Source organism: Nonomuraea sp. 3N208 (assembly GCF_052245935.1).
Classification (GTDB): Bacteria; Actinomycetota; Actinomycetes; order Streptosporangiales; family Streptosporangiaceae; genus Nonomuraea.
Map to the genome: position 1 here is coordinate 55,668 of NZ_JBQQBR010000012.1, position 211,809 is coordinate 267,476.

A 211,809-nucleotide genomic window follows, 5' to 3' on the forward strand; every position below is an offset into this window, starting at 1 on the left:
GCGGCAGGCCGCCCGACCGTTGTCTTGGACAATGGCGTGGTCGGCAGGGTCATGCTGGCACATCCGTCTCGGCGCGACCTCGTGCTCGTGCTCGGCATGGACGGCACCCTGCTGAGCTGTCAGCTCGGCGACATCGCGTGCGTGGTGGGAGGCAAGCCGCTCTGCCGCGACGGCTGAGGGTCAAGCACGCGTGACGAGGTCGCCGATCAAGCCGGCGGCCGCGAAGTCGTTGGTGAGCCGGTTCTTGGTGAGTGCGAACGCCACACCGGTCGCGGTGTCGGCCCAGGCCGCACTTCCGCCCGCGCCCCCCACTCCGAACACCGTCGGATTCTCCTCGGCCGTCGTGAGACCGCCGATGGAGTACCCAAGCCCCCACGTCGAAGGCATGCCGAACACCTCGTCGACCCCGCTGGAGACCACGGCCGTCACCTCACGCAGCCGTCCGGCGGAGATCAGCCGTGTCCCGTCCACCTCGCCGAGCAGGGCCGCGTACATGCGCGCGATGGCCCGCGCCGAGGTCTTGCCGCCCGCGGGAATGTCGGCGGACAGATAGTCAGACCGGTTGCCCAGCTCCGCGGTGGGCATCAGCGTCATCGGGCCGGCCTTGAACATCGGCAGGTCCGCCGGCATGTCCGCGAACGCCGACATGTCCACCGGCGCATCCTCCAGCCTCGCCAGGCGCGCGTGCTCCTTCTCCGGCATCCCGAAGTACAGCTCGCCGGCCATGCCCAGCGGGGTGGTGACGTCCTCGAGCAGCACCTGCGAGATCGGCTTGCCGGTGGCCCGCCGGACGATCTCGCCGACCAGGAACCCGAACGTGTAGGCGTGGTATCCGACCTTCGTGCCAGGCTCCCACCACAGCTCGGCGTCTTCCAGTGCGGCCACCATCGTGCCCCAGTCGCACACGTCCTCCGGCGTGGTGTCGAGCGGCACGCCCGGCACGCCTGCGGTGTGCGACAACACGTGCCGCACGGTCACGCCTTCCTTGCCGTGCCGGCCGAACTCCGGCCACAGCTCGGCCACCGGCGTGTCGTACCCGAACAGGCCCCGCTCCACCAGCACGTGCGCGACCGTCGCGGTGGCGCCCTTACCGATCGAGAAGTTGTAGAAGGGCGTGTCGGGGGCGACGGGGCGGCCGGTCTCCGGGTCGGCCACGCCGGCCACCACGTCCACGATCTGCTCGCCGTCGCGGTAGACGGCCACCTGGAGCCCGCGTTCCTCGCCGGACTCGACGAGCCTGTCGGCTGCTTCCTGCACCTGCTTCTGAAGATCCGTCATGGGGGGGGCTCCTTCGGGAGGTCGGTGAAACTAGACGGTACGGTACTCGTTCGAGTACGGAACTGTCCAGTACCCAGTTGGGAGGGGCGGAGGGCTGCCTTCCTCCGCGCCCATGGCGCTTCTAGCTCAGGAAACGTTTGATTCCGTCGGCCAGGGAGGTCGCGATGCGCTGGCGGAAGGCGGGGTCGGACATCTTGGCCGCGTCGCCGGGGTTGCGCATGTTGCCGCACTCGATGAACACCGCAGGCCGCTTCGACAGGTTGAGCCCGCCCAGGTCGGTACGGGTCTCCAGCCCGTCGCGGGCGATGTAGTTGGCGTACGGCAGGCCGGTGCCCTTCCGGTAGGCGTCGCGTACGGCGTGCCCGAGCCGCCGGGACGGCTCGACGACCTCGTCGTTGTGCCCGGGGAGCAGCCCCGGCATGATCACGTGGAACCCGTGCCCGCTCGGCTTGGCGCCGTCGCCGTGGATGGACAGGACCGCGTCCGCCCTGGCCTCGTTGCCGATGGCGGCCCGCTCGGTGACGCACGGGCCGACGCCCTTGTCGTTGGGCCGGGTGAGCACGACCTTGGCGCCCATGCGCTCCAGGATCGGCTTGAGCCGGCCCGCGACGTCCCAAGTGAAGGCGTGCTCCGGGAATCCGTCATCGGTCTGGGTGCCGGTCGTGTTGCAGGCCTTGCGGCCGGTGATGATGTCGACCTGACGGTTGATCTCCTCCGGATGCGCGGCGTTGCCGCCGTTGTGTCCGGGGTCGAGCACCACGACCTTCCCGTCCAGCGCCCGCTCGGCGGGAGAGCGGGTGACGGGCGACTCGGTGGGAGACGCTTCGGCAGGCAGCGCCGTCTCGTGCGCGGTGGGCACGACGCCGCCGCACGCGGTGGACAGCGCGGCCAGCGTAGTGAGTGCCACGAGGTACGCGCGCATGGTCCCGACCGTACCGGGCGCTTGTCGGCACGCCCAATACCCGGCCGTCCTGGGCCATTCGCATCTCTTACCGGATAAATCGGCACATTGAGCGTTAATTCCGTCATTATCCTGACTTGCCATAAATGGGCCTACCCGGGCGATGACCTTCTTGATAGATATTTCCGCAGGCGGCTCCCTGCCGCACCACTAAGCCGGTCATCCCCAAAAAGCGATAGTGAGCGGACCGATTCAAGGTGCTTGCCGATGATTTCTTTCTCGTCGCCTGGGATACGACTGGCTCGGGCAAATCCCGCATGCACCTCCAGGGAATCGCGCTCGGCCTGGCCGGAGCCCTGATCGCGGAGCTGGTGCTGGCGCAGCGGATCGCCGTGCGCGGGGTGCGCCTTGGCGTGGTCGACACGCGGCCGGTCCAGGAGGACGTGGCCGACAATGTGCTGTCCGAAATCACGAATTCCGCACACCACACCGACGTGCGTACGTGGCTCGCGTATCTGGCACAACGTTCGGTGGCGGATGTGAGCGGACGGCTGGAGACGGCCGGGCTGCTCCAACGCGAAACCCCAAAATTACTCAAGCGCAAACAAGCCCGCTATTTCTCCACCGATTTCAGCCGCGCCATGTGGCCCGCGACGCGGCTGCGGCTGGGGCTGGTCCGGCGCCAGCCCCTGTCGCCGCCGGACATGGCGCTGGCGACGCTGGTGGACGCATGCGACCTGACCGACACCGTGCTCGACGAGCCGTCCGACCGCCGGGTCGCCCGCCAGTACCTGACCACGGTGCTGGCCGCGATGCCCCAGCCGCTCAGCGACCTGAGCCGCCAGGTCAGCTCGGCCGTGGGCGACGCCGTCCTTACGTACCGCATCTGACCGGCCCGACCCCCCGCAGAACGGCCCCACTGGAACGGACCCCCGAAAGGAACACGATGCGCACCGTGAAATCCGTCGTGCCCGACCCGATCACCGGCGCACTCGCCGCCGACCGGCTCGGCGCACCCTCGGTCGTCTACTTCGTCCTGTCCGCCGCGGCGCCGCTCACGGTCGTCGCCGGAGTGGTCACCACCGCGTACGCGATCACCGGGATCACCGGCCTGCCGATCGCGTTCCTCGTGGTGGGGATCGTCCTGGCGGTGTTCTCGGTCGGGTACGTCGCGATGGCGCGGCACATGGCCAACGCCGGCGCGTTCTACACCTACGTCGCCCGCGGGCTCGGCCGCCCGGCGGGCATCGCGGCCGCCTGGGTGGCGCTGATCGCGTACAACGCGCTGCAGGTCGGGCTCTACGGGGCATTCGGCGCGGCGACGAGCCCGCTCATCGAACGGTGGACGGGCGTCACGCCGCCTTGGTGGGTGGTATCGCTGATCGCCTGGGCGCTCGTGGCGGCGCTGGGCGTCATACGGGTGGACGTCAACGGCAGGCTGCTGGCCATTCTGCTCACCGCCGAGGTGGCGGTGATCCTGCTGTTCGACCTCGCCGACCTGGTCAATCCTGCGCCCTCAGGTTTCTCCATGGACGCGCTGTCGCCTGGCGCGTTGTTCGAGCCCGGCGTCGGAGCGCTGCTGGTGATCGCCACGCTCGGGTTCGTGGGGTTCGAGTCGTCCGTGGTGTTCTCGGAGGAGAGCCGCGAACCGCGGCGTACCGTGCCGCTGGCCACGTACTCGGCCGTGGCGATCATCGCCGGCCTGTACGCGCTGTCGTCCTGGGCGATGACGGTCGCCACCGGCCCGGCCAACATCGTGGCCACGGCGCAGCGCGACCAGGCCGAGACCATCTTCCTGCTCGCCGCCCAGCACCTGGGCGGCACGGTCGTGGACATCGCCAGGGCGCTCTTCGCGACCAGCGTGTTCGCGGCGATGATCTCCTTCCACAACACCACCGCCCGCTACTTCTTCGCGCTCGGCCGCGAGCGGGTGCTGCCTGCCGTCTTCGGCCGCACGCGGGCCCGGAGCGGGGCGCCCAAGGCAGGCTCCATCGCGCAGAGCGTGCTCGGGCTGGCCGTCATCGCGGTGTACGCGCTGCTCGGGCTCGACCCGCTGGTGCAGCTGTTCTTCTACGGCGGCTCGTTCGGCGGCTTCGGAGTGCTGCTGCTGATCTTCGTGACGTCCATCGCGATCATCGCCTTCTTCCTCCGCGAGCCGAGCGGCGAGACGATCGCGCGGCGGATGGTCGCGCCCGCGCCGGCAGCGATCGGGCTGGCCGTGATGGTGTGGCTGGCACTGGACAACTTCGGGACGCTGCTGGGCGTGCCCGAGGGCCATCCGCTCGCCTGGATCCTGCCTGCCGTCTACGGCGTCGCCGCCGTCGTGGGTGTGCTGTGGGCGATCATGCTGCGGGCCGGACAACCCGCGGTCTACTCTCAGATCGGGATGGGCGCCAAGGCGGCCTCCGCCCGGGACATCACCTGATCTGACGAGAGGGGATAGGCCATGGGAGAGACCTTCGTCATGCGGCCGGACATCCGGCGCGCGGCCGAAACGGACGCGGCGCAGGTGGCCGAGCTGATCGCGACCGCGTTCGCCCAGCTCAAGGTGGTGAGCTACCTCGTGCGCGACCGCAGGGAACGGCACAAGATCCTTACCGCCAACTTCCGGATCTTCGTGGATCACGCGCTCGAGCACGGCGAGATCCACCTCGTCGACGACGGTCACGCGGCTGCGGTCTGGTTCCCCCACACCGCGCCGCTGCCTGCCCCGCGCGACTACGACCGCCGGCTGGCCGAGTGCACCGGCGAGTGGGTCGAGCACTTCCGCGTGCTCGACGCGCTGTTCGAGGAGCACCATCCGGCGGAGCCGCACCACTACCTGGCGTTCCTCGCAGTGCACCCTGACCGGCAGAACCAGGGGCTCGGCTCGGCGCTGCTGCGCCACCACCACAGGCGGCTGGAGGGTGCGGCGGCGTATGTGGAAGCCAGCAGCACCGGCAGCAGGGACCTGTACGCGCGCCACGGCTACGAGGTCCGCGATCCGTTCGCGCTGCCGGACGGGACGCTGTTCTGGCCGATGTGGCGGCCCGGGAATGGCCGTGCGCCCGGCGGCCCGTGACGCGGAACGGCCTCGCCGGGTTGCGGCGAGGCCTTTCGGCCGACCGCCGCGGGGTCTAAGGACCTCACCCGATCGTGAAACTTTCACAGTCTTCGAGGACCGATGGTGCGCACCCGTTGACGCGGCGGCGGCGGGAAAGGAGGATCAGAAGGCTCTCATTGGGAGCGCTCCCAACCCCCCTAAAGGACCTCCATGACCCGATGCCGGGCCGCCTTACTGGCCCTTCTCACCATGGTCGCCCTGTCCCCCGCCACGGCGGCGCACGCCGCGGACGAGGGGCCCGAGCAGATCGTGAACGGCACCTTCGACACCGGAACCGCCCCGTGGTGGGGCACCGCCAACGTCACGCTCGCCGTCGACGAGGGACGGCTCTGCGCCGACATCCCCGGCGGCACCGCCAACCCGTGGGACGTCATCATCGGCCAGAACGACATCCCTCTGGTGGAAGGCGAGACGTACGCCTACGGGTTCAACGCCTCCGCGACCCCGGCCAAGGTCGGCAGGGCGCTGATCCAGCTTCCCGTGGACCCGTGGACGCAGTACCTGTCGGCCGCGCCCGAAATGAGCGTTTCGGGCAACTCCTACTCCTACACGTTCACCGCGCCCGTGTCGCTGCCGAACTCCCAGGTCGTGTTCCAGCTGGGCGGCAGCGCCGAGCCCTGGAGGTTCTGTATGGACGACGTGTCGCTCAAGGGCGGCGCGGAGCCCGAGGTCTACGAGCCGGACACGGGCCCGCGGGTCCGGGTGAACATGGTCGGCTACCTCCCGTCAGGACCCAAGAAGGCGACCGTGGTCACCACCGCGACCACTGCGCTGGACTGGGAGCTCAAGAACGCCGCCAACGAGACCGTTGCCCAGGGCACGACCACGCCCAAGGGCGTGGACGCCAGCTCGGGGCAGAACGTCCACACGCTGGACTTCAGCGGCTTCCGCAAGCCCGGCAAGGACTACACGATCACGGCGGACGGCGAGACGAGCCGGCCGTTCGACATCGACACCGGCATCTATGACCAGCTGCCTGCCGACGCGCTGAAGTTCTACTACACCCAGCGCAGCGGCATCGAGATCCTCGACAGCCTCCGGCCGGGGTACGGCAGGCCGGCCGGGCACGTCGGCGTGGCGCCCAACCAGGGCGATGTGAGCGTGCCGTGCCAGCCGGGCGTCTGCGACTACTCGCTGAACGTCAAGGGTGGCTGGTACGACGCCGGCGACCACGGCAAGTACGTCGTCAACGGCGGCATCTCGGTCTACCAGCTCATGGCCGCGTACGAGCGGGACAAGGCGGCCTTCAAGGACGGCCAGCTGAACATCCCCGAGAGCGGCAACGGCAAGCCGGACATCCTGGACGAGGCCCGGTGGGAGCAGGAGTTCCTGCTGAGCATGCAAGTGCCGGACGGCAAGCCGTTCGCCGGGATGGCGCACCACAAGATCCACGACCAGAACTGGACCGGGCTCCCGCTGCTGCCGCACCTCGACCCGCAGCTGCGCGAGCTGCACCCGACCTCGACGGCCGCCACCCTCAACCTGGCCGCGACGGCGGCGCAGGCGGCCCGGTTGTTCGCCCCGTACGACGCCGCGTTCGCCGCCAAGAACCTCCAGGCGGCCCGCAAGGCATGGGCGGCCGCCAAGGCCAACCCGGCCAGGTACGCCGACCCGAACGACGGCACCGGCGGCGGCGCCTACAACGACGACAACGTGACCGACGAGTTCTACTGGGCGGCGGCCGAGCTGTACCTCACGACGGGCGAGAAGGAGTTCAAGGACTTCGTCCTGGCTTCGCCGCACCACACCGGCGATATCTGGCGTGATCGCGGCTTCGACTGGGGCAACACGGCCCAGCTCGGGCGCCTGGACCTGGCGACCGTGCCCAACGGGCTGCCCGACCGGGCGCGGGTGCGGCAGTCGGTGATCGAGGGGGCCGAGAAGTACCTGGCGATCCAGAAGGCGCACCCGTACGGCCTGCCGTACAACCCGCCGGACTTCGACTGGGGCTCCAACAACCTGGTGCTGAACAACATGGTCGTCATGGCGACGGCGTTCGACCTGACCGGGCAGGAGAAGTACAGGTCGGCCGTGCGCGAGGGCATGGACTACATCCTCGGCCGCAACGCACTCAACCAGTCGTACGTGACCGGCTACGGCGAAGTGGCCTCGAAGAACCAGCACAGCCGCTGGTACGCCCACCAGCTCGACCCCGCGCTGCCCAACCCGCCGCGCGGCACGCTGTCCGGCGGCCCGAACTCCAGCATCCAGGACCCGCTCGCGCAGCGGCTGCTCCGGGGCTGCAAGCCGCAGTTCTGCTACATCGACCACATCGAGTCGTGGGCGACGAACGAGCTGACCATCAACTGGAACTCCCCGCTGGCCTGGGTGTCGGCCTTCCTGACCGACAAGGGCGAGCGCTCGGACTGCCGGGTGCGCTACACCGCGCACGGTTCTGGCACGTTCACCGCCCAGGTCGTGATCGAGAACACCGGCAAGCACACCGTGGACGGATGGAGCCTGCGCTGGTCGTTCCTGAGCGGCCAGCGGGTCCGGCAGGACTGGGGCGCGGAGCTGTCGCAGTCCGGCTCGGTGGTGACGGCCAAGAGCCAGAGCAAGATCAGGCCGGGCAGGTCCGTGACCTTCGGTTTCACCGGCACGAACCCATGGGGCCCCAACCCGGCGCCTGAAGTGTTCCACCTGAACGGCGGCCGCTGCCGATGATCGATCGCCCGGCGGCCTGCGGGCCGCCGGGCACAGGCATTGCCGACGCTCCGTTCAACGGAATAATGTCAGCGCATGCCGAGGGGAACGTCTGAAGTCAGCGAGCCGATGTACTTCGTGCTCACCGCCCTACGCGCGGGGCCGCTGCATGGACACGCGATCAGCAAGTCGATCAAGGAGCTGTCGGGGGGCCGAGTCCAGCCGTCGGTCGGCACCCTCTACGGCATCCTGGAACGCCTCAACGAGCGCGGCGTGATCGCCGTGGACCGCGAGGAGGTCGTCAACGGCCGCAACCGCCGCTACTTCAGGATCACCGACGAGGGCCAGGCGCTGGTGGAGGCCGAGGCCAGACGGATGCAGGCGGCCGCGTCGCTGGTCCTGCGGCCGTCCATTCCATGACGGCCGTCGAGCCGGCCCACCCCTGGACGGCACTGGAGCGGCGGTATCGCCGGCTGCTGCTGGCCTATCCGCGGCAGTACCGCGCCACGCACGGCGACGAGTTGCTCGACGTCCTGCTGGAATCCGCTGAGCCTGGCCGGACCGTCCCGGTGCTCAAGGAGGCGTGGGGCCTGCTCGCGGGCGGCGTACGCAGCCGCATCGCACACCAGGCGTCGGGCAGCGCCTGGGCGGACGGCCTGCACCTTGCCGTCACGGCGATGGCGGCGGCGAACCTGGCGGCGCTGCTGCCGTACGCGGGCGCGCTGCCGCTCTGGACGCTGCTGTCGACACTGACGCTGCTGGCCGTCCTGCGGGGATGGATGGTCGCCGCGCTCCCGCTCACCCTCGTCACAGCCGTCAAGGCGGTCGCGCTCGCGAGCGGTGAACAGCCCTTCGACGTCACCCTGCTGCCCGTCTACCCGTCGTGGCTCGGCGGGCGGGCCCTGTTCGCGGACAGCAGCCCGTTCACCGTCGCGGCCGAATATGCGGCCGTGCTGATCGGCCTGTTGGTGCTCGCCTCCCGACGCCAGGCACCGCGGGCCAGATCATGGTGGTGGGCCGTGGCGATCGTGCCCGCCGCGTGGGCCGGGCCCGAATGGATGGCCGAGGAGACGGCGTTCCCGCTCAGCCTGAGCAGGATCGCTGTGGAGGCGGCGGCGTTGGGGCTGGCCACGGCGAGCGCCTACCTGGCGCGCGATCACCGGTGGGCGCTCGCGTCGGGCGTCTACCTGCTGGTGACCTCCAGCGGGTTCGTCATGCATGCCGAGGAACTGACCCGGCAGCACCTGGCGTACTGGGGAGTGCTCTTGCTGCTGACCCTGGCCTCGGCCGTAGCCCCCTTCAGACCGCGGCGACACTGCCTGGATTGACCATACTCCGTTAAACGTAGTACCGTCCTTGCCATGCTTAAGCGATCGTGTCTGGATCTCGCTGTGCCCTGCCTCGTCTCGGCGGCGCGCTGCTCCGCCGCGGCGGATACGCCGCCCGCGCCCAAGGCGACCGGCGGATCGGACAAACCCCGCCTGATCCAGTCCGCCATGGCGGACTGCATGAAAGGCAAGGGCTTCAAGTACGTTCCGTGGATCCCCAAGCAGGACATCCCGGAGGAGTCGCGCAAGTCCGGGCTTGGGGACTACGAAGCGATGAGGAAGGAGCGCGCGGAGTCGGGCTTTGGGGTCTTCATCAACCTGGCCGACCCCAGTTTCTACAGGGACCGGGCAATCTGGCGCGAGTCCGCGGCCATGGGCGACTGCCTCAAGGGCAAGGGGTATCGGGTCGACTCGCTCAGACCATCGGACATGCACATCCGGGGCTGGGAGGAGTTCGAGGCCCAGAAGCGGCAGATCGCGCTCAACGATGACCTGCCCGAAGGGCGCGACATGAAGGGCGACCGGGGATATTACGAGCCGCGCTTGCCCGTGGCCGCCGCGAAGCAGTACCTGGCCAAGGAGGTCAAGGCGGCCCTCGACGACCTGGAGTGCGGCAAGGACTTCTACGCCACGTACCTGCCGAAGTTCAGGCAGGTCGAGAACCGGGTGTCGGTGGAGTTCGGAGGGAGTGGGCTGTGAGGGCGATGGAGAAGGCATTCCTTGCCTTGGCCGTGCCGGTCCTGCTCAGCGGCTGCGGGGGCGCCGCCGAGCGCGCGCCGCATCCCCCGACCGCCTCGGCCGGAGACAAGAAGCACCAGCTCGAAGCGGCCAAGGCGGACTGCATGAAGCAGAAGGGCTTCAAGTACGTCGCGTTCGTGTCGAAGCAGGAGTGGCCCCTGCAGGATGACAAGCGCAATTCCGGCGACTACTCAGCAATGCGGAAATTTCGCGAAAAATATGGGTTTGGCGTATTCGCCATGCACGTCTACCCCAAGGAAATGGGCAACCCGGCCGTCAAGCCCGACAACCCCGAGATCAACCCCAACTGGGAGATCCAGTCCTCACTGTCCAAGACCCAGATGAGCGCGTACCGGAAGGCGAGCGACGCCTGCACGGTCACGGCGGTCAAGCAGGTGCTCGGCTTGGACGTGAAGTCGGACATGGACTACTACGCCCAGATGAGCAAGGCCTCCACCCGGGCGATCGAGAGCACCCTCAACTCCGATCCCCAACTGGTGGAGCTGGCCTCCGCCATGGCCACGTGCCTGAAGGGCAAGGGCTACTCCATCTCCGACACCACACCGAAGGCCATGTCCGAAACGGGCTCGAAGCAGTTCATCGATCAGGAGGACCGGCTGGGACGCGCGCAGCGTGACGACATACCCGATGTCCCGCCTCCGGTGAAGGAGGGCGAGATCCCGATGAGGTACGCGCCGACGCTCACCCCCGAGGAGGCCAGGCCGTACCTGTCCAAGGAGATCAAGGCCGCGCTCGACGACCTGGAATGCGGCAAGGACTTCTACGCCGCCTACCTACCGAAGGAGCTCGTGATACAGAAGCAGATCGACGAGCAGTTCGGCATGTGACGACCCTCATGACCTCACCACGCAAGCTACTCATCACTGTCATGGCGGGCGTCGTGGTCGTCGCCGGGGTCGGCTGGGCGCTCAGCACGCGGCTGCGTTCCCCGGCCGACGAGGCCGCCCGCCGCGCCGCGCCCAAGCCCTCCCTCATCACCGCCGCCGTCGAGCGCCGCAAGCTCACCAGCACCGTCGTGGTCAGCGGCACGCTGGAGTACGGCTCGCCACTGCCGATCAGCCTGGCCGGAGCCGTCGGCGGCACGTCCGAGCTGCAGCGTGCGACCCGGGCGCCACGCAAGGGCCGGCTCGCGGAAGGCGCGGTGCTTATGGAGGTCAACGGGCGCCCGGTGTTCGCGCTTCGTGGCTCGGTGCCGATGCACCGCACGATCACCCCTGGCGCCAAGGGCGACGACGTCGAGCAGTTGCAGCGGGCGCTGCGCCGGCTTGGACACGGCGGGCCGCGCTCCGGCGTGTTCGACCGGGCCACGATCGCCGCCGTCACCAGGATGTACGCGGCGAAGGGCTACGAGGCCCAGCAGCCGTCGTTGACCGACCGGCAGACGTACGACACGCTGCGCAAGACCGTGCAGACGGCGCAGGAGACGCTCGCGACCGAGAAGAAGGCGCTCGACCAGGGGCGTGACGTGCTTCCGCTGAAGCTCAAGGTGCGCAACGCGAAGGCCGACCTGGCCGCGGCGCAGCGGGGGCTGAAGCAGGCCGAGTCGCGGCGGCTGACGCCCGAGGACGAGACCAAGCTCGCGGCGGCCGACGCGGCGGTGCGGGCGGCCGAGGAGAAGCTGCTGGAGGCCGAGCAGGCGCTCGCCGCGGCCAGGAACCCGCCCACCAGCACGCCTTCCGCCGCCCCCGGGACCACCGCCCCGCCGTCCACCGCTGCCGACACGCAGTTCCTCGAGCTGCGGGTGGCCAACGCCAGGGCGGATCTCGCGGCGGCCCGCGCGAGCCGTGACCGGGTTCTCGAGGAAGCCGAACAGGCCCGGGAGGCCGAACTGGAGGAGCTGCGCAAGGCCGTGCGGACCGCACGGGAGGCGCTGGCCACCGCCGCGCAGGCGCTGCGCCAGGCCAGGCAACTCTCCCCGACCCAGCTCAAGGTGGCCAACGCCGGGAAGGACGTGGCGGCGGCCAAGGCGATGCTGGCCGAGTTCGCGCGTACGTACGGGACGGTCGTCCCGCCCGGCGAGGTGGTGTTCCTGCCGAAGCTGCCCGCGCGGGTGGACAAGAGCGAAGTGAAGGCGGGGCAGCGGATCGAGGACGAGATCGCGACCGTGACCGGCTCCTCCTTCATGGTGACGGGCTCGGTCGACGCGGCCGAATCCGAGCTGCTGCGGCCGGGTATGGAGGCGATGATCGAGCTCGACACGGGCAAGACGTACCAGGCGCGGCTCACCGCGGTCGGCGAGCCGGCCAGAGTGCGAGCCGCGAGCGCCGAGGAACCCAAGGACGGGGCGCAGCCCGTCTTGCTCACGCCGGACTCGGCGAAGGGCCTGCGGGCGGGGACCGCGGTGACGGCGAAGGTGACGGTGGGCGCGACCAAGGAGCCCGTCCTGGTGGTGCCGGTGGCCGCGGTGATCACGGGAGCCGACGGCAAGGCCCGCGTGCGGGTCGAGTACGCACCCGACCAGACCAGGGACGTCGAAGTGCGCTCCGGCCTGGCCGCCGACGGGAATGTCGAGGTCACCGGCGCGCTCAAGGAAGGTGACCGGGTGGTGGTCGGGGATGGCTGAGCCGGTCATCGAGCTGCGGGGGATCAGCAAGACCCATCCCGCGCAGCCACCGGTCACGGCGCTGGACGACGTCTCGCTCCGCGTGGACCGGGGCGACTACCTGGCGATCGCCGGCCCGTCCGGCTCGGGCAAGTCCACCCTGCTCAACGTGCTCGGCCTGCTGGACCGCCCGAGCTCGGGCAGCTACCGCCTCGACGGCGCCGAGACCACGGCGCTACGCGACGCGGCCAGGACCAGGCTGCGCGGCGACCGGATCGGCTTCGTCTTCCAGTCCTTCCACCTGCTCTCCCACCGCAGCGTGGTGGAGAACGTGATGCTCGCCGAGATCTACTCCAGACGGCCGCGCACGGGCAGGAGGGAGCGGGCCCTGGTGGCGCTGGAGCGAGTCGGGCTCGGCCACCGGACGGGCTTCCCGCCCGACCGGTTGTCGGGTGGCGAGCGCCAGCGCGCGGCCATCGCCAGGGCCCTCATGGGCGAGCCGTCGCTGCTGCTGTGCGACGAGCCCACCGGCAATCTGGACAGCCGCAACACCGCAGCCGTGCTCGACCTGTTCGACGAGTTGCGCGCGCTGGGGCTGACCCTGGTGGTGATCACGCACGAACGGGAGGTCAGCGAACGGGCCGCACGGCGGGCCCGGATCACCGACGGCGTGCTGGCGGAAGCGTGATGCACGTACGCGACCTGGCCGGCGAGGCCCTCGCGGGGCTGCTCGCCAGACCCGTGCGGGCGGCGCTCACCACGCTCGGCACCGTGCTCGGCATCACCACGCTGGTCGTCACGCTCGGCGTGGCGGCCACCGCGGGCAACCAGATCGTCGGCCGCTTCGACGAGCTGGTCGCCACCGCGATCACGGTCGAAGTGCCGGAGGCGGAGCACGTTCCGCTGGTGGAGTGGGACGCGATCGACCGGCTGACCCGGTTGCGCGGGGTGGAGTCGGCCGCCGCCGTGGCCGAGTCGAAGGACAGCGCGAACCTGTCGGTGCGCTCCAACACCATCGTTGATCCCACCAGGGTGACCACGCAGACCCTGACCGTGCTGGCGGCGACGACCGGACTGCCGGAGGCGGCACGCGGCAGGATCGTACGGGGCCGCTTCTACGACGCCGGGCACATCAGGCGGCGCGACCGGGTGGCGGTGATCGGCGACCAGGCGGCCAGGATGCTCGGGATCACGAGACTCGACCAGGCGCCGGCGATCTTCATTGGCGGGCACGCGTACACCGTCATCGGCATCCTGGGCGAGCTGCGCCGCGAGCGGAACCTGAGCACCGCCGTGATCGTGCCACCCCCTGTGGGCCGCCGCTTCGGGCTGCGCGACGTCACCAGAGTGCTGGTCAACACCAGTCTGGGCGCCGCCGGGCTGATCGCGGGGCAGGCCCCGGACGCGCTGAGCCCGGGGAACGGCGACATGCTGCAGGTGATCGCCCCACCCAGCCCCACCAGGGCACGTGACCAGGCGCAGGCCGACGTCAACGCGTTGTTCCTGATCCTCGGCCTGGTCTCGCTCGTCGTCGGCGCGGTCGGCATCGCCAACGTCACGCTCGTCACGGTGATGGAGCGGGTCGCCGAGATCGGCCTGCGGCGCTCACTCGGCGCGGCCAGGCGGCACATCGCCGCCCAGTTCCTGCTCGAGTCGACGTTGATCGGGCTGGCGGGCGGGGTGATCGGCGCGAGCCTGGGCGTGGTGACGGTCGTCGTCGTGTCCGCGGCCAAGCAGTGGACGCCGCTCCTCGACGTGCGCCTGGCACTCGCCGCGCCCGTCGCGGGCGCCGTGGTGGGGCTGCTGGCCGGACTCTACCCCGCGCTGCGGGCGGCCAGGATGGAGCCGGTGGACGCGCTCAGATGATCCATTCGCAGCCGCCGGGGGCGGACTTCATCGCGTACCGGCTGGCCTACAAGGGGCGGCACGCCACTCGCTACACGCTGCCCGCGAGCTGGCGGCCCGTGGTCCGGCACCTGGACAAGATCATGGGCGCCGGACTGAGACCATTGACCGGGAGAGCGCGGCGGAATTATGTTCGGTCGTTCGCCGTCTCGTGCACGGCCGCACCACGAAGGAGCCCCCCGTGAACCTTCCCCTGACCGGACGGACCGCCGAGGACCTGCTGGCCGAGGTGGCCAGGATGAAGGAGCACGACTTACCGGTGCGCGGCGGCCAGGTGACCGCCTACGTCTACGACACCGGGCGGGCCGAGGTCAACGACGCGGCGGCGCGGGCGTACTTCGAGATGCTGGAGGTCAACTGCCTCGACCCGACCGCGTTTCCCAGCGTGGTCGAGATGGAGCGGCAGGTCGTCGGCGCGGTCGCCGACGTGCTTGGAGGCGGGCACGGCATCTTCACCAGCGGCGGCACCGAGTCGATCATGCTGGCCGTGAAGGCGGCGCGCGACCTGGGCGGGCGTTCGCGCCCGAACCTGGTGGTCCCCGTCACCGCCCACCCCGCCTTCCACAAGGCCGCTCACTACCTCGGTGCCGAGGTCGTCGCCGTGCCTGTGGACCTGGACACGTACCGGGTGCGGGCGGCGGACGTCGAGCAGGCGATCGACGACGACACAATCCTGGTCGTCGCCTCGGCGCCGTCCTACCCGCAAGGCGTGATCGACCCGATCGAGCAGGTCGCCGCCGTGGCGTCGGCGGCCGGCGTCCCCTGCCACGTGGACGCGTGCGTGGGCGGGTGGCTGCTGCCGTGGCTGCGTGCGGCCGGCGCGGCGATCCCGCCGTTCGACCTGTCCGTGCACGGCGTCACGTCGATCTCCTGCGACCTGCACAAGTATGGGTACGCCCCCAAGGGCGCCTCAGTCGTGCTCTTCGCCGACCCCGCGATGCGCCGCAAGGCGTACTTCGCCTCGGCCGGCTGGCCCGGCTACACGATCATCAACGCGACCGTCCAGAGCTCCAGGTCGGCGGGCCCCCTCGGCGGCGCCTGGGCCACCCTGCAGGCGCTGGGCCGGCAGGGGTACGAGGAGCTCGGCCGGGTCACGCTGGAGGCCACGACCAAGCTCCGCGAGGGCATCGCCGCGATCCCCGGGCTGCGGGTGCTGGGCGAGCCGGAGTCGTCGCTGGTGGCCTTCACCGGGGACGGAATCGACGTGTTCGTCCTGGCGGACGAGGCCCGGGCACGGGGCTGGTTCCTGCAGCCGCAGCTGTCGTACGCGGGCATCCCTGCCAACCTGCACATCACCGTGACCGGGGTGATGCTGGCCGGGGTCGACGCCATGCTCAAGGTGATCGCCGACTCGGCCGCCGCCGCCGCGGAGCGCGGTCCCGTCGTGTTGCCCGACGGGCTGGTCGAGCTGGTGGCGGGCCTGGATCTGGAGGCGCTGGACGACGCCACCTTCGCCGAGCTGGCCGCGTCCGTGGGAGTGGACCTGCGGCCGGGGGCGGGGCAGCCGGAGATGGCGATGGTCAACGCGGTCCTGGACGCGCTTCCCCCGGCCGGCAGGGAGGCGGTGCTGGTGCGCTTCCTCTCGGTGATCTACGGCTCTGGGAATTCGACCTCTAGCCATCCTTGATCGTCATACTAACGGTATGATGAGTCTATGAATGCTGTAGCTGACGAGGCCATGCCTCACGACGCAGAACCGTCACGTGCCGCCTTGTATGTCGTCCACGATGCGCCTGGCCCGAAGGTCAAGAAGGCCATCACCATGCCAGAACAGCTTGCCGCCGAGATCGACGCCCGCGTCGGACGTGGCGAGTTCTCTGCCTTCATGGCCGGAGCCGCGCAGCACTGGCTGGCCCTGATGAAGACAGGCGAGATCGTCGATGAGTACGAGCGGCAGCACGGCCCCATCAGCGAAGAACGATTGGAGCGAGCGAGGCGTCGGTGGCACGACGCCTGAGAAACGTTCCGATCACGGCTCCTGGGCCACTCTTGGTGCTCGACGCTCAAGCCCTCTCCCTGCTGTCCGATAACCATGCCGACGCCGTGGACCTGGTGGAAGTCGCCCGAGAGGACGGGTATGCGGCAACCGTCAGTGTCGTCACCCTCGCTGAACAGCGTAGGACCGGACAGGCAGCGGCCCGCATGCGCTGGCTCCGTTCTCGGCTGGTGATCATGCCCGTCACCGAGCAGTTGGCCGACCTGGCGGCAACACTGCTGGAGTGCGCCGGGCTCGATGGTCACGACAACGTCATCGACGCGCTAGTGACGGCTACTGCGGCTTCTACAAACGCACCGGGCCGCCTGCTCACTTCCGACGGTTCCCACATTCCCGCCCTTTGCAAGGCCGCCGTCGAGTTGGGCTCGCGGCAGATCCAATGGCTCAAGGTTTAGAAGGTCACGCCCAGGCGTTACGCAATCGCCTTGAGGCTGACGGCCCAGATGGCGTCTCCCTCGCTCCTCACCAGCAGCGCCCGTCCGCCTCAGCAATCGACGAATGTACGGAGTGTGACTTGAGCACCATGTCGACAGTGACTCTCGCCGAGGACAGACCTGTTGGTGCCCCAGCCGGTCTTTCCGATGACTGACACGGCTCATGATCGTCGAGTCAGCCAAGCCAGGCGACACGCGTCTGCCACCCCACCGCGAAAGCGGCCAACTGCGGATTGCCGCCCCGGTGACGCGCACGTGGGCGCAACGGAGAGGTCGTCCAGGTTCGCCAGACGACGTGCTGGCTGAACGAACTCCCTGAGCCTCATCGCCACCCCCGTCCTCACCAGGACGCACGGGAGCGTCCCGGACTGTTGCACCGTGCGCTACGAGTCAGTCAGCTAGCACCGGAAGGAGCGACGAGCGGCGGGAATGCCTGTGCCTTAAGCGGCGGACACGATGGCGATGCCGAGGCACATCTCGTCGCTGGTGCCGTCACCCCACACCACGTATCGCGGCGGCGTCTTCTGGAGTTGCGGCAGCAGGGCGCGCAGGCCGGGCGTCGTGCGTGCAGGTCACCCGGACCACGTCGCCCTTCTTGACCTGGACGGGTGCGGGGAGCACACGAAGCGCCTGGTCGTCGAAGTTGTAGTCGGGCACGCTCAGCAATGTGCGGGCCCCCGGTGTGCCGGGGTTCAGCTCGACCTTGATGGCACGTCCGGGCAGGTGCATGTGGCCGGCCGTGGCGTGCACGGTGGCCGGGCCCCCGACGGACAGGTCGCAGTGCTGCGTGGGGCCAGGCTTGGGGCGGCAGAACTCGGCGAGGTCGGCCAGCTGCTGCTCGATGTCCTTGCCGAACCTGGCGGCGACGTCCTTCACCGCGGCGGCCCGGTCGCACAGCGGGCCCGACTCCTTCGGCGTGCACGGCAACTCCACCGGCGCCGGGAACAACGCGGTCTCGAGCGGCGTCAGCTCCCGCTCGGCGAGGCGCAGCCGGATCCCCGAGCGGTCGGTGCCCGGCTTGCCCTCCACGCCCAGCAGGTTGTAGTGGACCTGCATGACGAGCTGACTGCCTGGCGGCAGCTCGTACCCGTACTCGGCGTCGAGGAGCGTCTCGTTCGTGCCGGGCGCCCAGTGGGCCACCCAGGACGCCTCGTCGACGCCGGAGTCGCCGAAGCACGTGTAGCCCTGGCCGGGGGTGGCGGCGTCGAGCTCGCGGGTCCGCTCGGCCTGCTCCGGGGTGAGCCTGAAGAAGATCGCGTGGTGGACGAGGTCGGTGTTCTGGGGCTGGAACTGGGCACCGGTCAGGAACATCCGGTTCGCCAGCTTCGGGTCGATGAGGAAGCAGCGGTAGTCGTCCGTGCCGCCGTTGGGCGGACCCGGCGTGTACGGCTCCGCCATGGTCAGCGTGACGAACCGTTCGCCGCCCCGGGGCGGGGCGGTCGTGGACGTGGCCGTGGCGGAGTGTCCGGAATCGCTGGAGTGCCCGTCGGCGGCCGGGGTGGTGGTGGACGCGCCACACGAGGTGAGCAGCACGGCCACGACGAGGACGGCGGCCGTCCGGGCTGGTCGGTTCATGGCTCCACACTCGCCTGTGCGAGGCCCGCGGGCATCCTTTCCCGGGACGTTTTCGTTCTTTCCCTGGGATGACACCGCGCGTCAGACCGGCGTCGGCCTTTCCCGCCCTCCATCAGATCTTCGGCGGGGTCAGTACTGGCCGTAGCCGTTGCCGTTAGGCTCCTCCTCCTGCACGTAGTCGAAGTAAACCGTGACGAACGGCCACGGATCGCCGTCATCGTCAGTGTCGTTGTGCAGCACCAGGTCGCGGATCTCGATCCTGCCCATCTCCTCCAGCGTGCTGGCGAGCCTGCGCAGCAGGTTGGGCACGTCGTCCTGTCCTTCACCCCGTGGATTGTTCAGGGAGAAGTGGCGAGCTTGGAATCCCAGCTGGTCGGCCACTTGTTCTTACCTCCTGCCCCGCTTCTGCTTGTTCCGCTCGCCATCGAACTTCTCGGCCTGCCGGACCTTCCCCGCCGCCCGGTTGAAGATACTCCGGTCGTACGGCTTTCCGGCCTCCTTGGCCTCGACCGCCTCCTGCTCCTTGGCGGTGAGGTTGGCCTGGGAATCCGGCCGCCCGCGGCCGCCGCCGCGGCCACCGCGCGACATAGCCATCGTTCCCCGGGACGGTCCGGAGGTGTTGCCGAAGCCCTGCAACCGGGTGGGCGGCCGCAGGCCCACGGTGCGGCCGCCCGCGCCGGCCAGCGCTGGGCTGCCTCCCGGGCCTCCCGGGCGGCGCAGATTCTCCAGGATGCGGCGCATCGGGTCCGTGACCCGATGCCTCAGCATGGGGGCCAGTACCTTGCCGGTGCCCTCGCTGCCCTCGCGAAGGATCTTGCCGACGACCTGACGGCGCATGAGGATCCGGGCGGTGGCGGCCGCGCCGCCTGCCGCGCCACCGATCAGCAGCAGCCTGTGGACGTCGACCAACGCGGCCGCCGCCTGCGTCGCCGAGGCGATCTTCACCGCGGACACCACGGAGGCGCCGCCGTCCAGGAACGCGGGCGACATCCGCATCGCGGTGGCGGCCTGGGTGAGGTGGTCGCCAGAGACCGTGCTCCAGTGGCGGCCCATGGCATTGGCCGACTCGCCGCGGTAGAACTGCTGCGTGTTGCGGACCGCCACATCGGACCGTTCCGCGGCGGGGATCACGTTGGCGCGTGCGGCCCGGTCGGCGTTGCCTTCCGCCCGCATCATGTCCTCGTCGATGGCCGGCCAGGGACCGAGCATCGACATGATGCCGGCGAGCTCGGGAGGCAGGTTCAGGCCCATGCGCCGCCGACGTTCTCGGTGTTCACGACCTCGGTGTCGCGCATGTTCCTGGTCGCGGTGTGCAGGGCGTCGCCGGTCGTGGTGATCTCCCCGGACAGCCCAGTGAGCGCGGCGACCGTCATCTGCCGGCACTCGGCGTACATGCTGGCGAACACGCCGAACAGCCCGTCGTCATGCCAGGAGGAAACACCGTCGCCCTGCTGTCCGTACGCCTCAACGGCGGCCCCGGAGTCCTCGCCATGGGTCCTGATCCGGGAGGCCTCCTGCCCCACCGCCCCCATGGACATCTCAAGTCCCGTCATGTTCGCCGACCATACCGTGATATTTCAGGATCATGGCGACACTTCTCATTAACGATCATGACATTGCAGGTCAAAGATCTATATCGGATGTGTCTAAACTGTTCACTCCACCCGCTGCCCGCCGGAGTACGACATGCCGATACCAGCGCCGGAAGACGACCTCGAATACCTGGAACAGGTCCTCGCCAAGACACGGCAGACCGTGCGTGGCCTGCGGGACGCACAGGCCGCGATCCGGGACGTGACCGGGCGGGCGGCGAGCAAGGACGGCCTGGTCGAGGCGAGCGCGAACGGCAGGGGCGACATGACCGGGCTGCGCATCGACCCGCGGGCGCTGCGGCTCGGCGAGGCCGAGCTCGGCCGGCGGGTGACGGCGGTTCTCCAGGAGGCCCAGCAGGACGCGGCGCGGCAGGCCCAGGAGATCGCGAGCAGGGCCATGGGGGACGCCCCCGAGATGCCCCCGCCGCTCGATGAGGACTTCGTCCGCGCCAGGGTCGAGCAGGTGGCCCGCGATCTTCTCTAGGCTGGAGGCAAGCGTGTACGCCCACGGGATGGATCCCGCTGACATCAAGACCGGACAGTTGGACGAGCTCGGCCGCCAGGGTGAGCGGATGCTGGCCTGGCTGGAGACCGCCCAGGAGGAGCTCGACAAGATCGTCGGCATCGGGCAGGGGCGGTCCGGCCAGGTCAAGGCCGCCGTGGACCCGAACGGCAGGGTCCTGGAGGTCACCTTCGGCCCGCGTGCCCTGCGCCTGGACAGCAAAACGCTGGCGGAGGAGGTGCTGGCGGCCGTCCGCCTGGGCCGGGAGGAGTCCGAACGCCAGGTCCACGACCTGATGCGCGAGGCACTGCCCGGCTACGATCCCGCCGAAGGAAACGCCCGGCTCGGCCGCCTCCTGGACCTGGACGGCGACTGAGCCGGGGCGGTGCCGCGGCCCACTCGTGGATCAAGGCAGCGTCGCCTCGGCCGGGGTCAGGCGGAGCCGCGGGCTGGTCGCCTCGGCTGATTCAGGGCGGGGACGTGGGGAGGACGGCCTCGACGTGGAAGCCGCCGTCCTCGACCGGGCCGGCCTTGAGCGTGCCGCTGGCCAGCTCGACCCACTGCCGTACGTCGTGCAGGCCATCCGCGTCCTCCTGCCCGAGGCCCTCGTCCGGAGGTGTGGCTGACGCTGATCCGGACGACGCCAGGGAGGTAGCGGACCCCGACCCGGGCGTCCGTGCCGGGCGCGTAGTCGCAGACGTTCGCCAGGGCGTCCTGGACCACCCGGTACGCCGTCCGCCCCACCGCGCCGGAGACGGGGACCGGCGTGCCGGACACCACCAGCTCCACGGGCACACCGGCGCAGGCGGACTCCGAGATCGCCGAACGCAGGTCCGGCAGCGGCAGCCCCAGGTCGAAGCCCTCCCCGGTGCCGGGCCGTAACAACGCCACCATGTGACGTAGCTCGTCCAGCACCTCGAAGGCCGTGGTACGCAGTTCCTCCGCCGCCACCCTGCCGCGCTCGTCGGCCGTGGCGTCGGCCAGGGCCCCGGCCTGTAACACCATCCGGCTGACGCGGTGGGTGACGACGTCGTGGATCTCGCCGGCCAGCCGCTCGCGTTCGACCCGCTCGGTCCACTCCTCCAGCGCCCGGTCCAGCCGTGCCCTGACCTCCGCGTACAGGCCGTACAGCACCGCCAGCGCGATCACCACCTCGGTACGCAGGACGAGGGGCGCGGCGGCCGGCCACTCGGCCAGCAGCAGCACCGCCAGAGCGATCGTGATCACCGGCAGCCAGCGCAGGGTGCGGCGCTGCCGCTCGGCCGCGAACCGCATCGCCGCGTACACCGCGAACGGGCACGACGGCGGCCACACCAGCACCTCGTACAGCGGCGGCACGACGGACGGGGCCAGCACGCAGAGCACGGGCAGCGCGACCGCCGCGCCGGCGGCGATCCACGCCACGGTGAGCGGCGCGCGGCGCATCCACACCACCGGCAACGCGGTGGCCAGGAGGATCGGCAGGAGTGGGCCCGTAGAGCCGGTCGTCAGCGTCAAGCCTGCCGCGACGAGGACCGCGACCACGTCGGCAGGCCGCGGACGGGCACCGTCCACCGGCTCATCGTACGATCACCGACCCGGCCTGCCCACCCTCCGAGGTCCCCCGGCTCAGACCTTGGTGATGCGGACGGCGTCGGCGATGACGTACCCCGTCGTGGAGGTCCAGCGGCTCACCCCGACCACGTTGTACGTGCCCGCGTTGAGGGAGAACGTGCCGATGCCGCGCCACGTCCCGCCCCCCGACCGCTGGTCCACCGTGACCGTCTGATTGCCGCCCGACGCTGCCACGATGTGCGGTGTCGCGCTGTTGTACCCGGAGTTGGCCGGATACCAGATCTCCACCCGATAGCTGCCCGCGCTCGGGATGGACGCCGGGAACCAGGCGGGATCACTGGCCGCGACCGGGTCGGCGAAGCGGTAGTCGGTGCCGTGCAACTGTGTCGAATACGTGGACGTGCCCCAGTTGGCGCTTGCCGTGAAGCCGGACCCGGCATTGTCGATCACCACGCTGAACGCGGACCCGCCGGAGGCCACCTTGCCCGCACTGGGCGCGCTCTCCTGGTGCGTCCTGTTGAGCGCGGTCACGTAGTAGGTCTGCGTCCCGCTGGCGGTCGGGTCGGTGAAGGTGGTCTTCCTGGTGGTGGTGATCAGGTTGCGGGCGTCGGCGAAGAAGCACGGGTCCGCCGCGGACGGGGAACCGGCCACGCGGTAGACCGCGTACGACGTCCCCGACCCGGTCCAGGTCAGCTGGACGCCGCCCGTGACCTGGGTTGCGGAGGTGATGACCGGCGCGGCGGGGGCGGCCGCCGAGCCGCGGGCAGGCAGCAGCGCGGGCTTGGTGTAGTGGGCGTTGACGAGCCTGGTGATCGCGCCGATCCGGTCGGCCTTGACGTCCTTGGCGCTGAAGTAGACGTCGCCGACGACCTCGGAATGTTTCCTATTGTCGGTGAGGTGGTCGCTGAGCTCGGCCGGGTCCTGCCAGGCGGCGTCCTGGCCGGACGCGCCCGCGCGGTAGGCGGCCTGGCCGACGACGAGTTGCACGCCGGTGTCCCGTACGACGTCGGACCACCAGGCGGTGAGCACCTCGTAGGCGGCGGTGGAGAAGCCGATGTGCCAGTAGATCTGCGGCGCGATGTAGTCGACCCAGCCCTGCTTCACCCACTGCCGGCTGTCGGCGTAGATGGCGTCGTACGACTGCAGCCCCGAGGTGCGCGAGCCGAGCGGGTCGGTGCCGGAGTTGCGCCAGATGCCGAACGGGCTGATCCCGAAGGACACGTGCGGCTTGGCGGCGTGGATGCGCTGGTCGAGCTCGCGGACGAGGAGGTTGACGTTGTTGCGCCGCCAGTCGCCGACGTTGCCGAATGAGCCGCCGTACTGGGCGTACGTGGCGGCGTCCGGGATGCTCTCCCCGCTGACCGGATAGGGGTAGAAGTAGTCGTCGAGGTGCACGCCGTCGAGGTCGTAGCGGGAGACGGCATCCATGATCGCGTCCTCGATGAAGTCGCGTACCGCCGGGATACCCGGGTTGTAGTAGAGCTTGCCACCGTAGGCGAAACGCCAGCCGGGGTTCTGCCGTGCCGGGTGCGTGGAGACGAGCCTGGTCGGGTCGTCGTGGTTGGCGATCCGGTACGGGTTGAACCAGGCGTGGAACTCCAGGTTGCGGGCGTGGGCCTCGTTGACCATGAACGCCAGCGGGTCGTACCCGGGGTTGCCGCCCTGGGTGCCGGTCAGCCACTGCGACCACGGCTCGTACGGCGACGGCCAGAACGCGTCGGCCGTCGGCCTGACCTGCACGACCACGGCGTTCATGCGCTTGGCAACGGCCAGGTCCAGCCACGCGCGGAACTCGGCCTGCTGCGCGGACGCGCTCAGCCCGGTGCGGCTGGGCCAGTCGATGTTGGCGACCGTGGAGATCCACATGGCTCTGAGCTGGCGTTTGGGGGTGGCGGGGTCGATCATGCAAGCGGCTGCGGAAGCGGTGGGGACGACGACGCTGACGAGTGCGGCGGTGAGCGCCGCTAAGGCGATACGCAAGAGCGCGGTCACGAAGGGAATCTTCAGGGCAATCAGACTGAAGCGCAATAGTCTTCAAGAAACCTGTGGGCGGAAAGTTTCACCTAACACCAAAGTAATGTCAATTATCGACATCAGTCAGGACATGCCATACGTTGCACCCGTCACCCTTGTGAACGAGGAGCACCCATGACTCTCGCCCGCACGCGATTAGCAGCCCTCGCCACCTCGATTCTCGCCGTCCTCCTCATCGCCGCAGGCCAGCCCACCATGGCAGTGGCCAAGGAGGCCCCGCTGCCCGCCGCCTTCGCCAAGGCGGCGGCCGAGTACGACGTGCCGCGTGACCTGCTCGTCGCCCTCGCCTACGCCGAGACCCACCTCGACGGCCACAACGGCGAGCCCAGCGCCAGCGCCGGCTACGGCATGATGCACCTGGTCAGCAACCCGACCAACCACTCGCTCGAGAAGGCCGCCGAGCTCACCAAGCTCCCGGCCGAGAAGCTGCGCAAGGACGACGAGGCCAACATCCTCGGCGGCGCGGCGGTCCTGCGCTCCCGCGCCGACGCGCTGGGCCTCGACGAGACCGCCAGGAAGGACATCGGCCGCTGGTACCAGGCCGTCGCCGAGTACGGCAACGCCTCCTCGCCCGAGCTGGCCCGCCTGTACGCCGACGCCGTGTACGAGCAGCTCGGCCTCGGCATCGACGCCCGCGGCGTGCAGGTCAAGCCGCAGGAGGTCACCGCCGACCGCGGCGACCTGGCCACGGCCCGCGACCTGAACGCGCAGGCCGAGGTCGCCAGCCCCGACTACCCGCCGGCCGCCTGGGTCCCGGCCTACTCCGGCAACTACCGCGTCGCCAACCGCGAGAGCGACTACAACATCGACCGCGTGATCATCCACGTGACACAGGGCTCGTACGCGGGCACCATCTCCTGGTTCCAGAACCCGAGCGCCAACGTCTCGTCGCACTACGTGGTCAAGTCCTCGAGCGGCGCCATCACCCAGATGGTGCGTGACAAGGACGTCGCCTGGCATGCGGGGAACTCGACCTACAACAACCGGTCCATCGGCATCGAGCACGAGGGCTTCGTCAACGACGCCTCGTGGTTCACCGACGCGATGTACCGGGCCTCCGCGGCCCTGACCAAGGCCCTGTGCGACAAGTACGGCATCCCCAAGACCAGGACCGGCATCATCGGCCACAACGAGGTGCCCGGCGCGACCCACACAGACCCGGGCTCGCACTGGAACTGGACCACGTACATGAACTACGTGACCGGTGGCGGCACCCCGTCGTGGACGACGACCGTCGACAACACCACGGCCGGCCAGTTCACCGCCAGCGCCAACTGGGGCACCTCCGCCTACTCCAGCCAGCGGTACGGTGCCGACTACCGCTTCGCCGACCCGGTCGCCGCCAGCGACCCGGCGTGGTACTCGGCGACGATCCCCAGCGCCGGCACGTACCGGGTCGAGGTCTGGCATCCGGCTGATCCCGGGTACAACAGCTCGGCGCCGTACATCGTGGCGGCATCGGGCGGCAACCAGACCGTGTACGTCGACCAGCGCTCGGGCGGCGGGGCGTGGCGCAGCATCGGCACGTTCTCCCTCAACGCGGGCACGTACAACGTGGTCGGCGTGAGCCGCTGGACCTCCGGCACGGGCCTCGTCATCGCCGACGCGGTCCGCATCAGCCGGATCTGACACCCTTCGTACGGCCCGCGCCCGCTCCGGCGGGTGCGGGCCGCACCCTTTGCTCAGCCCACGGCGACGGGCCCATCAGCCTCCCACCGGGTGAGCACCGCCCGATGGCCGACCTGGAGGCCGGTGTGCGGGTCGATCGCGAAGGCGCCGAACAACGTGGTGGTCTCCAGCGCGGCGGCGACGCCCCACAACTCCTCCGGCCCGGTGCTTCCCGCCTCCGCGGCGCAGTGGGTCGCGATGATCGCGGTGGCCACGGCCTGGACGGCGGGATAGTCGGGAAAGGTCCCGGACCGCTCCCGATAGGCGTCGAGAAACTCCCGCTCGGAAACGCCGAGTTCGGCATACCCGCCACCCGGGAACCACTGCCCGACCCCGTAAATCCCCCGCGGTTCGTCCATGGCCTCGCCGAAGTCCCGCACCCCTGCCGCCACGGCACAAACGACCCGCGGACCCCCGGCCTGCTTGATCACTTCGACGTCCTCGTCGAACGACCCGGCACACAGCAGATTCCACTCCCCATACGCCGGAAGGCTGTCCCCGGACCCGATACGACTCACCGGAATGCCCCATTCCCTCGCACAGGCCTCCGCACCCCCGGCCACCTGCCGCCCGAAGCTTCCCTTGCCCTCGGCGATCCACAACCGGCTCCTGTTGCCGCTCTCAGCGAGATGGCGGACGAAGGGCTCGGCGTACCGGCTCGTCGGTGTAGGAACCGAGACGACATACCCAGGATGAGCCGCTTCCACATCGTCGCCCGAGCCGCCGTGGTTCCAGAGGAGGCGGTCCAGCCCCGCGACGACGTCTCCCGCCCTCCGTGCGAGCCCGGTGGAGTACGGCCCCAGCAGGATGTCGCAGCGCTCCGACAGCGCGCGAAGGACGTGCTCCAGTACGTCCGGATCGCTGCGGTCGTCCTCGACGATCACCTCCGCGGAGTCGTCGAGGGACCGCCAGACCTCCAGACCGAGCATGGCCTGCTTGCCGAAACGGGAGTGTCTCCCTGAGAGGGACAAGGGTGCCCCAAGCCGGAGATCGGCGATCCGAGGCATCGTCTCACCCCTCTCGGAGTCACATCAGGTGAGGTCGTCGAGCGGTACACCGCCCGCGAGGTACTGGAACCTTCCCGAATCCGCTGTCATCCATGCCCTGTAGAGCGACGATCTCCGTCTCGCCGGCGCGGTGCCCCCGATGACCGGCGTTGACCACCGATGGTCGCCGTCTGGCTGGTCATTGAACGCCGCCGTAGTCAGGGATCTCCGGAATCTTTCCGACGCAAGAGGAGAGCACTGTGAGATCACCTTCGAGACTGCGCCGCACGGTGGCCGGGCTGGCCGTCGGCAGCGCCGTCGTCGCGGCCGCGTTCACCACGGATACGGCCAGCGCCGGCACAAGGACCGCCGACCCGTTCGGAGGGTTCGACCCCGGTTCCGGGTTCACGTCGCCGGGCGGCGGCTCGGGCGGCTTCGACATCTCCGACTTCTTCGGTGACCTCGGCGACTTCGCCAACCCGAACCCCCTGCCGCCCAGTGGGGGATTCCCCGGGGACACGGGCACGCCCGTGCCGCCCCAGAACGGCGGCCAGCCGCAGACCGGCCCGAACGGCACCTCCACCCCACCGCGGGGCACGCCCGGACAGACCCCCTCGACCAACGGGAGCCTCAGCGACTGGCTCGAGCAGGAGCTGAAGAGGGCCGGAGGCATCGTGACGACCGCCGCCGCGGAACGCCTCGCGGGCCTGATCAGGGGGCAGTCGCCACAATCTCCGCCCCAGCAACGGCCAGGACAGCCGCAGACTCAGTCTCAATCTCAGCCCCAGCAACCGCAGGGGCGGCCGCCGACCCAGCAGTCGCAGGGGCAGCAACCACCGGCCCAACTGCCGCAGAGCGGAGCGCAGACGCTGGCGCAGCCGGACCAGCCGGGAACGCTGAGCCAGCGTGGCTCGCAGGGCCGGCAGGACTCCTACGACCGGGGGGACCGGGACGGCAGGGACTGGAACGACCGCAGGGACCGCAACAACTGCAAGGACCGCAGAAGCCGGAACAATCGCAGGGACCGCGACGACTGCAAGAACCGCAACGACCGCAGGGACTGGAACGGCCACAACGACCGCTGGGACGAGAACGACTGGAACCGTCGACGGGACCTGTGGTTCTGGGCGACTCCTCAGCAGCAGAACTGTCGCACCCCCGCCTACGTCAGGCTCATCCGAGCGCCGAAACGCGACGGCAGGCTCACGGCCGCGAATGCCTTCATCGGCGGCGAGAAGGCCGGTGAAACGCTCACCATCCCCGACAACGAGTTCCTGGCCGCCTTCGGCGACAAGCTGCGCGGCAGGAGCAAGGCCTCCTACATCTTCCTGTCCAGCGAAGGATCGAAGGTCTTCAGCCCTCAGCCCGTGGTCGCCTCGAACTCCGTTCTGAACGACACCAATCGGTACTCCCCGATCTTCCTCACCAAGGGTGTCACGTACACGCTGATCGTCCAGTACTACAACACCTGCGGCGAGCTGATCACCGACGTCCTCGGCCAGGTGAAGCGTGGCTAGTCCGGGCGACTCCGCCCAGGAAGGAAGCCAAGACATGCGTACGCGTAAGACTCGGCGCCGCGTGCTGCCGATCGTCGCAGCGCTCGCACTGATCGCCGGGAGTGGGGCCCTCGTAACGGGCTCGGCCCGCGCCGACCTCATGGATCTGCCGTGGGAGGACCTCACCTGGTCTGAAGGCACCGACAGCGGCGGCGCCGGGATGAACGACGTCGTGACCGGAGGCGGCGACCAGGAGCAACCCGCCGATCTCTTCGGCGACGACGCTTCGACTGGGCAGAACGGCCTCTACGACTCTGATGCCGGCGATCCCGGCCAGTCGGAGACCGGCGCATACGACCTGAACTGGCCGACGAACTCCGAGCAAGGAGACACAGAGTCCGGCGACATGGGATCAGGCGAATCCGGGTCGCTGGGCTCCGGGCCGGCAGACCCTGGGCAGGCGGACTCGGAGTCGCTGGACCCCGAGTCGGCGAGCCCGGAGTCGGCGGACCCGGAGTCGGCGGACTTGGGCGGGCAGCAACCGGTTCCCCCCAAACCCTCTCCCAGGCCCACCCCGCTGCGGCCGCCGCCCCCGCCGGACCCCGCCACGGCCAACAAGGAGTTCCACGACGCCGTGAACACCGCGTTCGACCGGTTGAAGCGCTACCCCAAGTGCAACAAGTTCGTCACGGGCCTGGACAGTCCAGACGGCAAGACGGCCCTCGAAGTTCTCGAGACGCTCTGGAGAGCGCCCAGGCTGTTCGATGTGTACTCCAAGCACGGCACACCCGCGCCCGACGGACGCCTGCCGTACGCGGAGGCCACATACGGCAAGGGCGCAGCCGGAACGATCTACCTGTATCAGGAGTGGCATCAGTCGGAGCCGCTGCCGGTGATGTACAACAACGACGACGGTGGCAAGCCGCTCGACCCCAATGAGTGGCGGACGCTCATCCTGCTCCACGAGCTCGCACACCTCACCAAGGCCATGAGCAGCCACAAGACCGCGGCCGGTGACACCAAGAACACCTACCTGATGAACGAGGGCATCGTCCTGACCTGCCTGCGAGGCAAGGGCAAGTAGCCCACGTCGCTGCGCCCGGCGGGATCGACCGCGCTCCCGCCGGGCGCACTGCCGCGCGGGGTCCGTTCGTCAAATGAAGCCGTCCACCGGCCGGGGGACCGCCGAATAGGAGGTGTCACTTCATCACGTCAGGGGGCACGATGACTCACTACGACAGCGCCACAAGAGGGCGGCGGGAGCGGCCGGTGCCGCCCGGCCCGCTTCAGGACTTCGCCCAAGGGCTACGCGACCTTCGAGCCGCAGCGGGCAGCCCGAGTTACCGGGCGATGGAACGCAAGGCGGGATACTCGGCCTCGGCCCTGTCCGCGGCCGCCGCAGGGGACCGGCTGCCGAGCCTGGCCGTCACGCAGGCATACGTCGGTGCCTGCGGCGGCGACCAGGACGAATGGACCCGCAAATGGCTCACCCTCAGAGCCGACCTGGACAAGACCCACGACGCCGTGGTGTTCCCGCGTGTCGCGGGCGCGTACGCCCCACCGGCAGGTCTGAGTCGCCGCCGTATGGTGAAGCTCTGCGTGATCCTGGTCGCGCTCGGGCTGGCCGGGCTGGTCTCGGCCGCCGCACTCCGCGACGGCTCAACGACACAGGCCAAGGAAACCCAGGAGCCGACAGCCGCGCCACATCAGCGCCCGCCTGCCTTCACGGCGGTCGCCGGACCCAGTTGCCCACGCGACACCATTCGCACTGTCCGCATCACCGGAATGTCCGGTCGCGACGGCTGGAAAGACGCCAGCGCACCCGGCTGGACCGGCGCAGGATGCGGAAACAGTTTCCTGTTCTCCGAACTCACCCAGAACGCCAACGCCCGAAACACCTTCCAATGGCGATTCACCACCGGACTCCGCAGCCAACACCAATGCTTAGTGGCCGTCTACATCCCCAAATCCGGCCTGGCCGGACAACGAGTCTGGTACACCGTCCGAGACGGCTTCGACGACGACGCCCGCACCGTCGCCGAATTCACCCTCGACCAACGCATGCGCAACGGCACCTGGGTCCCCGCACCCGTCCCCATCATCACCACCACCGGCCTCGTCATGGTCGAAATCACCGACACCGGCACAGGCAACACCACAGGCAACCAATCCATGGCAGCCGGCCCAATCCGGCTCACATGCCCGTGAGTCGAATTCTCCGAGTTTCGCGCCGCCCACACCAAAAGGGGTCGTCCCGGCGCTCCACGACTTCGCCTTGACCTGGGCGGCCCCTGCCATCGTGGTGCTGGTGTGCTTCGCCCAGGTACCGGGCCGCTGCCAGCAGGCCCGTTCATGGCCGCCCACGCTCGACGGCGACAGTTACCGGTGCCTGCCGCTTCACGCACGGGCGCGAAACCTAGCCTGTGAGGGAATCTAGGTCAAACCGTTTACCTGTGAGGGCTATCCGCGATATAGATACGCAAGGCATGGAGATCGGTTTCTATGCCAGGCTGCGCCGACCCTCGACCCTCGGCACGGCACATCACGCTCCCATCCCGATTCGCCCCCTCACCCGAAGGACCCCCCAATGACCGACCCCCACGGCATCGGGCTGACCCGGCGCACCCTCCTCCAGGCCGCGGGCGCCACCGCCGCCGCATACTCAGTGATCGGCACGATGGCCGGCGCCGCACATGCGGACGACCGGTCCGAGGTCGCCGACCGACTGGTGGTGTACCCCGTCCCGGACGGGGTGCCGACCAACGCGAGCTTCTCCGTCAAGGCACGCACCCCGAACGGCCAGTGGCAGACCGTGCCCGTCCTCCGCGGCACGACCAAGACGATCAACGAGAAGACGGGCGCCGGCATCGTCCGGAACACCTCGGTCGCCACCTTCGACTTCAACGGCACCGTGGAGGTCGAGGTCACCTCGGCCAAGGGTGCCATCGGCTCCGCGCGGATCCGCCCGCTGTCGTACGGCGTCAAGCCCGAAGTAGCCGGCGACACTGTGCGCTTCAGCCTCAGCGAGCCGCGCAACCTCTCCATCGAGATCGACGGCGAGATCTTCGACAACCTGCAGCTGCACGCCAACTCGATCGAGGCGCAGCGGCCCGAGCAGGACGACCCCGGCGTCATCTACTTCGGCCCCGGCCTGCACACCGTGCCCAACAACGTGCTGATGGTGCCCAGCGGCAAGACGGTCTACCTGGCCGGCGGCGCGGTGCTGAGGGCCCGGGTGGAGTTCAACAAGGTCGAGAACGCCCGGCTGCTCGGCCGGGGCATCCTGTGGAACGCCGACGGCGGCATCACGGCGGCGTTCTCCAAGAACATCGAGATCGACGGCATCATGGTGCTCAACCCGCGCACGGGCTACGCCTGCACCATCGGCCAGTCCAAGCAGGTCACCGTCCGCAACCTGCGCTCCTACAGCAGCGGCCAGTGGGGCGACGGCATCGACGTGTTCAGCAGCGAGGATGTCCTGATCGAAGGCGTCTTCATGCGCAACAGCGACGACTGCATCGCCATCTACGCCCACCGCTGGGACTACTACGGCGACACGCGCAACGTCACCGTACGGGACTCCATCCTCTGGGCCGACGTCGCGCACCCGGTGAACATGGGCACGCACGGCAACCCCGAGAAGCCGGAGGTCATCGAGAACATCGTGTTCAGCAACATCGACGTTCTCGACCACCGCGAGCCCCAGATCCTCTACCAGGGCTGCTTCGCCATGAACACTGGCGACAGCAACCTGATCCGCAACGTCCGCATCCAGGACGTGCGGGTGGAGGACTTCCGCTGGGGCCAGCTGATCAACATGCGTGTCATGGCCAACCGGTACAACTCCTCGCCAGGCCGGGGCATCGAGGACGTGTACGTGTGGAACCTGAAGTACGACGGCACCCGCGCCAACATGTCGGTCATCGTCGGCTACGACGCGGACCGCCCGGTCAAGAACGTCACCTTCCAGAACCTGGCGATCAACGGCACGGTCATCGCCGACACCATGCAGAAGCCCCGCTGGTACCTGACCCAGGACACGGTCCCGATGTTCGTCAACGAGCACGTGAAGAACCTGCGCTTCCTGGACTCGGCCGCGCCCGTGGCCACCGTCGCGCCGGAGATCACCAGCCTGGGCGCGGCCACGGTCGCGGCGCGGCAGATCTTCAACCACCTGATCACCGCGACCGCGCTGCCGACGTCGTTCAACGCCGAGGGCCTGCCGAAGGGCCTCACGGTGGACGACAACACGGGTCTGATCTCCGGAACCCCGCAGGTTCCCGGCACCTACACGGTCACCGTCTCGGCCACGAACAACGTGGGCACGGCGACGAAGTCCCTCACCATCACCGTCGGGCACCCGGCCTGAGCAAGGAGACACCTGTGCATCCCCTCAGCCGACGGTCGTTCCTCAGCGCGGCGGGGCTCGCGACCGTGGCCGGGAGCGGGCTGCTGCCCGTTTCCGCCACGCCCGCGTGGGCCCTGAGCGCGGAAGGAGCGAATGCGGAAGAAGCGTTCGCCTTCGTTCACCCCGGCCTCCTCCACTCCCGCACCGACCTGGACCGGATGAAGTCCGCGGTCGCGGCCGGACGCGAGCCGATCGCCGCAGGCTTCGCCGCGATGGCCGCCCACGCCCGCTCCCAGCACACCTACACCGTCCAGAACACCGGGCAGATCACGACCTGGGGCCGCGGCCCCACCAACTTCGCCAACCAAGCCGCCGCCGACGCGGCCGCCGCCTACCAGAACGCCCTGATGTGGGCGATCACCGGCGACGTACGCCACGCCGACAAGGCACGCGACATCCTGGACGCCTGGGCGGCCTCCCTCACCGGCGTCACCGGCGCGGACGGGCAGCTCGGCGCCGGAATCCAGGGGTTCAAGCTGGTCAACGCCGCTGAGATCCTCCGGCACACCGGCTACGACGGCTGGCCGGAGACGTCTGTGCGGCGCTGCGTCCGCTCCTTCACCGACGTCTGGTACCCGACGGTGTCCAGTTACTGCCTGTACGCCAACGGCAACTGGGACCTCGGCGCGCTCCGTACGATCCTCGCCATCGCGGTGTTCTGCGACGACCGGGTGATGTTCGAGGACGCCATGCGGTTCGCGACGGCCGGGGCCGGCAACGGTTCCGTGCTCAACCGCGTGGTCACGGCCGCCGGGCAGGGCCAGGAGTCCGGCCGCGACCAGGCCCACGAGCAGCTCGCGGTCGGCCTGCTGGCGGACGCGGCCCAGGTCGCCTGGCAGCAGGGCGTGGACCTCTTCGGCTTCGCCGACGACCGGATCCTCGCCAACTTCGAGTATTTCGCCCGCTACAACCTCGGCGACGACTCCGTGCCGTTCACCCCCGATCTCGACCGCACCGGCAAGTACATCAAGACGGCCGTCTCCAACCGGCAGCGCGCCGTGTTCCGGCCGCTGTGGGAGATGGGGTACGCCCACTACGCGGGACGCCTCGGCAAGTCCGCTCCCTACACCGAGAAGGTGATCTTCCGGGGCGAGGGCGGGACACGCGTGGTCGAGGGCTACAACGACGACCACCCGTCGTGGGGGACCCTCACCTTCGCCGGTACGGAGCGCGGCGCGGGCCTGCCGGCCGGTGCGCCCACCGCCCCGGCCGGTGTGACGGCGGCCTCCGGCGAGGCGGGGATCGAGGTCGCCTGGGCGCCGGTGGTCGGCGCCCAGAGCTACGCGGTGTGGCGGAAAGAGCCGGACGCCGACGCGTACACGCGGCTCGCCGACGGCCTCACCGCGACCTCTTACACCGACCGCACCGCAGGCGTGGGCCGCACCTACGCCTACACGGTCACGGCGGCCGACGGCCAAGGCGCCGGACCTCGATCACTGCCTGCCGTGGCGGCTTCCGGACTGCCCGCGCCCTGGCGTACCGGTGACATCGGCGAGACCCGGCCGAAGGGCCGGACCGGATACGACGGTGAGCGCATGACCATGGAGGCGGGCGGCGCGGGAATCGCCGGGGACGCCGACTCCTTCCGCTTCGCCTGGCTGCCGCTGGCGGCGGACGGCGCCGTCACCGCCCGGGTCGTGTACCCGCTCAGCTCGCAGTACTCCCAGGTGGGCGTCATGGTGCGCGGCTCGCTCGACGCGGGCGCGCCGCACGCGGCGATGCTGCTCCAGGGTCTGCCGCTGCACGCCTGGAGCGGGGTGTGGACGGTACGGGCCACGCCCGGCGGCGCCACGCGGGGCTCCGGCTCCATCCCCGTGCCGCCGTCACAGCGCTCGACGATCACGGTGAACGCCGGTTTCCCGATCTCCGAGCTCGGGCCGCTGCCCGAGTCGGCGACGCCGCTGGAATCCCCCTATGTGGAGGCGGCGGGTGACGGCTACCGGCTGCGGATGCCCTACTGGGTGCGGATCACGCGCAAGGGATCCCTCCTCACGGGCGAGATCTCGCCGGACGGGCACGAGTGGACCACGGTGGGCTCGGACGAGCTGCCGCTGGGCCGGCACGCCCTGGTGGGGCTCGCCTTCACCTCGTGCTTGGGGGTCGCGCAGGACTACGCGGAGACCGGCACGGCCTGCTTCGACAACGTCACGGTGGCGGCGGCCGGCGGCACCGGCTGGTCGGTCTCCGAGCCGCAGGGCGGCGTGAGCGAGGTGCAGGCGGCAGAGGACGACTCCGCGGTCCAGCTCACGTGGCGGGACGACGACCTGTCCGGGCGGTACACGGTGTGGCGCGGGGAACCGGAAGGAGGCCCCTATCGGGTGCTGGCCACCGGCGTCGCCCCGGTCGGGTTCGGCACGCGGTCCCGGTTCAGGGATGCCACCGGCGTTCCCGGCCGCACGTACCACTACGTCGTCGCGCGCGGCAACAGGGCCGGGACGGGGCCGCGCTCGCGTCCGGTGAGCGCCCGGATGCCCCAGCCGGCCGCGGCGCCCGCACTGTCCATCCCCAAGATCGCGTACGGCGCCGCCGGGCGGCCGTTCCGCCTCGTCGTGCGCGCCACGGGCGATCCCGTACGGTTCACGGCGACGGGCCTGCCCAGCGGGCTGAGCCTCGACCCCCGGACCGGTGTGCTCTCTGGCACCCCCGCTGAGTCCGGAGAGCACACCATCCGGCTGGCGGCGGAGAACGCGAGCGGCTCGGGAACGGCAGCGCTCCCGCTGACCGTGGCCGCCGCCCCGCCGGACCCCTGGGGGTACCGCGACCTCGGCGACGTGGTTTATGACGACCGGCTCCACGGCACGTACGGCGTGGCGTACGTCCGCACCACCGGGGTCACCCACCACGACAACGGGGTCTTCACCGTGCGTGGCGCGGGCGTCGACCTCAACGTCAACGGGCAGGGCGCGAGCGCCCATTTCGCGTACCTGCCGCTGACCGGGGACGCGGAGTTCACGGCCCGGCTGACCGGGCCGACCGGCGAACCCGGCCGGATCGGGGTGGTGATGGCGAAGTCACTCAATCCGTTCGACCTGATGGCCGGGACGGTGGTGGCCGCCGGAGGAAACGGCGTGTGCCAGTTGATCCGGCGGACGAAGGTGGCCGGCAGCGCGCCGGCGGTGAACGGCCCGTCGTTCTCCGGAGCCCCGGTGTGGCTGCGGCTGCGGCGCACGGGACTGGTCTTCACTGCCTCCGTGTCGGGCGACGGTACGACCTGGACGACGGTGGGCCAGGACACGCTGGCGGCTTTCGGCGATGCTCCGTACTACGCGGGCCTCGCCGTGACGTCCGGAAGCCCGGACACTCTGGCCACCGCCGTGTTTGACCAGGTCACGTGGCGTACCTGAGGGACACCGGCGTTCAAGAGCCGCACCTGGGCCGGCCGCGCGGCGCCGCGCGGCCGGCCGGACCGCTCTCCGGGGCTTTGTGATGAAGGTCAGGCGGTGGCGCCGCCGTCGATCACGTGGTCCTGGCCGACGACGAAGCTCGACTCCGGGGACGACAGCCACAGCACGGCGGCGGCTATCTCCTCCGGGGTCGCGACGCGGCCGATGGGCAGCGCGCCGCGCATGCGCTCGTCCCGCTCCTCGCGGGTCTCCCCCGGGCGAGTCGACATCGGCGAGTCGATCGGACCCGGGCTGACGGCATTGATGCGGACGCCGTCGGCGATGTGGTCGCGGGCGGCGGTGCGGGTCAGGTGGCTCACCGCGGCCTTCGAGGCGGCGTAGGCGGCGGCCCCCGGCAGGCGCCAGTGCGCGCCCAGGTTGGAGGCGACGTTGACGACGGCGCCGCCGCCGTGCGCGCGCATGTGGGCGATCTCGTGCTTCATCGACAGGAACACGCCCGTCAGGTTCACGGCGAGCACCTGGTCCCAGACGTCCTCGTCGTAGTCGGCCACGGGCGCCAGCATGCCGAAGATCCCGGCTGCGTTGCAGGCGACGTCCAGACCGCCGTAGCGGGAGACGGCGGCGGCCACCATGGCGGCGACCTCGGCCGACCGCGTGACGTCCACTCCGAAGGCACTCGCCTGCCCGCCGTCCGTCTCGATGCCCTTCACGACCGCGGCCAGCCGCCCGGCGTCGCGCCCGGCGACGAGCACGGCCGCGCCCTCCTTCGCGTACGCCTGCGCGACCGCCCCGCCCACGACTCCGGTTGCCCCGGTGACCAGCGCGACCTTGCCCTCGAATCTCTTCAATTCCATACCAATCGTTCTCATATTTGGACGGCCGCCATGGCCTGGTCAACCGCGTCACGCAGCCGGCGCGGGTCCGGGTCGGCCCGGCCGAGCACCTTGACACCCTGCAGCAGCACGAGCAGGAACCGAGCGAGCGCGTGCGGGTCCTTGTCCGCCGGGATCTCGCCCTGAGCGCCGGCCCTGATCAGGATGGAGGCCAGCGCGGTCTCCAGCCCCGTCCAGCTCGCCGCCACCTTGCGGGACACCGCGGGGTCGCGGGAGGCGAACTCGACGGCCGTGTTCACCACCATGCAGCCCCGCCGCACCTCGTCGGCCAGGCATTCCGCGACGTAGGAGTCGAGGAACGCACGCAGCGCGGGCAGCGCAGGACCCGGTTGGGACAGCGGCGCCACCACGTCGCGGCGGGCCAGGTAGAGCTCCAGCGCCTTCAGGTAAAGCTCCCGTTTGCCGCCGAAGGTCCCGTAGATGCTGGCCCGCGCGACGCCGAGGTGCGCCACGAGGTCCGCCATCGACGTCGCCTCGTAGCCGCGCTCCCAGAACAGCTCGAGCGCCTTCTCCAGCGCGATCTCGGGGTCGAACTCCTTGCTCCGTGCCACGGCGGCAACGCTAACACTATCGAGAACGATCGGTCAAAAATAAGCCTAGCGAGGTGTCAGCACCCAGCGCCAGGCGTCGTCCTTGTTGCTGTCCCGGTTGGCGGCAAGCTGGGTCATCCGCTTCCCGTCGACGCTCACCAGGACCAGGCCGTTGTTGAACTCGTTCTCGCACGAGCCGGCGCAACCGAGCGCGAGCGCGTTGTCGTCGTCGGCCCAGGCGTGCAGTTGCAGCACGTTCTGGCGGCCGACGATCCGGCCGGTCTCGCGGTCGGTGATCATGGTGGGCAGGCCGTCGGGGCCGAGCACGAGGCGGCCGTTGGGCGAGATGGCCGAGTGGGACGAGTAGCCCACGTACTGCTGGCCCTCGGGCGCGTCGCGGGGCCGGCCGTCGAGGCTGTAGTACACCCGGTCCGGTGTGGTGCTGGTGGGCGCCCACAGCATGGCGCCGTCCAGCGTCCAGCCGAGGTCCTGGCGGCCGTTCATGTTGAACGGGCTCCCGTCGTCGGGCATCGGCGCCAGCTGGTGGTAATCGGCCGTGCCGGCCGCGACGTCGAGGATGTAGTAGCCGGTGCGGGCGCCGCTGGCAGGGACCGGACCCACGCTCTCGTTCTCCGTCGGCGCGATGTCCGGGTAGCCGGAGTAGGTGGTGGCGACGACCTTGGTGCCGTCGGGGGACCAGGAGACGGCCGCCGCCGCATGCTCCAGGTCGAACCACTTCAGGATCTGCCTGGTGTTCATGTCGAGGATGCCCAGCCGTTTGCCGAGCAGATCCCCTTCCAACACGGCCGCGACCTGCAGGCCGGGAGCGGCGTCCACCCAGACCCAGGAGGTCTCTTCGTAGCCGTCGGTGCGCGGGTCATAAAGCGACCACGTCCGCCCCACGCGCTCCCATCCGTCCGCGACCGGCTCGCGATGGTAGGTGTAGTACGCGGAAACAGCCAGCCGGCCGGTGGCGATGAACCCGGTCGGCGGGCTGTGCTCGGTGTCGGCCCGCACATCGGTCGGCGCCGGCGAGGGCCGGGCCGGGAGCGTGACGCCGTCGGCGGGGCGTACCGTCACCTCGGGTGCGCGCTGTCCGGTGACGAACACCGCGACGGCGGCCACCAGCGCCATCACCAACACGGCCGCGCCCGCAGGCTTCCAGGCGCGCCTCCGTAGCGCCCGGTCGGCCAGGTCGTGCGGGACGCGGGTCTCGTCGGCCCACTCGTGCAGCGTGTCGCGAAGCAGTCGAGTCACCGGGCCACCTCCAGTTCCTGTGCCAGCTCGGGGGCGATTTGGCGCAGGCGCGCCAGGGACCTGTGCGCGGTGCTCCTGACCGTGCCGACGGAGCAGCCGAGCGTCCGCGCGATGTCCTTCTCGGGCAGGTCCTCGAAATACCGCAACACCAGCACCGCGCGCTGCCGCGCGGTCAGCCTGGCAAGCGCGGACCGCAGCACCATGCGTAACTCGCTCTGGTGGTTGAGGTCCCGGTCCGCCGACTCGGGCAGGCTCGCCTGGACCACCTCGCCGCGCCGCCCGACCGCCCGCCACCGGCTGATCTGCTGCCGGTACATGATCCGCTTGGCGTACGCCTCCGGCGCCTCCACACGCCGCCACTTGGTCGCCAGCTTCGCCAGCGCGCTCTGCACCAGGTCCTCGGCCGCGTGCTGGTCACCACCGGTGAGCAGGAACCCGAGCCGCATCAGTGCGGGAGAACGCGCGGCGACGAACTCGCGGAAACGTTGCTCGTCCGCGGCGTCCACGATCACCTCCAGGGCTTGACGTCACCCTCTCAGACGCCGCGCCGCCGTCCCGCTATGCGCCTGAGTCCGGAGAATCCAGCAACCCCAGACTCTCCTGTTCGCCCCGGCGCCGGATGACCTCGTTGATCGCCTCGGTCACCTCCTGCCTGTCGTAGGCCCCCTCGGGCAGCTCGTTGAGGTAGGCGAGCACGTCGGCAGGCAGGTTCAGGTGCTCGGAGGCGGCCGCGTACACCTCACGGATAGACACCCGGTCGCGTCCGCCGAACGCCTCGTCGATGGCCTGCCGCAGCTCGTCCAGCACCACATGGTCAGTCATGTCCACATCTCCCCTCAACCGTGAGCAGGTCCCTGACCTGCTCCATCACACTGCCCACGGACACGTCGGTCACCCACGACAGGTCGTGCGGGCAGCGCTCGGCCCGCAAGTCCACGCCACTGGCGCCGCACACCGGGCACGTCGTGGTCCACGAGATCAGCGGCCGGTGCCTGGTCCGGGAGATCGGCCCGGCGTTGATGAGGTTGACGATCCAGTAGACGGCGACCGTGGGCGTGCCGACGGCGGCCGCCAGGTGGCGGGGGCCGGTGTCGTTGGCGATCAACAGGTCGCAGCGTTCGTACAGCGCGGCCAGGCCGCCGAGGCTGAGCGTGCCCGCAGCGGAGGTCGCCGGACGACTCATGGCTGCCACGACGCCCTCGGCCAGATCCCGTTCCTCGCCGGCGCCCGTGACGACGACGGGCCGGTCCAGCAGGTCGGCGACCTCGGCGAAGCGCTCCACCGGCCACCGGCGGCGCGGATCGTTCGCGCCCGGGTGCACGGCGACCAGGCCCGGCGGCGGTTCACCGAACGCGCGGGCCAGCTCGTCCCGGTCCTCGCCGGTGACCGCCAGACGCGGCTCCAGCCCGTCCGCGACTCCGCCGACCAGCGCGGCGACCTGCAGGAAGCGCAGGGTCTCGTGGTGGAAGTCCGAGTACGGCACCCAGCGGTCGAGCCCCTCGGCATCCGGCGCCCGCAGCCCGGCCGTCACCCGCGCCCCGAGCCGCCGGATGAACGGGTTGGAGAACCGGCCGCCGCCGTGGATCTGCACCGCCAGGTCGAACCCGCGCTCCCGCAGCCGCTCGCACACCTCCTCCGGCACCGTGTGCCCGGGCTCCGCCGTCGAGACCCCTGAGATCGGCGGCAGCTCCACCACGTCGTCCACAGGCCCTGGCCGCCCGGTGAGGAACTCGGCGTGCCAGGCGGTGCCGAGCAGGGTCAACCGGGCGCCGGGGTAGGCCCGCTTGAGCGCCTCCAGCGCCGGCACGGCCAGCAGGTAGTCGCCGATCGCATTGGCCCGCAGCACCGCGATCCGCTCCACGCCGTCGACCAGCTCCGTATGCATAGCCGCCCGGCTACCCCAGGTCGTACCCCCCATAACCTGGCATAAGAGGCGACCACCTGGTTTGAGCACAGCTTTCCCAGGTACTCGCTCCTCATGGGCACCGCGAACGAGGAGACCGTCAACGCCGTGGTGGTGGGCGACGTCATGCTGGACTCGTGGCTGCTCGGGTCGGCGAAACGGCTGGCCCAGGAGGCGCCGGTGCCCGTGATGAGTCTGGAGGCGACCGAGAACGCGCCGGGCGGGGCCGCCAACACGGCGGCCAACCTCGTGGCGCTCGGGGCCCGCGTCCGGCTCGTCGGCGTCGTGGGCGACGACCCGCCCGGAGACGAGCTGGTGCAGTTGTTGCGCCTGCTCGGCGTGGAGACGGATCTGGTGACCGTGCCCGGGCGGCGTACCGCGCACAAGCGGCGGCTGGTCGCCAGCGGCCAGCTCACGGCCCGCTACGACGAGGAGGACCACGACGGGCTCCCTGCAGAGGCCCAGCAGGAGCTGCTGCGGCGGGTGACGGCGGCCGTGCGCCGGGCGGACGTGGTGGTGGCCTGCGACTACGGGGGCGGCGTGTGCACGCCCTCCGTGCGCCGTGCGCTCGCCCGGGTCGCCCTGCTGGTGGTGGACGCGCACGCGGTGGCGCCGTGGCGGGAGTGCGCGCCGGCCGCAGTGCTGCCGAACTACGCCGAGGTCGTACGCCTGATGGGCGACGAGGACGGCGAGGAGGACCGGCCGGCCTACCTGATGGCGCGCAGCGACCGGCTGCTGGAGCTGACCGGCGCCGAGATCGTGGTGACCACGCTGGACGGCGAGGGCACGTTGCTGCACAGGAGCGGCTGCCCGCCGTACCGGACCTACGCGCAGCCCGCGCCTCAGCACATGGCCACGGGGGCGGGCGACACCTACACCGCGGCGTTCGCACTCTGGCTGGCGGGCGGCGCGTCGCCCGAGGAGGCGGCGCAGGCGGGCCAGGCCGCGGCCGGCGTCGTCGTACGCCGCTCGGGCACGGCCATCTGCACCCGGCACGACCTGCTGCGTGCCCTGCGCCGCCGCGAGGGCGCGGTGCAGACTCCCGAGCGGCTGGCCCAGCTGCTGGACGAGCACCGGCGCAGGGGCGAGCGGGTCGTGTTCACCAACGGCTGCTTCGACGTGCTGCACCGGGGGCACGTGACCTATCTGGAGCAGGCGGGGCGGCTCGGCGACGTGCTGGTGGTGGCGGTCAACAGCGACGCCGGCGTGGCCCGGTTGAAGGGCCCGGGACGGCCGGTCAACCCGTGTGAGGACCGCATGTCCGTGCTCGCCGCGCTGAACGACGTGGACTACGTGGTCGAGTTCGACGAGGACACCCCGGAGCGGCTGCTCAGAATGATCCGGCCCGAGCTGTACGTCAAAGGCGGCGACTACACGCCGGAGATGTTGCAGGAGGCGCCGCTGGTGCGCGCGCTGGGCGGCGAGGTACGCGTGCTCGGCTACCTTCCCGACCGCTCGACCACCGCCATCATCGGCCGCGTGAAATCGTTGCCCGAGCGACTCCTGCCGCCCGATGTTTAGCGCGTGCGCTGTTCGGTAGCCCTCTGCCTGCTGCCGCAGGCGGTGCGCGCACGCCTCCCCCTGGCCGCACCGCGACCGCTGACCTGAGCGGAGAACAGCTCATGCCGTAAAGAGTCTCAACGGATTTGGGACGGGCACGCAGCGCATCGCCTCTCCCGCGGCGTCCGTCCAGCGCAGCAGCAGATTGGCCTTCGCCGGAATGTGCGTGCTGGAGAGCAGCGTCCGCACTTCCTCAGGATCGCCGTGATCCCGCCCGGCGCCTTTGAACACGGCCCTCGCCCGCGCCCACAACTCATCCCACAGCCGCGGATGGCGTTCGGCGACCGCCCCGGCGAGCTCGCAGAGGTTGTTGGTCACCAGGCAGTAGACCAGCCGCTCCCAGCCGTAGGACCGGCTCACCAGGCCCGAGCGCGGGCCCTCGGGATGCCGCTCCGCGACGATCCTGACGCCTTCATGATCGCGGTAGAGCGCCTGGGCGGGCAGGCCGTGCTCGTCCACCGCGACGAGCACATTCTGCAGGTGGCATTCGAGCACGATCCCGTGGCGCAGGTACGCATGCAAGACCGGCGGCACCAGGTGCTCCAGGTAGCGCTCCCACCACAGCAGCGACCGGTCCTCGTCCAGCCCGTCCAGCGGGTTGCCGGGGAAGCCCTCGCTGATCCCCGCCGCCATCAGCGCGGTCAGCCCTGGGCGCACGTGCTCGCGCAGCCCGTCCCGAACGATCACGGCCAGTGCCTCGCCTCCGTCCCCGCCCAGCTCGGCACTGCGATAGCCGCGGTCGCGCAGCACGGCGGGGCGGGGCACATGCTCCGGCAGGCCGTCGAAAGCCCCGTCGACCAGGTCGGCGACCGCGCGCAGCCGGCGCAGGTCGCGCAGCCACAGGCGGCGAACGTCGTTCGTGATCCGCACATCCAGGCTGAACTTGCAGAACAGGTCGAGCTCCGGCAGGTAGACCGTGCGGATCGAGGCGGTCGGCACGGCCACGGTCGCCGTCGCGCCCAAGTGGCGCAGCCGCCCGCCGCGCAGGCCGCCGCGCAGCTCCACCTGCCAGGGGTGAGCGGGAAGCAGCGCCAAGCCGTCGCCCGGGGGCGGGCCGAGCCGATCGAGCGCGCTCGCATCCCCTTCCTCGACCAGTGCCTCGGCGGGCACTCCGAGCAGCGGCAGGGCGAAGCTCGCATGCGCCTCCGGCGCGTACCGCAGCCATTCCTCCGGACCCGCGCCACCGCGGGCCTTCGGCGCAGGGTGGTAGCGATGACCGGCGACGAGGGCCTGCTCGGAGCGCACGTACGGGTCCGCGGGCGGCGCGGCGGCCCCTCTGGCGGCCAACAGCGCGGCCGCGACGTCCCGGCTGTGGGCGATCTCGGCGGGCAGCACATCGTTGTCCACCCCGGTGCTCGCGCGTAGTTCCGCCGCCGCCAGCGTGACCAGGTCGTCCAGCGACACCGGCCGCCAGCCATCGGGCGTGCGGAGCTCCGCGTCAGTGGGGAAGCGCTTGCCGCGGGCTCGCAGCACCCGGCCGGTCGTGGCCAGAACGAATGTCCCGGATTCCGGGCCCGGGCGGGCCGTCTCGCGGAGCAAGCAATTGAGCAGCGCCGTTACCGCGAGGGCCGCGGCGACTGTTCTCGCCTCTCGCTGTGGCCCGAGGGACGGGAGCTCGGTGGATGCCATGGCGACCTTTTCTTACCATTTGTACCCATTGATGCCCATAGGCTAAATACCCAGGATATTTCTGGAAATAGTGTGAAATATGGGGCGCATTGAGGAGCAGTTCGCGGCTGAGCTGTCCGTCGTACGTCCTGATCTGTCCGCGTCCTACGCTGCGGCGCTCCCGGGCGCGCGAGCCGCCGTGCTCGGCCGCCTGTGGCGCAGCCTCCTCCACGAACCCCTGCCCGCCCTGGCCGCAACCCCAGGCCTGGCCGTACAGGCGTCTCCCAGCCCTCCTGCCGCATGGAGGCCGTCGGGCGAGCAAGGGCAGGCCGTGGTGGTGTTGTCCGATGGCCGGCGGGTGACAGGGCCGGCGCGGCTGCCGTACGACCTGGGCGGCGTACCCACCCTGTGGCTGGACGACCGGCCCTGCACGCACCCCGCTGACCTGCTGGCCGCGCTCGGACTGCCCGGCGCCGGGCGGCTGATCGAGGATCTGGACAACAGCGTCGCCTCCCTGGCCCTGTCCCGCGCGAGCGCCGCCACGCAGTCCCCGGCGACGACCACGACGCCGGAGTACTACGAGCAGAGTGTGGTCGATGGTCACCCTTACCACCCGTGCTGCCGCAGCCGCCCGGGTGTGTCGGTGGCCGAGCAGCTGGCGTACATGCCGGAGCACCGCCCCGTCGTCGCCCTGGACCTGGTCGCGGTGCCCGCGGCGGACTGCCTGATCTCAGGTCCGTGGCCGGCCTCGCTCACCGACGGCGACCGGCTGCTCCTGCCCGTGCACCCGTGGCAGACCCGGCACGTGCTGCCCGACCTGGGCCTGCGGCCGTACGCGACGGGCGCGATCCGGGCCCACCCGCTGATGTCCGTACGCACCCTCGCGCCACTCGACGGCGGCCCGCATCTCAAAACGGCGTTCACCACCCGCATGACCTCGGACGTCAGGGACATCTCGCCCGGCTCGATCCGCGACTGCGTGGCACTGTCCGACCTGCTCACGGGCCTGTCGGCGCGGCTGGGCGGCCGCCTGCACGTGGCACGCTACCTGGCCGGGGCCGCCGCCACGGCGAAGGGCGAGCTGAGCGCCGACCTGTCGGCCATGCTGCGCGAGCCGACCGTGCACCCTGTCGCCGGGTCCGCGACTGTGCACCCTGTCGCCGGGTCCGCGACTGTGCTACCCGTCGCGGCCGTCACCCGTGAGATGGTCCACGACCCGCCCCAGTGGCTGGCGGCGTTCGCCCGCCTGGCCCTGGCCGGCGCCCTCGGCCTGCTGGCGCTCGGCGCGGCGCTGGAGGCACACGGCCAGAACCTGCTGATCGTGATCGACGGAGCCCACGGAGCTCGCGGCCGCGGCCTGCCCGCCCGCCTGATCTACCGGGACCTGGCCGACGTCCGGCTCAGCCCCGCCAGGCTGGCCCGCAACGGGATCGAGGTCCCGCCGGTCAGCGCCAGGCTGCTCAGCGACGACCCCGCCGTCCTGCACGCCAAGCTGTTCGGCTCGCTCGTCGGCACCACGTTCGGCAGCCTGATCTCCCTCTTCTGCGCGGGCGACCGGGCCGTCGAGTCACGGCTGTGGGCCGTCGTGGCGGGAGCCGCCCGCGAGGCGTTCGACGCGCTGCCCGGCGGCCCGGACGTGCGGGCCGACCGCGACGCCCTGTTCGGCCCGCACATCACGGTCAAGGCTCTCCTGCTCGCACAGCTGGAAGGCGCGCCACCGGGCGACAGCTGGACGAAGGTGCCCAACCCGCTCTGCGTGATCTAGGACGCCAGCTCGGCGATGGAGATGCGGCGGAAGGCGATGCTCTCGTACGGGGCGAAGCTTCCGGTCTCGAACAGCAGGCCCACCGTGTTTCCGTCCACCCTGACCAGGTCGGAGTAGGCCGCGGGCAACCCGGACACCGTGTGCGCGGCCCGCCAGGTGACGCCGAGGTCGTCGCTTGCGCGTACCGTCATCAACGCCCGCGCATCGGGCGCCGCGGGACCCGAGAACAGCAGCACGTCCGGCGAGTCGCACCACAACACACTGCCTTCCACCACCGGGCCGACCAGTCCCGCCTGAGGGCGGAAGGGCTGCTCCAGCGTCTGGCCGCCGTCGGCAGAGTAGGCGTCGGCCCTGGTGCCGGGGGCGGTGGAGTCGGTGCGGGTATTGAGGTAGACGCGCCCGTCGGGCAGTTCGGTGGCCGTGGTCTCGTTGACGTTGACATATCCGTCGGGATTGTCGTCGACGTAGCCGATGCGCCAGGTCTGGCCGCCGTCGTCGCTGAGCACCGAGTGGCCGCCGTTGTACTTCCCCTCGGTCCCGTTGTCCTGACCGGTCGGGGGCAGCGAGTGGTTGGCGGGGACCACGATGCGCCCGGTGTGCTGTCCGCGCCGCAGCTCGATCGCGTGCCCGGGCGTGGTCGCGTACCAACGCCACTCCGGCCGCTTCGCGCTGCCGGTGATCTCGCGAGGAGCCGACCAGGTGACCCCGTCGTCCTCGCTGACCTGAACGAACACCCGCCGCCCATCGGCCGCGGACACCTGGCCGCGCCGGATCTTCTCCTCGGTGGCCGACGGCCCCTGCTGGACGTACACCAGGACGATCCGGCCGTCGGCCAGCGCCACCGGGGCCGGGTTGCCCGCGGTGCCGCGCCGCGGCTCCGTGGCGATCACCTGCAGGGCGCCCCAGGTCAGGCCGCCGTCCGTCGAGCGCTTGAGCACCAGGTCGATGTGTCCCGAGTCGCCGGCCGAGGCGTGCCGTCCCTCCGCGAACGCCAGCACGGTCCCCGCCTGCGTGACGACCGCCGCGGGGATCCGGTATGTGTGGTAGCCATCCGTCGCCCGGTGGAACGGCACCGACGTGTGATCACGATCCGCCATGCGGGCACGCTACGGGCCGCGGGTTAACGACGTCCGAAGCCCGGCCGACGTGAAGGCGAATGAGGCCAGTGGTGGGGCAGGGACGCCTGTGCCGCTGAGGAGCGGGGCTCATCAGCGGCACAGGATTCCGGGTCAACTGGCGAAGACGACCACGTTGTCACGGTAGCTGCGGCGCTGTCGGTCGAACGTGCCGCCGCACGTGATCAGGCGGAGCTGAGTGCCCCTGCCCGAGCCGTAGACCTCCTTGTCCGGGATGCGGTTCTTCGGATAACTGGCCAGGCGGTTCACCACGAACGTGACCGTCGTGCCGTCGGCGCGGTCGACGTGGACGCGGTCGCCCTTGCGTAGCTGGCGCAGGCGGTAGAACACCGCCGGGCCGGTGGTCGAGTCGACGTGGCCCGCGATCACGGCGACTCCTTGCTCGCCCGGTTCCGGTCCTGCCTGGTTCCATCCCACCCGGTCGAACTGCTTGGGGGCGACCAGGCGGGCCTTGGCGTCAAGCCGCAGCGGGATCACCCTGGTGGTGACGTCGATGGCGGGGATGCGTAACCGCACGGGGTTGGCGACGTCGGCCCGGCGTGGCCCGGTGTCCGACACCGGGCGGGTGTCCCCGTCTCGTGCCCGAGCCGAGGCCCCGTCGCGAGTCGAGGTCGCCGCCCCGTCGTGGGCGGGGCTCGCCGCCTCGTGGGCCGCCGGAGCGGCGGCGCATCCTCCGGCCGCCGCGACCAGCGCGCAGGTCGCCACCGTCAGGAACGCGCGCACGGTCAGCCGCCCGCGAAGAAGGCGCGCCGCACCCAGTACGCCCCTACGGCCAGCAGCCCAGCGCCGGCCAAACTCAGCGGCACCACGGGAACCGACCCGTCATCGGCGCTGCCGCTCCCAGCGGTCCCGCCCATACCGGTGTCGACCCCGCCCCGCGGAGCCCCGCCGTCGTCGTCATCGTCATCGTCACGCGACGCACCACCCACGCCGGTGTCCACCCCGCCCCGCGGAGCCCCGCCGTCGTCGTCATCGTCGTCGTCACGCGACGCACCACCCACGCCGGTGTCCACCCCGCCCCGCGGAGCCCCGTCGTCGTCGTCGTCATCGTCGCCGTCGTCCGAGGTGGCGGCGACGTGGACGGAGGCCGGGACGGCCGCCGCTTGGGCGCTCGTCGTCACGAAGATCGCGCCGGTCGTGCCCAGCCCGAGCGCGACCACGATCGTGAGCAGGATCCGCCGTAGTGCCTGGCCCATGTGAGTCTCCTCCTGACGTTCCGCCACGGCCTCTCCGCGGCGGCTGACCTCAGCCTCCAAGGCGGCCGTTGGGCCACTATGAGGTCGAGATGACAGGTCTCTCACCCGGGTATGCGGCAGGGGCGCTCGATATGCGAGGCACCTGGGCATGAAAGAGTGCAAATCACGAACGAGTGCTTCTGGAGGCTGGGGTGGCTGACGAGTTCGACGTCATCGTGATCGGAGCCGGTCCCGCCGGCGAGAACGTGGTGGGCCGGGCCGTACGCGGCGGCCTGACCACGGCCGTGGTCGAGGAGCGCCTGGCGGGCGGCGAGTGCTCCTACTGGGCGTGCGTGCCGAGCAAGGCGCTGCTGCGGCCGATCGACCTGGCGGGCGAGGTGAGCCGGGTGCCCGGCCTCTCGCTCGGTGAGATCGACGTCGCGGCCGTGCTGGCCCGCCGGGACGAGGCCGTCTCGCGATACGACGACACCGGCCAGGTGGGGTGGATCGAGGGGGTGCCGGCCGAGTTCGTACGAGGGCGCGGCCGGCTCGACGGCCCCAAGCGGGTACGCGTGACCACGGAAGACGGCGCCGAGCGGGTGCTGACCGCCAGGCAGGCCGTGGTGCTGGCCACCGGCAGCAAGGCGGTCGTGCCTCCAGTGCCGGGCCTGGTCGAGGCCGACCCGTGGACCAGTCACGAGGTGACCGCGGCCACCGCGATCCCAGAGCGGCTGGCAGTGCTCGGCGGCGGGGTGGTGGCCTGCGAGATGGCGCAGGCCATGCACGGGCTCGGCGCCCGGCAGACCACCTTGCTGGTTCGCGGCGGCGGCCTGCTGGGCAGGATGGAGCCGTTCGCGGGTGAGATGCTCGCCGAGTCGTTCGCGGAGACCGGGATCGACGTGCGGACCCATACCGACGTGGTCAGGGTCGAGCGGCCCGAGCCCGGCGGGAAGGTGACGGTGCACCTGCCCGAGGAGCCGCCGCTGGAGGCCGACGAGCTGCTGGTGGCCACCGGCCGCCGCCCCGCCACCCGCGACCTGGGGCTCGCCTCGGTAGGCCTGGCCGACGGCAAGTACGTCGAGGTGGACGACAGCATGCGGGCGACCGGCGTCCCCGAGGGCTGGCTGTACGCCGTGGGCGACGTCAACGGCCGGACGCTGCTCACCCACATGGGCAAGTACCAAGCCAGGGTCTGCGGCGACGTGATCGCGGCGCGGGCGCGCGGCGACGAGTTGCCCGCGATGCGCGACCTGGCCGACGGCTACGGCGCGCCGCAGGTGGTCTTCACCGATCCGCAGGTCTGCGCGGTGGGCCGCACCGAGGCGGCGGCCAGGGAGGCGGGCTTCCGGGCTCGCACTGTGGATTACGACTTGGGCGCCGTCACCGGGGCGTACCTGCTGGGCGACGGCTACCGTGGCCGGGCCAGGGCCGTCGTGGATGAGGACAGGAAGGTGCTGCTCGGCGTCACGTTCGTCGGTCCGGGCACGGCCGAGCTGGTGCACGCAGCCACGATCGCGGTCACCGCCGAGGTGCCGCTCGACCGGCTCTGGCACGCTGTCCCCTCGTTCCCGACGGTCAGCGAGGTGTGGCTGCGCCTGCTGGAGGCGTACGGGATGTAGGACGATTCAGCAACCCCCGCGTTCGGCCGCGGCCTGCCCACCCACGTTGATGACGATGGGCGGGCGGCTCGGCGCGGGGCTAGCGGATTCCCCCGACTGCAGCATCAACTCCGCCACGGTCGCCTCGACGCTGTCGCGTAGTTCGACGTGCGACAGCAGGTCCGTCAGCCGCAACACGGACAGCAGATGATCGGAGGGCTTGACCAGGATGATCCGCCCACTGCCCTCCTCCTCCATGCGCTGCATCGCCATCGCCAGCACGCCGATGACCGAGGAGTCGTAGAAATCCAGGTCGGCCAGGTCGAACACGAGAACGGGCCCGTCCGACCAGTCCCACACCGCGTTGATGCAGGCGCTGAACCGGACGCGTCCCGCATGGTCGAGCTCACCACTGGCACGCATGACCGTGCACTGGACATATCGGGTCGTCGCGATTCGCAAGCCGCTCCTGCTCACATGTTCTCAACTGCCCTCAGAGCGGCGTTATCACAGGTGATCGCCATTTTTCCCGGCCCATTAAGGCTCGCGGTGCCCCGGCCCGGCGCAGCGCGGCCAGCACGTCGAACTCCCCCTGCCGCGGCCCACGTTCGGTGAACACCCGGTCGACCTGCGGGCCGAACTAGTGCGAGGTGCCCGACTCCAGGGTGGGGATGGCGCCAGGCGGGGTCCCGACGATCACCAGCAGCGGCGACCGGGTGGGGCTGGGCAGCTCCAGCTCGGTGATGTTGCCCTGCACCCGCCGCTTGGCCCGGCCCATGTCGCCGTCCCTGACGCTGAGGATCCGCACCACCGTCGGCGCCGCCGTCCGCATGAGCTTCCTGATGGCGTGACGCAACCAGCGCAGCTCGCTGTTCATTCGCCGCCACGTCGCCGGGATGACGCTGGCCGGCTCCGCCCTGCTGCCCAGCCGGAGCGTGATGCGGCCGCTCGACCCGAACGCGCCCGGCAGCACCGGGTTGATCACGAACATGCCCGAGCGCAGCTGACGTACACCCTGCCTGTTGACATTCGCCAGGCCGCCGGCGCTGACCAGCGAGTAGAGCTCGCAGCGGCATCCGTCGAGCCTGTCGGGGTCGAAGTCCGCCGGTGGCGGCTCCTCGAACACGATCTTGTCGAGCCGCAGCCCCGCCACGCCGTCAGACATGAGGCGCCCGCCCACGATCTGGCGCACCTCCTCGCTGACGCCGTCGCCTTTCATGATGTCGAGTGCCTCGATGCTGATCAGCCCGTCGTCGGGGATCTCCTCCGCCGGCAGGTCGAAGGCCACCTGGGCATGCGCCTTGCGGCCGCGCAGCAGAACGCACTGGCGCAGCCGCCCCTGGGAGCGGATCTGGATCAGCCGCGGAAGCGGGTTCGCGGGCTCGCTCCTGTCGGTGTGCCAGCCGGCCACCGAGCGCTCGTCCAGCGACAGCGCCATCCGCACCCGCAGCGGACGGCCCTGTGCGGCGATCTTGAAGCCGGCCAGCCCCGACGTCTCGAACCTGCCGACGATCTGCGTGCCCCGGTGCAGGTGGTCGGTCACCTGCAACGCGGCGACCTGGCCGCTGAGCAGGTGCGCGGGCGGTATCGCCGGAACGATCAACTGGTCGAGATCGGTGGCGGATCCTGCGCTGCTCATCGAGTGCTCCTCGCGGGGGTCAGTGTGGTGGACAGCCCTGCCGGGTGACGGAAGTCGAAACGGGTGAGCAGGGGGTCACGCCGTTCCCACATGCGGTGGACGGCGCCGAAGAGGGGGTCGCCGTCGCGTTCCACGTATCGGAGGTTGACGGCCAGTACGCGCGCGTAGTCGTCGCCGTGCGCCCAGTGCGGCAGGAGCTGGGTGGGCACGTCGCCGCCGCAGCGGCGCATCCAGAGCCACAGGCGGGCGCGCTCACGCTGCTCGGGGCCGAGGATGGTGTCGCCCTTGGCGTGCCTGGCGATGGCCTCCTCCAGCAGCTGCCGGAGCTCGGACGGCGAGCGCGACACGTGTGTGGCCCCGCAGTCGATTCCTTCCGACCAGCCGGCCTGGATGACGGGGATGCCGAAGGCAGGCAGGTCGCTCTCGCCGAAGGTGACCGCCACGTCCGTCAGGCTCCACAGGATGTTCGTGGACAGGGCGTCGGCCACGTACTTCATCCGGGCGTGGGCGGCCCCGACCGGATCCACGAAGAGCCAGTTGGCCGACTCGTCGCACTCGGCGAACTGCGCCGCCGTCTCGAACAGGTCTGTGTCCTCGCCGGGCTTGTGGCCGAACACGGTGACCGTGGGCAGGCCGGGATCGAGCCCCAGTCGGGCGCAGCCATAGTTACGCAGCTGGCGGCGTTCGGTGTCGGTGCGGACCTGGTAGTCGCCCTTCGTCTGCCAGGCCACGCGTTCCGCGCTGTGCCTGATCAGCTCGCGGTGCGGCCACACGTACTGCTCGAAGAACGCGGCGACCCGGCCGGGCAGCTCCTCCTGGAAGGAGCTCGGCCCGTCCGTGGGGAACAACGCGTACGCCTGCAGCGTGCCTGTGTCGTGCACATGCACGACCGGGATCTCCCTCGGCACACCGCGGTCCACCCGGGCGGTGACCAGCGCGACAGGCGGCGTCTCCGGCTGCAGGTCGCGGGTGGCCCCGAATACCTCGCCCAGCTGCCGCGCCTCCGGGTCGCCCAGCACGACCAGCCGCGCCGCGACCGCACCGCAGACGGCCTTCGCGACCATGAGCGTGCGTGCCACGGCTCTGATGTCCTGGTCGTACACCTCCGCCACGACGCATCCCGCACCGCTGGCGCTCTCTCCCCAGTGGGTACGAGCAGCGCGGAGCAGACGATCGAAGTGTCCGTCATCCCCGACACGACGCATGAGACCCTCCACCGAGGCCAGGAAGATATGCCCTGGTAGACGTTGCCAGAGCGGCGTGCGGCCGCCTCGCCACTGACGCGGTTCTTTACCGACGCCTGACGGAAGCCGTGGCCGGCCCTGACACGCGATCAACAAGATGTGCCGGAAATCACGACATCGGGGGCGAACAAAACGACTCCCCGGGAGGTCCAAGGTTTTTACGTAGAGCACGCCATGGGCGGGTTTAGGATGCACCCTATTACCACGAGGGGGAGGAATTTTCGCATGGGTTCCCGTATGTCGAGTATCGCGCGCCTGACCGGGGCCGCGGCAGCGGCCGGGGTGGTGGCCGCCGCCATCGCGCTGCCCGCGGTCGGAGGCACCGGAGCGATGTTCGTCTCGGCATCCGAGGACCTGGGCATCAAACCCGAGGAGCTCAAGGAGCCCCCGCTGGCGGAGAAGACCGTGGTGCTGGACGCCAAGGGCAACCAGATCGCGCAGTTCTACGAGGAGTACCGCGAGAACGTCAAGCTCACCGACGTCGCCGAGGTCATGAAGACGGCGATCATCTCCATCGAGGACTACCGCTTCTACGAGCACGGCGCGATCGACATCGAGGGCACCATCCGCGCCCTGGCCAAGAACCTCAGCTCAGGCGGCATCGCCCAGGGCGGCTCGTCCATCACCCAGCAGTACGTCAAGCAGGTACTGCTCAACTCGGCGACCACCGAGAAGGAGAAGAACGCCGCCCTCGAGGCCAGCTACGCGCGCAAGCTCAGGGAGCTGCGGTACGCGATGGCGATCGAGGAGAAGTACACCAAGGATCAGATCCTGGAGAAGTACCTCAACATCGCCTACTTCGGCGCCAGCGCGTACGGCGTGGAGGCCGCGGCCAAGCGGTTCTTCGGCGTGAGCGCCTCCGAGCTGACCATGGCGCAGGCGGCGACCCTGGCCGGCGCTGTGCAGGACCCCAACGCGACGGACCCGAACCTGGGCAAGGAGCAGCGGGAGCGGCTGCTGAACAGGCGCAACCTCGTGCTCGACACGATGGCCAAACTGGGCAAGATCACTCCCCAGGAGGCCGCGGAGGCCAAGGCCAAGAAGCTCGGCTGGAAGGGCACCGCACTTCCTGGCGGCTGCGGGGCCAGCGATTATCCGTACTTCTGCATGTACGTCCGCAACGAGATCCTCACCAATCCGGTCTTCGCCAAGACGGCCAAGGCCAGGAGCCAATACCTCAACCGGGGCGGCCTGGAGATCACGACCACCCTCGACCCGGGGATGCAGGAGGCGGCCGAGAAGGCCATCAAGAAGCACGTGTTCGCCACGGACAACCCGGTCGCCTCCGAGGCGCTGGTCGAGCCGGGCACGGGCGCGATCAAGGCCATGGCCGCCAGCCGCAAGTACGGCAACAACAAGCGCAAGAAGGAAATGTCCTACAACGTCGTCGCAGACGCGGTGCACGGCGGCGGCACCGGCTTCCAGGCAGGCTCGACGTTCAAGACCTTCACCCTGCTCACCGCGCTGAAGCAGGGCATGAAGATCAACGACGGGATCAGCGTCGGCGGCGGCTACCGGGCCCCCTACTACTCCTCGTTCAAGAACTGCAAGGGCGAGAACATCGGCGACCCCACCCACGTCGTGGAGAACGCCGAGGGGGGCGGCGGCGGCTTCAAGTCGCTGGCCACAGGCACGTGGGGCTCGGTGAACACCTTCTTCGTCGCACTGGAGCAGAAGGTCGGCCTGTGCAACGTGGTCAAGACGGCCAAGTCGCTGGGCATCAAGCGGTCCGACGGCCTGGCGCTGACGGAGTTCGAGACGTTCACGCTCGGCACCAACGAGATGGATCCGGTGACCGTGGCCAACGCGTACGCCGCGATCGGCGCGCGCGGCAAGTACTGCGCGCCCATGGCCATCACCTCGATCAAGGACCGCGACGGCGCGGTGAAGACCTACAAGCCCAAGTGCAAGCAGGCCTTCGACCCCGAGGTCGCGGACGCCGCGGCGAACATCCTTTCGGGCGTCTTCACCAAGGGCACGATGCGCGGCGTCGGCGGCATCGGCCGCCCGGCCGCCGGCAAGACCGGCACCACGGACAACCAGGCCAGCGCCTGGTTCGCCGGGTTCACCCCGGACCTGGCGGGGGCGGTCAGCATCGGTGACCCGCGCGGCGCGCAGGCGAGCAAGCTCAACAACATCACCATCGGCGGCCGCTACTACGGCTCGGTCTTCGGCGCCTCGATTCCCGGTCCGATCTGGAAAGACACCATGATCGCCGCGCTGAAGGGCGTCCCGGCGACGGACTTCACGCCGGTGAACTCCGCCCGCTTCGGCGGCTGCGGCCAGAGCTGCGCGCCGGTGCAGCGCGAGCCCGAGCGCGAAGAGCCGGAGGCAGGCGACGACGACCCCTTCGACATTGCCGTCGGTGGAGGAGACGACTGATCATTCTGGGGATTTCCACCACCCAGATATGACAAATCGGACAGGCAAAATAGCGTGATCAACATCGTCCACAAAAACCTCTGACGGTTACCAACGCCTCTAGCTCCGCAAATTCGGAGTGCGTCCGCACAATGGGACGCACTCCTTGCAAAGGCTCTATTAACAGGGGCGAAACATTGGTACCTTGGGAGCGCTCCCAGGAACTTCCCGCGAGGTGCTCCATGACCGAGCAGCCCACACTGGCACAGGTGGCGGCCGCTGCAGGGGTTTCCCCCGCGACCGCATCCCGAGTTCTCACAGGCTCGGTGCGGGTCAGTACCTCGACCCGCCGCCAAGTCTACGACGCCGTCTCCCGTATGGGGTACGTCCGGCACCGGGCGCCCAGGGGAACGGCAACCAAAACCATGGCCGACGGCGTCACGGCCGTGATCTGTGATCATTTACCCCGACTGTTCTCCGAGCCCTACTATGCCAGGCTCCTGTCCGCCGCGGGCGCCGTGATCGCCGAGCACGGCACCCATCTGGTGGTCACGACCGTCACCCCCACGTCGTCGACCCTCCCAGCACTGTCCGGCGCGGTGCTCATCATCGGCGCCAGAGAACGCCATCCCCTGGCGATCAAACTGTCCACGTCGGGCGTCCCGGTGCGCAACATCGGCCGCCCGCCCCACGACCTCAAGCTCCCGTACGCCGACGTCGACAACTACGACGGCGGCCGGCAGGCGGCCGAGCACTTCCTGCTCAGCGGTCGCAGGAATGTGGCCGCGATCGGCGGCCCACCATCCTTGCCGGCCGCCCGCGACCGGCTGGACGGGCTGGTCCGCACCCTGCAGGCGGCCGGCGCACCGGACGTGCCGGTGGCCTACGGCGACTTCACCGCCGCCTCGGGCACCCATGCCATGCAGTGGCTGCTGCGCCACGCCCCTGGACTGGACGCCGTCTTCGTCGCCTCGGACCTGATGGCGGCAGGCGCGATCCAGGCCCTGCGCAGGGCCGGGCGCAAGGTGCCCGCGGACGTCGCGGTGATCGGATTCGACGACGCCCCGGTCGCCAAGCACACCGCCCCCACGCTGACCACGATCCGACAGCCCGTCGAGGAACTCGCCACGGTCGCCACCCGGCTGCTCCTCACGGGGGCCGCGGGGATCGACCCCGTCCTCCCCACAGAACTGGTCGTCCGTGAGTCGGCTTGAGCCTGGGGAGGTGCTGGCCCGCCGGTATCTGCTGCTGGATCCGCTGGCCCGCGGGGGCATGTCGGTCATCTGGCGCGCCTTCGATCAGTCACTGCATCGGATGATCGCGCTCAAGGTGCTGACCGCTTCCCTGCACACCGATTGCGGCGAGCGGGTCAGCGTCCGCAGCGAGGCCCGCGCCGCCGCCCGATTCATCCACCCCGACACCATCGAGATCTACGACTACGGCGAGTGCGTCACCGCCAATGGCGGCGTCGCCGCCTATGTCGTGATGCCGCTGCTCGACGGCACACCGCTGGCCGAGCGAATCGAGGCGGGGCCGCTGCCGTGGCCCGAGGCGGCGGGCATCGCGCTGCGGCTGGCCCGGGTCCTCATGGCCGGGCACGCCCGCGGCCTGGTGCACCGGGACGTCACGGCCGAGAACGTGCTGCTCACCGCGGACGGGCCCAAGCTGCTCGACTTCGGCATCGCGGCCTGGGCGGGCGACCCGGAGGACGACCGGGGCACCCCGCCCTACGTCGCGCCGGAGCGCCTGCTCGGTGCGCCGACCCATCCCGCGGTCGACGTGTACGCCCTGGGTGTGCTGCTGCACACCATGCTCACGGGGCGGACGCCGTACCCGGAGACCACGTGGGAGGAGATCGAGGTCGCCTGCCGCACGTCTCCCCCGCCGCGGGTCCCCGGGGTGCCGCACGGGATCGCCTCGCTCGGCCAGCGGTGCCTGGCGCACCGGCCGGAGGAGCGGCCCACGGCGGCGGACATCGTCGACGAGCTGACCTCCGCGCTGGGCACGGCGACCTTCGGCCTGCACCTCAGGCGGGGCCTGACGGTCGCGAGCTCCGCCGCGCTCGCGCTCTCCGCACTGCTGTGGTTCCAGCAGACGGGGCTCCAGCAGCAGGGGATGCCGCAGCAGGTGGACAAGGCCGTGGTGGAGCCGTCGGCGTCCCCCACGGCCAGGTACATCGAGAGCACACCGGCCGCGGCGGTGACCATCGACCAGGCGGTGGACGACTTCACGACGGTGCTGGAGGCCAGGACGCCGTGCGGCGCGACCGACGCCGACGTCGTGCTCGACCTCAAGCAGGTGCTGACCGCCACCGTGATACCGCGGGGCCCGTACGAGTCCACGACCGCCAACATCCGCAGGAAGTTATCCGACCGCTGGCGGGAGGGCAGGCTCACGCCCGCCTGCCTGAGCGAGCTGGAAGCCAGGCTCGACGACATCGAGAGCGCGCTCGGTCGCGATTGAAGGAGGGGTACGGCAGCACCAGCCGTACCCCTCCGATCGCGCGGCCCGTGCCCCTCGCTAAAGCACGTCCGCGCGGGCTTCATGCGCAGGTGTAGCCGCTGGGCGCCTGCGTGTTCCCGTCCGGCCTGCTCGCCTGGAAGCCGAAGCTCGTCGAGGCGTTCGGCGCCAGTGCGCCGTTGTGGCCGAGGTTCCTGGCGGTCACCGTCGAGCCGCTGACGGTGAGGCTCGCGTTCCACGAACCGGTGATCGTGTGCCCGGCCGGCAGCGTGAACGTCACAGTCCAGCCGTTCTTGGCCGAGGTCCCGGTGTTGGTGACGGTCACCGGCTGGACGACGTAGCCGTTGCTCCACGAGTTCTGGACGGTGCCGGTGGCCGTGCATCCTCCGCCGCCCCCGCCGGACAGGGTGGTCACGGTGGCGGTGGCCGACTCAGGCGAGAGGTTGTTCGCGCCGTCCCTGGCCCGCACCCGGTAGCGGTAGGTGGTGGCGGGGCTCAGGCCGCTGTCCGTGAACGACGTCGTGGAGCTGCTGCCGACCACGGCGAAGGTGTCTCCGGTCGCGCGCAGGACGTCGTAGCCGGTCACACCGACGTTGTCGGTGGAGGCGGCCCACGACAGGGTCGTGCCGGTCGACGTGGTGCCTGTGGCGGCCGGCGTGCCGGGCGTGCTCGGCGGAGTGGTGTCGGTTCCGCCCGTCGAGCCGAAGGAGAAGGAGTTGACCGCCAGGCCCGCGCCGCCGACCCACGGCTCGAAGCCGGCCTGCACGCTGGTGAGGTACCACGACCGCTGCGCGTAACCGCGGCTGATCGCGTCGGCGTAGAAGGTGTTGATGGTGAAGTCGAGCGAGGTCGCCGGCGAGGTGCGGACGTAGGAGATCACGTTCCAGCCGATGTTGCCGTACCAGACCTGCCAGGAGCCACCGGCCAGGGTCACGGTGCCGACCTGCGAGCCGACGGGCTGGACGGAGCCCTGCCGGTTGAGCCAGATCATGATCTCGGCGCCGGTGTTCTGGCCGTCGGTGCGCGGCGTGGGATCGAACCAGATGTCATAGGAGGCGTTGTAGGCGCCGGAGCTCGGATACGTCATGCTCACGGTGCTGCGCAGGGCGGCGAATCCGGAAGCGCTCGCCTGTATGGGCAGGTTGCTGCCGGTGCTGCAGGTGGCGTAGTGGCAGCCCGCGTAGATCGCCGGGTATGCGGCCGGGGACCCGTTGGTCGGTTTGTTGTGCGCGGCCTGTGTGACCGTGAATCCGCCGTTCTGGTTGACGTCGATGCACTGGGCGGTGTCGGCACCCCAGACGTTGTTCATGACGACGTAGCGGCCGCTCTGGATGGTGGTCGAGGCGTACTTGTCGCACAGCACGGGGGCGGCCTCCGCCGGCGTGGCGAACAGGCACGTGGCGAATAACGCGATCAGGGAAATGTAAGCGCGCCTCATGTCGATCCTCGGGACAAGGCTACTGGGAGCGCTCCCAATATGTCATCAAGTCCGGCTGTGACCAAGATTGGCTGAAAGTTTCACCACGCGTTGTCGAAGCACGCGGCACGTGATTCAATCGCGCTGGCCGGGCGGGCTGGGTCGTGGGGCAGGTTTCCTCTGTCGTCAGCACAAGGGAATCCCCATGAAGTTATTCAAGCCGGCGGGGATCACCGCCGCATTGGTCCTGATCACTTCTCTCCTGATGGTGCCCACGCAGGCACAGGCCCACGGGGTCTCGATGTTCCCCGGCGCCCGCACGTTCCTGTGCTGGCAGGACGGCCTGCGGGACAACGGGCAGATCATCCCCTACAACCCCGCGTGTGCGTCCGCCGTTCAGCAGAGCGGCACGACTCCCCTGTACAACTGGTTCGCGGTGCTGCGCTCCGACGGCGCGGGCCGGACCAGCGGATTCATCCCCGACGGACAGCTCTGCAGCGGCGGCACCGGCGGGCCCTACGACTTCACGGCATACAACGCGGTCCGCTCCGACTGGCCGCTGACCCACTTGACCGCGGGCCGCACCATCCAGATGCGGCACAGCAACTGGGCCAGGCACCCCGGCGCGTTCAACTACTACATCACCAAGAACGGATGGAACCCGAACGCCCCGCTGAAGTGGTCTGACCTGGAGCCGTTCGGCAGCGTCACCAACCCGCCCGAGAGCGGCGGCGCCGGCGGTCTCAACTACTACTATTGGGACGCCCAGCTCCCGGCCGGCAAGTCCGGGCAGCACATCATCTTCACCCACTGGATCCGCTCGGACAGCAACGAGAACTTCTACAGCTGCTCCGACGTCACCTTTGACGGCGGCAACGGCGAGGTCACCGGGGTCGGCCCCGGCGGCCAGTCGCCGGGGCCTTCCCCGACGGTGACGCCGACGACCCCCACGGGCGCCTGCACGGCGACGTGGAAGGCCACCGACACCGGCTGGGCCGGCCACTTCCAGGGTGAGGTGACCGTGCGCAACAACGGCACCAGCTCGCTCAACGGCTGGACGGTCAAGTGGACCTACAGCGGCGGGCAGGGCTTCGAGGGCTCGCCGTGGAACGGCGTGCTGACCGGGCAACCGCCCAACGTGACGGTCACGAACGCCAACTACAACGGGCAAGTGGGGCCGAACGGCACGACCACGTTCGGCTTCAACGCCACAGGCTCCGTTCCGAACCCGGCACCTACCCTGACCTGCACCAGTCCGTGATCAAAACGCGTCGCGGGCTAGTCGCGGCAATCGTCACCCTGGCCAGCCTGACCCTGGCCGGGGTGATGTTTTTCGCCGCCAGGCAGCCGTCGTCACAGTTGCAGGAAGAGCTCGCCGCGCAGGTCACCAAGATTCTCGAGGAATCCTCGCCCGACGAGCACCACGCCCACGGGCACACCTTCGAATCACGTGTCGTGTGCGCCGTGGAGCCGTTCGGCACCGAGCCCGCGGACGCCACGTCCCTCGTCGAGGTGACGTGGGTGTACGCCCGTCACATCTGTGCGATCACCGGCGAGAGCCCCGACTGGGCCGCCTCCGTGCGGGCCGGGGGCCCGATCGCCGTCAAGATCAGCATCCCACCGCAGATCCGCGTGCCCGAACCGGGCGCGGGTTATCCGGACAGGGTCAGGAACCTCATCCCCGAGCGCTACCACGAGCAGGCGTTTCGGGAGGAATTCGAGGACGACACCGCCATCGAGGCGGCTCGCCAGAGGTTCTCCCAAGCGAAATAACCGAGGACACAAACAAACGGACGCGGCCGACTGGAGGAATCGGCCGCGTCCGTCCCATCCGGGCGGGGATGGTTTCATCGGGCAGGGATATGGAGTTGTGGCCTCACCTCCTCAATACGCAGCCGACGGCCCCCGTGTTCAGTGGGGCATTCATTCAATTGGCGCAGGCGTAACCGGACGGCAGGGCCGTGTTACCGTTCGGACGGCCGGCCTGGAACCCGAAGCCTGTGCTCGCGTTCGGGCCGAGCGTGCGCGTTCGCGGCCGTGGCCGGCACGACGGCGAGGGCCGCCGCGACCGCCAGCGCGGTGAAAGGTGACTTCATGAAGAGCCTTTCCCTGATCCGTGGAACCGCCCCCGCCACGAGGCGCGGCGGGGGCGGGTCCGCGCTCAGGCGGGGGTGCAGGTGATCGGGTCGGGGGTGGTGGCGGTGCCGTTGGCGATGAAGCCGAACGTGGCGGTGGCGTTCGGGGCGAGCGTGCCGTTCCAGGCCTCGTTCTTGACCGAGACGCTGGAGCCGGTCTGGGTGTGCTTGCCGCCCCACAGCTGGGTGATCTGGTTCTGGGAGGTCCAGGCGACCGTCCAGCCGTTGATCGCCGAGGTGCCGGCGTTCTTCACCGTGACCTCGGCCTGGTAGCCGCCGCCCCAGGAGCTCGTCACCTTGAACGCCGCCGTGCAGCCGCCCGGAGGCGGCGGCTCCTCGTCCGTGGTGGTGAACGGCGTGCCGTCCGACGGCGCCGAGGTGTTGCCCGCCGCGTCCCGCGCCACCACGGAGGCGGTGTAGGACGTGGCAGGGGTGAGCCCGCTCAGGTCGAAGGAGGCGCTCGTGGCCGTGCCTACCTTGGTGGACCCCAGGTAGACGTCATAGCCCGTCACGCCCACGTTGTCCGTGGAGGCCGTCCAGCTGAGCTTGGCAGTGGAGCCCGTGATCCCGGAGACTGCGGGCTTGCCCGGCTTGCTGGGCGGGGTGTCGTCCTCTTCCTCCGGACCCGGGGGCTCACCCCAGATCTTGGTGGCGCCGCTGTAGAGGGTGATGTTCTGGGTCCGCGCCGGCGTCGCGCCGGGCGTCGTGGGGATGTTCCGGTACGACCAGTCGTTGGCCGGGTCCCACGTGCCCGCGCTGCTGATCCTGAACTGCACCTCCCTGCGGTGTTGTGACTGCCCGGCCGGGGCGATGGCCTGCCCCGAGCAGTCGATGTTGACGTAGTACGTGCTGCCGCCCGCCGAGTGCAGCGTGGGCGCCTTGCACTGCGTGTACGCCGACGACACGCTGATCTGCGAGGCCGTCGTCGAACCGTCCAGCGTGAAGTAGTAACGGAACGAGCCGTCGGACAGCACCCTGGCCGGCCAGGCCGACTGGTTGCGGACGATGGCCTTGATCTCGGTGAAGTTGGTCCCCGAGGCGTTCACGCCTGCCTCGACGAAGATCTCCGGACCGTCGGGCGTCTCCTGCGCGGGGAAGTTCGCCGCAGGGGCGCCGCCGTACTCCTTGTAGAGCCTGGCCACCGCGCTGGTGAAGCCGGCGTTGTAGTCGGTGGCGACCTCGTTCATGACGTAGTCGTCACGCTTGTCGGTGTAGGCGTCGTTCGGGTCGGGCGGGCCGCCGACGAGCGCGCCGTACAGGGTGTGGCGGGTCTGCTCGGGGTTGGTGATCTGGTCGGTCCACGAGCCGTGCGCCGTGCGGTGATGCGGGTTCTTCGGCGGGTTGGCGCCGAAGCCGATCAGGTAGGAGGAGTTGCGCGGGTTGTCGCCGAGCGCGTAGTTGATCTGCCGCACCGCGAAATCGTGGTAGCGGGCCTTACGCGTGGCGTCGGTGATCGAGTCGCTGTGGACGAGCGCCGCGAACGAGGTGTTGGCCGCGTACCGCAGCGAGCCCCACCGGTCGAGCACGGCCTGGCCGCCCGGCGAGTACTTGACCTGGGAGCCGTTGACGCCGACCGTCCACCAGTCGAGCCAGCGGTTGGCGTCGTCCAGGTACTGCTGCTTGCCGGTCAGCTTGTGCAGCAGCACGTACGCGCCGTACGACTTGTCGTCCCAGGCGATCGTCCACTTGTACGACTTGGTCGTGCTCTGCGGCTCGGTGCCCAGGTTGGCGTAGCCGCTCTCGGCCTTGGCCAGGTAGGAGGCGTCGTTCGTGGCCCGGTGGAGCCAGATCGCACCCCACACCAGCTCGTCGTTGAAGCCGCTCCAGGAGTTGTAGTAGCCCTGCGCGTCGGTGATGCAGTCGCTGTACTTCTTCCTGACGGTGTCGGCAAAGGAGTACAGCTGCTTGGCGTGCGTCACCAGCGTGTCGGCATATGTCGGGTTCGTCGGGCGGAAGACGATCGAGGAGGCCGCCATCGCCGCCGCGGTCTCCCCCGCCAGATCCGAGCCGCCGCAGGACGCGTCGATCTTGTACGCGGGCCGGTTCATCTGCATGGCCTCGGCCGGACCCCACCAGGCATGGTCCGTGCCGCCGTTGCCGACCTGCCCGTAGAGCACGTTCGCCGACGGGTGGGCCTTGATGAAGTAGTCGTTGACGAACTTGAGGTTGTTGAGCAGATGGGTGAGCTGCCCCGAGGAGGCGTACGCGTCTCGATACTCGACCGCGCCCCAGGCCAGCATGGTGGCGGAGAACGCCATCGGGAAGCCGAACTTGACGTGGTCGCCGGCGTCGTACCAGCCGCCCGTGAGGTCCACGCCGACGTCCTTGCCGTCGTTCATGCCCGAGTCGCCGCGCCAGGAGACGCGGTTCCAGTCGGGCAGCGCGCCCGACTGCTGGGCCTCGTAGAACCACAGCGACTTCTGCAGCGCCTCGCCATAGGCGAAGGCGGGTGCGGCGTGGGCCGCCGGCCCCGCCCCCATAAGGGGCAGGACCAGCGACGCCGCAGCTATCAGTGCTGCTTTTCTCACGGGAAGAGCCGCCCGTACTCGGCGAGGGCGACGGCCACGTCGACCTGCGCCCAGAACCGGTGGTAGTTGAAGGTGGGAGCCGGGCCGGTGCCCTTCAGGAAGGCGTCGACCTTCGGCCAGTCGGGGTCGTTCTTGTAGAAGGACCTGATCGAGATGAACGTGGAGTTGGAGTTGATGGCGTCGCCGTTCGGCATCTCGCCGCTCCAGCCGGCCGGCACGTACACCGCGTCGTCGATGCGGGCGTAGTCGGCCTTGGTCTCCGGCACCGACACGCCCTTGGCGTCGCGGTTCTCCCAGACGCCGTCGAGCAGCGCCTTGGCGGTGTCACGCGCCTCGGTGTGGTTCGCCCTGGCCGCGTAGTACATGAGGACCTTGGCGTAGGAGCCGGCGACGCCCACGTCCTGCGTGTAGTCCACGACGGTCACGCGCAGGTTCGGGTTGGCCGGCGGCATGCCGGTGGTGGCGTTGAAGTCACCGGCGGGCTGGCCGGTCCAGCGCAGCGTGGAGGGCATCTGGTAGCTGCCGTCCGCGTTGATCGTGGTGTTGTCCAGCGCCCAGGTCACCCACTTGTCGAGGATGGCCTTGGCATCGGCGTTGCCGGTGACGTTGTAGAGCTCGGCCACCCGCTCCAGCGACCACGCCTGGAAGCCGAACCACTGGTTCGACGGCGGGTCGTGGTAGACCGGCTGCCAGTCGTAGGCCATGCCGTGGAACTTCGGCAGACCGCTCGGCGGTGCGCTGTAGTTGCCGTTCCAGCTGTTGGTCGCCCCGCCGGCGATGGCGCCGTCGGCGGACTGCAGCCACTTGTAGAACTGCAGCTGGCGGGTCAGGCTGGTGCTCCAGTCGGCAGCGCCGGTCTGGCTCTTGGGCTTGAGCTCGGTCACGTTCGACAGGGCCCAGGCCGCGAACGGGTTCTGGTAACCGGAGTGGTTGTGGCTGGAGCCGATGCGCCAGGCCCATCCGGCGCTGGTGTCGGTCGCGCCGCCCCAGGCGTAGTACCAGTTGAGCAGGTAAGCGGCGGAGTCCTTGCCGGTGCCGACCGCACAGGAGGGGCTGGTGCAGCCGGGCTTCTTGAAGTACTTGTCGTACATCGCGTAGCGCAGGTAGTCACCCATCTTGGCGGCCTTGGCCACCGTCGCGGAGATCTCCGAGCCCTTGTTCTGCGCCTTGGCCCAGGTGTTCGCCCAGTACGCCACCTGCACCGCGCGCGCGTCGGCGTCGGGGGCGTTGGTGTACTTCCACTGCTTGGCGTAGGAGCCGTCCTTGATGAACAGGTCCAGGTAGCCGTTGGTGCCGCCGTGGGCGAAGGTGTCGCAGGACGGCTGCGGGATCGTCTCGAAGACCGACTCCTCCGGGCCGCGCTGGTAGGTGTTGATGTAGGCGGGCTTGGTCGTGCCGTCGCCGCAGCGGCCGAAGCCGTAGGTGTTGTCGACGTCCAGCAGCCAGTGCATGCCGTAGATGTCGCGGGTGTTGTACGCGGTCTGCAGCTCGCTCGCCAGCGGGTCGGCGCCCACCGAGACGCTGGAGTCGATCGGCGACGGGTAGTTGCTGATCGCGTTGTGCTCGGCCGCGTACGTGGCCGGCTTCGACGGGTTGTAGAAGGAGTTCGTCGGCTGGTCGGCGGTGGCCGGGATGATGTACTTCTCCATCGAGGCCCACGCGTTGTTGAACTTCGACCAGTCGCCGGTGACCTGCCCGTACGTCGCCTCCAGCCACAGGTAGTAGCTGTAGGCCTCGGACGTGGTCTCGTGCCCGTGGTCCGGCGCCTCCACCATGAAGGTCTCGACCGAGTGGTAAGGCACTCCCTCGGGCGAGAAGTAGCCGTTGGCCGGGTCGTGGAGATCGTTGTAGAGCTCGACGAAGCGCTTGACGTACTCGTTGTCGCCGCCGAGGTCGTTGTCGGCCTCGCTGACGTTGACGTCGACGGGGTCGTAGCCGGCGGCGCTGACCCTGATCACGGCCGAGCCGCTGGTCGTGTCGCTGTCCTCGGCCGCGTTCACCGGCACGGTCTGCGCGGTGTTCCAGTTGGCCGGCGTGAACGTTCTGCTGGTGTTGCCGACGGTGATGTCGGCGTCACCGCTGGCCTTGGCGACGTTGACGGTCACGTTCGACGAGGGCGCCTGCGAGAGCTTCACCGTGAAGCTCGCCTGTCCTCCCTCCGGCACGGAGAGCGTCAACGGGCTCACCACGAGCGCGGGGGCCGTGTCCGCGGAGACCGTGATGCCGACCGGATCCGAGGTCTTGGTCGCGCCCCCGTTGTCGGTGGCCTTCGCGGTGATCGAGTAGCTGCCGGCCGCCACGTTCGTCCAGCTGTAGCTGTACGGCGCCGAGGTGTCGGTCCCCAGCAGCGTGGACCCCTGGTAGAAGTCGACCTTGGAGACCGTGCCGTCGGAGTCGGCCGCGTCGGCGGCGATCGGCACGGTGGCCGGCGCCGTGAACCTCTGCCCGGCGGTCGGCGAGGTCAGCGACACCGTGGGCGCGACGTTGTTGCCAGTGCCGCCGCAGGTGACGCCATTGACGCTGAACGTCTCCGGGTTCGGGTTGGTGCCCGTCCACGTGCCGTTGAAGCCCATCGTCGTGGAGGCCCCGGTGCCGAGACTGCCGTTCCACGGCATGTTGGTGCCCGTCATGCGCGTGCCGGACTGGGTCCAGTTCGCGCCCCAGCCGCTCGGCGTGTACTTCTGGCCGGTGGTCGGATAGTCGAAGGCCAACGACCACGAGGTGATCGGGTCACCGGTGTTCTTCAACGTGATGTTCGCGGTGAAACCGCCCTGACCAGGGCTGCTCGTCCACGAGTTGGCAGAGTAGGTCACGTCACACGACACCGCGGCCTGGGCGGGTGCGGCCGCCACGGCCGTGGTAACACCGGCGACGAGGACGAGGGTCGTGGCCACGGCGAGCCGTCTCGTCACGCGCGATAAGAACGCGGGAGGTCTGTACTTCACGGGATCTCCATGGGAGTAGGGGTGTGGGAGCGCTCCCAATCGGGATTGTGGGGGCCGTCCGGCGTATGTCAACGAAATGGCATTGCGGTAACCGCCGTATTTCCTCCCACCAGGCTGCCGGGGATGAAAGTTTCATCGGCGTTCCGGGGCATTCAACGAGCATGCGGGGCAGTGGACACCTCCACGAAAGCCCGGCTCTGTACAGCGCCTCGCGTCCGGCTCACCATGGGAGCGCTCCCAGCCATCTAGCAGCGCACTGGAGATGATCGCTCGTGAGACTCCAACGCGGCCTTCGCAAATGGGCCGTGACCATGACCGCCGCGAGTGTCGCGGCCTTAGGACTCGTCGTCGGCCAGAGCACGGCCGCGAACGCCGCGGTCGCCTGCGACGTGACCTACTCTGCCAACTCGTGGACGAGCAGCCCTGGTCAGGGCGGTTTCACCGCGAACATCACGTTGAAGAACACCGGCGACCCCATTACGTCATGGTCGCTGGCCTTCGACTATCCGACCACCGGCCAGAAGTACACGCCGACCGGCTGGGGCGCGAACTGGACCCAGTCCGGAACCCGCGTGACCGGCACCAACATGCCCTACAACGGCAGCCTCGCCACCGGCGCCTCCGTGTCCGTCGGCTTCAACGGCACGTGGACGGGCACCAACCCGAACCCGGAGACGTTCAGCGTCAACGGCGTCACCTGCGGCGGCACCCAGACGACCCCGTCGGTGGTGTTGTCGGCCAGCTCGGTCGCGGTCAACGAGGGCGGCACCGCGACGTTCACCGCCAGGCTCTCCTCCGCCCCGGCCGCGAACGTGACCGTCACCACCGCGCGGACCAGCGGTGACACGGACCTGACCGTCAGCTCGGGCGGGTCGCTGACCTTCACGCCGTCCAACTGGAACACCGCGCAGACGGTCACCCTGGCCGCCGCGCAGGACACCGACACCACCGCCGGCACGGCGGCCTTCAGTGTCGGCGGCAACGGCGTCACCGGCGCCACGGTCAACGCCACCGAGGTGGACGACGACGCCGTCCAGGAGCAGTCGATCATCGTGACGCCGACCGCGGTGACCGTACCCGAGGGCTCGACCGCCACGTACACGGTGAAGCTGGCCACCCAGCCCTCCTCGAACGTGACCGTCACCTCGACGGCCGGCACCGGCGACACCGACATCACCGTCTCCTCCGGCGCCAGCCTCACGTTCAGCCCGACCACGTGGAACACCGCGCAGACGGTGACCCTGGCCGCCGCGCAGGACACCGACAACACCAACGGCAGCCGGCCCATCACGGTCGCGTCCACCGGACTGACCTCGCGTACCGTCACCGCCACCGAGGCCGACGACGACGGCGTCACCAACCCGACCCACGCGGAGAACCCGTATGCCGGCGCCACCGGCTATGTGAACCCCAACTGGTCGGCCAAGGCGGCCGCCGAGCCGGGCGGCTCCGCCGTGGCCAACACCTCCACGGCCGTGTGGATAGACCGCATCGCCGCCATCGCCGGCTCCTCCTCGGCCATGGGCCTGCGGGCCCACCTCGACGAGGCGGTCAGGCAGGACGCCGCCAACGGCTCCGCCCCGCTGACGATCCAGATCGTCGTCTACGACCTGCCCAACCGCGACTGCTCGGCGCTGGCCTCCAGCGGCGAGCTGCTCATCGCCCAGGACGGGTTCAACCGCTACAAGACCGAATACATCGACCCGATCGCGGCTATCATGCGCGACTCCAAGTACGCCAACCTGCGCATCGTCGCGATCATCGAGCCCGACTCGCTGCCGAACCTGGTCACCAACATCAACTCCTTCGAGAAGTGCCGCGAGGCCAACGGCCCCGGCGGCTACGTCGACGGCGTCAGGTACGCGCTGAACCAGCTCGAGCCCATCACCAACGTCTACTCCTACATCGACGCCGCTCACCACGCGTGGCTCGGCTGGGACTCGAACTTCCAGCCCGCCGTCGACCTCTTCTACAACACCATCTCCGGCACCACCGCCGGGGTGGACAGCGTGGACGGCTTCATCGTCAACACCGCCAACTACTCCATCACCACCGAGCCGCACTTCACCATCAACACCCAGGTGGGCAACCAGTCGGTCCGGGCGTCCAACTGGGTGGACTGGAACTACTACATCGACGAGCGGACCTTCGCGACGGAGCTGCGTAACCGGCTGATCGCCAAGGGCTTCCGCTCCGGGCTCGGCATGCTGATCGACACCTCGCGCAACGGCTGGGGCGGCAGCGCCCGCCCGACCGCGCCGAGCACCTCGACGGAGCTCAACCCGTTCGTCGACCAGTCGCGCGCCGACCGCCGCATCCACGCCGGCAACTGGTGCAACCAGAACGGCGCGGGCATGGGGGCGCGGCCCACCGCAAGCCCCGCCGCCGGCTTCGACGCCTACGTCTGGATCAAGCCTCCGGGCGAGTCCGACGGCGCCAGCAGGGACATCCCGAACGACGAGGGCAAGAAGTTCGACCGGATGTGCGACCCGACCTACACCGGCAACAACCTCAACAAGAACAACATGTCAGGCGCGTTGCCCGACGCGCCGTTGTCCGGGCAGTGGTTCTCGGCGCAGTTCCGCCAGCTGCTGGCGAACGCCTACCCGCCGATCAACTGAGGACCTGGCCGGGCTGAGGAGCATCGAGCTCCCTCAGCCCGGCCGGAGGGGCCTGCCTGACCCAGGTCCCTCACCAACCGGAGGGGCCTGCCTGACCCGGGTCCCTCGGCTTCCTGAAGGGGCCGGGTCGCGTCGACCCGGCCCCTTCTCGTCATTGTGCCCGGCGCCACTCCGACACGATCTGCTCGACGTCGAAGGGCATCAGGTTGAGCGGCGGGCCGGACAACCCCGTCCTGATCGCCTTGCGGATCTTGCGGTTGACATCCTCGATGATCTGCCGCGCCTCGCTCTCCGTCCGCGCGCCGCGCGCCTGGGCCAGTGCTTCCTCCGCCTCCTTGCGCAGCGCCAGCGTCGGTGGCAGCGGCATCGTGAGCCCTTCGCTCTCCACCTTCTGCTTGATCCACCACATGTCGTCGTGCGGCCGGTCCAGCCCCGGCAGGGGCTTGCCCGCGCCCGGCAGATCGTCGAACTCGCCGCGCTCCATCGCCTCGCGGATCTGCCGGTCGACCCAGCTCTCGAACGGTACGCCGGGCGGCTTGCGCTCTGTCACATCAACTCCCACGTCAGGCCAGGTTGTGACTGGGTGCGAGCGGACCGCGCCAGCCGAGCACGGCCTCGGTCATGCGTACGGAGTCCACGGCCGCGGGCACGTCGTGCACGCGCAGGATGCGGGCGCCCTTGACGATGGAGACGACGTTGACGGCGATCGTGCCTTCCTTCCGCTCCCCCTGGGGACGGTCCAGCGTCTCCCCGATGAAGTCCTTGTTGGACAGCGCCACCAGCGTCGGGTAACCGATCGAGGTGATCTCCTCCAGGCGGCGCGTCAGCTCCAGGGAATGGAAGGTGTTCTTGTTGAGGTCGTGCCCGGGATCGATGATGATCTTCTCGGGAGCGATGCCCGCCTTCAGCGCGAACGCGACCCGCTCGCGCAGGAAGTCCGCCACCTCCGAGACCACGTCGGCGTAGCTCGGCCGGAAGACCCGCCGCCCAGGGCCGCCGAGGCTGTGGGTGACCACCACGCTCACGCCGGCCGCCGCGGCGACCTCGGCGATGCCGGGCTCGCGCAGGCCGTTGGTGTCGTTGATGACGTCGGCGCCCGCCTCGATGGCCGCCTGCGCCACCTCGGGACGGTGAGTGTCCACCGATATCACGGCATCCGTCACGGCCCTGACCTCGGCGATCACCGGGGCGACGCGCTCGATCTCCTCCGCCGCGCCGATGTGCACCTGGGCGGCGCTGAAGGCGAACCCGCCGATGTCCACCCAGTCGGCCCCGTGGGCCACGGCCTTCTTCGCGGCCGCCACGGCGCTGTCCAGCGCGTACGTCCGGCCCTGGTCGTGAAAGGAGTTGGGGGTCCGGTTGACGATGGCCATGATGGCGACCTGGCGCTCGAAATCGAACTCCCGCCGCCCGATGCGCCGGACCGGAGAGATGATCCCGGGGGAAAGCTGCTCGCCGCTCACGTTGCGAGCCTACCTGGCGCAGGTGCAGGTCAGTCAGGCGGTGAAGCGGCCCGGCGGGTGACCGCCGGCCGAGACCCTGATCCGCCGCATCCGCCGGCGCATGCCGAAGTCGGGACCTCGCGGCAGCCGCATGGTGAGCCGGACCGTGGTGCCGAGCGGACTGGTGTGGAAGTCCGCCGTGTCGCACAGCCGGCGAATGAGATAGATCCCTCTCCCGGTGTAGCTCCGCTCGGACGGCCGGAACTGGCCGTCCACGTAGCCGCCGGGGATGCCCGACCCCCGATCGGTCGTCTCCGAGCGGATGACGCCGTTCACTGTCCACAACTTGAAGTGCCCGTGCCCGCCCGCGTGCTCGACGGCGTTGACGACGCTCTCGTGCACGGCAAGGACGAAGTCGTCCAGCCTCGGGCCGCTCAATCCGCAGCTCTCGGCGTGCTCCGCCACCGCACGGCGCAGCTTCGTGACATCGTGGAGTGTGAAGGGCACGGTCAACAGGGTGCGCATGACAGGCTCCTCCAAGCTGGCCTGGGTACGCGCAGAATCCGAGGGAGCGGCGCCCCCGGACCGGAAATCGAGATGAAGGGCCTGCTCAAAGGCGGCCCGTGAAGAGAGGTCCATGGCGTTCCTTCCGTGTCATTCCGACACCTCGGCCGCGCCTCAGGACCTCGAGTAGTCCACACCTTCCCAAGGAAGGTGAAAGTACACCCCGCTACATTTTTGTCGGCAACTTTTTTGGAACCACTCCTACGGGCGTCCGCCGACGCCCGTGGCGAACTCCTTGAGCCGGTCGGCCGGGCCTCCGTCCGGTGCGAGCGGGGCGGTGTCCATGCCCGCCCCATCATGCAGGCCGTCGATCAACTCCCGCATGGCCTCCCACGACGAGCGCCGCGGCGTCCAGCCCAGCACGTCCCTGGCACGTTCCACCTTCATGACCGGCAGCCGCAGGGCCATGTCGAGCAGGCCCGGCGCGACAGGCAGGAGCCTCATGTGCCATCCCGCCGCCACGGCCAATCTGGCCAGAGCCTGCGGCACCGGCACCGTACGGGTGTCGAGCAGCTTGGCCAGGTCGCGCGGGCCCAGCACGGGCTCGGCGGCGATGTTGAACGCGCCTTTCACCGGCCGCGTGGCGGCCAGCCGGTAGGCCTCGGCCGCGTCCTCCGCGTGCACCACCTGCAGCCGCAGTCCGGGAATGTCCGGCACGAACGGGATCCGCCCCGGCCGGACCAGCCGCCGCGGCACGAAGGGCCCGGCGAACAGTCTGCGTTGCTCGGTCGCGGCCACCCGCTGGAAGACGAACCCTGGCCGCATCCGCACCACCCGGATGCCGGGATGATCGTGCTCGAAGACGTCGAGCACCCGCTCCACGTACGCCTTCTCCCGTCCGTACGCGGCGCCCGGCCAGCCGTGCGTGGGCCAGCTCTCGTCCACGGGACGATCCTCGGGCCCCGGCGAGTACGCCCCCACGGAGGAGGCGTGGACCAGCGCGGACACCCCCGCCTCCGCCGCGGCGCGGAAGACCCGCATGCTGCCGAGCACGTTCGCCCGCCAGGTCGTCGCCGGGTCTCTGGTCGGCTGGAACAGCCACGCCAGGTGCACCACGACGTCCGAGCCGTCGAAGATTCGAGTCAGGTCGGCGGAGGCCACGTCGGCCTGACGCCAGTCGGTGCGGTCGACCCGCCATCCGGGCAGCCGGCGCGCGACGCCCACGATCGAGGTCACGTTCTCGTCCCCCAACAGCGCGCGCACCACACTGGTACCGACGTTCCCGGTAGCCCCAACCACAACGACTCTCATGACCGCTCCGCTGCCCGCTCTCCGTCCGCCGAAACCCTTATGACCTGGGGCTTACGGCTGGAGGAGAATCTTTATGGCCCCATCGGCCTTCTTCTGGAACATCTCGTACGCCCGCGGCGCCTGCTCGAGCGGCATCCGGTGCGTGGTCAGGTCCATCACGCCGAGCGGGTCGGTCTCGTCGGTGACCAGCGGCATCAGCTGGCTGATCCACCGCCTGACGTGGGCCTGGCCCATGCGCAACGTGATGCCCTTGTCGAACAGGCGCAACATCGGCAGCGGGTCCGTCATGCCGCCGTAGACGCCGATGACGGAGATCACGCCACCCCGGCGGACGGAGTCGATGGCCTGGTTGAGCGCAGCCAGGCGGTCGACGCCCGTATGGGACATCAGCGGCGCGGCCACCACGTCGGGCAGCAGGCCGGTGAGCGTCTGGGCGAGCTTGGCGGCAGGCGAGCCGTGGGCCTCCATGCCGACCGCGTCGATGACGGAGTCCGTGCCGCGTCCCGACGTCATGTAGCGGATCTCCTCGGGCACATTGTGCACCTCGCTGGCGTCGATGACCTCGATGCCGTGGCGGCGGGCCATCTCCAGGCGGGCCATGACGCCGTCCACGCCGATCACGCGGCGGCCGAGGTGGCGGGCGATGCGGGCGCTCATCTGGCCGATCGGGCCCAGACCGAAGACGGCAACGCTGCCTCCGTCGGGGATGTCGGCGTACTCGACGGCCTGCCAGGCGGTCGGCAACACGTCCGACAGGTAGACGAAGCGCTCGTCCGGCGGTCCCATCGGCACCTTGATCGGGCCGAACTGGGCCTCCGGCACCCGCAGGTATTCGGCCTGGCCGCCGGGCACCCGGCCGTACAGCCTGGTGTAGCCGAACATGGCCGCGCCCGTGCCTTGTTCGCGTACCTGGGTGGACTCGCACTGCGCGTACAGCTCCATGCCGCACATGTGGCAGTGGCCGCAGGAGATGTTGAACGGGATGACCACGCGGTCACCGGGCTTGATGTTCGAGATCGACGGTCCGACCTCCTCGACGATCCCCATGGGCTCGTGGCCCAGGATGTCGCCCTCGGCCATGAAGGGCCCGAGCACCTCGTACAGGTGCAGGTCGGAACCGCAGATTCCGGTGCTGGTCACTTTGATGACCGCGTCGTTGGGCTCCTTGATCGCCGGGTCGGGCACGTCCTCGACCCGTACGTCACGCTTGCCGTGCCAAGTGACTGCCTTCATGCCTGACCGCATACCCCCACGTCAGACCTCAAACGGCAGCCTGGGCGGCGCCGCCGGGGCATCCATGGCAGCCCCATGCCTTGGAAGGCCTGTGGCAGATCAAAGCCCGAGTAACCAAAGACGCTTTACACGCTCAGTACCGAGTGAGTAACTATTGGTAGTTGACCACTGACCGAAGGAGCCGTGCGAATGCCGGTGAGCTTCACTCAGCACTCCCTTGGTTCACGCATTGATCAGCACCTGTGCGGTTTTCTCGAAACCTGGCGCGCGCTCGTGTCCGATCCCGACGTCGAGGCGGCGTACGGGGTGCTGAACGGCTTCGTGCTCGGCGGCGGCAAGCGCATCCGCCCTCAGCTGTGCTACTGGGGCTGGCGCGGCGCCGGCGGCGACGACTGCGAGGAGATCATCGGGGCCGCCGCGGCGCTGGAGCTGTGTCACGCGGGCCTGCTCATCCACGACGACATCATGGACGGCAGCGAGCTGCGCCGGGGCCGGGCGACCGTCCACAAGAGCCTGGCCGCGCTGTACGAAGGGCCGGGCGCGGAGTCGTTCGGCCAGGCCGGCGGCATCCTGCTCGGGACGCTGAGCCTCGCCTGGTCCGACGCCATGTTGTCGTCGTGCGGGGTGGATCCGCTGCGATTGCGGGCCGCCCACCACATCTTCGACACCATGCGGACCGAAGTGATCAGCGGCCAGTACCTCGACATGCTCGCCCAGCTCCGCGCCGGCGCGAGCGTTGACGAGGCGCTGACGGTGATCCGCCTCAAGACCGCCAAATACACGGTGGAGCGGCCGCTGCAGATCGGCGGCGCGCTGGCCGGCGCCTCCCCCGAGCTGCTGGACTCCTACTCCCGGTTCGGCGTGCCGCTGGGCGAGGCCTTCCAACTGCGCGACGACGTGCTGGGCACGTTCGGCTCGTCGTCGGTGACCGGCAAGTCGGCGCTCGACGACCTGCGCGAAGGCAAGCACACGGTGCTGATCGCGCATGCCCTGCGGCATGCCTCGCCGGCGCAGCGCGACCGTCTCAGGCGCTGGCACGGCGATCCGGAGCTGACCGAGGAGCGGGCCGCGGAGCTGCGCGGGATCCTGCTCGACACCGGAGCGGTCGCCGAGGTCGAGGCAATGATCGAACAACGGGTGCGCGAGGCCGTGACGGCCCTTGTGGAGGCGCCGATCAAGCCGGAGGCCGCGAGCGCGCTGGCCGTGCTGGCCGATCGGCTCGCGCACCGCATCAGGTGAAGGGATTCCCAGATGGGCCGAGTACTTCTCGCGGCGCCGCGCGGCTTCTGCGCGGGCGTCGAACGCGCGATCGTCACGGTCGAGGAGGCGCTGAGGCGCTTCGGACCGCCCGTTTACGTGCGTAAACAGATCGTTCACAACACCTCTGTGGTCGGCGAGCTCGCCGCGCGCGGCGCGGTCTTCGTCGAGGAGCTCGACGAGGTCCCCGACGACGCGCTGGTGGTCTTCTCCGCCCACGGCGTCTCGCCGGCGGTCAGGGAGGAGGCGCGGCGGCGCGGGCTGCGGACGATCGACGCGACCTGCCCGCTGGTCACCAAGGTCCACAAGGAGGCCGCGCGCCTGGCGCAGGCGGGTTACGAGATCGTGCTCATCGGCCACGCCGAGCACGAGGAGGTCGAGGGCACCCTCGGCGAGGCCCCCGGCCGCATCCACGTCGTGGACCCGGCCCGCCCCGGCGAGGTGACGGCGAGCGGCTCAGGGCCGATGAGCTGGCTGTCGCAGACCACACTCGCGGTCGACGAAACCATGCGGGCCGTCACCGATCTACGCGGGCGCTTCCCGCACCTGGCCGACCCGCCCAGCGACGACATCTGCTACGCCAGCCAGAACCGGCAGGAGGCGGTCACCAGGATCGCCCAGGAGTGCGAGCTGGTGATCGTGATCGGCTCGGCCAACTCCTCCAACTCCCAGCGGCTGGTGGAGGTCGCAATCGGCGCCGGCGCGGACGCGGCCTACCTGGTCGACCGGGCCGCGGACGCGGACGAGCGGTGGCTGCGCGACGTGCGCACCGTGGGCGTGAGCTGCGGCGCCTCCGCCCCCGAACGGCTGGTCGTGGAGTTACTCAGCTGGCTCGCGGCGCGCGGCTACGCCGACGTGGAGCAGGTCACCTTGACCGAAGAGACTCTGACGTTCTCCCTCCCACCCGAACTCCGATCCACTCGCCATCCTGGCTAGGCCCAGCACGAGACAGGCAGGTGCACGATGACCGAAACGACCCCATCGACCGCCCCGGCGAACGGCAACGGACAGCTCAGCCTCAGCACCGAGGCCGCCAGGCAACTCTCGACGACGACGAAGACGCCGCCGCAGATGCAGGAGATCACCTCTCGCTGGCTGCTGCGGTTGCTGCCGTGGGTGCAGTGCTCCGGCGGCGTGTTCCGGGTCAACCGGCGGTTGACGTACACCCTTGGGGATGGGCGGATCACGTTCAGCAACACCGGCTCCGCGGTGCGCGTCATCCCGGCCGAGCTCACCGAACTGCCCATGCTGCGCGGCTTCGAGGATATGGAGGTGCTCGAAGCGCTGGCCGATCGTTTCGTCCAGCGTGAGTACGAGGCCGATGAGAAGATCGTCACCGAGGGCGGGCCGGCGGACCAGCTCGTGCTGATCGCCCATGGGCGGGTGCGCAAGATCGGGCGCGGCGCGTACGGCGACGACCAGCACCTCGGCACCTTGGCCGACGGCGACTACCTCGGCGAGCAGTGCTTGGTCGACGGCGGCGCGTTCGAGTACACCTGGCGGGCCAAGACGCCCACTACCGTGCTCACGCTCGCCAAGCAGGACTTCGAGCAGATCGCCGAGCAATCGCCCGCGCTGCGCGAGCACATCGACAACTGGCGCTCCAGCGTGGAGCATGCGCACAACGACTATGGCGAGGCCGCCATCGACATGTCCTCGGGCCACACCGGCGAGCCCAGGTTGCCCGGCACGTTCGTGGACTATGAGCTGAGCCCGCGTGAATACGAGCTGAGCGTGGCCCAGACGGTCCTGCGGGTGCACAGCCGGGTCTCCGACCTGTACAACCAGCCGATGAGCCAGCTCGACCAGCAGCTCCGCCTCACGGTCGAGGCCCTGCGCGAGCGCCAGGAGCACGAGCTGGTCAACAACAGGGAGTTCGGCCTGCTCCACAACGCCGACTTCAGCCAGCGCATCCGCACCCGCTCAGGGCCGCCGACCCCCGACGACCTCGACGACCTGCTGGCCACCGTGTGGAAGGACCCGGCGTTCTTCCTGGCCCATCCGCAGGCCATCGCCGCCTTCGGCAGGGAGTGCAGCAAGCGTGGCGTCTACCCGCCGGCGGGCGAGGTCAACGGGCACCGGGTGCCGTCCTGGCGGGGAGTCCCGATCTTCCCGTGCAACAAGATCCCCATCTCCGGCGCGAGCACGACGTCGATCCTGCTCATGCGGACAGGGCAGGAGGCCCAGGGCGTCGTCGGCCTGCACCAGACCGGCATCCCCGACGAGTACCAGCCCAGCCTGTCGGTGCGCTTCATGAGCATCAACGAGCAGGCCGTCGTCTCCTATCTGGTCAGCGCCTACTACTCGTGTGCCGTCCTGGTGCCCGACGCGCTCGGTGTCCTGGAGGACGTGGAGGTCGGCAGGAACGGCTAGCCCGGCCTCAAGGCCGGCGACCCACCCCGCGCGGGTCGCCGGCCCCCTACCGATCCACGTGAGGAGCGACCATGAGCCAGCCGTTCGAACTGCCGGACTTCTACGTGCCGTACCCGGCGCGGCTCAACCCACATCTCGAGGCGGCTCGCGTGCACTCCACGCGGTGGGCGCGCGACATGGGCATGCTCGAAGGCTCGGGAGTCTGGGAGCAGGCCGATCTGGACGCCCACGACTATCCGCTGATGTGCTCCTACACCCATCCCGACTGTGACGCCGACGAGTTGTGCCTGATCACCGATTGGTACGTGTGGGTCTTCTTCTTCGACGATCACTTCCTGGAGGTGTTCAAGCGCACGGGCGACCTGGAGGGCGGCAAGGCGTACCTCGCCAGGGTCGCCCGTTTCATGCGGATAGGCACCGATCTGAGCATGCCGGAGCCGGAGAACCCGGTCGAGGCGGGGCTGGCCGACCTGTGGGTCCGCACGGTGCCCGCCATGTCACCGGACTGGCGCGCGCGCTTCGCCGAGAGCACTCGGAACCTGCTCGACGAGTCGCTCTGGGAGTTGGCCAACATCAACAAGGGCCGGATCGCCAACCCGGTCGAGTACATCGAGATGCGCCGCAAGGTAGGCGGGGCGCCCTGGTCGGCCGGGCTCGTCGAGCACGCCGTGGGAGCCGAGGTGCCGGCCAAGATCGCCGCGTCCCGTCCGATGCGGGTGCTGAGGGACGCCTTCGCCGACGCTGTGCACCTGCGTAACGACCTGTTCTCCTATCAGCGGGAGGTCGGGGACGAGGGCGAGCTGAGCAATGGGGTGCTGGTGCTGGAGACGTTCCTGGGCTGCACCACGCAGGAAGCCGCCGACGCCGTCAACGATCTGCTGACCTCGCGGATGCAGCAGTTCGAGCACACCGCGCTCGGCGAGCTGGGGCCGCTGTTCGCGGAGCACGCGATCGACCCGCTCACCGCGGCCGGCGTGCTGGCGTACGTCAAGGGGCTGCAGGACTGGCAGTCGGGTGGGCACGAGTGGCACCTGCGCTCCAGCCGCTACATGAACCAGCGGGCCGGATCCGGCCCGCCCTTGGGCATGTCGTCGATCGCCGGCCTGCTGGGGGCCAAGCGGGTGCGGAACTTCACGCACGTTCCGTACCAGCGGGTGGGGCGTTCCCAGATCCCCGACCTCTACGTGCCCTTCCCGCTCAGGCTCTCGCCGCACCTCGACGCGGCCCGGCGCCACACCGTGGCCTGGTGCGCTGAGATGGGCATGCTCGAAGCGCAGCCGGGGGTGGCCGGCTCGGCCGTGTGGGACGAGGAGAAGCTGGTCGACTTCGACTTCCCCCTCTGCGCGGCCGGCCTGCATCCCGACGCCACTGAGGAAGGGCTGGACCTGGCGTCGTTCTGGCTGAGCTGGGGCACCTACGGCGACGACTACTTCCCCGCCGTCTTCGGCGGGCCGGGCCACCTGCCTGCCGCCAGGATCGCCGTGGCCAGGCTCTCGGCGTTCATGCCGCTCGACGGCTCCCCCGCGCCGCCGCCCGCGAACGCGCTGGAGCGGGCGCTGGCCGACGTGTGGAACCGTACGGCGGGGCCGATGCCGCCTGCGGCCCGGGGCAAGCTCCGCTCGGACGTGGAGAGCATGTGCGTGGCCTGGCTGTGGGAGCTGGCCGGCGAGCAGGCCCATCATGTTCCCGACCCCGTGGACTACGTCGAGATGCGCAGGCTGACCTTCGGGGCCGAGTTCACGATGGACCTGTGCCGGCTGCGGCACACCAAAGGGCTCTCCGCGGAGCTCTACGCGAGCGGGCCGATGCGGGCCATGGAGAACGCGATGATGGACTGCGGCGCGCTCGTCAACGACGTCTTCTCGTACCAGAAGGAGGTGGAGTTCGACGGAGAGGTGCACAACTGCATCCTGGTGGTGCAGAGCTTCTTCGACTGCGACTACCCCACGGCGCTCGCCATCGTCGACGACCTGCTGACCTCGCGGATGCGGCAGTTCGAGCACATCGTCGAGCACGAGCTGCCGATCGTGTGCGATGAGTTCGGGCTCGACGCCGAGGCGCGGCGGGAGCTCGACGCGTTCGTGGACGAGCTACGGAACTGGGTGGCCGGGATACTCAACTGGCACCGCCATTGCTCCCGCTACGACGAACCCTCGCTGCTCCGGCACAGGCGGCCGGCGCGGTGGCGGCTCGGCGGGCCTACGGGACTGGGCACCTCGGCCGCGCTCGCCTTCGCCCTCGGTAGGTGAGGTGCCGGGCTAAATGGGCAGGTGATGGGCGCGGGGCTCGTAGTACCAGCCCATCATGCGCAGCAGCCGCCGCTGGTACGGCGTGACGTTGTGCAGCCGGATCCACCGCTGCGACGGGGGCAGCGTGGGCATGACGAGCACGCGTAGCCCCGAGACGTCGATGAAGGTCAGTTTCCCGGTGTCGACCACGATGTGAGTGCCCTGCCGGCAGCTCGCCAGGGCACCGGCCAGCGCGTGGCTGTTGGAGGCGTCGATCTCGCCGATCAGCGTGACGGCCGTTGCCTCGGGCTCCGCCGGACTCCGGCGCACCATGATCTTGAGTTGGTCGTCCTGGTAGAGCAGCCGCTCCTCGAGACCATCCACGCTCCTTGCACCCCCCAACAACGCATGCCTCGGGGGTTGTGGATTAGGCAGAACCAAGGCTACACGACGTACGTTTCACAATGTAATTTTCGCGAGAATATGACCGAATTAGTGAGAAATACTGAAGAATCGGACAGAGCACCCCTCCCTTCGCCGGACCGCTGACGCCGCATCGCCGTGCGTGCCGGGCCTGCGCGTGCGGGATGCCGGGTTTGCCGGGGATCTCCCCGAGTAGACGTCCCAGCCGCACCTTTCCACCGGGTCGCGCCCGGGAATGCGGTGCCACATTCCCTTCCAGCCCTTGGAAATCGGCGCCGAAATATACGGTGAGAGGCGAATATCAGGCCCGCATCTGCCGTCGGGATATATGCGGACTAATGGCGGTTTGTCCGATGTGTTTTATCCCAATACAGACGGCGAAAGTCACACAGTAGACAACGGATTCGGGGCATAGACTCGGGGGCGCTGATTACCTGATGAAAGGAAGATGGACACGACCACTGATAGCGGCGGCCTGCGCCATCGCCTGCACGTTCAGCGGCAGGTCGGCGACCGGAATGATCGCGCTGCGCGCGGCGCTGGAAATGATCGGCGTCCCGTACTCATGGGGCGGTGGTGGGGTGCACGGGCCCGGATACGGGATAGGGAAGGGCGCCAAGACGAAGGGGTTCGACTGCTCGGGACTCGCCGAGTACGCCTACGCGCGGGCGGGGGCGCTCATCGGATCCACGACGCAGGAGCAATGGCGTTCCGGGGCCAGGGTGCCGAAGGAGCTGGTGGAGCCGGGGGATCTGGTCTTCTACGACAACCAACCGCGGCGGGCCGGGCCGGAGCACGTCGGCATCGCGGTCGACGGGCAGAGAATGGTGCACGCCCCGTACACGGGCGCGTTCGTGCGGGTGGACTCGCTGAACCGGCCGGACTTCCTGGGGGTGGTGAGACCGAGCGCCGGTCGCTCCGACCTGGGAGTCTGAGGTGGAGCTGTGCGGCCCAGGAGCGACCTGGGCCGCACGACGCTCGACATTCGGTGTTCTTCAAGAGCCGCCCGTGGCCTCGCGAGCACCCACGACGGGCTCTGTCTGTTCACCTCGGCATCAGGGTTAGTCGCTCGCCGGACGGCCGCCGCCACTGGGCGCGCCGCCGGCGGTCCCCCTGCTCACGCCGGACTACGAGCATCAGAAGCGGGGGGTGACCGCGGCCTGGTTGTTGAGCAGGTCGAGGTCGACCTCCTCGACGTACAGGTACTTGACGAGGGACACCTCGATGTTCCTGAGCGAGTTGTTGAGCGAGCCGTTGGCCCAGCCGCTCAGGACGTCGTCGAAGATCTGGAACTGGCTCAGCACGGCCTGACCCGAGTTGTTCGCATTGGGCTGGTCGGCGGACGCGCTGGAGGCCGTGAAGCCCAGGGCCACGGCCGCGATTGCCGCGCCCGCCAGAATACGACTGATCATTTTTGTCTTTCCTCCATGGATGGGCGCGGAATTCCCTGCGCCATGGTCGTTTCGCGCTTCGCCGAGGCGCAAGGAGAGTGACTCTGGCCAGACGGCCGCCGCCATGGGGCGGCCGCGAATCGCCTCTCCTGACTGCGCCACGCGACGAGCGTCAGTAGCCGGTGCCGCCGAGCCCGGGGACACTGCCGTTGCTGGAGTCCGCCGGGTTGTTGTTGTTCAGCACGTCGAGGTCGACCTCGTCGACCTGCAGCTGCCTGACGAGGGACAGCTCGATGCCCCTGAGCGAGTTGTTGAGCGAGTTGTTGAACCAGGTGTTCAGCACGTCGTCGAAGACCTGGAACTGGCTCAGTATGGCCTGACCCGAGTTGTTCGGGCTCTGGTCGGCGGACGCGGTGGTGGCCGTGAAGCCCAGGGCGACTGCCGCGATTGCCGCGCCCGCCAGAATACGACCGATCATACTTGTCTTTCCTCCATGTATGGGCGCGGAATTCCCGGCGCCATAGTCGTTTGTGCAGGGCTGTGAGGTGCCGCAGATAACAATCGCGGGAGGCAGCCGGTATCGCAACCCAGAACGCTCTAAGCGAGGTCAAGGAGGCACCTCGATTTCTTGGCACTCGGTTTTCACGCTAATCACCGACGTGCGGCATTCAGCTCGCGCTCACCATCCGGCAATAGACGTTAATTTGGCTGACGGCAAGATCGATGGGGCAGTCTTTCACCACCGTATAAGCAATGATCGCCGGAAACTTTGAGCAGCCGTGTACGCCGATCGGCGTACCTGGAGCGCCATCTGCTGGCGGACGCCGCGCGCGAACAAAGCCACGACGATGGCGGAGAGTTCCCCAATTCGGACATGAGGTGTGACTATGGGGCCGCGTATCCGCAAGACCGTGTTGGTCATCCACATCGTCGTCTCGGTCGCGCTGGTCGGCGAGGTGTGGGGGTTGGTGGCGCTGAACGCGGCGGCCGTCCTGACCAAGGACCTGGGGCTCGCGCACGCGGCCTACAGGCTGATGCCCACCCTGGTGTTCGCGGGTGGCATACCGCTGAGCCTCACCGCATTGGCCACCGGCATCACGCTCGGCCTGGCGAGCCATTGGGGGTTGTTTCGCTACTACTGGGTGGCGATCAAGCTGGTCCTGCTGGTGGCCGTCATCTGCGTGGGCATGTTCCTGTTCGACCCCGAGGGAATGGCCGCCGCCGCCGAAGGCGCCAGGCAGGCGCCGGCCGGTGGCCAGTGGGGCCAGATCGCGGTGCTGAGCACACAGATCGCCATGCTCCTGACCGCGACCACGCTGTCGGTGTTCAAACCGCGCAGGAAACTCCGGTGACGTCGGGGGCCGTGCCCGGATAGAAATCGACCATGAACGATGAGATGCCGGAGCCGGTCCGCGTGGCCGTGGAACGGGCGCGGGCGGCGGGATTCGCGTACTCCTGCGAGCCCGCCGTCGGCCGCCTCCTCGCCACCCTCGCCGCGGGGGTGCCGGAAGGGGGCCGGGTGCTGGAGATCGGCACCGGTGCAGGGGTGGGGCTCGCCTGGCTGGTGAGCGGCCTGCTCCCGAGGACGGACGCGACGGTGACCACGATCGAACGCGATCTCGGGCGGGCCGGGCTGGTGGCGGGCGGCGACTGGCCCGAGTTCGTGGACTTCCGTACCGGGGACGCGCTGGAACTGCTGCCGGGGCTCGGGACGTACGACCTGGTCTTCGCGGACGCGGAGGCGGGCAAGCAGGTGGGGCTGGAGCTCACGATCGCCGCGCTCAGCCCGCGAGGCGTGCTGGTCGTGGACGACATGGTGCCCGCGCCAGGCGTGGTGTGGGACGCGGAGTTCACCGGCAGGCAGGAGGCGGTACGGCGGACGTTGGTCGGGCACGAGCGGCTGGTCGCCGTCGAACTGACCGGCCACGGCTCCGGCGTCATCCTGGCGACGGCCCGATAGCCGTGGGGTCACGCGGCAGGATCCGCATGAAATACACGGAAAGGCAGTATATTCCCCAATTTAGGAAATAAGGCACACGCGTCGGCGGGCATGGCAGGATTGTCCTCAGGCCGGAACTGTGGCGAACTGCCGATTTAGGAGCATAGATACGGGGTGCTCGCGGTATGGGCGACATGACCGAAATATTCGATAGCGATTCGCTCCAATCCGGGCCGACCGCGCTGAGGCTCCTCATCGGCGCACAGCTGCGCCGGCTCCGCGAGTCCCGCGGAATCACCCGCGATGACGCCGGATACGCCATCCGCGGCTCACATTCCAAGATCAGCCGCATGGAGTCCGGGCGCACCGGCTTCAAGACGCGCGATGTGGCGGACCTGCTCACCCTGTACGGCGTGACCGACGACGCCGAGCGCACGAGCCTGCTCGCTCTGGTCGCCCAGGCCAACGCACCCAGCTGGTGGAACGACTACCGCGACGCGATCCCCGACTGGTTCGAGCCGTACCTGGGGCTCGAGCACGACGCCGCGCTGATCCGGATCCACGAGGTGCAGTTCGTCCCCGGCCTGCTGCAGACCGAGGACTACGCCCGCGCCGTGATCACACAGGGCCACGAGCACGACTCGGCCAAGCTGATCGAACGCCGGGTCGCGCTGCGGATGCGCCGCCAGGAGATTCTGGTCCCACCCACGCCGCGCAAGCTCTGGGTGGTGATGGACGAAGGCACGCTGCGCCGCCGGGTCGGCGGAGAGGCCACCATGCGAGCGCAGCTGGAGCACCTCGCCCGGATGGCCGAGCAGCCGCACATCACCCTGCAGATCTTCCCGTTCGCCTCGGGCAGCGCCATCGGCGGCGTCGGCCCCGTCACCATGCTCCGCTTCCCGCAGGAGGGGCTGAACGACGTCGTCTACCTCGAGCACCTCACCGGCGCCCAATACCTGATCAAGGAGGGCGACGTCCGCAACTATCGCCATCTGCTGGACGAACTCGGCGTGCACGCCTCGCCCCCGACCGCCACCCCGGCACTCCTGGATCAGACCATCGAGAGGCTGTAGACCTTCCCGCACATGCTGCGTCGTCCCACGTCCGCCGCCCTGGGGCTGCGGCATCCGCCGACTTCGGCCCTCCACTCAAAGGACCTCCGCCGAAGTGCGGAGGGTGGTGAGGGAGCTCAGGGCTGGTCGCCGAGGCGGTCCAGAGCGGCCGACAGGCGTTGGAGGGCTTCCAGGCACTGCCTTGCCTGCTCCATCCCCAGCTCGCCCACCAGACGGTCGGCGAGCTCTTGGTGTCCGGGAACGATCGTGGCGATCGCGTCCCGGCCGGCCGCCGTCGGCTGGAGCAGCTTGGCGCGGCGGTGCGCCGGGTTGGGGCGGTATTCGGCCAGCCCCCGCTCCACCAACAGGTCCGCGATCCGCTGCACCCCTTGCCTGGTCATCCCCATGACCCTGGCGATTCCGGCCACCGGCAGGGGCTCGTACAGGACCGCGCCGAGCACCTGCCACCACGCCGCGGTGATCCCCGCCGGCCTGGCCAGCCCCTCCGCGACCTGGAGGAACTGACCGTTGAGCCGGAAGGCCCCCAGCGCCAGACCGGACAGCAGGTCCGACGTCTCGCTCATGCCGCCATCAGCACCTCGAAGGCCGAGGCGTCGCTCCTGCTGAAGAGCCGGAACCAGGCGTCCAGCACCTCGGGCCGGTAGATGTCCAGCCGCCGGAAGATCTCTCTGGCGAACGCGACCGGCTCCGTGGGCCCGGCCGTGATGAGGTCGCCGTCGAGCACCGCGTCCTGGTCCAGGTAATGCTTGGCACCCGTGTAGCCCTCCTGCGCCTCCAGGTATTGCACGGCGCCGCTGGTGTGCTCGCGCTCATTCAGCAGCCCCTCCTTGGCGAGCCCCGCCGTGGCGCCGCAGATGGCCGCGACGGGCACCCCGGCCTCCAGGAACTCGCGGGCCTTGCGCGCGAACGGCGCCAGCTCCTGGCCCCCATCCCACAGGGACGCCCCCGGCAGGATCAGCAACGCGCTGCCGGCCGGAGACAGCTGGTCGAGTGCGAGATCCGGGGTGATGCGCAGCCCGCCCATGGTGACGACGGGGTCGGTGGTCAGACCCACGGTGACGACCTCGTAGGCGCCGGGCTCGCGCTGGTAACTCTCGCTGCGCAGGTGCGCGGTCGCGTGACCGGTCTCCCAGTCGGCGAGGGTGTTGTAAACGGCGTGGTGAACGATTCCCTTCATGACAGTATCTTGTCATTTCGACATCATGTTGTCAACTGGATTCGTGGGAGGATGGGCGCATGGCAGAGATCGTCGGCGGAGGACGTCCGGTCAACGACGCCGAACGGCGCGTGATCGCATACCTGCGCGACCACGCGCCCGCCGACTGGCTCCTGCTGCACAACATCGAGGTCCCGCGCGGCCACGACGTCTTCGAGGTCGATCTGCTCGTGCTGACCGGGCACTCGCTGGTGGTCGTCGACGTCAAGGGCACCCGAGGGCGGATCGAGGTGTCGGGCACGCGGTGGTTCCCGCCACGCCGTGAGGCGTTCGGCTCTCCGGTGGCCAAGCTGCGGGGCACGGCCAAGGCGCTGAAGGGTCTGCTGGTGTCCAAGGCCACCCAGCTCGAACGCGTCTACGTCGACAGCCTGGTCGTGCTCACCTCCCCGGACGCCGAGCTGATCGATCCGGCCGGGCGCGACTCGGTCAACGCCACGACCCTGCCCCGCCTCCTGGCCACGCTGAGCGACGCCTCGCGGGTCAGGCGCGGGTGCAGCCCCGACGCGCGACCATATATGACCGCGATTCTCGACGCGCTCAACCAGACCGTGCGCCGCAGCACCGCGCCGCCCAGGTTCGGCAACTGGGAGGTGGAGGAGCAGCTCGGGGGCGATGCCAAGGTCACCGAATACCGCGCGTTCAACGCGACCATGCCAGGCAGCGAGACCGTGCTGCTCCGCGTCTACCAGGCCGATCCGCTGGCCGACCACGAAGCGCGGGCGGCCGAGCGGCAGCGCATCGCCAACGCCTACCAGACGCTGGCCAGGATCCCCCCGCACCCGTGCGTGGTGCGCTCGCGCGACTTCTTCGCCATCGACGACGAGAGCCGGTTCGTGCTGGTGCTCGACGACGTGCACGGCCAGGCGCTGCACCTGTCGCTGGGCCGGGGCGAGCGGATGGGCGTGATCCAGGACCTGCTGCGCGGGCTGGCGCACGCGCACGCCAACGGCGTCATGCACCGGGCGCTCACTCCCGCCTGCGTGCTGGTCACCGACGACGGCCACGCGGTGCTGACCGGGTTCGACTACGCCAAGCCGGGGCCGCGCAACTACACCGTCGCCCACGAGCTGGGCAACGTGCTGGACGCACACTACGTGGCGCCGGAGTGCCAGGAGCGGCCCGACAGGATGACGATCGCGTCCGACGTTTACGCGGCCGGGGCGATCGCCTACCAGCTGCTCACCGGGGAGCTGCCGACGAGCGCCGACGCCCACGGCCCTGATGTGCCCGAGGTGGTGCGGCGGATGCTCGACCACTCGCCGGCCAAGCGGCCCACCGCCGCCGAGGCACTGCATGCCCTGCAGGCCGCGCCGGTTCAGGAATCGCGGCTCAGGCGCCTGGTCCGTCGCATAGTGTCCGGATCATGACCATCAAACTGCGCCCCGTCGACGAGGACGACCTGCCCTTCCTCCACCGGCTCATCAGCGACCCGGACAGCACGGGCGTCTTCCAGTGGTACGGCTTCCAGAATCCGCACCGGGTCCGCGAACAGTGGGCGGACAACGGGATGCTCGGCGACGACCGCGGCATGCTGATCATCGCTGACGGCGACGAGGCGGCCGGCTTCGTGTCGTTCAGCAAGCAGGTCGCCAACCGTGCCAGCTACTACTGGTCCATGGGGCTCATCGTGGCGCCGGAGTTCCGCGGCAAGGGGATCGGCACTCAGGCGCAGAGGCTGATCGCCCGCTACCTTTTCGACCACACGACGGCCAACAGGATCGAGGCGACCACCGAGATCGACAACGTGGCCGAGCAGCGGGCGTTGGAGAAGGCCGGGTTCACCCGGGAGGGCGTCCTGCGCGGCGGCGGGTTCCGCGCCGGCAAGTGGCACGACGGCGTGCTCTACAGCATGATCCGCGCCGACCTCGACGGCGAGCTCTGACCTGTTACGCCTGGGTGATGGTGTCCAGGACGTCGATGACGTACAGCCTGGGCTGCTCGCCCGGGGACGGCACCGCCATGCGGCAGCCCACCCGCTTCCCGACCAGCGCGCTCAGCCAGGCACGGGGCACCGCCCCCGGCTTCAGCGGGTACGCGGCCGGTCCGCCCCGCCGGTAGGAGGAGTCCACGACCAGGCGGGACGGCCAGGCCGCGGCCACGTACTGGACGACGACCTTCGAGCCCGCCACGATCTCCCGCCCTGAGCCGTCGATGAGCGTGCGGGGCGGCGCGGCAGGCGTGAGGTCGGCGGGGACGACCGGCAGCGTGCGGCCGATCAGGCGGGCGTCGGGCGGGTAGCCGCCCAGGATGTCGAAGACCACCACGAGCGTGTCCGCGGGCAGGACGCCGGTCTCCGGCACGTCCGGCCCCAGCACCTCGGCGGCCGGGCCGACCAGCATGACGCGGCTGCCCGCCGGGTGACCGATGAGCGAGCGCCGCCAGGTCTCCGCCACCTGCCTGCCGTCGAAGACGACCGTGGTGGGCTGGTTGGCGTCGTACGTGCTCAAATATGGCTGATTGCCGGACCACCGCCGGATGTCCACGTCCGCGAGCACCACGTCCCCCGGCAGCGTACGCCGCCCGCTCCCCTCCGACAGCAGTGTGATCCGCGACGTGCGGGCCGGATCCCCCTTGGGGATGGCGACGATCGGCTTGCTGCCGACCGCGCCGGTGACGACGGGCTGTGTGCCCTCCTCGGCCAGGCCACACGAGGTGGCGACCATGAGGACGGCAGGCCAGAACAGGCGCACGATATTCCTCCAATCCGGAGGAATTACTAGCCCCAATGGGCAAAAGGAAAGCTTCGGGTCTGGCCATCTCCCGACAAAGGGCGCGAGAGACTAGGGCCGTGAGCGAGCGGAGCGAGCGAACCGATAGACACAGCGCATACTCACAGGGCCGACGGAGGAGGCCCTGTGAGTAAGCCGAACCTGGCGCGCAGGGTCGCCGACGCGGCCGAGATCGCGCTGACCACTCGCAAGTACGTGACCTTCATCGACGTGGTCACGGGCCTGCGCTGGCTGCACTCCAGGCACGTGGACACCTGGCGGCAGGGCCGGGTGGCCACGCTGGCCGAGCTGGCGGACGTGGACGAGGACCGCCTGGCCACCACGGCCGCGCTGCTGAAGGAGTGGGCGCTGGGCAAAGGCCTCAAGCCGGTGGACACGCCGTACGTGGCCGGCACCCGCGACCGTCGCGAGCTGCGCTTCACCGCCCGCCACCCGCAGGAGCCGTTCCGCGTCCACTGGATCTCGCCCGACCTCGGCGAGGCGAAGGTGCGCCGCCTCACCGAGCGGCAGAGCAAGGCGCCCGACCTGGTGGCAGTGGCCCCCCTCACCGACTGGACGTGCGCGAGCTGCGGCGACACCGGTCCCTACCTGATCATGGAGGACGACCGGCCGCACTGCCTGACCTGCGCGGACATGGATCACCTGGTGTTCCTGCCGGCCGGCAATGCGGCGCTCAGCCGCCGCGCCAAGCAGGAGAGCGGCCTGTCGGCCGTGGTGATGCAGTTCAACCGGCGACGCAAGATCTACCAGCGCCTCGGCCTGCTCGTCGAGCAGCCCGCACTGGACGCGGCAGAGGAGCGCTGCCTGGCCGACGAGGAGGTACGCCTGCGCCGCCGCGAGCGCGACCGGGTCCGCAGGGCCGAGCAGGATGTCGAGTTCCAGGCCCGCATGGCAGCCGAGATCGCCCGGTTGTTCCCCGGCTGCCCGCCGGAGCGGGCGCGGGAGATCGCCGAGCACGCCGGGCAGCGCGGCAGCGGCAGGGTGGGCCGGTCGGCGGCGGCAAGGGCGCTCGACGAGAACGCGATCACGCTGGCCGTGATCGCGTCCATCAGGCACCTCGACACCGACTACGACAGCCTGCTGATGTCGGGAGTGCCCCGGATGGAGGCCCGCGACCTGATCAGGGAGGTCATCGAAGGCAAGCTGGAGGAGTTCCGCCGACGCGTATGACCGGCTCAGGTGACGGCCAGCCGCTGGGCGTACTTCTCCTCCCGCCAGAGCTCCCGGTCCAGCACCTCCAGCAGCGTGCCGGCCGCGTCATACACGTCGGTGTAGCGGATGTAGAGCGGCGCGAAGCCGAACCTGAGGACGTCCGGCGCGCGGAAATCCCCGTGCACGCCCCGGTCGATCAGCGCCCGCATGACCGGATAGCCGTCGGGGTGGCGCAGGCTCACCTGGCTGCCGCGCGCGGCGGCGTCGGCAGGCGAGACCAGCTCCAGAGCGTCCCCGATCAGGTCGACGAAGAGCGAGGTCAGCGCCATGCTCTTGGCCCGCACCTGGTCCATCGGCACCCGTTCCCATACGTCGAGCACCGCCTCCAGCGCCGCGAACGACAACACGTGCGGTGTGCCCACCGCGAACCGCCTGATCCCCTCGGCCGGGCGGTAATCGGGCTCGAACGCGAACGGCTCGGCGTGCCCGTGCCAGCCGGACAACACGTTCTCGGCGGTGGCGTGGTGACGCGGGTTGACGTAGAGGAACGCGGGCGCGCCCGGGCCGGCGTTCAGGTACTTGTACGTGCATCCGACCGCGAAATCCGCCCCCGACACGTCCACCTCCATGGCGCCCACGCTGTGGCACACGTCCCAGACCATGAGCGCCCCGGCCTCCTGCACGCGGGCGGTGATCGACGGCACGTCGTGGCGCGCGCCGGTCCGGTAGTCCACCTCCGACAGCAGCACCACAGCCGCGTCGTCGAACCGCCCCGCCGCGAAGTCGCGGATCTCGTAGCCGCCGAGCAGCCCGGCCAGCCCCTGCACCATGTAGTGGTCGGTGGGGAAGTTCCGCACGTCGGAGACGATCACCCGGCGCTCTGGGCGCAGCCGCAGCGCGGCCGCCACCGCCTGGTAGACCGCGATCGAGGTGGTGTTGCCCACCACGACCTGCCCGGGTCCCACGCCGATCAGCGGGGCCAGCCGGTCGCCGGTGGTCAGCGGCCGGCCGTACCAGCCGTCCTGGTTCCAGCCGCCGACCAGGTGCCCGCCCCACTCGTCCTCGACGGCTCGCCGCACCCGCTCCGCGGTACGGCGGGGCAAGGCGCCGAGCGAGTTGCCCACGAGGTAGACGACGCCTTCCGGGAGCACGAACTCATCCCGGAACCCGCGGAGCGGGTCGCCGGCGTCGAGGGCGAGGCAGTGGTCGCGATCTATCACCCATTCACTCCATCCGTGGGACAGTTACCCGGTTTACACCATTCTGGCCAGTTCTGCACCGGGTGGGCGCCCCCGGGTCACTCATGCGGATGGTAGGCGACGGCCTGCATCTCGATGAGCAGGTGCGGATGCGGCAGCTGGTGCACCGCGACCGTGGTCCTGGTGGGCCCCTCCTCGTCGAAGAACTCGGCGTAGACCTCGTTGTAGCCCTTGAAGTCGTTCATGTTCACCAGGTACGCCGTGATCTGGACGAGGTCGGCGAGCGAGCCGCCGGCGGCCTTGAGAATGTCGCCGATGTTCTCGATGACCGCCCTGGTCTGAGCGCGGATGTCCAGGTTCGTCGCCCCGTACTTGTCGACCTCCACGCCCACGAACGTGTCGTCGGTCCTGCGGCAGCTGGTGCCAGAGACGTACAGGAAGTCGCCAGCCCGCTTGACGTGCGGGAACCGGCCGCGCGGAGTGGCCTTTCCTGGCACGCGCATGGCCTTCGGCCTCACTTGCCGAACACCGCCCGAACCGATCCCATCCCCTCGATGTGCGCCTCGAACACGTCCTCGGGCTCGACCGGCACGACTGGGCCGAGCGCGCCCGTCAGCACCACCTCACCGGCCCGCAGCGGCCGCCCCGTACGGTCCAGCCGCGTGGCCAGCCAGACGGCGGCGTTGAGCGGGTTGCCCAGGCACGCGGCGCCCGACCCGGCCGAGACCTCTGTCCCGGCGCGGGTCATCGTCATCCCGGCCGCACGCAGGTCCAGGCCCATGAGTGAGACAGGTGTGTTCCCCAGCACGAAGACCCCGCTGGAGGCGTTGTCGGACACCGTGTCGACCAGCCCTATGTCCCAGCCGGCGATGCGCGAGTCGGCGATCTCGATGGCGGGCAGTGCAAACTCCACCGCCCTGATCACCTCGGCCACCGTGAAAGGACCGCCCACCAGGTCCGCGCCGAGCACCAGCGCGACCTCGGCCTCGGCCCGCGGCTGCAGGAGCCGGTCGTACGGAATGGGCAGCCCGTCGAGGTAAGCCATGTCCGCGTAGAGCGGGGCGCAGGTCGGCTGGTCGATGCCGAGCTGCCGCTGCACCTCGAGGTTCGTGATGCCGATCTTCCTGCCGACCAGCCGCCGTCCCTCGCCGAGCGCCCGCCGCGTATTGATCTCCTGTACGGCGTACGCGTCGGCCGCCGTACCGATCAAGTCCCTGATCGGCGCGCACGGCTTGCCTGATCGCGCGGCCTCGACCAGCCGTTCGGCGGCCTGGGAACGCGCGTCGACGGCTTGGGACCATTCGTCATGCATCGGGCTGCTCCAGTTTGATGGTGATCGTGGTGGGTTCAGAGTAGAAGTCGAGCGACTGGATGCCACCCTCCCTGCCGATACCCGACAACCGCACGCCGCCGAACGGGGTACGGAGGTCGCGCAGATACCAGGTGTTGACCCAGACGAGCCCCGCCTCCAGCCGCTGCGCCACCCGGTGCGCGCGGTCGAGGCTGCCGGTCCAGACGGTGGCGGCCAGGCCGTACTCGCTGCCGTTGGCCAGGTCGATCGCCTCGGCCTCGGTGTCGAAGGGTGCGACGTGACACACGGGACCGAAGATCTCCTCCCTGTTGAAGCGGGACCACTCCGACAAGCCTGTCACCACTGTCGGTTCCACGAAATAGCCAGAATCGCGATGATCGCCGAACACCGGGACTCCGCCCCCTGCGAGCATCTTGGCTCCCTCCGAGCGGGCCAAGGCGTAGAAGGAGAGCACCTTGTCGCGGTGTTCGGCGGAGATCGTGGGCTGCGGGGCCACTTCCAGGGCGCGGACCGCCAGCCGGGCGCAGAACTCCTCGAAGATCGGGCGCTGGACGTAGAGCCGCTCGGTGCACAGGCAGACCTGCCCGCCGTTGGTGAAGACGGACTTCGCCGTGCCCTCGACCGCCCGGTCCAGATCGCAGTCCTCGAAGACCAGCCCGGCGTTCTTGCCACCCAGCTCGAACGAGACCGGCTTGACCCGGTCCGCCACGGCCCTCATGATCGCCGAGCCTGTCCCGGTGGAGCCCGTGAACGTCACGGCGTCCACACCTGGGTGCTCGACGAGGAGCCGGCCGGCGGAGCCGTACCCGTAGATGATGTTGACGACTCCGGGCGGCAGTCCCACGGCGGCGCAGATCTCGGCGAACACCGCGGCCGAGCCCGGCGTGTGCTCTGACGGCTTGACCACGACGGCGTTGCCGGCGACGAGGGCCGGGGCGAGCTTCCACGTCATCAGCAGGAACGGCAGGTTCCACGGGACGATCGCCGCGACCACGCCGAGCGGCCTGCGCACGGTGTAGCTGAGCACCCCCGACAGGTGGAAGGCGTCGTCGGGGCGCTGGGCGGCGATCTCGGCGAACGCGCGGAAGTTCGCGATGCCACGCGGGATGTCGAGCGTGCGGGTCTGGTCGAGCGGCTTGCCGGTGTCGGCTATCTCCGCCGCGACCAGGGCGTCGAAGCGGTCCTCGATGCCCTCGGCCAGGCGCCGCATCCACCCGGCCCGCTCGGCCACGGGCAGTGCCGCCCAGTCGCGCGCCGCCTCCCTGGCCGCGCGGACCGCCCGGTCGACGATCTCCGGGTCGGCCTCGCAGACCTGCCTGATCACCGTGCCTGTCACCGGGTTGTGCACCGGGAACGCCTTACCCGCGGCCACCGGCTCGCCGCCGATGAAATGGGTCAGCACAACGCTCTCCTCCACTTTGCTCTCGGCGAGAAGGCTTCCTTGGCATCGTCTCCCTCGACCACGGCGGAAAAGGATCCGCGAAGACCTGTCCAAATGGACATCTTCCGGTACCCCTAGATCACTGGCCATCATGGTCGGATGGCGCGGACGTGGGAATTGTGGGGAAACGTCATTATTGCTGGTACGTTTGCACTCCCCTTGGCCTTGCTAGCAATCTTGCTTCTCTCCCGCCACCGCGCTCGCGCCGGCCACCCGGCGCCTCTGCGCACGTCGATCGCCGACATCGGCATCGCGGTCGGCACCGCGCCGTGGATTTGGATGATCCTCACCCCGTCTGACGGCGCTCGCGGAGTCGGCCTCGTCCCGTTCATGGACCTCGCCGACGTCGCCGGCGCGTCGTGGCAGACCGTGTTGGTGCAGGTCGGAGGCAATCTGCTGGTGTTCGCCGCCCTGGGGGCGCTGCTGCCGGTACGAACCCCCGCAATGGCCTCGATCGGCCGGGTTGCGGCGGTCTCCGCGGCATTTTCGGTCCTCGTCGAGCTCCTCCAGTACGTGCTGAGACTGGGCCGTTTCTCCTCCATCGACGACGTCATCCTCAACACGACAGGCGCCGCGATCTTCGCATTGATTACTCGCCGCTGGTGGGCCGCGCGAATATCGGTTGGGACCGTTCCACGATAACGGCCTGCTAAAACACGGCGGAATTCACCACATGGGCACGATCCGCTCAAAAGAAGCTCGGGACCAACCTCTGTATCTGTGCGATCGTGGACAAGACGGGGCAAGTTCTCTGGAGACGCCACAACCTGGTTGGTGACAGAGGGTGATCAAAGTTGTCTGAATCCCCGGTACCCCACGAGCCCCCTATCTATCGCCGCATCGCCGACGGTCTCCGCGCCCGGATCCTGGCCGGCGAGTTGCGCGACGGGGACCGGCTACCGGGCGAGAACGCTCTGATGGCCGAATACGCAATCGCACGAGCCACCGCCAGGCAGGCGCTTGCCGTACTGATCAATGAAGGGCTGGCGGTGCCCAGACGAGGTTCGGGGGTTTACGTGCGGCTGTTCAAACCGATCCGCAGGCACGGCTCACGTCGCCTGTCACGAGAGCAGTGGGGTCAGGGCCAGGCCATCTGGGACGCCGACACCCGTGGCCGGCCCTTCACCGTGGATCACGTCGAGGTGGCGCTGGAGCGCGCCACAGAGGAGGTGGCGAGCGTTCTGGAGAGCCGCGAAGTATGGGTGCGGCGACGCCGCTACTCGGTCGACACCAGGCCCGTGCAGCTGGCCACCTCCTACTTTCCCGCGCTCCTGGTCGAGGGCAGCGCGATCACCCTTCCCGACACAGGTCCTGGTGGCGTCTACGCCAGGCTGGGCGATCTGGGCGTCCCCCCGGCCCACTTCACCGAGGAGGTGCGGGCCCGCATGCCGCAACCACGCGAGAGCGCGCTGCTCGACCTGCCGGGCGGCACACCCGTGATCGTCATCTCACGTACCGCGTACACGTCCGGTGGGCTGCCCGTCGAGGTCAACGAGATGGTGCTGGACTCGGCGGCTTACGTACTCCAGTACGACTTCGACGCCTGAATCAAGGCGATCTGTCAAGCGATAGGTTGACCTGTCCATCACGATCATTGATATCTCTAGAGAAGTCCCTCATCTTTTAGGGAGATGGCAACCTCGCCTGGGGCCCCGGGAAGGTGGACAGCGATGTCCTTTGATCGGCACCTCGCCGAGATCGCCCGGGAGTACCCCCAGTGGACCATCTGGCGGAGCGACGCGGGCCGCTGGTGGGCTACGAGACACCATCCGCTGAGCGCGGCGCAGCGCGACGCGGGATGTGCGATGACCATCGACGCGGACGACCCGGACGGCCTGCGGGACCGGCTCCGGGACCAGGAAAGGCGGGCCGGCGAGCCGCACCGGTGGCAGACCGGCCCAGCGCCTTGACGTCCGTCGTGGAGCGTTCCGCGGCGGACGCGCATGAACAGCCCGGTGCCGGGTCCAGCGTCCAGGCGGCCCCGGCACCGGGCCACCATTCAGGAGGGGCCACGAACGCGGAAGCCTCCGACCCTATCGGGGGCGGGGGCTTCCGCTCCGGGCGGGCCTACTTCGGCATCTCGGACAAGCGGACGATCGTCACATCCGTGTCGTCGGAGATGGCCGGGGCCGTCTCCGACGGCTGACGTTCCTCCTCGTCCACCTCGACGATGACCCGGACGTCCTCTTGACCCAAAGGAAGGGCGTTCTCCTGGGGCGAGGGGGGAAGGGCGTGCTCGGGCACCAGCGGCCCCGCTCCCGACTCGCTGTGCATGAGGTCGCCCAGCACCGAGCTGATCTCCGTCAGCCGCCGCACGACCTCGGTGTGCGTGTTGGTCAGGTATTCGACCCGTCGCCCCGCCTGCTCGTCCAGCGTCGCGGTGCGCTGCTGCGCCGCCGCCAGCATCGAGTCGGCCTCGCCCCGCGCTCCCGTGACCAGCTGCTCGGCCTGCGCGTTGGCGGACTTCAACAGCTGCTCAGACTCGGCCTGGGCGGTGGCCAGCACGTGCTCCGCCTCGGCACGCGCCTCGCGCAGCGCCTCATCAGCCTCGGTACGGGCGGCGGTGAGGTGCTCCTCCGCGTCCGCACCGGCCTGGGCCAACATGCCCTCCGCCGCCTGCGTCGCCTCGTGCACGCGGCGCTCGGCCTCGGCCTGCGCCGAGGTGAGGATCTTGTCGGCGGTCTCGCGGGACGTCGCCAACAGCCGGTCGGCCTCCGACTTGGCCGCGTCCCGCACGCTGGAGGCCTCCGCCTCGGCGTCCGACCGCTTGGCCGCGGCCTCCTCTTCGCCGAGCTTGAGGATCTGGGCGAGCCTGGGGCTGAGGTCCTCATAGCTCTGCGGCGCCTCGACCATGCGCCGCCTGGCCTCGGCCAGCTCGATGCGGCCCTGCTCGGCCTGGTCGATCGCCCGTGCCAGCCGCTCTTCCAGATCCCGTATCTGGTTACGGGTTCTGAGCATGTAGTCGTGGACCTGGCGGCGGTTGTAGCCGCGCATCACGACCTCGAAGGTGTCCTCTTGCATCAGATCGGGAATGCTCTCGTGCTGGTTCATCATGGGGGTTACCTAAAGGTGGTTTGCGTGAGGCGGGGGGAAACTGCGGGTTGTGAGGGTCTGACGACGAGACGTCAGGAAACGACTCTCCTGCCATCTGCCCACGTCCGCAACCGGAACGCCATAGCGGAGCCGCGGAGCTCGGGAATTACGATGTGACGGATGTACATAGCAGCGTTGGACAACGGAGCAGTCCCGGACATACACCCTGAGGCGTACATAGCGCCCGGCGCGACCGTGGTCGGAAGAGTCCGGATCGGTCGGGCGTCCAGCATCTGGTACGGCTCCGTTCTCCGCGGCGACGACGAGCGGATCGAAATCGGCCAAGAATGCAACGTACAGGATCTGTGTTGCCTGCACTCCGACCCGGGTGAGCCCGCGGTCCTGGAGGACCGGGTCAGCCTGGGCCACAAGGCCATGGTCCACGGCGCCCACGTGGAGTCCGGCGCGTTGATCGGCATCGGCGCGATCGTGCTCGGCGGCGCCCGCGTCGGGGCGGGCACGCTGGTCGCCGCCGGAGCGCTGGTCGGCCCCGGCAAGAAGATCCCGTCCGGCGTGCTGGTAGCCGGCGTGCCCGGGAAAATCGTGCGCGAGCTCACCGACGACGACCGGGCGTCCTTCGCCCGTACGCCGGACAACTACATCGCCAAGGCGCTCAGGCACCGGCAGGCGTCATCGCTTTGATCAGGACCTCGTCCGACACCGACGCGTTGTTGAGCGGGTCGGCGTACTCCGGCAGCTCCGGCCGCAGAAACCGGACGAAGTCGACGGTCAGCTTCAGATCGGGCTGGCCCTTGACCTGTTTGGCGTTGGCCTTGGTCGCGTCCTTCTTGAGGGTGTTGTAGCTGTCCCAGTCCGTATAGGCGGTGACGCCCCATTGCAGCACGTCAGGCAGGGTCGAGGGCCAGCGGTTGCCGACCTTCCACTTGCCGCCGTCCTCCTTGTACAGCGCGACGAAGACGCGGCCCACCCTGGCCAGGACGAGATCCACCCAGCCGTTCTTGACCGCCACCTCCTTCGGCTTGGAGCTGCCGTCCTTGGTGTACTTCGCCTCGACCTGGCCGCTCTTGTCGGCGGTGCCGGTGGTGACCGACACCCAGTTGGGCGTGGCGTACGAGCCGGGCTGGCGGGCCATCAGGCCGCCGAGCGAGAACTTCCGCTTGGGCAGGCCACCGCTCTTGCCCTCGACCTTGACCCGGGCGTGCATGACGATGTCGCCGGCGAGCTCTTGGTACACGAAAGGGCCGCGGAAGCCGTCGAACCAGGCCGAGGTCTTGGGCTCCAGGTACATCGAGCCCTTCGCGGTCTTGTTCACGTCCCACTTGGCGATCCTGTCGACGTCCTTCTCGGTCTCGCTCAGCTTCGTCCACAAGGACAGGTCGGTCGCGTTCGCGAACTCCGTCGAGGCCTGGCCCACCTCCCCGCCGGGCGCCGGCGGGGTGACCTTGTCCAGGGTGACCAGACCGGGACCGCTGGGCGTGGGTTGTGCCGAGGTAGTCGTGCCGCAACCGGCGAGCACGCTCGCGACCGCCAACGTCCCTGCTACCTTCGCCCTCATAGCGGACATTCTGCCGTGAAATGCCGATGGTTGATCCGATGGCTCCCAGTACCATGACGCCCGTGCCACCCTGGGACGCGTTCACTTCTGCCGAGGCGGAGGTCCGTGCGATGGTCGCGGACTCGCGCTGGCAAGGGCTTTCCGTGCCCGATCGCGCCCACGTCCTGGCCGCCAGGATTCTTGTGACCCCAGACGGCGACCGGTGGCTCTTCGGCGCGCACGCGCGCTGGCATCTGTACGACCCCGCCGACGGCCGCTGGCACCTGGCGCCGCCGCCGCGGAGCGCGCGGGCCCGGCAGGTCCAGCACGCCGCGGCCGTGCTGCCGGACGCGGTGCTCCCGTACGGTCCCGACTTCCACGCTGAGCCCGGGTCCACGCAGGCGTTCATCGGCCCCGACGTGTCGGCCGGCCTGACCGAGCGACTCAGGGTGCTGGTGCGGGCGAGCGGGCGCAAGTCGGAGCTGGACTACCCGCTGACGGCGTTCGGCGAGATCTTCGCCTCCGACGTGCCGAGCACGGTGGCGGCGGCCTGGGGCACGATCATGTGGTGCGCGTACGCGCCTGCCTTCGACGGCAACGAGCGGCTGATCACCGTGTTCGGCGAATACCTGTGCCGCCCGCTGCCCGGCGACGAGTGGGTGCGCTGGTTGCCCGCGCCGCCCCTGCTCGACCTCGTCACGCTGGTGGCGGAGCGGGCGCGGGCCGGCCGCACGCGCGAGGCGCTCAGGCTCGCCGCCGTCATGGCCGACACGGCGCAGATCCTCATGTCCGACACCCGGTTCAGGCCGCGGGCGCTGGCGCTGCTCACCATGGTGGAGCCCATGCTGCGCCGGCGAGGGCTGGACGACACGCTGCCCGGCGACGAGGCCGTGCGCCGGGCGTGGCTGGGCCGCTGCCCCACGCGGCTGAGCCGGGCACTGCTGGTGGAGACCGATCCCGAGGCGCACTTCTCCCACTCCGTCTACGACCTGGCCGAGGCGCTGGCCTTCATGCCGCACCCGCCGCGGTCCACGGCGGCGTTCCTGGCCGACCTGTCGGACTCCAGGGGGCTGTTGCCCGCGCGGCTGGATCACCGGCTCAGGATGGCATACGAAGAGCTGGAGCGGGCCGGGCTCACCGGAACCTCCGCGGGGGAGACGACCGCGCCGGACGGGTTCCCCGTGCAGGGCCGGGCCGGCGGGGTGTCGATCGCGCCCGCGCCGGTGCTGGAGGTGGCGCCACCGGACCGGGGGAGCGCGGCGGCGGTGCTCGGGGCCGCGTACGCGACGGGGCTGGCGTGGGGCAGGCTGACCGGGGCCAAGGTGCCCGAGCGCGGGCTGGCGGGGCAGTCGGCACTCGTACAGAAGCTCGTCCACGAACGCGACGATCATCACGAACACGACGCAGACCACTTCTAAACCACTAATCTCGCTATTTCACCCTAACCACCCCTATATCGTTCTAACACTCCAGGTAGCAGTAAATTCGCTGAATTGTGATCTCGGATTCGGGAAATGATCCCACTAGGGTCCCGCGGCGCGGAAAGGAATGACTCCGATGGGCCATGTCGCAGGAAGGGGGTCGCGCCGTAACCTCGTAGAGGGTGTGGGCTGCGGAAGGAAAGGACGACGCGGTGGGGCACGACGACCTGGACTCTCGGGTCCACGACCGTGTCGCGTTGGACGAGATTGCGCTCTACGCCGAGGTGCTCACGGCCGTGGCTGTCAGCGAGCGGCGGCTGACCTTGGACGAACTCGACGACGCGCTCGGATTGCGGACTTCGGCGAGCCGCTGAAGGACCATACGACCATCACGATTACTGACCCCGGGGACCTAGTTCCCGGGGTTTCGCATAACTAGTCACTTGCACCAATCGGTCTCCTTCGAATGAATGAGGCATCCTCACATTCGACGGAGCCAATGGAGACTAGGAACGGACGAGGCGCGCGATCGCCGCGGAGGCCTCCTTCACCTTCGCCTCCGCCTCCGGGCCGCCGGTGTTGATCGCGTCGGCCACGCAGTGCGAGATGTGCTCCTCGAGCAGCCCCAGCGCCACCGCCTGCAGCGCCCGCGTGGCCGCGGAGACCTGGGTGAGCACGTCGATGCAGTAGGCGTCGTCATCGACCATTCGCTGCAGGCCCCTGATCTGACCCTCGATGCGCCTGAGCCGCGTCAGATATGCCTGCTTGTCCCCGCTGTAGCCATGCATGCTCCTACGGTACCCGGAACCGGTATCCGTCAGTGAAGATCTGTGATCAGCTTCTCCCACTGCTCGGCCACCTCGCCGGCCGAGTGGCGCAGTGCCGTGTCCAGCGCCCCGGCCGCGAGCGAGCGCCGCCTGCGCTCGTCGTCGATCAGCGCGAGCAGCGCCGCGGCGAACAGTCGCGGGTCGGAGCCGGACATGGTGCCGGAGTCGGGCACGTTGGACTCGGGCACCAGCACCCCGTTGTAGCCCGTGGCAACGAACTCCGTCGGCCCCTTGGACCCCTCGAACGCCACCACCGGCACCCCGCACCCCATGGCCTCGAGCACCGTCATGGACTGGTCCTCACCGCGCGAGGTGTTGGCCACGATCGACGCCTTGGCGAACTCGCCCGCCAGGTCCGGCGTGGTGCCCATGAAGTAGACGTGGTTGTGCAGGTCGAGCTCGCGCACTAACGCGCGCAGCCGCCGCTCCTCCGGGCCGCCGCCGTACAGCCGCAGCCGCCAGTCGGGCCGCTTGTCGGCCACGATGGCGAACGCCTTGATCAACCGGTCGTACGCCTTGACCGGCACCCACCGCCCGCCGGCGGCCACGATCCTGTTGTCCATCCGCGAGCGCGGCCACGGACCGGCCGCCAGCGCGTCCTGTATGGAGTGCACGACGGGCCCGCCGTCCAGGAGCCTGGTCCACTCCTCCTGAGCCGACTCCGTGGCCGTCACAACGGCGTTCAGGCGCGGATAGAAGCGTTTCACCGGCGCGGGCACGGCCGGCCGCGCCCATTCCCTGGCGATCTTCAGCATCTCGCGGGGAGCGTGCCTGGCGGCCTGGACGCCGAGCGCCGGCCGGGTGGTGATCAGCACGTCGCACTTGAGCCCACGCAGCACCCGCCACAGCGCCACCTCGGTGCGTACCTGGCCGTGTGGGAGCAGGTGCCTGACGCCCGGCCGGACGTCGACCACGCTGCGCATGGCCACGTCGGAGTCGACGGGGAAGAACGGCTTCTCCTTCTGCCGCCGTACGCTGATCACCTCGACCTCGTGCCGCTTCGCCAGCGCTGAGGCGAGGTTGAGCGTGGCCCGCACGTCGCCCCGCATGCTGTACGCGGAGGGGAGGACCAGGCTGACCTTCATCCGCCCACCTCGATGCGCAACTCATCGTCGGCGGTGTAGCAGGGCCTGATCGGCACGCCGTCCACCTTGGCCGAGGGGTAGTGCAGCCGGCGGCGCTTGCCGTCCACGTCGTCGAGCCAGGCGCCCAGCTTCAGCGGCGCGGGCACACCTTCGACCTGGAGCGCGGGCTCCCAGCTGCCGGAGCCCGCCGACGCGTCGGAGCTCGCGGGATCGGCGGCCACCACGTCCACGAGAGAGAAGGCGGCGTGGAAGCGCACGCCCTGGACGAAGGCCGTGGCCGTCACCCGTGCGCTGGTCTGCCGGCGGTCCAGGGTCAGCGTGGCCTCGTGGCGGGAGTCGTCGTCCTCGAGCCCGGTGTAGGCCAGCAGGCCCATGACCTCGAAGCGGCCTTCCCTGAACCAGATCGCGCGCACCTCCGCGGCGGGCTCCGCGTCGGAGATCTTCAGCGCCAGGAAGCCGTTGCGGGTGCGGTAGGAGCGGTAGGCCAGGGTGCGCTTGCACAGCGCGTACGCGTCGAGGTGGTCGAGCGAGAAGCCCGGATCGACGCTGCGCAACCTGCTGCGCTTGCCGTCCCGGCGCAAGTAGGCGTCCCACCGCCCGGCGCTGAGATCCAGCGGCGCCAGTGAGACCGCCAGCGTGGCCTCGCGCGAGCGCGCGCCCGGCGTGCCGAGCCGCACGTCACGCTCCACCCCCGTGGTGCGGTTTCTCAGGACGAGCTCCGTGCCGTCCTCCAGTGGTTCGTCGATGGCCAGTCGAAGGGAGAGCACGTCAGCCAGGGTGACCTCGGCGTCGGTGACGACGACGCCCATCACGAGCCCCCTCCCCGTCGAATAGAGCCATGCGACGTTGAGGTTACCGTGATTTTCCCGTTATGTGGATGGTTGATTTCCTGTAACCACACCCGCTGACATGCGAAACTCCTCCACCGCACGTGTGGAGGAGTCCGACATTTCACGGTCAGGAAGCGCTCTTGACCGATTTGATCAAGAGCTGGGCCACGTCCACAACCTCCAGTGACTCCTTGGCCTCGCCGTTGTTCTTCTTCTCGTTGATCGCATCACCCAGCATCACCATGCAGAACGGGCAGGCAGTGGAGACGGTGTCCGGGTTGGTGGTCAGCGCCTCGTCCACGCGCTCGGTGTTGATGCGCTTGCCGATGCGCTCCTCCATCCACATGCGCGCGCCGCCCGCACCGCAGCAGAAGCCGCGGTCCTTGTGCCGGTGCATCTCCTGCGTCGTGACGCCGGGCACCTTGGACATGATGTCGCGGGGCTGGGAGTAAACCTTGTTGTGGCGGCCGAGGAAGCACGGGTCGTGGTAGGTGATCTTCTCCTCGATCGGCGTGATCGGGGTGAGCAGGCCGTCGTCCACCAACTTCGACAGCAGCTGCGTGTGGTGCACGACCTCGTACGTGCCGCCGAGCTGTGGGTATTCGTTCGCGAGCGTGTTGAAGCAGTGCGGGCAGGTGGCGACGATCTTCTTGACGCCCGCCTCGTTCAGCGTCTCGATGTTCTGCTGGGCGAGCATGTTGAACAGGTACTCCATGCCCAGGCGACGGGCCGGGTCGCCGGTGCACGCCTCCATCGGCCCGAGCACCGCGAACTTCACGCCCGCGATGTGCAGCAGCTCCGCCACCGCCTTGGTGGTCTTCTTGGCCCGGTCCTCCAGCGCGCCCGCGCACCCCACCCAGAACAGGTATTCGGCGTCCTCGGGCATCTTCTCGTCGACGACCTCGACCTCGAAGTCCAGCTCCGCGATCCAGTCGGCTCGCTTCATCTCGGACATCCCCCACGGGTTGCCCTTGTTCTCCAGGTTCTTCACCATCACCCCCGCCTCGGACGGGAACGAGGACTCGACCATCACCTGGTAGCGGCGCATGTCGAGGATGTGGTCGATGTGCTCGATGTCCACCGGGCACTGCTCGACGCACGCGCCGCAGTTGGTGCACGACCACAGCACGTCCGGGTGGATCACGCCTTCCTCACCGACCAGCGGCTTCTCCAGCAGCGCCAGCACGTCCTTGTCGGCGTGCTCCGTGCTCGCCGCCATCAGGTAGGGAGCCACCTTGAAGGCGTGGTCACGCTGGTCGAGGATGAGCATCTTCGGCGACAGCGGCTTGTCGGTGTTCCACGCCGGGCACTGCGACTGGCAGCGGCCGCACTCCGTACAGGAGTAGAAGTCCAGGAAACCCTTCCACGTGGTGTCGCCGATCTTGCCGCGCCCCAGCCGCTCCGGATCCAGGTCCTCGTCCTCGAAGTCCACCGGCTTGCCGTCCACCCGCATCTCCACCGCGCCACCCAGGCCGTCGGGGCGGCGCGAGAACAGCACGTTCAGCGGCGCCGTGAAGATGTGCAGGTGCTTGGAGTGCACCACGATCACCAGGAACACCAGCATGAAGCCGATGTGCAGGAGCAGTGCGATCTCCTCGAGCAACGCGTTCTGCGGCAGCACGTCGCCGAGCGCCAGCGAGACGAACGCACCCGAGGAGTACGGGAAGTTGCCGTTGGCCGCCGCCGCGCCCCGGGCCAGGAAGAGCGTCCAGATGATGTTGAAGATCATGAACAGCACGAGCCACGCGCCGCCCAGGTGGGACCCGGAGAAGCGCGAGCTGCGGCCGAGCTTCTCGGGTGCGTTCTTGATTCGGATGCCCGCGAAGACCGCCAGGCCGGCCAGGCACGCCACCGCGATGAAGTCCTGCAGGAAGCCCAGCACGCCCCAGGTCCCGATGAGCGGGATGTGGAAGTCCGGCCGGCCGGTGATCGCACCCTGGATGATCGCGCCGTACGCCTCGATGTAGACGGTCAACAGGATGAAGAACGCCCACATGACGAAGAAGTGCGCGGTGCCCGACGGCGTCCACTTGAGCAGCTTCTTCTGCCCGAACACCTCCACCAGCTGCGCCTTGGCCTCGTCGGCCGCATGCGTCTTGGCATATTCGATGCGCTCGGGCGCGGGAGGGCCCACGGTCGCCAGCTTGTAGAGGAACAGCGCCCGGCGGCCGGCGACGGCCACCGCCAGAGCGGTCATGATGAGTCCGATGATGGCTACCCAGAGCACGGGTTCCTCCCACAGACGACGTTGGCTGCCAGCGTACGGTCACCCGTTCCACGGACCGCTACCCTGATCCTACCCGTGGGTAACATTTTCAGGGTACGCGACATACCCTAAGGTCACCGCCCTGTTCAGAACAATGCTCTACTCGCTAAGCTCTAGCCGGCGAAGTACCTCTGGATAGTCGGTGCCAGCAACGCGACCAGTTCCTCAGGATCGGCGCTCGCCAGCGGCTCCAGCTTGAGCACATGGCGCCCCAATATCGCGCCGAACAGCTGGGCGAACGCGGCCTCGATCCGCAGGTGCGGCACCTCGAGCCGGTCGGCCACCTGGTAGAGCAGGGCGTTGGTGATGAACTCCCGCATCATCGCGGCCGCCTGCTCGTTGGTCATGGCCGAGCGGATCAGCGCGAGCATCGGCTCCCGCGTCTCCGGCGACGCGGTGACGCGCATGATCAGGCGTACCAGCCGCTCGCCGATCTCCTCGCGCGGGCCCTCCAGCAGCAGCGGGATGACGGTCTCTGGACTGACCGGCAGCTGCATGGCCGCCGCGAACATGCCCTCCTTCGTCTCGAAGTAGTGGTGCACGAGGGCGGGATCGACCTTGGCCTCCCTGGCGATGCCGCGCACCGTGGCCTTGTCGAACCCCTTCTCTGCGAACACCTTCCTGGCCGCCGCCAGGATCTCCCCACGCGTGTCGACGGCCCCAGGCCGACGCCCAGGACGCCGCTTTACTGTGCTCATGGCCTCACTCCGTGAGGCGGGCTCGGTCGCCAGACGCCGCCGCCTTCCCCCGCTCTGGTCGCTCCGCTCCCGCACGCGACGGCACTCCCTCGTCTGTTCACCGCCCCACCGCCAGATAGACCCACATCGGCACCGACAGGACCCCCTCCGGGAACTCCTTGCGCAGCTCCGTCCGCTGCCGCTCCACGAGCGCGTCGGCCGCCTCGGCCGACAGCGCCGCCATGTACGAGTGCGAGCGCAGGTCCAGCAGGAAGTCCTCGATGCCGACCAGCCGCGTCCACGGGATCCAGCGCTCCTCGATCACCTCGAAAGCCGAGGCGATGGGCGGCACCGACCACTGCTCGACCGCCGGCCCCCAGTAGGAGGGGACCTCCTCGGCCAGGCGGGCCTCGTAGGCGGCCAGCCAGTCGGCCTGGGCGGCGTGGTGTAGGTTCCAGCAGCCCACGATCGCGCCACTCCGCCGCAGCACCCTCCTGGCCTCGGCGATCGAGACCACCGGATCCAGCCAGTGCCACGACTGGCCGTACGCCACCAGGTCGGCCACCCCGTCCGCCAGCGGCAGCGCGTTGCCGTCGCCCTGCACCGCCGCGACGGCCGGCGTGCCGTTCGCGGACCGGGACATGAGCCTGGCCAGCATCTCCGCACCTGGATCGACCGCGATGACGTGCGATCCGCGTGCCCTGAGCGCCCGCGTCAGAATGCCAGTTCCCGCCCCCACGTCCACGGTCGTGGCGCCGACCAGGTCGACGCCGGTCAGCTCGCTCACCGCGCGATACATCTCGTCGGGGTAGCTGGGCCGGCCCGCGTCGTAGGCGTCGGCCACGCGGTCGAACACCCTGCCAAGATCCCTCATCGGCCCGATGTTCATGTAGACGCCGCCAGGTGCAGCCGCGCGAAGGCCAGCCCCTCCGCCAGGTCGTCGATCCGCTCGGTACGGCTGGCCGCCTTGCGCGTGTTGATCTCGAGCACCACCAGGCCGGAGTAGCCGGTGTTGGCCAGGCGCTCCAGCATCTGGGCGCACGGCTGATTGCCCCTGCCCGGCACCAGATGCTCGTCCTTGTTCGTCACCCCGATGCCGTCGGCCAGGTGGAGGTGCGCCAGCCGGTCGCCGAGCTTGGCGGCCATCTCCATGGCGTCCGAGCCGGACACGGCCGTGTGCGACAGGTCCAGGGTGACCTGGGGGAAGTCGTAGTCGATCGGGTTCCAGCCGGGTGAGTAGGGCACCACGTCGTTGCCCCTGGCACGCAGCGGGAACATGTTCTCGACCGCGAACGTGACGTCCGTCTCGTCGCGCATCCTGGCCAGCCCCGCCTCGAAGTCGCGCGCGTAGTCGCGCTGCCAGCGAAACGGCGGGTGCACCACGACTGTGGAGGCGCCCAGGCGCTCGGCCGCCTTCTGCGCCTTGACCAGCTTGGCCCAAGGGTCGCGACCCCAGACCCGCTGGGTCACCAGCAGACAAGGGGCGTGGATGGCCAGGACGGGAACGTGATAGTGCTCGGAGAGCCGCTCGATCACGTCGATGTCTTGGCTCACCGGATCGGCGCCGACCATGATTTCCACACCGTCATAGCCCAGGCGGGCGGCCAGCTCGAACGCGTCGGGAGTGCGTTCTGGATATACCGAAGCAGTGGACAATGCGATCTTCGCATTGGGCACGCGGATGACATCAGCCACGCTGCCAGCCTAAGCCGGAGAACCGGATATGGCGCGCTAGCCCCCTGTGGTGAGCCGCATCCCGCGATCCGCCACTGGTGGCGCTACCTCTACCGTTGGGGCATGCCACGGATAGCCAAAGGCGCGATCCCGAGCCCGAACATCTGGAACACACCCCAAGTCTACGAGCTGGAGAACCGCGCCGTCGATCCCGAGGGAGCCGCCGACGCGGCGATGCGCGCCCTGCGCCCCTGGGACGCCGCCACCGTGCTCGACATCGGCTGCGGCACCGGTTACCACCTGCCGGTGCTGGCCGCGTCCGCCGCCGGCGTGATCGGCGTCGAGCCACACGCCGACCTGGCCATGCTCGCCCGACGCCGCTGCGCCGCGCTGGCCAACGTGACGGTGCACGCCGCCACGGCACAGGACCTGCCGTTGCCGGACGTGAGCGTGGATGTGGCGATGGCGCGCTGGGCGTACTTCTTCGGTCCCGGCTGCGAGCCAGGGCTGCGGGAGCTGTCCAGGGTGGTACGCCGCGGCGGCGCCGCCTTCGTCATCGACCTGGACGCGACGCGGGGCTCGTTCGGGCGGTGGTTCTCGCGTACCGTGCCGACGTACTCGGCGCGCGAGGTCGAGGCGTTCTGGGACCGCCACGGGTGGCAGCGTCAGCCGCTGGACCTGCGCATGGCCTTCGAGCGGCGGGCGGACCTTGAGGCGGTGCTGCGCATCGAGTTCGCACCCGAGGTGGCCGAGCAGGCCATCGCCGAGACACCCGGCCTGGAATTGCCCTATCCGAACGTGCTGCGCTGGCGCTACTACTGACCTGCTTGACCTTGACGTCAGTGTCAAGGTTTACCGTGGAGCAATGCGCATCGGTGAGCTGGCGGAACGCACCGGAGTGAGCACCCGCTCGCTCCGCTACTACGAGCAGCACGGGCTGCTCAGAGCCCGGCGCGGATCCAACGGCTACCGGCAGTACTCCGAGGATGACGTCAAGCTCGTCACCGAGATCCGGGCACTGCTCGCCGTCGGCTTCACCTTGGAGGACACCCGGCCGTTCGTGGACTGCCTGCGCAGCGGGCACAGCACGGGGGGCTCGTGTGCCGAGTCGGTCGAGGTCTACCAGCGCAAGCTGGCCGAGATCGACGAGGAGATCCGCCTTCTGCTCACCCGCCGCGCCGAGGTGGCCACCCAGCTCGCCCAATCGTGCCCAGGTTGCTTTGTCAGGGGATGACACATGATCACATTGACTACTGAAAACTTCGACGAGCAGGTGCTCAAGAGCGACCGGCCGGTGCTGGTGGACTTCTGGGCCGAGTGGTGCGGTCCCTGCCGGATGGTGGCGCCCGTGCTGGAGCAGATCGAAGCCGAGCGCGGCCTGACGATCGGCAAGCTCAACACCGACGAGAACCCGGAGATCATGGCCAGATACGGCGTGATGGGCATCCCCACGCTGATCCTGTTCGAGAACGGCGAGCCGGTGAAGCGCGTGGTCGGCGCCAAGCCCAAGCGCCTCCTGGAGTCCGACCTGGGCCTCGTCTAGTCAAGATTGTCGGCCCGTGCCGCTACCCTGCTCGGCATGGCCAAGTCTGCCCAGAAGCCCGGATACCGCTGCGCCGAATGCGGTTGGCGTACCACCAAATGGGTGGGGCGGTGCGGTGAGTGTCAGGCGTGGGGCACGGTCGACGAGGAAGGCGCGCGGGCCGGCGTCACCATCGTGCAGGGAGGCGCCACCACCGCGCCCGCCGTCCCGATCGGCCAGGTCAAGGCCGAGGTGGCGGCGGCCCGCACGACCGGTGTGGGCGAGCTCGACCGGGTGCTCGGCGGCGGCCTGGTGCCCGGCGCGGTCGTCCTGCTCGCGGGCGAGCCCGGCATCGGCAAGTCCACGCTCCTGCTGGAGGCCGCGGCCCGCATCGCCCAGCGCGAGACGGTCCTCTACGTGACGGGCGAGGAGTCTGCCGCCCAGGTCCGGCTGCGGGCCGACCGCATCGGCGCGATCCAGCCCAACCTCTACCTCGCCGCGGAGACCGAGCTGTCGGCCTTGGTGACGCACGTGGACAAGGTCCAGCCCACGCTCCTCGTCGTCGACTCGGTGCAGACGGTCGGCTCGGCCCAGGCGACCGGCGTGCCCGGCGGGGTGACGCAGGTGCGCGAGGTGGCCGCCAATCTCGTCCGCCTGGCCAAGGAGCGCAACATGGCCACGGTGCTCGTCGGCCACGTCACCAAGGACGGCTCGATCGCCGGGCCCCGCACGCTCGAGCACCTGGTCGACGTCGTGCTCAGCTTCGAGGGCGACCGCCACTCCAGGCTCCGCATGGTGCGCGCGATCAAAAACCGGTTCGGCCCCATCGACGAGGTCGGCTGCTTCGACCTGCACGAGCGCGGCATCGAAGGCATCACCGACCCGAGCGGCCTGTTCGTCTCCCGGCGCAGCGAGCCGGTGCCCGGCACCTGCGTCACGGTTACGGTCGAGGGCACCCGCCCGCTGCCCGCCGAGGTCCAGGCCCTTGTCGCGCGCACCGAGGCGCAGCAGCCCCGGCGCACCTCGTCCGGCCTCGACACCTACCGCGTGCAGATGATCCTCGCGGTCCTGGAGCGCCGGCTCAACGCCCGCCTCGGCGGCTGCGACGTGTTCACCGCGACCGTGGGCGGCATCAAGCTGGCCGACCCCGCCGTGGACCTGTCGGTCATGCTCGCGGTGGCCAGTGCCGCCGGTGACAAGCCGCTGCCTGCGGGATTGGTGGCCCTGGGCGAAGTGGGCCTGGCCGGTGAGCTGCGCCCCGTCAAGGACGTACGCAGGAGGTTGACCGAGGCGGCCAGGCTTGGCTTCAAACGCGCGCTCGTACCGGCCGGATCCCTGGAAGACGACGCTCGCCGGCGTAACGGGCAGCGTGCTCTGGTGCCTGTGGGGCCTGTGGCGTTCGCGCCCGGGTTTGAGGTGGTTCAGGCGGAGAACGTCTGGGACGCACTCACACACGTCACATAGCGCGGCTAAGCTGACGAGTGACCGATCGACACGGGGGTCAGGTGGATAGGAGTCTGGACGATCGCCGTCGCGAAGCCTTGGCCGCTGTGGCCCCGGGCACACCGTTGCGCGACGGCCTCGAGCGGATCCTGCGCGGGCAGACCGGCGGGTTGATCGTGCTGGGCTTCAACAGGGATGTCGAGGAGGTCTGCAGCGGCGGTTTCGAGCTCGACGTCGACTTCTCCGCCACGCGGCTGCGCGAGCTGGCCAAGATGGACGGCGCGATCGTGCTGAGCGACGACCACAAGATCGTACGCGCCGCCGTGCACCTCGTGCCCAACCCCGCCATCCCCACCGACGAGTCCGGCACCCGCCACCGCACCGCCCAGCGCGTCGCCAGGCAGACCGGGCTGCCCATCATCGCGATCAGCAAGTCGATGCGGATCATCGCGCTCTACCTCGACGGCATCCGTTACGTCCTGGAGGAGTCCGCGGCCATCCTCTCCAAGGCCAACCAGGCCCTGGCCACCCTAGAGCGCTACAAGCACCGCCTGGACGAGGTCTCCGGCACCCTGTCGGCCCTGGAGATCGAGGACCTGGTCACCGTCAGGGACGTCGCCGCCGTCGTCCAGCGCCTGGAAATGGTCCGCCGCATCTCGGACGAGATCAAGGGCTACGTGGTGGAGCTGGGCACCGACGGCCGCCTGCTGTCCCTTCAGCTCGACGAGCTCGTGGCGGGCGTGGACTCCGAACGCGAGCTGGTGATCCGCGACTACCTCCCCGCTCCCTCGACGCGCCGCCAGAAGCGCCTGGTGGACGCCATGCACGACCTGGACACGCTGGCGGGCAACGAGCTCTTGGACCTCTCGGCCGTCGCCCACGTCCTCGGCCACGGCGGTGCCGACAAGCTGGAGAGCCCGGTCAGCCCCCGCGGGTTCCGCCTGCTCGCCAAGGTCCCCCGCCTGCCAGCCACCGTGGTGGACCGCCTGGTCAACCACTTCGGCAGCCTGCAGAAGCTGCTGGCGGCCAGCATCGACGATCTGCAGGCCGTGGGCGGCGTCGGCGAGTCCCGTGCCCGCAGCGTCCGCGAGGGCCTGTCCCGCCTCGCCGAATCCTCCATCCTCGAACGCTACGTGTGACCGGGCTCGCGCTTCGTCTGACAGCGGCGTGCCGGTCGGCCGGTCAGGACCGCCTTGCCGGCTGCGACGATCTAGCGTAGATGGAAGACGCCCTTGGTGGTGCGGAGCTTGCCCAGACGGGCGGTGACCACGTAGGTGCCGGGCAGGGCGGCCGCCGGGGTGGAGCGGCAGTCGGCGCTGGAGCGGCGGCGGTCCCAGCTCAGCGACCGCACGTACGGCACCCCCCGCCGCAGCTGCTTGATGTCCGTCGCCACGCCGCTGACACAATCGGCCGTGGACCAGATGCGATCCGCGCCCGAGGTGACGCGGATCTCCATGGCCCGCGGTCCCACGTCGGCCGTGCACATCACGGGCCCCGTGTTCACCAGCGTGACCACAAAGCCGGGCTCGACGCCGGCTGCGTAGATCTGATCCTTGCCACCCTGGAGGCTGAGCACCAGGTCTTCCTCGGCACAGGGCTCACCGGGCCGTTTTGGGCGCGCGACGGGAGTCGGCGTGGTCGGGCTGGGGGTGGGTGACGGGCTGGCCGTGCCCATGGCGAGCGTACGCAGGCCTGCCAGCAGTGGATCGGCGGTGGGTGTAGCGCTCGGTGATGATTGGGCACTGGACGTGCGTTGTGGTCCGCTGCCTCCGCTGGAACACGCCCACGCCACCACGGCCACCACGACGAGCACCGCCACCAGCACGCTCATCCGCCGCCGCCAGTAGACGTCACCGCCGTCCCCACGCATCGTGTCCGGGTCCATACGCACAGCATGGTAATTCGGCGGCCACTTAGAGTGACGACACGCCGAAATCATTGATGGAGCCATACCCTTGACCGCGTGGCTGATCCGAAAACGTTGCACGGGGCTGTGCTCAATTGGTACGAGGACAACGCCAGGGACCTCCCGTGGCGGGCCGCCGGCGCGACACCGTGGGGGGTGCTGGTCAGCGAGATCATGCTCCAGCAGACCCCCGTGGTACGGGTTCTGCCTGTATGGCACGACTGGATGGCCCGCTGGCCCACGCCCAAGGATCTGGCCTCCGAGCAACCGGGCGAGGCCGTACGCCACTGGGGCAGGCTCGGCTACCCGCGCCGGGCGCTACGCCTGCACGCCTGCGCCAGGGCCATCACCGACGAGCACGGTGGCGAGGTGCCGGCCGACCACGCGACCCTGCTGTCCCTGCCCGGCATCGGCGAGTACACCGCCGCCGCGGTCGCCAGCTTCGCCTACGGCGGCCGGCACGCCGTCCTGGACACGAACGTCCGCCGGGTGTTCGCCAGGGCGGTACGCGCCGAGGAGTTCCCTCCCACGGCCACCTCGGTGGCCGAGCGGCGGCTGGCGGAGAGCCTGCTGCCCGAGCTGGGCGCCGCCCGCTGGGGTGTGGCGGTGATGGAGCTGGGCGCGCTGGTCTGCACGGCCAGGGCGCCACGCTGCGCGGACTGCCCGATCGCGCACGTCTGCGCGTGGCGCCTGGCCGGCAAGCCACCGCACGCCGGTCCTGCGCGCAAGGGGCAGACGTACGCGGGGACCGACCGCCAGTGCCGTGGCCGGCTGCTCGCGGTGTTGCGCGCCGCCCACGGCCCGGTCCCCAAGGAGGCGCTGGACGTGGTGTGGGACGACCCGGTGCAACGCGAGCGCGCCCTTGACGGCCTGATCGCGGACGGCCTGGCCGAGGCGCTCGAGGACGGCACCTACCGCCTCCCCCACGCCTGACCCGCGACCGCCCCGTCAGCGTCCGGCCCCGCACACCACCTCGGCGTCGAACGCGTGCACCGGCCCTTCCATGCCGGGCCTGGCGTCCACCCGCTACACGGCCTGCCCCGCCTGCCCCTGGGCCGGTGAGGTGAGCGTGGTCATGACGCCGTTGGACGTCTCGGTACGCCGGGAATCAGCGGACAGCACAACAGACATCGGAAAATCCTTTCACCCGATCCACGGTGGAACGCCCAGGTCGGCCCCGTCGGCGGACATGGCCCTGGCGCCGGCCGGGGCCGTGACGACGGCGGTGTATCCGGCGGCCGGATCGGCCAGCACCTGCCGCACCGTCCCGGCGGGCATGACGACGGTGTCGCCGGCGGCCACGGCGTACGTCTCACCGCCCAGCTCGACGGTCGCCGCACCCTCGATCCAGGTCCACACCTGCTCGACGTCGAAGTCGTGCACCGGCCCGACGGCTCCGGGACGGGCGTCGACGCGCCAGAGGGAGCGCTCGGCACCTCCCTGCGTCGGCGAGGCGAACGTCGTCATGACCCCGCTGGGCGTCTCCGATCGCCGCGCGTCGGCGGCGCGAATAACAGTCATCTCTTGGAACCCCTAAGATAGGAAACCACGTTGTCCATCGATATAGTTAACCAGGTTGTCTATCATGTCAAGCGAAACCCCGGGATTCGAACTGCCGCTACGCCTGCTGCTGGCGTTCCGAGCGCTCATCGACGAGCTCCACGAAGAGCTGTCCCGGCAGGGCCATCCGGACATACGCCCTATGCATGGATTCGTCATGCAGGCCATCGGCCCGAACGGCACTACGGCCGTCGAGCTGGGCCGTACGCTCGGCGTGTCCAAGCAGGCGGCCGGCAAGACCATCGACACGCTGGAGCGGATCGGCTACGTCGAACGCGCCACCGACCCGCACGACACGCGCCGCAAGATCGTGCGCCTCACTCCGTACGGGCTGGACGCGCTCGGCCGCTCGGCCCGCATCTTCGACGCCCTGCGCGCCCGCTGGGCCGGCGAGCTGGGCGAGGACCGCCTCCGGGCCCTGGAGTCCGACCTGCGCAAGCTCACCCCGGCCAACCCGTGGCGCCTGGACATGCCCGGCTGGTTCGGCACGCTCTGAAAAAGCTGAAGGCCCAGGCTCGCGAGGTTCGTACGAGCCCAGGCCCACTCAGGCGGCCAGCTGATATCCGGACTCAGGCCGCCAGCTGGAGGCCCAGACTGGTGAGGTTCGTACGGGCCCAGGCCAGCTCCTCGGCCAGCAGCGACACCAGCGCACCCGGCCCCTTGGCCCGCCCGGGAACGGCCAGGTTGTGCATCTCGACCTCGATGTGCGCGGTCCCGCTCACCGCGCCCGACAACATCGCCGTCAGCGTGTCGTGCAGCACCGCGCCGGTGTTCGTGGTATCGCCCGTATGGTTGTGTACGTGGCCCAGCTTGACGACAGGGGCCCCGGCCTCCGCCAGGCCCTTCAGCGCCGCCCCCGCCTCCTCGGCGCCGCAGGCGAGATGACAGGCGTCCAGGCACACGCCCAGGTGCTCGGAGTCGATCCCGCACACCCGCTCGAGCGCCTGCTCCGTGGTCTCCAGCACACATCCGGGCCACGGCTCGAACCCGACCCTGATCGTCTTTCCCGTGACGCTGTAGATGCCGCGCAGCTCGCGGGCGAGCCGCTCGAGGCGGCGGGTGGCGATCGAGTGCAGGTCGGCGGGCCAGTCGCGACGCCAGCCGATCGGAATCGTCGAGATGCTGCCGAACCGCACGTCTTCGGGCAGCAGGAAGGCCAGGATCTTGGCCAGCGCCATGGTGTAGCGGTATCGCTCCGGCTTGGCCCAGTCGGGGCCGGGGACCTCCTGGTTGCGGCCGCCGGTTCCGTTGAGACTCACGACCTCGAGGCCGCGCTCCTCCAAAGAGCGGCGCAGCCGTACGAGCTCGATGCGGTCGGCAGTGAGGTGGTCGGCGACGCTCGGCGAGAGCCACAGCCCGATGCCCATCCGCTCCACGCCCAGCCGCTTGCGCACCGGGACCGCGTAGCGGGTCAGGTGCGCGATCAGGTTCTCCAGATCCTCGGCAGGATGGACGCCTGCGTTATAGGCGAGGTGTACCAGCGTTCCGTCATCGTGACGCAGGCGCATCGGTTTCCTCCACGGCTTACTTGTGTGTTCCCGTCGCCCGCCCGGACGCGCGCGAACCTTGTCGAGCATGCCTGCTCTTGGGTGGCTCACGCGTCCGCCCTGAGTTGATTCCCGGCTACTCCCTCGGGAGCAGTCCCCAACCTAGGAACACGATCTTGTGGCTCACTTGGATGAGACTTGGTTAAGCTCTACGCAGTGTAGTACTACTCGTGGTGGTGGTATAGCCGCCCATCCAACAATTAGGCAACGACAAAGGTCACCCGCTTTGCCACCTTTGCCCCGATAGACGCATCTGTGCCCGCTCAACACGTGCCCCCAGAAGGCACCAGAGCACCATGCGGCCGCACATCGCTCAACTCTCCCCGTATGCGGCTTGACGCGGCCCACCATCCTCAGCGCCGCACATCCACCGCATTCCGCCCTACGCCCCACCTCTGCCGCAACGCACTCCACGCCTACGCCGAGCGCCACCCACTCCGCGCAGCACCACGCGCGCAACCGGCTCCGCGCCGCACAACGGATGCCGCCGTCAGCCCGCCACGGCACATCGCGCGCAGCACGTTCGGCACGGATCATCCACCGCCCGCTCAACACGGCGCAGCGCGCCCCGCACTGATCATCCACCCGGCCCGCTCAACACGTCGCATCTCGTCCGGCACATTCCGTGCAGCGCATCTCATCCGGCGCATCTCATCCGGCGCATCTCGTGCAGCGCATCTCGTGCAGCGCATCTCGTGCAGCGCATCTCGTGCAGCGCATCGTGCGGTGCGCTGCACGAGACAAGCACTGCCTAGTAGGGCCCAATGCATGGACCCCGCACGCGCGAAAGCCCCCGTGTGAGGACCACACGGGGGCTTGTCGTCGCGCGGAACGGCCGTCAGTGCTGGATCGGGGCCGCGATGGCAGCCGCCGAGTCCGGGACCTTCGAGATCGACTCGCCCCGGAAGGTGAACTTGGCGTTGTCGCCCTCACCCTCGACCGCAACCTTCACGACCTGCCCCGGCCGGAGCTCACCGTAAAGGATCTTCTCCGACAGGGAGTCCTCCAGCTCGCGCTGGATCGTACGCCGCAGCGGACGGGCGCCCATGACCGGGTCGTAACCACGGTCGGCCAGCAGCTGCTTGGCCTCGGGCGAGACGTCGAGCCCCATGTCGCGGTCCTTCAGCCGGGCGTCCACCATGGCGAGCATCAGATCCACGATCTTGATGATCTCGGCCGGCGTCAGCTGGTGGAAGACCACGATGTCGTCGACGCGGTTGAGGAACTCGGGCCGGAAGTGCTGCTTGAGCTCTTCCTGGACCTTCGACTTCATCCGGTCGTAGTTGGAGTCGGCGTCGTTGGACTTCGCGAACCCGACCCCGATGCCCTTGGAGATGTCCCGGGTGCCGAGGTTGGTGGTCATGATGATGACCGTGTTCTTGAAGTCCACCACGCGGCCCTGGGCGTCGGTCAGGCGACCGTCCTCCAGGATCTGCAGCAGCGAGTTGAAGATGTCGGGGTGGGCCTTCTCGATCTCGTCGAACAGGACCACGGAGAACGGCTTGCGCCGCACCTTCTCCGTGAGCTGGCCGCCCTCCTCGTAGCCGACGTAGCCGGGAGGCGAGCCGAACAGCCTGGAGACGGTGTGCTTCTCCATGAACTCCGACATGTCCAGGCTGATCAGTGCGTCCTCGTCACCGAAGAGGAACTCCGCCAGAGCCTTGGACAGCTCGGTCTTACCGACACCGGAGGGACCCGCGAAGATGAACGAGCCACCGGGACGGCGCGGGTCCTTCAGCCCGGCGCGGGTGCGCCGGATGGACCGCGACAGGCCCTTGATGGCGTCGTCCTGGCCGATGATCCGCTTGTGGAGCTCGTCCTCCATGCGGAGCAGGCGCTGCGACTCCTCCTCGGTCAGCTTGAAGACCGGGATGCCGGTGGCGGTAGCCAGGACCTCGGCGATGAGCTCCTGAGTGACCTCGGCCACGACGTCCATGTCGCCGGCCTTCCACTCCTTCTCCCGGCGCTCGCGCTTGAGCTGCAGCTGCTTCTCCTGGTCGCGGAGGGCAGCGGCCTTCTCGAAGTCCTGCGCGTCGATCGCGGACTCCTTGTCGCGGCGCACGTTGGCGATCTTCTCGTCGTACTCGCGCAGGTCCGGCGGAGCGGTCATCCTGCGGATGCGCATCCGGGAACCGGCCTCGTCGATGAGGTCGATCGCCTTGTCGGGCAGGTAGCGGTCGCTGATGTAGCGGTCGGCCAGCTGCGCCGCGGCCACCAGCGCGTCGTCGGTGATGGACACGCGGTGGTGCGCCTCGTAGCGGTCGCGCAGACCCTTCAGGATCTCGATCGTGTGGCTGAGCGAGGGCTCGGCCACCTGGATCGGCTGGAACCGGCGCTCCAGCGCGGCGTCCTTCTCGAGGTATTTACGGTATTCGTCGAGCGTGGTCGCGCCGATCGTCTGCAGCTCGCCGCGGGCCAGCATCGGCTTGAGGATGCTGGCGGCGTCGATCGCGCCCTCGGCGGCGCCCGCACCCACGAGCGTGTGCAGCTCGTCGATGAACAGGATGATGTCGCCGCGCGTGCGGATCTCCTTGAGCACCTTCTTCAGGCGCTCTTCGAAGTCACCGCGGTAGCGGGAGCCGGCGACCAGGGCGCCGAGGTCAAGCGTGTAGAGCTGCTTGTCCTTCAGCGTCTCGGGCACCTCGCCCCTGACGATCTTCTGCGACAGGCCCTCGACGACGGCGGTCTTGCCGACGCCGGGCTCGCCGATGAGAACGGGGTTGTTCTTGGTCCTCCGGGAGAGGACCTGCATGACCCGCTCGATCTCCTTCTCGCGGCCGATGACCGGATCCAGCTTGCCCTCGCGGGCAGCCTGTGTCAGGTTGCGGCCGAACTGGTCGAGCACCAGGGAAGTCGACGGCGCCGCCTCCTGCGGCCCGCCCGCCGCGGCCGGCTCCTTGCCCTGGTAGCCGTGAAGCAACTGGATGACCTGTTGCCTGACACGGTTGAGATCGGCTCCAAGCTTGACCAGCACCTGGGCGGCCACACCTTCACCCTCGCGGATGAGCCCGAGCAGGATGTGCTCGGTGCCGATGTAGTTGTGACCCAGCTGCAAAGCCTCACGGAGCGACAGCTCGAGGACCTTCTTGGCCCGCGGGGTGAAGGGAATGTGCCCCGACGGAGCCGACTGGCCCTGGCCGATGATCTCCTCGACCTGCTGGCGCACACCCTCAAGGCTGATGCCCAGGCTCTCCAGAGCCTTGGCGGCAACGCCCTCACCTTCGTGGATCAAACCAAGAAGAATGTGCTCAGTGCCGATGTAGTTGTGGTTGAGCATCCTGGCCTCTTCTTGGGCCAAGACGACAACACGCCTCGCTCGGTCGGTGAACCTCTCGAACATCTCGTCGCTCCTCACAGAGCGGTCAGTCAGGCCGGTAAATCCGGTCCCGTCCTCCCGCATGCTAGCCCTGGCTCGGCGAACCGTGCCCACTCGCCGCTGACACGCTCTATAGCAGACACGTTCCCCGAGAGCAGGGCGTTCACCCTCATCCAACTACTGTTCGGGGGTGACGTGTTCCCGATACGCCGCAAGCGAACGATGTTTAGGGTGCTTCACGTCCGCGACACTAAATTGCCGCCCGCGGCGTACACAGATCAACACGCATCGGCCACCAGGCGCTTCGGGCGCACCGCCGTCAGGCCGACCCACGCCCGCGCATCTCGGATGCCACGTCCGTATCTGTTACGCAATCATCCTATGTCCCCATGCAATGGTTGGCCAAGTGCGCGCACTACGCCCTGAACACGACACGGCACCTACCGCACTCTCATGAAAATCTTCATCCGGTCAGCCGGGTTACCAACCTCATCAGGCACGACTGTCCAAGTGGTCACGGCATTCGCGGCAGGATGCACATGGGGAGGCCCGGCATTGTGCGGCACATGACCTGGGGAGCGGGTTTTGCCCGGCCTCACACGCGCGCGAGTCGAGATCCTGGATTAGAGCCGGTCTCAGGTTTTACTCAACGGCGGCGGGTGGCTCGCATACCTCATTCAACGTACGTTCCGGCGGCGCGATCCCGGCAACACCGCTCCCCCATCCGCGAGTATCTCTCCCCTGGAACGGGCCACCGCGGGGAATCGCCATTCGGGCACACGGAGGGCGACACCATCACATATACGGGCACCCGCCGGTGAAACGGCGCCAGGCATGGTCCACAACACGCGGCCAAAACGCCCGTCATATGGGGGAGCTGGAGATCATCCTCTTGGCGTTCCGGCATTCGGAACACCCTAGAGACGATCATGCGCTTATGGCGGCCGCCGGGGTCCAAGGCGAACATCATAAGCGCATGGTCGTGAGTCGGCTCGGTCAGTGAGCCGCTTCGTACTTCTCGACGACCGTGGAGGCGATACGGCCTCGCTCGCTGACCGGGAGCCCGTGGGCCTTGGCCCACTGACGGATCTCGGAGCTCTTCTCGCGGCTCATCGCACGGCTCCCGCCACGGCCACGACGACGCGTGGACGCAGCACCTGCCCGGCGCGCGTTCTGCACGAAAGGCGTGAGCGCGTCCCTCAGCTTCTTGGCGTTAAGGTCGCTGAGGTCAATCTCATAGGAGGAGCCGTCAATAGCGAAGCTCACCGTCTCATTGGCCTCGCCCCCATCGAGGTCATCGATGAGAATCTCCTGGATCTGCTTGGCCATGTACGCAATCCTTTCGCGGGCATTGTTTCATTCGCCTGCCCAAACATATACCCGGAAAGGCGCTGAGACAATTCAGCGCAGCGGGGATTCGGCTGACTAGCCGATCAGTTCTGCTTGTCGGCCGGCTCCTGGCCGTTACGGTGGCGCCTGGGGCCCTCGGCGCGGACCAACTTCACTACGCCAAAGATGAAGGCTCCGCCGACCACGACCGGGGGGATGAGCGCCGACAATACGTCTGTTAGGGCTTCCATTCGTCCTCGCCTCCACGGCTAGCGGGGTTTCGGGGCGCTATATGAGTGCGTGCGCGGCCCGCAGGAGCGCGGCGGACCTCATGAGCGCAAGGCGACAACCGCCCGCACCCGACCATAGCGGCACACAGATGCCCTGCGTGCGGCAGGTGCGCCAACATCCGGCAACCCGGACGCCCCATAGCCTAATGCCAGTCTCTCCAGGCTCCTTACCGGATCAAGCGAAAATTTTGCGAAAAGGCATCGGTGCAGGCACGGAAGGCTCAGCGAAGATCTTTTACGACGCGCGTTCCTGCCAGCTTGTCATGCGGCCCGCGCTCCAGCGGCTTGTCGATCAGGATGAGCAGCCCGACGCCGAACAGCAGCATTCCGGCCAGTAGATTGACCACCGGAATGCCCATGAGCATGAGCGGCCCCGGATAGACCAGGGACCGTTTGAGCGCCGCTCCCGGCGCCAGCTTCGCCGGGGCCAGGCGAATCCGCATGATCGCCTTGCCGAACGTCCTGCCGCGCCTGGAATGGGCCTGCCAGTCGTAGCCGGCATAAGCCAGTCCGGCCCCGAACCACGCGCACACACCCGGCAGGCGGCCGCCGAACACCTCCAGCACCCCGACAGTCCGGAAGATGCCCCAGAGCGCAATGAACAGAATGTAATAGAAGACCCCGAAGACGAGCGCTTCAATCAGGCGGGCGGCGAGCCGTTCCCACCATTCCGCCGGCAGCGAGGCCGCCCACGGCGGCGTCCCGGCCATAACCTCCACCTCGCGTCGAGACTACGGGTCCCTCTCACATTCTGGTACGGCCCCGCGGACAAAACATAGGGGCCGGCGGGAAGCCGGCCCCTATGTTTACGTGAGGGAGGACTACTTGATCTTCACCACCACGGTGCGCGCGAACTTGTCCGCGAACGTCTGCTGCAGCGGCTTGTCCCACAGCATGGAGGCGCCGTTCAGGGCGCACAGAAGGGGGGCGAGCAGGGTTCCGAAGGGCAGCCAGTAGAGGATGTAGGCGCCCCACGTCCCGAGCGCGCGCTTGAGTGCCGCGTCGTTGGGGATGCCGCCCGGTGGCACCGGGCCGCCGACCTGGACGACCTTGATACCCATGATCATCTTGCCGACGGTCTGACCCTTCATCTTGTGCATGAAGAAGTCGTAGCCGACGTAGACGGCGGTCAGGACGACCGCCATCACGATGCCGACGACGAACGAGCCGACCAGGCCCGTGCTCGCCCCGGTGGTCGAGCTGTAGCTCGCGACCAGGAACAGCCCGAAGATGAAGGACACCAGGCCCATCACGATGCCGAAGATCACACCGTCGACGATCCTCGCCACCAGCCGCTGCCACCACTCCGCCAGCGGAGCCGGTGCGCCCGGAGGCTGCACGCCGACCGGCTGCTGCCCATAGGCCTGGCCGTAGCCCGGCTGGCCGTAGGCGGCCTGCTGCGGCTGCCCGTAGGCCTGGCCGTACTGCTGCTGGTCGCCGTACTGCTGCTGGCCGTACTGGGGCTGGGCGTAGCCTGGCTGGGACTGTGCCTGCTGGCCGTAGCCTTGCTGCTGGCCATAGCCCTGCTGCCCGTAACCCGGCTGCGCCTGCTGACCGTAGCCCTGCTGGCCGTAGTCGGGCTGGGACTGCGCCTGCTGGCCATAACCCTGCTGTTCGCCGTAGCCCGGCTGCGACTGCGCCTGCTGACCGTAGCCTTGCTGGCCGTAGTCGGGCTGGGACTGCGCCTGCTGACCGTAGCCTTGCTGGCCGTAGTCGGGCTGGGACTGCGCCTGCTGACCGTAGCCCTGCTGCCCGTAATCGGGCTGGGACTGCGCCTGCTGACCGTAGCCCGGCTGCGACTGGGGCTGCTGACCGTAGCCCTGCTGCTGGGCGCCGTACTGCCCGGAGGAGGGTTGCTGGCCGTAGCCCTGCTGCGCCTGCTGGCCGTAGTCCGGCTGGGACTGCGGCTGCTGGCCGTAACCGGGCTGCTGGCCGTAGCCCTGCTGCGCCTGCTGACCGTAGCTCTGCTGGCCGTAGTCAGGCTGGGACTGCGGCTGCTGACCATATTGTGGCTGCTGACCGTATTGCTGCTGCTGGCCGTAGCCCTGCTGCTGACCGTAGTCCTGCTGCTGGCCGTACTGGGGTTGCTGGCCGTGCTGCGGTTGCTGACCGTGCTGTGGCTGCTGGCCATAACCCTGTTGCTGGCCATAGCCCTGCTGGCCGTACTGGGGCTGCTGCCCATAGGCGTCGTCCGCCCGGTAGCCGACCACAGTGACGTCGGGGTCGGGCTCGCCGGGGTGGCGGCCCGCGTTCTGCTGCCCGTACTGGGGGTTGCCGGGCGCAGAATTCTCGCCAGATTCGTCCTGCGGATACGGCGGCTGTCCGGTGCTCACCGTGTCACCTCGCTTCGAGTGCGCATGTGGCACGTGTCAGGACACATGCCCTGTGCTGCCCAACGTATCGACATAGGTATCAACAATCACCTTTCCAGCTAGTCAAGGCCTGCGTCACCCGATGTCAGGTGGAGCAGCATGCGGGTGTTGCCCAAGGTGTTCGGCTTCACGTGCTCCAGGTCCAGAAACTCCGCGACACCCTCGTCGTACGAGGCCAGCAGTTCGGCGTAGACCTCGGGTGACACCGGCGTGCCCTGGATCGGGCGGAAGCCGTGCCGCGCGAAGAAGTCGACCTCAAAAGTGAGACAGAATACACGTCGCAGCCCCAAATCGTTCGCCTGCCGTATGAGCGCGGAGACGATCCGGTGGCCGATTCCCATGCCCCGACACTCGGGATCGACGGCCACCGTGCGAACCTCGGCGAGGTCCTCCCACAGGACGTGGAGCGCGCCACACCCGACGACCCGCCCGCCGAGCTCGGCCACCCAGAACTCCTGTACGTCCTCGTAGAGGGTCACCGTGGCCTTCTCCAGGAGCCGGGGACCGGCGCCCGCGTAAGTGTCGACCAGGCGCCTGATCCGCCGCACGTCGGGCGTGCGGGCACGCCGGACCACCACCGCGGTCTCCGGCGTCGTCAGTTCGGCCACCTGCTCCATGGCTCTCCAGAGTACAGATGTCATTACGGCTCGGCCCTAACTCCCACGTCTGGCCCCATCCTGTGACATGCCAGGAGCCACATGGGTCCCAGCCCGGCTACTTCTGGCGTTCGGCAGAAGTAATGACAAAGAGGACATAAAGTCTCTTCTGCACGGTTGATCACGAGATCACCTTGTGACCCGGCAGTTGTGAAACCTCTACAGATCGAGCAGTTCTGGTTGAGCACGAACCCGGAGTGCATTAGTGTCCAGCGACGACGTTCCCCGCGTGTCGCGCGCGGGGGACACGCCAAATTCTCGCATGGGAAGCCGGGGACCCACCGGTGGCGAGCTCCGCACGCCACCACTGGGGTGAATCCGAGTTCTTCGGTAGGGCTGCTCCGGCCCGAACCCGTCAGCTAACCCGGTAGGCGTCAATGAGAGGAGCTGGTTGGTGAAGCGCACGCTGAGCCGTGGGGGGAAGTCGGCGGGCAGGCATGCCCGCCCTCCGGAACGGGCCCGGCTCTCACGCCGCCTCGGCGTGATGAGCATCACATTGGCCGCGCTCCTGATCGCCATCCCCGTCGCCGCTCCAGCGTCCGCGGACCCGAAGCCCTCACTCAAGGAGCTTTCCGAGCAGGTCGAGAAGCTGCATGTCGAGATCGAGACGCTGACGGAGCAGTACAACGGCCAGCGGGAGAAGTACAAGGTCGCACAGAAGGCCGCCGACGCCGCTCAGAAGACGCTGGCGGACAGCGAGGCCGACCTCGCCGCCAAGCGGGCCAAAGCCGCCATGCTCGCCCAGAACGCCTACATCACCGGCGGTCTGAGCAAGGCGCTGGCGTTCACGGCCTCCACCGACCCTGAGAAGTTCCTCGACCAGGCCGCGACCACGTACGCGCTGGAGCAGCAGCAGGGCGAGCAGGTCAACCAGCTTGCCAAGGCCATGGACGCCGCCACCCGCGCCAGGGCGGGCGCCAAGACCCGCATGGAGGACCTGCAGAAGATCGTCGCGGACCTCGACAGCAAGCGCGACAAGATCACCAAACTGGTGGCCAAGGCCGAGAGCAACCTGTTCAGGCGGGCCATGGGCGAGGCCGGCCGGGCCGGCTCCCGCGTACGCATCAACCTGCCGATCCCCGGCAACGGCAAGGCCGCCCAGGCGGCCAGGTGGGCGCTCACGCAGCAGCTCAAGCCGTACGTCTGGGGCGCCGAAGGCCCCAACTCCTACGACTGCTCCGGCCTGGTGATGGCGGCCTTCCAGCGGGTGGGCATCTCGCTGCCGCACTACACCGGCGACCAGTGGACCGCGGGCCGGCACATCGACAAGTCCGAACTACGCGCGGGCGACCTCGTGTTCTTCTACAGCGACCTGCACCACGTCGGCATCTATCTGGGCGGGGGCATGATGGTGCACGCCCCGCGAACCGGTGATGTCGTGCACATCGCATCGATCGCGAACCGGCCGTACGCCGGCGCGGTGCGCATCGCCGACTAGTTCGTCAGATCAGCTGTCGTCGCGCTGCCCAGGCCACGGCCTCGATGGCCGTGGCCACGCCGATGCGGTCGCAGATGCCCCGTAACCGCCGGCGTACTGTCCGCCCACTGATATCCAGACGTCTCCCCACGCGATCTACCGTGACCCCCTTGGCCAGCTCCGCCAGCAACGCCAGATCCGCGTGGCTCAGCTCAACGCCTTCAGTGAGCACATCCATCGGGAGCCCTCCCCCCCAACAGCAGAACTCGGACCTCACAACGGGCCAAAGCCGCTCGTCTCGCAGACGGTAAACGCATCCTGGAAAGGTCGTCAAGCGCAAGAATCTTCGCACTTGACGGGCACTATTGACATGATCCGTTATATGTGACGTACTCGCCATACGGCGACGAGACCGTCGGCACGATGAGCGAACTCATAGAGCGGTCCAACGGGCCCGGCCCGGGACCGATGGGCCCGGCCGACGTCTTGGGTTTTGATCCGAACGATCCGGACTTTCTGCGCGAGCCATACGCGCGCTACCGCGAGATGAGCGCTCGCGGGGCGATCTTCCGTACCCGCGCGGGACTGATCGTCGCCACCACCCACGAGTTGTGCGGAGCGATGCTCCGCGACCCCCGCTTCGGCCACGGCTCCGACCCCCCGTACGGAAGAGACCCAGGTCAGCCCGTTGAATCGTTCCTCTGGATGGACCCGCCCGACCACACCAGGTTGCGTGCTCTGGTCAGCAAGGCGTTCACGCCGCGCATGGTCGAACGGCTCCGCCCCCGCATCGAGGCGATCACCGCCGAGCTGATCGGCGCTTTGCCGGAGGAGGCGGACCTGGTTTCCGGTTTCGCCTACCCGCTGCCCGTCCTGGTCATCACCGAGATGTTGGGGGTGCCTCCGGAGGACCGTGAACGTTTCAGCGGCTGGAGCGAAATATTGGCTCGCAGCCTTGACCCGATGCTTACAGACGAGCTCGTATCGGAAACCGGCCGGGCCAGAAGAGAGTTTCGCGACTACTTCCGCGACCTCATTGCGATCAGGCGGGCGCAGCCGGGCGAGGACCTCCTGAGCGCACTGGCCCGGGTCGAGGAGCTCACCGAGCCCGAGTTGCTGGCGACCTGCGTACTGCTGCTCGTGGCCGGGCACGAGACGACCGTCAACCTCATCGCCAACGGGATTCTCCACCTGACCGGGCGTGGGCTGCTGCGGCACGCCGCCGAGCAGCCCAGGCAAGTGGTCGAGGAGGTGCTGAGGTACGACCCGCCGGTCCAGCTCACCTCCAGGATCGCGCTGGAGGACGCGGAGCTGGGCGGCGCGCCGGTGCCCAAGGGCGCGCTCGTGCTCGGAGTGATAGGCGCGGCCAATCGCGACCCGGCGGTCTTCCCCGATCCCGATCGGTTCGACGTGACCCGTGATCCCGGGCGGCACCTCGCGTTCGGGCTCGGGATTCACTTCTGCCTCGGGGCGACGCTGGCCAGGTTGGAAGGCGAGATCGCGCTCGCCGCTCTGGCCCGTGCGGCGCCCGGGCTGGAGCTGACCGACCCGGCGCCGCCGTACAAGTCGAATCTGGTGTTGAGAGGGCTGGAGTCCCTTCCGGCGCGGCTCAGGCGTTGACGGCGTCGTAGTGCCCCCTGGCCCGCTCGACGTCCTCGATGTGCGCCTCGGCCCAGCCTTTGATCGCGGCCACCAGCGGCATGAGGCTCTCGCCCAGCGGGGTGAGCTCGTAGTCGACGCGTACCGGCACCGACGGTGTGAGCGTGCGAGTGACCAGGCCATCACGTTCCAGGCCGCGCAGGGTCTGGGTGAGCATCTTCTGGCTGACGCCCGCGATGCGCCTGGCCAGGTCACTGTAGCGGCGCGGCCCAGCCTCCAGCGCCGTGAGCACCAGCGTGACCCATTTGTCGCTGAGGCGGTCGAGCAGCCTTCTCGAGGGGCACTGGGAGAAGTACGCGTCGAACGCCTGCCGGGCCTCTTCACGCCGCTCCGCGGCCGTCTTCGTGGCCATCCGTTCGCTCCTCCCAGTGGGTTACGCACTTACAGGTGCCTACTTACCACAAGAGAGTAACCCTTTCTAGGGTCGCAACATGACTTCGACGACTATGCGTGCACTCATCGGCGGTTCCGGCGCTCCCCGGCTGGTGGAGGTCCCGGTGCCGCAGGCAGGACCAAGGCAGGTGCGGATCAGGGTGGCGGCGGCGGGGGTGAACCCGTTCGACCTCGCGGTGGCGGCCGGGACGCTCGCCGACTATGGCGTGGCGCGGCGCCTGGACTCGTACGGTCTCGGCTTCGACGTCGCAGGAACCGTCGACCAGGTAGGCGACGGGGCGGGCTTCCTGGTGGGCGAGGAGGTGATCGGCCTCGCCGCCCGGCTGGAGCTGCCCGTGAAGGCGCAGGCCGAGTACGTGGTGCTCGACGCGGAGGCGGTGGCGCGGGCGCCGCGCGGGTTCACCGCCGCGCAGGCGGCCACCATCCCGCTCAACTCGCTGACCGCCTGGCAGGCCCTGGACCGGGCCGGAGCCCGGCCTGGGCGGACGCTGCTGGTCACGGGGGCGGCCGGGGCTGTGGGGGGTTATCTGGTGGAGCTGGCGGCGCTGCGAGGCGTCCGGGTGGTTGCTCTGGCCGGTGCCGGGGACGAGGAGCTCGTACGAGGCCTGGGGGCCGAATGGTTCGTGGCGCGTGGCGAGGACGTGGCCTCCGCGGTACGGGCGCACGTGCCCGGCGGTGTGGACGCCGTCGTGGACGCGGCCGTGCTGGGCCTGGCCGCACTGGACGCGGTCCGTGACGGCGGGACCTTCGTGGCGCTCACGGCCGGAGTCGCGCCGGTCGGGCTGCGCGGGATCGACGTGGGCACCATGTTCTTCCGTGCCGATGCGGCTCAGCTCGGTGAGGTGGTGCGGCTGGTGGAGGCCGGTCGGCTGACGTTGCGGGTGGCGGAGGAGTATCCGCTGGAGAAGGCGGCCGACGCCCACGCCAGGCTGGCCGCGGGCGGGATTCGCGGCCGCCTCGTTCTCATTCCTTGAGCCCCGGCGGGCGCGCGGGTCCTGCCGCGCGCCCGTGCCTGGTCTCAGCGGGTGGGCTTGACCAGCGGGAACAGGATCGTCTCGCGGATGTTCTTACCGGTGAATGCCATGATCATCCGATCAATGCCGGCGCCCATGCCACCGGTCGGCGGCATCGCGTATTCCAGCGCCTGCAGGAAGTCCTCGTCGAGCTGCATGGCCTCCGGGTCGCCGCCGGCGGCCAGCAGGGACTGCTCCATCAGGCGGTGGCGCTGGTCGATCGGGTCGTTGAGCTCCGAGTAGGCCGTGCCCAGCTCGGTGCCGAAGCCGATCAGGTCCCACTTCTCCGTCAGCAGCGGGTTGTCCCGGTGCAGGCGGGCCAGCGGCGAGGTCTCCAGCGGATAGTCCATGACGAACGTGGGCTGGACGAGCGTGTGCTCGACCAGCGCCTCGAAGAGCTCCTGCACGATCTTGCCCGAGCCCCACTTCGGGTCCCAGTGGACCTCGCGCCGGTCGGCGATCTTGCGGAGCTCCTCCAGCGTGGTGGAGGTGGTGATCTCCTCGCCCACGGCCTCCGACACCGCGCCGTACAGCGTGATGCGCGGCCACTGGGCGAGGCCGAGGTCCACCTCGACGCCGTCGTGCACGACCACGGACGTGTCCAGGGCGGCCACGACGGCCTTCTGGTACATCCGTTGCGTCAGGTCCGCCATGTCGTTGTAGTCGAGGTAGGTGCCATATGCCTCGACCATGGTGAACTCGGGGTTGTGCGTGGAGTCCGCGCCTTCGTTGCGGAAGTTGCGGTTGACCTCGAAGACCTTCTCGATGCCGCCGACCACCAACCGCTTGAGGTAGAGCTCGATCGCGATGCGGAGGTAGAGCTCCATGTCGTAGGCGTTGATGTGGGTCTTGAAGGGCCGGGCCGTCGCGCCGCCGTGGATGGGCTGCAGCATCGGCGTCTCGACCTCGAGGTAGCCCTCCTCGTGCCAGAAGTCGCGCACCGCGCGCACGGTGGCGCTGCGGATGCGGGCCATCTGCCTGGCCTCGTCGTTGACGATGAGGTCGACGTAGCGCTGCCGGACGCGGGCCTCGGGGTCGGTGAGGCCGACGTGCTTCTCCGGCAGGGGGCGCAGGCACTTGGCGGTGATCTGCCAGCTCTCCGCCAGGATGGACAGCTCGCCCCGGCGCGAGGTGATGACCTCGCCGATCACACCGACGTGGTCGCCCAGGTCGACGTCGCGCTTCCAGCGTGCCAGCGACTCCTCGCCCACCCTGTCCAGCGAGATCATGACCTGCAGGTCGGCCTCGCCGTCCCTGAGCGTGGCGAAGCAGAGCTTGCCGCCCACGCGGCTGAGCATGACGCGGCCCACGACCGCGACCGTGTCACCGGTGGCGGCGTCGGGCTCCAGGCCCTGGTATTTCTCCCTGACCTCGGCGTTCGTCGCCGTACGGGGGAAATTCACCGGGTAAGGGTCGACGCCCTCGTTGCGAAGGCGGTCGAGCTTCTCCCTCCGGATCCGCATCTGCTCGGGAAGTTCGTCGCTCACAACAACAAAGCGTAGGGGATATGGCGAACTGCAAGGACTCGTCGGTCCCCTGCAGGGAGCACGCAGGAACGCTGCAAGAGGCATCTTCTATCAATGACTCACGAGCTCAGGGGGGAGCCGGCAGGGAGCCGGCCCAAGGGAGCTCAAGGAGAGAAGATGTTGAAGAAGATCGCGACAGGCGCCCTCGCCATCGCCGCCACCACGGCCGTTGCCCTGTCGCTTCCGGCCGCCGCCTCCGCCAGCACTTCGCCCGACTATGACGACTACTCGGAGTACTGGGGCCCGGTCTACTCCAAGCACGGCCTGGCCAAGGCCCACGGCAAGGTCGCCGTGAACTGGGACCACGACGGGGAGTCGAACGAGGTCCACGTCTACGGCAAGCTCTTCGACCTGGACAACCGTACCTACAACGAAGGCGGCAAGTGCGCGTTCGTGAAGTTCGAGACCAGCGACTTCGACCACGACTGGTCCCCGGCCTACTCGAAGAAGTACTGCGGCTTCCCCGGCTACAAGAAGTTCCACTTCCAGGACCACGACGTCTACAGCCTGCGCGCGAAGGTCTGCCAGATCGGCGTGCACAGCAGCTACCCGACGAAGTGCGGCCCCTGGCAGTACATCTACACCGCCGAGAGCGAGTAATCCTGACGCGGTCATATACGCAAGCGGCCCTCTTACCCCGAGCGGGAGGGCCGCTTGTCTATGTTGCGTTCCTGTTGTAGATCAAGCGCAGGCCGATGAGGGTCAGCCACGGTTCGTGCACGTCTATCGAGCGTGACTCGCCCACCACCAGCGCGGCGTGCCCGCCGGTGGCCACTACGGTCACCTCGTCGGGGTCGTCGGCCAGCTCGGCCGCCATGCGCTCGACGATGCCGTCCACCTGACCCGCGAAGCCGTAGATGATGCCGGCCTGCAGGGCCTCCACCGTGTTCTTGGCGATCACCGAGCGCGGCCTGACGAGCTCCACCTTGTGCAGCTGCGCCCCGGCCGCGGCCAGCGCGTCCACCGAGATCTCGATGCCGGGAGCGGTGACGGCGCCGACGTATTCACCCTTGGCCGACACCGCGTCGAACGAGGTCGCGGTGCCGAAGTCGACGACGATGCACGGGCCGCCGTACTGGTCGATGGCCGCCAACGAGTTGACGATGCGGTCGCTGCCGACCTCCTTGGGGTTGTCCATGCGTACGGGCACCCCGGTGCGGATGCCCGGCTCCACGATCACCGCGTTGACGTCGCCGTAGTAGCGGCGGCACATCTCACGCATCTCGTTGAGCACGCTCGGCACCGTGGAGCAGATGGCGATGCCGTCGATGTCGGCCCCCTTGAGCAGTGGCGACTGCGCCAGCAGCCCTTGGAGCACGACCGCGATCTCGTCGGCGGTGCGACGGGCGTCGGTGGCCAGCCGCCAATGCTCGATGACGTCCTCGCCCTCGAACAACCCCAACACCGTGTGCGTGTTGCCGACGTCGATCGTGAGCAGCATCAATTACCCCCGCAGATCCAGTGCGATGTCCAGGGCCGGCGCCGAGTGCGTAAGCGCTCCCACCGCCAAATAGTCAACGCCAGTTTCGGCCACCACGCGGGCCGATTCCAAGGTCAATCCCCCGCTGGCTTCAACGGCAACCCTGTTTATCGCCCGATTTTTCACGACTTGTACGGCGCGAGCGGTGTCCTCGATCGTGAAGTTGTCGAGCAGGATCTCCTCGGCCCCCTCGTCCAGCACGGCCTCCAACTGGTCCAGCCGGTCGATCTCCACCTCGATGGGCAGGTCGGGGTACCGCTCCCTGACCGCTCTGAAGGCCTCGGCCACGCCGCCCGCCGCCACCACGTGGTTGTCCTTGATCAGGGCGGCGTCCGACAACGACATCCGGTGGTTGACGCCGCCGCCGCAGCGCACCGCGTACTTCTCCAGTGCCCGCAGCCCGGGCAGCGTCTTGCGGCTGTCGCGCACCCGCGCCGCCGTGCCACTGATCGCCTCGACCCACCTACCGGTCAGCGTGGCCACCCCGGACAGGTGCGTGAGCAGGTTGAGGGCGGTCCGCTCGGCCGTCAGCAGGGCCCGCGTCGGGCCCTCGACGGTCATCAGCACGTCGCCCGCCCTGACCCGTTCTCCGTCCTTGGCCCTCCGCTCGGTACGCCCCGCGCCCAGCCGTACGAACACCGCCTCCGCCACGGCCAGCCCCGCCACGACACCGTCCTTGCGCGCCACCACATCGGCCGTCGAACGCTGCCCAGCCGGGATGGTGGCCAGGCTCGTCACGTCGCCGACCTCCTGCAGGTCCTCCTCGAGCGCCCGGTCGATCAGCGCGTCCACCTCGGCCGGGTCGAGCCCGGCGGCGGTGAGCTCCTGCGTCAGGCGTGCGGGGATCCCATGGGGCGTGTACGTCATGCGAGGGCCTTCCTCGGTCAGGGTCACATCCAGGTGTCCCAGCCATTCGTCGTCGTCGCGAGTGTCATGGTCCTCGCGCCAGTGTGAGCCACGCGTCTCCAGCCTGGCCGCCGCCGCGCCGGTGAGCACGGTGGCGACGGTCAGCAGGTTCGTGACCTCCCATGACTCGGTGCAGGCCGGCACCTCGACGGGGGTCCAGCGGGCGTCACGCAGCGCCGTGGCCGTGGCCAGCAGTGATTCGCGGCTGCGCAACACGCTCGCCCCGGTGCTCATGTGGGCCTGGACCCTCGCCCTGATCCTGGGATCGGCCAGCCCGGGCGCAGTCTGGCTCGCGACCGGGTCGCCCGGCGCCGGGCGTGCCTGGTGGATGTCCTCCGCGATGCGCTCGGCGAAGACCAGCCCTTCGAGCAGGGAGTTGGAGGCCAGCCGGTTCGCGCCGTGCACGCCGGTGCAGGCGACCTCGCCGCACGCGTACAGGCCCGCGATCGAGGTACGCCCGCGCAGGTCCGTACGGACGCCACCGCTGGCGTAATGGGCGGCCGGGGCCACCGGGATGAGCTCGGCGGCCGGGTCGATGCCGTGCTCGCGGCAGACCGCGTAGATCGTCGGGAACCGGGTCTCCCACTTATCCCTGCCGAAGTGGCGGCCGTCGAGGTAGACGTGGTCGCGGCCGGTCGCGCGCATCGTCCGCATGATCGCCTTGGCCACGACGTCGCGCGGCGCCAGGTCGGCCAGCTCGTGCACGCCCTGCATGAACCGGTTGCCGTCATGGTCGATCAGCACCGCGCCCTCGCCCCTGACCGCCTCGGAGATCAGCGGCTGCTGGCCCGTCGAGCCCTCCCCGAGCCAGAGCACGGTCGGGTGGAACTGGACGAACTCGATGTCACGCACCACGGCTCCGGCACGCAGCGCGAGCGCGACCCCGTCGCCTGTCGAGACCATGGGGTTGGTGGTGGCGGCGTACACCTGGCCCATGCCGCCGGTCGCCAGCACGACCGCCCTGGCCAGCACCGCGCCGACGCCGTCACGCGCACCCTCGCCCATGACGTGCAGCGTCACGCCCCTGGTCCGACCCCGGGAGTCCTTGAGCAGGTCGAGCACCAGCGCGTGCTCGATCACCTCGATCGAGGCGGCACGCACCGCCTCGACGAGCGCCCGCTGCACCTCGGCGCCCGTGGCGTCGCCGCCGGCGTGCACGATCCTGCGCCGCCGGTGCCCGCCTTCCCTGGTGAGCTGGAGCCTCCCGTCGGGAGTGCGGTCGAAGTTGGCGCCACGTGCCATCAGCCGCCGCAGCGCGGCGGGGCCCTCGGTCACCAGCGTCCGCACCGCCTTCACATCGCACAGGCCGACCCCGGCGAGCAGCGTGTCGTTCAGGTGCTCCTCGGGCGTGTCGCGTGGGTCGAGCACGGCCGCGATGCCGCCCTGGGCCCAGCGCGTGGAGCCCGACGACAACACGTCCTTGGTGACGACCATGACCTTGGCGGTCGGGTCCAGCTCGGCATAGTGCAGTGCCACGGTCAGGCCCGCGATGCCGGAGCCCACGACGACCACGTCGGCCTCGGCGGTCCAGCCGGGCGCGGGAGCGGTCAGCCGCAGGGGAATCGCCGGTGCGCTCATTCGGGGTCTCCTCCACTGAGGCGATTTCGTCAATATGACGATAACGCCCGGGGTGGCGTGCGCATGCCCCGGGGTGCTCAGCCGCCCTCGGTCCTGCCCATGCCGTCGACCTTCCCGACGCCCTCGGATTTCCCGATGCCCTCGGATTTCCTGATGAACGCCTCGTACTCGGCGAACGGCTCCAGCCCCACGGCCGCGCGGCGCTCGTCGAGCAGCTCGGGTTCCTCGATCGGCATGGGCTCCAGGCCGTCCACGCCGTCATGGAACTGGGTCCCGTACAGCTGGGGGCGGCCGGAGCGCACGCGCACCCGGTCCTCCAGGTACGCCAGATCGCGCGGCGACGCCTCATCCCGCTCCACGGCGTCGGCCAAGACCTCGCGGAAGAAGCGCTGTGCCTCCAATGAGGTGGCGTGCTGCGCCAGCAGCCAGGCCGCCCGCGCGGCCCGCTCCCCGACCTGCGAGACCAGCGGCCAGCCGCGGGTGGCGACCACGGAGTAGAGCCAGGCGGTGTTGCCCTCGTCGAGCTTCTGGAGCCGGGTCAGCTGCCGGCCGCTGGGAAATCCCTTGGCCGGGTCGCGCATGGCCTGGTCGACCTTCATCCGCCGGAGCAGCTCGTCCCGTAACTCCTCGTCGGTCATGACCTCGACGGTAATCCGCCTCAGGCGGGATTCAAGGTCAGGATGACGTTGTCGATCAGCCGCGTGGCACCGACCCTGGCGGCCACCGCGAGCACCGCCTCACCCGAGTACGTCTCGCCTACCTCGGTGAACGTCGCCGGGTCCACCAGGACCAGGTAGTCCACGTCGAGCTCGGGACCGGCCGCGTCGAGGACCGCCCGTGCGGCCGCCCGGATCCTGGAAGGGGCCGGCTCGGCGGCGCCCTCGCGCAGTGCCCGGGACAGCGCCAGCGCCACCTGCCGGTCTGCGGCGGACAGGTAGCGGTTGCGGCTGGACAGGGCCATGCCGTCGGGCTCGCGTACGGTGGGCGCGCCGATGATCTCGACCGGCACGTCGAGGTCGGCCACCATGCGCCGGATCAGCGCGAGTTGCTGGGCATCCTTCTGCCCGAAGATCGCCACGTGCGGCTGGACCAGGTTGAACAGCTTGAGCACGACCGTCAGCACGCCGTCGAAGTGCCCCGGCCGGGAGGCGCCTTCGACGATCTCGCCCATCCGGCCGGAGTGCAGGCTCACCTGGCGATCGGGGTGGTACATGTCCTCGGCGGACGGATGGAACACCACGCTCACGCCCTCGGACCGGCACACCTCGAGGTCGGCGTCAAATGTCCGGGGATATCGCGAAAAATCCTCGCTTGGCCCGAACTGCAGGGGATTGACGAAGATGCTGACCACGACCTGATCGGCCCGGGCCCGGGCGAGCCTGATCAGTGACCGGTGCCCCTCATGCAAGGCTCCCATGGTCGGGACCAGGGCCACCTCGCCACCGGTCCGCGCCTTGACCAGGTCGTCCCGGTTCCTGGCGACGATCAGATCCATAGTGAGTGCCCTCCCTGTTCATTGCCTCACTCCGTGAGGCGGCTCGGTCGCCATATGCCGCCACCTTCCCCCGCTCTGGTCGCTGCGCTCCCGCCGCTCCTCCAGGCGACGGCACTCCCTCGCTGTTCATTGCCTCACTCCGTGAGGCGGCTCGGTCGCCATATGCCGTCGCCTTCCCCCGCTCTGGTCGCTGCGCTCCCGCCGCTCCTCCAGGCGACGGCACTCCCTCGCTGTTCGCGCCTCGCCGTCAGGTCCATATGTTGCCCCCGAGGGCGTCGAGCAGGCGCTCGGCCTCCTCCGGCTTGAGCAGTCCCGCGGCCAGCGCGCGGTCGGCCGTGAGCCTGGCCAGCGCGATGTAGGCGTCGGCCGCCTCAGGAGCCGCGAGGATCAGCGCGTCCACATGCTTGCGCACGGTGCCGGCGTCGCCGCGCACGACCGGTCCAGTCAGGCCGGCGATGCCCAGCCGCAGGACGTTGTCGAGCGCGGCGCCGAGCAGCGGGCCCAGCATGCGCCCCGGATGCTCGACGCCGATGCGTCCCAGGAGCTCCTGCGACTCCGCGATGAGCGTGACCATGTGGTTGGCCGCCCCGGCCAGCGCCGCGTGGTAGAGCGCGCGGTCGGCGTCGGCGATCCAGACCGGCTCGCCGCCCATCTCGATCACCAGGGCCTCGGCGATGGGGCGCAATGTGTCGGGCGCGGTCACACCGTACGAGATGCCGGTGAGCTTGTTGAGGTCGTCGTCGCGGCCCGTGAACGTCATCACCGGGTGCAACGCGAGCGGCAGCGCGCCGACCCTGGCCGCCGGATCGAGCACCGACAGCCCGTACGCCCCGCTGGTGTGCACCAGCAGCTTGCCCTTCAGGTCGGCCCCGGTGGTGGCCAGACCGTTGACGAGGTCGGGCAGCGCGTCGTCGGGCACGGTGAGCAGGATCAGCTGGGCCGCCGCCACCACCTCGTCGGGACGCGACGGCGTGACGCCGAGCCGCTCCGCGGCCCATCGCTGGGAGTTGTCCGACACCCCGCTCGCGGCCACGACGCGGTGTCCTGCCTGCGCCAACGCGGCACCGAGAGCCGAGCCGACCTTGCCCGACCCGAGCACGCCGACGGTCAGCCGTGCCGGGCGATCCCCTGCGTCCATGACGTCACACCCCTGTCGAGCAAATGGCACTGCCGACCAGCGTAACGGCCCCTCAGTACTACAGATGTGACCGGTGCTTTGCCGCATGTTGAGTTAACGACAAAAGCGACAAGGGCATACAAAAGGTGCACCCCCTGTCGGAAGAGATGAGGAGAGGGGTTCACCGCATAGCCGCGGGCGCCGAGTCCTGGCCGGACCCGACGCCCGCATCGATGCGACCCTTGGAGGTGCGCCTGGCCGGTTCATCCGCCGACTGACCGGCCGGGACGGGAGCCCGGACCGGACCGCGCCGGACCGGGCTCCCTTCGTCGATCAGTAGCCGATCACCTTGGCGCCACCCTTGCAGCCGGCGATGGCGTGACCGATGACCGCCACCGCGTTGCCGCAGACGTTGATCGGGATGCTGATCGGAAGGTGCACCTGGTTGCCGGACAGCACGCCGCCGTTGCCGCTTGTGACGTCGGCGTGCGCCGCCGGGGCGGCCAGCGACAGCATGGCGGCGGCTCCGGCCACGGCTACGATCTTCTTCAGCATGAGAGCTCCTCTCGGTCTCGCGGCACCGGGCCGCGAATGCTTGCTCGGTCAGCACGATCGGCTCCGCCAGTGGGGGGTTAGCGGAGCGAGATCGCTAGGTAACGCTGGGTAACAGTAGCGCAAGGTGAGAACAAAGAGTAGTTAATCTATAACTCTCCGTGTCAGTCGAAAGTCGTGAGATAGTCCAGGCATGTGGCTCACGTGGCGTGCCGCAACAGAGCGGGCGTTGTACGGCGAGGAGGGTTTCTACCTCCGCGAGCGCCCGTCAGGCCACTTCCGCACCTCGGTCAACGCCTCCGCGGCGTTCGCGGACGCGGTGCTGGCGCTGCTGCGACAGGTGGACGCCGAGCTGGCTGAGCCGGAGGCGCTCGACCTGGTCGACATCGGCGCGGGTGAGGGCGTGCTGGTGACCCAGGTGCTGGCCGCCGCCGAGCCCACGCTGCGTGACCGGTTGCGGGTCACGGCCGTCGACCTCTCCCCCAGGCCGCAGGGCCTTCCCGAGCGGATCAGCTGGCGCGCCGGCCTGCCGGACCGCATCACGGGCCTGGCCATCGCCAATGAGTGGCTCGACAACGTCCCGGTGGACGTGGCCGAGCAGACGGCCGACGGCCCGCGGCTCGTCCTGGTCAACAGCCGTACGGGCGAGGAGCGCCTCGGCGGCCCGCTGCGGCCCGCCGACCGGGAGTGGCTGGATCGGTGGTGGCCACTGCCCCGGGTGGGCTCACGGGCGGAGATCGGCCGCCCCCGCGACGAGGCCTGGGCCTCGGTCGTGACCCGCCTCACCGGGGGCCGGGCAATCGCCATCGACTATGCACATCCTGTGGATAACCGCCCGCTGTGCGGCACGCTGACGGGGTACCGCGACGGCGCCGTGGTCGCCCCGATTCCCGACGGGACCTGCGATATCACGGCCCATGTCGCGCTCGACGCGTGCGCCGCGGCGGGGCGGCGGGCCGGCGCGATATCCACAACCTTGTCCACACAGCGTGACGCGTTGCGGGCCCTGGGGATCACCGGCACCCGGCCGCCCATGGAGCTGGCCGGCACCGATCCGCGCGCCTACCTGCGGGCCCTGGCCAGGGCGTCGGAGGAGGGCGAGCTCATCGACCCGTCGGGCCTCGGCGGCTTCGGCTGGCTCGACCAGCGACGGTGAGCCGGTCTCGGCCGGCGGCTCTGGACCGGCGTCGGCTGACTCCACTCAGGTCATTCGGCGGTCAGCTCCAGAGCGTGCAGGCCGCGGATGATGTAGCCGGGCTTCCAGACCGGCTCCTGGCGCAGCTCCAGCGTGGCCGCCCGGTCCAGCAGCGCGCCGAACGACTCCATGAGCTCGATGCGGGCCAGCGGCGCGCCCAGGCAGAAATGAATGCCGGCCCCGAAGGAGATGTGCGGATTGTCCGCCCGCCCCACATCCAGCCGGTCCGGATCCTCGAACGCCGCAGGGTCCCGGTTCGCCGAGCCGAACAGCAGCGCAACCTCCGACCCGCGCGGAATCGTCACGCCGTGGACCTCGATGTCCTCCAGCACCCACCGCTCGAACATCTGCAGCGGCGTGTCCCAGCGCATCAGCTCCTCGACAGCGGTCGGCAGCAGAGAGCGGTCGGCACGCAACCGCGCCAGCTCGCCGGGGTTCCTGAACAACGACCACCAGCCGTTACCCGTGACGTTCACGGTCGCCTCGTGGCCGGCGTTGAGCAGCAGAACACAGGTGCCGACCAGCTCGTCCTCGGTCAGCTCGGTGATCCCGGCGAGCGCGCTGATCAGGTCGTCACCGGGACGCTCCCGCCGCTCGCGGGCCAGGGCCTTGAGGTAATCGGCGAACTCCGCGGCCGCGCGCACCGCGGTGTGCTGGGCGTCGAGCGTGGGGTTGAGCTCGTACATGCCGCAAATGTCAGCCGACCAGGGGCGCAGGAGGTGACGATCCCGGTCGGGGATGCCGAGCATCTCCGCGATCACGGTCACCGGGAGCGGCTCCGCGACCTCAGCGATCAGGTCCCCGCCGCCCTTCTCCACGTACGTGTCCACCAGCCCCGCGGCGATCGCGCGCACGCGCGGTCGCAGGGACTCGACCATGCGCGGCGTGAACGCCTTGGAGACCAACCGGCGCAGCCGCGTGTGCACCGGCGGCTCGACGTCGAGCATGCCCGCCCTGATCACCCGCCAGAACGGATCCTGGAAGTCCGGCTCGGACTGCCTGCCGAACTCTTCCGGCGTGGCCACGTGGAGGAAGGACCGCCCCAGCCGGCGGTCTCTGAGCAGCACGTTCACGTCGGCGTGACGTGAGATCAGCCACTGGTTCGTCGGCTCGAAGTAGCAGACGGGCGCCTCGCGCCGCAGCTCGTCGTAGACCCGGTACGGGTAAGCCACGAAATCCGGATTCCAAGGATCAAAGCGCACTACTTCATACTAGGAGCCTCAGGCAGGACCTCCTCCTCCTGCTCGGCCTGCTTGGCGTGCTTGCCGCGCATCCGGATGTTCAGCAGCTCCACGACGACCGAGAACGCCATCGCGAAGTAGATGTATCCCTTCGGGATGTGCTGGTCGAGGCCCTCGGCGATGAGCACCACACCGATCAGCACCAGGAACGCCAGCGCCAGCATCTTGATGCTCGGGTGCTGGTCCACGAACCGGCTGATCGGCCCGGAGGCGAACAACATGACCAGCACCGCCACCACGACGGCCGCGATCATCACGCCGAGCTCGTCCACCATGCCGACCGCGGTGATGACCGAGTCGAGCGAGAACACGACGTCGAGCACCATGATCTGCACGATCACGGAGGCGAAGGAGGCGGCGGCGGCCTTCTTGCCGTCCTTGGCCGCGGGTGCGTCCATGCTGTGGCCGATCTCGGTGACGCTCTTGGCCAGCAGGAACAGGCCACCCAGCAGCAGAATCAGATCGCGTCCCGATATCTCGTGGCCGAAGAGGGCGAACAGCGGCTCAGTGAGCCGCACCACCCACGACAGGCCCAGCAGCAGGAGCAGCCGGCTGATCAGGGCGGCCGCCAGGCCGAGGACGCGGGCTCTGTCACGTTGTTCGGGAGGTAGCTTCCCAGCCAGGATGGAGATGAAGATGATGTTGTCGATGCCTAGCACGATCTCCAAGGCCACCAGGGTGAAGAAACCGATCCAGATCTGCGGGTCGGTCACCCAGTCCAACATCAGCGCACCTCCATGACATGTGCCTCGCGGTTCCCCGGTAGCAACGAGTCAAGACACGCAAAAGTTCGCCGGTTTGCGTTTTGCCGTGGGGACTGGGTTATAGTGCGGGCGTAGGTCATGAGTGCCAGCGACAAGCCCCGGCTAGCTGGCCGGCAACCCTCGCGTCCGCGGCGGGGTGCCCCGGGTGAAGACCTGGTCCGTCACGCGGTGTGGCGGGCAAGCGCGGGCTCCGTGGCTGCTCCAGGGGTCCGATGGTCCCTGAGGGAGATGTGCCGTGTCCACGCTGACGATCTTCGACCCCGTTCCCGCCCAGGCATCTGGCGAGACCCAGGCCCCCGCCGCCACCGCGAGCCGGCCGATCCCCGCCGTGCTCGGGGCCGACCTCCAGGTGCCGGTCAAGGGCGGCCGGCTGGTGGGGTACGCCAACCTGGACTACGCGGCCAGCGCGCCCTGTCTGGAGCCGGTCAGCGCCGCCGTCGCCGCCGCGCTCCCGGCCTACTCCAGCGTCCACCGCGGCGCCGGCTACGCCTCCCAGCTCACCACCGCCAGGTACGAGCAGGCCCGCCACACGGTCAGGGCGTTCGTCGGCGCCCGCCCCGATGACGCGGTGATCTTCACCCGCAACACCACCGATGCCACGAACCTGCTGGCCGGCTGCCTGCCCGCCGGCACGACCACCGTGGTCTTCGACACCGAGCACCACGCCTCGCTCCTGCCCTGGGCCAAGTCCGTACGGCTGGCACCGCCTGCGTTCCCGGGCGAGGCCGTGCGCGCCGCCGACGAGGCACTGGCCGGGATCGAGGGGCCGAAGCTGCTCGTGGTCACCGCCGCCTCCAACGTCACCGGTGAGCTCTGGCCCATCGCCGCCCTGGCCCACATCGCGCGCCGCCACGGGGCCCGCATCCTGGTGGACGCGGCGCAGCTCGTACCGCATCGGCGGCTCAACCTGACCGCGCTCGACCTGGACTATGTGGCGTTCTCCGGCCACAAGTTGTACGCGCCGTTCGGGGCCGGGGTGCTGATCGGGCGCCGGGACTGGCTGGCCGCCGGAGAGCCGTACCTCAAGGGCGGGGGCGCGGTGCGCTCGGTCGAGGACGACGTGGAGTGGCACGACGACCCGGAGCCGCGCCATGAGGCGGGCACCCCGAACGTGCTGGGCGCGATCGCGCTGGCCGCCGCCTGCGACGCGCTCACCGCCACCGGTTGGACGGCGCTGGTACGCGAGGAGGAGCGGCTGCTGGCCCGGCTGCGGTCGGGGCTGGCCTCGATCGAGGGCGTGCGGGAGTTGTCCCTGTGGGGGGACGATCACCCGCGGGTGGGGATCGTGTCGTTCACCGTGGACGGGCACTCGGCTCGCGAGGTGGCCGAGGTGCTGTCCGGCCAGTACGGCATCGGCGTGCGCGACGGGAAGTTCTGCGCGCACCCGTTCGTGCGGCACCTGTTGATTGCTGCCGCCGAGCGCAGGAGCTCGGCCGTAGAGAGCGACGCAGGAGCCAACGAAGGCCGAAGCGGGCGCGACCATAAGCACGCCGATTGTGAGGACGGAACCACATCCGCCGTACGCGCCTCGATCGGCATCGGGACCACGCAGGAGCACGTGGACCGGCTCGTCGAGGCACTGCGGGACCTGGTATCCCGCTGAGCCGGCGGGTCGGCGGCTCTTCCGGCTGAGCCGGCGGCGCGGTGGTTCAGCCGATCATTGGCGCCGGCTCACCGGTTCGGCGGCTTGCGGTGTTCTGGCTGGTCGTCGGAGACCAGCGCGTCGATGTCCCGCATCTCCTCGTCGCTCACGTCCGCCCTGGACGCCGTCGGCTGCCTGGGCACGTTCGGCCGCTCAGCCGTGGTGGACTCCGAGGGGGTCAACGGACCACCGGCCCCCCCGGCGCCCGTCATCCCCTCGGTGCGGCCCGAGGCTCCGCCGCGCCGGTGGGCGCCCATGCCGCCCTCCGCGGCCCGGCGCTCCGCGCGGCGCCGGAATATCGCCCCGAACAGCGCGTCGAGTCCGATCCGCCCGCCGCCGACGGCCAGGAACAGCAGGCTCAGCGCGCCCAGCGCACCCGCCAGCTCCCAGCCGCCCTCGGTCACCATGATCCCCTTTGTCGAGTGCACGAAGGCGATCGCGCCGAGCATGTTGATCAGCAACAGCAGGCCGACCGGCCGGACCAGCAGACCGAGGATCAGGAAGAGGCCGCCCACGGTCTCGACGACGCTGGCGAAGCCGGCCGAGAGTTCGGGCAACGGGATTCCCATCTCCCTGAAGCCCTGCGCCGTGGCGCCGAGTCCGCTCTGCCACTTGCTCAAGCCGTGCGCCATGAAGACCACGCCGGTCGCCACCCGCGCGATCAAGACAGCGATATCGAACAGAACCTTCTTCATAGTGCTAACTCCCCCCGTTCCCCCGACTCCTCCCCATGTCCGCAGTAGCGATGCATTTCCGTACCATTCCTTGACCATCCCCCACCCTGGATCACCAACTGCGACGGTGGCAGCATGGCCATATGACGGAACGCGTGGTCGGAATCGGTGCAGGCGCCAAGGAGCTGGCCACCGAGGACATGATCCTCAACATCGGCCCGCAGCACCCGTCAACGCACGGGGTGCTCAGGCTTCGGCTGACGCTGGACGGCGAGCGCATCGCCACCGCTGAGCCGATCATCGGCTACATGCACCGCGGGGCGGAGAAGTTGTTCGAGGTCCGCGACTACCGGCAGATCATCATGCTGGCCAACCGGCACGACTGGCTGGCGGGGTTCGCGAACGAGCTGGGCGTGGTGCTCGCCGCCGAACGCCTGCTCGGCATGGAGCCGCCGGTCAGGGCCGTGTGGGCGCGTACGCTCCTGGCCGAGCTCAACCGGGCGCTCAGCCACCTGATGTTCCTCGGCTCCTACCCGCTGGAGCTGGGCGCGATGACGCCGATCTTCTACTCCTTCAACGAGCGCGAGCGCATCCAAGCGGTCATGGAGGAGATCTCCGGCGGGCGCATGCACTACATGTTCAACCGGGTCGGCGGGCTCAAGGAGGATCTGCCGCTCGGCTGGCTGGACCGGGTGTCGGAGGCGGTCGCCGAGACCCGCCGTCGCGTGCCGGACATCGAGGATCTCATCCTGCACAACGACATCTTCCTGGCCCGTACCAAGGGCGTCGGGGTGCTCACGCACGAGCAGATCATGCAGTACGGCGTCAGCGGCCCCCTCGCCCGAGCCTCCGGGGTGGACTTCGACCTGCGTCGCGACGAGCCGTACCTGGCCTACCCCGAGCTGCCCGTCAAGGTCATCACCCGGAGCGGGGGCGACTGCCACGCCCGGTTCGAGGTGCTGTTCGAGCAGCTCAAGGTCTCGCTGGAGCTGGCCGACGCCTGCGCCGAGCGGCTGCGGTCGCTGCCGCCCGGGCCGATCAACCAGCGGCTGCCGAAGGTGCTCAAGGTGCCGGAGGGGCACACGTACGCGTGGACCGAGAACCCGCTCGGCATCAACGGCTACTACCTGGTCTCCAAGGGCGACAAGACGCCGTGGCGGCTCAAGCTGCGCTCGGCCTCGTACAGCAACATTCAAGTGCTGCGGGAAATGTTGCCCGGGCACCTGGTGGCCGACATGGTGGCCATTCTCGGCTCGATGTTCTTCGTTGTGGGTGATATCGACAAGTGAATGCCCCAGAACGCGACAAATACGTTGATTGGCTTCGGGCGCTGAGCCTGATCGTCGTGGTTGTCTGGCATTGGGCGTTCACGATTCTCGTGTGGAAGCCGCACGGCCCCGAGCCGACCAGCCCGCTCGGCTTCACCTCGGGGTTGTGGATACTCACCTGGCTGCTGCAGGTGCTGCCGCTGTTCTTCTACGTCGGCGGGCACGTGCACCTGCTGTCCTGGCACCGGGCCAAGCAGCGCGGCGTGGGCATCGGGTCGTTCGTCTGGCGCCGGATCCGGGCTCTGGCTTTACCTGCGCTGTTCCTGTCCGGGGTGTGGATCGCGGTCGGCGCGGTGGTCACGTTCACGTTCCAGGTGGACTGGATGTGGCGTGTGGTGCTGCTGGTGCTCAGCCCTCTGTGGTTCCTCGGCGTTTACCTCGTGCTGATCGCTCTACTTCCCGTGGCGCTCTGGCTGCACCAACGCTACGACGTGCTGACCCTGATCTGGCTCGGCGGCGCGGCCCTAGTGGTGGACGTGGTGCGCTTTCGGTACGACGTGGACGGGGTGGGCTGGCTCAACATGATCCTTGTGTGGGGACTGGCGCACCAGGCGGGGTTCTTCTACGACCGGATCGTGACCCTCCCCAGGCGCTACGACGTCGCCCTGTTGTGGACCGGCCTGTTCGCCCTGTTCGGGCTGGTGTACTCGGGCATCTACCCGGGCTCGATGGTGGGCGTGCCCGGCGACAAGTGGTCCAACATGGCCCCGCCGACGTTCGTGATCGTGGCCCTGCTGCTGTTCCAGATCGGGCTGGTCGAGGTGCTGCGGCCGGCCATGGAACGGGTGCTCGAGCGGCCGGTCTGGCGCCGGACCAACGACTTCATCAACCGGTACGCGCTGGCGTTGTTCCTGTTCCACACGACCGGGATGGCCATCGCGCTGGGGCTGTCGTGGTGGCTCTTCGGCACCCTGGGCATCACCATCCCGCCGGACCTGAGATGGTGGCTCGAACGCCCCATCGCCATCGTCGGGCCGCTGATCTGCACCGCCCCGGTCATTTACCTCTTCGGCCGCCGTCGCGCGCCTGTCAGGCAAAAGAAGGACGAGGAGGTCGGCGGCCGAGCGACGTGATCCGCCCTGCGCTGCGGGTGTTGCGGCGCAACGTGTTGGCAGGAGCGGTGAGTCGCGAGGTCCGGCAGGACGAGGACTATTTCGACGTCTGATCCTGCGGATCCTTGGGGATGCGGCAGGCGTTCTCCAGGTAGAGCGCCGCGCAGACCAGCAGCACGCAGGCCAGGAACGAGCCCGTCGCGACGATGAACTCAGTACGCGGCGTCTCACGGTCCAGCAGCTGCACCGTATGGAGCGCGAATCCAGCGAACAGCCCGCCGAACACCGCCCCCGCGTACGCCGACGCCTTCGCCAGCGCGGCCAGCCTGGCCACCGCCAGCGGCTCCACCGGCTTGGTCCCCGGCTTCCTGGCGATCCTGGCCTTGGTGGCCCAGGCGCTGAAGCCCTCACCGATGGCCAGCAGCAACACGGTCGGGATCGCCGTCCACGGCATCAAAGGCAGGTCGGAGTAGAACTGCCGGACCGCCGCCCACGTGATCAACGCGGCGACGACGAGGATGCCGACCAAGCGGCCGGGCTGCGTGGGCCTCAATCCGGCCTCTGCAACGTGAGATCGGGGCGCAGGCGTACCCCTTGCTTGTCGAGCCCCTCCAGCAGGTCGCACACCCGGCCGTGACCGGGCACAATGCCCTGCGGGTCCGTCTCCGCCCAGGGGACCAGCACGAACGCCCGCTCGTGGGCACGCGGATGCGGCAACGTCAGATCCGGGTCGTCGCAGACGGTGTCGCCCACGACGATCAGGTCCACGTCGAGCGTGCGCGGGCCCCAGTGCTCCCCGCGCTCCCGGCCGAAGGCGTTTTCCACGCTCAGCGCCCGCTCCAGCAACGCACGCGGCTCCAGGATGCTCTCGGCGATCACGACGGCGTTGAGGTAGGGGTCCTGCCCCGGGGGGCCGCCGACCGGGTCGGTCTCGTAAACCGGTGACGCCTTGACGAACTCCAGGTCAGGCGCGTCGAACAGGACGTCCACGGCGCCCTGCAGGATCTGGAACCTGTTGCCCAGGTTGCTGCCCAGAGCGAGGACGACCTTCATACGCGGCTCCACTCGATCGTCACGACCACATCGTCGACGTTCATGCCCGGCTCCGCTCGATCGTCACGACCACGTCGTCGAACGACAGCGGGATCGGCGCCGCCGGCTTGTGCACGCTCACCTCGACCTTGTGCACCAGCTCGCCGGCCAGGCACACGTCGGCCAGGCGCTGCGCGAGCGTCTCGATCAGCTCGACCGGCTCGCCCTCCACGACCGCGACCAGGGCCTCGGCCAGCTCCCCGTAGTGGACGGTCTTCGTCAGGTCGTCACCGGCCGCGGCGGGCGCGGTGTCGAGGAACAGCGTCGCGTCGACCACGAACTCCTGGCCGAGCTCCCGCTCGGCAGCGAGCACACCGTGCCTCCCCCTGGCCCGCAGGCCCTTGAGAGCGATGCGATCAGCGCTCAAGCTCGCCTTCCTCCTCCTCGTCGTCGTCTCCCTGGAGCACCGGCGAGCCGTGGTGCATCCACAGCCGCCAGCCCTGCGGGGTGCGGACGTAAACGTTGCTGGCCACCACCTTGCCGGCAGCGAAGCTCGCCTCGCCCTCCTCGCCGGCCGTCAGAATGTTCTCCACACAGGTGAGCACGGCCACGTCGCCCAGCACCGTCGTGTTGACGTCGGTCAACACGAACTGGATGTAGGTGGTGTTGGCCATGATCAGCGCCCACGACCGCAGCACCTCCGACCGACCGGCCAGCAGTGTCCAGCCGGGGTGCACGCAGCTCACCTGGTCATCGGCCGTGTCCTCCGCCCAGATGTCGGTCATCTTGTCGAGATCGCCGCTCTCGATGGCGGTGTAGAACTCCTGGTTGACCGTCTCGATCGCGGCCGTGTCCACGCTCATGTGCCTGCTCCCGCTCCCGCTCTCTTCCATGCGGCGGCCACGCGCACGGCGTCGGCGTTAGGGCCGACCTCGTGCACACGTACGCACCAGGCGCCCGTGTGCGCGGCCAGCGCGGTCACGGCCAGCGTGGCGTCGTCGCTTCGGCTGAACGGCCGGGGTGTGCCGTCGGGGGCGGCCAGCAGCCGCCCGAGAAACCGTTTGCGTGACGCCCCGATGAGCAGCGGATATCCCAGTTCGGCCAATTGCGGGATCCCGGCCAGCACCGCCCAATTGTGCTCAGCGTTCTTGGCGAAGCCGAGGCCGGGGTCGAGCACGATCTGCTCCTGCGACACCCCCTCGGCCAGCACCAGGTCCACCCGCTTGCTCAGCTCCTCGCGCACCTCGGTGACCACGTCCGTGTAGACGGCCCTGGTCTCCATGTCATGACTGTGGCCGCGCCAGTGCATCACCACGTAAGTGACCCCGGTCGCCGCCACCACACGCGGCATCTCCGGGTCGGCCAGACCGCCGCTCACGTCGTTGACCAGCCGCGCGCCCGCCTCGACCGCGGCTTTGGCGACCTCCGCGCGCATCGTGTCGACGCTAACCGGAACTCCCTCGGCGGCCAGTGCGCTGATCACCGGGACGACCCTGGCCAGCTCCTCCTCCAGCGACACCCTGGCCGCGCCCGGACGCGTGGACTCACCGCCCACGTCGACGATGTCGGCCCCCTCCTCGACCAGCTCGAAGCCGTGCCGGATGGCGGCCGTCTCGTCGAACCACATCCCGCCGTCGGAGAAGGAGTCGGGCGTCACATTGACCACACCCATGACGAGGCACCGCTCCGCACCTTCCGGCACGCTGATGGGCACGCTAGTCATGGGCCAAGCCTAGGCGTTCCGCCGCACCCGCTGACATGGCGGGTCCCCTCTTGTGGATAACGATCCTCACCTGCCGAGGATGAGCGCCATCGCCTCTGCTCGGGTCTTGTCGCTGGTCCGGAAGTCGCCGCGGACCGCCGATGTGACGGTCCTGGCGCCCGGCTTGCGTACGCCGCGCATGGTCATGCAGAGATGCTCGGCCTCGACGACCACGATCACCCCGCGCGGCTCCAGCACCCGCATGAGCGCGTCGGCGATCTGCGAGGTCATCCGCTCCTGGACCTGGGGACGGCGAGCATAGACATCGACCAGCCTGGCGAGCTTGGAAAGACCCGTGACCTGCCCCTTCTCGTTCGGGATATAGCCCACGTGGGCCAGCCCGTGGAACGGCACCAGATGATGTTCGCAGGTCGAATAGACCTCGATGTCCTTCACCAGGATCATCTCGTCATGATCGACATCGAACACCTTGGTCAGCACGCCTTCCGGCGTCTGGCCGAGCCCTGAATACTGCTCGGCCATGGCCCTGGCGACGCGGGCAGGCGTCTCGAGAAGGCCGTCGCGGTCGGGATCCTCGCCTATGGCGTAGAGGATCTCGCGGACGGCCTTCTCGATCCTGCCCAGGTCAACATCGTGCTGAGTCACGCAAACATCTTTCCGTGCTGAGTCACAAGGAGTCGCCGGAGGGCAGCGCGTCCTGGTGGCCCGCGGTAAGGGAGCCGTTGGCCGACTGCTTCTCCTTCGGGGTCAGGATCGGCGGGCGGTCCGAGGGGAGCCGCTTGCCGTAACCCGCGTAGGACGGGCGGTGCTCCTTGACGACCACCGGGGAGAAGATCTCCAGCACCATCTCGCGGGAGAGAGTCTCCTTCTCCATGAGCTCGAGCACCAGGTTGTCGAGCACGTCGCGGTATTCGACCAGGATGTCCCACGCCTGGTCGTGCGCCGTCTCGATCATCCGGCGGACCTCCTCGTCGATCGTGGAGGCGATCTTCTCGGAGTAGTCGCGCTCGTGGCCCATCTCGCGGCCGAGGAACACCTCAGCGTTGCCGCTGCCGAACTTGCGGGCGCCGAGCTGCTCGCTCATGCCGTACTCGACCACCATGCGGCGGGCGACTGCCGTGGCCTTCTCGATGTCGTTGGAGGCACCGGTGGTCGGCTCGTGGAAGACGAGCTCCTCGGCCGCGCGGCCGCCGAGCAGCATCGCGAGCTGGTCCATCATTTCCGACCTGGTGGCCAGGAACTTGTCCTCCATCGGCAGCGTCATCGTGTAACCGAGGGCGCGGCCGCGGGACAGGATCGTGATCTTGTGGACCGGGTCGGAGTTGGGCAGCGCGTGCGCCACCAGCGCGTGACCGCCCTCGTGGTAGGCGATCATCTTCTTTTCCTTGTCCGACATGACCCGCGACTTGCGCTCGGGCCCTGCCATGACGCGGTCGATCGACTCCTCGAGGAGGTCCATCGTGATCAGCTTCTGGTCGGCCCGCGCGGTGAGCAGGGCGGCCTCGTTGATCACGTTGGCCAGGTCGGCGCCGGTGAACCCGGGGGTGCGGCGCGCGATGACGTCGAGGTCGACGTTGGGGGCGAACGGCTTGCCGCGACCGTGAACCTTGAGGATGCCCTTGCGGCCCTCGAGGTCGGGGCGGTCGACGGTGACCTGCCGGTCGAAACGGCCCGGACGCAGCAGCGCCGGGTCCAGGATGTCCGGGCGGTTGGTCGCCGCGATGAGGATCACGCCGCCCTTGACGTCGAAGCCGTCCATCTCGACGAGCAGCTGGTTGAGCGTCTGCTCGCGCTCGTCGTGACCGCCGCCCAGGCCGGCGCCGCGGTGGCGGCCGACGGCGTCGATCTCGTCGATGAAGATGATCGCCGGGGCGTTGGCCTTCGCCTGCTCGAACAGGTCACGCACCCGAGAGGCGCCGACACCGACGAACATCTCGACGAAGTCCGAACCGGAGATCGAGTAGAACGGCACGCCCGCCTCGCCCGCGACGGCGCGGGCCAGCAGGGTCTTGCCGGTGCCGGGCGGGCCGTACAGCAGCACGCCCTTGGGGATCTTGGCGCCGATCGCCTGGAACTTGGCCGGGGCCTGCAGGAACTCCTTGATCTCCTGGAGCTCCTCGATGGCTTCGTCGGCCCCCGCGACGTCGGCGAAGGTGGTCTTGGGGGTGTCCTTGGTGATGAGCTTGGCCTTGGACTTGCCGAACTGCATCACGCGCGAGCCGCCGCCCTGCATCTGGTTCATGATGAACAGGAAGATCAGCACGATGATGACGATCGGGAGGAAGCTCACCAGGAGGCTGACGAGGATGTTCTCCGACGGCACCTCGGTGGTGAAGCTCTTGGTCTTGCCCGCCTGGACCTGAGCCTGCAGCTCATCGGTCAGCTTGCTGCCGTAACCCGTCACCCAGTCCGACTGGATCAGCTTCGTCGGCTGATCGCCCGCCCTGACCGTGACCGCGTTGTGCAGCGTCACCTCGATGCGGTTGTCCTTGTCGACAATCTTGGCGTTGCTGACGTTCCCGGCGCGAATCTGCTGGAGAACCAAGGACGTGTCGGCCTGCTTGTAATTACCGCCGCCACTCCACAGCTGGGTGACGAGCAGGAGCAGCACGACGATGCCCAGGATCCACAGCAGTGGCCCACGTGTAAATCGCTTGAGATCCATCCGATGCGGAACCCCTTGCGGGCCCGTCCCTTCCTGACCATGGCCTGGAACCCCGGGTTGGCCCGGGGCCGCGGCATCCGGCACCGCGACTTCTGACTACCCGAAGGGGACTCGTGGTCACCCTTCCGGAGTCTGAAGGTACACCGGCGGAGCGCGCGGAGGGACCGCCCGCTACACCAGCCTTGCCCTATCAACGTACGTCACGTTGCGCGATGTTCCCGGCCAAGGCAAGAGGTGCTACTTATAAACGTGCGGCGCGAGAGTCCCGATGAACGGAAGGTTCCGGTATCTCTCCGCGTAGTCGAGGCCATAACCGATGACGAACTCGTTGGGAATGTCGAACCCGACATATTTCACGTTGATCGGCACCTTCAACGCATCCGGCTTGCGCAGCGCGGTGCAGATCTCCAGGCTCGCCGGGTTGCGGGATTTAAGGTTTTCCAGCAGCCAGTGCAGGGTCAGGCCGGAGTCGATGATGTCCTCCACTATCAGCACGTGGCGGTTCATGATGTCGGTGTCGAGGTCCTTCAGCACGCGTACGACGCCGGACGACTTGGTGCCGGCGCCGTACGACGACACCGCCATCCAGTCCATCTGCACCGGCACGTGCAGTGCCCTGGCCAGGTCGGCCATCACCATGACGGCGCCCTTCAACACGCCCACGAGCAACACGTCCTTGCCCGCGTAGTCCTCGTCGATCCGCCCGGCAAGCTCTTTGACCTTGCCCTGGAGCTCCTCCTGCGGGATGAGGACCTTCTCCAGGTCATTGCCCATGTCGGCAGCGTCCACCTGTGGTTCCTTACGCGTGGGGACTGATGGCGAGTATCAGGGTGCCATACCGCCGGCTCGCGGACAGACCCCCGGGCAGGTCCGCGGCCTTCTGCCCGCGCCACCGCGTGACCAGCCGATCAACGGCCAGCACATGCGTGGCGGAAAGGGCGCCGGACGGGGCTCCGGCGGCGACGGCCGCGCGCCGCAACACCCTCCGCCTGACGGCGTCGGGCAACTTCTCCAGTTCCTTGACGGCGAGCGTGATGGTCCCGTCGATATCGCTAAGAGCGCAATCCTGGTACGCCGATTCCGCCCATTGGTCGAGGGCATCGGCATCCTCGCGTGCCATCCGCGCGGTCCTGGCGAGCGCCTCGGCCACCCCTGGCCCCAGCTGCTCCTCCAGAGCTGGGAGCACCTTTCTCCGGACGCGGACCCGTGTGTACCGAGGATCCTCATTGTGAGGATCGTCCCAGGGCGTGAGGCCCAGGGCCCGGCAGGCGGCAACGGTGGTGGCCCTGGGGAGGTCGAGGAAGGGGCGGCGGTATCGGCCGGCTTGCGCGGCCATTCCGGAGAGTGAACGCATACCGCTGCCCCTGGCCAGTCCCAGGAGCACCGTCTCCGCCTGATCGTCCCTGGTGTGGCCGAGGAGGATGGCCGCGGCCTGGAGCCGGTCGGCCGCCTCGGCGAGCGCTGCGTACCTGGCCTCCCTGGCCGCCGCCTCGGGTCCGCCCTCGGTGCCGACCGTGACGGTGAGCACTTCCGCGGGGTGCAGGTCCAGCCGTGCGGCCTGGGCGACGACCCGCTGTGCCCGCTCGGCCGACCCGGGCTGGAGCTGGTGATCCACAGTCAGCAGGCCGGCCCGCAACCCGATCCGCGGCGCCACGAAGCCCAGAGCCGCGGCCAGCGCCAGGGAGTCGGCGCCGCCGCTGCACGCCGCCAGGACCAGGGTTTCGTGCGGGAGATCGGTCAGCGCCTCACGCACGGCCCTCCGGACGTCGGCTACGGCTGGATGTGGACCCACGGGTGCCATTGTCGCCGGTCTCCGCCCATCCCCGCGCCCCACCGGCGACGCGGCCAAGCCCGGCCGGCCGCCGCGACGGGTGACACGCCTCGGCGACGCGCCGCAGGCCCGCCGAGCTTGCGCTCGACGGGCTGGTGCGGGGGTCAGGCGGGGAGTGCTGGGGTGCCGATGACGCGGCTGATCCAGGCGTCGGGGTCGGCGAGTTCGGGGGTCGTCGGCAGGGATTCCGGCGACGACCACACCTGGTTGAAGCCGTCCATCCCCACCCGGCCCACCACCGTCCGCACGAACGCCGACCCCTCCGCGTACTGCTTCATCTTGACCTCGATCCCCAGCAGCCGCCGCACCGTCTTGTCCAGGCGGGAGCCGCCCTCGCGGCGGTGGGCGAACTTGGCGCGGATGTCGGCCACCGACGGCACCACGGACGGGCCCACGGCGTCCATCACATAGTCGCCGTGGCCTTCCACCAGCGTCATCACGGCGGTCAGGCGGTCCAGGATCTCCTTCTGGCCCGGCGACTGGATGGCGTCGATCAGGTTGCCCTCGCCACCGCGCACCACGTCGGCCACCGTGTCGGCGGCGTTGCGCAGGCGTTCGAGCAGCGTGGGCAGGTCCAGGTCGGAGGCGAGCAGGAATTCGGTCATCTGCGAGCGCACGTATTCACGCAGCCATGGCACGCCCGTGAACTGCACGCGGTGGGTCTCCTCGTGGAGGCACACCCACAGGCGGAAGTCGTGCGGGTCGACGCCCATCTCGCGCTCGGCGTGGACGATGTTGGGGGCGACGAGCGTCAGGCGGCCCGTCGGCTCCTGGCCGGTGGGGTCGGGCGGGAGGAACAACTCGTACTGGCCCAGGACCCGCGAGGAGAGGAAGGCCAGGACGGCCCCGACCTCGACGCCTGTGATGCGCGAGCCCACGGCGGTGACGATGGCCGGAGGCGGGTTGGAGCTGTTGCCCATGCGCTGCGTCAGGGGCTCGAGCACCACGCGGAAGCCCTCGACGTTCGCCCTGATCCAGCCAGGCCTGTCCACGATGGTCGCTGGCTGCGGCGCGGTCTCCGTGTGGATCTTCGTGAACTCGCGCACGTGGCCCTCGGCCTCACGCGACAGGGTACGGAGCTCGGTGACGGCCTGCCTGGCCTCCTCCCGGCTCACTTGAGGGCCGGGGCGCACCAGGCGCGTACCGGTCGTGACGGCCAGATCCCAGTCGATCACCTGCATAACGTCCACCGTACGTGCTCCGAGCCGAACCCGCGAAGGAGCCTCCGCCAAGCCGCGATCCGAAGGATCGCCATCAAGCACGCGCGACGATGGCGGCGAGCCGGTCGAGCACGGGCTCGGCGTTGACCGGTACGCGGTCCGCCATGAACGCGAACGTGACCAGCCGCCCGTCCTTGGTCGTGGCCAGTCCCGCCAGAGTGTTGACGTGGTTGAGCGTGCCGGTCTTGGCGCGGACCAGCCCCACCTCGCCCTTGCTGTCGCCGGAGGTGAAGCGGCGGCCGTTGCCGAGCGTGCCGGAGAAGCCGGCGATCGGCATGCCGGAGGCGATGGCGTGCAGGTCGGGGTGGCTCGCGGAGCCGGCCAGGGCGATGAGCTTGGCCAGGGCGCCGGAGCTGATGCGGTTGTGGGTGGACAGGCCGCTGCCGTCGGCGAGCGAGACGCCCTTGCCCACGCCGAGCCGTTGGAGCACGGAGGTCACGGCCTTGGCGCCGCCCGCGAACGACGCCTGCTGGCCTTCCTTGATGGCCACGTGCCTGGCCAGGGCCTCGGAGAGGTCATTGTCGCTGTGCGTGAGCGCGTGCTCGACCAGAGAGTAGACGGGGGCTGAGTCGACCTTGCCCAGCTCGGCGGCGCCGGAAGGGGCCTTGCCCGGGCTTACGGACTTCGACACGGAGATGCCCTGCTTGGCGAGGAGCCGGGCGAAGGCCGCGGCGGCGTAGGCCGGCGGGTTGGACACGCGGGGCGTGTTGTAGCGCGGTTGCCGGCGGCCCTCGTCCATGGCGAGCGCGTGGACGGGGGCCACGTTGCCCTCAGGGATGTAGCCGGGCTTCCAGCCGAGGGCGGTGGGGGATCCGGTGAAGAGGGACGTGTCGTAGGTGAGGGTGACCTTCTTGACGTTCTGGGATTTGAGGGTCGCGGCGGTGCGGGCGGCCAGGGTGGCGAGGCTGGCCTGCTTCGGGTACGCCTGCTTCGCAGAGGGGCCCGCGAGCAGCGGGTCGCCGCCGCCGACCAGGACGATCGCGCCTGGCTTGGCGCCTTGGACGACCCTGGTGGACAGGCGGGCGTCGGGGCCGAGCGAGGCGAGCGCGGCCGCGCACGTCACGATCTTCGTGGTGGAGGCGGGAGTGACGGGCGTGTCGGCGTTGGAGGCGAAGACTCGCTCACCGGTGGTCGCGTCGAGCACGACGGCGCCGACGCGGTCGCCGAGCGCATCGTCACCCAGGGCGCTGGTGAGCTGCCGCGTCAAAGTACCCTTAGTCGGGAGAGGTCCGTCTCCTGACCTTGCCGAAAGCTGGGCCAGCACAGGCCCCGCGGTGACCACGGGGACGGGCGGAGGAGACCCTTCCTGCGGGGACGCCGTCGGCTCGGTCGGTGAAGTCCGCCTCGTCATTGCGCTCAGGCTGAAGTCGGTGGTCATCGCATACACGCCGGTGACGACCGTCAGGGCTTGGAGCACGACGAGAGTGGCCAGCATCACCCACCGGTCGTGCCGCGCCACGTGTCCCGCCCTCTCTCTTGAATTCGCCTACGAGACATTAACGCCCGGCCGGGGGTGCCCGGGGGCTCGACCCATGAGGAAAGGACCGCGGTGGAGTTCGACGTTGTCGTTGAGATTCCCAAGGGACAACGGAACAAGTACGAAGTGGACCACGAGACCGGGAAGATCAGGCTTGACCGGCTCCTGTTCACCTCCACGCAGTACCCCGCCGACTACGGCTTCATCGAGCACACCCTCGGCGAGGACGGCGACCCGCTCGACGCGCTGGTGCTGTTGCAGGAGCCGACGTTCCCCGGCTGCTACATCACGTGCCGGGCGGTGGGCATGTTCCGGATGACCGACGAGAAGGGCGGCGACGACAAGGTCCTGTGCGTGCCGTCCACCGACCCGCGCATGCATCACATTCAGGACATCCACCACGTGTCGGAGTTCGACCGGCTGGAGATCCAGCACTTCTTCGAGGTCTACAAGGACCTGGAGCCGGGCAAGTCCGTCGAGGGCGCCAACTGGGTGGGCCGCACCGAGGCCGAGGCCGAGATCGAGCGCTCCTTCCAGCGCGCCAAGGACGCCGGCCACCACCACTGATCCTTCAGCGGGGCCTGGTGGCGCCCACCAGGTCCCCGCGCCAGATCGAGGCGACCCGCACCACGTCGCCGGTCTCCGGCGCGTGCACCATCAGGCCGCGCCCCACGTAGATCCCGACGTGGTGGATGGTGCCGGGGTCGCCGGTGTTGTACGCGAAGAACAGCAGGTCCCCGCGGCGCAGCTGGTCCAGCGGCACGTGCGGGCCCGACGTCCATTGAGTGCCGGTCCAGTGGTCGAGCCGCACTCCCGCGCGCTCCCAGGCCCGCATCGTCAGCCCAGAGCAGTCATAAGTCTCCGGTCCGTCGGCCGCCCACACGTACGGCTTGCCGAGCTGGGTGAGCGACCAGTTGGCGGCCACGTCGCCCATGGCCGAGCCTGATACCAGCCCGGCCGCCCGCGCGGCCTCGGCCCGGCGGCGGGCCAGCAGCTCGGCGCGGGTACGTGCCGCGTCGACCCGCTGCTGCAGGCGGTCCTCACGGGCCCGCAACACCCGCGTCTCGCGCCGCTGGCCTGCCACGGCCGTCTCGGCGGCGATCTTCGCCCGCCTGGCGCTCTCGGCGGCGGCCTGCTGGGCGGCGTGGGCGTTCACGGCCTGGGTACGGAGGATGGCGGCCACCTCCTGGGCGTCGCGCAGCCTGGCGAGCATCGCCGCCCGCTCGCCGCTGAGCTGCCCGAGCACGCCGGCCCGGTGCAGACGGCCATCGGCGCCGGCCTGGTCGACGATCATGCCGACGATCGGCGCCAGCGTTCCCCATCCCCCGTACGTCTCCGCCGCCAGCAGCGCGACGTCCTGCCTGGCCAGTTCGACCTCGGCGTCGGCCGCCGCCAGCCGGGCCTGTGCCTGCGAGGCGGCCTGCTCGGCGTTCCGCAGCCGCACCATCTCCCCGTTGTACGCCTCGACCAGCCGCTCCACCTCGGCCGTCAACCGCGCGAGCCGCGACTGCGCCGTGGCCAGCTTCGCGCTTGCGGTCGCCAGCACCTTCGACCGTTCTTGTACGGTTTCACGGGCCTTCGCCACCTCGCGCTGGGATGGCGGGGGATCGGCGTGGACCGGCGGGCACAGCACGACGAGCAGGCAGACAGCCAGCAGCCCTGCCCGGAAGGTGCGCATAGGTCCCCCTGACCACAAGCGGTTACTCTATGCTCACAGTTCCCGCTAATGCGCTCACGTAACGTGATGGAGAAAGGGAGTCGCCCACCCTTCACGGCGTCGCCGAGGGAGAGGAAGCCCGCCACGCCCGTGGCGTCACAGAAGGAGGGGGAGCCGCCGGTCTGCGGGGGCGGCACAGAGGGCGGGGGTGGAGTCAGCCGCTCGGCGCGGGCGGCGCACAGGGCGGGTGGAGTCAGCTGCTCGGCGTAGGCGTCGCCGAATGCTCGCCGGTGGGCGTGGGGCTGGTCGTTTGCGGCGGCGTGGTGATCGGGGTCGCGGTCCGCGTCGGAGCGGAGCTCTGATGGGTCGGAGTCGGAGTCGGGGTGGAGGTGGGGGTCGGCGTCGGAGTGCGGGTGGGGCACGAGGCGCGACTGCAGGGGCGGGGCTTGTCCGGGTGCGGGCGGGGACCGTGGCCGCCGCGGGGGCCGCCGCGGGGCCCGCCGGGCGGCGGGTCTGCCGGCGGTCGCCAGGTGGGTGGCTCCCCTGGCTGCTGCTGTGGCGGTGTCTGGACCGGGGGGCCGGCCGACGGCGGCGCGGGCACCGACGCGGTGATGGACGGCGGGCGCCATACGGTGTCCTGAGCGGGCGAGCCGGTCGACGAGACGGGCTGCGTACCCGTCGTACCCGTGGGCTTCACGACGGGCTCCACCGTCATCGGCACGTTCTGGGGCTCGCTCTGCCGCGGCACCCGGACGGCGGGCGGCTCCCCGGTCGCGGGGGCCGCGGCCGTCGCACCCCCTGACAGGCCTACACCATCCCTGCCCATCACCTGGAAGATCACCGCTATCGCCACCACGGCCGCGACCGCCGCCAGCGCGCTCGCCAGCGCCTGAGGCCACCTTCGAACGGTCTTCGCCGCGGGGAGGGGAAACCCGGCCGCGTCTAGCGAGCCCGTACGCCTGGCGACGTAGCGGCGGTAGGGCAGCAGCTCGGGGTCGACGAAGCTGCTCATCACCCTGATGCGCAACGCGTCGGGCAGCGCCGTGCGCGGCAGCAGCTCGAAGACCTTGGTCGCCGAAACCTGCCGGCCGCAGTGCGGCGCACAGATGTCGCACTCCGAGAGGTGTTTGACCAGGCGATCGCGCATGCCCGGCGTGAGCTCGCCGGAGAAGCCGGAGAGTATGGCGGCCCGCCGCGGGCAGTCGTACGGGCCCTTCCTGGCCAGGATCTCGGCGGTGATCGCGTCGCGCAGGTGATCACGAGCGGCCGCCATCGCCTCCTCCACCTGGCGTACCGGGACTCCGAGCACCTGGGCCAGCTCGGGGTCGGTCTGCCCATGCCTGATCGACAACTCCAGGATCTCCCGGTCGGCGACGGGCAGGCCCTGGACCGCGTTCCACGCCATGACCCGCAGATCGGCGTCGGCAGGGTCGTCCAGCGATGGCGCCTCGGCCAGCGCCTCGGCGGCGCCCGGCGGCGCGGCCGCGCGGCGGCGGAGGCATTCGACGCGGGCCAGCGCGTACAGCCAGGTATGGAGCCGGTCGGGGTCGGTCAGCGCGCGCGCGTGCGCCTCGGCAGCGATCAACGTGTCGCGGAGCGCCACCTGCGCGCTGTCGGCGCTCAGCAGAAGGGACCAGCAATAGCGGTAGACGTCCTCCGCGTACGCGTCGTAGAGCGCGGCGGGGGCGCCGGGATGGCGGGCGCGGAGCGCATCCACCAGGGCGCGGTCGGTCATGTGACCGAATGTAATGGATTAGTAACTAGTAGTTCCACCGATTTGGCATCGTCGGCACAGGTGAATTTCGCGTGATTAGCCCGCCCGACTTTTCGCACTTTATGCGGCAAATCACTGATTGTGGACCGACATGACTTGCGTGCTCCGGTCCACCTCGAACGGCTCGCTCTTGGGCTTGACCGTATGCACGGGGATGGCCCCGCCGAGCGCCAGATCCTCGTAGGGACGGCCGGTCGAACCCCAGGTCCTGGCCGTGATCTCGGTCCTGGCGACGTCCGCGCGCGTCGAGAGCCCCGACACGGTGAGGATGAACCTGGGCGGGCTCCCGGCCTTCACGTCGTCCACGAACGTGCTGCCGCCGCCCAGCAGTTTGCCCGTCTTGTCGCGCAACAACACGTTCACGACCAGGCTGCTGGCCGATGTCTGATACGGATTCCCTACATATCCGGTAATAAGGTATGAGCCATCTTTCTGGCGCAATGTCTGGGACCGGGTGATGGGGAACCGCTGGAAAGCGGAGGGTATGCGGGCCGCGGACCGCCATTGCGCGGGCCTGTACTGGATGCTCACCTTGGCCGGTTTCTCGGCGGCGCTGGCCTGCCCGGTGAAGGCCAGCGACCCACCCGGCGGCACGGCGTCGAGCGGCTGGTCCAGCCGGACGACCTCGGTGCCCTTGGCATCCTGCCCGACGATCGTGGCCACCACGTGCTCGCCGAAGTGCCACGGGTTGGCATTGCCGAGCACGCCAGCCCAGGTGACGGCATACCCGTCCGCGGACTTGACGATGTTCGAGACCTGTTCCTTGAGCGCGAGAGGCTTGAGCTGTTGTGCTGGCCGCTTCTCGCTCGTGCACCCGGAGAGGCAGATCGCCCCGAGTGCCCCGAGTGCGAGTACGCTGACGGTTCGACTGTGCGGGATCACTTTGCCGTGATAACCCGAGCATGGGCCCGGCTGGCAGAGGACACGCGCCAGCCGTACCAACTCTTTAAGCGGGCTACTCAAACGGGGCGGCTCAACGGGGCCGCACGACCCTGGCCTCGTCCCAGATCGGCTCCGGCGACTCGTAGACCGTGCCGTCCGAGCCGAAGATCAGGAATCGGTCGAAGTCGGCGGCGAACCAGCGGTCGTGGGTGACCGCCAGCACCGTGCCGTCGAACGCGTCGAGCCCGGCCTGGAGCGCCTCAGCGCTGGCCAGGTCGAGGTTGTCGGTCGGCTCGTCCAGCAACAGCAGCGTGGCCCCGGACAGCTCGAGCAGCAGGATCTGCAGCCGCGCCTGCTGCCCGCCGGAAAGCGTCTCGAACCGCTGCTCGGCGACCCGGCCCGCCAGCTCGTAGCGGGCCAACGCCTTCATCGCCTCGTTCTTGAGCTTGGCGTGCTCGGCCATGACGATCTCGACCGGGGTGCGGCCGATCAGTTCGGGCCTGGCGTGGGTCTGGGCGAAATGCCCTGGCACCACGCGGGCGCCCAGCCTCGCCGCACCCTGGTGGCGGACCGGCTCCCCCGCCAGCAGGCGCAGGAAGTGGGACTTGCCCGAGCCGTTGGAGCCGAGCACCGCGACGCGTTCTGCGTACCAGACCTCCAGGTCGAACGGCCGCATCAGGCCGGTGAGCTCCAGCTGCTCGCAGATGACCGCGCGTTTGCCGGTGCGGCCGCCTCTGAGCCGCATCCTGATGTTCTGCTCGCTCGGTGCCACCTCGGGCGGGCCCGCCTCCTCGAACTTCCGCAGCCGGGTTTGGGCGGCGTGGTAGGCGGCGGCCATGCCGTCGTTGTATCTGGCCTTGTTCTTGAGCATGTTGACCAGGGCCTTGAGCTTGGCGTGCTCCTCGTCCCAGCGCCTGCGCAGCTCGTCGAGCCGCTCGTTGCGCGCCTTGCGGGCCTCGGCGTACGTGGCGAAGCCGCCGCCGTGGATCCAGATATTTCCGGATTCGACGGTGACGATCCGGTTGGCGGCGTTGGCGAGCAGCTGACGGTCGTGGCTGACCAGCAGCACCGTCTTGGGCGTCTCCCTGAGCTGCTGCTCCAGCCACTCCTTACCGGGCACGTCGAGGTAGTTGTCAGGCTCGTCGAGCAGCAGGGTCTGGTCAGGACCGCGGAGCAGCGCCTCGAGGACGAGCCGCTTCTGCTCGCCGCCCGACAGCGTCGACACCTCCCGATATTTCACCCTTTCGTACGGCACGCCGAGCGCGGCCACCGTACAGGTGTCCCACAACACCTCGATCTCGTAGCCGCCCGCGTCGGTGTAGTCGGCGATGGCCTGCGCGTACCGCATCTGCGTCTTCTCGTCGTCGCGCTCCATCATCATCAGCTCGGCCTCGTCGAGCCGCTCGGCGGCCTTCCGCACCGCGGGCGGCGCGACACCGAGCAGCAGGTCCCGCAGGCTGCTGCCGTCGCGCACGCTGCCGATGAACTGCCGCATCACGCCCAGTCCGCCGGAGCTCGCCACGCTGCCGTCGACCGGCTGCAGATCGCCGGCGATCAGCCGCAGCAGCGTGGTCTTGCCCGCGCCGTTGGGCCCGACGAGCGCCGCCTTGACACCGTCGCCGATCCTGAAGGAGACGTCGTTGAGCAGGGGCCGACCGTCGGGCAGCACGTATGTCAAATGTCCTACTTCGACGTGGCCCATCCCGGCAGGCTACCTGGCACGTTCGAGCCGGGCATCACATTTTCCCTCCGGTGGCGGCGCCTTCACCCCGGTGCCGCCGCGCCTGTGAAAGATCCGGAGAGGGCCCTAGACAGTAAGTGATCTAATGACTAGAACTGTAGGGAATCCCCCTCCCGCTAGGAATTAGTGATGACGCGATTCCGCTCTGCCCTCGCCCCCCTGGCCATCGCGTTTATCGGTCTCACGGCCGTGCCGCAGGACGCATGGGCCGCGCCGCCCAAGCCGGTGCCGACCGTGGCGCAGCAACAGCAAGCGGCTACTCCTGCCTCCCCCTGCGCCCCCACAGTCAAGAGCGCGACCACTGACGCCCGGCTGACCAGCCTGTTCACCGCCTACGGCAACGACAACAGCCGGCTGGACGACTGGACGGGCGCCGACGGCACCTATTCACTCAGGATGCCGAACGGCAAGGAGCTCTGGATCTTCTCCGACACGTTCCTCGGCCAGGTCAACCCGGACGGCTCGCGCCCGCCCGTGGTCGAGGAGGGTGGCACCACGGTCTTCCTGAACAACTCCTTCGCCGTCGAACGCGACGGCAGGTTGTCCACGATCCACGACGGCACCCCCGCGAAGCCCACCGCCGTGATGCCGCCGCGCGACAAGAGCCACTGGTACTGGGCCGGCGACGCGACGCTCGCCGGCGGGCTGGTGGAGGTGACCTACCAGGAGTACGAGCGGTACGGCCCTGGCGCGTGGGACTGGCGCTGGCACAGGAACGTGGTGGCCAAGTTCGCCCCGGGACGGCTCAACCGGCCGATCAGCGTGCACGACCTGCCGTCCGGACACGGCGTGGCCTGGGCGTCGGGGATGCTCAAGGACGGCGGGTACACCTACATCTACGGGGTGGAGGACTTCGGCTCGCCCAAGTACATGCACGTCGCCCGCGTCAAGGGCCAGAGCCTGCTGGGCGCCTGGGAGTTCCTCAAGGCCGACGGCACCTGGTCGCCGAACGAGGCCGACTCGGCGCGGATCATGAGCGGCGTGGCGAACGAGTACAGCGTCAGCAAGGTCGGCTCCGGATATGTCCTGATCACGCATGACACGACCGAGGCCCTGAGCGCCAACATCGTGGCCTACGCCTCGTGCTCGCCGTTCGGCCCGTTCACCGGCAAGCAGCACGTCTACACGACCCCCGAGACCGGCGGGAACATCTTCACCTACAACGCCCACGCCCACCCCGAGATCGCCGGCAACGGGCTGGTGGTGTCGTACAACGTCAACAGCTTCGTGAACACCGACCACTACCGCGACGTGTCCATCTACCGGCCGCGCTTCCTGGACGTGACCTTCCAGTGAGACGCAACTGGGCCGCCCGCCTGCGGCACGTCGTGATCGACGGGCTGCGGGCGGTCGTGCTGGAGAACGAGCGGCTGCGCGTGACCGTCGTGCCGGACAAGGGCGGGGACGTCGTCGAGTTCCTGCACAAGCCCACCGACACGGACTTCGTCTGGCTCTCCCCGCAGGGCCTGCGTAACCCCCACGACCACCTGCAGGGCGCGGCCGACGACGTCGCCCAGTTCGTGGACCACTACGAGGGCGGCTGGCAGGAGATCTTTCCCAGCGGCGGCGCGCCGAGCGAATACCGGGGCGCGCGGCTGGCCCAGCACGGCGAGGTCGCCGGACTGCCGTGGTCCTACGAGGTCACCTCCGACTCCGAGTACGAGGTCGCGATCCGGCTCAGCGTCCGGACCAGGCGGCTGCCGTACCGGATGGAGAAGGTCTTCAGGCTGCGGTCGGGCACGGCCGCGCTGGAGATCGAGGGCATGGCCACCAATGACTCCCCGGTGCCGCTGCACGCCATGTGGGGGCAGCACATCGTCTATGGGCGGCCCTTTCTGCGTCCCGGGGCGACGATCCGGCTGCCGGAGGGCGTCCAGGTGATCCCGCATGGGACGGCGATCAACCCGGCCGGCCGCCGGGTCTCGGCGGGTGGGCCGTGGACGTGGCCGAAGGTGCCCGCCGACCAGGGTGGCGAGACCGACCTCAGCGTGGTGCAGGAGCCGGGGGCACCGAGCGACATCGTCTACCTGACCGGCTTCAACGAGGGTTGGTACGAAATTTCGGGGGATATCGGTATGCGGGTGGAGTGGGATGCGTCGGTCCTGCCCTACCTGTGGATGTGGCAGGAGCTGGGCGCGTCCACCGGCTACCCCTGGTGGGGACGGGTGTACACGGTCGGGCTCGAGCCGTTCTCCAGCATGCCGACCGACGGTCTGGCCGCCGCCGTGGCCAATGGCACGGCCCTCGCCCTGGACCCCTACGAGACGAAGGTGTTGAAGATGCGCGCGGAGGTAATGGCGTGAGGGAGCGTAGCGAACGAACAATCAGACACAGCAGCGAATCGCTCACGCGACCGACGAAGGAGGGCGCGTGAGCGATTTTGGCGGGAAGGTGGCGCTGGTCACGGGCGGGTCGATGGGCATCGGGCGGGCGGTGGTCGATCGCCTGGCCGACGGCGGGGCGTCCGTGGTGTTCTGCGGGGTGGACAAGGACGCAGAGCTCGACACCGAACACGTCGTCGGCCGGATCGCCGACGTGCGCCGGGCCGGCGAGATGCACGACCTGGTGGACCTGGCCGTGGCCAGGTTCGGCGGCCTCGACATCGTCGTGAACTGCGCGGGCGTGCAACGTTATGGGACCGTCGAGGACACGCCCGAGGATGTCTGGGACGAGGTGCTCGACATCAACCTCAAGGGCGTCTACCTGGCGTGCAAGGCGGCCATCCCACGGCTCCGCGCCCGCGGCGGCGGCTCGATCGTGCTCATGTCGTCAGTGCAGGCGTTCTCCTCGCAGGCACGGGTGGCCGCCTACACCGCGAGCAAGGCCGCGCTCAACGGCCTGACCAGGGCTATGGCGCTCGACCACGCCGCCGACGGCATCAGGGTGAACGTGGTGTGCCCGGGCTCGGTCGACACGCCGATGCTGCGCTGGGCGGCGGACCTGTGGCGGGGCGAGCTGTCGCAGGAGGAGCAGGTCAGGCAGTGGGGCCGTGCCCATCCGCTGGGCCGCGTGGGCCGGCCCGAGGAGGTGGCGGAGCTGGTGGCGTTCCTGGCGGGCCCGCGCTCGTCGTTCATCACGGGAGCGGAGCACCGCGTGGACGGCGGCCTATTGGCGCAGAACCCGGCGGCACTCCCCGAATAGACCAATTTCTGAATACTCAAATGGGTCGAGCCAGCCCCACAAATTCCCCGGTCTTTTGCAAAGCTGGCAACAGTTGCGTCAATAGTAAGAACTCCCAGGTCACCCCGTTGATACGAGTGTGACGGCGTGCCCGGCACGCGACCCGCCATGGGCGCACAGCCACCATCGGACCCGGCGAGCCATAACGGCCGGCATTCGATTCGGCACGCACGTTACGTGGTCGAAAACGACTCACCGATCGAGGAGAGACCTGTGAGGCTATCCAAAAAGGCCGCCGGCTTCGTCGCCGCGGCCGCGCTGTTCACCGTGGTCGTCCCCGCCGCCGCCGCGGTGGCCAGCCCCCGCTCCACCTGCTACGGCGGTCGCGTCTGCCTGTACGCGAGCTTCGACTACAACCGGGGCCAGGTCGATCACTGGCGTGACTTCGTCAAGGACGACTCCAACTTCGCCGACAACCACTGGCTGAACTGGGACTTCAGCAATTCATGGCGCACCATGAACAACGAGACGAGTTCCGTGCGGAACCGGATCGGCTGCAGCTCCACCCTCTGGCAGCACCCCTACTACACGGGCGCCCACAGCACGTTCACACAGAACTCGAACGACGGGTTCCTGGCGGACAACGCCGTCGGCAACAACCGCGCCAGCTCGCTCGACATCTGGTGCGGCTGACCAAGGCCGGGAGTGCCGGTTTCCGGGTCTGGCCGCCGGAAACCGGCTGTCGCGGGCTCCTTGCGGCGAGCTCCGGCTCACTGCTGCTGATGTGCGCCGCCGGCTGCGCCGGCGACGAACCCCGGCAGCAGACGCCAGCACCTGCCGTCACGTCTGTGGCGCAGCTGGTGCTGCCGTTCGACGCCTACAAGACCACTCCCGAGCAGCGGGCCATTCTGGGTAACGCACACAATCTCCTCGTCGTGCGGTGCATGCGTAAGCGGGGCGTCACGATCGAGCCGCCTGCCGCGGACCCGGCCGCCATCGCGGCCGTGGAACCGGGCAACTCCCGCCGCTACGGCGTCGTGGACGCCGAGGCGGCCCGGCGTTACGGCTACCACCTCGCCCGGCCGCCGTCTCCCGACACGACCCGATCCTGGGCGGGCAAGCTGCCCAAGCCCACCCGCCACCGCCTGTACGGCACCGCCGCGAACCGGGGGTGCATGGACCGGGCGTCGCTGGTCCTGGAGCGGGGCGCGCAGAAGGCGGACTGGCCGTGGCTGGCTCTGCAGGACTCGCTCACGTTGGAGCAGTCCGCCAAGAACCCGTCGGTGACGAGCGCCGTCAAGCGCTGGCAGTCGTGCATGAGCCAGGAGGGCCACTCGTACCCGGCTCCCGAGGCGGCCATCGCCGACAGCCGCTGGGACCTGGACAAACGCACCGTGACCGAGGACGAGAAGCAGACCGCGATCTCGGACACGCGGTGCAAGTGGGCGTCGGGACTGGTGGCCGCCTGGCACGCGGCGGACGCGGCGCTGCAACGGGCCGTCATCAGCGACAACACCGACCGCTTCGCCGCCCTCCGGGCCAACCTTGAGCATCGCCTCAAAAGGGCGTCAACCGTGCTCGCCGCGCACAAAGGCGGCGATGTCGGCTGACTGGCGCAGTCTGCTGGGCTCGTGAACGTACATCATGTGCCCGGCCTCGTAGTACTTGACCTCCACGTTGCCCGCCAACTCGGCGGGCACGGGCAGGTGGGCGACGGTGTGCTCGGCGGCGTGGTACGGCGTCGCCCCGTCGTGGTAGCCGCAGGCCACGTGCACCCGCAGGTGCGGGTTGGCCCGCATGGCCGCGCTCAGCTTGTCGACCACCGTGACGTGCGCATTCTCGAACTCCTTGTACGACCACGGCTGCACGCGCGAGGTGAGCACCTCGTACGGCAGGTCGTTGGCGTACTCCAGCTCGGCGCGGAGGTAGTGGTTGAGCGCGGCGCTGTAGGGGCCCATGATCGCGTTCATGCTGGGGTCGGCGGAGAAGTGCTCGCGCCCCGCGTCGGGGTCCCAGCCGGTGAAACGACCGTCGAGGCGTCCGACGGTCAGCCGGCGCGAGCGCAGCAGCTCGGTGAAGAACCTGATGTGCTCGATCCGCAGGTTCACGCGGTCGACGTAGTCCTCGCTCAGCCCGGTCAGCGCGGCGACCCTGGCGACCGCGGCGGCGCGTTCCTCCCGCGTCAGCCGGCTGCCGCGGGCCAGCGCCCACAGGTAGTCGCGGTCGGCGAACTCCTCGGCCTCGCGGAGCACGTCCGCCAGCGGCCGGTCGCCGTGCAGCCCGTGATAGTGCGCGATGGCCGCATAAGTCGGCAGATAGAGGGCGTAGGCCAGGTCGTTGCCCTCGTTGAACTCCCCGGTGCCGAAGTCCAGCACCGACGAGATGAGGATCACGCCGTTGAGATAGAGCCCATAACGCGACTGCAGGTGATCGGCCAGCCCGGCCGCCCTGACCGTCCCGTACGACTCCCCGGCCAGGAACTTGGGCGACATCCACCGCCCGTTCCTGGTGGTCCACAACCTGATGAGCTCGCCCACCGACTCCAGGTCGCCGGTGAACCCGTGGTACGGCTCGGCCTTCTCGCCTTCGGCCGCCCGCGAGTAGCCAGTGGAGATCGGGTCGATGAAGACCAGGTCGCTCTCCCTCAGCAGGCTCTCCTCGTTGTCGGTCAACCCGTACGGCGGCGGCAGCAACGCCCCCGCGTCGCCCATGACAACCCGGCGCGGCCCGAGCACGCCCAGGTGCAACCACACGCTCGACGACCCGGGACCGCCATTGAACGCGAAGGTGACCGGCCTGGTCAGCCGGTCCGCTCCGGCCAGCGTGTACGCCGTGACGAACATCTCGGCCTTCGCCCGCAGACCGTCGAACGTGCCGTCGGTGAACACCTCCTCGCGCAGCACCATGGTTCCGGTGACGGCGGTGTACACCTCGCCCGACGGCAGGGTGTGGGACGTGGTGACGAGGTTGTCGGCAGGGGGAGCAGGCTGAGTAGCTTCAGACATAGCGCCCAATTATGGAGCTATTTCCAGGGACACGGTGGGGTCCGCGAAACGTTCGTTCGGGACCGTGGCGTACCAGCCCGGCCGCCCAGGGTCGCGATCATACGGATATCCGCCAATTTCGCGATAAAGCTCGGCATAGCGGGCAACCCGCTCCCGGTCCAGCCGCACCCCCAGCCCGGGCGCCGACGGCACGGCGATCGCCCCGTCCACGTAGGCCAGCTTGCCGCCCTCGATCACGTCGTCACGCAGCTGGTGGTAGTGGGCGTCGGCGGCGTAGGTGAGGTTCGGCAGCACGGCGCCGAGATGCAGCATGGTCGCGAGCTGGATCCCCAGCTCCCCCGACGAGTGCACGGCCACGCCGAGCTGGAACGTCTCACACACCCCCGCCGCCTTCACGCACGACCTGATCCCGCCCCAGAAGGTCGTGTCGAGCAGCACCACGTCGGCGGCCCTGCGCAACACGTTGGAAGCGAGCTGCTCGAAGTTGACGACCACGGTGTTCGTCGCCAGCGGCACCCTGACCTGCTCGCGCACGGCCCTGAGCCCTTCAAGCCCCCAGACCGGGTCCTCCAGGTAGTCGTTGTTCAGGTCCTCGATGGCCCGGCCGAACCGCAGTCCCTCGGCCACCGACAACACGGCGTTCGGGTCGTATCTGAGCCGGTCGCCGGGAAACTCCTCCGCCAGCGCCCGGTAGCACTCCAGCTCGTAGTCCGGCGGGAACACGCCGCCCTTGAGCTTGTGCACGGTGAACCCGTGCGCCGCTTTGAGCTGCGCGGTGTGCTCCACGAGCTGCCCGGGCGTGCGGATCTCGCCGTAGCCGGCGTCGGCGTACCGGAAGAACAGGTACGAGGCGAACGGCACGGCGTCGCGGAGGCGCCCGCCGAGCAGGTCGCTGGCGGGCACCCCAAGCTGCTGGCCGATGAGGTCGATGCAGGCGAACTCGATGGCGGCCAGGAGCTGCGTGCGGTTGTTGTAGAGCGAGGCCGTCGGGTTAGCGATCTTGAAGCGCAGTGCCTCCAGTTGGAAGGGGTCGTGGTCCTTCAGGTACGGCACCAGCGCACGGAAGGCGGCCTCGGCGCTCTCCCCGCCGCCACCCATCTCCCCGAGGCCGACGAGCCCGTTGTCGGCCTCGACCTCGACGATCGTGCGGATGAACCGCCCCCAGTGCGCGCCGTTGCTGTGCCGCAGCGGCGCCTCAAGCGGGACCGCGACCGTCGTGGCCCGGATATCGACGATCTTCATGAGCGCGTACCCCCAATGACGGCGACCCCACAGGCGGGCAGCCGTACCTCGACCGGCTCACGACCTGTCATGGTGACTGTCGCCTCGACCGGTTCGGCGGCCAGCGACTGGAGCCTGACACTGTCCTTCCCGATCGAGGTGATGAGCACGTCCGGATGGTCGACCGAGGCGTACGTCTCGGTGGCCGCGGGGCTGTCGCTGATCAGCGCACCGACGAACGGCTCGGTCAGCCCGGCGGCCGCCGCCGCGCCCAGCCGCCTGCCCTGGGCTCCCGCCTGCGACGTGACCGCATAGCGGAAGGTGGTCTCCCCCTGCTGCTGCGCCGGGAAATTGGTGTCCCAGATGTTGTTGAGCGCCCACGAGTAGACCGTGCCGTCCTCCTGGTCGAGGGTCGGCGGGAACGGCGCGTACGGCATGTGGATGGTGCCCAGCTGGACCAGCGGCGCCTCCAGCGTGGCCCAGGCGATGGTCAGCTCGGGGTCCTCGAAGGCGATCCAGTGCCTGATCGGCAACATGTACTCGGCCGAGCCCGGCACGCGCGGCACGCCGGGCCCGCCGACGCCGCCGGTCAGCTCCCAGGCGGTGGCCTGTCCTGTGGCGAACGGGAAGGCCAGGAACACCGCCTCCTTTGCCGGGGTGCCCTGCTTGGCGAGCTGGTAGGTGAGGTCCAGCCGGGGCACGCCGTAGTGCAACTCGATCGTGGTGCGGATCCAGTCCACGCCCTTGCCGTGCAGCTCCACGACCAGCTTCTCGCCGACGGCCGTGCGTCGGCACTTGGTGATCGTGGCGTGCCGGCCGATGGCCCGGTCCCCGAGGAGCGTACGATCATGCGCCCCGACATGGCCCGACAAATGGTTGAAATGCGGGGCGGTGGCGTACTGGTCGTACACATACTGGCCGAACCCGGCGGCGGCGTCCCCGTTGACCAGCTCGCGGCCCGCCCGCTTGTCGAAGATCGAGCTGATGTAGCCCTCGCGCACGTCGTATGCCACGCGGTAGAACTCGTTCTCGATCACTGGGCTGTCGCCGAGCTCGCGGAGCTCGACCGGCTCCGGGGCCTGGGTCTCGCCGGGGACGACGTCCAGCCGCACGTAGGCGTACCCGGGAACGTCGGGCACGACCGCGTGCACGTGCCGCCCGATCGGCCGGGTCGGCCAGTCGTCCGGGTCCACGAACTCCTCGTGATGCGGGACCGTCTCCCCGGTCCGCGCGTCCACCAGCGCGATCGGCACGTCCACGCCCACCACGTCACGCGGCAGGAACGCGTGCACGACGTCGGTGCGCGCCCGGGTCGCGGGGTTGAAGACCGCGAAGGAGGTCAGAGCGCCGCCCTCAGCCCCCCTCTCCGACAACGCCGCGGCGAACCGTCTGACGGCCGCGTGCAGCAGGTCGGCCGCGTCGTCCTGCGCCTGGTAGGCCCCGGAGGACTTGCGGGTCCACTGCAGCCCGCCGGAGTCCCCGGCCTCCTCGGCGTCCTCCCACGGGTTGGCCGCGCCCCACGTGTGCTCGTTGAACAGGGCGACCTTGTCGTAGGCGGCGTCGATCTCCTCGGTGGCGTCGGCCCCGGCCAGCGTGTGCAGCGTCTCGGCGACCCGCAGCGCCGACTGCGCCCGGCGTACGTAGCCGAGCGGGCGCGCGCCCGAGCCGAGCCCGTCGGCCCACCAGTCGGTCCAGTCGCCCTCGTGCACCGCCAGCCGGTCGAGGTACCGCTCCTCGACATGCTCGAAGAAGTCCCTGTTGACCGCCGAGCGCAGGCGCGGATAGGCCCACTCCTCGTTCCACCTGCGGGCGATCGAGGCGGGCACGATCGACGGTCCCGCGTTGTCGGCGTGCGCGCCCTGCACCCGCAGGTGCAGCACGTCCAGCTCGTACGGCTCCCGCGGCGCGTCGGGCCCCTGCCACCCGAACGTGCCGGGCCCGTACGGGTAGCCGCGTGTCGCCAGCGCCGACAGGTACCGCGGCAGCAGGTCGTCGGCCAGCTCGTAGGAGTCGGTCAGCCCGACCGTGTTGCCCTCCATGTACGCCATCCCGTGCGGCGTGTCGGTGAACCACACGATCAGCTCGTTCCCGCTCGGCGCCCGCCACCGGAACGGCCTGGTCAGCTTGTCGCCGCCGTGCAGGTAGGGCACGGAACGCCCGGCCCAGTTGTGCGCCGCCGCCAGATAGCGCACCCCGGCCTGGCTGAGCGCGTCCACCAGCCCGACGACCGCACCGGGAACGTCGGTGTGCATGGCCGAGGTGACCGGGAACCCGAACTGCCGGGTGAAGCGGAGCTGCCGATGCAGTTCCTCAGTGGAGCATGCCTCCGTGTGCAGCTGGAACGGCAGCGCGGTCACCTCGATCACGCCTTCGCGGCCCCGTCGCGTGAAGGACTCGACCATCTCGGCCGGGCGGGCGGCCAGCCACTTCACCGCCGGCATCGACGACTCGACCGTCCACCGGAACTTGGCGTCGTCCGGCCAGGACGCGGTCTCCTCCGCCAGCCGCAGCGCCGCGTCGAGGTAGTCCAGGTGGTGGCGGAGCACGGTGCCCTGCGGGTCGGTGTAGCCGATGTCCAGGTGCGAGTGGTGCACGACGAACACGCTCCACTTGCGCTGCGGGGTCACCGTGATCCGGGCGCTGCCGACCACCCCGGCGTCGTCGCGGCACTCCAGCGTGAGCACGCGTGGCGTGTCCACCTCGGGCACCAGCAAGGTCACGTCCTTGCCCGACGCACTGTCCGCACCGACCAGCACGTGTGTCAGCGGCTCGGTGCTCGACACCCTGACCGCCTGCCGGCCGTCGTGAGTGAACAGCGGCAACACCGCGACCCGTACCTCCAGCCCGCGCACGCTGATGACGGGCGTCGAAGTGTCGTCCCGCAGCGCCTGCCTGATCCCGTCGTAGTCGGGGCTACCCAGGCTCCGCTGGAGCAACCGGCTGGTCATCACACACTCCCTAGGGACAGGCCTCGGGCGAAGAGGCGCTGGGTGGCGAGGAACAACACGACTGTCGGCAGCGAGACCACAAGCCCTGCCGCCAGGCCGACGGGCACCGGGGTGCCGGCGTACACATCGGTCATGAGCCCGGCGATGGCGGTCATCACCGGGCGCACGTTCTCGGTCTGGGTCAGGGTGAGGCCGAAGACGAGGTCGTTCCAGATGAAGGTGAACTCGAGGATGAACACGGCCGTCAGCGCGCTCAGTGACATCGGCAGGTAAATGCGCCAGAAGATGCGCCACGTCGAGGCGCCGTCCATGCGGGCCGCCTCGAAGATCGAGAACGCGACGCCGGAGTAGAAGTTCCGCAACACGAACGCGCCCAGCGGCACGTTGATCGCCGTGTAGATGAGGATCAGGCCGAGGTGGGTGTCGTACAGGCCGGCGTCGCTGTAGCTGACGAACAGCGGCACGAGCATCATCTGGGAGGGGAAGACGGTGCCGCCGAAGATCAGCAGGAACCACCAGAACCCGTGCCGCAGCCGCAGCACCACGATCGTGTACCCGGCCAGCGCCCCGATGATCACGCCGAGCAGCGGCGAGACGACGCTGTAGAGCGCGCTGCTGGCCAGGCTTTCCGACAGGTTGGCGCCGTCGACGGCCCTGGCGAAGTTCTCGAAGAGCGCGAAGTCGCCGGACGGCACCCACGCGCTCGCCGGATCGTACGAGGTCGCCGGCCGCGAGGCGTTGACGAGCAGCAGATACGTCGGCCCGAGCCAGATCAGCCCGAGCACGACGAGCACGGCACGCCGGATCATGACGTCACCTGCCTCCTCAGGTAGAGGTAGGACGCCAGGCCCGTGACGACGGTCAACATCACCGCCACGGCCGAGCCGTAGCCGTAGTCACTGGCCACGAAGGTCTCCTTGTACATGGTGACCGCGAGCGTCTCGGAGTTGCGCCCCGGACCGCCCTGCGTCAGCACCCACACGATGTCGAACGTCTTCAGGCTGGCCACCAGCGCCAGCCCCACCACGACCGCCGTCAGCGGCCTCATCAGCGGCCAGATCACGTGCCTGAACAGCCCCCACCCCGACGCCCCGTCCAGCCGCGCCGCCTCGATCGGCTCCTTGGGGATGGACTGCAGGCCCACGACGAACAGCAACGTGTTCACGCCCAGCTGCTGCCAGGTCCACACCAGCAGCATGGCGAGGGTGTTGTGCGGCGCTTCCTGCAGGAACGCGGTGTCCACGCCCAGCAGGAGGTTGGCGACCCCGTCGTGCGACAGGATCGGGCTCCACACCATGGCCAGACCGGCGCCGCTCAGCGCGTACGGCAACATGAACGGCACGCGGTACCAGGCGCCGCCCTTGATGTCGTACGACAGGACCGCGACCAGCAGCCCGAGCCCGACCGGCAGCACCATCGTGCCGACCACCCAGATGAGCGTGTTGCGGGTCGAGGTGAGCAGCGCCGGGTCGTCCAACAACTTGCCGAAGTTGGCGAGGCCGACCCAGGCGGGCGGCTCCAGCCCGTCGTATCGGGTGAGGCTCAGGTAGGCGGTCCACACGAACGGCGCGTAGAGCAGCACTGCGACCAGAATGGCCGCCGGCGCCACGTAACCGTGCCGGAACCGCCCCAGCATAGGTGTGCGGGCGGTCACTGATGCGTGCTCCAGTACTCGTCGGCCTCCTTCTGGATGGTCTCCAGGACCTCCTTGTACGTGCCGGGCTCGGTGACGAACTTGCTGAAGCCGTCGAGCGCGGCCGTCAGGATGGGTGGCGGCGTGGCCTCGAAGTAGCGGTTGACCAGTCGATACTTGCCGCTGCCCGCGTCCTTGGTGACGGCGCCGAGCGCCTCGTCCTTGATGGTGACCTTGGGGTTGGCGCTCACGTCGCCCCGGCTCGTGGCCCACTTCTCCTGGGCCTCGGCGGTGGTCCACCATTTGAGGTACTTCATACTGGCGTCGGGGTCGGCGGCCTTGGCCAGCGAGCAGAGCGGGCCACTCTCGAAGATCATCGACGTCTTGGGGAGCGAGGCGTTGACGTTGGGGATGGCGAAGAAGCCGTAGTCGGTGCCCGGCTTCAGGTCGCGCTGGGTCATGCTGGTGTTGAACCAGGTCCCGAAGGAGACCATCGCGGCCTTGCCGTTCTTGAGTACGTCGCCAGGGTCCGTTTTATCGCCCGGATTGATGAAATATCCGGCGTCGATGAGCTGCTTCCACTTCTCCATCACCTGGACCACGCCCGGGTCGGTGTACTTGGCCTTGCCGGTGGACAGACGGTCGTACAGGTCGGGGTCGGTGCCGGCCATGAGCTGCTCGAACCAGACGAACGAGAACAGCACACTGGTGTGATAGAAGGCCTTGACCCCGTTCTGCTTCAGGGTGTCCGCGGTCTTGATGAGGTCGTCCCACGTCTGCGGCGGCTGCAGATCGTACTTGTCGAAGATCTTCTTGTTGTAGAACATGCCCCAGTAGGCGACGTTCATCGGCACGCAATACTGCTTGCCGCCGATCGTGTAGTAGGGGGCGAGGTCCTGCGACAGGTCGCCCGCCTTGATCGCCTCCTGCCAGACGGCCGTGGTGTCGGCCACCTGCTTCTGCTTGACGATCTCCTCCAGCATCCCCCCGGTCTGCCAGGTGAACAGGTCGGGCTTGACGTCCGTGCGGAACGACGCCTTGATGAAGGCCTGGTACTGCGCCGAGTCCGTATATCCCGTCGGCTTCATGCCCAGGCCGATGCTCTGCTTGGACAATGCGCCCATCTCATCGAAAAACTTCGTCCAGGCGCCTTTGTCGTTGTACAGCGTTAATTCGGTCTTCTTCTGCGGCGCCGCGGCGTTGCCACCGCCGCAGGCGGTCAGGACGAGCGCCGCCACGCCGAGTGCGGCCATGCGTGACCGGTACATGGGCCGGCCTCCTTGGTTCTCTACTTGGGGGGTTGCAACCGGTGCTCTATAACCGTTTTCACGTCCACCAGGTGGGCCCGCATCCGCTCTTCGGCCGCGGCCGCGTCGCGTGCTTCGATGGCCTCCAGGATCGCCAGGTGCTCCTCGTAGTCGCGGCGCCGGTCGTCGAAGATCTGCAGGATCTCCCGTTGCTCCGGCCCGTGAACGGTGAGCAGCGAGTCGACGACCTCATGCAGCACGCTGTTGCTCGCCAGTCGTGCGGTCGCCCGGTGGAAGGTCATGTTCGCGTCGTGCAGCTCGGCGTCCTCGCCGCGCAGGTGCCTACGTGCTTCGTCGAGCGCTTGCTTGAGCGCGGCCAGCTCCTCGCGACCCGCGTGCTCGGCGGCCAGCGCGGCCAGCGGCGGCTCGATCAGGATGCGCGCGTCCAGCAGCTCCAGCAGCCGGGCCGCGCGAAGCTCGCGCATGTTGGGATTGGGCAGGACCAGCCGCTCGATGTCGGCCCCGACGTAGATGCCGGAGCCGTGCCGCATCTCGATGGCCCCGGTGGCCTCGAGCCTGCGCAGCGCCTCGCGCAGCGTCGGGGTGGTGACGGCGAAGCGCTGGGAGAGCTCCCTGGTCGAGGGCAGCCTGTCCCCCGGCCGGTGTCCTCCGGTATGGATGAGCTCCAGCATGCGCTCGGTCAGAGCGTCGGAAAGCGTGGGACGCGTCACCTCGGACATATCAAGTGATCTAATCACTTAATGCCATCGGCGTCTATGAGCAGAGTAGTTTTCGCCACACGAAGCCTGTGATGGTGTGGATCGCAGGAGGCATCTCGGTATTAGCCGCTGCCACGCTGGGCCGGGCGTTACGTGACTTCGTAGGACGCGTCAGCCTTTGAGCCACTCCGTCATCATGTCGATCTGGCCTTTCCTGGAGGCCTGCACCTGCTTCGCCCATTCCTTGACCGCCGGGTTCGCCCCGTTGTAGACCTCCATGCCCGCCATCTGCACGGCGTCGTCCTGGTGGGCGATCAGCAGGTTGAGCAGGTCGCGCTCGAAGGCCTTGGACTTCTTCAGCGCCTGGATCTGCTTGACGTCGGTCTCCGACATGCCGCCGTGGTGATCGTGCCCTGCCGAGGGGGCGGTGAGCGGCTGATCCCAGGAGTGCAGCCAGCGCAACATCATCTCGACCTCGTTCTGCTGCGTGCTCTCGATGGCCGCGGTAAGCGTCTTGATCTCTTGCTTGGCGGCTCGCGCGGTGCCCACCTTGGCGATCTCGATACCCTGCCGGTGGTGCTGCACCATCATCTGTACGAACATGACATCGTCGGCGTTGACCGGGGCCTCGGCGGGTTCGGACGTCCCACAACCGGCGATGATCAGCAGGAGTCCCAAGACGGCCGCCGTCGCGACAACCTTCGCCCGCACTCGCCTCACCCCATTTATTAATAGGAAACCTTCCTAAGCGATTTCCATCCTGGGCGCAAGGGCCGCCTCAGAAACGCCAGTGCAGCCGCCGCACTCTCACGCCCTCCAGATTGACATCAACTTAACTCGAGGTTGCACCGTATCCCTATGGGAACCTTCGAGATCGGCGTTATCCTGCCGGGAATCGCCGTACAGCAGCGCGACCGCATCGACCTTCGCGAGGCGGCCAGGCACGGGCCATCGCCGCTGCCGCCACTGGCCAGAGGCCGAACGCGCCTCATCGAGCTGGCCGCCGAACAAACACGCCCCACTCCCTTCATCGCCATCGGCGCCACGTCCGCCCTGGGAACGGCCACCGATCTTCCATCCAGGGAGGAGATCGCCGCCGGCATCAGCAGCGCATATGCCCGCCCGCTGGCGGAAGTCACTGACATCCCCCTCACCGGCCACCCGAAAGAGGCCGCGGACAAGCTGGCCGCGTACCGAGACGCTGGAGCAACCAGCGCGATCATCGGGATATCAGGCGGCGACTGGCGAGCCCAGGTCGACCTCCTGGCAGCAACCCGGCACCTGCTGCAGCACTAGACGCACCCAGTGCTCACGGTTCTTCGCCTGCGACGACGGCGAGCAGCACATCTGCGTGGCAGGGAAGTTCGAGCGAACACCAGCAGGCCAGATCCTTGCCCTTGAGCTCCGTACGCGCCTGCCCGACCAGCTCGGGATGCTCCCGGAGATGGACCCGGTAAAGCTCGATCACTTCATCCCGTTCATGCACCCGACCGCCACAAGCCCGGCACCCCTGCTGTCTCACGCTGTGCGGACTGTTGTACGGACTCGCCCGCAGACCGGGCGCCGCCCGGCCGACGTAGACCGCGCCCCCAGGCACGCGCCCGTGGTACATGTCGCCCTCGACCTTGACTCGGCTCGGCATACGGCATCCTTCCCCTGACCTGGACCCTTATCCCGGGTCGCAGCAGGGAAACGCCGAGAGCGCCGACACACCGGGACTCGCCGAATATTCGGCAGATTTAACGTTCACCCCTCGGCAGATTTAACATCGATGCCAGTCTGTAGTCGTGGGAGAAGCGATCGACTACCTACCCCGACGTGCGGCTTCACTGGTCTACGAGGCGTTGGAGGACACGCGGATCGTTGTCATCAATGGAGCGCGCCAGGTAGGCAAGAGCACCCTCGCCGAAAGGGTGCTGCGACAGTTCCCAGGTGGAGTCACACGTTTCCTCGACGAGCCGCGACGACCTTGCTCAGCTCGCGCGCGCCTCGGCCTACGAAGCGGTCTTCGGCCTGCTATACCGCCTCACCGCCTACGGCCGGGATAACGAAGCACCAGATGACTCCCCCGGTTGGCGGCTGATGGAGACCACAGCGGTGGGCGAACTCACCGGCCGTGCAGTGCTGTCGCTCCATGAAGACCTGCTCAGCATGGACCCCTCGGGTCACGAGGGCCAGGACCTCTTCGAGTAATGATCAGCCCGGCTGCTGTACGCGACAGCAGCTCGTCTCGCAGGCCTGGACCGCCTCACCCTCCCTTGCGATTCTGAGTGGCTCGCGGGCGAATCACCGTGGGCGGTTGTACCGGTGCTGGTGCTTTGTCATCGCAGAGCCGCTCGATCATCCAGGACGCCGCAACGTCAGCGACTGGAACCGACGTTCGCCAGGTCCCACGACGTGGAAGTCCACGATCTCGAAGGACTTGCGCGCGTACTCCTGAAGCTGCTCATCGCTACGGAAGGAGAAGAACCGGGGAGGATCATGATCATCCTCTTCGAAGGCACCTTCCCCCGTCAGGCTGCCCCCGCCGTACACACCGAGAAAGAACAGGCCACCGGTCCGCATCACCCTGCAGATCGCGTCCATGACCGCCGGAAGGTCACTGTTGGGCACGTGCAGCAAGCAGTTCAACGCGTATACGGCGTCGAACGAACCGAGCGTGAAATCGAGATTCAGAAAGTCCATGACGTGGGCTTCAATGCCCTTCTCCCGGCAGAGAGCCACCATGGCCGGCGACAGATCGACGGCCACGACTTCCAAACCGTTTTCCTGAAAATACGCACTGTCCTGGCCCGTCCCGGCGCCGATCTCCAGCAGCCGCCGGCAACCGTGGTCCTGCAGCCGGTCCAGGAACGCCTGCCGCTCCGCCAGCTTCCACGGGCTCTTGCCGCCGGCATCACGTCGCTCAGCACTACCGTCGTACGCCGTTCGGAGAGGGCCGAGCACATCGTCATAGCGCACACTCATCGCGCCATGATGCCCCATGAGGGATTTCGACCACCATCTGCGCCTACAAAACGATCTATCGTGTTGCGCAATCTGTACAGTTCGGGCGTATGACCCGCTACTGGCAACCGCTGGCGCGTCGCGCCCGCGGCATGCGGTTCATGACAACAGCACGCGTCACGATCTCCCGCCAGCTCGGCGAGCACGCGAGCGGTGGACTCCGTGATGGCCGGTTCGATCGCCGTAGCGTCTCGTATTCGCCTGCTGATCACCTGAACGGGCTGCTCAATCGTGCACCTTCGCGCGGGAGCGCCACAGCAGCCATACGAAGTACGGCGTGCCGAGCAGGGCGGTGACGAGCCCGACGGGCACCTGGGCCGGGGCGATGACCGTGCGTCCGAGCGTGTCGGACAGGCTGACCAGGAGGGCGCCGAGGAGCATGGCCACCGGAAGGACGCGGGCGTGCCGGGCACCGACCAGGGCGCGGGCGGCGTGCGGGGCGATCAGGCCGACGAATCCGATCACACCCACCGCCGAGACCGCGGTGGCGGTCAACAGGACCGAACCACCCAGCGCGGCCAGCCGTACCGGCTCCAGGGGGACGCCGAGGACGCGGGGGCTGTCCTCGTCCAGGGCGAGCAGGTCCAGATCGCGGCGGAGCCAGACGATCAGCGGGGTCACCAGGAGCAGCGCCATCGCGACCGGGATGAGCTGGACCGGGAGCCGACCGTAGGTGGAGCCGGACAGCCAGATCAGGGCCTTGGCGGTGTTCCACGGATCGGCCTTCAAGATGATCATCACGGTGAGAGCGGTGCATGCCGCCTGCACGCCGACGCCGATCAGCACCAGCCGGTCCGAGTTCAGCCCGCCGCGCCACGACAACAGGTAGACCACGGCGGAGGCCCCCAGCGCCCCGGCCATGGCGACAGCGGACATCGACCAGATCCCGGCGAGCGGCACGAGGACGAGCAGCGAGATCGACCCGACGCCTGCGCCCGCCGTGACGCCCAGCACGCCGGGCTCGGCGAGCGGGTTGCGGCACACGGCCTGGACCGCGGTGCCCGCGATGGCCAGCGCGGCTCCGGCGAGCACGGCGGCGAGCACGCGGGGGTAGCGCTGGTCGAGCACGTACGTGAGGGCTCGTCCGGTCCGCCCGTTCAGCCAGTTGACCAGGTCTCCGCCAAGGATCCAGGTGTCGCCGCCGAGCATGCCGAGGAACACCGCTCCGGCGAGCAGCAGCGCGCAGGCGGTCACGACGGTCAGGAAGGCGGCGCCGGAGCGGGTGGCGCGGATGCGTACGATCGGTGGCTGGCGGGTTGGCCCCGCGTCACGGTAGCGGCGGGCCAGCCACACCATTGCCGCGGCGCCGAACATGGTGGTCACCACGCCGGGCGGCACATCCACGCCCGCCTGCCCACCCAGGACGGCGCGCAGCGCGATGTCCGAGCCCAGGACGATGAGCACGCCGACGAGGCCCGCCAGCGGCAGCATCGTGCGGTGGCGGTGCACGCCGGGGATCGACGACGGCAGCAGCCTGACGATCACCGGCGCACACAGCCCGACGAACCCGATGGGGCCCGCGATGGTCACCGCGGCGGCGGCCAGCACGACCGAGAGCAGCGTGAGCCACAACCGCATCCGCCTGACGTTGATGCCGAGCACGGTGGCGGCGTCATCGCCCAGGCCCAGAATGTCGAGCTTGGGCCCGGCCACTATCGCGGCGGCCAGCACCAGCAGCATCAGCGGGCCCGCCTGGACGACCGCGTTCAGGTCGCTTTGCACGAGCGAGCCGCTGCCCCAGGCGAACAGGCCGGTGGTCTCCTCCTCGAAGAGGATCATCAGCAGGTTGGTGAGAGAGCTGAGCGCCAGCGCGGTGGCCGAGCCCGCCAGAATCAGCCTGGTGGTTCCCAGCCTGCCACCGGCGGCCAGCGCCAGCACCAGAGCCGCGGCCGCCAGGCCGCCGAGCATGGCCAGCAGCCCCGACAGGGCGAGCGGCAACGTCAGGCCGAACGCGGCTGCCGCGGCGACCGCGAAGTAGGCGCCGGAACTGACCGCCAGGGTGTCGGGCGAGGCCATCGGATTGCGGGAGACCGACTGCAGCAGCGTTCCCGCCACGCCCAGGGCGACGCCGACGGCGACTCCGGCCAGCAGCCGGGGCAGCCGGGAGGCCAGCAGCACCCGGGCGGCCTCGCCGTCCCCGTCGTCGAACGGCAGCCGCAGCAGGTCCAGGGCGCCGATTGACGACGTGCCCTGCGTCACGTGGACCACGGCGACCAGGACGACCGCCGCCAGTGTCAGGAGGACGACCCCGGCGGTTCCCAGCCGCCGCAGTGGCGTGGTGGGAACCGCGGGAGCCTGGTGGACCTGGGTGCTCAAGCGGTGTAGGCCTTCACGACCGCCTCGGCGTACTGCTTGCACGACAGCGGCCCGCCGAAGGTCCAGATGCCGTCGGGCAGCTTGGTGACCTGGCCCTTCTCGACGAACGGCAGCTTCTTCCAGATGGCGTTGGAGGCCAGGCCGTCGGCGAAGACGTCGTCGCCGTCGGAGGCGCTGTAGAAGAAGCGGGTGTCGGGGTCCTTCAGCGCGGTCAGGCCCTCGACGTCGGTGTTGCCCAGCCCCCATTGCGGGTCGACTTCGCCGGTCCAGGCGTTGGTCAGGCCGAGCTGGGTGGCGACCTCGGAGACCAGCGAGCCCTTGCCGAAGGTGCGGATGGAGATCTTGCTGCCGTCCTTCCAGCCGTCGGCCATGACGAAGGGCTTGCCGGCGAAGCCCGCGGCGGAGAGCTTGGCCTTGCCGTCGGCCAGCGTGGCGTCCAGGTCGGCCAGCAGCTTGTCCGCTTCAGCGGTCTTGCCCAGTGCGGTGGCGATCATTTTGAGGTCGGTGCGCATGCGGCCCAGGTTGTCGCTCGCGTCGCTGCCCTTGGCAACGAGGACAGGGACGAACTTCTCCAGCTGCGGCACGAGCGTGGAGTCGTCGGACTCCATGACGACCAGGTCGGGCTGGAGGGCAGCGATGGAGTCAACGCTCGGCTCCTGTCGGGTGCCGACATCCTTGACCGAGGCGTCGAGCTTGGCCGCGGTCACCCACGTGCCGTAGCCCTTGACGTCGGCCACGCCGACCGGTATGACACCGAGGCTGACCACCGTCTCGGCCTCGCCCCACTCCAGGGCGACCACCCTGGTGGCCGGACGGTCGAGGGTGACCTGCTTACCGCGGTCGTCGGTCACAGTGATGGGGTGGCGGAAGCCGTACCCCCGGAAGCGGCCGGTTCTGGGGCGGCGGTCTCGGTGGTGCCACAGGCGCCGAGCACGGCGACCGCGGCGACGGCCATGAGGGCGCGGCGCAGGGTGATCATGGATGTTCCTGTCAGGTTGTGGCGGGGACGCTTTTGGTGTGCCGGCCGACCGGACGGGTGATCACCGTCCCCGTCCTTGGGTCGTGCGTGACCTCGATGCGGATGCCGTACGCCTCGGTGAGCAGCTTCTCGGTGAGGACCACGGCGGGCGGTCCGTCTGCGCGCACCCGGCCCCGGTGCAGCAGGACGACGTGGTCGGCCAGCTCGGCGGCCTGGTTCAGGTCGTGCAGGACGACTCCGATGGCCACGTCGTGCTGGTCGGCCAGGTCGCGCACCAGCTCCAGCAGTTCGACCTGGTAGCGCAGGTCGAGGAAGGTGGTGGGCTCGTCCAGCAGCAGGACGCCGGTGTCCTGTGCAAGGCAGGTGGCCAGCCACACCCGCTGCAGCTCGCCGCCCGACAGCTCATCCGCCGGGCGGTCGGCCATCGCGGTGACGCCGGTGAGCTCCATTGCTCTGGCGACGGCGGCGTCCCCGTCGGGGTCTCCCGCCCGCCATCGGCCCCGGTACGGGTGCCTGCCGTAGCCGACCACGTCCCGGACCCGGACGCCGGAGGGCGTGGGACGGCTCTGGGACAGCAGCGTGACCCGCCGTGCGAAGTCGCGGGCCGACAAGTCCGTCGCGGACGTGCCGTCGGCCAGCGTGATCGTGCCCGCGTCCGGCTTGTGGAGCCGGGCGAGCGCCCGCAACAGGGTGGACTTGCCGCTGCCGTTCGGGCCCACGAGGGCCGTCACGGTTCCAGGGCGGACGGCGATGTGGCCGTTCTCGACGGCCGTGGTGCCGTGGTAGCTGAGTAACAGGTCGGCTCCACGGAGCGAGATCCCCTTGGTCACGGGATTTGGTTAGGCTTACCTAGTTAATTGTCAACTTTGTCCGTATCGATCATGCTCTCAGCCTTGGTGGCGGGGCTGGCCGCCGCGATCACCGCCGTCTTCATCCGGCCGGCGCGGGGCTGAGGATGGCGCTGCGGAACTGGGGCGCGCTGTGGTCGCGTGCCTGCATCCGACCCGAGACATCGGGTTCACCTTCTTCACCGCTCTGGTGCGCTACCGCACCTCGCTGCTGGCCGCCCAGGAACTACCCACAGGCGGCCTGGCCGTTCGCCTGCTGCCGGCCCGCGAGTTCCGGAGGAGGCGAAGGTCATCCTCGATCCGCCTCGCTGCCCATAGCGGGAGGTAGTGATGCAGGCCGATGTCGCATAGCTCGGCGACCTGCCGCCACACTCCAGGGCTTCCAGTCTTGCGGTAGAGCGGATTGATCGGGTCCTTCTCGAACATCTCGACTTCATCGCCGAGACGCAGGTCAGCCGCGGGGGATACGGAACTCCACCATGCACGTCAGCGTATGAGCAAGTCACTGTGGGTACAAGGCAAATCACCTTGGGTGAGGAGGAGGCATCGATGATCCCCGGCTGCGGCAATTGCGACTGCAACGACGCGATGTACGAAGGGACCCCATCGCATTGGACGCAGGTTCATACCGAGTGACGGCTAGCCAGTGACCTCAAGACCCACCCCCGCCCAGGCAATGGGCGGGGGCTTCGTTCTGAAACCCCCTTCGCGCCGCCAGCTTCCACGGACTCTTGCCGCTGACATCACGCCTCTCGGCACTCCCGTCGTACGCCGTCCGGAGCGGGCCGACCACACCGTCATAGCGCATGCTCAACGCGCCATGATGCCCCACGAGAGCGGCAAGGACGACGAAGGCGGCCTCTTGTTGCTCAGTCCTCCTGCCGCTTCCAGAACTGACGCGGTGCATACCCACTTCGCCGAAGCCAGTGTTCGGTATAGACGATCCGGTCAGCTTCGACAACGACCAGCGGGCCGGATGGCGGTTCGTCGAGCGGGCGCGAACGCTCCACATGATCCGACTGCCACCTGAACGCGGGCCAGTAGTGCGCGAACTCCGGATCATCGACCTCAAGAACGCGGGCTCGCCCGAAGACCTGGGCACCTCGGCTGCTGGCCTGTCCCACCAGTGGGGCGAATATCCCGATCGAGACCCTGGGGTCTGCGGCTACATTCCGCATCTTGGGAGACGTGGGCACCGCCGTGAACATGAGCGCGAAGTCCAGGTGGAAGTAACGCACAGGGGTCGCCAGCGGCCCATCAGCCCCCAACGTCGCCAGGACACACATGTTCTGCGATGAGAGCAGGTTCAGGATGCGCTCTTCCAGCAGTTCTCTGTCCAGGCGCTTGGTTGGTGAGGGACCAGCCAGCCATTCATTGGTCACGGGCATGGCAAAGGATCTCATAGGGGGTAAGGGAGCCCGGCGCGGTGCGCCTGCTGGCAGGAGTGTTAGCAAAGGCCCCCCGCGATCATCGCGAGAGGCCTTTGACCTGGGAGCCGCCTTGGGGATTCGAACCCCAGACCCCTTCATTACGAGTGAAGTGCTCTGGCCGACTGAGCTAAGGCGGCGTGCCGTATGGCGTGAGAGAGTCTACAGGAGCCTGAGGGGTTCTCGCTCCCATCGATCACCCGATGCCCGGACAGATCGCCCGTCCTCCGACGCTTCCCGTGACCTTCCCCGGTAGTCACCGGCCCGCGGCCCCCGTAGGGCTATGACCGTACTGTCTGGACTTTCGAACTCCGACTGCTCGGGGTCCCTCAAAGAGAAGACGACCGCCGAACCGGCAGGAGCCTGCCGATCCCCCTGATGACCTGGCCCAGGGACGGTACGTTGTGCCCCACCACCGTCCCGGCAGCACCCTGCAGGGTCTCCACGCTCGCCCCACCCGGGATGCCGAGGCCCGGAACTCCTGATACAACGACCATCCATGGACTCGGAGACGGTCCTGCCCAAGCAAGAGTCCTGTTGGTGGCTCGCCCCACCTGGTCACGGCGCGACATTCGCGGACTGGCTCGCGGATCGCAAACCCGTCGCCTCGTACGCCCGCATCTCGGCCGACCTGACTCGGACGAGCATGGTGTCGAAGATCGACATGCGGCCGGCCGGCGCCATGCCTCCAGTCTCGGACTCGACATAAGTGAAGTCCTATGAGCACAACGACCTTACGGCGGCCACGGAGGATGTGACACGAGAGGCATTCGATCGCCTCGTCTAAGAGGTACGCAGCCGGCGGCGTCGGTGTCGTCGATCTTGATGCCTGCCTGGTCCAGGCTGTAATAGACGAACCCGCTGCCAGCCGAATGCCGAGGGTCCGCTGGCGCTCCAGATGCAGGGCTACCCCTGGTTTCGTATTCGGAGGTGCGGCGCCATTCATGATAATGACGAGCACTCCCATGCCGAACGTCAGTTCTCCCTGAACTTCTCCGCGACTGTGTCGGCCATTGCCTCCAAGTCGCCTTCTGGGTCGTAAAAGATGTTGTGATACTCGATGTTCATCTCCCCGGCGAGCACGTTCAGTATCTCTCTGAGCTGACCCTGTTGCCCCTTCATATAGTGTGGCAACGCGACAATTTTTATGATGCGCAGACTCTCTGGATCTCCTGTGTATTCCGCTCGAATCTCGCTGAGGAGTGCCTGGAGATGCGCGGCGTCCAATGCGACGCAGAGCCACTTGTTCGGTGTTCGCAGACCGAATTTATGGAAGAGTGGATTCGTGAAATCTGGATTCACAAAGTGAATTCGATCACCGTTACGCTGAATTATGCCGGCCACCTCGAGGCGGGCGACCAACTCATTCGCCTGCTGCGTAAGCTGGCTCTCGTGGAATAGATGAAAATCTACGCCTTCTTTTGCGTCGGCCGGAACAGCGCCGACATCCTTGAGTCGATCTATAATGCTGGCCCAGAACTCGGACCTAGCCTCGTCCGTGAACGGAAAATCTGGTCTGCCGTCGGGATGGTGTTCACTGGTGTAATTGTAGTCATCCCCCAAGGATGCGACTCTGATGTCTGCCTCTGGCGCTCGTTCGCGCAACGATTTAACCACAGTCCCCGTGAGCTCCAGACCTCTACTATCGGCTGGAATCGCATTCTCGTCGGTTATGGGACCGCCGTAGTCGACAAGATATGGCCCGAAGCCCTCGATTACGAAAACAACCGGATCACCCGAGCGAAGCGCATCAATGATCTCCTGCACCTGGATGAGCGAAAAATCAACTCCATTCTCTGTATAATCTGCCTCTATTGTTTTGACTTCAGCACTGATACTTTTCAGTTGCTTCCTGGAGAAGGTGGAACCGGTGCCTTGCTCGAGCTTCTCTTGGAGGATCGGGCGCCACTTTTCGGCTAGAGGTTGTAGCCGCTCGCTGTAGAGCAGAGGGCGTTTCGTGCCATGCGACGCATCACGATCCACTAACGTGCGCCCCGAAGCCGAGTTGTCGGCACGGTCCTCTGGACGCGCGGATGGTTCTTGTTCGTGCGTGCCGAGCAGGCGGGCCGGCTGTGAGCCTTCCGGTGCTGTCCGGCCGATGCGTGCGTCAGCCGGCTCCGGACTGCCAGCGGGTTCGGCCAGGAGGGCATCGGGGCCGTGGTCGGCTGCGGCCTCGCCGAGGCTTCGCGCCGCCGAGTCGCGCAAGTAGCCGGGCTCGTCGACGACGGGCTGCACCGCGCCACGGATGTGCAGAACCACATCGTCAGGGGACGTGCCGGAGAGCCGCTCGCTGGCCGGGGGGACGGCCGGTGGCTTGCGCGTGTCGGTGGGTAAGGGGTGCCCGTGCCTGCTCAGTTCGTGCAGGATTCCGTCGATCTCGGATTGGAGAGCGTTGCGTTCGGCATCGGTGGTGGCCGAGGCGAGCTTGCGGGTGAGGAGTCGGTACTCGTTGTGGCGGGCGGTGACGCATTGGTCGAGGCCGCCCGTCAGGGTGGGCAGCAGGCGGGGAGTGCGTGATTGCGGGGCGGCTCGGCGTTGGAAGGTGTCGGTGAGTTCGTGGATGACAAGCCTGGCCACCTGGTCGGGGGCCACCCGGGGCGCCAGCCGTACCAGATGCGGGTCGGTTTCGGTGCCTTGACCTACCCGGGTGCGGCCAAGACGGTTGCCCCCGACGGCGCCGATCTCGAAGTGGAAGTGCTGGGTGCTGTTGCCGGTGTCCACGACAAGGGTGCTTGCATCGATCCAGCGCCAGCCCTTTACGTCGGTGCCGAAGTCGGCGGGCAGCGCCTGGGTGTCCAAGGCCGCCCGCACCTCGTCGACCGTGAGTTCCTGCAGGTCCTGGTGTCGCCCGTCGGCGACGAACCGCGTCCCTGCGACGGGCCGGGCCGCCACCAGGGTGTAGCGGGAACGTCGATCTGCCCCGGTCGGCCCGAACCACCGGTTGATCAGCCCTGCGATGTCGCGCTTTGACGACTCTGTCCTGCCCGCCGGTTGGGTGCCCTGCGTGTCCTGGTCAGAGACAGCGGAGGCGGTGGTGACAGTGGTGGTGGTCGACGTGGTGGTGGTGGCGCTGCCGGTGGGATCGGGGGCGGAGGTGCTGATGGTGGTGCCGGCGGCGGGGTCGGCACGAGGGACAGGGCCGGGGTCAGGGATGGTGTCGGGGTTCGATGCGGCGGTCGGAGGGTTCGGGGTGCTCAGCTGCTGAGAGGTCGCCTCGGGGTCGACGGTCTCGTCCGACTGTGGGGCTAACTCAGGGTCGTGGCCGGGTTGGTCGTCGTTGGGCGGCTCGGCTGGGGTGGTGTCGTTGTTCGGGTTGTGGCCTGTCGAAGGTGTCTGCGGGGTGTTCGATGGCTGGTCGAGTGCGGCTGGGGGTCGTGGCTTGGGCGTCGTGGGGGAGACCGGGTCGGCCGGCGTGCTGATCCCGTCCCACCTGACCGGCGCCTGCGTCTGCGTCCGCGCCTGTGCTGGGATGGCGAGGTCGAGGGCCGCTCTGACCGGGGCACCGGTCCCGGGTTGGGTTTGGGCCGTGCCAGACTCGGCCGTCCGGGGCTGGCTGGTTGCCTGCTGGCCGGACTGACCGGTCGCGAGCGCATCGTTGAAAACACCAGCCAGCGTGGAGGCGGGATAGAGCACCGCGTTGGCCACATCGACGCTGAACGGGCTGATCGTATTGGTCCGGCCTGCCCCACCCATGAACGCGCCCAGCAACGACTCTGGCGTCGGTGGCACCCACTGCCCGTACACCACCCGGTTGGCCACCACACTGCCCGCTGGAGAAGCCGCCACATTGCTCAACCCTGTGTTCAACACCCGGCCCGGATACCGCAAGAACGCATTGACCACCCCCGGCGCATCACCCGCACGAGCGTTGAGCCACCCAACACCGGGAATGCTGTCGGTCAACCTGCTCACATGGCTGGCGAGCAAGGTGGCGGCCAGCGCGCCGACCGTCGCCCCCAGTGCCGCCGCCTTGGTCTTGGCCCAATCCCACGCATCCAGCGTGCCCATCTTGATCTGCTGATACTGCGCGAAAGCGTCGCCGAAAACCTCCTCAGCGACCTCCTCCGGGATCTCCATCACCAACAACCAGGCCGCAAGTCTCTCCCCCGCCGACCCGCCGGCCAACCCCGTCAAACGGCTCAACGCGCTCGTCGCATACGGCCGGCCCGCCAGCATCGCCAACCGCTCCAGAAGCAGCAGCATCCGCGCATTGCCCGACCTGGCCACCGCGCCCACCAGCAACCGAGCCAACGGACCAGCCGACACCGCGAGCACCGCAATCAGCGCCGCAGCCAGCGACACCCAAAACGCCACATTGATCGACAGCTTCGAATACTGCGTCTGCCGCGCCATATGATCCATCTGCTGGGCGTACAGGGCAGCCTCACCCGCCTTGGCCACCACCCCCGTTCGCTCATCGAACAGCTCCCGCGTCCGGGCAAATGCCGCCGGCTTGGCCGGCGACTCAAGACCAGCCGAAATCTCGCCAATCGAGAACGCGGTCGGCTCCAACGACGACACCAACACCCCCGTGGCGTCTTCAAAAGCCAACCTGGCCTGCCACAGCCCGCTCTCACTGGCCTGCGGCCACGGCTCGCCCGCGGTCAACATCGGAATCAACCAATTGACCACCCATGCAGGCAACGCCTCGGTCCGCCACGCCGGCTCCACATCGGTAGTGGAGATCCCCCCACTGGAATAGGGCGAAAGAGGACCCGGAAGCTGAGAATCAACATTCGGCCCGCCGACGCCCACGCCAAGCTCACATGGTCCACTGAGGCGGCACCGCGATGCTTTCAGCTATAGCCGCATCCGTGGCCAGCGTGTTACCCACCTGCGTCCGCAACTTGGTCGGAAGACCGCCGATCTCCTCCACCAACCCGTCGGTGTCATCCACGCACCGCCAAGGCCCGCCATAAGCCAGGAGGGCCCGCTCGAACTCCGCCCCCTCCGGCCCATCACCCCACGGCCGCGCCTCCAACAGCCCACGAATCCGAGCCCGCACCTGCCCCCAATCGGCTTCCAGGTCCGACGCCATTACCTCCAACCGCGCCAGGCCAGAATCCAGCGGCTCACCGATGAACACATCCGCCGATCCCGCCCCCGACGATCCGCTCACCGCTGCCCGCCCTCTCCCAGCATCTGACCCGCCAACTGCCCCAGCACCGTCTCCAGATCGCCATTCAGATGAGCCCGCATCTGCTCAGCGGGCACCACCGGCTCGAAAATCTCCACCACCTCATCCACCGCCCGAACCGACGCCCGCCGCACCGTCTCAACGATCACATCAGCCAACGACCGCGCATCCGGACGCCGAAACACCCGCGGATCAATGTCCAACCGGACCAGGTCCCCACGCACCCCTACGGTGGCCGACACCAAACCATCACGAGACTTCTCCGTCACCTGCACCGCCCGCGCCCGCTCATGCAGCGCCAGAGCCTCGCCCTGCAACCGCATGAACCTCGCCCGCAACTCCTCGACATACGCACGCAACCCCGCCGCATCGCCGCCCTCCACCGCCAACCACCTCCAGAACAGGTTGCATCCTGCATCAGAAATAACATTTCGCATCACAGGTGTGGGTACGCATTCACGCCGAATGCATCCGAGTACGACGTGATCGCGATGCGTGATCGTCTTCGAACGTGCGTCGTCGTGGCGGGTGTCCGGGATCATGCCGGTGTCGGGTCAGGTGGGGTCCAGGCGAGCCGCCGCCCACGGCTGAAGGGCCAGTGACCGACTTGAAGTCAATTCTGTCCGTAGCTGGGAAAGTCGCAGATGACTTCCTCTGGCATGAATGCGTGCAGCGCTTTGAGGTGATCGTTCAACTTATTCATGTGCTGACGTGCAATCGCGGTCAGGTAGATCGTAGTAGGATCCAGCTTCCGATCTTCTATTGCCTGACGCTCTCTTTCGTTGACCCAGCGGCCGAGCTCGCTAGAATAGAGGTCTTCACGATAGGCCACTGGGATCGCATCACGGGGATAGGTCAACTCCTTTCCGCTATATTCATAGTAATAGATGTGCTCTTCTCGGCCACACGTGGCAGTGTCGACCCCAGTCCATGCAAGTGGGTTGGCGAATACGATACTGCAGTCACAGTTGTTGCCGCCGATCTCGTGATCCCACACGGGGAACTCATATCCCCCGGGACCCCATTTCCTGCCGCCGAAAGGGCTACCTACGAATTGATTTTGTTCCATGTCCTTAAAGGCCGGGAGGACGTCCTCACCGAACCAGCGGACGCCTTCACCAACCGTCCCTATGACAGCTGCCAGCTCTATGAATGCCGCCCGAAGCACCCCCATTCCACGAAGTGCCTCCTTCGCGGCATCTCCACTCCAGGCCTCGGCGAGATCAGCGCCTTCCCCTGTCAGGGTGGAGACGCTTTCTGCCAGAGAGTCGGCCGCCGAAAGAAGTTTGCCCCCGTACTCCGGCAAGTCCGATCCGATGTCTATCGACCAAAGGCGGCTCCGGTATTCATTTGCAGAGAAATCTGGCCAATTTATCCGATGGGGTGCCAACTGCATTTCAAGGAGAGAGTCATCCTCTCCAATGTCACCCTTATGCCAAGATATCATTCTTTTTCCTCCAGCAGACTCAAAGCGGACGCCTCTTCTGCCAGATCGTACTCCTCGATACAGCTGGCCAGCCCGGCGATATAGGACGAATAGGATCTGAACAATTGCCCGAGTGCGCGCTCCAGGAATCTCTGAAAGTCCTCCAGGACTCCAGACTCCGTGGCTTCCGCCTTCAGGTCCCTTGCTGGAGGAAAGTTGCCGAACTCGGGCACCCTCCAATAGATGTAGACCCCAATTGGTGATTCATCATGAGGATAACGCCCGCCGCCAGGATGCAGTCGCAGACCAGAATATCTCTCCAGGTCAGATAGCAATGCGCGCGCGACAGCCTTTACCGCGGAACGATCGATCGCCACACCGTCCTGCGCCTCCGGCCAACTGGTCGGCCCTCCATCCAGCGCCCACGAACGCCATTCCGGCATTTCTGTGTCGGGGGTCGAATCGTAGCGCTCCCCGTCTACGCGGTAATCGGGATACCATTGATGTCCCGGCGGTGAGACCTGCGGCGGAGGAAGCTCATTGAACAAGGGCTCAGTCACGCATAACTCCAGCAGGTGTGCAGATTGAACCGTGCATCGATATCCCAGCTAACGTGGCGGAACAATAGTTCCCGCCGCTAGCGCGCCGCTAGCGCGCCGCACATTGAGTTGTTTGCGGCGGCTGTACCAAGGCTGAAAGACGGCGGCCTGCTACGCACGGTACGCAGTGGAGAAGGGTGCCATCAACTGTACGAATCGATACCGACGGGCCCTTGAGTCGTCCACGCTCTGACGGTCCCCGCGGCCACGTCGAGCCGAAGCGCTGGTCAGGACATCGAGACGGATCGGCCCCAATTGAGTCGTCGCTCGATCTCGCCGGCCCCCGCGGCCGCCTCGTCGAGCCGGCGAGTCCGGACGCTGTGTTCGGTGCGGGAAGCCGTATCGCGGTCGTCGCGGGTGCTCGCGCCGTCGTGGCGCCCCGACGCGTAGGCCTGTCTGGCGGCCACGTGCTGGAAGGTGTCGCTGATCTCGTGGATGACGAGCCTGGCTACTTGGCCGGGGGCGACCCGCGGCGCCAGCCGTACCAGATAAGCGCCTCCGGGACATTCCTCCGTGTGAGCCAGACGGCGGTCCCCGACGCCGATCTCGAAGTGAAATTGCCGGCGTCCGAAGGCGGGGGTCTCCACGACCAGCGTCGCCGCGTCGCTCCACCGCCAGGTGCTCTCGCACGAACTGAAGCCCGCGGAGAGTGCTCTGGCGTCGCAGGCCTTCCGCACCTCGTCCATTGTCAGGTCCGGCACAGGGGGGTGCCACGTCTGCGCAGCTCTCGGCTGACTCGATTGGAGATCGTCAAGGACTGAGATGCGCTCAGTGAGATCGGACACCTCATCCCTGAGCACCCACTGCCGAAAGACCCCACGTTCCACGCGCTCAAGCCCCAGTCGCAGCGCTACAGTCGCCCTGCCCCCCGTGTACTCGATGAGGAGCTCGTCATCACGCTGGCCGTGAACCTGGAAGGGTTCGCCCTGCCACTGGCAAACCGTTGTGACAAAGGTGATGGCCACGCATTCCCCGGCGGGCACAGCACGGACGTAAAGGCCTGGATCAACCTGCTCGAAGCCCTCTGCGGGAACCTCGCTTCGCAGACGCATCCACACCTGGCCTTCGTGCAGGTCGGGTGTGGCCTCGTAATCGGTTCCCGCCCAGCACGCCCGGTAGGAATGCCACGTCACTCCGCCTCCTCAGTAAGCACCCACGATCGACGATCGCCGTCATAGCGAGCACGGACCCGCTCTCGACCGTCCGCGCCCAGCTCCACGATCTCGGCCCCGTAGGGGAGACCCACCCCGTTGATCTTGTACTCCCTGATCGTCTCATCGACGTTCGGTACCAGGCCCATGCCGACGAACGGAGGTTCCTCAATGACCCACCCGGCGACGGCCGCCATCCCTTCCTCATCAACCCCGCCGTACGGCGTTCGGTAGAGGGACGGACCGATCGAGGGCCAGCGCAGGATGTTCACCGCTCCGCCACTGGTGAGTGCCTCCTCCTGGAGTAACGCCCGGGCGAGTACGACTGGCGTCGCGATGTGCTCCACATCCATGGCGTGATGGCAGTAGCCGGACACGCGAGGCTCGCGGCTGTCCAGCAGAGCCTGGATGTCGCGTGGCCGCAGCAGCTTCTGCACGATGGGGGTTCCCGCCCCCGGCTCGGCGGCGATGTCCTGCTCCAGCGTAGGTACGGCAAGCCTGGCGACCGTCCCTGACTCAAGGAGAAAGGAGAGATCGAGCCCAGGGTTGATCGCCAAGCCCCAGCGGAGGTCCGGCCAGCCCGCCGCCAGCTCGACCATGGACACGATCCGGTAGTGCCGCACGGCGTCGCGCGTGGCCTTGCGCATCGCCTCGGCCGAGGTGTAGCCGATGAGCCACGTCTGCTCCGCATCCGTCACGGTGGGCCAGGCGACCGGCTCCTCACCGGTGGCTGCCGCGTCGCTGATGGGGCAGGCCAGATCGGCATCGCGCAGCAGGCGCAGGCAGAGGGCCAGGTCCCCTCGCTCATGCGCCCGCATGAGGCGCTCCTCGAACGGACTTGCCGCCTGCATGAGCGCCAGACTAGTAGTTGTTCCAGAGGTCGATCTAAGGAGGTCCGCGGTGACGCTGCAGGTGGCGCGGACGCGAGACGAGGCACATCTGTACCTTGACCTGCATCCATGCGTGTGCGGGTCGGTGGAGACCGCATGGGACAGCGGCGTGGTCGACTTGGCAGGCGAGCTGGCCGCCTGCTACGACGGCATCTGCGCCGACTGCGGGGTGGAGCGGAAATTCGTGTTCGCCCTGCCGCAGCGAGAGGTGATGCCGGAGGGGTGGCCTACGTTCGGCGGACCGGAGCCCTCCCAACTCCTCGACGCAGGTGAGTGGTTGTGGGTGTCCGACCTGACGGCAGGGAACGTACCGACAGACGATCAGAACGCAGCGCGCCAGGCCCTGGCGATGGCTCGCGCGGCCGTCGACGAGGTGATGAAGTTCATCCCCGACGGACATGAACACGTTCCAGATCATGCCTTCTGGTCCGAGCTCGGGCGGCAGGTCAGGGACGCCGAGCCGGCACGGTTCCGACGTGAGCGGCTCGAGGTCGTCAGGGACACCTACCGCGATCTGGCCATCGATGCCTGATTCGCCCGTGTCCGAGCCAAAGCGAGGACGCTGACCGAAGCGCGACTGTTCTTCTCGATCACATCCGGCGATCAGGAGGTCGATGTGGCGCAAGGGCTGACCGGCCTCGACGGCTGGTGCGGCGGCTGGGGGTGCATGACGGTGATCAGGCGCCAGAGGCAGGATGCTGCTGGTGGACTCGGCCGAAGCCCCCTCTGTGGGCGGCGAGGTCGGCGATGCCCTCGGGCGCCAGGGCCGCCGACCCATGAGGGTCCTGCTCGCGGGCCGTCCGGGCGTCCTGGACGGCCAGGAACGCGGCGGCCGGCTTGGTTGGCGAGGGTGATGTGCCGGTGCCAGCCGTGTCAGGAGCGCACCTCGTAGTCGGGGCCCAGGCGGACTTGGCCAGCTTGATCGCTTCCTCTACCCGCCAACGAGCTCCGGGCACGGTGACCAGGTCCTCCACCGGGGTGGAGGCCGGGCCTCAGGCCAGGTGGCACGTAGAGTGAGCGCCAGGGGAGCCACAGAGGGGAGCCAGCGTGCGCCGACTACCCTCTGTGCAGTCCGTAATCACTCGACCGAATGCTGAGTGCCCTGTTCCGGCTCGCTGCCATACATCTGGTCGTGCTGGATGCGAGGCGAGCACACGCTGGCTTTGGAGCACGAACACCGCCGCCCTCCGTCGTTGAGCCGCACCACGACCGAGTCGGACGGCACGTTGTGCCCCACCACCGTTCCGGCCCCCTGCGGGGTCTCCACACTCGCCCCCACCCGAGGCGCCGAGGCCCGGAACTCCTGATACAGCGGATGCTCGTACTTCAGGCAGCACATGAGCCGCCCGCACGCGCCCGCGATCCGCAGCGGATTGACCGGCAGATCCTGGTCCTTGGCCATGCGTACCGAGACCGGCTCGAAGTCCTTCAAGAACGTGGCACAACACAAGTCACGGCCGCACGGGCCGATGCCGCCCTGCAGCCGGGCCTCGTCCCTCGGGCCGATCTGGCGCAACTCGACCCGGGCACGCAGGTTGCGGGCCAGATCTCGGACCAGGGCGCGGAAGTCCACCCGGTGCGGCGCCGAGAAATAGACCGTGTAGACGTTGTCCTGGTCCAGGTAGTCGACCCCGACCACCTTCATCGGCAGCGAGTGCCGCTTGATCAGACGCTTGGACACGCTACGGGCCTCGGCCCGACGGCGTTTGTTGGACTCGTCGCGGGCCAGCTGCTCCTCACCCGCCAACCCCGCGCACACCGGCAGCCCGTCAATGTCCTCACTCGAGTACTGCGGCGCCCACACACACTCCGCCACCTCCGGACCCGAGTCGGTCGGCACGAGCACCTTGTCGCCCACCTTCGGGCTGTGCCCGCCGGGATCGAGGTAGTAGAGCCTCCCATAGCGGGTGAAGCTCACGGCCATGATCATTCCCATGGGCTCGGGCTCGCCTCCTGACGGCCTAGGGGTTACGGCCTTCCCTGCCACATTACGTTGATCCCGCGATGGAGGTCAGAGGTGACGGATGCAATCCCGGATTATCCGCCGATCTAGCACACCTTGCCATCCCACCCGCGCAAGCGCAGGCGCAGCCACGCCGCCACTGTCTCCGCTGCGATCTCTCAGGGGCGGAGCGCAAGCATCATCGCTTCGACCGCGATCTGCGGATTGACGTTGGCCGCCAGCCGTTCTCTGCACTGCATGATCGCGTCGATCCGCCGCAGCGTCTCCTCGGGTGTCGACCGTTTGGCGAACTGGTCGAGGTCGAAGCGGATGTCGTCGTTCGCCAGCTCCACCGCCGCCCCGAACTGCATGGCCAGCACGTCCCGGTAGAACGACACCAGCTCGAGCAACGCCGAGTCCAGCGAGTCCCGCTTGATCCGCGTGGCCCGTGACTTCTGCCGGTCCTCCAGCTCCTTCAGCGCCCCTGCCCCGCCCCGCACCAGCCCGCGGTTGAGCCCCTTGCCCGTGGAGCCCTCCCCGTACAGCTTGCGCAGTTCGGTGGTCTCGTTCTCGTTGAGCGCGGCCGTGGCCGCGGCCGCCTCCTCCTCCGCCGTCTTCACCAGACGCTCGGCGGCGGACACGCACTCCCCCACCCCCGTGAGCGAGCGTGGAATGGACAGCACGGCCTCGCGGCGCTGCCTCGTCCCCTCGTTGAGCGCCAGCGCCCGCGCCCTGCTGATGTGCCCCTGAGCGACCCGGGCGGCGAACGCGGCCGTCTCCCACGGCACGCTGTCACGCGTGGCCAGCACGTGGGCGACCGCCTCCGTGCTGGGCGTGGTCAGGGTGATCAGCCGGCAGCGCGACCTGATAGTGATCATCAGGTCGTCGGGAGCGGGCGAGCACAACAGCCACACCGTACGGGGCGGAGGCTCTTCGATGGCCTTGAGCAGGGCGTTCGCGGCCGACTCCGTGGCCCGGTCGGCGTCTTCGAACAGGATGACCCGCCACCGCCCCTGCCTCGGCGCCCCGGCCGCGCGCAGGATGAGCTCGCGGGTCTGCTTGACGCTGTAGGACAGGCCCTCGGGGCGTACGGACTCCAGGTCGGGGTGGGAGCCGATGAGCACCTGGTGGCACTGGTCGCAGTGGCCGCAGCCGCCGTCAGGGCACAGCAGCGCCGCGGCGAAGGCACGGGCGGCGTCCTCCCGTCCGGAGCCGGGCGGGCCGGTGAACAGCCAGGCATGCGTCATGCCCGCGCCGCGCCCGCCGGCGACGACCTCCCCAGCCGCCGCCGCGGCCCGCGACAGCACGGCCACCGCCTTGTCCTGCCCAACGAGGTCATCGAAAACGGTCACGCGCTAAGGCTAATTGCCCGTCACCCCACGTGGCACAGCAACGGGGGGAGGGCCTCACCCCCAGTCGCGGATCGCCGGCATCGTCCCCGTGACATCCTCTGTTTCCTCCGGGACCGGGTCGGGCAATATGTCACGGATGCGGTCCTGGATCTGGCGAGTGATCAGGTCGAGCGGCTGCGTGCCGTCGACGACCAGGTAACGCTCGGGCGCGGCGGCCGCCAGCGCCCGGAACTCTTTGCGCACCCGCTCGTGGAACTCCAGCGGCTCGGCCTCGATCCGGTCGACCGCCCCGCCGAGCCGGGTCAGCCCCACCTGAGGCGGCGTGTCGATGAGCACGGTCAGGTGCGGCACGAGCCCGCCCGTCGCCCAGGCGTTGATCTTGGAGACGTCCTTGGGGTCGAGCGACCGCCCCGCGCCCTGGTAGGCCAGCGACGAGTCCACGTAACGGTCGGTGATCACCAGCGAGCCCCGGTAGAGCGCCGGCCTGATCACCTTTTCGACGTGCTCGGCCCGGTCGGCGGCGTACAGCAGCGCCTCCGAGCGCGCCGACAGCCCCCGCTCGGCCGCGTCCAGCAGGATGGCCCGCAGCCGCATGCCCACCTTGGTGGAGCCCGGCTCGCGCGTCTGCACGACGTCGTATCCCTGGTCGCGCAGCCAGATGGCGATCAGCCGCGACTGGGTCGTCTTGCCCGACCCCTCGCCACCCTCGAACGCCACGAACAGACCAGGGACGTGCTCGGCCGCCTCGGTGGGGAACCGCTCGCCGCGTACTGCCGCGATGAGGTCCGCCGACAGGGAGACGCCCCTCCTGTCGTCCATGTGGCGCAGCGCGAGGAGGCCGACGGTCATCGCGAGGGCTCCGCCGACCACCAGCACCAGGTTGGTCCCGTCGAACCGGTAGCCGAACTCGCCCAGCCGCAACTGGTGCACGCCGAACAGCGCCGCCAGCGGGCTGGCCATGGCGACCACCAACAGCAGCGTCACCCGCGCGGTCGACTGCAGGAACGCGAACGTACGGCCCCGCAGCCCGTCCTCGACCTCCAGCCCGATCAACGTGTAGCCGATGATCCAGGCGATCCCGGCGCAGGCCCCGAGCAGCACGGTCAGCATGACCACGATCACCAGGTTGTGCACCAGCGCGATCGCGACCAGGACCAGCCCCGCCACCGTGATGGCCAGCCCGAACAGCCGCCGCCTCGACAACTCGCGCAGCAGCCGGAGCCCGAAGAACATGCCCAGCGCCATGCCGACGAAGACCGCCGCGAACACGACACCGTAGGCCGCGTCACCCCCGCCGAGTGTGCTCACGTAGATCCTCGCCACGCCGACCACGGCACCGCCGGCGGCGAAGGCCCCCAGCATGCCGATGATCAGGCCCCGCACCAGGCGGTTGCGGCCGACAAACCGCCAGCCCTCGACAATCTGCTTGAGCACGGAAGGCGTGGAGATCGCGCCGTCCCGCTTGGGGATGTCGCGCAACGTGAAGATCAGGAACGCCGACACCAGATAGGCGCAGGCGTTGACGATCAGCGCCAGACCGGTGGCGTCCCGGCCGGCCGGGAACGGCACGATGGTCCTGATCAGGTCGCCCGCCACGGACAGCGCCGCGAACAACATGGCCGCGACCGGCGCGCTGCCGTACGTGACCAGCAGGTTGAGCCGGTTGGCCGACTCCAGCTGCTCCTTCGGCACCAGATTGGGCACCGTGGCGTCCTTGGCCGGGACCCAGAACAGGTTGACGCACTCGACCAGGACGGTCGCGATGATCACCCACTGGTAGCTGTTGACCACGGGTATCGACAACACCACGGCGAACCTGGCCAGGTCCGCCGCGAACATCGTCAGCCGCCGGTCGAACCGGTCGGCGAACACGCCCGCGAGCGGCCCGAGCAGCACGGCCGGCAACATCTTGGCGACGAAGACGCCGCCGACGGCCAGCGACTGCACACGGTAGTCGTCGCCCTGGGTGAGGTTCGCGGCCAGCGCGGTCAGCGCGAGGATGTTGAGCCAGTCACCCAGACTGCACACCGACATGGCCAGCCAGAGCTGTCGGAACGGCGCATTGGCCAGCACGTGGGTCGGGCGGCGTGGGCCAGGGGCAATCATAAGGTCAGCGTATCCAGGTGTTGGCAAGAAGCGGCGGACAAGAGGCGAGCCGGATATTCCCGGCGGACTCGTGGCCGAGGGTATTACGTTCGCGGCCCCGCGCGCAGGTTACACACCTCGAATAGGTCCGCGAAAATGTCATCAATTGATGACTCTGGTCCCATGTCGAGCCTCTTCCACCAATGGCCACCACTCGGCCCGGATATCAGGCGGCAGGCCCAGATCATCCCAGAGCTCCGCGAGCAACACGCCGTCCACGTGGTCGAGCAGCTCCTGAGGACTGCCCTCGCACAACAACAGCGTGTACGCCGCCCGCCGCTCCGCACGATCGGCCAGGTCGTAGTCCCGGCCGCGCAGCCGCGCCACCCCCAGCGCCGCGGCGACCGGCAGCCGCCACAACCGGCTCGGCACGGGAAAAGGCCGGGCGGCGAACTCCACCTTGGGCTCAAGCGCCAGCCGGAACCCGGCCGCGTCGAGGATGCGCCCGGCCGTCTCGAGCGTCGGCGACTTCCTGCCGTGCTCGTAGGCCGACAGCGTGGTCCGCGACGTGCCGCTGACGCTGGCCAGCGCCTTCTGATTCATGCTCGCGGCGTGCCGAGCCTGCTTGAACAGCAGCCCGCCGCGCTTGGCCCAGACGGCGACACCGGAGGCCAGCGCCGCCTCCATCGGCGAGGACACCATGGATCCCCTCCCTCCCGACGTATCCGGCCGGATACTACGGCACGATGGCACCTCGTGGCCACTCAACTACGCTAAGCCAGCTCCAGCATCGTGATCTCGGGCGGGGCACCGACCCTTACGGGCGGGCCCCAGAAGCCGGCGCCCCTGGTGACGTAGACCTGCACCCCGTCCACCGTCGCCAGGCCGGACACCACCGGCTGCTGCAGCCCCACGACGAGGTTGAACGGCGCCATCTGGCCGCCGTGCGTGTGCCCGGACAACTGCAGGTCCACGCCATGGCGAGCGGCCTGGTCCACTTGGACCGGCTGATGCGCGAGCAGCACCGTGGACCGGCTGGTGTCTCGGTTGCCGAGCGCCTTCTCGAAGTCGGGGCCGTCGCCCTGGGAAGTGCCGTTGAGGTCGTTCACCCCGGCCAGATCGAGGACGGCGCCCTGGTGCCTGATCTCCACTCGCTCGTTTCGCAGCGGGCGTACATCGAGCTGCCGCAGTTCCTCGATCCACTCGGCGAATCCGCCGGGGGCGAAGTACTCATGGTTGCCGGTCACGAAATATGCCCCGTAGCGGGACTCGAGGTTCTTCAGCGGACGTGCCAGCGCGCCCAGCTCGGCCACCGACCCGTCCACCAGGTCGCCCACGATCGCCACGACGTCGGCCTCGAGCCCGTTGATCATGCGGACGATGCGCTCGGTGTGGGCCCTGCCCGTCAGCGGTCCCAGGTGGATATCGCTGACCACGGCGAACCGCAGGCCGCCGAGCCGCTGGTCCAGGTCGGGCAGCGTGACCTTGACCCGCTCGAGCACGGGATCGCCCAGAGCGCTCGTGATGCCGTACCCGACCGCGCTCAGCGCGCCGGCCCCGGCGATGGCGGCGGTGGCCCGCCCGAGGAACAACCGCCTGCTCAGCGGAGCAGGCGGCGCGACCTGCTCAACCGGCGCGGCCCTCTCAGCAGGCGGAACCGTCTCAACCGGCGCGGCCCCCTTAGGAGGCGGAACCGTCTCAACCGGCGCGGCCTCCTCGACCGGCGCAGCCGCGCTGGCCAGGACCGGGACGGGTTCGGACTCGGACTCGGATTGGGGCTCGAACCCGGGCTCGGGCGCCCGCTTCCGCTCGGCCCTGCGCAGGAACACCCCTGCCACGGCCCGTGGAATCTCCAGCACCACGAAGAACAGGACCAGGTAGAACAGCAACGCCAGCCAGACATAGCCCGGCCAGGCCAGCCAGTGCCCGAGCTCCATCCGCGTGCTGACGAACGTCCCCACGATCAGCACGAACAACCCCACCATGCCCCAGGTCAGCGCCTTGCGCAGCCGCCCAGGGCCGATGGTCGAACGCACCAGCCGGTGCCAGAGGTAATAGTGCGCCAGCAGGACCACGCCGACGAAGATCAGGACAACCACGTATTCGATGCTACTTACGACTTGGCCGCCGGCTTCTTCGCGGGAGCCTTTTTCGCCGGCGCCTTCCTCGTGGTGGTGGTCTTCTTCGGCGCGGGCGCCCGCTCACGCCGCTCGGCCAGCAGCTCCGCCGCCCGCTCGATCGTGATGTCCTCGACCGTGTCGCCCTTACGCAGGGACGCGTTGGTCTCGCCGTCGGTCACGTACGGGCCGAACCGCCCCTCCTTCACCACGACCGGCTTCTTGGAGCTGGGATCGGCGCCCAGCTCGCGCAGCGGCGCCGCGGCCGCCGCCCGCCGCCCGCGCTGCTTGGGCTGCGCGAACAGCTCCTTCGCCTGATCAATGGTGACCGTGAGCAGGTCGTCCTCGGAGGCCAGCGAACGCGAGTCCGTCCCCTTCTTCAGGTAGGGGCCGAACTTCCCGTTGTACGCCACGACCTCCTCGCCCTCCAGCTCGCCCACGAGCCTGGGGATCGACAGCAGCTTGAGCGCGTCCTCGAGCGTGATCGTGTCCAGCGACATCGTCTTGAACAGCGAGCTCGTACGGGGCTTCGGCGTGTCGGCCTTCTTCGTCCGCCGCTTGGGAGCCTCCTCGTCCGCGGTCGGCTCGGGCAGGACCTCCGTCACATAAGGCCCGTACCGGCCGTCCTTGGCCACGATCATGTGCCCGGTCACCGGGTCGTGCCCCAGCTCCCGGTCGCCCGTCGGCCGCGAGAACAGCTCCTCGGCCTTGTCCGCGGTCAGCTCGTCGGGCGTCATGTCCTCGGGCACGTTGATCCGTGCGCCGTTCCTGTCCAGGTACGGCCCGTACCGTCCGACCCGCAGGACGATGTCCGACCCCTTGACCGGGAACGAGCTGATCTCCTTGGCGTCGATGTCACCAAGGTCGGTGACCATCTCCTTCAGGCCCTCGTCGCCGTCGGAGCCGTAGTAGAACCGCTGCAGCTCCGGCACCCGCTCCGCGCGGTCATTGGCGATGTCGTCGAGCACCTTCTCCATCTCGGCGGTGAAGTCGTAGTCGACCAGGTTGCCGAAATGCTGCTCCAGCAAATTGACCACGGCGAACGCCAGGAACGACGGCACCAGGGCCGTGCCCTTCTTGAACACGTAGCCGCGGTCGAGAATGGTCCCGATGATCGAGGCGTACGTCGACGGCCGCCCGATCTCCCGATCCTCCAGCTCCTTGACCAGCGTCGCCTCGGTGTAGCGCGCGGGCGGCTTGGTCGAGTGCCCGGCCACGTCGAGCCTGGTCATGCTGAGCGGGTCGCCTTCGGCCAGGTTCGGCAGCCGCTTCTCCGAGTCGTCGCGGTCGGTCGACGGATCGTCCGCACCCTCCACGTACGCCTTGAGGAAGCCGTAGAACGTGATGGTCCGGCCGGACGCGCTGAACTCGACGTCCTCGCCGGCCGACGACCTGCCGCTCACCTTCACCGTGACCGACTCGCCGACCGCGTCCTTCATCTGCGAGGACACCGTGCGCTGCCAGATCAGCTCGTAGAGGCGGAACATGTCGCCCGACAGCCCGGTCTCGCCCGGCGTGCGGAACTCCTCGCCCGAAGGCCGGATTGCCTCGTGCGCCTCCTGCGCGCTCTTGACCTTGCTGCTGTAGACGCGGGGCTTGTCCGGGACGTACTCGCGGCCGTACAGCTTGATCGCCTGCGACCGCGCGGCCGCCACCGCCGTCTCCGACAGCGTGATGCTGTCGGTACGCATGTACGTGATGAAGCCGTTCTCGTAGAGCCGCTGGGCGACCTGCATCGTGTACTTGGCAGAGAATCCCAGCTTCCGGCTGGCCTCCTGCTGCAATGTGGTCGTCCGGAACGGCGCGTACGGCTTGCGCGTGTACGGCTTGCGCTCGACCGACTTGACCGCGAACGACACTCCCTGGAGCCGGCCGGCCAGCTCGCCCGCGGCCGCCTCGGACAGGTGCAGCACGTCGGCGTTCTTGAGCTGCCCGGTGCTGGCGAAGTCGCGGCCCTGCGCCACCCGCTTGCCGCCGACCAGGGTCAGCGTCGCAGTGAAGTCGCGCGGACGCTCCTCCGGCTTGTTGGTGTCGAACAGCGCCTGCAGGTCCCAGTAGTGGGCGGACGTGAACGCGATGCGCTCCCGCTCACGCTCCACCACCAGCCGCGTCGCCACGGACTGGACGCGACCCGCCGACAGCTTGGGCTTGACCTTCTTCCACAGCACGGGGCTGACCTCGTAACCGTAGAGCCGGTCGAGGATGCGCCTGGTCTCCTGGGCGTCCACGAGGCGGAGGTTGAGGTCGCGCGGGTTGGCCACGGCGTCCTGGATGGCCTGCGGGGTGATCTCGTGGAACACCATGCGGTGCACCGGCACCTTGGGCTTGAGCACCTCGCGCAGGTGCCAGGCGATGGCCTCTCCCTCGCGGTCCTCGTCAGTGGCCAGATAGAGCTCGTCGGCGTCCTTCAGCAGCTGGCGCAGCTTGGCGACCTGCGACCTCTTGTCGGGGTTGACGACGTACAGAGGCTCGAAGTCGTGCTCGACATTCACCCCGAGACGCGCCCATGGCGCCCCCTTGAACTTCTCGGGGATGTCGTCGGCCCTCTCCGGCAGGTCGCGGATATGACCGATGCTCGATTCGACGATGTAGCCGCGCCCGAGGTACCCCGCGATCGTCTTCGCCTTGGCCGGCGACTCGACGATCACCAGGCGTGTTCCGCCGGCGCTGCCGTTCTTGGCTGGCACGCTGCTTCCTACCTCGCTGTTCGCTTGCAAAATCCCCCTGCCGGGAGTCGGCACAGACTGAAAGGTAACCCGACTCGCGGAAATTTCCTTCCCCCGGGCTACCCACTACCTTCCGGGTCCACCCACAAGCACGCAGAATAAGGCCCATCGAGCGGCATGGCGCCCTGACTCACTCTGGAGACTAATCGTTGTGCTCGACTACTCCTACATGGATATCTTCATTCCGCGCGACCTCACTCGCGAAGCAGCACGTCAGCTGCTGACCGAACACGCAGAGTACGGCCGGTGGGAGCTTGCTCGCGTACGGGTCCACCCCGACGGGAGCCGTCACGTACGGCTACGCCGCAAGATTATGCGGGTCCGCCGGACGCTCTGAACGCGGACATGGCTTTGCCCGTCCCAGGCCGCGCCCCCGGAACGGGCAAAGCATCTATTGCTTACTGCTCACGGGCTGTGAGCAGTAGCCGTACTTGTATACGTACTCGCCGATTCCCCACTTCCGGCCGGGCCGGAAGCCGCGGGGCTCGCACCATTCAGGCGAGCCGGAGGCGGCGGACTCGCACTACCTGGCGGACTCGCACTACCTGGCAGATCGCACTACCTGGCAGAAGCGCACCCCTGGCGGAAGAGCACTACCTGCGGCGCTCGCACTACTACCTACGGGCGAACCGGAAGCGGCGAGCCGATGCGAACAGCGTCGCCGAGGCGGCGAACATGGCGCCGAGCGCGAGAGCGAGCAGCGCGCTCGCGTTCATCCCAGTGAGGCCGGCGGGCTGCTCGGCGCTCATGAGGCCGATGTCGCCGACGGGCAGACCCTGGGTGACGGAGGTCACCGCGCCGCCGACCGGGGTGGAGGCGATCAGGTCGGTCGCCGGGCTGAGCGGGGAGGACGAGCGGGCCGGCACGCCACGGTCGGCGAGGCCGGAGTGCGCGGCCTTCGCCGCCTTGGCCGGAGCCTGCGCCTGGGCCGGCAGACCGGGCAGCTCGGGCAGCGCCGGCAGGCCGAACATCCTGGCGGCGTCCTCGACCAGCGGCACCGCGGTCACCTGCTGAGTCAGGCCGGAGACGGCGTCGAGGTGGGCGGCGCCGGCGACGTCCTGCAGTCGAGTGCCGCTCACCAGCCCGTGCACCTGCTCGGTCACCCCGGAGACACCCTCCAGCCGGCCGAGGCTCTCCTGCAGGGCCCCAGCAGCGGGAAGACCCTCCAGAGCCCCGATCGCCGGAACGCCCTGGATACCGCCCAGCGCCGGGACGGCAGCCAGCATGGGCAGCAGACCACTCTCCGCGGCCGCGGCCTTGCCGGCGGCGTGGACGCCGCTGGTGTGAGCGAATCGGTACACTCCACCGGACCGCTCGTACCCGGGCTTGCCGACCTGCGCCCCGCCCAGGCATCCGGCCGCGGCGTCGCCCAGGACGGCCGCGGCGTTGCCGCAGACGTTCACGGGTGCGGCGATCGGCGCCACGATCTGGTTACCGGCCAGCACCCCGCCCCTGCCGGACGTCCAGTTACCGCCGCCGCTGCGCGGTGAGACACCCGCTCCGCCCTTGCAGTGGGCCTCGGACGCCCCGAGCACCGCGGCCGCGTTGCCGCAGATGTTGATCGGCGCGGCGATCGGCGCGACCGCGTGGTTGCCGCTCAGCACACCCCCCTGCCCCGACGTACGGTTGCCGCCCGCGCCGGAGTTACGGACCTTGGCGCCGCCCTTGCACCCGGCGAAGGCGTGCCCGAGCAGGGCCGCCGAGTTCCCGCAGACGTTGACGGGTGCGGCGATCGGCGCGACCGCCTGGTTGCCGCTCAGCACACCGCCCCGCCCCGACGTACGGTTGCCGCCCGCGCCCGCGTTGCGCACCTCGGCGCCGCCGGAGCAGCCCCCGGTCGCATTGCCCACGGCGTTGCCGCAGACCTCGACCGGCAGGCTGATCGGGGCCACGACCTGGTTGCCGCTGCCTGCCCCGAAGCGCCCGTCGGTGTCGTTGCCCGCGCTCATGTGGTGCTTGCGGTAGCCCGACCCGCCGTTGTTCACGGAGGAGCCGCCCTTGCAGCCCGAGAACGCGCGCCCGAACACGGCCACCGAGTTCCCGCAGATGTTGATCGGCGCGCTGACCGGCGCCACGACCTGGTTGCCGCCCAGCACGCTCCCGTCCCCGGAAGTACGGTTGCCGCCCGCGCCGGTGTTGGAGACGTTCGCGCCCCCCTTGCAGCCCGCCGTGGCGTCGCCGAAGATCGCGACCGCGTTGCCGCAGGCGTTCAGCGGAGCGGAGATGGGCGCGGTGATCTGGTTGCCGCCGAGCACGCTCCCGTCCCCGGAGGTACGGTTGCCGCCCGCGCCACCCTTGCCCTGCTTGCGGACGGTCGCGCCGCCCTTGCAGCCGGCGTCGGACTTGCCGAACAGCGAGACCGCGTTGCCGCAGGCGTTGACCGGGGCGCTGATCGGAAGGTTGACCTGGTTGCCGCCGCCGACCGAATCGTCGCCCGAGGTCCTGCTGGAGATGCCGCTCTTGCCGTCGTTCACGACCGCGGCGCCGCCCTGCGAGGAGGCCTCCGCCGAGCCGGCCGCCGCGACCGAGTTGCCGCTGATGTCGATGGGGAGGGAGATCGGCAGGTCGACCTGGTTGCCGCCGCCGACCGAACCGTCGCCAGAGGTGTCGGCGAGGGCGGTGCCGCCGCCGAACGACATGACCGCCACCGCGAGAAGGGCGGCGGGGGTCGATGCCTTGGCCCACGTACGCATGATGAATGCTCCTAGTGGTTCTTGGGGGGATACCTGAACGGATCGCGGGCAGCCCGAGACCGGGTGAGGTTCACGCACAGCGGAGACCTCGGATCCGCGAACCGGCTTGACTGACGTGTCATCCGCTGACGGAGGGGATCAAGCCACGCTCCGCCGCTGTCGCATGGAAAGACCGGTACTGAAAATGGATTGCCGACCGGTGCGCAGGCAGGGATCAGTCAGGTGAGAAAGAAGGGTCGTCCGCCGCTGTGCGGACGACGGGGGGCGGCACGTACGCCGGGAGGGCGCGCCGCGCCTGGAGCCGCGGGTCGAAGACGGACCTCGCGACGTCCCCCGTGGCGGACCCGAACGGTCCGCTGCCACCGCCGTTGGGCACCAAGCCGTTGGTGTCCAGGATCTTGCCGGCGGTGGACGGTGATGGAAGGCCAGGATCCTCCTGGCTGTTGAGCCCGTCGACCGTGCGCCCGGCCATGGCCTGGGCGTTCTCCGACGCCGAGCCGTGATCCGAGCCCACGAGGGCATGGGGTGCGTCGCCAAACGCCACAACCGTCGTCAGAACGGAACCTTCCGCACCTTCCGTGGTGGAACGTGCCATGGCGGTGGCATCCGCAGCCGCCGGAGCGGCGGCGAGCATGCTGAACAGAACAGCGAGCAGCCACCCGGCGACCGCGAGGGCACCGATCGTGACTGCCCGCACGATGACCCAACGAGCGCCGGCCGCGAACCGCGCCATCCGGCGAACATGATCGTCAGTCGTGTCCTGCTCCGGGACGGTCACTGGCAGACGGCACACAGCGAGGGACAACTCCCTCGACTGCCGCACCGCCGTGCGCACCACGTGACCTCCCGAACTCCAGAATCGGCTCCACATCGTGAGGCCGGTCCGTGGACTCATCCTCAACGGTCCGTAACCGTAGCAGTACTCAAGGTCGTCGCAACGGCTTTTCACCTGAGCCCCAGAAATTCACCAACTCCCCAAGCCCCAAACCCACCCCAACTACCCCATCACCCCGGCCACCACGCCAAGAGACCGCCATCAGCGCCCCGCACCCACCCCATCCGGTCCCACAGAGACGTCTTCGAAGACTGACCGGATTCTTGGTATGACGCACTCCGTAGAGTTTGCTAACCTTACTGAGCCGACGCGAGATGACGGTCTCGCGTGCAGGCACCAAGTCCGGGTGGCGGAATAGGCAGACGCGCTAGCTTGAGGTGCTAGTGCCCAGTGATGGGCATGGGGGTTCAAGTCCCCCCTCGGACACGTACCTTTTGCACACGTGGGGGCCAGGGATAACCTGAGCCTCCACGAGCTGTTTCTGGGGTCTGTACGTCAGCCGCAGCCCGATCTGGGCGTAGAGTTCGGCCTTGTCGAGCGGGTCAGCTTCCTGAATGACCTTGACGAGGTCACCTAGTGCGATCATCACGGAGTGAATCTCCTCCCGCGTCATGCGGCGTCGGCCGCCGGACTGTCGTAGCTGCGCCTGAGCCGAAACTCGCTGTGCTTGCGTCTCAGCCATCCATTGAGCGATCAGTGCCGGATCCGCGCCGGCCTCAAGTGCTGCCCGATGCTGAGCGAGCTTGCGGTCACACCCTTCGATCTTCAGCTTGAGCGATTCCGCGATCCCGTCCTTCGGCTCCTGGCCGTAATCGGCGAGGACGCGCGCCGTCTCCTCGAGCCGCCCACCGAACTGCACGGCCAGCCACGCATCCAGCGACGGCAGGACGTCGGCTTCTCGTAGATAGACCGTCTTCGGATGGTCGACGTCATTGGCCAGGGCGTATTCCGCCGGATAGCGGCACCTGTAGTAGGACTGCCCGTGGTTCCAATGCCTTGCACACGCCGAGTGCAGTAGCCGCAGAAGAGAACCCCGCGCAGGGCATAGGGCCTGCGCGTGGGATGCGGCTTGTGGCTGGTCGGCCCACGTCCCCGACCGGCGAGAATCTCCTGGGCCTGCTCGAACTCCTCCGGCGTGACCAACGGCTCATGAGTGACTTCAGCAGACCAAACCCACTGATCCGCGGCGTTCCACCGCTGCTTGGTCATATGGCCGAGAGCAACGTCCTGGACATCGATGAGCACCTCGTCCTTGCGTTGCTTGTTCCAGACTTGACGCGCTTCGGCACACCGACGGCCGAACAGACAACCACCGGCCGTGTCTCAACTTTTCCGTATGGGCGTGCGTCGAAAAGAACATGAACACGAAAACGATCATGCGTTTGGCCGCGGTGACCGGGCAGTGCTGCTGAGCGGGGCGGTCGCCGCCTCCCCCTCGCTCGCCTCATCTGTCTCTTCCTCCGCAGTCTTGCGCCAGGAACTGGTTGACCAGTTCAGCATCTTGGCCGCTTCCACTGATGCGATGACCGTCCCCAGTCAGAATGACACGCTGCCTCATGGCTCCCCCAAGGGACACCAGCCGATTCTGATGGCTGCCGACTCCCCGGCGGGGAACCTCAGGCAGCCCGGGCGAGTCCTCCGCCCGAAGGCCGGTTAACAGAGATCGGGTTGGCCCAGGAGGCGTTGGTCGAGGTGAAGCACAGCTCGACCTTGTGCGCGGCGGCCCAGGCGCGGATGGCGGCGGTCTTGTTGGCCGACAGGTTGTCCAGAATGACGTAGATCGGTGCGCCGTCCGGGCGGGCGCGGCGGAGCGCCCGAGCCTTGGGGCCTGCTCGGTCTTTGGCCGTTCTGCGCAACCTGTGATGCGCGGTGTGGATATTGCCTGTCTGGCTCCTATGACAGCCTTGGTGATGTCCGACAAGACAGAGAAATCAAAGCTTCATTAAGACGATGACTGATGACTGATGTGCATCCTAGGATGACCGTGACGTCCAAGGTAAATATTTGTACCGAGCTGCGGATCTCCTCTGCGCCGCGCCTCTCTCTGTCGATCAATCCGAGCCTCACCGCGCTCGCCATGATCACCGATGCGCTGGCCGGCCGGGCGAGAGGCTTGCCCCAGGTGTGGCGGCGGACGATCCAGGCCGCCGTTGGCCTCGCTGGACGTGAAGCGGCGCGCCCGCTCGCGGTACCCGGCTACTCGGTCGTACCCGACAGCGTGGTGCCGCGCATGACGGTGGAGGATGTGTCCGTCCAGGCTCAGATCGAAATGTTGCATGATATGCATCCCTCGTGGCTGATCGACGACCTGGAGCAGACCTTTGGCACAGGCTCTCCACCTGCGCACTGGCGTGGGGTCGCTGAACGGCCCGATCAGTGGCTGCGTGGATACGCCTCCGCGCTCGCCGACGTGTGGAAGGCCGCCGAGCCGCTCTGGCGGCGGGCCCGCCCGCTGCTCGACAAAGAGATCGAACGTGTGGGGATCGCCGCGGTTCGCGGCGGGCAGGAGTTGCTGCTGGGCGCCCTGAGCGACCGCATTCGGTACGGGGAACACGGTCTGTTGATCAGCGACATGGAATCCGGCAGCTTCGATCGCGGGAATCGTCACATAGTCCTGCTGCCGATGCTTGCGGGTCGGCGCGCGGTGATCGCCAGATTGGACAGCCCCGATGCAGTCTGGATCGCGTATCCGCTCTCCGGCGCTGAACAGCTATGGCACAGGTCGGCCGCGCCGGCAACAGATCAGCTATCCGAACTAATCGGACCGATCCGTGCCGAGGTGCTTTTCTCGCTGGACCGGCCCATGACGATGAGTACGCTGGCCGCGGAAATCAAGATCGCGCACAGCAGCATGACCCGCTACTGCCACAGGCTGCATGCCGCACAGCTCATCAAAAGACAGCGCCGCGGTCGCGAGGTTTGGATCGAGCGCACCGAGCGAGCCGAAGAACTCATCCATCTGTTCCGCTAGTTCGCCGACGCCGTCAGGCCGATGATCGCGTGCTGATCGTGGACCGTGTAAGTCAGGAAGCGGAGCGATCGCGCGGCCATCCGGAGGCTTGTTCGGTGGCGGCACTGGCGTATCGCATGACAGGTACCCCCGCCTTGAGTCAGCTGCCGATCCCGGTACCGAGGAATCCTCGGAGAGCTTCGGCTTCCACGGCGTCATGCTCGGCGGCCATCAGTCTCGTGAACGCCTCGACTTGCACCTTTCCGTCCCGAAGGGTCCAGAGACCGCGCCAGAGTCCGTCGACGAGCAAGGTGCCCTTCCTTGCGCTGTTGCCCGGCGGTAGCGGCACTTTGCGCCCATCGGGGACCCTGGTGGCCAATTGCGATGACACGCCAGCGACATCCGTGATCTTGGGCTGATCTGCCACGACGATGCCCTCTGCGGCCGGTTTCCTAGGGGTGCCAAACTGGCGGTTCCGGAATACGGCAGAAACGGGCCGCGGGCCCCGAGCTAAACGCCATCAGGACGTGAGCGGTGGCGGCCAAGCCCGCCGACGAAGGCCGGCGCGCGCTGTCGCCGCTGCTAGACCGTCATGCCGGCCGACAAATAGATGCGGTGCTGCTTCGCGAACCGCTGGAATCTGGTGAGCAGCGCCTGCTCGTCGCGTTCCATGGACACCACCGCCGACTCCGACCATAGACAGAACTGGTGGGACAGTCTGTCCAGAGGTGAGGTCAAGCCGACGACCATCGCCGGACTGCGCGGGAACCTGCTCGACCCGGGAGCCTCCACGACCAAACGTTCGTCTGGATGTCCGAGTTCGGCCTGGCCGTCGTGGTGACTGCGCCGCCGCGTGATCTGCGGCGGATCATGAAGGGCATCACGGTGCCGTGACTGGGACGGTGCCATGACGTGGGATCACGCACGAAGTTGCGGCTCGCCGACGGCACCGGCTACCACGACAAGACCACCTCGGCTCCTCAACGAGAACGGCGGCGCGTGCACCGATGCGCGCTCGTCGATCAGGTCGAGTCGCATGAGGCTGACGCCGCCCCAGACCACGATGTGGCCGTCGCCGCCCAGCCTGAGTTTGTCGATCTCTTCTGCCGTGTCACCAGCGGCGATAGTGGTGTTGGCCCAGTCGGCCGTCTTCAGGGTTCGGGAGAAGGAGACCTTGCGCCCGGCGTTCAGAGTGCATTTCGACGGCAGTGAGCGGGCCGCGCGTGTGCTGCGCGACGCAGCCCATCTTGCGGCCCTGAGGCCGTCGAGCATCACGGTGGTGAGCAGGAGACAAAGGTTCCGGTTAGCACGCTGATCGGATGATTCCGAGGGCCTCCTCGACACGGTCCGCGTGGGTGCGGAAGCTGAGAACGCACAGGCGTAGGAAGAACCTGCCGTCGATGGTGGTGCTGCTCAGGAACACGCGCCGGCTGGAATTGATCTCCGCAAGGAGCCGCCTGTTGTCCTCGTCCGTCCCCTGGAGCCGGAAGAGCACCACTGTCAGGTCCGGCTGCCACGGCACCTCGAAGCGTGGGTCCTCGGCGAGGTGGCGGTGGAGGTACACGGCGAGGTCGAGCTTCTCGTCCAGCTCCCGTTCGAAGGCCCGTACGCCGTGCAGGTGCAGGGGCAGCCACAGCCGCAGCCCGCGGAATTCCCGGGTCAGCTCCACCCCGAGGTGCCCGAAGTCGGGCAGATCGTCCGTCGGGCTGAGGTCCTGCAGGTACCGGCCGTCGGCCGCGTGGGCGGCATGTAGTACGGCCGGGTCGCGCACCAGCAGCAGGCCCGTGCCGTACGGGAAGAACAGACTCTTGTGCGGATCCAGCGCGATCGAGTCGGCCGCCTCGATCCCGGTGAGCCGGGCCCGGCCGCGCTCGGTGAATTGGAATCCGCCACCGTAGGCGGCGTCCACGTGGAACCACAACCCCTCCCTGCGGGCCAGCTCGCCCAGCTCGGGAAGCGGGTCGATGGTGCCGGAGCTGGTGGTTCCAGCGGTGCCGACCAACAGGAACGGACGCAGCCCCGCGGCGCGGTCGGCGGCGATCATCGTGGCCGCCATTGAGACGTCCATGCGCAGGTCCGCGGTGGCGGGCATGGTGCGGATCCGCTCGGCGGGCAGGCCGGCGATGCGGGCGGCCTTGGCGACGCAGTAGTGCGTGTGCTCGGTCACGTACAACGTGCCGTCTCCCAGGGCGTGGCGCGCGGCGAGTAGCGCCGACAACGTCGCCACCGAGGCACCCGTAGTGACCAGTCCACCCGCGCCCGCGGGCAGCCCGAACCGATCGCAGAACCAGGTCAGCACTCCGTGCTCCATGGCGACCAGCGCGGGCGCCACCTGGGCCACGCCGGTGAAGCGGTTGACGGCCTGAGCCAGCAACTCGGCCAGCGCCACGGTGACCAGCCCGCCCGCCGGGAAGTAGGCGAGATAGCCAGGACCGGCCGTGTCCACGCCTTGCCCAGCGGCCTGACGAAAGAGCTCCAGGAGCGCGGCGAAGTCGCCGGGGCCGTCGCCGGGCGGCCGGCGCAGCGCAGTGGCCAGCCGTTCGGCCTCCCCGTAGTCGCTCGCGGGCGCCGAGTCTAGCTCGCGGACCCAGTCGGCCAGGAAGTCCACCGCGTGCCGACCCAGACGCGCGATGGCGGAGGGGTCGAGGTCAAGGGGAAGAGCACGTTCGTCGGTCGTCATGCGGACACGGTAGGCACACGGCGTACGTGAAGGATTGGACGTTATTGCACCCCGCGCTGGTAGGCACGCGGCGGCACCCCGACGAGGCGGCGGAAGTGCCGCGAAAGGTGCGACTGATCGCAGAACCCCGCCGTCACGGCCGCCTGGGACGGCGGCATGCCCTGCCGCAGCAGCTCGCGGGCCTTGGCGACGCGCAGCTGGGTCACATAGGCGTGCGGCGGCATGCCGTACGTGCGCCGGAAAGAGCGCAGCAGGACGTACGGCGAGACCCCTGCCACGGTCGCCAGCTGGGCCAGGCTGGGCGGGTCGGGCATCGTCGCGTGCAGCAGGTCCCGCACCTGGGCCACGCTCCTCCTGCCGACCGTGTGAGCCTGGCGCTGCGGCCGGCGTGTGCCGTACGCAGCGAGCACGAGGGTCAGCAGCATGTGGAGCTCGGTGTCCGCGGCCAGCGACCCGCCGGACTCCGCCGCGCGATGGGCGGCCGCCACCCTCTGGGATAACCGCGGGTCGGCGACCACCCGCCGCTCGAACGATGGGGTCCCGCCCGGCACGCCGATCTCGTCGGCGACCTCCCGCACCTGCTCGACGCTCGGGTACAGGACCCGGTACGCCCATCCATCAGTCGTGTGGGGCTCGCCCGTGTGGACAACGCCCGGCTCGATCATCACAACCTCGTCCGCGCTCGCGTACTGCACGCCGTCGGCGAACCTGATCTCCTCCTGACCGGCCTCCAGCGTCCCGATCGCGTACGTCTCGTGGCTGTGCCGGGCGAACCGGTGCCGGACGAACTGCGCACGCATCAGGTCCAGGCCGCCGAGCCCGTGGTAACGCCAGTAGCGGGCAAACTCCACATATCCCTTCATATCGTGAAAGCAGTGGCGCACCAGTCATTCCCAGGAAGTCCAGCCAACCCTGGCCTACCGGCACAGGAAAGCGTGCGTCGAGCCGCCCGGCTGCAACAGACCGCCGCGGCAGACTTTTGTCCGGGTCGCACTCGCGCTGACCATGGTCTGGTTCGCGCTCCCGCTTGCTGCGAGCCACACGACTACATCGGCCAGGCTCCTGCTCGTGGGTGGTCATGTACGGGCAGCGGTGATCGTCATACCGGGCCTGACGTGGGCGATCCGGAGCGCCGCGACATCTCCAGCTGTGGCACGCGGCTGAGAAGCGTGCGTAGGTGCCTCCACACCACCGTGGTCGGTTCGCTAACGACACCGCGCCGGAAGATCTCGACGAAATTTTTGTGGGCGGTGTCGGATCGGGTCGGGGGTGTTCGTAGTGGGGGTGAGAGGCCGCCCAGGAGGGGCGCCCCGACGGAGCCGAGAAGGACGTTCCTCATGACTACCTTGACGGAGCCGGGCACAGTCA

At 68.9% G+C, this 211,809-nt stretch carries 198 protein-coding genes, 2 tRNA genes, 2 pseudogenes and 2 riboswitches (1 of these 204 cut by a window edge); of the genes and pseudogenes, 79 read left to right on the top strand and 123 right to left on the bottom strand.

Annotation, left to right across the window (positions count from 1 at the left end):
* Positions 1-177, top strand: the 3' portion of a protein-coding gene (locus ACTWPT_RS19540) for a hypothetical protein (protein ID WP_305924348.1). The gene continues 9 nt to the left of window position 1, outside the view; only the last 177 of its 186 coding nucleotides appear in the window; the start codon falls outside the window, past its left edge; its stop codon occupies positions 175-177.
* Between the two features lie 3 nt (positions 178-180).
* Here ACTWPT_RS19540 and ACTWPT_RS19545 read toward each other — a convergent pair whose 3' ends face one another.
* Together ACTWPT_RS19545 and ACTWPT_RS19550 are read right to left on the bottom strand one after the other, a co-directional pair.
* Complete coding sequence (locus ACTWPT_RS19545; RefSeq protein ID WP_443178849.1) at positions 181-1,278, bottom strand: serine hydrolase domain-containing protein; 1,098 nt, start codon at positions 1,276-1,278, stop codon at positions 181-183.
* A gap of 121 nt (positions 1,279-1,399) precedes the next feature.
* Positions 1,400-2,200: an N-acetylmuramoyl-L-alanine amidase gene (locus tag ACTWPT_RS19550; protein ID WP_443178850.1), complete on the bottom strand. Its 801-nt coding sequence runs from the start codon at positions 2,198-2,200 to the stop codon at positions 1,400-1,402.
* Between the two features lie 236 nt (positions 2,201-2,436).
* Between ACTWPT_RS19550 and ACTWPT_RS19555 the strand changes: the two genes are divergently transcribed.
* From ACTWPT_RS19555 to ACTWPT_RS19625, 15 genes are all read left to right on the top strand, one after another.
* A complete protein-coding gene (locus ACTWPT_RS19555) occupies positions 2,437-3,069 on the top strand; it encodes a GOLPH3/VPS74 family protein (RefSeq protein ID WP_443178851.1) in 633 nt (210 codons plus the stop codon).
* A gap of 65 nt (positions 3,070-3,134) precedes the next feature.
* Entirely contained in the window at positions 3,135-4,604 is a 1,470-nt protein-coding gene (locus tag ACTWPT_RS19560) for an APC family permease (protein WP_443178852.1), read from the top strand.
* Positions 4,605-4,625: 21 nt separating this feature from the next.
* A complete protein-coding gene (locus tag ACTWPT_RS19565) occupies positions 4,626-5,240 on the top strand; it encodes a GNAT family N-acetyltransferase (protein WP_443178853.1) in 615 nt (204 codons plus the stop codon).
* 192 nt (positions 5,241-5,432) lie between these two features.
* Complete coding sequence (locus tag ACTWPT_RS19570; RefSeq protein WP_443178854.1) at positions 5,433-7,946, top strand: glycoside hydrolase family 9 protein; 2,514 nt, start codon at positions 5,433-5,435, stop codon at positions 7,944-7,946.
* Positions 7,947-8,021: 75 nt separating this feature from the next.
* Positions 8,022-8,345, top strand: coding sequence for a PadR family transcriptional regulator (locus ACTWPT_RS19575; RefSeq protein WP_443178855.1), 324 nt, complete (start codon positions 8,022-8,024; stop codon positions 8,343-8,345).
* Positions 8,342-9,253 (top strand): hypothetical protein, encoded by a 912-nt coding sequence (locus ACTWPT_RS19580; protein ID WP_443178856.1) that lies wholly within the window; start codon positions 8,342-8,344, stop codon positions 9,251-9,253. Before ACTWPT_RS19575 ends, ACTWPT_RS19580 begins: the two co-directional genes overlap by 4 nt.
* A gap of 33 nt (positions 9,254-9,286) precedes the next feature.
* Entirely contained in the window at positions 9,287-9,952 is a 666-nt protein-coding gene (locus tag ACTWPT_RS19585) for a hypothetical protein (protein WP_443178857.1), read from the top strand.
* Entirely contained in the window at positions 9,949-10,839 is an 891-nt protein-coding gene (locus ACTWPT_RS19590) for a hypothetical protein (RefSeq protein WP_443178858.1), read from the top strand. Before ACTWPT_RS19585 ends, ACTWPT_RS19590 begins: the two co-directional genes overlap by 4 nt.
* Entirely contained in the window at positions 10,836-12,575 is a 1,740-nt protein-coding gene (locus ACTWPT_RS19595) for a peptidoglycan-binding protein (protein ID WP_443178859.1), read from the top strand. The genes ACTWPT_RS19590 and ACTWPT_RS19595 overlap by 4 nt, the downstream gene beginning before the upstream one ends.
* Positions 12,568-13,242 carry an ABC transporter ATP-binding protein gene (locus ACTWPT_RS19600; protein WP_443178860.1) on the top strand — a complete coding sequence of 225 codons (675 nt, stop codon included), beginning with the start codon at positions 12,568-12,570 and terminating at the stop codon, positions 13,240-13,242. The genes ACTWPT_RS19595 and ACTWPT_RS19600 overlap by 8 nt, the downstream gene beginning before the upstream one ends.
* Positions 13,242-14,420: an ABC transporter permease gene (locus tag ACTWPT_RS19605; protein WP_443178861.1), complete on the top strand. Its 1,179-nt coding sequence runs from the start codon at positions 13,242-13,244 to the stop codon at positions 14,418-14,420. Before ACTWPT_RS19600 ends, ACTWPT_RS19605 begins: the two co-directional genes overlap by 1 nt.
* Positions 14,417-14,644: a hypothetical protein gene (locus ACTWPT_RS19610; RefSeq protein ID WP_443178862.1), complete on the top strand. Its 228-nt coding sequence runs from the start codon at positions 14,417-14,419 to the stop codon at positions 14,642-14,644. Before ACTWPT_RS19605 ends, ACTWPT_RS19610 begins: the two co-directional genes overlap by 4 nt.
* The gene (locus ACTWPT_RS19615; RefSeq protein WP_443178863.1) at positions 14,641-16,086 is read left to right on the top strand and encodes a pyridoxal phosphate-dependent decarboxylase family protein; all 1,446 of its coding nucleotides are present in this window, start codon (positions 14,641-14,643) and stop codon (positions 16,084-16,086) included. The genes ACTWPT_RS19610 and ACTWPT_RS19615 overlap by 4 nt, the downstream gene beginning before the upstream one ends.
* An 84-nt stretch (positions 16,087-16,170) precedes the next feature.
* Entirely contained in the window at positions 16,171-16,416 is a 246-nt protein-coding gene (locus ACTWPT_RS19620) for a hypothetical protein (RefSeq protein ID WP_443178864.1), read from the top strand.
* A gap of 35 nt (positions 16,417-16,451) precedes the next feature.
* Positions 16,452-16,850, top strand: coding sequence for a type II toxin-antitoxin system VapC family toxin (locus tag ACTWPT_RS19625; RefSeq protein ID WP_443179033.1), 399 nt, complete (start codon positions 16,452-16,454; stop codon positions 16,848-16,850).
* 531 nt (positions 16,851-17,381) lie between these two features.
* Here the strand turns inward: ACTWPT_RS19625 and ACTWPT_RS19630 are convergent.
* From ACTWPT_RS19630 to ACTWPT_RS19645, 4 genes are all read right to left on the bottom strand, one after another.
* Positions 17,382-18,464 carry a monooxygenase gene (locus ACTWPT_RS19630; protein WP_443178865.1) on the bottom strand — a complete coding sequence of 361 codons (1,083 nt, stop codon included), beginning with the start codon at positions 18,462-18,464 and terminating at the stop codon, positions 17,382-17,384.
* Positions 18,465-18,593: 129 nt separating this feature from the next.
* A complete protein-coding gene (locus ACTWPT_RS19635; protein ID WP_443178866.1) occupies positions 18,594-18,845 on the bottom strand; it encodes a hypothetical protein in 252 nt (83 codons plus the stop codon).
* 6 nt (positions 18,846-18,851) lie between these two features.
* Complete coding sequence (locus ACTWPT_RS19640) at positions 18,852-19,715, bottom strand: hypothetical protein (RefSeq protein ID WP_443178867.1); 864 nt, start codon at positions 19,713-19,715, stop codon at positions 18,852-18,854.
* Positions 19,706-20,017, bottom strand: coding sequence for a hypothetical protein (locus ACTWPT_RS19645; protein WP_443178868.1), 312 nt, complete (start codon positions 20,015-20,017; stop codon positions 19,706-19,708). Before ACTWPT_RS19645 ends, ACTWPT_RS19640 begins: the two co-directional genes overlap by 10 nt.
* 133 nt (positions 20,018-20,150) lie before the next feature.
* Here ACTWPT_RS19645 and ACTWPT_RS19650 point away from each other — a divergent pair, with 133 nt between their 5' ends.
* The gene (locus ACTWPT_RS19650; RefSeq protein ID WP_443178869.1) at positions 20,151-20,540 is read left to right on the top strand and encodes a YbaB/EbfC family nucleoid-associated protein; all 390 of its coding nucleotides are present in this window, start codon (positions 20,151-20,153) and stop codon (positions 20,538-20,540) included.
* 28 nt (positions 20,541-20,568) lie between these two features.
* Positions 20,569-20,934, top strand: a complete 366-nt coding sequence (locus tag ACTWPT_RS19655; RefSeq protein WP_443178870.1) for a YbaB/EbfC family nucleoid-associated protein — start codon at positions 20,569-20,571, stop codon at positions 20,932-20,934.
* Between the two features lie 56 nt (positions 20,935-20,990).
* Here the strand turns inward: ACTWPT_RS19655 and ACTWPT_RS19660 are convergent, their stop codons facing one another.
* Positions 20,991-22,112, bottom strand: a complete 1,122-nt coding sequence (locus tag ACTWPT_RS19660) for a sensor histidine kinase (protein ID WP_443178871.1) — start codon at positions 22,110-22,112, stop codon at positions 20,991-20,993.
* 54 nt (positions 22,113-22,166) lie between these two features.
* Positions 22,167-24,104: a family 10 glycosylhydrolase gene (locus ACTWPT_RS19665; protein WP_443178872.1), complete on the bottom strand. Its 1,938-nt coding sequence runs from the start codon at positions 24,102-24,104 to the stop codon at positions 22,167-22,169.
* A 156-nt stretch (positions 24,105-24,260) separates the two neighbouring features.
* Here ACTWPT_RS19665 and ACTWPT_RS19670 point away from each other — a divergent pair, with 156 nt between their 5' ends.
* Positions 24,261-25,775, top strand: coding sequence for a golvesin C-terminal-like domain-containing protein (locus tag ACTWPT_RS19670; protein ID WP_443178873.1), 1,515 nt, complete (start codon positions 24,261-24,263; stop codon positions 25,773-25,775).
* A gap of 53 nt (positions 25,776-25,828) precedes the next feature.
* On the opposite strand, the gene ACTWPT_RS19675 is transcribed toward ACTWPT_RS19670, so the two are convergent.
* Positions 25,829-26,743, bottom strand: a complete 915-nt coding sequence (locus ACTWPT_RS19675; protein ID WP_443178874.1) for an ABC transporter substrate-binding protein — start codon at positions 26,741-26,743, stop codon at positions 25,829-25,831.
* Between the two features lie 317 nt (positions 26,744-27,060).
* Between ACTWPT_RS19675 and ACTWPT_RS19680 the strand changes: the two genes are divergently transcribed.
* From ACTWPT_RS19680 to ACTWPT_RS19700, 5 genes are all read left to right on the top strand, one after another.
* Complete coding sequence (locus ACTWPT_RS19680; protein WP_443178875.1) at positions 27,061-28,317, top strand: hypothetical protein; 1,257 nt, start codon at positions 27,061-27,063, stop codon at positions 28,315-28,317.
* Between the two features lie 34 nt (positions 28,318-28,351).
* Positions 28,352-29,380: a hypothetical protein gene (locus ACTWPT_RS19685; RefSeq protein WP_443178876.1), complete on the top strand. Its 1,029-nt coding sequence runs from the start codon at positions 28,352-28,354 to the stop codon at positions 29,378-29,380.
* Positions 29,381-29,520: 140 nt separating this feature from the next.
* The gene (locus ACTWPT_RS19690) at positions 29,521-30,504 is read left to right on the top strand and encodes a hypothetical protein (protein ID WP_443178877.1); all 984 of its coding nucleotides are present in this window, start codon (positions 29,521-29,523) and stop codon (positions 30,502-30,504) included.
* 379 nt (positions 30,505-30,883) lie between these two features.
* Entirely contained in the window at positions 30,884-32,665 is a 1,782-nt protein-coding gene (locus tag ACTWPT_RS19695) for a putative Ig domain-containing protein (protein ID WP_443178878.1), read from the top strand.
* Positions 32,666-32,679: 14 nt separating this feature from the next.
* A complete protein-coding gene (locus tag ACTWPT_RS19700; protein ID WP_443178879.1) occupies positions 32,680-36,048 on the top strand; it encodes a putative Ig domain-containing protein in 3,369 nt (1,122 codons plus the stop codon).
* A gap of 89 nt (positions 36,049-36,137) precedes the next feature.
* On the opposite strand, the gene ACTWPT_RS19705 is transcribed toward ACTWPT_RS19700, so the two are convergent.
* From ACTWPT_RS19705 to ACTWPT_RS19730, 6 genes are read right to left on the bottom strand one after another with little or no spacing between them, the layout of a single operon-like run.
* Entirely contained in the window at positions 36,138-36,902 is a 765-nt protein-coding gene (locus tag ACTWPT_RS19705) for an SDR family NAD(P)-dependent oxidoreductase (RefSeq protein WP_443178880.1), read from the bottom strand.
* An 11-nt stretch (positions 36,903-36,913) separates the two neighbouring features.
* Positions 36,914-37,492 carry a TetR/AcrR family transcriptional regulator gene (locus ACTWPT_RS19710; RefSeq protein ID WP_443178881.1) on the bottom strand — a complete coding sequence of 193 codons (579 nt, stop codon included), beginning with the start codon at positions 37,490-37,492 and terminating at the stop codon, positions 36,914-36,916.
* Positions 37,493-37,537: 45 nt separating this feature from the next.
* Positions 37,538-38,728, bottom strand: coding sequence for a hypothetical protein (locus ACTWPT_RS19715; protein ID WP_443178882.1), 1,191 nt, complete (start codon positions 38,726-38,728; stop codon positions 37,538-37,540).
* Positions 38,725-39,234, bottom strand: a complete 510-nt coding sequence (locus ACTWPT_RS19720) for a SigE family RNA polymerase sigma factor (RefSeq protein WP_443178883.1) — start codon at positions 39,232-39,234, stop codon at positions 38,725-38,727. Before ACTWPT_RS19720 ends, ACTWPT_RS19715 begins: the two co-directional genes overlap by 4 nt.
* A 52-nt stretch (positions 39,235-39,286) precedes the next feature.
* Positions 39,287-39,550 carry a hypothetical protein gene (locus tag ACTWPT_RS19725; protein WP_443178884.1) on the bottom strand — a complete coding sequence of 88 codons (264 nt, stop codon included), beginning with the start codon at positions 39,548-39,550 and terminating at the stop codon, positions 39,287-39,289.
* Positions 39,543-40,613, bottom strand: a complete 1,071-nt coding sequence (locus ACTWPT_RS19730) for a glycosyltransferase family 9 protein (protein WP_443178885.1) — start codon at positions 40,611-40,613, stop codon at positions 39,543-39,545. The genes ACTWPT_RS19725 and ACTWPT_RS19730 overlap by 8 nt, the downstream gene beginning before the upstream one ends.
* Positions 40,614-40,706: 93 nt before the next feature.
* On the opposite strand from ACTWPT_RS19730, the gene rfaE2 reads away from it, so the two are divergent.
* On the top strand, positions 40,707-42,152 hold the full coding sequence (gene rfaE2 / locus ACTWPT_RS19735; RefSeq protein WP_443178886.1) for a D-glycero-beta-D-manno-heptose 1-phosphate adenylyltransferase: 1,446 nt from the start codon (positions 40,707-40,709) through the stop codon (positions 42,150-42,152).
* Positions 42,153-42,251: 99 nt separating this feature from the next.
* On the opposite strand, the gene ACTWPT_RS19740 is transcribed toward rfaE2, so the two are convergent.
* Positions 42,252-43,820 carry an IucA/IucC family protein gene (locus ACTWPT_RS19740; RefSeq protein WP_443178887.1) on the bottom strand — a complete coding sequence of 523 codons (1,569 nt, stop codon included), beginning with the start codon at positions 43,818-43,820 and terminating at the stop codon, positions 42,252-42,254.
* A 79-nt stretch (positions 43,821-43,899) separates the two neighbouring features.
* Here ACTWPT_RS19740 and ACTWPT_RS19745 point away from each other — a divergent pair, with 79 nt between their 5' ends.
* On the top strand, positions 43,900-45,564 hold the full coding sequence (locus tag ACTWPT_RS19745; RefSeq protein ID WP_443178888.1) for an IucA/IucC family protein: 1,665 nt from the start codon (positions 43,900-43,902) through the stop codon (positions 45,562-45,564).
* Here ACTWPT_RS19745 and ACTWPT_RS19750 read toward each other — a convergent pair.
* The 3 genes from ACTWPT_RS19750 to ACTWPT_RS19760 form a co-directional block, all read right to left on the bottom strand.
* The gene (locus ACTWPT_RS19750) at positions 45,561-46,661 is read right to left on the bottom strand and encodes a sialidase family protein (RefSeq protein WP_443178889.1); all 1,101 of its coding nucleotides are present in this window, start codon (positions 46,659-46,661) and stop codon (positions 45,561-45,563) included. The genes ACTWPT_RS19745 and ACTWPT_RS19750 overlap by 4 nt on opposite strands.
* A gap of 132 nt (positions 46,662-46,793) precedes the next feature.
* Complete coding sequence (locus tag ACTWPT_RS19755; RefSeq protein WP_443178890.1) at positions 46,794-47,423, bottom strand: class F sortase; 630 nt, start codon at positions 47,421-47,423, stop codon at positions 46,794-46,796.
* Between the two features lie 2 nt (positions 47,424-47,425).
* Positions 47,426-47,896 carry a hypothetical protein gene (locus ACTWPT_RS19760; protein ID WP_443178891.1) on the bottom strand — a complete coding sequence of 157 codons (471 nt, stop codon included), beginning with the start codon at positions 47,894-47,896 and terminating at the stop codon, positions 47,426-47,428.
* A 191-nt stretch (positions 47,897-48,087) separates the two neighbouring features.
* On the opposite strand from ACTWPT_RS19760, the gene ACTWPT_RS19765 reads away from it, so the two are divergent.
* The gene (locus ACTWPT_RS19765) at positions 48,088-49,494 is read left to right on the top strand and encodes a dihydrolipoyl dehydrogenase family protein (RefSeq protein ID WP_443178892.1); all 1,407 of its coding nucleotides are present in this window, start codon (positions 48,088-48,090) and stop codon (positions 49,492-49,494) included.
* A gap of 6 nt (positions 49,495-49,500) precedes the next feature.
* Here ACTWPT_RS19765 and ACTWPT_RS19770 read toward each other — a convergent pair whose 3' ends face one another.
* The 3 genes from ACTWPT_RS19770 to ACTWPT_RS19780 form a co-directional block, all read right to left on the bottom strand.
* Complete coding sequence (locus ACTWPT_RS19770; protein ID WP_443178893.1) at positions 49,501-49,935, bottom strand: STAS domain-containing protein; 435 nt, start codon at positions 49,933-49,935, stop codon at positions 49,501-49,503.
* Between the two features lie 178 nt (positions 49,936-50,113).
* Positions 50,114-51,112 carry a hypothetical protein gene (locus ACTWPT_RS19775; RefSeq protein WP_443178894.1) on the bottom strand — a complete coding sequence of 333 codons (999 nt, stop codon included), beginning with the start codon at positions 51,110-51,112 and terminating at the stop codon, positions 50,114-50,116.
* Positions 51,109-52,317: a hypothetical protein gene (locus ACTWPT_RS19780; protein WP_443178895.1), complete on the bottom strand. Its 1,209-nt coding sequence runs from the start codon at positions 52,315-52,317 to the stop codon at positions 51,109-51,111. The genes ACTWPT_RS19775 and ACTWPT_RS19780 overlap by 4 nt, the downstream gene beginning before the upstream one ends.
* Before the next feature lie 276 nt (positions 52,318-52,593).
* On the opposite strand from ACTWPT_RS19780, the gene ACTWPT_RS19785 reads away from it, so the two are divergent.
* The 3 genes from ACTWPT_RS19785 to ACTWPT_RS19795 all read left to right on the top strand — a co-directional run bounded on the left by ACTWPT_RS19785 (position 52,594) and on the right by ACTWPT_RS19795 (position 57,180).
* Positions 52,594-54,738, top strand: coding sequence for a transglycosylase domain-containing protein (locus ACTWPT_RS19785; protein ID WP_443178896.1), 2,145 nt, complete (start codon positions 52,594-52,596; stop codon positions 54,736-54,738).
* A 221-nt stretch (positions 54,739-54,959) separates the two neighbouring features.
* Positions 54,960-55,931 carry a LacI family DNA-binding transcriptional regulator gene (locus ACTWPT_RS19790; protein WP_443178897.1) on the top strand — a complete coding sequence of 324 codons (972 nt, stop codon included), beginning with the start codon at positions 54,960-54,962 and terminating at the stop codon, positions 55,929-55,931.
* Positions 55,918-57,180 (top strand): serine/threonine-protein kinase, encoded by a 1,263-nt coding sequence (locus ACTWPT_RS19795; protein WP_443178898.1) that lies wholly within the window; start codon positions 55,918-55,920, stop codon positions 57,178-57,180. Before ACTWPT_RS19790 ends, ACTWPT_RS19795 begins: the two co-directional genes overlap by 14 nt.
* Positions 57,181-57,259: 79 nt before the next feature.
* On the opposite strand, the gene ACTWPT_RS19800 is transcribed toward ACTWPT_RS19795, so the two are convergent.
* Positions 57,260-58,615: a GH12 family glycosyl hydrolase domain-containing protein gene (locus ACTWPT_RS19800; RefSeq protein WP_443178899.1), complete on the bottom strand. Its 1,356-nt coding sequence runs from the start codon at positions 58,613-58,615 to the stop codon at positions 57,260-57,262.
* Positions 58,616-58,799: 184 nt separating this feature from the next.
* Here ACTWPT_RS19800 and ACTWPT_RS19805 point away from each other — a divergent pair, with 184 nt between their 5' ends.
* Complete coding sequence (locus tag ACTWPT_RS19805) at positions 58,800-59,855, top strand: lytic polysaccharide monooxygenase (protein WP_443178900.1); 1,056 nt, start codon at positions 58,800-58,802, stop codon at positions 59,853-59,855.
* Positions 59,852-60,367: a hypothetical protein gene (locus ACTWPT_RS19810; RefSeq protein ID WP_443178901.1), complete on the top strand. Its 516-nt coding sequence runs from the start codon at positions 59,852-59,854 to the stop codon at positions 60,365-60,367. The genes ACTWPT_RS19805 and ACTWPT_RS19810 overlap by 4 nt, the downstream gene beginning before the upstream one ends.
* Positions 60,368-60,558: 191 nt before the next feature.
* Here the strand turns inward: ACTWPT_RS19810 and ACTWPT_RS19815 are convergent, their stop codons facing one another.
* From ACTWPT_RS19815 to ACTWPT_RS19825, 3 genes are all read right to left on the bottom strand, one after another.
* Positions 60,559-60,690, bottom strand: a complete 132-nt coding sequence (locus ACTWPT_RS19815; RefSeq protein WP_443178902.1) for a hypothetical protein — start codon at positions 60,688-60,690, stop codon at positions 60,559-60,561.
* 65 nt (positions 60,691-60,755) lie between these two features.
* Positions 60,756-63,209, bottom strand: a complete 2,454-nt coding sequence (locus ACTWPT_RS19820) for a glycoside hydrolase family 9 protein (RefSeq protein ID WP_443179034.1) — start codon at positions 63,207-63,209, stop codon at positions 60,756-60,758.
* Positions 63,210-63,253: 44 nt separating this feature from the next.
* Positions 63,254-66,202 (bottom strand): glycoside hydrolase family 48 protein, encoded by a 2,949-nt coding sequence (locus ACTWPT_RS19825; protein WP_443178903.1) that lies wholly within the window; start codon positions 66,200-66,202, stop codon positions 63,254-63,256.
* Positions 66,203-66,513: 311 nt separating this feature from the next.
* Here ACTWPT_RS19825 and ACTWPT_RS19830 point away from each other — a divergent pair, with 311 nt between their 5' ends.
* Positions 66,514-68,823 (top strand): glycoside hydrolase family 6 protein, encoded by a 2,310-nt coding sequence (locus ACTWPT_RS19830; protein WP_443178904.1) that lies wholly within the window; start codon positions 66,514-66,516, stop codon positions 68,821-68,823.
* A 151-nt stretch (positions 68,824-68,974) separates the two neighbouring features.
* Here the strand turns inward: ACTWPT_RS19830 and ACTWPT_RS19835 are convergent, their stop codons facing one another.
* From ACTWPT_RS19835 to ACTWPT_RS19855, 5 genes are all read right to left on the bottom strand, one after another.
* On the bottom strand, positions 68,975-69,373 hold the full coding sequence (locus ACTWPT_RS19835) for a J-domain-containing protein (protein WP_443178905.1): 399 nt from the start codon (positions 69,371-69,373) through the stop codon (positions 68,975-68,977).
* 13 nt (positions 69,374-69,386) lie between these two features.
* Positions 69,387-70,286, bottom strand: a complete 900-nt coding sequence (gene folP, locus ACTWPT_RS19840; RefSeq protein ID WP_443178906.1) for a dihydropteroate synthase — start codon at positions 70,284-70,286, stop codon at positions 69,387-69,389.
* A gap of 33 nt (positions 70,287-70,319) precedes the next feature.
* The gene (locus tag ACTWPT_RS19845) at positions 70,320-70,790 is read right to left on the bottom strand and encodes an ATP-binding protein (RefSeq protein ID WP_443178907.1); all 471 of its coding nucleotides are present in this window, start codon (positions 70,788-70,790) and stop codon (positions 70,320-70,322) included.
* A 240-nt stretch (positions 70,791-71,030) separates the two neighbouring features.
* Positions 71,031-72,080 carry an NAD-dependent epimerase/dehydratase family protein gene (locus ACTWPT_RS19850; protein WP_443178908.1) on the bottom strand — a complete coding sequence of 350 codons (1,050 nt, stop codon included), beginning with the start codon at positions 72,078-72,080 and terminating at the stop codon, positions 71,031-71,033.
* 51 nt (positions 72,081-72,131) lie between these two features.
* The gene (locus ACTWPT_RS19855) at positions 72,132-73,313 is read right to left on the bottom strand and encodes a zinc-dependent alcohol dehydrogenase (protein ID WP_443178909.1); all 1,182 of its coding nucleotides are present in this window, start codon (positions 73,311-73,313) and stop codon (positions 72,132-72,134) included.
* A 195-nt stretch (positions 73,314-73,508) separates the two neighbouring features.
* Between ACTWPT_RS19855 and ACTWPT_RS19860 the strand changes: the two genes are divergently transcribed.
* The 4 genes from ACTWPT_RS19860 to ACTWPT_RS19875 all read left to right on the top strand — a co-directional run bounded on the left by ACTWPT_RS19860 (position 73,509) and on the right by ACTWPT_RS19875 (position 79,192).
* The gene (locus ACTWPT_RS19860) at positions 73,509-74,552 is read left to right on the top strand and encodes a polyprenyl synthetase family protein (protein WP_443178910.1); all 1,044 of its coding nucleotides are present in this window, start codon (positions 73,509-73,511) and stop codon (positions 74,550-74,552) included.
* 12 nt (positions 74,553-74,564) lie between these two features.
* The gene (locus ACTWPT_RS19865) at positions 74,565-75,506 is read left to right on the top strand and encodes a 4-hydroxy-3-methylbut-2-enyl diphosphate reductase (RefSeq protein ID WP_443178911.1); all 942 of its coding nucleotides are present in this window, start codon (positions 74,565-74,567) and stop codon (positions 75,504-75,506) included.
* Positions 75,507-75,533: 27 nt separating this feature from the next.
* Complete coding sequence (locus ACTWPT_RS19870) at positions 75,534-76,943, top strand: family 2B encapsulin nanocompartment shell protein (protein WP_443178912.1); 1,410 nt, start codon at positions 75,534-75,536, stop codon at positions 76,941-76,943.
* 71 nt (positions 76,944-77,014) lie between these two features.
* Positions 77,015-79,192 carry a terpene synthase family protein gene (locus tag ACTWPT_RS19875; protein ID WP_443178913.1) on the top strand — a complete coding sequence of 726 codons (2,178 nt, stop codon included), beginning with the start codon at positions 77,015-77,017 and terminating at the stop codon, positions 79,190-79,192.
* A 9-nt stretch (positions 79,193-79,201) separates the two neighbouring features.
* Here ACTWPT_RS19875 and ACTWPT_RS19880 read toward each other — a convergent pair whose 3' ends face one another.
* Entirely contained in the window at positions 79,202-79,555 is a 354-nt protein-coding gene (locus ACTWPT_RS19880) for an STAS domain-containing protein (protein ID WP_443178914.1), read from the bottom strand.
* 476 nt (positions 79,556-80,031) lie between these two features.
* Between ACTWPT_RS19880 and ACTWPT_RS19885 the strand changes: the two genes are divergently transcribed.
* A complete protein-coding gene (locus ACTWPT_RS19885; RefSeq protein ID WP_443178915.1) occupies positions 80,032-80,529 on the top strand; it encodes a C40 family peptidase in 498 nt (165 codons plus the stop codon).
* Positions 80,530-80,730: 201 nt separating this feature from the next.
* Here ACTWPT_RS19885 and ACTWPT_RS19890 read toward each other — a convergent pair whose 3' ends face one another.
* Together ACTWPT_RS19890 and ACTWPT_RS19895 are read right to left on the bottom strand one after the other, a co-directional pair.
* The gene (locus tag ACTWPT_RS19890; protein WP_443178916.1) at positions 80,731-81,006 is read right to left on the bottom strand and encodes a hypothetical protein; all 276 of its coding nucleotides are present in this window, start codon (positions 81,004-81,006) and stop codon (positions 80,731-80,733) included.
* 151 nt (positions 81,007-81,157) lie between these two features.
* Positions 81,158-81,463 (bottom strand): hypothetical protein, encoded by a 306-nt coding sequence (locus tag ACTWPT_RS19895; protein WP_443178917.1) that lies wholly within the window; start codon positions 81,461-81,463, stop codon positions 81,158-81,160.
* 409 nt (positions 81,464-81,872) lie between these two features.
* Between ACTWPT_RS19895 and ACTWPT_RS19900 the strand changes: the two genes are divergently transcribed.
* The 3 genes from ACTWPT_RS19900 (at position 81,873) to ACTWPT_RS19910 (ending at position 83,997) form a co-directional block, all read left to right on the top strand.
* Positions 81,873-82,337: a hypothetical protein gene (locus ACTWPT_RS19900; RefSeq protein WP_443178918.1), complete on the top strand. Its 465-nt coding sequence runs from the start codon at positions 81,873-81,875 to the stop codon at positions 82,335-82,337.
* A 32-nt stretch (positions 82,338-82,369) separates the two neighbouring features.
* Positions 82,370-82,945 (top strand): O-methyltransferase, encoded by a 576-nt coding sequence (locus ACTWPT_RS19905; protein WP_443178919.1) that lies wholly within the window; start codon positions 82,370-82,372, stop codon positions 82,943-82,945.
* 173 nt (positions 82,946-83,118) lie between these two features.
* Positions 83,119-83,997 (top strand): helix-turn-helix domain-containing protein, encoded by an 879-nt coding sequence (locus ACTWPT_RS19910; RefSeq protein WP_443178920.1) that lies wholly within the window; start codon positions 83,119-83,121, stop codon positions 83,995-83,997.
* A 116-nt stretch (positions 83,998-84,113) separates the two neighbouring features.
* Here the strand turns inward: ACTWPT_RS19910 and ACTWPT_RS19915 are convergent, their stop codons facing one another.
* On the bottom strand, positions 84,114-84,560 hold the full coding sequence (locus tag ACTWPT_RS19915) for a MarR family winged helix-turn-helix transcriptional regulator (RefSeq protein ID WP_443178921.1): 447 nt from the start codon (positions 84,558-84,560) through the stop codon (positions 84,114-84,116).
* A complete protein-coding gene (locus tag ACTWPT_RS19920; RefSeq protein ID WP_443178922.1) occupies positions 84,557-85,174 on the bottom strand; it encodes a type 1 glutamine amidotransferase family protein in 618 nt (205 codons plus the stop codon). The genes ACTWPT_RS19915 and ACTWPT_RS19920 overlap by 4 nt, the downstream gene beginning before the upstream one ends.
* Before the next feature lie 59 nt (positions 85,175-85,233).
* On the opposite strand from ACTWPT_RS19920, the gene mads6 reads away from it, so the two are divergent.
* Positions 85,234-86,580 (top strand): methylation-associated defense system protein kinase MAD6, encoded by a 1,347-nt coding sequence (gene mads6, locus ACTWPT_RS19925; RefSeq protein ID WP_443178923.1) that lies wholly within the window; start codon positions 85,234-85,236, stop codon positions 86,578-86,580.
* Positions 86,577-87,095, top strand: a complete 519-nt coding sequence (locus ACTWPT_RS19930) for a GNAT family N-acetyltransferase (protein ID WP_443178924.1) — start codon at positions 86,577-86,579, stop codon at positions 87,093-87,095. The genes mads6 and ACTWPT_RS19930 overlap by 4 nt, the downstream gene beginning before the upstream one ends.
* Positions 87,096-87,099: 4 nt before the next feature.
* Here ACTWPT_RS19930 and ACTWPT_RS19935 read toward each other — a convergent pair whose 3' ends face one another.
* Positions 87,100-87,903 (bottom strand): FKBP-type peptidyl-prolyl cis-trans isomerase, encoded by an 804-nt coding sequence (locus tag ACTWPT_RS19935; protein ID WP_443178925.1) that lies wholly within the window; start codon positions 87,901-87,903, stop codon positions 87,100-87,102.
* A gap of 165 nt (positions 87,904-88,068) precedes the next feature.
* On the opposite strand from ACTWPT_RS19935, the gene ACTWPT_RS19940 reads away from it, so the two are divergent.
* A complete protein-coding gene (locus ACTWPT_RS19940; protein ID WP_443178926.1) occupies positions 88,069-89,112 on the top strand; it encodes a DUF2293 domain-containing protein in 1,044 nt (347 codons plus the stop codon).
* 5 nt (positions 89,113-89,117) lie between these two features.
* On the opposite strand, the gene kynU is transcribed toward ACTWPT_RS19940, so the two are convergent.
* The 4 genes from kynU to ACTWPT_RS19960 form a co-directional block, all read right to left on the bottom strand.
* The gene (gene kynU, locus ACTWPT_RS19945) at positions 89,118-90,314 is read right to left on the bottom strand and encodes a kynureninase (RefSeq protein ID WP_443178927.1); all 1,197 of its coding nucleotides are present in this window, start codon (positions 90,312-90,314) and stop codon (positions 89,118-89,120) included.
* Between the two features lie 77 nt (positions 90,315-90,391).
* The gene (locus tag ACTWPT_RS19950) at positions 90,392-90,796 is read right to left on the bottom strand and encodes a RidA family protein (RefSeq protein ID WP_443178928.1); all 405 of its coding nucleotides are present in this window, start codon (positions 90,794-90,796) and stop codon (positions 90,392-90,394) included.
* An 11-nt stretch (positions 90,797-90,807) separates the two neighbouring features.
* Positions 90,808-91,605: a 2-keto-4-pentenoate hydratase gene (locus ACTWPT_RS19955; protein WP_443178929.1), complete on the bottom strand. Its 798-nt coding sequence runs from the start codon at positions 91,603-91,605 to the stop codon at positions 90,808-90,810.
* Positions 91,598-93,007, bottom strand: coding sequence for an aldehyde dehydrogenase family protein (locus tag ACTWPT_RS19960; protein WP_443178930.1), 1,410 nt, complete (start codon positions 93,005-93,007; stop codon positions 91,598-91,600). The genes ACTWPT_RS19955 and ACTWPT_RS19960 overlap by 8 nt, the downstream gene beginning before the upstream one ends.
* A 138-nt stretch (positions 93,008-93,145) precedes the next feature.
* On the opposite strand from ACTWPT_RS19960, the gene ACTWPT_RS19965 reads away from it, so the two are divergent.
* From ACTWPT_RS19965 to ACTWPT_RS19975, 3 genes are all read left to right on the top strand, one after another.
* Positions 93,146-93,688: a VanZ family protein gene (locus tag ACTWPT_RS19965; RefSeq protein ID WP_443178931.1), complete on the top strand. Its 543-nt coding sequence runs from the start codon at positions 93,146-93,148 to the stop codon at positions 93,686-93,688.
* A gap of 152 nt (positions 93,689-93,840) precedes the next feature.
* On the top strand, positions 93,841-94,593 hold the full coding sequence (locus tag ACTWPT_RS19970; protein ID WP_443178932.1) for a GntR family transcriptional regulator: 753 nt from the start codon (positions 93,841-93,843) through the stop codon (positions 94,591-94,593).
* Positions 94,594-94,716: 123 nt separating this feature from the next.
* The gene (locus ACTWPT_RS19975; RefSeq protein ID WP_443178933.1) at positions 94,717-94,956 is read left to right on the top strand and encodes a hypothetical protein; all 240 of its coding nucleotides are present in this window, start codon (positions 94,717-94,719) and stop codon (positions 94,954-94,956) included.
* A 157-nt stretch (positions 94,957-95,113) separates the two neighbouring features.
* Here ACTWPT_RS19975 and ACTWPT_RS19980 read toward each other — a convergent pair whose 3' ends face one another.
* On the bottom strand, positions 95,114-96,100 hold the full coding sequence (locus ACTWPT_RS19980) for a hypothetical protein (protein ID WP_443178934.1): 987 nt from the start codon (positions 96,098-96,100) through the stop codon (positions 95,114-95,116).
* A 159-nt stretch (positions 96,101-96,259) separates the two neighbouring features.
* On the opposite strand from ACTWPT_RS19980, the gene ACTWPT_RS19985 reads away from it, so the two are divergent.
* Positions 96,260-96,781 carry a gamma carbonic anhydrase family protein gene (locus tag ACTWPT_RS19985; RefSeq protein WP_443178935.1) on the top strand — a complete coding sequence of 174 codons (522 nt, stop codon included), beginning with the start codon at positions 96,260-96,262 and terminating at the stop codon, positions 96,779-96,781.
* Here ACTWPT_RS19985 and ACTWPT_RS19990 read toward each other — a convergent pair.
* Positions 96,753-97,655 (bottom strand): hypothetical protein, encoded by a 903-nt coding sequence (locus ACTWPT_RS19990; protein WP_443178936.1) that lies wholly within the window; start codon positions 97,653-97,655, stop codon positions 96,753-96,755. The genes ACTWPT_RS19985 and ACTWPT_RS19990 overlap by 29 nt on opposite strands.
* A gap of 53 nt (positions 97,656-97,708) precedes the next feature.
* Between ACTWPT_RS19990 and ACTWPT_RS19995 the strand changes: the two genes are divergently transcribed.
* The gene (locus tag ACTWPT_RS19995; protein WP_443179035.1) at positions 97,709-99,052 is read left to right on the top strand and encodes a hypothetical protein; all 1,344 of its coding nucleotides are present in this window, start codon (positions 97,709-97,711) and stop codon (positions 99,050-99,052) included.
* Positions 99,053-99,237: 185 nt separating this feature from the next.
* On the top strand, positions 99,238-99,429 hold the full coding sequence (locus tag ACTWPT_RS20000) for a hypothetical protein (RefSeq protein WP_211370473.1): 192 nt from the start codon (positions 99,238-99,240) through the stop codon (positions 99,427-99,429).
* A gap of 132 nt (positions 99,430-99,561) precedes the next feature.
* Here the strand turns inward: ACTWPT_RS20000 and ACTWPT_RS20005 are convergent, their stop codons facing one another.
* From ACTWPT_RS20005 to ACTWPT_RS20035, 7 genes are all read right to left on the bottom strand, one after another.
* Positions 99,562-99,843: a metal-sensitive transcriptional regulator gene (locus tag ACTWPT_RS20005; protein WP_080044376.1), complete on the bottom strand. Its 282-nt coding sequence runs from the start codon at positions 99,841-99,843 to the stop codon at positions 99,562-99,564.
* A 29-nt stretch (positions 99,844-99,872) separates the two neighbouring features.
* On the bottom strand, positions 99,873-100,967 hold the full coding sequence (locus ACTWPT_RS20010; protein WP_443178937.1) for a glycosyltransferase: 1,095 nt from the start codon (positions 100,965-100,967) through the stop codon (positions 99,873-99,875).
* A complete protein-coding gene (locus tag ACTWPT_RS20015; RefSeq protein WP_443179036.1) occupies positions 100,964-101,776 on the bottom strand; it encodes a hypothetical protein in 813 nt (270 codons plus the stop codon). Before ACTWPT_RS20015 ends, ACTWPT_RS20010 begins: the two co-directional genes overlap by 4 nt.
* A 148-nt stretch (positions 101,777-101,924) precedes the next feature.
* Positions 101,925-104,024: a (Fe-S)-binding protein gene (locus ACTWPT_RS20020; protein WP_443178938.1), complete on the bottom strand. Its 2,100-nt coding sequence runs from the start codon at positions 104,022-104,024 to the stop codon at positions 101,925-101,927.
* Between the two features lie 152 nt (positions 104,025-104,176).
* Positions 104,177-104,761 carry a TetR/AcrR family transcriptional regulator gene (locus ACTWPT_RS20025; RefSeq protein ID WP_443178939.1) on the bottom strand — a complete coding sequence of 195 codons (585 nt, stop codon included), beginning with the start codon at positions 104,759-104,761 and terminating at the stop codon, positions 104,177-104,179.
* Positions 104,762-104,858: 97 nt separating this feature from the next.
* Positions 104,859-105,614, bottom strand: a complete 756-nt coding sequence (locus tag ACTWPT_RS20030) for a class I SAM-dependent methyltransferase (protein ID WP_443178940.1) — start codon at positions 105,612-105,614, stop codon at positions 104,859-104,861.
* Positions 105,615-105,625: 11 nt separating this feature from the next.
* Complete coding sequence (locus tag ACTWPT_RS20035; RefSeq protein WP_443178941.1) at positions 105,626-106,435, bottom strand: sugar phosphate isomerase/epimerase family protein; 810 nt, start codon at positions 106,433-106,435, stop codon at positions 105,626-105,628.
* Positions 106,436-106,537: 102 nt separating this feature from the next.
* On the opposite strand from ACTWPT_RS20035, the gene ACTWPT_RS20040 reads away from it, so the two are divergent.
* From ACTWPT_RS20040 to disA, 5 genes are read left to right on the top strand one after another with little or no spacing between them, the layout of a single operon-like run.
* Positions 106,538-107,236 carry a class I SAM-dependent methyltransferase gene (locus tag ACTWPT_RS20040; RefSeq protein WP_443178942.1) on the top strand — a complete coding sequence of 233 codons (699 nt, stop codon included), beginning with the start codon at positions 106,538-106,540 and terminating at the stop codon, positions 107,234-107,236.
* A 43-nt stretch (positions 107,237-107,279) separates the two neighbouring features.
* Entirely contained in the window at positions 107,280-107,648 is a 369-nt protein-coding gene (locus tag ACTWPT_RS20045; RefSeq protein WP_443178943.1) for a MerR family transcriptional regulator, read from the top strand.
* 3 nt (positions 107,649-107,651) lie between these two features.
* On the top strand, positions 107,652-107,957 hold the full coding sequence (trxA, locus tag ACTWPT_RS20050; RefSeq protein ID WP_443178944.1) for a thioredoxin: 306 nt from the start codon (positions 107,652-107,654) through the stop codon (positions 107,955-107,957).
* A 36-nt stretch (positions 107,958-107,993) separates the two neighbouring features.
* Positions 107,994-109,400, top strand: a complete 1,407-nt coding sequence (gene radA / locus ACTWPT_RS20055) for a DNA repair protein RadA (protein WP_443178945.1) — start codon at positions 107,994-107,996, stop codon at positions 109,398-109,400.
* 41 nt (positions 109,401-109,441) lie between these two features.
* Positions 109,442-110,518: a DNA integrity scanning diadenylate cyclase DisA gene (disA, locus tag ACTWPT_RS20060; RefSeq protein ID WP_443178946.1), complete on the top strand. Its 1,077-nt coding sequence runs from the start codon at positions 109,442-109,444 to the stop codon at positions 110,516-110,518.
* Between the two features lie 71 nt (positions 110,519-110,589).
* Here disA and ACTWPT_RS20065 read toward each other — a convergent pair whose 3' ends face one another.
* Positions 110,590-111,264 (bottom strand): hypothetical protein, encoded by a 675-nt coding sequence (locus ACTWPT_RS20065; RefSeq protein WP_443178947.1) that lies wholly within the window; start codon positions 111,262-111,264, stop codon positions 110,590-110,592.
* Between the two features lie 195 nt (positions 111,265-111,459).
* Between ACTWPT_RS20065 and ACTWPT_RS20070 the strand changes: the two genes are divergently transcribed.
* Positions 111,460-112,218 carry an A/G-specific adenine glycosylase gene (locus ACTWPT_RS20070; RefSeq protein ID WP_443179037.1) on the top strand — a complete coding sequence of 253 codons (759 nt, stop codon included), beginning with the start codon at positions 111,460-111,462 and terminating at the stop codon, positions 112,216-112,218.
* Positions 112,219-112,428: 210 nt separating this feature from the next.
* Here ACTWPT_RS20070 and ACTWPT_RS20075 read toward each other — a convergent pair whose 3' ends face one another.
* A complete protein-coding gene (locus tag ACTWPT_RS20075) occupies positions 112,429-112,806 on the bottom strand; it encodes a cupin domain-containing protein (RefSeq protein WP_443178948.1) in 378 nt (125 codons plus the stop codon).
* 64 nt (positions 112,807-112,870) lie between these two features.
* On the opposite strand from ACTWPT_RS20075, the gene ACTWPT_RS20080 reads away from it, so the two are divergent.
* Positions 112,871-113,341, top strand: coding sequence for a MarR family winged helix-turn-helix transcriptional regulator (locus tag ACTWPT_RS20080; RefSeq protein ID WP_443178949.1), 471 nt, complete (start codon positions 112,871-112,873; stop codon positions 113,339-113,341).
* 73 nt (positions 113,342-113,414) lie between these two features.
* On the opposite strand, the gene ACTWPT_RS20085 is transcribed toward ACTWPT_RS20080, so the two are convergent.
* From ACTWPT_RS20085 to ACTWPT_RS20110, 6 genes are all read right to left on the bottom strand, one after another.
* Positions 113,415-114,353, bottom strand: coding sequence for a TIM barrel protein (locus tag ACTWPT_RS20085; RefSeq protein WP_443178950.1), 939 nt, complete (start codon positions 114,351-114,353; stop codon positions 113,415-113,417).
* 877 nt (positions 114,354-115,230) lie between these two features.
* The gene (locus ACTWPT_RS20090; protein WP_443178951.1) at positions 115,231-117,732 is read right to left on the bottom strand and encodes an ATP-dependent Clp protease ATP-binding subunit; all 2,502 of its coding nucleotides are present in this window, start codon (positions 117,730-117,732) and stop codon (positions 115,231-115,233) included.
* A 972-nt stretch (positions 117,733-118,704) separates the two neighbouring features.
* Complete coding sequence (locus tag ACTWPT_RS20095) at positions 118,705-119,037, bottom strand: histone-like nucleoid-structuring protein Lsr2 (protein WP_127937320.1); 333 nt, start codon at positions 119,035-119,037, stop codon at positions 118,705-118,707.
* Between the two features lie 511 nt (positions 119,038-119,548).
* Positions 119,549-120,037, bottom strand: coding sequence for an RDD family protein (locus tag ACTWPT_RS20100; protein WP_443178952.1), 489 nt, complete (start codon positions 120,035-120,037; stop codon positions 119,549-119,551).
* A 111-nt stretch (positions 120,038-120,148) separates the two neighbouring features.
* Positions 120,149-121,660, bottom strand: a complete 1,512-nt coding sequence (locus tag ACTWPT_RS20105; RefSeq protein WP_443178953.1) for an RDD family protein — start codon at positions 121,658-121,660, stop codon at positions 120,149-120,151.
* A gap of 98 nt (positions 121,661-121,758) precedes the next feature.
* Positions 121,759-122,316, bottom strand: coding sequence for an amino-acid N-acetyltransferase (locus ACTWPT_RS20110; protein ID WP_443178954.1), 558 nt, complete (start codon positions 122,314-122,316; stop codon positions 121,759-121,761).
* 277 nt (positions 122,317-122,593) lie between these two features.
* Positions 122,594-122,744, top strand: a riboswitch (cyclic di-AMP (ydaO/yuaA leader).
* A gap of 95 nt (positions 122,745-122,839) precedes the next feature.
* Between ACTWPT_RS20110 and ACTWPT_RS20115 the strand changes: the two genes are divergently transcribed.
* Complete coding sequence (locus tag ACTWPT_RS20115; protein ID WP_443178955.1) at positions 122,840-123,793, top strand: NlpC/P60 family protein; 954 nt, start codon at positions 122,840-122,842, stop codon at positions 123,791-123,793.
* Positions 123,794-123,797: 4 nt separating this feature from the next.
* Here ACTWPT_RS20115 and ACTWPT_RS20120 read toward each other — a convergent pair whose 3' ends face one another.
* The gene (locus ACTWPT_RS20120) at positions 123,798-124,010 is read right to left on the bottom strand and encodes a LuxR C-terminal-related transcriptional regulator (protein ID WP_043615366.1); all 213 of its coding nucleotides are present in this window, start codon (positions 124,008-124,010) and stop codon (positions 123,798-123,800) included.
* 185 nt (positions 124,011-124,195) lie between these two features.
* Between ACTWPT_RS20120 and ACTWPT_RS20125 the strand changes: the two genes are divergently transcribed.
* Positions 124,196-125,392 (top strand): cytochrome P450, encoded by a 1,197-nt coding sequence (locus ACTWPT_RS20125; RefSeq protein ID WP_443178956.1) that lies wholly within the window; start codon positions 124,196-124,198, stop codon positions 125,390-125,392.
* On the opposite strand, the gene ACTWPT_RS20130 is transcribed toward ACTWPT_RS20125, so the two are convergent.
* Positions 125,382-125,783, bottom strand: a complete 402-nt coding sequence (locus ACTWPT_RS20130; RefSeq protein ID WP_443178957.1) for a winged helix-turn-helix transcriptional regulator — start codon at positions 125,781-125,783, stop codon at positions 125,382-125,384. The genes ACTWPT_RS20125 and ACTWPT_RS20130 overlap by 11 nt on opposite strands.
* Positions 125,784-125,862: 79 nt before the next feature.
* On the opposite strand from ACTWPT_RS20130, the gene ACTWPT_RS20135 reads away from it, so the two are divergent.
* A complete protein-coding gene (locus ACTWPT_RS20135) occupies positions 125,863-126,798 on the top strand; it encodes an NADP-dependent oxidoreductase (RefSeq protein WP_443178958.1) in 936 nt (311 codons plus the stop codon).
* A 44-nt stretch (positions 126,799-126,842) separates the two neighbouring features.
* Here ACTWPT_RS20135 and lysX read toward each other — a convergent pair whose 3' ends face one another.
* Positions 126,843-128,324 carry a bifunctional lysylphosphatidylglycerol synthetase/lysine--tRNA ligase LysX gene (gene lysX / locus ACTWPT_RS20140; protein ID WP_443178959.1) on the bottom strand — a complete coding sequence of 494 codons (1,482 nt, stop codon included), beginning with the start codon at positions 128,322-128,324 and terminating at the stop codon, positions 126,843-126,845.
* 156 nt (positions 128,325-128,480) lie between these two features.
* Between lysX and ACTWPT_RS20145 the strand changes: the two genes are divergently transcribed.
* Positions 128,481-128,963, top strand: a complete 483-nt coding sequence (locus ACTWPT_RS20145) for a hypothetical protein (RefSeq protein ID WP_443178960.1) — start codon at positions 128,481-128,483, stop codon at positions 128,961-128,963.
* A 58-nt stretch (positions 128,964-129,021) separates the two neighbouring features.
* On the opposite strand, the gene ACTWPT_RS20150 is transcribed toward ACTWPT_RS20145, so the two are convergent.
* From ACTWPT_RS20150 to ACTWPT_RS20175, 6 genes are all read right to left on the bottom strand, one after another.
* The gene (locus ACTWPT_RS20150) at positions 129,022-129,804 is read right to left on the bottom strand and encodes a type III pantothenate kinase (protein ID WP_443178961.1); all 783 of its coding nucleotides are present in this window, start codon (positions 129,802-129,804) and stop codon (positions 129,022-129,024) included.
* 3 nt (positions 129,805-129,807) lie between these two features.
* Complete coding sequence (locus tag ACTWPT_RS20155) at positions 129,808-132,327, bottom strand: L-aspartate oxidase (RefSeq protein ID WP_443178962.1); 2,520 nt, start codon at positions 132,325-132,327, stop codon at positions 129,808-129,810.
* A 77-nt stretch (positions 132,328-132,404) separates the two neighbouring features.
* A complete protein-coding gene (locus tag ACTWPT_RS20160; RefSeq protein WP_443178963.1) occupies positions 132,405-132,965 on the bottom strand; it encodes a DUF6624 domain-containing protein in 561 nt (186 codons plus the stop codon).
* 20 nt (positions 132,966-132,985) lie between these two features.
* Entirely contained in the window at positions 132,986-133,822 is an 837-nt protein-coding gene (gene panC / locus ACTWPT_RS20165) for a pantoate--beta-alanine ligase (protein WP_443178964.1), read from the bottom strand.
* A gap of 247 nt (positions 133,823-134,069) precedes the next feature.
* The gene (locus ACTWPT_RS20170; protein WP_443178965.1) at positions 134,070-134,960 is read right to left on the bottom strand and encodes a Rossmann-like and DUF2520 domain-containing protein; all 891 of its coding nucleotides are present in this window, start codon (positions 134,958-134,960) and stop codon (positions 134,070-134,072) included.
* Between the two features lie 312 nt (positions 134,961-135,272).
* Positions 135,273-135,494, bottom strand: a complete 222-nt coding sequence (locus ACTWPT_RS20175; RefSeq protein ID WP_443178966.1) for a chaplin family protein — start codon at positions 135,492-135,494, stop codon at positions 135,273-135,275.
* A 190-nt stretch (positions 135,495-135,684) separates the two neighbouring features.
* Here ACTWPT_RS20175 and ACTWPT_RS20180 point away from each other — a divergent pair, with 190 nt between their 5' ends.
* A complete protein-coding gene (locus tag ACTWPT_RS20180; protein WP_443178967.1) occupies positions 135,685-136,647 on the top strand; it encodes an SAM-dependent methyltransferase in 963 nt (320 codons plus the stop codon).
* A 50-nt stretch (positions 136,648-136,697) separates the two neighbouring features.
* Here ACTWPT_RS20180 and ACTWPT_RS20185 read toward each other — a convergent pair whose 3' ends face one another.
* Both ACTWPT_RS20185 and ACTWPT_RS20190 read right to left on the bottom strand, forming a co-directional pair.
* Entirely contained in the window at positions 136,698-137,888 is a 1,191-nt protein-coding gene (locus ACTWPT_RS20185) for a cytochrome P450 (RefSeq protein ID WP_443178968.1), read from the bottom strand.
* The gene (locus ACTWPT_RS20190; RefSeq protein ID WP_443178969.1) at positions 137,888-138,652 is read right to left on the bottom strand and encodes a TerC family protein; all 765 of its coding nucleotides are present in this window, start codon (positions 138,650-138,652) and stop codon (positions 137,888-137,890) included. The genes ACTWPT_RS20185 and ACTWPT_RS20190 overlap by 1 nt, the downstream gene beginning before the upstream one ends.
* Before the next feature lie 113 nt (positions 138,653-138,765).
* Positions 138,766-138,881: riboswitch (SAM riboswitch) on the top strand.
* Positions 138,882-138,926: 45 nt separating this feature from the next.
* Between ACTWPT_RS20190 and ACTWPT_RS20195 the strand changes: the two genes are divergently transcribed.
* On the top strand, positions 138,927-140,294 hold the full coding sequence (locus tag ACTWPT_RS20195; protein ID WP_443178970.1) for an aminotransferase class V-fold PLP-dependent enzyme: 1,368 nt from the start codon (positions 138,927-138,929) through the stop codon (positions 140,292-140,294).
* 68 nt (positions 140,295-140,362) lie between these two features.
* Here ACTWPT_RS20195 and ACTWPT_RS20200 read toward each other — a convergent pair whose 3' ends face one another.
* Positions 140,363-141,028, bottom strand: coding sequence for a DoxX family protein (locus ACTWPT_RS20200; RefSeq protein WP_443178971.1), 666 nt, complete (start codon positions 141,026-141,028; stop codon positions 140,363-140,365).
* A 122-nt stretch (positions 141,029-141,150) separates the two neighbouring features.
* On the opposite strand from ACTWPT_RS20200, the gene ACTWPT_RS20205 reads away from it, so the two are divergent.
* The gene (locus ACTWPT_RS20205; RefSeq protein WP_443178972.1) at positions 141,151-142,296 is read left to right on the top strand and encodes an NADH-quinone oxidoreductase subunit D; all 1,146 of its coding nucleotides are present in this window, start codon (positions 141,151-141,153) and stop codon (positions 142,294-142,296) included.
* Entirely contained in the window at positions 142,293-143,408 is a 1,116-nt protein-coding gene (locus ACTWPT_RS20210; protein WP_443178973.1) for an acyltransferase family protein, read from the top strand. The genes ACTWPT_RS20205 and ACTWPT_RS20210 overlap by 4 nt, the downstream gene beginning before the upstream one ends.
* A gap of 76 nt (positions 143,409-143,484) precedes the next feature.
* On the opposite strand, the gene ACTWPT_RS20215 is transcribed toward ACTWPT_RS20210, so the two are convergent.
* The 11 genes from ACTWPT_RS20215 to dacB form a co-directional block, all read right to left on the bottom strand.
* Positions 143,485-143,916 (bottom strand): DUF3180 domain-containing protein, encoded by a 432-nt coding sequence (locus tag ACTWPT_RS20215; RefSeq protein ID WP_443178974.1) that lies wholly within the window; start codon positions 143,914-143,916, stop codon positions 143,485-143,487.
* A gap of 20 nt (positions 143,917-143,936) precedes the next feature.
* On the bottom strand, positions 143,937-144,440 hold the full coding sequence (folK, locus tag ACTWPT_RS20220) for a 2-amino-4-hydroxy-6-hydroxymethyldihydropteridine diphosphokinase (RefSeq protein WP_443178975.1): 504 nt from the start codon (positions 144,438-144,440) through the stop codon (positions 143,937-143,939).
* 40 nt (positions 144,441-144,480) lie between these two features.
* The gene (gene folB / locus ACTWPT_RS20225) at positions 144,481-144,846 is read right to left on the bottom strand and encodes a dihydroneopterin aldolase (protein ID WP_443178976.1); all 366 of its coding nucleotides are present in this window, start codon (positions 144,844-144,846) and stop codon (positions 144,481-144,483) included.
* Positions 144,836-145,282 (bottom strand): nuclear transport factor 2 family protein, encoded by a 447-nt coding sequence (locus ACTWPT_RS20230; RefSeq protein WP_443178977.1) that lies wholly within the window; start codon positions 145,280-145,282, stop codon positions 144,836-144,838. Before ACTWPT_RS20230 ends, folB begins: the two co-directional genes overlap by 11 nt.
* Positions 145,279-146,142 (bottom strand): dihydropteroate synthase, encoded by an 864-nt coding sequence (folP, locus tag ACTWPT_RS20235; RefSeq protein WP_443178978.1) that lies wholly within the window; start codon positions 146,140-146,142, stop codon positions 145,279-145,281. Before folP (ACTWPT_RS20235) ends, ACTWPT_RS20230 begins: the two co-directional genes overlap by 4 nt.
* Positions 146,143-146,208: 66 nt before the next feature.
* A complete protein-coding gene (gene folE, locus ACTWPT_RS20240; protein ID WP_443178979.1) occupies positions 146,209-146,787 on the bottom strand; it encodes a GTP cyclohydrolase I FolE in 579 nt (192 codons plus the stop codon).
* Positions 146,788-146,809: 22 nt separating this feature from the next.
* The gene (ftsH, locus tag ACTWPT_RS20245) at positions 146,810-148,807 is read right to left on the bottom strand and encodes an ATP-dependent zinc metalloprotease FtsH (RefSeq protein WP_443178980.1); all 1,998 of its coding nucleotides are present in this window, start codon (positions 148,805-148,807) and stop codon (positions 146,810-146,812) included.
* Positions 148,808-149,044: 237 nt separating this feature from the next.
* Positions 149,045-149,596, bottom strand: coding sequence for a hypoxanthine phosphoribosyltransferase (gene hpt / locus ACTWPT_RS20250; RefSeq protein WP_443178981.1), 552 nt, complete (start codon positions 149,594-149,596; stop codon positions 149,045-149,047).
* A 10-nt stretch (positions 149,597-149,606) separates the two neighbouring features.
* The gene (tilS, locus tag ACTWPT_RS20255; protein WP_443178982.1) at positions 149,607-150,608 is read right to left on the bottom strand and encodes a tRNA lysidine(34) synthetase TilS; all 1,002 of its coding nucleotides are present in this window, start codon (positions 150,606-150,608) and stop codon (positions 149,607-149,609) included.
* A 134-nt stretch (positions 150,609-150,742) separates the two neighbouring features.
* On the bottom strand, positions 150,743-151,819 hold the full coding sequence (locus ACTWPT_RS20260; RefSeq protein ID WP_443178983.1) for a zinc-dependent metalloprotease: 1,077 nt from the start codon (positions 151,817-151,819) through the stop codon (positions 150,743-150,745).
* Between the two features lie 73 nt (positions 151,820-151,892).
* Complete coding sequence (dacB, locus tag ACTWPT_RS20265) at positions 151,893-153,065, bottom strand: D-alanyl-D-alanine carboxypeptidase/D-alanyl-D-alanine endopeptidase (protein WP_443178984.1); 1,173 nt, start codon at positions 153,063-153,065, stop codon at positions 151,893-151,895.
* A 342-nt stretch (positions 153,066-153,407) separates the two neighbouring features.
* Between dacB and ACTWPT_RS20270 the strand changes: the two genes are divergently transcribed.
* Positions 153,408-153,902 (top strand): inorganic diphosphatase, encoded by a 495-nt coding sequence (locus ACTWPT_RS20270; RefSeq protein WP_327587336.1) that lies wholly within the window; start codon positions 153,408-153,410, stop codon positions 153,900-153,902.
* A gap of 4 nt (positions 153,903-153,906) precedes the next feature.
* Here ACTWPT_RS20270 and ACTWPT_RS20275 read toward each other — a convergent pair whose 3' ends face one another.
* The 4 genes from ACTWPT_RS20275 to ACTWPT_RS20290 all read right to left on the bottom strand — a co-directional run bounded on the left by ACTWPT_RS20275 (position 153,907) and on the right by ACTWPT_RS20290 (position 159,350).
* Complete coding sequence (locus ACTWPT_RS20275) at positions 153,907-155,013, bottom strand: C40 family peptidase (RefSeq protein WP_443178985.1); 1,107 nt, start codon at positions 155,011-155,013, stop codon at positions 153,907-153,909.
* Between the two features lie 232 nt (positions 155,014-155,245).
* On the bottom strand, positions 155,246-156,727 hold the full coding sequence (locus ACTWPT_RS20280) for an RNA polymerase sigma factor (protein WP_443178986.1): 1,482 nt from the start codon (positions 156,725-156,727) through the stop codon (positions 155,246-155,248).
* Positions 156,728-156,838: 111 nt separating this feature from the next.
* Positions 156,839-157,648 carry a hypothetical protein gene (locus ACTWPT_RS20285; RefSeq protein ID WP_443178987.1) on the bottom strand — a complete coding sequence of 270 codons (810 nt, stop codon included), beginning with the start codon at positions 157,646-157,648 and terminating at the stop codon, positions 156,839-156,841.
* Between the two features lie 91 nt (positions 157,649-157,739).
* Positions 157,740-159,350 (bottom strand): ABC-F family ATP-binding cassette domain-containing protein, encoded by a 1,611-nt coding sequence (locus ACTWPT_RS20290; RefSeq protein WP_443178988.1) that lies wholly within the window; start codon positions 159,348-159,350, stop codon positions 157,740-157,742.
* A 168-nt stretch (positions 159,351-159,518) separates the two neighbouring features.
* On the opposite strand from ACTWPT_RS20290, the gene ACTWPT_RS20295 reads away from it, so the two are divergent.
* The 5 genes from ACTWPT_RS20295 (at position 159,519) to ACTWPT_RS20315 (ending at position 164,119) form a co-directional block, all read left to right on the top strand.
* A complete protein-coding gene (locus ACTWPT_RS20295) occupies positions 159,519-160,685 on the top strand; it encodes a DUF4185 domain-containing protein (protein WP_443178989.1) in 1,167 nt (388 codons plus the stop codon).
* The gene (locus ACTWPT_RS20300) at positions 160,682-161,692 is read left to right on the top strand and encodes a DUF4432 family protein (RefSeq protein ID WP_443178990.1); all 1,011 of its coding nucleotides are present in this window, start codon (positions 160,682-160,684) and stop codon (positions 161,690-161,692) included. Before ACTWPT_RS20295 ends, ACTWPT_RS20300 begins: the two co-directional genes overlap by 4 nt.
* 67 nt (positions 161,693-161,759) lie before the next feature.
* On the top strand, positions 161,760-162,530 hold the full coding sequence (locus ACTWPT_RS20305; RefSeq protein WP_443178991.1) for an SDR family NAD(P)-dependent oxidoreductase: 771 nt from the start codon (positions 161,760-161,762) through the stop codon (positions 162,528-162,530).
* A gap of 252 nt (positions 162,531-162,782) precedes the next feature.
* Positions 162,783-163,202 carry a peptidase inhibitor family I36 protein gene (locus ACTWPT_RS20310; protein ID WP_443178992.1) on the top strand — a complete coding sequence of 140 codons (420 nt, stop codon included), beginning with the start codon at positions 162,783-162,785 and terminating at the stop codon, positions 163,200-163,202.
* Between the two features lie 155 nt (positions 163,203-163,357).
* Positions 163,358-164,119 (top strand): hypothetical protein, encoded by a 762-nt coding sequence (locus tag ACTWPT_RS20315; protein ID WP_443178993.1) that lies wholly within the window; start codon positions 163,358-163,360, stop codon positions 164,117-164,119.
* On the opposite strand, the gene ACTWPT_RS20320 is transcribed toward ACTWPT_RS20315, so the two are convergent.
* The 8 genes from ACTWPT_RS20320 to ACTWPT_RS20355 form a co-directional block, all read right to left on the bottom strand.
* Positions 164,078-165,514, bottom strand: coding sequence for a S10 family peptidase (locus tag ACTWPT_RS20320; RefSeq protein WP_443178994.1), 1,437 nt, complete (start codon positions 165,512-165,514; stop codon positions 164,078-164,080). The genes ACTWPT_RS20315 and ACTWPT_RS20320 overlap by 42 nt on opposite strands.
* A 9-nt stretch (positions 165,515-165,523) precedes the next feature.
* A complete protein-coding gene (locus tag ACTWPT_RS20325; protein ID WP_443178995.1) occupies positions 165,524-166,756 on the bottom strand; it encodes an enolase C-terminal domain-like protein in 1,233 nt (410 codons plus the stop codon).
* Positions 166,753-169,683 (bottom strand): glycoside hydrolase family 38 N-terminal domain-containing protein, encoded by a 2,931-nt coding sequence (locus ACTWPT_RS20330; protein WP_443178996.1) that lies wholly within the window; start codon positions 169,681-169,683, stop codon positions 166,753-166,755. The genes ACTWPT_RS20325 and ACTWPT_RS20330 overlap by 4 nt, the downstream gene beginning before the upstream one ends.
* Positions 169,683-170,492, bottom strand: coding sequence for a carbohydrate ABC transporter permease (locus ACTWPT_RS20335; RefSeq protein ID WP_443178997.1), 810 nt, complete (start codon positions 170,490-170,492; stop codon positions 169,683-169,685). The genes ACTWPT_RS20330 and ACTWPT_RS20335 overlap by 1 nt, the downstream gene beginning before the upstream one ends.
* A complete protein-coding gene (locus ACTWPT_RS20340; RefSeq protein ID WP_443178998.1) occupies positions 170,489-171,337 on the bottom strand; it encodes a carbohydrate ABC transporter permease in 849 nt (282 codons plus the stop codon). The genes ACTWPT_RS20335 and ACTWPT_RS20340 overlap by 4 nt, the downstream gene beginning before the upstream one ends.
* A complete protein-coding gene (locus ACTWPT_RS20345; protein WP_443178999.1) occupies positions 171,334-172,584 on the bottom strand; it encodes an ABC transporter substrate-binding protein in 1,251 nt (416 codons plus the stop codon). The genes ACTWPT_RS20340 and ACTWPT_RS20345 overlap by 4 nt, the downstream gene beginning before the upstream one ends.
* A gap of 20 nt (positions 172,585-172,604) precedes the next feature.
* Complete coding sequence (locus ACTWPT_RS20350; RefSeq protein ID WP_443179000.1) at positions 172,605-173,303, bottom strand: FadR/GntR family transcriptional regulator; 699 nt, start codon at positions 173,301-173,303, stop codon at positions 172,605-172,607.
* A 150-nt stretch (positions 173,304-173,453) separates the two neighbouring features.
* On the bottom strand, positions 173,454-173,993 hold the full coding sequence (locus ACTWPT_RS20355; protein ID WP_443179001.1) for a DUF305 domain-containing protein: 540 nt from the start codon (positions 173,991-173,993) through the stop codon (positions 173,454-173,456).
* Between the two features lie 147 nt (positions 173,994-174,140).
* Here ACTWPT_RS20355 and ACTWPT_RS20360 point away from each other — a divergent pair, with 147 nt between their 5' ends.
* Entirely contained in the window at positions 174,141-174,578 is a 438-nt protein-coding gene (locus tag ACTWPT_RS20360; protein WP_443179002.1) for a hypothetical protein, read from the top strand.
* A 13-nt stretch (positions 174,579-174,591) separates the two neighbouring features.
* On the opposite strand, the gene ACTWPT_RS20365 is transcribed toward ACTWPT_RS20360, so the two are convergent.
* Positions 174,592-174,924 (bottom strand): DUF4326 domain-containing protein, encoded by a 333-nt coding sequence (locus ACTWPT_RS20365; protein WP_443179003.1) that lies wholly within the window; start codon positions 174,922-174,924, stop codon positions 174,592-174,594.
* A gap of 290 nt (positions 174,925-175,214) precedes the next feature.
* On the opposite strand from ACTWPT_RS20365, the gene ACTWPT_RS20370 reads away from it, so the two are divergent.
* A complete protein-coding gene (locus ACTWPT_RS20370; protein ID WP_443179004.1) occupies positions 175,215-175,475 on the top strand; it encodes a hypothetical protein in 261 nt (86 codons plus the stop codon).
* 147 nt (positions 175,476-175,622) lie between these two features.
* Here ACTWPT_RS20370 and ACTWPT_RS20375 read toward each other — a convergent pair whose 3' ends face one another.
* The 14 genes from ACTWPT_RS20375 to ACTWPT_RS20440 form a co-directional block, all read right to left on the bottom strand.
* Positions 175,623-176,249 (bottom strand): class I SAM-dependent methyltransferase, encoded by a 627-nt coding sequence (locus ACTWPT_RS20375; RefSeq protein ID WP_443179005.1) that lies wholly within the window; start codon positions 176,247-176,249, stop codon positions 175,623-175,625.
* A 264-nt stretch (positions 176,250-176,513) separates the two neighbouring features.
* Positions 176,514-178,604 carry an iron ABC transporter permease gene (locus ACTWPT_RS20380; protein ID WP_443179006.1) on the bottom strand — a complete coding sequence of 697 codons (2,091 nt, stop codon included), beginning with the start codon at positions 178,602-178,604 and terminating at the stop codon, positions 176,514-176,516.
* Positions 178,601-179,455, bottom strand: a complete 855-nt coding sequence (locus ACTWPT_RS20385; protein ID WP_443179007.1) for an ABC transporter substrate-binding protein — start codon at positions 179,453-179,455, stop codon at positions 178,601-178,603. Before ACTWPT_RS20385 ends, ACTWPT_RS20380 begins: the two co-directional genes overlap by 4 nt.
* Positions 179,452-179,583 carry a hypothetical protein gene (locus tag ACTWPT_RS20390; protein WP_443179008.1) on the bottom strand — a complete coding sequence of 44 codons (132 nt, stop codon included), beginning with the start codon at positions 179,581-179,583 and terminating at the stop codon, positions 179,452-179,454. The genes ACTWPT_RS20385 and ACTWPT_RS20390 overlap by 4 nt, the downstream gene beginning before the upstream one ends.
* An 11-nt stretch (positions 179,584-179,594) precedes the next feature.
* On the bottom strand, positions 179,595-180,413 hold the full coding sequence (locus tag ACTWPT_RS20395) for an ABC transporter ATP-binding protein (protein ID WP_443179009.1): 819 nt from the start codon (positions 180,411-180,413) through the stop codon (positions 179,595-179,597).
* 887 nt (positions 180,414-181,300) lie between these two features.
* Positions 181,301-181,819 (bottom strand): pyridoxamine 5'-phosphate oxidase family protein, encoded by a 519-nt coding sequence (locus ACTWPT_RS20400; RefSeq protein WP_443179010.1) that lies wholly within the window; start codon positions 181,817-181,819, stop codon positions 181,301-181,303.
* 105 nt (positions 181,820-181,924) lie between these two features.
* Positions 181,925-181,998, bottom strand: a tRNA-Thr gene (locus ACTWPT_RS20405).
* 835 nt (positions 181,999-182,833) lie between these two features.
* Positions 182,834-186,529: a hypothetical protein gene (locus tag ACTWPT_RS20410; RefSeq protein ID WP_443179011.1), complete on the bottom strand. Its 3,696-nt coding sequence runs from the start codon at positions 186,527-186,529 to the stop codon at positions 182,834-182,836.
* Positions 186,530-186,620: 91 nt separating this feature from the next.
* Positions 186,621-186,944: a hypothetical protein gene (locus ACTWPT_RS20415; protein WP_443179012.1), complete on the bottom strand. Its 324-nt coding sequence runs from the start codon at positions 186,942-186,944 to the stop codon at positions 186,621-186,623.
* A 29-nt stretch (positions 186,945-186,973) separates the two neighbouring features.
* Positions 186,974-187,537 (bottom strand): YbaB/EbfC family nucleoid-associated protein, encoded by a 564-nt coding sequence (locus ACTWPT_RS20420; RefSeq protein WP_443179013.1) that lies wholly within the window; start codon positions 187,535-187,537, stop codon positions 186,974-186,976.
* 71 nt (positions 187,538-187,608) lie between these two features.
* On the bottom strand, positions 187,609-188,301 hold the full coding sequence (locus ACTWPT_RS20425) for a WXG100 family type VII secretion target (RefSeq protein WP_443179014.1): 693 nt from the start codon (positions 188,299-188,301) through the stop codon (positions 187,609-187,611).
* A gap of 137 nt (positions 188,302-188,438) precedes the next feature.
* A complete protein-coding gene (locus ACTWPT_RS20430; protein ID WP_443179015.1) occupies positions 188,439-188,981 on the bottom strand; it encodes a hypothetical protein in 543 nt (180 codons plus the stop codon).
* 266 nt (positions 188,982-189,247) lie between these two features.
* Positions 189,248-189,697, bottom strand: coding sequence for a hypothetical protein (locus tag ACTWPT_RS20435; RefSeq protein WP_443179016.1), 450 nt, complete (start codon positions 189,695-189,697; stop codon positions 189,248-189,250).
* Positions 189,698-190,149: 452 nt separating this feature from the next.
* Positions 190,150-191,022, bottom strand: a complete 873-nt coding sequence (locus tag ACTWPT_RS20440) for an SseB family protein (RefSeq protein WP_443179017.1) — start codon at positions 191,020-191,022, stop codon at positions 190,150-190,152.
* 49 nt (positions 191,023-191,071) lie between these two features.
* Here ACTWPT_RS20440 and ACTWPT_RS20445 point away from each other — a divergent pair, with 49 nt between their 5' ends.
* Positions 191,072-191,593: a hypothetical protein gene (locus ACTWPT_RS20445; protein WP_443179018.1), complete on the top strand. Its 522-nt coding sequence runs from the start codon at positions 191,072-191,074 to the stop codon at positions 191,591-191,593.
* A 145-nt stretch (positions 191,594-191,738) separates the two neighbouring features.
* On the opposite strand, the gene ACTWPT_RS20450 is transcribed toward ACTWPT_RS20445, so the two are convergent.
* From ACTWPT_RS20450 to topA, 7 genes are all read right to left on the bottom strand, one after another.
* Positions 191,739-192,035: a hypothetical protein gene (locus ACTWPT_RS20450; protein ID WP_443179019.1), complete on the bottom strand. Its 297-nt coding sequence runs from the start codon at positions 192,033-192,035 to the stop codon at positions 191,739-191,741.
* 104 nt (positions 192,036-192,139) lie between these two features.
* On the bottom strand, positions 192,140-192,991 hold the full coding sequence (locus ACTWPT_RS20455) for a PSP1 domain-containing protein (RefSeq protein ID WP_443179038.1): 852 nt from the start codon (positions 192,989-192,991) through the stop codon (positions 192,140-192,142).
* Positions 192,992-193,182: 191 nt separating this feature from the next.
* Positions 193,183-194,355 (bottom strand): DNA polymerase III subunit delta', encoded by a 1,173-nt coding sequence (locus ACTWPT_RS20460; RefSeq protein WP_443179020.1) that lies wholly within the window; start codon positions 194,353-194,355, stop codon positions 193,183-193,185.
* A 54-nt stretch (positions 194,356-194,409) separates the two neighbouring features.
* On the bottom strand, positions 194,410-196,461 hold the full coding sequence (tmk, locus tag ACTWPT_RS20465) for a dTMP kinase (RefSeq protein WP_443179021.1): 2,052 nt from the start codon (positions 196,459-196,461) through the stop codon (positions 194,410-194,412).
* A gap of 141 nt (positions 196,462-196,602) precedes the next feature.
* On the bottom strand, positions 196,603-197,142 hold the full coding sequence (locus ACTWPT_RS20470) for a helix-turn-helix transcriptional regulator (RefSeq protein WP_443179022.1): 540 nt from the start codon (positions 197,140-197,142) through the stop codon (positions 196,603-196,605).
* Positions 197,143-197,213: 71 nt separating this feature from the next.
* Complete coding sequence (locus ACTWPT_RS20475) at positions 197,214-198,539, bottom strand: metallophosphoesterase (RefSeq protein WP_443179023.1); 1,326 nt, start codon at positions 198,537-198,539, stop codon at positions 197,214-197,216.
* 14 nt (positions 198,540-198,553) lie between these two features.
* A complete protein-coding gene (gene topA / locus ACTWPT_RS20480; RefSeq protein WP_443179024.1) occupies positions 198,554-201,244 on the bottom strand; it encodes a type I DNA topoisomerase in 2,691 nt (896 codons plus the stop codon).
* A gap of 208 nt (positions 201,245-201,452) precedes the next feature.
* Between topA and ACTWPT_RS20485 the strand changes: the two genes are divergently transcribed.
* The gene (locus ACTWPT_RS20485) at positions 201,453-201,620 is read left to right on the top strand and encodes a DUF5703 family protein (RefSeq protein ID WP_443179039.1); all 168 of its coding nucleotides are present in this window, start codon (positions 201,453-201,455) and stop codon (positions 201,618-201,620) included.
* 277 nt (positions 201,621-201,897) lie between these two features.
* Here the strand turns inward: ACTWPT_RS20485 and ACTWPT_RS20490 are convergent, their stop codons facing one another.
* Both ACTWPT_RS20490 and ACTWPT_RS20495 read right to left on the bottom strand, forming a co-directional pair.
* Positions 201,898-203,976 carry a chaplin family protein gene (locus ACTWPT_RS20490; protein ID WP_443179025.1) on the bottom strand — a complete coding sequence of 693 codons (2,079 nt, stop codon included), beginning with the start codon at positions 203,974-203,976 and terminating at the stop codon, positions 201,898-201,900.
* A gap of 214 nt (positions 203,977-204,190) precedes the next feature.
* A complete protein-coding gene (locus tag ACTWPT_RS20495) occupies positions 204,191-204,709 on the bottom strand; it encodes a hypothetical protein (RefSeq protein ID WP_443179026.1) in 519 nt (172 codons plus the stop codon).
* 442 nt (positions 204,710-205,151) lie between these two features.
* On the opposite strand from ACTWPT_RS20495, the gene ACTWPT_RS20500 reads away from it, so the two are divergent.
* Positions 205,152-205,237 (top strand) — tRNA-Leu (locus tag ACTWPT_RS20500).
* A gap of 304 nt (positions 205,238-205,541) precedes the next feature.
* Positions 205,542-205,715: a hypothetical protein gene (locus ACTWPT_RS20505; RefSeq protein WP_443179027.1), complete on the top strand. Its 174-nt coding sequence runs from the start codon at positions 205,542-205,544 to the stop codon at positions 205,713-205,715.
* A 200-nt stretch (positions 205,716-205,915) separates the two neighbouring features.
* Here the strand turns inward: ACTWPT_RS20505 and ACTWPT_RS20510 are convergent.
* Positions 205,916-206,116, bottom strand: a pseudogene (locus tag ACTWPT_RS20510) (recombinase family protein); the annotation flags it as partial.
* 347 nt (positions 206,117-206,463) lie between these two features.
* A pseudogene (locus ACTWPT_RS20515) lies at positions 206,464-206,619 on the bottom strand (IS630 family transposase); the annotation flags it as partial.
* Between the two features lie 149 nt (positions 206,620-206,768).
* Here ACTWPT_RS20515 and ACTWPT_RS20520 point away from each other — a divergent pair.
* Complete coding sequence (locus ACTWPT_RS20520) at positions 206,769-207,782, top strand: hypothetical protein (RefSeq protein ID WP_443179028.1); 1,014 nt, start codon at positions 206,769-206,771, stop codon at positions 207,780-207,782.
* A 561-nt stretch (positions 207,783-208,343) separates the two neighbouring features.
* On the opposite strand, the gene ACTWPT_RS20525 is transcribed toward ACTWPT_RS20520, so the two are convergent.
* The 4 genes from ACTWPT_RS20525 to ACTWPT_RS20540 form a co-directional block, all read right to left on the bottom strand.
* Positions 208,344-208,499, bottom strand: coding sequence for a hypothetical protein (locus ACTWPT_RS20525; RefSeq protein WP_443179029.1), 156 nt, complete (start codon positions 208,497-208,499; stop codon positions 208,344-208,346).
* A gap of 180 nt (positions 208,500-208,679) precedes the next feature.
* Positions 208,680-209,036: a dihydrofolate reductase family protein gene (locus ACTWPT_RS20530; protein WP_443179030.1), complete on the bottom strand. Its 357-nt coding sequence runs from the start codon at positions 209,034-209,036 to the stop codon at positions 208,680-208,682.
* Positions 209,037-209,064: 28 nt separating this feature from the next.
* Positions 209,065-210,441, bottom strand: coding sequence for a pyridoxal phosphate-dependent decarboxylase family protein (locus tag ACTWPT_RS20535; RefSeq protein WP_443179031.1), 1,377 nt, complete (start codon positions 210,439-210,441; stop codon positions 209,065-209,067).
* A 41-nt stretch (positions 210,442-210,482) separates the two neighbouring features.
* On the bottom strand, positions 210,483-211,292 hold the full coding sequence (locus ACTWPT_RS20540) for an AraC family ligand binding domain-containing protein (RefSeq protein ID WP_443179032.1): 810 nt from the start codon (positions 211,290-211,292) through the stop codon (positions 210,483-210,485).
* A gap of 61 nt (positions 211,293-211,353) precedes the next feature.
* Between ACTWPT_RS20540 and ACTWPT_RS20545 the strand changes: the two genes are divergently transcribed.
* Positions 211,354-211,605: a DUF6069 family protein gene (locus ACTWPT_RS20545; RefSeq protein ID WP_443179040.1), complete on the top strand. Its 252-nt coding sequence runs from the start codon at positions 211,354-211,356 to the stop codon at positions 211,603-211,605.
* Positions 211,606-211,809: the final 204 nt, after the last annotated feature.

Excerpts from the sequence above, each read along its gene's own strand:
- ACTWPT_RS20010 (WP_443178937.1), bottom strand. The coding sequence starts at position 100,967 with ATGAAGGTCAGCCTGGTCCTCCCCTCCGCGTACAGCATGCGGGGCGAC.
- ACTWPT_RS19775 (WP_443178894.1), bottom strand. The coding sequence starts at position 51,112 with ATGAGCAGCGCAGGATCCGCCACCGATCTCGACCAGTTGATCGTTCCG.
- ACTWPT_RS20075 (WP_443178948.1), bottom strand. The coding sequence starts at position 112,806 with ATGACTGTTATTCGCGCCGCCGACGCGCGGCGATCGGAGACGCCCAGC.
- ACTWPT_RS20275 (WP_443178985.1), bottom strand. The coding sequence starts at position 155,013 with ATGCGCACCTTCCGGGCAGGGCTGCTGGCTGTCTGCCTGCTCGTCGTG.
- ACTWPT_RS19990 (WP_443178936.1), bottom strand. The coding sequence starts at position 97,655 with ATGAGGGCGAAGGTAGCAGGGACGTTGGCGGTCGCGAGCGTGCTCGCC.
- ACTWPT_RS20485 (WP_443179039.1), top strand. The coding sequence starts at position 201,453 with ATGGATATCTTCATTCCGCGCGACCTCACTCGCGAAGCAGCACGTCAG.
- ACTWPT_RS19890 (WP_443178916.1), bottom strand. The coding sequence starts at position 81,006 with ATGATCAGTCGTATTCTGGCGGGCGCGGCAATCGCGGCCGTGGCCCTG.
- ACTWPT_RS19725 (WP_443178884.1), bottom strand. The coding sequence starts at position 39,550 with ATGACTGACCATGTGGTGCTGGACGAGCTGCGGCAGGCCATCGACGAG.
- ACTWPT_RS20065 (WP_443178947.1), bottom strand. The coding sequence starts at position 111,264 with ATGGACCCGGACACGATGCGTGGGGACGGCGGTGACGTCTACTGGCGG.
- ACTWPT_RS20505 (WP_443179027.1), top strand. The coding sequence starts at position 205,542 with ATGCTGAGCGAGCTTGCGGTCACACCCTTCGATCTTCAGCTTGAGCGA.
- ACTWPT_RS20290 (WP_443178988.1), bottom strand. The coding sequence starts at position 159,350 with ATGGGCCACGTCGAAGTAGGACATTTGACATACGTGCTGCCCGACGGT.
- ACTWPT_RS20230 (WP_443178977.1), bottom strand. The coding sequence starts at position 145,282 with ATGAGCGTGGACACGGCCGCGATCGAGACGGTCAACCAGGAGTTCTAC.
- ACTWPT_RS20200 (WP_443178971.1), bottom strand. The coding sequence starts at position 141,028 with ATGAAGAAGGTTCTGTTCGATATCGCTGTCTTGATCGCGCGGGTGGCG.
- ACTWPT_RS19745 (WP_443178888.1), top strand. The coding sequence starts at position 43,900 with ATGGGGCGCATTGAGGAGCAGTTCGCGGCTGAGCTGTCCGTCGTACGT.
- ACTWPT_RS20350 (WP_443179000.1), bottom strand. The coding sequence starts at position 173,303 with ATGTCCGAGGTGACGCGTCCCACGCTTTCCGACGCTCTGACCGAGCGC.
- rfaE2 (WP_443178886.1), top strand. The coding sequence starts at position 40,707 with ATGGGCACCGCGAACGAGGAGACCGTCAACGCCGTGGTGGTGGGCGAC.
- ACTWPT_RS20205 (WP_443178972.1), top strand. The coding sequence starts at position 141,151 with ATGACGGAACGCGTGGTCGGAATCGGTGCAGGCGCCAAGGAGCTGGCC.
- ACTWPT_RS19820 (WP_443179034.1), bottom strand. The coding sequence starts at position 63,209 with ATGGGGGCGGGGCCGGCGGCCCACGCCGCACCCGCCTTCGCCTATGGC.
- ACTWPT_RS19875 (WP_443178913.1), top strand. The coding sequence starts at position 77,015 with ATGAGCCAGCCGTTCGAACTGCCGGACTTCTACGTGCCGTACCCGGCG.
- ACTWPT_RS20155 (WP_443178962.1), bottom strand. The coding sequence starts at position 132,327 with ATGAGCGCACCGGCGATTCCCCTGCGGCTGACCGCTCCCGCGCCCGGC.
- ACTWPT_RS19685 (WP_443178876.1), top strand. The coding sequence starts at position 28,352 with ATGCGTACGCGTAAGACTCGGCGCCGCGTGCTGCCGATCGTCGCAGCG.
- panC (WP_443178964.1), bottom strand. The coding sequence starts at position 133,822 with ATGGATCTGATCGTCGCCAGGAACCGGGACGACCTGGTCAAGGCGCGG.
- tmk (WP_443179021.1), bottom strand. The coding sequence starts at position 196,461 with ATGATTGCCCCTGGCCCACGCCGCCCGACCCACGTGCTGGCCAATGCG.
- ACTWPT_RS20260 (WP_443178983.1), bottom strand. The coding sequence starts at position 151,819 with ATGCAGGTGATCGACTGGGATCTGGCCGTCACGACCGGTACGCGCCTG.
- ACTWPT_RS19690 (WP_443178877.1), top strand. The coding sequence starts at position 29,521 with ATGACTCACTACGACAGCGCCACAAGAGGGCGGCGGGAGCGGCCGGTG.
- ACTWPT_RS20400 (WP_443179010.1), bottom strand. The coding sequence starts at position 181,819 with ATGCCCGTGACCAATGAATGGCTGGCTGGTCCCTCACCAACCAAGCGC.
- ACTWPT_RS20085 (WP_443178950.1), bottom strand. The coding sequence starts at position 114,353 with ATGCGCCTGCGTCACGATGACGGAACGCTGGTACACCTCGCCTATAAC.
- ACTWPT_RS19905 (WP_443178919.1), top strand. The coding sequence starts at position 82,370 with ATGAACGATGAGATGCCGGAGCCGGTCCGCGTGGCCGTGGAACGGGCG.
- ACTWPT_RS20470 (WP_443179022.1), bottom strand. The coding sequence starts at position 197,142 with ATGGTGTCCTCGCCGATGGAGGCGGCGCTGGCCTCCGGTGTCGCCGTC.
- ACTWPT_RS20320 (WP_443178994.1), bottom strand. The coding sequence starts at position 165,514 with ATGTCTGAAGCTACTCAGCCTGCTCCCCCTGCCGACAACCTCGTCACC.
- ACTWPT_RS19930 (WP_443178924.1), top strand. The coding sequence starts at position 86,577 with ATGACCATCAAACTGCGCCCCGTCGACGAGGACGACCTGCCCTTCCTC.
- ACTWPT_RS19965 (WP_443178931.1), top strand. The coding sequence starts at position 93,146 with ATGGCGCGGACGTGGGAATTGTGGGGAAACGTCATTATTGCTGGTACG.
- ACTWPT_RS20295 (WP_443178989.1), top strand. The coding sequence starts at position 159,519 with ATGACGCGATTCCGCTCTGCCCTCGCCCCCCTGGCCATCGCGTTTATC.
- ACTWPT_RS20120 (WP_043615366.1), bottom strand. The coding sequence starts at position 124,010 with ATGGATGTGCTCACTGAAGGCGTTGAGCTGAGCCACGCGGATCTGGCG.
- ACTWPT_RS19705 (WP_443178880.1), bottom strand. The coding sequence starts at position 36,902 with ATGGAATTGAAGAGATTCGAGGGCAAGGTCGCGCTGGTCACCGGGGCA.
- ACTWPT_RS20125 (WP_443178956.1), top strand. The coding sequence starts at position 124,196 with ATGAGCGAACTCATAGAGCGGTCCAACGGGCCCGGCCCGGGACCGATG.
- ACTWPT_RS20110 (WP_443178954.1), bottom strand. The coding sequence starts at position 122,316 with ATGGAGCAGGTGGCCGAACTGACGACGCCGGAGACCGCGGTGGTGGTC.
- ACTWPT_RS20095 (WP_127937320.1), bottom strand. The coding sequence starts at position 119,037 with ATGGCCAAGCAGATCCAGGAGATTCTCATCGATGACCTCGATGGGGGC.
- ACTWPT_RS20520 (WP_443179028.1), top strand. The coding sequence starts at position 206,769 with ATGACTGATGTGCATCCTAGGATGACCGTGACGTCCAAGGTAAATATT.
- ACTWPT_RS19575 (WP_443178855.1), top strand. The coding sequence starts at position 8,022 with ATGCCGAGGGGAACGTCTGAAGTCAGCGAGCCGATGTACTTCGTGCTC.
- ACTWPT_RS19600 (WP_443178860.1), top strand. The coding sequence starts at position 12,568 with ATGGCTGAGCCGGTCATCGAGCTGCGGGGGATCAGCAAGACCCATCCC.
- ACTWPT_RS19995 (WP_443179035.1), top strand. The coding sequence starts at position 97,709 with ATGACGCCCGTGCCACCCTGGGACGCGTTCACTTCTGCCGAGGCGGAG.
- ACTWPT_RS19790 (WP_443178897.1), top strand. The coding sequence starts at position 54,960 with ATGACCGAGCAGCCCACACTGGCACAGGTGGCGGCCGCTGCAGGGGTT.
- ACTWPT_RS19750 (WP_443178889.1), bottom strand. The coding sequence starts at position 46,661 with ATGGCGGATCGTGATCACACGTCGGTGCCGTTCCACCGGGCGACGGAT.
- ACTWPT_RS20135 (WP_443178958.1), top strand. The coding sequence starts at position 125,863 with ATGACTTCGACGACTATGCGTGCACTCATCGGCGGTTCCGGCGCTCCC.
- ACTWPT_RS19570 (WP_443178854.1), top strand. The coding sequence starts at position 5,433 with ATGACCCGATGCCGGGCCGCCTTACTGGCCCTTCTCACCATGGTCGCC.
- ACTWPT_RS19785 (WP_443178896.1), top strand. The coding sequence starts at position 52,594 with ATGTCGAGTATCGCGCGCCTGACCGGGGCCGCGGCAGCGGCCGGGGTG.
- ACTWPT_RS19645 (WP_443178868.1), bottom strand. The coding sequence starts at position 20,017 with ATGACGGGACTTGAGATGTCCATGGGGGCGGTGGGGCAGGAGGCCTCC.
- ACTWPT_RS19870 (WP_443178912.1), top strand. The coding sequence starts at position 75,534 with ATGACCGAAACGACCCCATCGACCGCCCCGGCGAACGGCAACGGACAG.
- ACTWPT_RS19655 (WP_443178870.1), top strand. The coding sequence starts at position 20,569 with ATGGATCCCGCTGACATCAAGACCGGACAGTTGGACGAGCTCGGCCGC.
- ACTWPT_RS20150 (WP_443178961.1), bottom strand. The coding sequence starts at position 129,804 with ATGCTGCTCACGATCGACGTCGGCAACACGCACACGGTGTTGGGGTTG.
- ACTWPT_RS20455 (WP_443179038.1), bottom strand. The coding sequence starts at position 192,991 with ATGATCATGGCCGTGAGCTTCACCCGCTATGGGAGGCTCTACTACCTC.
- ACTWPT_RS19900 (WP_443178918.1), top strand. The coding sequence starts at position 81,873 with ATGGGGCCGCGTATCCGCAAGACCGTGTTGGTCATCCACATCGTCGTC.
- ACTWPT_RS20115 (WP_443178955.1), top strand. The coding sequence starts at position 122,840 with ATGAGCATCACATTGGCCGCGCTCCTGATCGCCATCCCCGTCGCCGCT.
- ACTWPT_RS20160 (WP_443178963.1), bottom strand. The coding sequence starts at position 132,965 with ATGACCGACGAGGAGTTACGGGACGAGCTGCTCCGGCGGATGAAGGTC.
- ftsH (WP_443178980.1), bottom strand. The coding sequence starts at position 148,807 with ATGGATCTCAAGCGATTTACACGTGGGCCACTGCTGTGGATCCTGGGC.
- ACTWPT_RS20495 (WP_443179026.1), bottom strand. The coding sequence starts at position 204,709 with ATGGCGCGGTTCGCGGCCGGCGCTCGTTGGGTCATCGTGCGGGCAGTC.
- ACTWPT_RS20325 (WP_443178995.1), bottom strand. The coding sequence starts at position 166,756 with ATGAAGATCGTCGATATCCGGGCCACGACGGTCGCGGTCCCGCTTGAG.
- ACTWPT_RS20440 (WP_443179017.1), bottom strand. The coding sequence starts at position 191,022 with ATGCAGGCGGCAAGTCCGTTCGAGGAGCGCCTCATGCGGGCGCATGAG.
- ACTWPT_RS20330 (WP_443178996.1), bottom strand. The coding sequence starts at position 169,683 with ATGACCAGCCGGTTGCTCCAGCGGAGCCTGGGTAGCCCCGACTACGAC.
- ACTWPT_RS19670 (WP_443178873.1), top strand. The coding sequence starts at position 24,261 with ATGACTCTCGCCCGCACGCGATTAGCAGCCCTCGCCACCTCGATTCTC.
- ACTWPT_RS19760 (WP_443178891.1), bottom strand. The coding sequence starts at position 47,896 with ATGGGCCAGGCACTACGGCGGATCCTGCTCACGATCGTGGTCGCGCTC.
- ACTWPT_RS20030 (WP_443178940.1), bottom strand. The coding sequence starts at position 105,614 with ATGAGGGATCTTGGCAGGGTGTTCGACCGCGTGGCCGACGCCTACGAC.
- ACTWPT_RS19650 (WP_443178869.1), top strand. The coding sequence starts at position 20,151 with ATGCCGATACCAGCGCCGGAAGACGACCTCGAATACCTGGAACAGGTC.
- ACTWPT_RS19845 (WP_443178907.1), bottom strand. The coding sequence starts at position 70,790 with ATGCGCACCCTGTTGACCGTGCCCTTCACACTCCACGATGTCACGAAG.
- ACTWPT_RS19800 (WP_443178899.1), bottom strand. The coding sequence starts at position 58,615 with ATGAGGCGCGCTTACATTTCCCTGATCGCGTTATTCGCCACGTGCCTG.
- ACTWPT_RS20375 (WP_443179005.1), bottom strand. The coding sequence starts at position 176,249 with ATGAGTGTGCGCTATGACGATGTGCTCGGCCCTCTCCGAACGGCGTAC.
- ACTWPT_RS20420 (WP_443179013.1), bottom strand. The coding sequence starts at position 187,537 with ATGATCCCGGACACCCGCCACGACGACGCACGTTCGAAGACGATCACG.
- ACTWPT_RS19675 (WP_443178874.1), bottom strand. The coding sequence starts at position 26,743 with ATGCTCGGTCTGGAGGTCTGGCGGTCCCTCGACGACTCCGCGGAGGTG.
- ACTWPT_RS19605 (WP_443178861.1), top strand. The coding sequence starts at position 13,242 with ATGCACGTACGCGACCTGGCCGGCGAGGCCCTCGCGGGGCTGCTCGCC.
- ACTWPT_RS20490 (WP_443179025.1), bottom strand. The coding sequence starts at position 203,976 with ATGCGTACGTGGGCCAAGGCATCGACCCCCGCCGCCCTTCTCGCGGTG.
- ACTWPT_RS20090 (WP_443178951.1), bottom strand. The coding sequence starts at position 117,732 with ATGTTCGAGAGGTTCACCGACCGAGCGAGGCGTGTTGTCGTCTTGGCC.
- ACTWPT_RS20070 (WP_443179037.1), top strand. The coding sequence starts at position 111,460 with ATGCTCCAGCAGACCCCCGTGGTACGGGTTCTGCCTGTATGGCACGAC.
- ACTWPT_RS20080 (WP_443178949.1), top strand. The coding sequence starts at position 112,871 with ATGTCAAGCGAAACCCCGGGATTCGAACTGCCGCTACGCCTGCTGCTG.
- ACTWPT_RS20345 (WP_443178999.1), bottom strand. The coding sequence starts at position 172,584 with ATGTACCGGTCACGCATGGCCGCACTCGGCGTGGCGGCGCTCGTCCTG.
- ACTWPT_RS19980 (WP_443178934.1), bottom strand. The coding sequence starts at position 96,100 with ATGATGAACCAGCACGAGAGCATTCCCGATCTGATGCAAGAGGACACC.
- ACTWPT_RS19975 (WP_443178933.1), top strand. The coding sequence starts at position 94,717 with ATGTCCTTTGATCGGCACCTCGCCGAGATCGCCCGGGAGTACCCCCAG.
- ACTWPT_RS19895 (WP_443178917.1), bottom strand. The coding sequence starts at position 81,463 with ATGATCGGTCGTATTCTGGCGGGCGCGGCAATCGCGGCAGTCGCCCTG.
- ACTWPT_RS20130 (WP_443178957.1), bottom strand. The coding sequence starts at position 125,783 with ATGGCCACGAAGACGGCCGCGGAGCGGCGTGAAGAGGCCCGGCAGGCG.
- ACTWPT_RS19545 (WP_443178849.1), bottom strand. The coding sequence starts at position 1,278 with ATGACGGATCTTCAGAAGCAGGTGCAGGAAGCAGCCGACAGGCTCGTC.
- ACTWPT_RS20360 (WP_443179002.1), top strand. The coding sequence starts at position 174,141 with ATGGGAACCTTCGAGATCGGCGTTATCCTGCCGGGAATCGCCGTACAG.
- ACTWPT_RS19950 (WP_443178928.1), bottom strand. The coding sequence starts at position 90,796 with ATGCGCGTGCCAGGAAAGGCCACTCCGCGCGGCCGGTTCCCGCACGTC.
- ACTWPT_RS20045 (WP_443178943.1), top strand. The coding sequence starts at position 107,280 with ATGCGCATCGGTGAGCTGGCGGAACGCACCGGAGTGAGCACCCGCTCG.
- ACTWPT_RS19640 (WP_443178867.1), bottom strand. The coding sequence starts at position 19,715 with ATGGGCCTGAACCTGCCTCCCGAGCTCGCCGGCATCATGTCGATGCTC.
- ACTWPT_RS19805 (WP_443178900.1), top strand. The coding sequence starts at position 58,800 with ATGAAGTTATTCAAGCCGGCGGGGATCACCGCCGCATTGGTCCTGATC.
- ACTWPT_RS19780 (WP_443178895.1), bottom strand. The coding sequence starts at position 52,317 with ATGCGTCGTGTCGGGGATGACGGACACTTCGATCGTCTGCTCCGCGCT.
- folK (WP_443178975.1), bottom strand. The coding sequence starts at position 144,440 with ATGAAGGTCGTCCTCGCTCTGGGCAGCAACCTGGGCAACAGGTTCCAG.
- ACTWPT_RS20005 (WP_080044376.1), bottom strand. The coding sequence starts at position 99,843 with ATGCATGGCTACAGCGGGGACAAGCAGGCATATCTGACGCGGCTCAGG.
- ACTWPT_RS19855 (WP_443178909.1), bottom strand. The coding sequence starts at position 73,313 with ATGAAGGCAGTCACTTGGCACGGCAAGCGTGACGTACGGGTCGAGGAC.
- ACTWPT_RS20040 (WP_443178942.1), top strand. The coding sequence starts at position 106,538 with ATGCCACGGATAGCCAAAGGCGCGATCCCGAGCCCGAACATCTGGAAC.
- ACTWPT_RS19740 (WP_443178887.1), bottom strand. The coding sequence starts at position 43,820 with ATGGCATCCACCGAGCTCCCGTCCCTCGGGCCACAGCGAGAGGCGAGA.
- ACTWPT_RS20280 (WP_443178986.1), bottom strand. The coding sequence starts at position 156,727 with ATGACCGACCGCGCCCTGGTGGATGCGCTCCGCGCCCGCCATCCCGGC.
- ACTWPT_RS19830 (WP_443178904.1), top strand. The coding sequence starts at position 66,514 with ATGACCGCCGCGAGTGTCGCGGCCTTAGGACTCGTCGTCGGCCAGAGC.
- ACTWPT_RS19730 (WP_443178885.1), bottom strand. The coding sequence starts at position 40,613 with ATGCATACGGAGCTGGTCGACGGCGTGGAGCGGATCGCGGTGCTGCGG.
- radA (WP_443178945.1), top strand. The coding sequence starts at position 107,994 with ATGGCCAAGTCTGCCCAGAAGCCCGGATACCGCTGCGCCGAATGCGGT.
- ACTWPT_RS19910 (WP_443178920.1), top strand. The coding sequence starts at position 83,119 with ATGACCGAAATATTCGATAGCGATTCGCTCCAATCCGGGCCGACCGCG.
- trxA (WP_443178944.1), top strand. The coding sequence starts at position 107,652 with ATGATCACATTGACTACTGAAAACTTCGACGAGCAGGTGCTCAAGAGC.
- ACTWPT_RS19865 (WP_443178911.1), top strand. The coding sequence starts at position 74,565 with ATGGGCCGAGTACTTCTCGCGGCGCCGCGCGGCTTCTGCGCGGGCGTC.
- ACTWPT_RS20390 (WP_443179008.1), bottom strand. The coding sequence starts at position 179,583 with ATGATCACCCTGCGCCGCGCCCTCATGGCCGTCGCCGCGGTCGCCGTG.
- ACTWPT_RS19565 (WP_443178853.1), top strand. The coding sequence starts at position 4,626 with ATGGGAGAGACCTTCGTCATGCGGCCGGACATCCGGCGCGCGGCCGAA.
- mads6 (WP_443178923.1), top strand. The coding sequence starts at position 85,234 with ATGGCAGAGATCGTCGGCGGAGGACGTCCGGTCAACGACGCCGAACGG.
- ACTWPT_RS19885 (WP_443178915.1), top strand. The coding sequence starts at position 80,032 with ATGAAAGGAAGATGGACACGACCACTGATAGCGGCGGCCTGCGCCATC.
- ACTWPT_RS20170 (WP_443178965.1), bottom strand. The coding sequence starts at position 134,960 with ATGGACGCAGGGGATCGCCCGGCACGGCTGACCGTCGGCGTGCTCGGG.
- ACTWPT_RS19985 (WP_443178935.1), top strand. The coding sequence starts at position 96,260 with ATGTACATAGCAGCGTTGGACAACGGAGCAGTCCCGGACATACACCCT.
- ACTWPT_RS20025 (WP_443178939.1), bottom strand. The coding sequence starts at position 104,761 with ATGAGCACAGTAAAGCGGCGTCCTGGGCGTCGGCCTGGGGCCGTCGAC.
- ACTWPT_RS19610 (WP_443178862.1), top strand. The coding sequence starts at position 14,417 with ATGATCCATTCGCAGCCGCCGGGGGCGGACTTCATCGCGTACCGGCTG.
- ACTWPT_RS20180 (WP_443178967.1), top strand. The coding sequence starts at position 135,685 with ATGTGGCTCACGTGGCGTGCCGCAACAGAGCGGGCGTTGTACGGCGAG.
- ACTWPT_RS20365 (WP_443179003.1), bottom strand. The coding sequence starts at position 174,924 with ATGCCGAGCCGAGTCAAGGTCGAGGGCGACATGTACCACGGGCGCGTG.
- ACTWPT_RS19920 (WP_443178922.1), bottom strand. The coding sequence starts at position 85,174 with ATGAAGGGAATCGTTCACCACGCCGTTTACAACACCCTCGCCGACTGG.
- ACTWPT_RS19550 (WP_443178850.1), bottom strand. The coding sequence starts at position 2,200 with ATGCGCGCGTACCTCGTGGCACTCACTACGCTGGCCGCGCTGTCCACC.
- ACTWPT_RS19955 (WP_443178929.1), bottom strand. The coding sequence starts at position 91,605 with ATGCATGACGAATGGTCCCAAGCCGTCGACGCGCGTTCCCAGGCCGCC.
- ACTWPT_RS19585 (WP_443178857.1), top strand. The coding sequence starts at position 9,287 with ATGCTTAAGCGATCGTGTCTGGATCTCGCTGTGCCCTGCCTCGTCTCG.
- ACTWPT_RS19580 (WP_443178856.1), top strand. The coding sequence starts at position 8,342 with ATGACGGCCGTCGAGCCGGCCCACCCCTGGACGGCACTGGAGCGGCGG.
- ACTWPT_RS19695 (WP_443178878.1), top strand. The coding sequence starts at position 30,884 with ATGACCGACCCCCACGGCATCGGGCTGACCCGGCGCACCCTCCTCCAG.
- ACTWPT_RS20015 (WP_443179036.1), bottom strand. The coding sequence starts at position 101,776 with ATGGGCGTCGTCGTCACCGACGCCGAGGTCACCCTGGCTGACGTGCTC.
- ACTWPT_RS20100 (WP_443178952.1), bottom strand. The coding sequence starts at position 120,037 with ATGGCCGGGACGCCGCCGTGGGCGGCCTCGCTGCCGGCGGAATGGTGG.
- ACTWPT_RS20175 (WP_443178966.1), bottom strand. The coding sequence starts at position 135,494 with ATGCTGAAGAAGATCGTAGCCGTGGCCGGAGCCGCCGCCATGCTGTCG.
- ACTWPT_RS19850 (WP_443178908.1), bottom strand. The coding sequence starts at position 72,080 with ATGAGAGTCGTTGTGGTTGGGGCTACCGGGAACGTCGGTACCAGTGTG.
- tilS (WP_443178982.1), bottom strand. The coding sequence starts at position 150,608 with ATGGCACCCGTGGGTCCACATCCAGCCGTAGCCGACGTCCGGAGGGCC.
- ACTWPT_RS19915 (WP_443178921.1), bottom strand. The coding sequence starts at position 84,560 with ATGAGCGAGACGTCGGACCTGCTGTCCGGTCTGGCGCTGGGGGCCTTC.
- ACTWPT_RS20190 (WP_443178969.1), bottom strand. The coding sequence starts at position 138,652 with ATGTTGGACTGGGTGACCGACCCGCAGATCTGGATCGGTTTCTTCACC.
- ACTWPT_RS19630 (WP_443178865.1), bottom strand. The coding sequence starts at position 18,464 with ATGAACCGACCAGCCCGGACGGCCGCCGTCCTCGTCGTGGCCGTGCTG.
- ACTWPT_RS20145 (WP_443178960.1), top strand. The coding sequence starts at position 128,481 with ATGTTGAAGAAGATCGCGACAGGCGCCCTCGCCATCGCCGCCACCACG.
- ACTWPT_RS20535 (WP_443179031.1), bottom strand. The coding sequence starts at position 210,441 with ATGACGACCGACGAACGTGCTCTTCCCCTTGACCTCGACCCCTCCGCC.
- ACTWPT_RS19815 (WP_443178902.1), bottom strand. The coding sequence starts at position 60,690 with ATGAAGTCACCTTTCACCGCGCTGGCGGTCGCGGCGGCCCTCGCCGTC.
- ACTWPT_RS20335 (WP_443178997.1), bottom strand. The coding sequence starts at position 170,492 with ATGATCCGGCGTGCCGTGCTCGTCGTGCTCGGGCTGATCTGGCTCGGG.
- folP (WP_443178978.1), bottom strand. The coding sequence starts at position 146,142 with ATGACTAGCGTGCCCATCAGCGTGCCGGAAGGTGCGGAGCGGTGCCTC.